The 230,686-nt window shown below is 58.0% G+C and carries 210 protein-coding genes, 2 pseudogenes and 2 riboswitches (2 of these 214 running past the window's edge); of the genes and pseudogenes, 45 read left to right on the forward strand and 167 right to left on the reverse strand.

Annotation, left to right across the window (positions count from 1 at the left end; all coding sequences use genetic code 11):
- On the reverse strand, positions 1–780 hold the 5' portion of the coding sequence (locus tag KJS47_RS04735) for an NAD(P)/FAD-dependent oxidoreductase (protein ID WP_213523230.1). 654 nt of this gene lie to the left of the window's left edge; 780 of the gene's 1,434 nt are visible here — the first part of the coding sequence; its start codon is at positions 778–780; its stop codon lies off the left edge, out of view.
- 99 nt (positions 781–879) lie between these two features.
- Positions 880–979: riboswitch (purine riboswitch) on the reverse strand.
- Positions 980–1,340: 361 nt separating this feature from the next.
- Between KJS47_RS04735 and KJS47_RS04740 the strand changes: the two genes are divergently transcribed.
- From KJS47_RS04740 to KJS47_RS04760, 5 genes and pseudogenes are all read left to right on the forward strand, one after another.
- Positions 1,341–3,458, forward strand: coding sequence for an LTA synthase family protein (locus KJS47_RS04740; protein WP_213523232.1), 2,118 nt, complete (start codon positions 1,341–1,343; stop codon positions 3,456–3,458).
- Positions 3,459–3,798: 340 nt separating this feature from the next.
- Positions 3,799–4,764, forward strand: coding sequence for a GNAT family N-acetyltransferase (locus KJS47_RS04745; protein WP_213523234.1), 966 nt, complete (start codon positions 3,799–3,801; stop codon positions 4,762–4,764).
- A 5-nt stretch (positions 4,765–4,769) separates the two neighbouring features.
- The gene (locus KJS47_RS04750; protein ID WP_213523236.1) at positions 4,770–5,480 is read left to right on the forward strand and encodes a PIG-L deacetylase family protein; all 711 of its coding nucleotides are present in this window, start codon (positions 4,770–4,772) and stop codon (positions 5,478–5,480) included.
- A gap of 252 nt (positions 5,481–5,732) precedes the next feature.
- Positions 5,733–6,092, forward strand: a complete 360-nt coding sequence (locus tag KJS47_RS04755) for a hypothetical protein (RefSeq protein ID WP_213523238.1) — start codon at positions 5,733–5,735, stop codon at positions 6,090–6,092.
- Positions 6,052–6,282, forward strand: a pseudogene (locus KJS47_RS04760) (Bax inhibitor-1/YccA family membrane protein); the annotation flags it as partial. The gene KJS47_RS04755 and the pseudogene KJS47_RS04760, both read left to right, overlap by 41 nt.
- 183 nt (positions 6,283–6,465) lie before the next feature.
- Here the strand turns inward: KJS47_RS04760 and KJS47_RS04765 are convergent.
- Positions 6,466–7,290: an alpha/beta fold hydrolase gene (locus tag KJS47_RS04765; RefSeq protein ID WP_213523242.1), complete on the reverse strand. Its 825-nt coding sequence runs from the start codon at positions 7,288–7,290 to the stop codon at positions 6,466–6,468.
- Between the two features lie 224 nt (positions 7,291–7,514).
- Here KJS47_RS04765 and KJS47_RS04770 point away from each other — a divergent pair, with 224 nt between their 5' ends.
- The 3 genes from KJS47_RS04770 (at position 7,515) to KJS47_RS04780 (ending at position 11,687) form a co-directional block, all read left to right on the forward strand.
- Complete coding sequence (locus tag KJS47_RS04770; protein ID WP_213523244.1) at positions 7,515–9,281, forward strand: ABC transporter ATP-binding protein; 1,767 nt, start codon at positions 7,515–7,517, stop codon at positions 9,279–9,281.
- Positions 9,278–11,035, forward strand: coding sequence for an ABC transporter ATP-binding protein (locus tag KJS47_RS04775; RefSeq protein WP_213523245.1), 1,758 nt, complete (start codon positions 9,278–9,280; stop codon positions 11,033–11,035). The genes KJS47_RS04770 and KJS47_RS04775 overlap by 4 nt, the downstream gene beginning before the upstream one ends.
- Positions 11,036–11,168: 133 nt before the next feature.
- The gene (locus KJS47_RS04780; RefSeq protein WP_213523247.1) at positions 11,169–11,687 is read left to right on the forward strand and encodes a hypothetical protein; all 519 of its coding nucleotides are present in this window, start codon (positions 11,169–11,171) and stop codon (positions 11,685–11,687) included.
- A gap of 147 nt (positions 11,688–11,834) precedes the next feature.
- Here the strand turns inward: KJS47_RS04780 and KJS47_RS04785 are convergent, their stop codons facing one another.
- Positions 11,835–12,431, reverse strand: a complete 597-nt coding sequence (locus KJS47_RS04785; protein ID WP_213523249.1) for a GNAT family N-acetyltransferase — start codon at positions 12,429–12,431, stop codon at positions 11,835–11,837.
- A 334-nt stretch (positions 12,432–12,765) separates the two neighbouring features.
- Between KJS47_RS04785 and KJS47_RS04790 the strand changes: the two genes are divergently transcribed.
- Positions 12,766–13,176: a hypothetical protein gene (locus tag KJS47_RS04790; RefSeq protein WP_213523251.1), complete on the forward strand. Its 411-nt coding sequence runs from the start codon at positions 12,766–12,768 to the stop codon at positions 13,174–13,176.
- A gap of 127 nt (positions 13,177–13,303) precedes the next feature.
- Here the strand turns inward: KJS47_RS04790 and KJS47_RS04795 are convergent, their stop codons facing one another.
- Positions 13,304–13,525: a DUF2905 domain-containing protein gene (locus KJS47_RS04795; protein WP_213523253.1), complete on the reverse strand. Its 222-nt coding sequence runs from the start codon at positions 13,523–13,525 to the stop codon at positions 13,304–13,306.
- 232 nt (positions 13,526–13,757) lie between these two features.
- On the opposite strand from KJS47_RS04795, the gene KJS47_RS04800 reads away from it, so the two are divergent.
- Positions 13,758–14,237 carry a GAF domain-containing protein gene (locus tag KJS47_RS04800; protein WP_213523255.1) on the forward strand — a complete coding sequence of 160 codons (480 nt, stop codon included), beginning with the start codon at positions 13,758–13,760 and terminating at the stop codon, positions 14,235–14,237.
- Between the two features lie 258 nt (positions 14,238–14,495).
- On the opposite strand, the gene KJS47_RS04805 is transcribed toward KJS47_RS04800, so the two are convergent.
- Together KJS47_RS04805 and KJS47_RS04810 are read right to left on the reverse strand one after the other, a co-directional pair.
- A complete protein-coding gene (locus KJS47_RS04805; RefSeq protein ID WP_213523257.1) occupies positions 14,496–15,308 on the reverse strand; it encodes an MBL fold metallo-hydrolase in 813 nt (270 codons plus the stop codon).
- 150 nt (positions 15,309–15,458) lie between these two features.
- A complete protein-coding gene (locus KJS47_RS04810; protein ID WP_213523259.1) occupies positions 15,459–17,087 on the reverse strand; it encodes a glycosyl hydrolase family 18 protein in 1,629 nt (542 codons plus the stop codon).
- A gap of 269 nt (positions 17,088–17,356) precedes the next feature.
- On the opposite strand from KJS47_RS04810, the gene KJS47_RS04815 reads away from it, so the two are divergent.
- The 4 genes from KJS47_RS04815 (at position 17,357) to KJS47_RS04830 (ending at position 19,843) form a co-directional block, all read left to right on the forward strand.
- Positions 17,357–17,803, forward strand: a complete 447-nt coding sequence (locus KJS47_RS04815; RefSeq protein WP_213523261.1) for a hypothetical protein — start codon at positions 17,357–17,359, stop codon at positions 17,801–17,803.
- Between the two features lies 1 nt (position 17,804).
- Positions 17,805–18,026 (forward strand): helix-turn-helix transcriptional regulator, encoded by a 222-nt coding sequence (locus tag KJS47_RS04820; protein ID WP_213523263.1) that lies wholly within the window; start codon positions 17,805–17,807, stop codon positions 18,024–18,026.
- A 66-nt stretch (positions 18,027–18,092) separates the two neighbouring features.
- The gene (locus KJS47_RS04825; protein ID WP_213523265.1) at positions 18,093–18,785 is read left to right on the forward strand and encodes a DUF2306 domain-containing protein; all 693 of its coding nucleotides are present in this window, start codon (positions 18,093–18,095) and stop codon (positions 18,783–18,785) included.
- An 89-nt stretch (positions 18,786–18,874) separates the two neighbouring features.
- Positions 18,875–19,843: an NAD(P)-dependent alcohol dehydrogenase gene (locus KJS47_RS04830; RefSeq protein ID WP_213523267.1), complete on the forward strand. Its 969-nt coding sequence runs from the start codon at positions 18,875–18,877 to the stop codon at positions 19,841–19,843.
- A gap of 131 nt (positions 19,844–19,974) precedes the next feature.
- On the opposite strand, the gene KJS47_RS04835 is transcribed toward KJS47_RS04830, so the two are convergent.
- Both KJS47_RS04835 and KJS47_RS04840 read right to left on the reverse strand, forming a co-directional pair.
- Positions 19,975–20,181 (reverse strand): hypothetical protein, encoded by a 207-nt coding sequence (locus KJS47_RS04835; protein ID WP_213523269.1) that lies wholly within the window; start codon positions 20,179–20,181, stop codon positions 19,975–19,977.
- A 13-nt stretch (positions 20,182–20,194) separates the two neighbouring features.
- Positions 20,195–21,811, reverse strand: coding sequence for a sodium:solute symporter family protein (locus tag KJS47_RS04840; protein WP_249716113.1), 1,617 nt, complete (start codon positions 21,809–21,811; stop codon positions 20,195–20,197).
- Between the two features lie 358 nt (positions 21,812–22,169).
- Here KJS47_RS04840 and gluQRS point away from each other — a divergent pair, with 358 nt between their 5' ends.
- Complete coding sequence (gluQRS, locus tag KJS47_RS04845) at positions 22,170–23,138, forward strand: tRNA glutamyl-Q(34) synthetase GluQRS (protein ID WP_213523271.1); 969 nt, start codon at positions 22,170–22,172, stop codon at positions 23,136–23,138.
- A gap of 170 nt (positions 23,139–23,308) precedes the next feature.
- Here the strand turns inward: gluQRS and KJS47_RS04850 are convergent, their stop codons facing one another.
- Positions 23,309–24,529, reverse strand: a complete 1,221-nt coding sequence (locus KJS47_RS04850; RefSeq protein ID WP_213523273.1) for a threonine synthase — start codon at positions 24,527–24,529, stop codon at positions 23,309–23,311.
- Positions 24,530–24,695: 166 nt separating this feature from the next.
- Between KJS47_RS04850 and panD the strand changes: the two genes are divergently transcribed.
- On the forward strand, positions 24,696–25,124 hold the full coding sequence (gene panD, locus KJS47_RS04855) for an aspartate 1-decarboxylase (RefSeq protein ID WP_213523275.1): 429 nt from the start codon (positions 24,696–24,698) through the stop codon (positions 25,122–25,124).
- Positions 25,125–25,508: 384 nt separating this feature from the next.
- On the opposite strand, the gene KJS47_RS04860 is transcribed toward panD, so the two are convergent.
- From KJS47_RS04860 to KJS47_RS04870, 3 genes are all read right to left on the reverse strand, one after another.
- Positions 25,509–26,234: a helix-turn-helix transcriptional regulator gene (locus tag KJS47_RS04860; protein WP_306433005.1), complete on the reverse strand. Its 726-nt coding sequence runs from the start codon at positions 26,232–26,234 to the stop codon at positions 25,509–25,511.
- 121 nt (positions 26,235–26,355) lie between these two features.
- Positions 26,356–26,997, reverse strand: a complete 642-nt coding sequence (locus KJS47_RS04865) for a cell wall hydrolase (RefSeq protein ID WP_213523279.1) — start codon at positions 26,995–26,997, stop codon at positions 26,356–26,358.
- Between the two features lie 261 nt (positions 26,998–27,258).
- Entirely contained in the window at positions 27,259–27,582 is a 324-nt protein-coding gene (locus KJS47_RS04870) for a hypothetical protein (protein ID WP_213523282.1), read from the reverse strand.
- A gap of 177 nt (positions 27,583–27,759) precedes the next feature.
- On the opposite strand from KJS47_RS04870, the gene KJS47_RS04875 reads away from it, so the two are divergent.
- Positions 27,760–28,677 (forward strand): proline dehydrogenase family protein, encoded by a 918-nt coding sequence (locus KJS47_RS04875; RefSeq protein ID WP_213523284.1) that lies wholly within the window; start codon positions 27,760–27,762, stop codon positions 28,675–28,677.
- A 6-nt stretch (positions 28,678–28,683) separates the two neighbouring features.
- Here KJS47_RS04875 and KJS47_RS04880 read toward each other — a convergent pair whose 3' ends face one another.
- Both KJS47_RS04880 and KJS47_RS04885 read right to left on the reverse strand, forming a co-directional pair.
- Complete coding sequence (locus KJS47_RS04880; protein WP_213523286.1) at positions 28,684–29,091, reverse strand: hypothetical protein; 408 nt, start codon at positions 29,089–29,091, stop codon at positions 28,684–28,686.
- A gap of 103 nt (positions 29,092–29,194) precedes the next feature.
- Complete coding sequence (locus KJS47_RS04885) at positions 29,195–29,614, reverse strand: MerR family transcriptional regulator (protein ID WP_213523288.1); 420 nt, start codon at positions 29,612–29,614, stop codon at positions 29,195–29,197.
- Positions 29,615–29,847: 233 nt separating this feature from the next.
- Between KJS47_RS04885 and KJS47_RS04890 the strand changes: the two genes are divergently transcribed.
- The gene (locus KJS47_RS04890) at positions 29,848–30,366 is read left to right on the forward strand and encodes a hypothetical protein (RefSeq protein WP_213523290.1); all 519 of its coding nucleotides are present in this window, start codon (positions 29,848–29,850) and stop codon (positions 30,364–30,366) included.
- A 213-nt stretch (positions 30,367–30,579) separates the two neighbouring features.
- Here the strand turns inward: KJS47_RS04890 and KJS47_RS04895 are convergent, their stop codons facing one another.
- Positions 30,580–31,761, reverse strand: a complete 1,182-nt coding sequence (locus tag KJS47_RS04895) for a lactonase family protein (RefSeq protein WP_213523292.1) — start codon at positions 31,759–31,761, stop codon at positions 30,580–30,582.
- A 351-nt stretch (positions 31,762–32,112) separates the two neighbouring features.
- On the opposite strand from KJS47_RS04895, the gene KJS47_RS04900 reads away from it, so the two are divergent.
- Positions 32,113–32,316: a CotD family spore coat protein gene (locus tag KJS47_RS04900; protein ID WP_213523294.1), complete on the forward strand. Its 204-nt coding sequence runs from the start codon at positions 32,113–32,115 to the stop codon at positions 32,314–32,316.
- A gap of 94 nt (positions 32,317–32,410) precedes the next feature.
- Here the strand turns inward: KJS47_RS04900 and KJS47_RS04905 are convergent, their stop codons facing one another.
- The 6 genes from KJS47_RS04905 to KJS47_RS04930 form a co-directional block, all read right to left on the reverse strand.
- On the reverse strand, positions 32,411–33,322 hold the full coding sequence (locus KJS47_RS04905; protein WP_213523296.1) for an endonuclease/exonuclease/phosphatase family protein: 912 nt from the start codon (positions 33,320–33,322) through the stop codon (positions 32,411–32,413).
- A 124-nt stretch (positions 33,323–33,446) separates the two neighbouring features.
- On the reverse strand, positions 33,447–34,085 hold the full coding sequence (locus tag KJS47_RS04910; protein ID WP_213523298.1) for a histidine phosphatase family protein: 639 nt from the start codon (positions 34,083–34,085) through the stop codon (positions 33,447–33,449).
- Position 34,086: 1 nt separating this feature from the next.
- A complete protein-coding gene (locus KJS47_RS04915; RefSeq protein WP_213523299.1) occupies positions 34,087–35,028 on the reverse strand; it encodes an aldo/keto reductase in 942 nt (313 codons plus the stop codon).
- A gap of 18 nt (positions 35,029–35,046) precedes the next feature.
- Entirely contained in the window at positions 35,047–36,063 is a 1,017-nt protein-coding gene (locus KJS47_RS04920) for a Gfo/Idh/MocA family protein (protein ID WP_213523300.1), read from the reverse strand.
- Positions 36,064–36,387: 324 nt separating this feature from the next.
- Positions 36,388–37,059 (reverse strand): SOS response-associated peptidase, encoded by a 672-nt coding sequence (locus KJS47_RS04925; protein WP_213523301.1) that lies wholly within the window; start codon positions 37,057–37,059, stop codon positions 36,388–36,390.
- Between the two features lie 240 nt (positions 37,060–37,299).
- Positions 37,300–40,995, reverse strand: a complete 3,696-nt coding sequence (locus KJS47_RS04930; RefSeq protein WP_213523302.1) for a heparinase II/III domain-containing protein — start codon at positions 40,993–40,995, stop codon at positions 37,300–37,302.
- Positions 40,996–41,486: 491 nt separating this feature from the next.
- Here KJS47_RS04930 and KJS47_RS04935 point away from each other — a divergent pair, with 491 nt between their 5' ends.
- Positions 41,487–45,062: a family 10 glycosylhydrolase gene (locus KJS47_RS04935; RefSeq protein WP_213523303.1), complete on the forward strand. Its 3,576-nt coding sequence runs from the start codon at positions 41,487–41,489 to the stop codon at positions 45,060–45,062.
- A 93-nt stretch (positions 45,063–45,155) separates the two neighbouring features.
- On the opposite strand, the gene KJS47_RS04940 is transcribed toward KJS47_RS04935, so the two are convergent.
- From KJS47_RS04940 to KJS47_RS04950, 3 genes are all read right to left on the reverse strand, one after another.
- Positions 45,156–46,007 carry a sugar phosphate isomerase/epimerase family protein gene (locus KJS47_RS04940; protein WP_213523304.1) on the reverse strand — a complete coding sequence of 284 codons (852 nt, stop codon included), beginning with the start codon at positions 46,005–46,007 and terminating at the stop codon, positions 45,156–45,158.
- 64 nt (positions 46,008–46,071) lie between these two features.
- Positions 46,072–47,085 carry a Gfo/Idh/MocA family protein gene (locus KJS47_RS04945; protein WP_213523305.1) on the reverse strand — a complete coding sequence of 338 codons (1,014 nt, stop codon included), beginning with the start codon at positions 47,083–47,085 and terminating at the stop codon, positions 46,072–46,074.
- The gene (locus KJS47_RS04950; protein WP_213523307.1) at positions 47,082–48,083 is read right to left on the reverse strand and encodes a Gfo/Idh/MocA family protein; all 1,002 of its coding nucleotides are present in this window, start codon (positions 48,081–48,083) and stop codon (positions 47,082–47,084) included. The genes KJS47_RS04945 and KJS47_RS04950 overlap by 4 nt, the downstream gene beginning before the upstream one ends.
- A 322-nt stretch (positions 48,084–48,405) precedes the next feature.
- On the opposite strand from KJS47_RS04950, the gene KJS47_RS04955 reads away from it, so the two are divergent.
- Complete coding sequence (locus tag KJS47_RS04955; RefSeq protein WP_213523308.1) at positions 48,406–49,350, forward strand: AraC family transcriptional regulator; 945 nt, start codon at positions 48,406–48,408, stop codon at positions 49,348–49,350.
- Complete coding sequence (locus KJS47_RS04960; RefSeq protein WP_213523310.1) at positions 49,317–50,213, forward strand: GNAT family N-acetyltransferase; 897 nt, start codon at positions 49,317–49,319, stop codon at positions 50,211–50,213. The genes KJS47_RS04955 and KJS47_RS04960 overlap by 34 nt, the downstream gene beginning before the upstream one ends.
- A 256-nt stretch (positions 50,214–50,469) precedes the next feature.
- On the opposite strand, the gene KJS47_RS04965 is transcribed toward KJS47_RS04960, so the two are convergent.
- The 14 genes from KJS47_RS04965 to KJS47_RS24360 all read right to left on the reverse strand — a co-directional run bounded on the left by KJS47_RS04965 (position 50,470) and on the right by KJS47_RS24360 (position 63,144).
- A complete protein-coding gene (locus tag KJS47_RS04965) occupies positions 50,470–51,504 on the reverse strand; it encodes a C40 family peptidase (RefSeq protein WP_213523312.1) in 1,035 nt (344 codons plus the stop codon).
- On the reverse strand, positions 51,501–52,604 hold the full coding sequence (locus KJS47_RS04970) for a mandelate racemase/muconate lactonizing enzyme family protein (RefSeq protein ID WP_213523314.1): 1,104 nt from the start codon (positions 52,602–52,604) through the stop codon (positions 51,501–51,503). Before KJS47_RS04970 ends, KJS47_RS04965 begins: the two co-directional genes overlap by 4 nt.
- 14 nt (positions 52,605–52,618) lie before the next feature.
- Positions 52,619–53,545: a S66 peptidase family protein gene (locus KJS47_RS04975; RefSeq protein ID WP_213523316.1), complete on the reverse strand. Its 927-nt coding sequence runs from the start codon at positions 53,543–53,545 to the stop codon at positions 52,619–52,621.
- Positions 53,546–53,830: 285 nt separating this feature from the next.
- Positions 53,831–55,456, reverse strand: a complete 1,626-nt coding sequence (locus KJS47_RS04980) for a peptide ABC transporter substrate-binding protein (protein ID WP_283772053.1) — start codon at positions 55,454–55,456, stop codon at positions 53,831–53,833.
- A 195-nt stretch (positions 55,457–55,651) separates the two neighbouring features.
- Positions 55,652–56,713: an ABC transporter ATP-binding protein gene (locus KJS47_RS04985; RefSeq protein WP_213523320.1), complete on the reverse strand. Its 1,062-nt coding sequence runs from the start codon at positions 56,711–56,713 to the stop codon at positions 55,652–55,654.
- A gap of 3 nt (positions 56,714–56,716) precedes the next feature.
- On the reverse strand, positions 56,717–57,634 hold the full coding sequence (locus KJS47_RS04990) for an ABC transporter permease (RefSeq protein ID WP_213523322.1): 918 nt from the start codon (positions 57,632–57,634) through the stop codon (positions 56,717–56,719).
- A 4-nt stretch (positions 57,635–57,638) separates the two neighbouring features.
- The gene (locus KJS47_RS04995) at positions 57,639–58,571 is read right to left on the reverse strand and encodes an ABC transporter permease (protein ID WP_213523324.1); all 933 of its coding nucleotides are present in this window, start codon (positions 58,569–58,571) and stop codon (positions 57,639–57,641) included.
- A gap of 15 nt (positions 58,572–58,586) precedes the next feature.
- A complete protein-coding gene (locus KJS47_RS05000; protein ID WP_213523326.1) occupies positions 58,587–59,411 on the reverse strand; it encodes a M55 family metallopeptidase in 825 nt (274 codons plus the stop codon).
- Positions 59,412–59,567: 156 nt separating this feature from the next.
- Positions 59,568–59,921: a DUF3870 domain-containing protein gene (locus KJS47_RS05005; RefSeq protein WP_213523328.1), complete on the reverse strand. Its 354-nt coding sequence runs from the start codon at positions 59,919–59,921 to the stop codon at positions 59,568–59,570.
- A 115-nt stretch (positions 59,922–60,036) separates the two neighbouring features.
- Positions 60,037–61,233, reverse strand: coding sequence for a serine hydrolase domain-containing protein (locus tag KJS47_RS05010; protein WP_306433024.1), 1,197 nt, complete (start codon positions 61,231–61,233; stop codon positions 60,037–60,039).
- 152 nt (positions 61,234–61,385) lie between these two features.
- Complete coding sequence (locus KJS47_RS05015; protein ID WP_213523332.1) at positions 61,386–61,586, reverse strand: alpha/beta fold hydrolase; 201 nt, start codon at positions 61,584–61,586, stop codon at positions 61,386–61,388.
- Between the two features lie 279 nt (positions 61,587–61,865).
- Positions 61,866–62,489 (reverse strand): zinc dependent phospholipase C family protein, encoded by a 624-nt coding sequence (locus KJS47_RS05020; RefSeq protein ID WP_213523335.1) that lies wholly within the window; start codon positions 62,487–62,489, stop codon positions 61,866–61,868.
- A gap of 47 nt (positions 62,490–62,536) precedes the next feature.
- Positions 62,537–63,013 carry a transglutaminase-like domain-containing protein gene (locus KJS47_RS05025; protein ID WP_213524967.1) on the reverse strand — a complete coding sequence of 159 codons (477 nt, stop codon included), beginning with the start codon at positions 63,011–63,013 and terminating at the stop codon, positions 62,537–62,539.
- Positions 62,944–63,144: a hypothetical protein gene (locus tag KJS47_RS24360; RefSeq protein WP_213523337.1), complete on the reverse strand. Its 201-nt coding sequence runs from the start codon at positions 63,142–63,144 to the stop codon at positions 62,944–62,946. The genes KJS47_RS05025 and KJS47_RS24360 overlap by 70 nt, the downstream gene beginning before the upstream one ends.
- Before the next feature lie 121 nt (positions 63,145–63,265).
- On the opposite strand from KJS47_RS24360, the gene KJS47_RS05035 reads away from it, so the two are divergent.
- On the forward strand, positions 63,266–63,442 hold the full coding sequence (locus KJS47_RS05035) for a hypothetical protein (RefSeq protein ID WP_213523339.1): 177 nt from the start codon (positions 63,266–63,268) through the stop codon (positions 63,440–63,442).
- Positions 63,443–63,484: 42 nt separating this feature from the next.
- Here the strand turns inward: KJS47_RS05035 and KJS47_RS05040 are convergent, their stop codons facing one another.
- Complete coding sequence (locus KJS47_RS05040; protein WP_213523341.1) at positions 63,485–63,829, reverse strand: MazG nucleotide pyrophosphohydrolase domain-containing protein; 345 nt, start codon at positions 63,827–63,829, stop codon at positions 63,485–63,487.
- Between the two features lie 333 nt (positions 63,830–64,162).
- Here KJS47_RS05040 and KJS47_RS05045 point away from each other — a divergent pair, with 333 nt between their 5' ends.
- Complete coding sequence (locus tag KJS47_RS05045) at positions 64,163–65,446, forward strand: sensor histidine kinase (protein ID WP_213523343.1); 1,284 nt, start codon at positions 64,163–64,165, stop codon at positions 65,444–65,446.
- On the opposite strand, the gene rpiA is transcribed toward KJS47_RS05045, so the two are convergent.
- The 9 genes from rpiA to KJS47_RS05090 form a co-directional block, all read right to left on the reverse strand.
- Positions 65,443–66,129: a ribose-5-phosphate isomerase RpiA gene (gene rpiA, locus KJS47_RS05050; RefSeq protein WP_213523345.1), complete on the reverse strand. Its 687-nt coding sequence runs from the start codon at positions 66,127–66,129 to the stop codon at positions 65,443–65,445. The two genes, KJS47_RS05045 and rpiA, sit on opposite strands and share 4 nt — an antisense overlap.
- A gap of 12 nt (positions 66,130–66,141) precedes the next feature.
- Positions 66,142–66,645 carry a GNAT family N-acetyltransferase gene (locus KJS47_RS05055; protein ID WP_213523347.1) on the reverse strand — a complete coding sequence of 168 codons (504 nt, stop codon included), beginning with the start codon at positions 66,643–66,645 and terminating at the stop codon, positions 66,142–66,144.
- Positions 66,646–66,648: 3 nt separating this feature from the next.
- Positions 66,649–66,786 (reverse strand): hypothetical protein, encoded by a 138-nt coding sequence (locus tag KJS47_RS05060; RefSeq protein ID WP_213525078.1) that lies wholly within the window; start codon positions 66,784–66,786, stop codon positions 66,649–66,651.
- Between the two features lie 51 nt (positions 66,787–66,837).
- Positions 66,838–67,584: a nucleotidyltransferase family protein gene (locus tag KJS47_RS05065; RefSeq protein ID WP_213523349.1), complete on the reverse strand. Its 747-nt coding sequence runs from the start codon at positions 67,582–67,584 to the stop codon at positions 66,838–66,840.
- Between the two features lie 83 nt (positions 67,585–67,667).
- Positions 67,668–68,069, reverse strand: coding sequence for an NUDIX hydrolase (locus KJS47_RS05070; protein WP_213523351.1), 402 nt, complete (start codon positions 68,067–68,069; stop codon positions 67,668–67,670).
- Between the two features lie 37 nt (positions 68,070–68,106).
- Positions 68,107–68,505, reverse strand: coding sequence for a GNAT family N-acetyltransferase (locus KJS47_RS05075; RefSeq protein ID WP_213523353.1), 399 nt, complete (start codon positions 68,503–68,505; stop codon positions 68,107–68,109).
- A gap of 66 nt (positions 68,506–68,571) precedes the next feature.
- A complete protein-coding gene (locus KJS47_RS05080; protein WP_213523355.1) occupies positions 68,572–69,288 on the reverse strand; it encodes a metallophosphoesterase family protein in 717 nt (238 codons plus the stop codon).
- A gap of 32 nt (positions 69,289–69,320) precedes the next feature.
- Positions 69,321–69,779: a GNAT family N-acetyltransferase gene (locus KJS47_RS05085; RefSeq protein ID WP_213523357.1), complete on the reverse strand. Its 459-nt coding sequence runs from the start codon at positions 69,777–69,779 to the stop codon at positions 69,321–69,323.
- Positions 69,776–70,381, reverse strand: coding sequence for a GNAT family N-acetyltransferase (locus KJS47_RS05090; protein WP_213523359.1), 606 nt, complete (start codon positions 70,379–70,381; stop codon positions 69,776–69,778). Before KJS47_RS05090 ends, KJS47_RS05085 begins: the two co-directional genes overlap by 4 nt.
- Before the next feature lie 276 nt (positions 70,382–70,657).
- On the opposite strand from KJS47_RS05090, the gene KJS47_RS05095 reads away from it, so the two are divergent.
- Positions 70,658–71,938: an MFS transporter gene (locus tag KJS47_RS05095; RefSeq protein ID WP_213523362.1), complete on the forward strand. Its 1,281-nt coding sequence runs from the start codon at positions 70,658–70,660 to the stop codon at positions 71,936–71,938.
- 489 nt (positions 71,939–72,427) lie between these two features.
- Here KJS47_RS05095 and KJS47_RS05100 read toward each other — a convergent pair whose 3' ends face one another.
- From KJS47_RS05100 to KJS47_RS24220, 31 genes are all read right to left on the reverse strand, one after another.
- Entirely contained in the window at positions 72,428–73,030 is a 603-nt protein-coding gene (locus KJS47_RS05100) for a response regulator transcription factor (protein WP_213523364.1), read from the reverse strand.
- Positions 73,027–74,184, reverse strand: a complete 1,158-nt coding sequence (locus KJS47_RS05105) for a sensor histidine kinase (RefSeq protein ID WP_213523365.1) — start codon at positions 74,182–74,184, stop codon at positions 73,027–73,029. Before KJS47_RS05105 ends, KJS47_RS05100 begins: the two co-directional genes overlap by 4 nt.
- 1 nt (position 74,185) lies before the next feature.
- On the reverse strand, positions 74,186–74,941 hold the full coding sequence (locus KJS47_RS05110) for an ABC transporter permease (RefSeq protein WP_213523366.1): 756 nt from the start codon (positions 74,939–74,941) through the stop codon (positions 74,186–74,188).
- A gap of 16 nt (positions 74,942–74,957) precedes the next feature.
- Entirely contained in the window at positions 74,958–75,848 is an 891-nt protein-coding gene (locus tag KJS47_RS05115) for an ABC transporter ATP-binding protein (protein WP_213523367.1), read from the reverse strand.
- A 223-nt stretch (positions 75,849–76,071) separates the two neighbouring features.
- A complete protein-coding gene (locus KJS47_RS05120; protein WP_213523368.1) occupies positions 76,072–76,854 on the reverse strand; it encodes a hypothetical protein in 783 nt (260 codons plus the stop codon).
- A 123-nt stretch (positions 76,855–76,977) separates the two neighbouring features.
- Complete coding sequence (cls, locus tag KJS47_RS05125) at positions 76,978–78,429, reverse strand: cardiolipin synthase (protein WP_213523369.1); 1,452 nt, start codon at positions 78,427–78,429, stop codon at positions 76,978–76,980.
- A 271-nt stretch (positions 78,430–78,700) separates the two neighbouring features.
- A complete protein-coding gene (locus KJS47_RS05130; RefSeq protein ID WP_213523370.1) occupies positions 78,701–80,269 on the reverse strand; it encodes an FAD-dependent oxidoreductase in 1,569 nt (522 codons plus the stop codon).
- 56 nt (positions 80,270–80,325) lie between these two features.
- On the reverse strand, positions 80,326–81,861 hold the full coding sequence (locus tag KJS47_RS05135) for a glycoside hydrolase family 3 protein (protein ID WP_213523372.1): 1,536 nt from the start codon (positions 81,859–81,861) through the stop codon (positions 80,326–80,328).
- Between the two features lie 13 nt (positions 81,862–81,874).
- Positions 81,875–83,719 carry an AGE family epimerase/isomerase gene (locus KJS47_RS05140; RefSeq protein WP_213523374.1) on the reverse strand — a complete coding sequence of 615 codons (1,845 nt, stop codon included), beginning with the start codon at positions 83,717–83,719 and terminating at the stop codon, positions 81,875–81,877.
- Positions 83,720–83,775: 56 nt separating this feature from the next.
- Complete coding sequence (locus tag KJS47_RS05145) at positions 83,776–84,783, reverse strand: hydroxyacid dehydrogenase (protein ID WP_213523376.1); 1,008 nt, start codon at positions 84,781–84,783, stop codon at positions 83,776–83,778.
- A 191-nt stretch (positions 84,784–84,974) separates the two neighbouring features.
- Entirely contained in the window at positions 84,975–85,904 is a 930-nt protein-coding gene (locus KJS47_RS05150) for a helix-turn-helix domain-containing protein (RefSeq protein ID WP_213523378.1), read from the reverse strand.
- Positions 85,905–86,262: 358 nt separating this feature from the next.
- Positions 86,263–87,738 (reverse strand): extracellular solute-binding protein, encoded by a 1,476-nt coding sequence (locus KJS47_RS05155; protein ID WP_213523380.1) that lies wholly within the window; start codon positions 87,736–87,738, stop codon positions 86,263–86,265.
- 106 nt (positions 87,739–87,844) lie between these two features.
- Positions 87,845–89,695 carry a cache domain-containing sensor histidine kinase gene (locus tag KJS47_RS05160; protein ID WP_213523382.1) on the reverse strand — a complete coding sequence of 617 codons (1,851 nt, stop codon included), beginning with the start codon at positions 89,693–89,695 and terminating at the stop codon, positions 87,845–87,847.
- A gap of 3 nt (positions 89,696–89,698) precedes the next feature.
- Positions 89,699–91,291, reverse strand: coding sequence for a response regulator (locus KJS47_RS05165; RefSeq protein ID WP_213523384.1), 1,593 nt, complete (start codon positions 91,289–91,291; stop codon positions 89,699–89,701).
- 282 nt (positions 91,292–91,573) lie between these two features.
- Positions 91,574–92,497: a carbohydrate ABC transporter permease gene (locus KJS47_RS05170; protein ID WP_213523385.1), complete on the reverse strand. Its 924-nt coding sequence runs from the start codon at positions 92,495–92,497 to the stop codon at positions 91,574–91,576.
- Entirely contained in the window at positions 92,497–93,456 is a 960-nt protein-coding gene (locus tag KJS47_RS05175) for an ABC transporter permease (protein WP_213523386.1), read from the reverse strand. Before KJS47_RS05175 ends, KJS47_RS05170 begins: the two co-directional genes overlap by 1 nt.
- Before the next feature lie 274 nt (positions 93,457–93,730).
- Complete coding sequence (locus tag KJS47_RS05180) at positions 93,731–94,117, reverse strand: hypothetical protein (protein ID WP_213523387.1); 387 nt, start codon at positions 94,115–94,117, stop codon at positions 93,731–93,733.
- A gap of 176 nt (positions 94,118–94,293) precedes the next feature.
- The gene (locus tag KJS47_RS05185; RefSeq protein ID WP_213523388.1) at positions 94,294–95,355 is read right to left on the reverse strand and encodes a phage baseplate protein; all 1,062 of its coding nucleotides are present in this window, start codon (positions 95,353–95,355) and stop codon (positions 94,294–94,296) included.
- Between the two features lie 4 nt (positions 95,356–95,359).
- Positions 95,360–96,133, reverse strand: coding sequence for a glycerophosphodiester phosphodiesterase family protein (locus tag KJS47_RS05190; protein ID WP_213523389.1), 774 nt, complete (start codon positions 96,131–96,133; stop codon positions 95,360–95,362).
- Positions 96,134–96,137: 4 nt separating this feature from the next.
- Complete coding sequence (locus KJS47_RS05195; RefSeq protein WP_213523390.1) at positions 96,138–97,448, reverse strand: ABC transporter substrate-binding protein; 1,311 nt, start codon at positions 97,446–97,448, stop codon at positions 96,138–96,140.
- A gap of 28 nt (positions 97,449–97,476) precedes the next feature.
- The gene (locus KJS47_RS05200) at positions 97,477–98,307 is read right to left on the reverse strand and encodes a carbohydrate ABC transporter permease (RefSeq protein ID WP_213523391.1); all 831 of its coding nucleotides are present in this window, start codon (positions 98,305–98,307) and stop codon (positions 97,477–97,479) included.
- 38 nt (positions 98,308–98,345) lie between these two features.
- Positions 98,346–99,224, reverse strand: a complete 879-nt coding sequence (locus KJS47_RS05205; protein WP_213523392.1) for a carbohydrate ABC transporter permease — start codon at positions 99,222–99,224, stop codon at positions 98,346–98,348.
- Complete coding sequence (locus KJS47_RS05210) at positions 99,217–100,296, reverse strand: ABC transporter ATP-binding protein (RefSeq protein WP_213523394.1); 1,080 nt, start codon at positions 100,294–100,296, stop codon at positions 99,217–99,219. The genes KJS47_RS05205 and KJS47_RS05210 overlap by 8 nt, the downstream gene beginning before the upstream one ends.
- A 254-nt stretch (positions 100,297–100,550) precedes the next feature.
- Positions 100,551–101,645, reverse strand: coding sequence for a zinc-binding dehydrogenase (locus KJS47_RS05215; protein ID WP_249716119.1), 1,095 nt, complete (start codon positions 101,643–101,645; stop codon positions 100,551–100,553).
- 88 nt (positions 101,646–101,733) lie between these two features.
- Entirely contained in the window at positions 101,734–102,495 is a 762-nt protein-coding gene (locus KJS47_RS05220) for a DeoR/GlpR family DNA-binding transcription regulator (protein ID WP_213523396.1), read from the reverse strand.
- A 369-nt stretch (positions 102,496–102,864) separates the two neighbouring features.
- Positions 102,865–104,028 carry a metallophosphoesterase gene (locus KJS47_RS05225; protein WP_249716121.1) on the reverse strand — a complete coding sequence of 388 codons (1,164 nt, stop codon included), beginning with the start codon at positions 104,026–104,028 and terminating at the stop codon, positions 102,865–102,867.
- An 87-nt stretch (positions 104,029–104,115) separates the two neighbouring features.
- Entirely contained in the window at positions 104,116–104,376 is a 261-nt protein-coding gene (locus tag KJS47_RS05230) for a metal-sensitive transcriptional regulator (RefSeq protein ID WP_213523398.1), read from the reverse strand.
- Between the two features lie 365 nt (positions 104,377–104,741).
- Positions 104,742–106,667 (reverse strand): N-acetylmuramoyl-L-alanine amidase, encoded by a 1,926-nt coding sequence (locus KJS47_RS05235; protein ID WP_249716123.1) that lies wholly within the window; start codon positions 106,665–106,667, stop codon positions 104,742–104,744.
- A 292-nt stretch (positions 106,668–106,959) separates the two neighbouring features.
- Positions 106,960–107,310, reverse strand: coding sequence for a hypothetical protein (locus KJS47_RS05240; protein ID WP_213523400.1), 351 nt, complete (start codon positions 107,308–107,310; stop codon positions 106,960–106,962).
- 23 nt (positions 107,311–107,333) lie between these two features.
- The gene (locus KJS47_RS05245) at positions 107,334–109,865 is read right to left on the reverse strand and encodes an EndoU domain-containing protein (protein ID WP_213523402.1); all 2,532 of its coding nucleotides are present in this window, start codon (positions 109,863–109,865) and stop codon (positions 107,334–107,336) included.
- Between the two features lie 197 nt (positions 109,866–110,062).
- The gene (locus tag KJS47_RS24220) at positions 110,063–111,370 is read right to left on the reverse strand and encodes a WD40/YVTN/BNR-like repeat-containing protein (RefSeq protein WP_213523404.1); all 1,308 of its coding nucleotides are present in this window, start codon (positions 111,368–111,370) and stop codon (positions 110,063–110,065) included.
- Between the two features lie 173 nt (positions 111,371–111,543).
- Here KJS47_RS24220 and KJS47_RS05255 point away from each other — a divergent pair, with 173 nt between their 5' ends.
- Complete coding sequence (locus KJS47_RS05255; RefSeq protein WP_213523406.1) at positions 111,544–111,765, forward strand: hypothetical protein; 222 nt, start codon at positions 111,544–111,546, stop codon at positions 111,763–111,765.
- A 133-nt stretch (positions 111,766–111,898) separates the two neighbouring features.
- On the opposite strand, the gene KJS47_RS05260 is transcribed toward KJS47_RS05255, so the two are convergent.
- The 3 genes from KJS47_RS05260 to KJS47_RS05270 form a co-directional block, all read right to left on the reverse strand.
- On the reverse strand, positions 111,899–113,716 hold the full coding sequence (locus KJS47_RS05260; protein ID WP_213523408.1) for a right-handed parallel beta-helix repeat-containing protein: 1,818 nt from the start codon (positions 113,714–113,716) through the stop codon (positions 111,899–111,901).
- Positions 113,717–113,781: 65 nt separating this feature from the next.
- The gene (locus KJS47_RS05265) at positions 113,782–114,789 is read right to left on the reverse strand and encodes a ComEC/Rec2 family competence protein (protein WP_213523410.1); all 1,008 of its coding nucleotides are present in this window, start codon (positions 114,787–114,789) and stop codon (positions 113,782–113,784) included.
- 87 nt (positions 114,790–114,876) lie between these two features.
- The gene (locus tag KJS47_RS05270) at positions 114,877–116,508 is read right to left on the reverse strand and encodes an extracellular solute-binding protein (protein WP_213523411.1); all 1,632 of its coding nucleotides are present in this window, start codon (positions 116,506–116,508) and stop codon (positions 114,877–114,879) included.
- A gap of 277 nt (positions 116,509–116,785) precedes the next feature.
- Here KJS47_RS05270 and KJS47_RS05275 point away from each other — a divergent pair, with 277 nt between their 5' ends.
- A complete protein-coding gene (locus tag KJS47_RS05275) occupies positions 116,786–119,068 on the forward strand; it encodes a helix-turn-helix domain-containing protein (RefSeq protein WP_249716124.1) in 2,283 nt (760 codons plus the stop codon).
- A 63-nt stretch (positions 119,069–119,131) separates the two neighbouring features.
- Here KJS47_RS05275 and KJS47_RS05280 read toward each other — a convergent pair whose 3' ends face one another.
- The 32 genes from KJS47_RS05280 to KJS47_RS05435 all read right to left on the reverse strand — a co-directional run bounded on the left by KJS47_RS05280 (position 119,132) and on the right by KJS47_RS05435 (position 158,804).
- The gene (locus tag KJS47_RS05280; protein WP_213523412.1) at positions 119,132–120,109 is read right to left on the reverse strand and encodes an aldo/keto reductase; all 978 of its coding nucleotides are present in this window, start codon (positions 120,107–120,109) and stop codon (positions 119,132–119,134) included.
- Between the two features lie 178 nt (positions 120,110–120,287).
- Entirely contained in the window at positions 120,288–120,644 is a 357-nt protein-coding gene (locus KJS47_RS05285; protein WP_213523413.1) for a Rieske (2Fe-2S) protein, read from the reverse strand.
- 15 nt (positions 120,645–120,659) lie between these two features.
- Entirely contained in the window at positions 120,660–121,724 is a 1,065-nt protein-coding gene (locus KJS47_RS05290) for an amidohydrolase family protein (protein ID WP_213523414.1), read from the reverse strand.
- A gap of 33 nt (positions 121,725–121,757) precedes the next feature.
- Positions 121,758–123,311, reverse strand: coding sequence for an extracellular solute-binding protein (locus tag KJS47_RS05295; RefSeq protein ID WP_213523415.1), 1,554 nt, complete (start codon positions 123,309–123,311; stop codon positions 121,758–121,760).
- A gap of 74 nt (positions 123,312–123,385) precedes the next feature.
- Positions 123,386–124,246, reverse strand: coding sequence for a carbohydrate ABC transporter permease (locus KJS47_RS05300; RefSeq protein ID WP_213523416.1), 861 nt, complete (start codon positions 124,244–124,246; stop codon positions 123,386–123,388).
- 13 nt (positions 124,247–124,259) lie between these two features.
- The gene (locus KJS47_RS05305; RefSeq protein WP_374707017.1) at positions 124,260–125,150 is read right to left on the reverse strand and encodes an ABC transporter permease; all 891 of its coding nucleotides are present in this window, start codon (positions 125,148–125,150) and stop codon (positions 124,260–124,262) included.
- A gap of 363 nt (positions 125,151–125,513) precedes the next feature.
- Entirely contained in the window at positions 125,514–127,841 is a 2,328-nt protein-coding gene (locus KJS47_RS05310) for a helix-turn-helix domain-containing protein (protein ID WP_213523417.1), read from the reverse strand.
- 351 nt (positions 127,842–128,192) lie between these two features.
- Positions 128,193–129,527, reverse strand: a complete 1,335-nt coding sequence (locus KJS47_RS05315) for an ABC transporter substrate-binding protein (protein WP_249716126.1) — start codon at positions 129,525–129,527, stop codon at positions 128,193–128,195.
- 148 nt (positions 129,528–129,675) lie between these two features.
- Entirely contained in the window at positions 129,676–130,497 is an 822-nt protein-coding gene (locus KJS47_RS05320) for a carbohydrate ABC transporter permease (protein ID WP_213523421.1), read from the reverse strand.
- Positions 130,494–131,399, reverse strand: coding sequence for a carbohydrate ABC transporter permease (locus KJS47_RS05325; RefSeq protein WP_213523423.1), 906 nt, complete (start codon positions 131,397–131,399; stop codon positions 130,494–130,496). The genes KJS47_RS05320 and KJS47_RS05325 overlap by 4 nt, the downstream gene beginning before the upstream one ends.
- A gap of 341 nt (positions 131,400–131,740) precedes the next feature.
- Complete coding sequence (locus KJS47_RS05330) at positions 131,741–132,820, reverse strand: alpha/beta hydrolase family protein (protein ID WP_213523425.1); 1,080 nt, start codon at positions 132,818–132,820, stop codon at positions 131,741–131,743.
- Positions 132,821–132,882: 62 nt separating this feature from the next.
- Complete coding sequence (locus KJS47_RS05335; RefSeq protein WP_213524974.1) at positions 132,883–133,887, reverse strand: zinc-dependent alcohol dehydrogenase; 1,005 nt, start codon at positions 133,885–133,887, stop codon at positions 132,883–132,885.
- Positions 133,887–136,184 carry a helix-turn-helix domain-containing protein gene (locus KJS47_RS05340; RefSeq protein ID WP_213523427.1) on the reverse strand — a complete coding sequence of 766 codons (2,298 nt, stop codon included), beginning with the start codon at positions 136,182–136,184 and terminating at the stop codon, positions 133,887–133,889. The genes KJS47_RS05335 and KJS47_RS05340 overlap by 1 nt, the downstream gene beginning before the upstream one ends.
- A 79-nt stretch (positions 136,185–136,263) precedes the next feature.
- Positions 136,264–137,139 (reverse strand): carbohydrate ABC transporter permease, encoded by an 876-nt coding sequence (locus KJS47_RS05345; RefSeq protein ID WP_213523429.1) that lies wholly within the window; start codon positions 137,137–137,139, stop codon positions 136,264–136,266.
- Positions 137,133–138,098 carry an ABC transporter permease gene (locus KJS47_RS05350; protein WP_213523431.1) on the reverse strand — a complete coding sequence of 322 codons (966 nt, stop codon included), beginning with the start codon at positions 138,096–138,098 and terminating at the stop codon, positions 137,133–137,135. Before KJS47_RS05350 ends, KJS47_RS05345 begins: the two co-directional genes overlap by 7 nt.
- A gap of 105 nt (positions 138,099–138,203) precedes the next feature.
- Positions 138,204–139,811: an extracellular solute-binding protein gene (locus tag KJS47_RS05355; protein WP_213523433.1), complete on the reverse strand. Its 1,608-nt coding sequence runs from the start codon at positions 139,809–139,811 to the stop codon at positions 138,204–138,206.
- A 281-nt stretch (positions 139,812–140,092) separates the two neighbouring features.
- Positions 140,093–140,713 (reverse strand): class I SAM-dependent methyltransferase, encoded by a 621-nt coding sequence (locus KJS47_RS05360; RefSeq protein WP_213523435.1) that lies wholly within the window; start codon positions 140,711–140,713, stop codon positions 140,093–140,095.
- A gap of 148 nt (positions 140,714–140,861) precedes the next feature.
- Positions 140,862–141,797, reverse strand: a complete 936-nt coding sequence (locus tag KJS47_RS05365; protein WP_213524976.1) for an aminopeptidase — start codon at positions 141,795–141,797, stop codon at positions 140,862–140,864.
- A 31-nt stretch (positions 141,798–141,828) separates the two neighbouring features.
- Positions 141,829–142,500 (reverse strand): AroM family protein, encoded by a 672-nt coding sequence (locus tag KJS47_RS05370; protein ID WP_213523437.1) that lies wholly within the window; start codon positions 142,498–142,500, stop codon positions 141,829–141,831.
- 153 nt (positions 142,501–142,653) lie between these two features.
- On the reverse strand, positions 142,654–143,601 hold the full coding sequence (locus KJS47_RS05375; RefSeq protein ID WP_213523439.1) for a DUF1177 domain-containing protein: 948 nt from the start codon (positions 143,599–143,601) through the stop codon (positions 142,654–142,656).
- Between the two features lie 95 nt (positions 143,602–143,696).
- Positions 143,697–144,755 carry an S-methyl thiohydantoin desulfurase family protein gene (locus KJS47_RS05380; protein WP_213523441.1) on the reverse strand — a complete coding sequence of 353 codons (1,059 nt, stop codon included), beginning with the start codon at positions 144,753–144,755 and terminating at the stop codon, positions 143,697–143,699.
- 10 nt (positions 144,756–144,765) lie between these two features.
- Complete coding sequence (locus KJS47_RS05385; RefSeq protein ID WP_213523443.1) at positions 144,766–146,376, reverse strand: OPT/YSL family transporter; 1,611 nt, start codon at positions 146,374–146,376, stop codon at positions 144,766–144,768.
- Positions 146,377–146,504: 128 nt separating this feature from the next.
- Positions 146,505–147,137: an aspartate/glutamate racemase family protein gene (locus KJS47_RS05390; RefSeq protein ID WP_213523445.1), complete on the reverse strand. Its 633-nt coding sequence runs from the start codon at positions 147,135–147,137 to the stop codon at positions 146,505–146,507.
- A gap of 159 nt (positions 147,138–147,296) precedes the next feature.
- On the reverse strand, positions 147,297–148,844 hold the full coding sequence (locus KJS47_RS05395; protein ID WP_213523447.1) for a PucR family transcriptional regulator: 1,548 nt from the start codon (positions 148,842–148,844) through the stop codon (positions 147,297–147,299).
- Positions 148,845–149,032: 188 nt separating this feature from the next.
- Positions 149,033–150,241: a chromate efflux transporter gene (gene chrA / locus KJS47_RS05400; RefSeq protein WP_213523449.1), complete on the reverse strand. Its 1,209-nt coding sequence runs from the start codon at positions 150,239–150,241 to the stop codon at positions 149,033–149,035.
- Between the two features lie 12 nt (positions 150,242–150,253).
- Positions 150,254–151,543: a tyrosine--tRNA ligase gene (gene tyrS, locus KJS47_RS05405; RefSeq protein WP_213523451.1), complete on the reverse strand. Its 1,290-nt coding sequence runs from the start codon at positions 151,541–151,543 to the stop codon at positions 150,254–150,256.
- A gap of 305 nt (positions 151,544–151,848) precedes the next feature.
- Positions 151,849–152,436, reverse strand: a complete 588-nt coding sequence (locus tag KJS47_RS05410) for a DUF7010 family protein (protein WP_213523452.1) — start codon at positions 152,434–152,436, stop codon at positions 151,849–151,851.
- Positions 152,437–152,531: 95 nt separating this feature from the next.
- Complete coding sequence (locus KJS47_RS05415; protein ID WP_213523455.1) at positions 152,532–154,343, reverse strand: putative bifunctional diguanylate cyclase/phosphodiesterase; 1,812 nt, start codon at positions 154,341–154,343, stop codon at positions 152,532–152,534.
- Positions 154,344–154,363: 20 nt separating this feature from the next.
- On the reverse strand, positions 154,364–154,630 hold the full coding sequence (locus KJS47_RS05420; protein ID WP_213523457.1) for a response regulator transcription factor: 267 nt from the start codon (positions 154,628–154,630) through the stop codon (positions 154,364–154,366).
- Between the two features lie 311 nt (positions 154,631–154,941).
- The gene (locus KJS47_RS05425; protein ID WP_213523459.1) at positions 154,942–155,622 is read right to left on the reverse strand and encodes a response regulator transcription factor; all 681 of its coding nucleotides are present in this window, start codon (positions 155,620–155,622) and stop codon (positions 154,942–154,944) included.
- Between the two features lie 12 nt (positions 155,623–155,634).
- Positions 155,635–158,115: a sensor histidine kinase gene (locus KJS47_RS05430; RefSeq protein ID WP_213523461.1), complete on the reverse strand. Its 2,481-nt coding sequence runs from the start codon at positions 158,113–158,115 to the stop codon at positions 155,635–155,637.
- 245 nt (positions 158,116–158,360) lie between these two features.
- Positions 158,361–158,804: an NUDIX hydrolase gene (locus tag KJS47_RS05435; protein WP_213523463.1), complete on the reverse strand. Its 444-nt coding sequence runs from the start codon at positions 158,802–158,804 to the stop codon at positions 158,361–158,363.
- A gap of 284 nt (positions 158,805–159,088) precedes the next feature.
- On the opposite strand from KJS47_RS05435, the gene KJS47_RS05440 reads away from it, so the two are divergent.
- Genes KJS47_RS05440 through KJS47_RS05450 form a run of 3 tightly spaced genes read left to right on the forward strand, consistent with a single transcriptional unit; the run spans position 159,089 to position 160,133 of the window.
- Positions 159,089–159,589 carry a GreA/GreB family elongation factor gene (locus KJS47_RS05440; protein ID WP_213523465.1) on the forward strand — a complete coding sequence of 167 codons (501 nt, stop codon included), beginning with the start codon at positions 159,089–159,091 and terminating at the stop codon, positions 159,587–159,589.
- On the forward strand, positions 159,586–159,807 hold the full coding sequence (locus KJS47_RS05445; RefSeq protein ID WP_213523467.1) for a sporulation protein Cse60: 222 nt from the start codon (positions 159,586–159,588) through the stop codon (positions 159,805–159,807). The genes KJS47_RS05440 and KJS47_RS05445 overlap by 4 nt, the downstream gene beginning before the upstream one ends.
- Positions 159,808–159,830: 23 nt before the next feature.
- Entirely contained in the window at positions 159,831–160,133 is a 303-nt protein-coding gene (locus KJS47_RS05450) for a hypothetical protein (RefSeq protein ID WP_213523469.1), read from the forward strand.
- Positions 160,134–160,310: 177 nt separating this feature from the next.
- Here the strand turns inward: KJS47_RS05450 and KJS47_RS05455 are convergent, their stop codons facing one another.
- Both KJS47_RS05455 and KJS47_RS05460 read right to left on the reverse strand, forming a co-directional pair.
- Entirely contained in the window at positions 160,311–161,162 is an 852-nt protein-coding gene (locus KJS47_RS05455) for an alpha/beta fold hydrolase (RefSeq protein ID WP_213523471.1), read from the reverse strand.
- Between the two features lie 165 nt (positions 161,163–161,327).
- A riboswitch (cyclic di-AMP (ydaO/yuaA leader) is annotated at positions 161,328–161,492 on the reverse strand.
- 366 nt (positions 161,493–161,858) lie between these two features.
- Positions 161,859–162,254 carry a hypothetical protein gene (locus tag KJS47_RS05460; RefSeq protein WP_213523473.1) on the reverse strand — a complete coding sequence of 132 codons (396 nt, stop codon included), beginning with the start codon at positions 162,252–162,254 and terminating at the stop codon, positions 161,859–161,861.
- Positions 162,255–162,463: 209 nt separating this feature from the next.
- On the opposite strand from KJS47_RS05460, the gene KJS47_RS05465 reads away from it, so the two are divergent.
- Both KJS47_RS05465 and KJS47_RS05470 read left to right on the forward strand, forming a co-directional pair.
- Positions 162,464–163,060: a TetR/AcrR family transcriptional regulator gene (locus tag KJS47_RS05465; protein WP_213523475.1), complete on the forward strand. Its 597-nt coding sequence runs from the start codon at positions 162,464–162,466 to the stop codon at positions 163,058–163,060.
- 369 nt (positions 163,061–163,429) lie between these two features.
- On the forward strand, positions 163,430–164,206 hold the full coding sequence (locus KJS47_RS05470; protein WP_213523477.1) for a M55 family metallopeptidase: 777 nt from the start codon (positions 163,430–163,432) through the stop codon (positions 164,204–164,206).
- Positions 164,207–164,261: 55 nt separating this feature from the next.
- On the opposite strand, the gene pepF is transcribed toward KJS47_RS05470, so the two are convergent.
- Positions 164,262–166,061, reverse strand: a complete 1,800-nt coding sequence (pepF, locus tag KJS47_RS05475; RefSeq protein WP_213523479.1) for an oligoendopeptidase F — start codon at positions 166,059–166,061, stop codon at positions 164,262–164,264.
- Between the two features lie 172 nt (positions 166,062–166,233).
- Here pepF and KJS47_RS05480 point away from each other — a divergent pair, with 172 nt between their 5' ends.
- Positions 166,234–167,316, forward strand: coding sequence for an AI-2E family transporter (locus KJS47_RS05480; RefSeq protein ID WP_213523481.1), 1,083 nt, complete (start codon positions 166,234–166,236; stop codon positions 167,314–167,316).
- Positions 167,317–167,392: 76 nt separating this feature from the next.
- Here the strand turns inward: KJS47_RS05480 and KJS47_RS05485 are convergent, their stop codons facing one another.
- The 6 genes from KJS47_RS05485 to KJS47_RS05505 all read right to left on the reverse strand — a co-directional run bounded on the left by KJS47_RS05485 (position 167,393) and on the right by KJS47_RS05505 (position 171,690).
- A complete protein-coding gene (locus KJS47_RS05485) occupies positions 167,393–167,551 on the reverse strand; it encodes a hypothetical protein (protein ID WP_213523483.1) in 159 nt (52 codons plus the stop codon).
- Positions 167,552–167,761: 210 nt separating this feature from the next.
- Positions 167,762–167,980, reverse strand: coding sequence for a hypothetical protein (locus KJS47_RS24315; protein ID WP_306433007.1), 219 nt, complete (start codon positions 167,978–167,980; stop codon positions 167,762–167,764).
- A complete protein-coding gene (locus tag KJS47_RS05490; protein WP_306433008.1) occupies positions 167,932–168,384 on the reverse strand; it encodes a hypothetical protein in 453 nt (150 codons plus the stop codon). Before KJS47_RS05490 ends, KJS47_RS24315 begins: the two co-directional genes overlap by 49 nt.
- 22 nt (positions 168,385–168,406) lie before the next feature.
- Entirely contained in the window at positions 168,407–169,195 is a 789-nt protein-coding gene (locus tag KJS47_RS05495; RefSeq protein ID WP_249716129.1) for a hypothetical protein, read from the reverse strand.
- Between the two features lie 507 nt (positions 169,196–169,702).
- Positions 169,703–170,005 (reverse strand): hypothetical protein, encoded by a 303-nt coding sequence (locus tag KJS47_RS05500; RefSeq protein ID WP_213523487.1) that lies wholly within the window; start codon positions 170,003–170,005, stop codon positions 169,703–169,705.
- 188 nt (positions 170,006–170,193) lie between these two features.
- Positions 170,194–171,690 carry an MDR family MFS transporter gene (locus tag KJS47_RS05505; RefSeq protein WP_283772054.1) on the reverse strand — a complete coding sequence of 499 codons (1,497 nt, stop codon included), beginning with the start codon at positions 171,688–171,690 and terminating at the stop codon, positions 170,194–170,196.
- A 317-nt stretch (positions 171,691–172,007) separates the two neighbouring features.
- On the opposite strand from KJS47_RS05505, the gene KJS47_RS05510 reads away from it, so the two are divergent.
- Positions 172,008–172,427, forward strand: coding sequence for a VOC family protein (locus KJS47_RS05510; RefSeq protein ID WP_213523489.1), 420 nt, complete (start codon positions 172,008–172,010; stop codon positions 172,425–172,427).
- A gap of 80 nt (positions 172,428–172,507) precedes the next feature.
- Here KJS47_RS05510 and KJS47_RS05515 read toward each other — a convergent pair whose 3' ends face one another.
- Entirely contained in the window at positions 172,508–173,386 is an 879-nt protein-coding gene (locus KJS47_RS05515) for a LysR family transcriptional regulator (protein ID WP_213523491.1), read from the reverse strand.
- Positions 173,387–173,497: 111 nt separating this feature from the next.
- Here KJS47_RS05515 and KJS47_RS05520 point away from each other — a divergent pair, with 111 nt between their 5' ends.
- A complete protein-coding gene (locus tag KJS47_RS05520) occupies positions 173,498–174,787 on the forward strand; it encodes an adenylosuccinate synthase (RefSeq protein WP_213523493.1) in 1,290 nt (429 codons plus the stop codon).
- Between the two features lie 47 nt (positions 174,788–174,834).
- On the opposite strand, the gene KJS47_RS05525 is transcribed toward KJS47_RS05520, so the two are convergent.
- Both KJS47_RS05525 and KJS47_RS05530 read right to left on the reverse strand, forming a co-directional pair.
- Positions 174,835–175,854, reverse strand: a complete 1,020-nt coding sequence (locus KJS47_RS05525; RefSeq protein ID WP_213523494.1) for a dienelactone hydrolase family protein — start codon at positions 175,852–175,854, stop codon at positions 174,835–174,837.
- Between the two features lie 176 nt (positions 175,855–176,030).
- The gene (locus KJS47_RS05530) at positions 176,031–177,551 is read right to left on the reverse strand and encodes a malate:quinone oxidoreductase (protein WP_213523496.1); all 1,521 of its coding nucleotides are present in this window, start codon (positions 177,549–177,551) and stop codon (positions 176,031–176,033) included.
- Between the two features lie 679 nt (positions 177,552–178,230).
- Here KJS47_RS05530 and KJS47_RS05535 point away from each other — a divergent pair.
- Together KJS47_RS05535 and KJS47_RS05540 are read left to right on the forward strand one after the other, a co-directional pair.
- On the forward strand, positions 178,231–178,503 hold the full coding sequence (locus tag KJS47_RS05535; RefSeq protein ID WP_213523498.1) for a hypothetical protein: 273 nt from the start codon (positions 178,231–178,233) through the stop codon (positions 178,501–178,503).
- A gap of 60 nt (positions 178,504–178,563) precedes the next feature.
- Entirely contained in the window at positions 178,564–178,707 is a 144-nt protein-coding gene (locus KJS47_RS05540; protein ID WP_213523500.1) for a hypothetical protein, read from the forward strand.
- Positions 178,708–178,731: 24 nt separating this feature from the next.
- Here KJS47_RS05540 and KJS47_RS05545 read toward each other — a convergent pair whose 3' ends face one another.
- The 14 genes from KJS47_RS05545 to KJS47_RS05610 all read right to left on the reverse strand — a co-directional run bounded on the left by KJS47_RS05545 (position 178,732) and on the right by KJS47_RS05610 (position 197,643).
- On the reverse strand, positions 178,732–179,532 hold the full coding sequence (locus tag KJS47_RS05545; RefSeq protein ID WP_213523502.1) for a class I SAM-dependent methyltransferase: 801 nt from the start codon (positions 179,530–179,532) through the stop codon (positions 178,732–178,734).
- Positions 179,533–179,718: 186 nt separating this feature from the next.
- The gene (locus KJS47_RS05550) at positions 179,719–180,651 is read right to left on the reverse strand and encodes a hypothetical protein (RefSeq protein ID WP_213523504.1); all 933 of its coding nucleotides are present in this window, start codon (positions 180,649–180,651) and stop codon (positions 179,719–179,721) included.
- Between the two features lie 30 nt (positions 180,652–180,681).
- Complete coding sequence (locus tag KJS47_RS05555) at positions 180,682–182,250, reverse strand: UDP-glucose--hexose-1-phosphate uridylyltransferase (protein ID WP_213523506.1); 1,569 nt, start codon at positions 182,248–182,250, stop codon at positions 180,682–180,684.
- A gap of 18 nt (positions 182,251–182,268) precedes the next feature.
- Positions 182,269–183,255, reverse strand: a complete 987-nt coding sequence (galE, locus tag KJS47_RS05560; RefSeq protein WP_213523508.1) for a UDP-glucose 4-epimerase GalE — start codon at positions 183,253–183,255, stop codon at positions 182,269–182,271.
- 75 nt (positions 183,256–183,330) lie between these two features.
- Positions 183,331–184,503: a galactokinase gene (locus KJS47_RS05565; protein WP_213523510.1), complete on the reverse strand. Its 1,173-nt coding sequence runs from the start codon at positions 184,501–184,503 to the stop codon at positions 183,331–183,333.
- 75 nt (positions 184,504–184,578) lie between these two features.
- A complete protein-coding gene (locus KJS47_RS05570) occupies positions 184,579–186,339 on the reverse strand; it encodes a glycoside hydrolase family 2 protein (RefSeq protein WP_213523512.1) in 1,761 nt (586 codons plus the stop codon).
- A 39-nt stretch (positions 186,340–186,378) separates the two neighbouring features.
- On the reverse strand, positions 186,379–187,272 hold the full coding sequence (locus KJS47_RS05575) for a carbohydrate ABC transporter permease (RefSeq protein WP_213523514.1): 894 nt from the start codon (positions 187,270–187,272) through the stop codon (positions 186,379–186,381).
- 15 nt (positions 187,273–187,287) lie between these two features.
- On the reverse strand, positions 187,288–188,181 hold the full coding sequence (locus KJS47_RS05580) for an ABC transporter permease (RefSeq protein WP_374707018.1): 894 nt from the start codon (positions 188,179–188,181) through the stop codon (positions 187,288–187,290).
- 91 nt (positions 188,182–188,272) lie between these two features.
- Complete coding sequence (locus KJS47_RS05585) at positions 188,273–189,850, reverse strand: extracellular solute-binding protein (protein ID WP_213523516.1); 1,578 nt, start codon at positions 189,848–189,850, stop codon at positions 188,273–188,275.
- A gap of 116 nt (positions 189,851–189,966) precedes the next feature.
- Positions 189,967–191,637: a response regulator gene (locus KJS47_RS05590; RefSeq protein ID WP_213523518.1), complete on the reverse strand. Its 1,671-nt coding sequence runs from the start codon at positions 191,635–191,637 to the stop codon at positions 189,967–189,969.
- 3 nt (positions 191,638–191,640) lie between these two features.
- The gene (locus tag KJS47_RS05595) at positions 191,641–193,443 is read right to left on the reverse strand and encodes a cache domain-containing sensor histidine kinase (protein ID WP_213523520.1); all 1,803 of its coding nucleotides are present in this window, start codon (positions 193,441–193,443) and stop codon (positions 191,641–191,643) included.
- A 149-nt stretch (positions 193,444–193,592) separates the two neighbouring features.
- A complete protein-coding gene (locus KJS47_RS05600; RefSeq protein ID WP_213523522.1) occupies positions 193,593–195,608 on the reverse strand; it encodes an alpha-L-arabinofuranosidase C-terminal domain-containing protein in 2,016 nt (671 codons plus the stop codon).
- A 311-nt stretch (positions 195,609–195,919) separates the two neighbouring features.
- Complete coding sequence (locus KJS47_RS05605; RefSeq protein ID WP_213523524.1) at positions 195,920–196,744, reverse strand: AraC family transcriptional regulator; 825 nt, start codon at positions 196,742–196,744, stop codon at positions 195,920–195,922.
- Positions 196,745–196,749: 5 nt separating this feature from the next.
- Entirely contained in the window at positions 196,750–197,643 is an 894-nt protein-coding gene (locus tag KJS47_RS05610; protein ID WP_306433009.1) for an AraC family transcriptional regulator, read from the reverse strand.
- A gap of 111 nt (positions 197,644–197,754) precedes the next feature.
- Here KJS47_RS05610 and KJS47_RS05615 point away from each other — a divergent pair, with 111 nt between their 5' ends.
- Entirely contained in the window at positions 197,755–199,293 is a 1,539-nt protein-coding gene (locus tag KJS47_RS05615; protein WP_213523527.1) for a sulfatase family protein, read from the forward strand.
- Positions 199,294–199,497: 204 nt separating this feature from the next.
- Here the strand turns inward: KJS47_RS05615 and paiA are convergent, their stop codons facing one another.
- The 3 genes from paiA to KJS47_RS05630 all read right to left on the reverse strand — a co-directional run bounded on the left by paiA (position 199,498) and on the right by KJS47_RS05630 (position 201,421).
- Positions 199,498–200,016, reverse strand: a complete 519-nt coding sequence (gene paiA / locus KJS47_RS05620; protein WP_213524981.1) for a spermidine/spermine N(1)-acetyltransferase — start codon at positions 200,014–200,016, stop codon at positions 199,498–199,500.
- A 26-nt stretch (positions 200,017–200,042) separates the two neighbouring features.
- A complete protein-coding gene (locus tag KJS47_RS05625) occupies positions 200,043–200,495 on the reverse strand; it encodes a MarR family winged helix-turn-helix transcriptional regulator (RefSeq protein ID WP_213523529.1) in 453 nt (150 codons plus the stop codon).
- 215 nt (positions 200,496–200,710) lie between these two features.
- A complete protein-coding gene (locus KJS47_RS05630) occupies positions 200,711–201,421 on the reverse strand; it encodes a VOC family protein (RefSeq protein ID WP_213523530.1) in 711 nt (236 codons plus the stop codon).
- Positions 201,422–201,546: 125 nt separating this feature from the next.
- Here KJS47_RS05630 and KJS47_RS05635 point away from each other — a divergent pair, with 125 nt between their 5' ends.
- The gene (locus KJS47_RS05635) at positions 201,547–201,924 is read left to right on the forward strand and encodes a hypothetical protein (protein ID WP_213524982.1); all 378 of its coding nucleotides are present in this window, start codon (positions 201,547–201,549) and stop codon (positions 201,922–201,924) included.
- A gap of 102 nt (positions 201,925–202,026) precedes the next feature.
- Here KJS47_RS05635 and KJS47_RS05640 read toward each other — a convergent pair whose 3' ends face one another.
- From KJS47_RS05640 to KJS47_RS24005, 4 genes are all read right to left on the reverse strand, one after another.
- Positions 202,027–202,611, reverse strand: coding sequence for a GNAT family N-acetyltransferase (locus KJS47_RS05640; protein WP_213523532.1), 585 nt, complete (start codon positions 202,609–202,611; stop codon positions 202,027–202,029).
- 155 nt (positions 202,612–202,766) lie between these two features.
- A complete protein-coding gene (locus KJS47_RS05645; RefSeq protein WP_213523534.1) occupies positions 202,767–203,165 on the reverse strand; it encodes a hypothetical protein in 399 nt (132 codons plus the stop codon).
- A 164-nt stretch (positions 203,166–203,329) separates the two neighbouring features.
- Positions 203,330–203,728, reverse strand: coding sequence for a YkvA family protein (locus KJS47_RS05650; protein ID WP_213523536.1), 399 nt, complete (start codon positions 203,726–203,728; stop codon positions 203,330–203,332).
- A 93-nt stretch (positions 203,729–203,821) separates the two neighbouring features.
- Positions 203,822–204,334, reverse strand: a complete 513-nt coding sequence (locus KJS47_RS24005; RefSeq protein ID WP_249716269.1) for a hypothetical protein — start codon at positions 204,332–204,334, stop codon at positions 203,822–203,824.
- Positions 204,335–204,818: 484 nt separating this feature from the next.
- Between KJS47_RS24005 and KJS47_RS05660 the strand changes: the two genes are divergently transcribed.
- Entirely contained in the window at positions 204,819–208,073 is a 3,255-nt protein-coding gene (locus tag KJS47_RS05660) for a hypothetical protein (RefSeq protein ID WP_213523538.1), read from the forward strand.
- Positions 208,074–208,587: 514 nt separating this feature from the next.
- Here the strand turns inward: KJS47_RS05660 and KJS47_RS05665 are convergent.
- The 5 genes and pseudogenes from KJS47_RS05665 to argC all read right to left on the reverse strand — a co-directional run bounded on the left by KJS47_RS05665 (position 208,588) and on the right by argC (position 212,586).
- Entirely contained in the window at positions 208,588–209,184 is a 597-nt protein-coding gene (locus tag KJS47_RS05665) for a GNAT family N-acetyltransferase (RefSeq protein WP_213523540.1), read from the reverse strand.
- Positions 209,185–209,371: 187 nt separating this feature from the next.
- On the reverse strand, positions 209,372–209,896 hold the full coding sequence (locus KJS47_RS05670) for a hypothetical protein (protein WP_213523542.1): 525 nt from the start codon (positions 209,894–209,896) through the stop codon (positions 209,372–209,374).
- Between the two features lie 78 nt (positions 209,897–209,974).
- Positions 209,975–210,769, reverse strand: coding sequence for a Cof-type HAD-IIB family hydrolase (locus KJS47_RS05675; protein WP_213523544.1), 795 nt, complete (start codon positions 210,767–210,769; stop codon positions 209,975–209,977).
- A 178-nt stretch (positions 210,770–210,947) separates the two neighbouring features.
- A pseudogene (locus tag KJS47_RS05680) lies at positions 210,948–211,518 on the reverse strand (dihydrofolate reductase family protein).
- 123 nt (positions 211,519–211,641) lie between these two features.
- On the reverse strand, positions 211,642–212,586 hold the full coding sequence (argC, locus tag KJS47_RS05685; RefSeq protein WP_213523546.1) for an N-acetyl-gamma-glutamyl-phosphate reductase: 945 nt from the start codon (positions 212,584–212,586) through the stop codon (positions 211,642–211,644).
- A 190-nt stretch (positions 212,587–212,776) separates the two neighbouring features.
- Between argC and KJS47_RS05690 the strand changes: the two genes are divergently transcribed.
- The 3 genes from KJS47_RS05690 to KJS47_RS05700 are packed head-to-tail and all read left to right on the forward strand — an operon-like array spanning position 212,777 to position 216,066.
- Positions 212,777–213,451, forward strand: a complete 675-nt coding sequence (locus KJS47_RS05690) for a response regulator transcription factor (protein ID WP_213523549.1) — start codon at positions 212,777–212,779, stop codon at positions 213,449–213,451.
- A complete protein-coding gene (locus tag KJS47_RS05695; RefSeq protein ID WP_213523551.1) occupies positions 213,436–214,530 on the forward strand; it encodes a HAMP domain-containing sensor histidine kinase in 1,095 nt (364 codons plus the stop codon). The genes KJS47_RS05690 and KJS47_RS05695 overlap by 16 nt, the downstream gene beginning before the upstream one ends.
- Before the next feature lie 51 nt (positions 214,531–214,581).
- Positions 214,582–216,066: a serine hydrolase domain-containing protein gene (locus tag KJS47_RS05700; protein WP_213523553.1), complete on the forward strand. Its 1,485-nt coding sequence runs from the start codon at positions 214,582–214,584 to the stop codon at positions 216,064–216,066.
- On the opposite strand, the gene KJS47_RS05705 is transcribed toward KJS47_RS05700, so the two are convergent.
- The 9 genes from KJS47_RS05705 to KJS47_RS05745 form a co-directional block, all read right to left on the reverse strand.
- Positions 216,023–216,799, reverse strand: coding sequence for an MBL fold metallo-hydrolase (locus tag KJS47_RS05705; RefSeq protein WP_213523555.1), 777 nt, complete (start codon positions 216,797–216,799; stop codon positions 216,023–216,025). The genes KJS47_RS05700 and KJS47_RS05705 overlap by 44 nt on opposite strands.
- A gap of 260 nt (positions 216,800–217,059) precedes the next feature.
- A complete protein-coding gene (locus KJS47_RS05710) occupies positions 217,060–217,827 on the reverse strand; it encodes an ABC transporter permease (protein WP_213523557.1) in 768 nt (255 codons plus the stop codon).
- 2 nt (positions 217,828–217,829) lie between these two features.
- Positions 217,830–218,600, reverse strand: coding sequence for an ABC transporter ATP-binding protein (locus KJS47_RS05715; protein ID WP_213523559.1), 771 nt, complete (start codon positions 218,598–218,600; stop codon positions 217,830–217,832).
- A 13-nt stretch (positions 218,601–218,613) separates the two neighbouring features.
- Positions 218,614–219,480, reverse strand: a complete 867-nt coding sequence (locus KJS47_RS05720; RefSeq protein ID WP_213523561.1) for a pentapeptide repeat-containing protein — start codon at positions 219,478–219,480, stop codon at positions 218,614–218,616.
- A 12-nt stretch (positions 219,481–219,492) separates the two neighbouring features.
- The gene (locus KJS47_RS05725; protein WP_213523563.1) at positions 219,493–219,822 is read right to left on the reverse strand and encodes a PadR family transcriptional regulator; all 330 of its coding nucleotides are present in this window, start codon (positions 219,820–219,822) and stop codon (positions 219,493–219,495) included.
- A 322-nt stretch (positions 219,823–220,144) separates the two neighbouring features.
- Positions 220,145–221,059, reverse strand: a complete 915-nt coding sequence (locus tag KJS47_RS05730) for an NAD(P)/FAD-dependent oxidoreductase (protein ID WP_213523565.1) — start codon at positions 221,057–221,059, stop codon at positions 220,145–220,147.
- A gap of 54 nt (positions 221,060–221,113) precedes the next feature.
- Positions 221,114–221,602, reverse strand: coding sequence for an RrF2 family transcriptional regulator (locus tag KJS47_RS05735; protein WP_213523567.1), 489 nt, complete (start codon positions 221,600–221,602; stop codon positions 221,114–221,116).
- Between the two features lie 251 nt (positions 221,603–221,853).
- A complete protein-coding gene (locus KJS47_RS05740) occupies positions 221,854–222,927 on the reverse strand; it encodes a sensor histidine kinase (protein ID WP_213523568.1) in 1,074 nt (357 codons plus the stop codon).
- Between the two features lies 1 nt (position 222,928).
- A complete protein-coding gene (locus KJS47_RS05745) occupies positions 222,929–223,609 on the reverse strand; it encodes a response regulator transcription factor (protein WP_213523569.1) in 681 nt (226 codons plus the stop codon).
- A gap of 185 nt (positions 223,610–223,794) precedes the next feature.
- Between KJS47_RS05745 and KJS47_RS05750 the strand changes: the two genes are divergently transcribed.
- Together KJS47_RS05750 and KJS47_RS05755 are read left to right on the forward strand one after the other, a co-directional pair.
- A complete protein-coding gene (locus tag KJS47_RS05750) occupies positions 223,795–224,817 on the forward strand; it encodes a DJ-1/PfpI family protein (RefSeq protein WP_213523570.1) in 1,023 nt (340 codons plus the stop codon).
- 12 nt (positions 224,818–224,829) lie between these two features.
- Positions 224,830–225,462 (forward strand): DUF2306 domain-containing protein, encoded by a 633-nt coding sequence (locus KJS47_RS05755; RefSeq protein WP_213523571.1) that lies wholly within the window; start codon positions 224,830–224,832, stop codon positions 225,460–225,462.
- Between the two features lie 147 nt (positions 225,463–225,609).
- On the opposite strand, the gene KJS47_RS05760 is transcribed toward KJS47_RS05755, so the two are convergent.
- From KJS47_RS05760 to KJS47_RS05785, 6 genes are all read right to left on the reverse strand, one after another.
- Positions 225,610–226,302, reverse strand: a complete 693-nt coding sequence (locus KJS47_RS05760; protein ID WP_213523572.1) for a TerC family protein — start codon at positions 226,300–226,302, stop codon at positions 225,610–225,612.
- Between the two features lie 39 nt (positions 226,303–226,341).
- Positions 226,342–227,400, reverse strand: coding sequence for an Ldh family oxidoreductase (locus tag KJS47_RS05765; protein ID WP_213523573.1), 1,059 nt, complete (start codon positions 227,398–227,400; stop codon positions 226,342–226,344).
- A gap of 167 nt (positions 227,401–227,567) precedes the next feature.
- Positions 227,568–229,076, reverse strand: coding sequence for a tripartite tricarboxylate transporter permease (locus tag KJS47_RS05770; RefSeq protein WP_213523575.1), 1,509 nt, complete (start codon positions 229,074–229,076; stop codon positions 227,568–227,570).
- A 15-nt stretch (positions 229,077–229,091) separates the two neighbouring features.
- Positions 229,092–229,541: a tripartite tricarboxylate transporter TctB family protein gene (locus KJS47_RS05775; RefSeq protein WP_213523577.1), complete on the reverse strand. Its 450-nt coding sequence runs from the start codon at positions 229,539–229,541 to the stop codon at positions 229,092–229,094.
- A gap of 39 nt (positions 229,542–229,580) precedes the next feature.
- Entirely contained in the window at positions 229,581–230,603 is a 1,023-nt protein-coding gene (locus KJS47_RS05780) for a tripartite tricarboxylate transporter substrate binding protein (protein WP_213523579.1), read from the reverse strand.
- Between the two features lie 37 nt (positions 230,604–230,640).
- Positions 230,641–230,686 carry the 3' portion of a prephenate dehydrogenase/arogenate dehydrogenase family protein gene (locus KJS47_RS05785; protein ID WP_213523581.1) on the reverse strand. The gene runs 830 nt beyond the window's last position, so only the last 46 of its 876 coding nucleotides appear in the window; its start codon lies beyond the right edge, outside the window; the stop codon is at positions 230,641–230,643.

The raw sequence follows: 230,686 nt of genomic DNA on the forward strand, positions 1-230,686 counted from the left end.
GATCTCACGCATGACCACATCGGACGTCTCGACGCGGACTCCCACGTCCACCTGGTTGTTGTACATCTTGAGCCGGCGCTTCTTGAGGATGCCGGTCAGCCAGGCCGACCCGTCCCGTCCCGGGGCGATCAGCACCTGCCTGCTCTCGTACCGGTCTCCATTTTTCATTTCGATTCCCGTCACCCGGTGGCGGTCGCCCTCCTTGACCGTGACGATGTCGGCGACCTCCGCCTTGAACTGCATGTCAACCCGACTCTTCAAATATTCATAAATCGACTTCAAAATCTCCAGATTCTGCTCGGTCCCGAGATGGCGGACCTGGGCGCGCAGAAGCTTGAGCCCCGCCGCGTAGCCGCGCTGCTCGATCGAGCGGATGGCCTCGGTGGTAGGGTCAGTGATGGCCGGCGTCGCGCCATGAGCCAGATTAATTCCGTCGACATACCGGATCAGCTCCAGCACCCGGGACGGCGAAAGGTAGTCGGTCATCCATCCACCGAATTCGGTTGTAATGTTGAACTTGCCGTCGCTGTAGGCGCCGGCGCCTCCGAAGCCCGCCGTAATCGAGCATGCCGGCAGGCAGCCGGCGAATTCCTTCTTGCCCGCCGCGGGCGGACAGAGCTTGATCTTCTCCTCCAGAATCGGGCAAGAGCGCCGATAGATGTCGTGCCCCTTATCCACGAGCAGCACGCGCGCCCCCGGACGCTTGACCGTCATTTCGTATGCTGCGAAGATCCCGGCCGGACCGGCCCCCACTATAATCAAATCGTAATTCGCATTCATTCTCTATTCCTCCCGTTTGCCTCGTCTGCTGAACCCCGGCCGTGCTCAAGCGGACCGAAAGGCCCGCAGCACAACAAAAAATCCCAACTGATCTCAGGGTACGCTCAGGTACCCGGTCGTAGTTAGGATTCACGGCTCCTTGTAGAAACCCTCAAGCCTTGTCTATTGAGGATATACGATACGGCGGATCTTGCGGATTCAGTTGTCCCGTTGGCCTTGTCAGGCCTCCGCGTAGCCCTTTCGGCTTGCAGGTTCATCTTACCCGAATAGCAAGCGTCTGTCAACAGACTAACGTTCGTCTTTTTCTGTTGTTATTGTCGATTGTTGCAAATTAACAACATTAAATTTCGGATTTTCCATACACTTTGTTATCTTAAATCACGAACGTTCGGTTTTTGTGGAGTTTGATTGTTCCTCTGTTCGGCGGAACTTCTCTTGCATTCCCCTGTTCCATCATAATCCTTAACCTCTTCATGAAAGCGCTTTTCCAACGTCCCGCAGTTTGCTATAATGAAACCACTTTTTTTCTTCCATATCCTTCCACGCAAAGGAGTACCTTCATGCTTGCCAATCTTACGCGCCGCGCAGCCCGCCTGCTCGGTCCCACCCGAATCTATGCGGGTTGGGCCGTTCTGGCCTTCTGGCTCGTCGTTCTGACGGAGCTGCTGAGCCGAAGCTCCTGGACGGAAACCGCCGCCTGGTCGGTGCAGCGGCTGCCGGCCCTGCTCGTCAATACGCTGCTCGTCTATTCCTTGCTTCTGCTGCTTGCCGCCGTCCTGGGCCGGCTGCGCCCCGCCTACTGGGCGCTTTCCCTTCTGCTGGCCGCCCTGTCGCTCATCAGCGGCATCAAGCTGAAGATGCTCGGCGTCCCGCTCCTTCCCTGGGATTTCGTGCTGACGGGCGAGACCAAGGAGCTGCTTCCTTATATCCGCAATATTTTCTCGCTTCATACCGTCTCGGCCTTGCTGTTGTTTCTCGCCGGCAGCTTCGCTCTCCTCTCCCGGGCTCCGTACCGGCCGAGCCGGCTCGGCATGCGGACACGCGCCGTCCTGCTGGCCGTCTCGGGCGTTGCAATTCTTGGACTGTATTCGGGTCAGCCGACTGGACTGCGGACCGCACTTCATCTCCAGCCGCTCTCCGACAACCAAGCGTCTCACGTCCGGACGAACGGCCTCGCCTTTGCCACGCTTTTGAATACGCATGTCCTGATTGATGGCCCCGGGGCGGCGGTCGATCCCGGACGGATCAGCGCTCTTCTCGAAGATGCGGCACGTCCTGCCGCCGCGGCCGCAGCCGATCGGCCGCGTCCCAATATCGTGGTCGTGCTCAGCGAGTCGTTCTGGGATCCGACCCTGCTGCCGAGCGTACGCTTCAGCCAGGATCCGATTCCGTTCTTCCACTCCCTGTTGGCGTCCGGAACCGGCGGCTGGATGCTCTCTCCTCAATTCGGAGGCGGAACCGCTAATGTGGAATTCGAGGTGCTCACCGGCCATTCGATGAGGTTCCTGCCCCAAGGCTCGATCGCCTACAACCAGTACATTGGCCGGGGGGTGGACTCGCTCGCCAGCATCCTTCACCGGCAGGGCTATTCGACTGCCGCCATCAGCCCGTTTCACAACTGGTACTTCAACAGCCGCAAGGTATACGAGTACCTGGGCTTCTCCAAATTTATCAGCATGGAGTTCTTCAAGCCGGTCTACGAAGGTCCGTATCTGGCGGACCGTGAGGTCGCGAACCTCATTATCGGAGAAACGGCCAAGACGCCGGGACCGGATTTTGTGTTCGCCAACACGATGGAAAACCACTTCCATTACTTTCCGGGCAAATTTGAGAAGAACTCCTTCAAAGCCGAAGGGCCCATCACGGCTTCCTCGCGCGGTCAGCTGGAGACGTACGCCGAGGGAGCGGCAGCTGCGGATCGTATGCTAAGGCAGCTTGTCGACTACTACAGCGCCCTTGACGAGCCAACGATTGTCGTCTTTTTCGGCGACCATCTGCCGTTCCTCGGAGACGATTATGCCGTTTACCGGGACGCCGGTTACCTGGCCAAGAACGATTCCGACGAGCTGAACAAAATGTTCCGAGTGCCGGTCGTCGTCTGGAACAATTACCTGCACAGCCCGAAGGAAGAGCTGAATTTCAGCCCCTCTTTCCTCGGCCCTTACGTGCTGAAGCTGGCCGGCCTGCCCGGCAGCTCCTATACCGACTTCCTCGGCCGGCTGGCGGCCAAGGTGCCTGTCATTCCGCCCAAAGACTATTATGAGAGCATGGGCATCGCCGAGAACGAGCTGAAGGACTACGAGGCGCTGCAGAACGACAGTCTGTTCGGCAGCCAAATCGCGATGGGGGATCTCAAGGACCGGATCATGGATCCCAACTATACGCTCGGCTTCGGTCCTCTGTCGATCGAGAAGGCGGAGCGGGCATCCGCCGACTCCGGCAGCGAAGGAACAGTGCTCCGGGTGGAAGGAACAAACCTGCCGCCCCTTGGCGTCGTCTTTGTGAACGGCAAGCCGCAGGACACAAAGTGGGAAAACGAACGCGCGGTGCTCGTTACCTTGTCCAAAGAGGTCGCCAAGAGTCCCTCCTGGGAGGTGCAGATCCGTCTGGCGGACAGCAAGGAGACGGTCATCGCCGAGTCGAACGTCTGGACGGCGCGTCCCGCTATGGTACAATAGACGGCATTACGCCCGAAAGGATGCCTCCCCGCCATGACGACAACTTATGTCATCAGCTTCCTGTGTGTCGCGCTCATTTGCGGCCTGACCATCTACGTCACCAAGCTCGCCTACTCCCGCAAATGGGAGGACGAGGACTAAGCAAAGCCGTCTTTCTGACGGGAATGCGCTTCGCTGCGGCGAGGCGCTTTTTCTTGTGCTGACACAGCCGGAAACATAGCCCGGAGTCCTCTTTTGAAACAAATATTTACACCTGGACAAAAACGTTGAAATATTATTTCATGCGAGTATAATGAAGGTGTTGAAACCGAATACATTCTTTCCATTTTGGAGGCGACCTATGACGCAGAATCTGCAAACCCGGTCGTACGTTCCCGGCGACGAGCGGCAGCTTGTCGACTTGTGGAACCGCTGTCTTGTTCAGGATCCGCTTACCCCTGTCCGTTTTCGCAACCTCGTCCTGCTCGACGCCAACTTCGATCCCGAAGGGCTGCGGATCGCCCTGGACGGGGAGCGGATCGTCGGCTGTGTCTATGCGGTCCGGCGCCTGCTTCCTATGGCCGGCACCGATCTGGAGCCGGATAACGGCTGGATCCCTTTCTTCTTCGTGGACTCGTCTTACCGTCGCCGCGGCATCGGCACCCGGCTGATGGACGAAGCCGTCGCGTTCCTCGCCGCCCAGAACCGCAAAAAAATCTTCTTCGCTTCGTACGCGCCCAACTACATAGTCCCCGGCCTTGATGAAGGCGCTTACCCCGAAGGGATGCCCTTCCTCGAGCGAGCCGGCTTCACACGGCTTTACTCGCCGGTCGCCATGGACTATTCGCTGGTCGGGTACCGAATGCCCGAAGACGTACAAGAGCTGAAGAAGCTGCGCGAGCAGGAGGGCTACCGCTTCCGCCAGGCCGAAGACGGGGACCTGCCGGGTCTGATCCGCTTCGCGAACGAAACGTTCAATCCGGATTGGGGACGGGCCATTCGTGAGGGCGTCCTGCAGGGCATTCCGCTCAGCCGGATTTTCCTTGCATTCGACGGCGGCACGCTCGTCGGCTTTTGCCTGCACGGAGGCTATGAGATGGTGCCCGAGCGGTTCGGCCCGTTCGGCGTGGACCCTGGCCAGCAGGGCAAGGGACTCGGCAAGATCCTTCTGCACGACTGCCTGCACGCGATGCGCGCACAAGGCCTGCACGGAGCCTGGTTCCTGTGGACCGGAGAAACGACACCCGCCGGCTATCTGTATAAAAAAACCGGCTTTGCCGTCACCCGCACGTTCCGGGTCATGGCGAAGACGCTCAAAGGAGACTGATGAGCATGAGCGAAGAGAAGAAGCAGCATATTTTGGCCATCGGCGCCCACGCGGGCGACCTGGATCTGACCGCCGGAGCCGTCATCGCCAAGTACACCCAAGAGGGCCACAAAGCGACCTTCCTGCACCTGACCCCCGGAGAGAAGGGCCATCCGCGGCTCTCTCCCGAAGAATACCGCAAGCAAAAGATCGAGGAAGCCCACCGGTTCGCCGATATCGTCGGGGCGGACGTCCGGTTCCTGAATTACAGCGATGCGGATCTTCCGGTCGACGAGAAGGTGAAGTACGAGGTTGCCGACGTCATCCGTGAGGTGAAGCCGGACATTATCATCACCCACTGGCGCGAGAGCATGCACAAGGACCACGCTAACTGCCACCTGATCGTGCAGGACGCCCATTTCTATGCGGCCCTCAAAACGATTGAGAGGGAGCTGCCGGCCCACTTTGCCCGCAAGCTCTACTATGCGGACAACTGGGAAGACCCGTATGACTTCGATCCCGAAGTGTTCATCGACATTCCCGAGGAAGCGTACGAGCTGTGGGTAAAGGCGATGCACGAGTATGCCTATGCCCGCGGAGAAACGTCAGGTTTTCCGTTCATTGAGTATTACAAGGCACTGACGATCGTGCGCGGCGCTCCGGTCGGCTTCAAGCGGGCACAGGCGTTCATGGTGCCGCGCGGCGGCCTGCGCAAGCGCCAGCAATGGCTGGAATAGACGGCGGAAGCCGGCTTCCTCTCAGGCGGACGAGCCGTCCCGGGCCAGCCGTAAGGACGAAGCCGTCCTCCTAAGTGGAGCATATTCTGTGAACCGCTTCTTCGCTATCGCGAAGGAGCGGTTTTTTTGTTAGTTTCAAACGACAGGGTTGTGGGTAAAGGGAACGGAACACAACTTCCAGATTTATCCTGTCCTGTTCTCAGCTCTCCCGCATGTCCGGGAGCCAAGGCGGGGAAGGACGAAAGGAGACTTATGTCCATCCAACCGACGCTCGCCTGTGCCGGCTGCGGCACCGCCGCCGGGCATCCGCTCGAGATCCGCAGCAGGCATTGCTCCGCTCCCGTATCATCGGAAGCCGAGGGCTGCAAGGCTTGCCGGCCCGGGAGACGAAACCGGCTGTGGAACGAGCTGCTGGAGCTTGCGCCGGTGTGCTCTTTCCTCCTCTTCGCGATCGGAGGCCTGATCGTCTGGATGGAGGGCGGCACCTGGGTCTCGCTGCTCCGCTCGCTCGTTTGGAGCCTCCCGTGGACGGGGCTTGTCTTCCTGCTCTCCGCTTCCGTCTCCCGAGCGTCCTTATGTTCACGAGGGCGGCTTAGTCGGTATCCTGCTTAGTGCTTGCCTCATGTTCATCGCGTCGCTTAATCTGGTCCTCGACTTCGATACGATCGAGCGGATGGCTGGACCGGGTACACCCCGGTATATGGAGTGGTACGGCGCTTTCGCTCTACTTGTAACCCTCGTTTGGCTCTATCTGGAGATTCTGCATCTGCTCGCGCGCCTCATGGCCCACAAACGGAAGTGAAGCCTCCCGTGCCAGCCGCATCCTCCCGGCGGGCACGCATACCAAAGACGAGGCTGTCCCGGTCGTCAGCGTTGACGACCAGGGACAGCCCCGCTTCATGTTCGCTCCTATTGATCATCCCGCACCAGCCTTCCGGCGCAGCCGGCCGGCTTCGGAAGGCAGCCGCTGCCGGTTCGCTGCCGTCTACCGCGCTTTCTCTGCCTCCATCCGGTCAAGCCAGTCGAGGAAATGCGCGCGGACCAGCGTCTCTTTTTCGAGGAACGCATGGTGGCCTGCCTTGTCGAGGACGGCATACGAAGCATGCGGAAACTGGTCCAGCAGCCGGGCCGCATCCGAATAGCCCACGATCTGGTCCTGCCGGCCACAGACGATCCCGACCGGCACGTCCAATTGTTCAGGCCCTCGCTCCTGCTCCTCCGGCAGCCAATAACCGCCCGTCCGCTTGAGGCCGGTCAGGAAGCGGGCATCGGCCATGTCCTGCGCCGGGAAGATGCACGCCCGAAACCGCTCCAGCAGCTCAAGCGTCGGCGTCACCGTTTTGCCGGCGAACCGTCTCGCCTCGTCCGGCGTCATCGCCGCAAGCAGCTCCTCGCCGGGCGGATCGGGCCGAAGCTCGGGCAGATTCGTCCTCTGCCGGCCGACGACCGGACAGAGGAAGAACAGCCCGGCGAGCGCCACCCCCCGCAAGCCTGCGATGCCCCGCAGCAGATAGCCGCCGAACGAATACCCGGTCAGCGCCGCCCGCTCCCCCGGTGCCCGTTCGTCCAGAAATGCAAGGAGCGCGTCGACGATCTCCGCACTGTTCGTGAACCCCGCCGCAGGCGTCTCGCCCATCCCCGGCAGGTCCACGTACAGCCGTCTCCAGCCTGGCCGCCCCTCGAACACGGGCTCCAATAGCCGCTCCATGCTTCGGTGATCGTAGCCGGTGCCGTGCAGCACCAGCAGAGGTTTCCCCTCTCCAACCTCCTTGTAAGACAGCCTCTTCCCGTTTCCGTGCCACTCCTTCATCCGTCATCCCCCATCCTGTTCTGTTGAACCTTCTGTTCGCGGCCGCTTGGCTCGTCCCGGAGGCGGCTCAGCCAGGCGGATGAGCTACGTCCCCCTGCCCCGGACGGCGGCGGAATTTAACCGTTGACGCGCCGCTCCCGATTGACTAAAGTAGCAGGAGAATCCGAAACAAGCGTTCCTATTCCCTCGCCCCCGGCGATTCGAACCAAGGAGAGCCATCCGTCATGAAACGTATCCGTATTCCGTTAGGCCAGTATGCACGGCTCCTGAGCCGCTATCTCAAACCGCAGCGCGGCAGCATCGTCATGCTGACCATCCTGCTGTTCTCCTCCATCGGACTGCAGCTCGTCAATCCGCAAATCATCCGCTACTTTCTCGATACCGCCCAGGCCCCCGGACCCGGCGACGACGGAGGACAGGCTCTGCTCTGCGCGGCCGCCCTGTTCATCGGCGTCTCCCTGCTGCTGCAGGTGCTGTCCGTAGCCGCCACCTATTACGGGGAGAATATCGGCTGGATCGCCACCAATCAGCTGAGAAGCGACGTTGCGTCCCACTGTCTCAAGCTCGACCTGTCGTTTCACAAATCGCATACATCCGGAGCGATCATTGAGCGGGTCGACGGCGACATTAACTCGCTTGCCAATTTCTTCAGCAACTTCGTCATTACGCTGCTCGGCAATCTGCTGCTCATCATCGGCATTCTGGTCCTCCTGTTCCGGGAGAACTGGATTCTTGGCGCAGGCATGCTCGTCTTCGTCGTAGCCGCCATCTGGATCATCCAATATATCCGCAAATATGCGTCGCCCTACTGGGGCAGACTGCGTCAGGTTTCCTCCGAATTTTTCGGTTTCCTCGGCGAGCATCTCGAAGGCACGGAGGATACACGAGCCAACGGCGCAACCGGCTATGTCATGCACCGCTTTCACTCGATTCTGAGAGGCTGGCTGCCGGTTCGTGTCCGCGCGTTCTTCGGCTGGGCATCGATGTGGTCGACCACCATCGCCATCTTCGCGATCGGCAATGCCATCGCCTTCGCGCTAAGCGCTTATTTGTGGAACCGAGGCGCCGCTACAATCGGTACGGTCTACATGATCTTCTATTATACCGAATTGATGGCCAAGCCGATTGAGAAAATCCGAACCCAAATGGAGGATCTGCAAAAAGCCGACGCCAGCATCGTCCGCATCCGCGAGCTGCTGGATACCCGCTCCGCCATTCAGGACGGCCCCGGCACCCCGCTGTCGGGCGGCCCGCTGGGCGTCGAGCTCGAGCAAGTGTCCTTCGGCTACGAAGAGGGCCAGTCAACACTGCGAGAGCTGGACTTTCGCATCGAGCCGGGCATGACTGTCGGCCTGCTCGGCCGGACGGGCAGCGGCAAATCGACGCTCGCCCGGCTCCTGCTGCGGTTCTACGATCCGCAGGCGGGCACGGTGCGCCTCGGCGGCGTCCCGGCACGGGAAACGGCCGTCGCCGAGCTGAGAAGCAAGGTCGGGCTCGTGACGCAGACGATCGAGCTCTTCCAGGCGACGGTGCGCGACAACCTGACCTTCTTCGACCGGGACATCCCCGACAGCCACATCGCCCAAGTGCTGGAGGAGCTCGGCATGGGAGACTGGCTGCGCTCGCTTCCCGACGGGCTGGACACCCGGATCGAATCGGGGGGCGGCGGCTTGTCGGCAGGCGAAGCCCAGCTCCTCTCGTTCGCCCGCGTGTTCCTCGCCGATCCCGGGCTCGTCATTCTCGACGAGGCGTCGTCCCGCCTCGATCCGGCGACCGAACGGACGATGGAGAAGGCGATCGACAAGCTGCTGGACGGGAGAACCTGCATCATCATCGCCCACCGGCTCACGACCGTACAGAGAGCCGACCGCATCCTCATTCTCGAAGACGGCCGCCTGATCGAATACGGGGACCGCAAGAAGCTGGCGGCGGATCCGGACTCCCGCTTTGCCCGCATGCTGACAGCCGGAATGGAGGAATTGCTCGCATGAAATCATCCACTTTCTTTTGGCGGCTCATCCGCAATCAGCCGTGGCGCTACACGCTGAACGTGCTTGCCTGGTCGCTCATCTATCTCGCGCCCGTCCTTCCCGGTCTAGTCACCAAGGAGTTCTTCGACGTCCTGACGGGCGATTCCGCCTACGGCTGGACGGTCTGGTCGGTCATCGCGCTCGTCCTCGTGGCGGCGGCGGTCCGGATCGCCTTCATCTTCTTCGGCTTTTACACGGATGTCGGCTACCGGTTCCGAGTCGGCTCCCTGCTGCGCCGAAACCTGCTGAGTCATGTCCTCAAGGAGCCGGGGGCACGGGCGATCCCAGGCTCGCCGGGAGAGGCCATCTCGACGTTCCGGGACGACGTGGACCATGTGGAGGAGGCCGTCTCCTGGTCGGTCGACGCGTTCGGCATGGTCCTGTTCGCAGGCGTATCGTTCTTCATCCTGATGGGGATCGACGTTCGAATGACGCTGTACGTCTTCCTGCCGCTCGTCCTGGTCGTCGGCATCGCCCAGCTCTCCACTACGCTGCTGCAGCGGTTCCGGGCCGCGAGCCGCGAGGCGACGAGTCAGGTCACCGGGGCGATCAGCGAGATGTTCTCCTCGGTCCAGGCGATCCAGGTCGCCGGCGCGGAAGACCGCGTCATCGCCCGGTTCCGGGAGCTGAACGACAACCGGCGCCGTACCATGCTGAAGGACAAGCTGTTCACCCAGGGGCTGGACTCCGTCTTCTCGAACGCCGTCAACATAGGCACCGGTCTGATCCTGCTTCTGGCGGCGCGGGCGATGCGCGAAGGCGGCTTTACGGTCGGCGATTTTGCCCTGTTCGTCTATTACCTGACCTTCGTAACCCAATTCATCCAGAACTTCGGCAAATTTCTGACGAACTATAAGCAGTCCAGCGTTTCCAAGGACCGTCTGCTGCAGCTGCTGCAGGACGCACCGCCCGAAACGCTCACCGCCGAGCATCCTCTTTACCTGAGCGGGGAGCTGCCCGCCCCGGCGCAGCCGGATCGGAACGAGACCGACCGGCTGGAGCTGCTGGAAGCGGACGGCCTGACCTACCGCTACCCCGAAACCGGCAGAGGCATCGAGAACATAACGCTTCGGCTGCCGCGCGGCTCGTTCACCGTCGTAACCGGCCGGATCGGTTCTGGCAAGACCACCCTTGTCCGCACGCTTCTCGGCCTGCTGCCGATGGAAAGCGGCCGCATCCGGTGGAACGGAGAGCCGGTGGCCGATCCGGCCGGCTTCTTCGTCCCTCCGCACAGCGCGTACACGCCCCAGGTGCCGCGCCTTTACAGCGATACGCTCAGGCAGAACATCCTGCTCGGGCGCGCGGACGGACCGGAGGCACTCGAGAGCGCGGTCCGCGCGGCGGTCATGGAACGTGACGTTGCCGGACTGCCGAGCGGCTTCGAGACGATGATCGGTCCCCGCGGTGTCAAGCTGTCGGGGGGCCAGGCGCAGCGGACCGCCGCCGCGCGGATGTTCATCCGCGACGCAGAGCTTCTCGTCTTCGACGACCTGTCAAGCGCGCTTGACGTCGTCACCGAGCAGACGTTATGGACGCGTCTTTTCGAGGAGCGCCGGGCCACCTGCTTGGTCATCACGCACCGCAAAGCCGTACTCCAGCAGGCGGACCATATCGTCCTCTTGAAGGACGGCCGCATCGAGGCCGAAGGCAAGCTGGACGAGCTGCTTGCGGCAAGCGACGAGATGAGGCGGCTGTGGAGCCGCGGCCTGACCTAGCGTCCGCCGCGGAAGTTTGCCTCCCGGCAGCTCTTTGGCAGCTTGTCATCATTTTGAAACTCTTTTTTTGATTCATGCGCATAAAATGAGAGTAAGAACCTAGTAAGGCCTTATAGCAAAGGAGCCAACGCGCATGAAAAAATGGAGCATCACCCTTGTCCTGCTCGCCCTCGTCATCATCGGTATCGCTATTCCCGCAGGAGCTAAGGATGAAACCAACGCCTATACCCCCGTCCCGAAGAGCCAGAATACACAAGCCGCTTACATATCCGATTTGTATGGCAAGGACGGCAAGCTATATGCAGTCAAGGATGAGATTGAATGGCTGGAAGGCGAGGACGCCAACCGCCTGTTCCGCGAAGAATATCCGGACGCCGGGTTCGACACGGCGCCAGACGGCTACATGATCGTCAACAAGGAAGAGAAGCAGGAGGCCGTCCAAGTGTCTCCGAACGCCGAAGTGCTGATGCAGGCGTACAGCAAAACCGGCGATCCCGCCGACCTGGATATCCAGTGGAACGAGCCGGTTACGCTGGATACGTTCCAGAGCTTGCTGGAGAGCCCGCAGGGCGAGCTGCTCAAGGAATACCCGTATCACCTCACGATCGAGGACGGCATCGTCACCAAGATTGTCCAGCAGTACATTCCCTAACCGGTTCTCTAGCCAAACACAAAGCCCCCTTTGGACAAAGGGGGCTTTGTTATGTCGAACGTTCAGTAACGTTCATGGTTCGGTTATCGGATGTCCCGGCTGGTTCTTCCCATTGCTCCAGCAAGCGCGGGAGCCGCAGCATCATCGTCATGCCGGCTTCCCTTTCTGTTCCAGTTCCTTCTGGCGAAGGGCTGTCCATGTCTCCTTAGACAGCCGGTAATAGCAATACGGCTCGCCGTTTCGTTCGATCTCATGCTGATAGAGGAAACCGCAGTTAACAATCACATGGTTCGAGGGCACATTCCGGACGAGGGCGACCGCGATCAGCTCCTCCACCGTCGTCCGCTCGAACAAGTAGCGGACAAGCGCCCGCGCCGCCTCCGTCGTATAGCCTTTGCCTCTATGGTCTCTGGAGATCGCATAGGCAATTTCCCGGTTAGGGGCAGGCATTCCATCCAATATGCCGGTACAGCACCAGCCGATGAACCGTCCGGTCGCTTTCTCGATAATTCCCAGCCGCAGGCGCAGCTCCCCGATCTCTCCGCCTTGCTCCACCGCCTGCAGGAACTGCTTGTTTCCCGGGAGCTCGTAATCGCGCATCCAATGCTCCCGCTTCTCTCTAGAGACTTTCCAGTCCGGCAAAAATTCATAGATTTCGGGCTGCCAAGTGAGGGCATGCAGGTCGTCCAGATCCTCCAAGCGGTATTCGCGCAGCAATATGTTGCTTCCTTCTATCTCAAACATCGTAGTTCTCTTCCCTTCCTTTCAGGTCCGCTATCGGTTCTTCCCCACCAGACTACCAGCTCCGGCCGGCAATGGCACGCGACAATATTGCTATGATCAAAAAATCCGGTCCCGCCGGCCGAGCTCATAGCGCCGGGCCTGATTCTCGCTACTCACCCATCCCATCCCCGGCTGATACACCGCTTTCCGCCCCAGTGGCCGGTTTGGCTCCTCTTTTTGTCCCATCTGCCTGACAGTTGCCCTGCTTTCCGCCCCATCGGCCGGAAAGTATGGTATGCTAGGTGGAAGCACTTGCGTCCACCCGCCCCTATTTCTATGGCGAAGGAGGCCTACCATGAGCAGCGATTTTCTTAAGATCAAATCCCTTGAGGGCGAATATAAGCTGTATCACAAAAAAAACGACGTCGGCATCACCGTGACGACCAAGGAACTGGTCTATCAGCGGCCCCATCTGACGTATCATATCCGTTTGGAGGACATCATCACCATTGTGCCCTATGTCCCCGGGCCCGGCAGGCGTCCTTTCGTCCTCACAAACGAGAGAGCGGACGGGACCGTCCGGACGCCATTCGCCGGAAGCTCCGATGCCTACCGGCTGTATGTGAAGGAAGCCTCCGTCCATAACCGGAGCGGAATCTTCCATGCTGCTGGCATCGATTTTGTCCTGCCCTTGCACCCGGACCTGCTGAGTGCCGTCACGCAGTATGCCGGGCTTAGCCCGGCAGCGGGTGATGCCCTGGCTTAGCGGAACGGACAGCGGGCGGCGATTCAAGCCGGCCACAAAGAGCCCGGTTGAGCCAAGAGAGCGCCTTTCCCGTGCGGGAAGGCGCTCTCTTGTTTGTGTTTTCGCCAAGCGGTTGTGGCTGCCTCACTTACTTGGACAAATACCGAAAGAGAGCCAGCACAAGCGAACCGACGACACTGAGGACGAGACAGGTTACGATCGGAAAATAAAAGCGGACGTTTTCCTTCTCGACCGAGATGTCGCCAGGAAGCCGGCCGAGCGGCAGAAACCGTCCGCCGAGCTGCCACAGCAGCCCCAACACGATCAGGACCGCGCCGCCAAAAACCAGGAACTTCGCTACCGGGTTCATTCCGTCCCTCCTTTCCACCGTATTTCCAGATTCCGTTTCTCGTATCTTGCCCGCCCCTCGCTCGTCCATGCAGGAACGGGCAAATACCTCCCGCCCTTGTCCGGCGGGTGGCAGGCCGATATACTGAAAGAACCGGACCGGCGGAATCCCAAGTCCGCCCGTCCTCTAATGCTACCATCCCGCCTCCTCCGGGTTTCGCCCGGCAGAGATCGCATGAAAGAAGGAATGATTCATGTTTCAGACTGTCCTCTATGAAGGAACACCCGCCGAGCAGTACGAGCTGCTGATCCGCCAATTGGAGGGCCTGCTCGCCGGTGAGACGAACCGGATCGCCAATCTGGCCAACGCCTCCTCTCTGCTCGGCCAGTTTCTGCAGAATATTAACTGGGTCGGGTTCTACCTAGCCGAACCGGACGGCCTCGTGCTCGGCCCGTTCCAAGGTCTGCCTGCCTGCGTCCGAATCCCGCTGGGCAAAGGGGTTTGCGGGACCGCGGCCTCCCGCCGGGAGACGATCCGCGTCGAGGATGTGCACCAGTTCCCCGGCCACATCGCCTGCGATGCCGCCTCTCGTTCGGAGATCGTCATTCCGCTCGTGAAGGACGGTGAGCTGCTCGGCGTGCTGGATATCGACAGCCCGCTCGAGGCCCGGTTCAACGAAGAGGACCAGAAGGGACTGGAGCGCTTCGCAGACCGGCTGACCGCTCTGCTGTAAACGTCCGGCCGAATGCGCGTCCTCGCTCCATATTCGGGGGACGCACCCAGCTGCCGATCTACCCGGTCCATAACCGGGAACGTTCCCCTTTCGCGGCCTATCGCTTCTAAAAGCGGATCTCGTATCTTCCTGAACCCAAACGTCCCCCTTGATGCTTTGCCTCCGATTGTAGCGAACCCGGAGTGCGAAGACAACCAAGGGGGACGTTTCTTGTTGTAGATACTCCGCATTCCGGGAGTGGAATGCCGGGGCAGGAGCTTACAGCTCGAACACCATCCCGTCATAGGCAGTGACGATGCCGTGCTGTTCGAAGATGCTGACCAGCTCATCGTGCTGCAGCCCGCAGTTGTGCGAGAAGTGCGTCGCTACCGTCACGCTGTCCTCGTGGAACATCCCCTGCTCGAGGAACGCTTTCTTCATGTCGATGACCGCCTCGTTGTTCATATGATTGATCCGGCCGCCCACGAGTCCGCTCGTGCAATCGAGAATGGCGAGATCGATCCGTTTGCCGCGCAGCCAGGCCCACGTCTCTTCCGGCAGCCAGCCGGTATCGTGCCCGTAAAAGATCGTCTTGCCATCGCGCTCTATGTAGAACAACAAACAAGTCTCTCCTCTGTCGTGATCCGCCAGAAGCGGCGTGATGACGGCCGTCTCGGCCTCGACCGGGCGGAACGGCTGAATGAGCTTGTAAGAGAGGCGGTCGGCGGGAGGCGAGGCGACCACATTCTTGCACAGCCGGATGGCCAGGTCATGGCCGTACACATTCAGCGGATGTTCGGTGCCATGGGCAAAAACCGGCAGACGCATGAGCAGGTCTTCGGCGTACAAATGATCGGAATGCGTATGAGTCAGGAACAGATCGTGCACCTTGCTCAAATCCAGGCCATCCCGGTGCACATGGTACATTGTGTCCGGAGGGAAATCGATTTTGAGCACGTCGTCGATGAGCACGGAGCTGCGGGTGCGGTAGTTTCGCCCTCCGCGTTTTCTTGCTTCCTCACAGTTGCTGCAGGTGCAGAACAGGGCGGGAAACCCTTCGGCCGCCGCCGTTCCCAAAAAACGGATCTTCATAGCCATTCTCCTTTTTGTCTCGAATAGGCCTGTCCCCGACTGACGCGGGGACCGTGCCATAATGCCCCTTTGAGGCAGGGTGGTCCACTCCCGCGAACGAATGGGTCGGACAAATCCCGCTAACGCCATTGTATGCTTGTCTTGCCCCCTCTAACTCCCCCGTCGTTCCTGCTCGATCCGGGTCCAGTCGCTCTCCGCGAACTGCCCCATGTACCAGAGTGACACGCCCTTCAAGCCATAATACCTCGCCAGCCACAGCTTGCGCCCGATGCTGTCGGCATCCTCATAGAACAGCTCATGTGCGCCCTGGTCCATGTACGTGATGCGGCTCAGCAGATACGGGACGGACAGCGTTTGCAGAACACCCGGCTGCCGGAGACGCGCCTCCACCTTGTCGGTGGTAGGCGATGCGTACGCCATCTCACCGTCCCGCTCGATGAACTGGTCCGTCTGCTTACCGATGCCGAGAACGAGCTTGTCCGCCGGAACGCCCGCAGCGAGCGTGTCGCGGACCGCCTCTGCCGCGAGCGGAAACGGTGAGGACGGCAGCCGGTCCGGCTTGTGCAGGAATTGGTAGGCCATCAGCAGCACCGAATCGGCCGTCTCTCCAATCGCCTTCAGATCGTAGCCTTTGTAGTAGAATGCGGGCGGGACGGCGACCGTCAGCGTTCGTCCGTTCAAGATCCCTTTCACTTCCTTCAGGAAGGAGGTGAAGGCATCCCGCCGGTCTTCCGTATACAGATCCTCAAAATCGATGCACAAGCCGCTGAATCCGTAGCGCGGATCATTCAGCGCCGAGGCAAGCGATGTCACGAACGCCTGACGGGCTGCGGCGTCATCCAGGAACGCCTCAAGTCCATGAGACTTGTTCGCGAATACCGTCAGCTGCTTGCCGATACCGGATTGGCTGGCGGCCGCCGTTACCTGCTCCCAACCCTCCGGCACGTTGAATTTAAACGGATCGCCGGCGCTGCCGAGCGTTGCTTGCCCCGGTCCGTCGTATTGCAGATGCCACCAGCCGAGCGCGACCTGATCCAGCAGCGGAAGCTTCCCGATGCTGCCGAACGATTGAATCGCGTAAAAGCCGGTCACCTCAAGCGGGCGCCGGTCTGCCTCCTGCCTCAGCAGCCGGTGAATGAGCGCCGCCGCCTCCTGTCTGGTCAGCGGGCTGTCCGGATCGAGACCGCCCGTATTGCCCTCCAGCATCCCGCCGCGGACGGCGTAATACACCGCGGGAGCCAGCTCTTCATCCACGAGTCGATCGTCGGGAAAGCCGCTAAGCTTCCTTTGCTCCCGCCAGCCTCCGTCCTGCCATTCCTTCCGCTCGGCTTCCGGCAGGCGCTGCAGAAGCAAGCTGCCCATCGCATAGGCGGCCTCCTCCCGGCGGATTGCGGCCGTCGGCCGGAACTTCCCTTCGCCATCCACCAGCTCATCGGCCCAATGCCCGTTCAGAGCGGCCGCTATGTAGCCATATGACCAGCGGTCTGCCGCGACATCTGCCAGCCCGGTCGCGCCGCTTGCCGCCGGCTCTGTCTGCGCCGATGCGGCGAGCAGCTTGACGAATTCCTCCTTCGTCATCGGAACAACCGGTCCGAACGAGCCGTCCTCGTATCCGTCGAGCGCCTGGACGGCTGCCAGCGTGTAGATGGATTCCGCCGACCAGACGTCTCCGCTCACGTCCCGGAACGGGACTAACCGCGACTCATAGGCGTCCGCCGTAGCCGAGCCGGCGAGCAGCAGGCCGACCGCCGCCAGGAGCACGGTTTTTTTCCTAACCATATTTCTCACTCCTCCCACTCTCATCCTATATGGAGGCTGGGAAAAATGGAATAGGTTAGGAATCACTTTGTAAAAAAACCCAAATCAGTTCCTTGACAGCATTCTTTACCGAAGAGGGGAATAGCCCTATGACGGTTTTTAAGGAATGTGGCTTTCACATGTAAAAAATGATTGACACGATGTAACTTATACCATACATTATGTTTACAGACCTTTACATCCACAATTTTACAGTGCCCAAGAGAGCCCTTAGGCGAAGGAGGACTACCGTGTCTTATCAAGAAAAGAAGACCATCGTATCCCTGTTCAGTGCCATCCTGGTGTTCGGCATCTACTGCTGGTTTGTCTATTTACGGTACAGCGAGATGAGCTTGGAGGGAGGGGAGCTGCTCCGATTCTGGGGAGCCGTCATGCTCATCCTCGTCCCGGTTACGATGGTGGCGAGGATGATCCTGGAGATAATCTTCATAATCATCAACCGGCTTTCCACGAAGGAACTGCCGCCCCGCTTTGCTGACGAGCTCGACAAGATTATCGAATGGAAGGCAACGAGGATAGCCTTCTTCGTGTTCATCCTTGGGTTTCTGATCGCCATGGGTTCCTTGGTTCTACATGCGACCCTTACCTCCATGTTCGTCATTCTGCTCGCATCGGGCTTCGTTTCTGAAGTAGCCGGCATTCTATGGCGGCTCTATCTGTTCCGGAAAGGAGTATAAAATGGGCAAAGGTCACATCAGCAATAACGTCCGCAGCCTTCGGTTCAACCATAACGAGATGACACAGCAAGAACTCGCCGATCTGGTAGGTGTGACACGGCAAACCATTGTCGCGATTGAGAAAGGCAAATACTCGCCTTCGCTGGAGCTTGCTTTTCGAATAGCGCGCGTATTCGACCTTCAGATCGAGACGATCTTCACTTACGAAGAAGCTCGCGATTGACTGAGAAAGTCCCTAGGTTTCTATGCTTCAAAGCGCTTCCCACTATATCGATCGAGGAGTCGGGGTATGAAACCAAATCTCTGCGAGGAAGGGCAGTCCGGTGAATCGCCTGTCAGACCAGTCTCTCCTCCCAAATCTGCTTCAGGATTCCGTGTTGCCTTTGCGCTTCTCGCGCTTAGCGCCGTTCCCATCGCCGCCGGCGCCGTCCGGCTCGCCGAGCTGGCGGGCGGCGCGGAACTCACGCCGGCCAATGAACGATTCTTTGCTTCGCCTATGCCGGTGACGCTGCATATTCTTAGCTCCAGCGTCTATGCCCTTCTTGGCGCATTTCAGTTCGCATCCGGTTTCCGCAGGCGCAGCCCCGGCTGGCACCGGTCGATCGGATGGCTTCTGATCCCATCCGGATTGGTGTCCGGCCTCTCCGGTCTGTGGATGACCTTGTTTTATCACCATCCGGACAGTCCCTCCGCATGGCTATTCTTGTTCCGGCTTCTGTTCGGGTCGGCCATGGTCGCATCCATCGTTCTCGGCGTGGCCGCAATCCGGCGAGGCGATGTGGGCCGGCACCGTGCCTGGATGACGCGCGGCTATGCGATCGGGCTTGGCGCGGGCACGCAGGTGCTGACCCAGCTGGCCGGAGCGCTGCTTTTGGGCCAGCCGAGCAAATTTAGCGAAGCGCTGCTGATGGGTGCGGGGTGGTCGATCAATCTCATTGTGGCGGAATGGGCCATCCGAAGGCAGCGCGGCGCATCCGGGTAATGGAAGGACCCTCCTAGCCCGCCGCAGGAAACAGCGATGGAAACAATGCAAGGAGTAGAGAAGAGTTCAGTGAACGGAGGAGCGAAGGGATGAAAGCGATCGTATACGAGCAGTACGGACCGCCGAGTGTGCTTAAACTTCAGGAGGTAGCCAAACCGATCCCGAAAAGCGGAGAGATTCTAATACAAGTCTATGCGGCAACCGCCGCAGCGGGAGATTGGCGGCTGCGCAAGGCGGATCCTTTTCTGGCGCGGCTGTTCAACGGGTTGTGGAGGCCGAAGCGCATCAAGATTCTCGGATTCGAGCTGGCCGGCGTGGTCGAATCGACAGGCAGCGGCGTCACTCGCTTCAAGCCGGGGGATGCCGTCTATGCCGCCTGCGGGAACGGCTTCGGTGCGTATGCCGAGTACAAATGCTTGCCGGAAACCGGTGCGGTCGCTTGCAAGCCGGCGAATCTGTCGTTTGAAGAGGCGGCAGCCGTACCGGTAGGCGCCTACACCGCCCTGCAGTTTCTGCGCAAAGGGAAGATCAAGCCCGGCGCCCGCGTTCTTGTCTATGGCGCTTCCGGCAGCGTCGGAACGTATGCGGTCCAGCTTGCCAAACATCTCGGCGCACAAGTGACGGGAGTATGCAGCACGGCGAACGTAGACTTGGTAAGATCGCTCGGTGCGGGCCAAGTAATCGATTATACGAAGGAGCGGGTTTTGGACGGGAATGCGGTCTACGATCTGATCTTCGATACGGTCGGGAAGAGCCCCTTTCAGGAATGCATCAAGCAGTTGGCACCGTCCGGCTGCTACCTGAGGGCGTTCCATGTGAACCCTTGGCTGATCGCCCGCGGAGGCTGGGTCAACCTGACGAGCGGCAAGAGGGTGATCGGCGGCACCATGAAGGAATCGGCAGAAGACTTAACCTACCTCAAGGAATTGATTGAGCAAGGGGTGCTGCGGCCGGTCATCGACCGCCGCTATCCGCTGGAGCAGGCTGCGGAAGCCCACCGCTATGTAGAACAGGGCCACAAGAAAGGCAACGTAGTGTTGACCGTTCACCGGCATTGAACCCCTGCCCCATTGAGTCGACAGCCAAACAAAAAAGGAGCAGCCAGCGGTCAAGCCGCGCTGCTCCTTTATTCTATCCTGCCGCCGTCCGGCGGCACCGTTCGCTTTCATGCCCTATTCCGGCAGCCCCGCTATTCCTCGTCGTCCTTCTCCTCGAACCGGGACCAGATCAGGAAACAGACGCCGACCACCAGCAGCACGAGGCCCCACACGAAGTTAATGTTCCAGGTGACGAAGGAAGGCGGGTTCACCACCAGTCCGTACACGGCGAGAATGACGCCGTAGATCACGAACAGGAGGCCGATCAGAAACCGCAGATCCGTCATTCGTTTGCTCATCGTTTATGCCCCCTTACCAGAACAGGATGTTTAAGACGACCAGGATGACAAGGACAATGATCGCCAGGATGCCCGGACGCTTGTACCAGCGTGTATTCGGGTAATGCGGCCGCTCTGTCAAGCCGTAGACCAGGCCTTTGAGCTCCTCGTCCTTTTTCGGCTTGGTGAAGGAGCTGACGACGATAGTGACGACGACGGTGATGACCCATGCCCACCAGGCGCGCCAGAAGTTGCCCGCCGCTTCGCTGAAGAAGGTCCCCTCCGGCAGGAAGAAATACATGGCGAAGGCGGACAGCACACCGAGTACGAGTCCCCAGAAGCCGCCCCACGGCGTCGCCCGCTTCCAGAAGATCCCGAGCAGGAAGGTGCCGAACAGCGGAGCGTTGAACATGGAGAACAGCGTCTGCATGTAGTCCATAATGCTGCTGAAACTTTGGGCGATATAGGCTGTCCCGATACTGATCAGGATGCCGACGAAGATCGCCCAGCGCCCCATGGAGATGTAATGCTTCTCGCTGGCGTCCTTCTTGATGTACGCCTGGTAGATGTCATACGTCCAGACGGTCGTGAACGCGGTCACGTTGCCCGCCATCCCGCTCATGAAGCTGGCCAGCATGGCCGTGAGGCCGAGACCGAGCAGACCGGGCGGGTAATACCGCTCCATCAGCAGCGGAAGCGCCAAGTTGTACGTCGGGCCTCCAGGCTTGCCGAGATCCGGAATGAGGACCGCGGCAATCAGCCCCGGGACGATGACGAGGACCGGGACAATCATCTTGAAGAACGACGCCAGCACCGGCGTATTCTGAGCCGCACGCAGGTTGCGGGCGGCCAGTGTCCGCTGAACGACGAGAAAGTCGGTCGTCCAGTAGCCGAAGCCGAGCGCGAAACCGAGGCCGAGCGTGACACCGAGCCAGCCGATGCCCATCTCGTTGTCCCCGTTCGCCCCGGTGTTCGCCCAGACGTGCCCGAAGCTCTCGGGCAATCTCTGCAGCATGCCTTCCCAGCCCCCGAGCTCGCTCAGGCCGAGAAACGGAATGAGCATGAGACCGATCCAGATAAGGAAGAACTGCAGCACCTCGTTGTAAATTGAGGAGGTGAGCCCTCCCAGTCCGACATAGACCATGACGACGACCGCCGAGATGAGAATGCTCGTCGTCAGCGACCATCCGACCATGACCTGGAAAATAAGCGCCATCGCGTAAAGGCTGATCCCCGAGGTCAGAACGGTCATCAGCGCAAAAGAGACCGCGTTGACGGCCCGGGAGGCTTCGTTAAAGCGAAGCTTCAAATATTCCGGAACCGAACGGATCTTGGTCGCGTAATAGAACGGCATCATGTAGATGCCGAGGAACAGCATGGCGGGAATCGCTCCGATCCAGTAATAGTGGGTCGTCAGCAGGCCGTACTGGGCTCCGCTGGCCGCCATCCCCAGCACCTCGAGCGCGCCGAGGTTCGCGGATAGGAACGCAAGCGCTGTGATCCATGCCGGAATGGAACGCCCGGACAGGAAAAAGTCTTCGCCTGTCTTCATCTGGTTTTTCACCATAAACCCGATCCCGATCACGAAGACAAAATAGATTACGATAATGACGTAATCGATCAGGCTTGTTTTCAGCAATGTCTGGTCCAAGCGGAAGACTCCTCTCGTATGTAATGAAGCCCCGTTCGACGTTGGCGCCGGAAAACCGGCTTGGCGGGGGATACATTAGGGTATACCCTAACGGGCATGCTTTCAAACCGGAAATTATTGGAACCCCTGACGGCCGTTCGAGCTTTATGGACAAGATACCGCTTCCGCCGGACGTGAGAGCGATCCCCTCTTGGCGGCTGATAGCGACCGTTCCTCCCCCGGCCGTTGCGAGGCCGACGGACCGCATGCTACCATTAGCATGGGGATGAATTCGGGCTGTGCTCGTCAGGCACGATCGGAGCAAAGAACGGAACTAGCCGGCGCGTGAATGCCGACAATAGAGCGGGAGGCAATCGGAATGGGCAGAAAAAGAGGCAGGTTCGCGCCGACCCCGTCCGGGCAGCTGCATCTCGGCAACGCGAGGACGGCGCTTGTCGCTTGGCTGCAGATGCGGCAGGCCGGCGGGGAGTTCGTCCTGCGGATGGAAGATATCGACAAGCCGCGCTCTCGCCCGGAGTGGGCGGAGCAGATCTTGAACGACCTGCGGTGGCTCGGGCTCGATTGGGACGAGGGCCCCGATGTCGGTGGGCCTTATGCGCCGTATACGCAGAGCGAGCGCGAGGCGCTGTACGAGGGGGCGCTGGCGCGGCTCGAACAGGAGGGCCGGCTCTACCCTTGTTATTGCAGCCGGGCCGAGCTTGCGGCTGTTGCGAGCGCTCCCCACGGGCTCGCCTCGGAAGGCCCCGCATATCCCGGCACTTGCCGCAGCTTGACCCTCGAGGAGCGGCAAGAGCGGGCAGCGCACAAGCACCCCTCGCTTCGCTTCGCGCTGTCCGACCGGCCCGCCTCCTTCAACGACCTGGTGGCGGGCCCGCAGCGGGCGGAGCCCGGAGCCGGCGGCGATTTCGTCGTGAAACGGGCCGACGGGATCATCGGCTATCAGCTGGCCGTCGTCGTGGACGATGCGGCCATGGGCATCACCGATGTCTTGCGGGGCGCCGACCTGCTCGACTCCACGCCGCGCCAGCTCGCGCTCTACGAAGCGCTAGGTCTGACACCTCCTCGCTTTGCGCACATCCCGCTTCTGTACGGCCCGGACGGCGGCCGCCTCGCCAAGCGGTCGCAGGCGGTGACGCTTGCCGGCATCCGGGCCGCCGGGACGCCGCCCGAGCAGGTCGTCGGCACGCTTGCCTGGCTGAGCGGCCTCGCCGATACGCCGGAGCCGGCCCGCGCGGCGGAGCTCGTCCCGCACTTCGACCTCGCGCGGCTGCCGCGCGGGCAGGTCGCGGTGGACGAGCCGCTGCTGCGGCTCCTCGCCGGAGGCTGAGCGGCGGCGGCGCCTTGCCCCGCGGCGCTCGCGTGCATGGAAGCGCACGCGGAGAAAGCGCATGCGGAGGAAGCGCACGCGGCGAAACGCCTGCGATGAACGCACGAAGAAGGGACCCGCTCGGGAAGCGGGTCCCTTCTTCGTGCGCTGACATCGCGGGGGCGGTGCCGCTAGCGCCTCGCCTGCAGCAGGCGGCGGACGTCGGCGTAGCTCCGCACGAGCGGCGGGCCGGCTAGCGATGGCTCGGCAGCAGCATACTTGAGCGCGTGTGCCGTGTTGAACACGACGACGCGATCGGTCGGCTCCAGCCAGCCGTCGCTGCGCAGCCGAAGCAGGCCGGCCCACGCCGCGGCCCCTTCCGGCGACGACGAGAGGCCTTCGCGCCCCGTCTCGGCCGCCGCAGACTCGATCTCGCCGCACGATACCGCCACCGCTGTCCCGTCGGTCCGCCGGATAATCTCCGCTATCAGATCGCCGTCAGGCGGCTGCGGCACGCGCAGGCCCGTCGGCGCCGACTCCACCGGTCCGGCAGGCGGACGGACACGCTCACCGGCGGCAACCGCGTCGACAATCGGCTGGCAGCCGGCCTCCTGCACGCTGACGAACCGGGGGAGAGGCCCCTCCGCCAGCCCCATCTCCCTCAGCTCGCGGAACGCCTTCCACAGGCCGATAATCCCCGACCCGCCGCCCGTCGGGTAGACGATGACGTCGGGGAGCCGCCAGCCCAATTGCTCGGCGAGCTCGAGCCCCATCGTCTTTTTTCCCTCCACTCGGCCAGGCTCGCGCAGGGTCCCGACGTGAAACCAGCCCTGCTCGTCCCGGCCTTCCTCGATCAAGGCGCTTGCGTTATGAATGAGACCGTCCACTATATAGGTTTGCGCTCCATACCGCATGCTCTCCTCCACGATGAGACGCGGACAGTCCCTTGGCACGAACACATAGGCGTCCAGGCCGCCTCTTGCCGCGTAGGCGGCAAAAGCCGAGGCCGCGTTACCGTTGGACGGTACCGCCGCCCGGTGGATGCCCCTCTCCTTCAGCAGCGAGACTGCTGCCGAGAAGCCCCGGGCTTTGAAGCTGCCGGTCGGATTCTGCTCCTCCCGCTTCACGTAGATCTCTCGCAGAGCCAACCTCTTCTCCGCTCTAGGCAGCCGCAACAGCGGGGTCCCTCCTTCGCCAAGTGTAACGATCGCCTCCGTCAGCCGGACAGGAAGCAGTTCCAGATACCGCCACATCGACGTTGTGCGTCCTGTGAGCTCCTCCTTCGTCATGGTCCGGCCCGCCAGCTCGAGGTCGTATGCCACCAGAAGCGTGCCTCCGCAGCGGCATTTGCCTCTCAGGGCAAAGGGCTGACGGCGCTCGCAGCGGCTGCAGACCAGCCAGCATTTGCTCATCGTCTTCGCTCCCTCCGAATGAACTCCTTCTCCCACCATACACGTCCCGGCGAAAAACGGAACGGCATCCGCCCATCGAAAGAAGAACGAAGGGGAACCCGCAAGGGCTCCCGTCATACAATGGTGGCAAAACCGGCTGCGCCGGAAGGAAGGGAGTGCTGCCACCGTGCAGCGACTGATGTGCAAAGGCAAAATCCACCGGGCGACGGTTACCGAGGCCGATCTCGACTATGTCGGAAGCATCACGATTGACGCCCTGCTGATGAAGCATGCGGGCATTCTGCCCTACGAGATGGTCCAAATCACCAGCCTGCGCAATGCGACGCGCTGGAAGACATATGCTCTCCCCGCGCCGGAAGGTTCGGGCAAAATCGGGCTGAACGGCCCCCCCGCCCATCTGTTCCAGCCCGGCGATCTGGTCATTATCTTGAGCCTCGGCCTGATGAACGAGGAGGAGGTCGAGCGGCTCAAGCCTCAAGTCGTCTTCGTGGACGAAACCAACCGGATTACGGCAGTGGAGGAGCATGATCTCGTCGTGCTGCGGCAGGAGCTGGCGCGGGCGGAGAAAGCAAGGGCAGACGAAAGCGGGCATTGAGAACGCCCCGCTCCCGGGCCTCAGAGAGAGCCGGGTGCCGATCCAACAGTGACTCTCTTCCGTATGCGTCCCCATGCCGGGCGGTCGACGCTTTCCTCTCCCCACCCTTTAACGATTCACCCCGCAGCTTAGCGGGTCTGCCCTGCCGGTTGCGGCGAGGCCCCCGCTCTCTGCGCCGCGTAGCTCTGCATGGCGATCGCCGGATACCGGTCATACCGCCGGCTCTGCATCAGGACCAATCCTCTGATTCCTTAATTTTACAAGAAAAGCGGATAAGCGGGAATTTCTTTATCCTTCTCCCGCCTCCCGTTTATCCGTAAAATAAGAAAAACCCGCCGGAACCCGGCGGGTTGTCAATAAAGAAGCAAACACGTACTAAAAGGATTACAGCTCGCGGACCGCATTCCACATCCGGCGGACCGCTTTTTTCTTGTCCTCCGGAGCGTCGGCGATCTGCTTGATCCAGTTCTCCAGCTTGGGTTCCTCCTCGGGGCTAGCCTCCACGGCGGCTTCCGTCTTCTCCTGCGCACCGCCTAGAAGCTCGTCGGCGGATACCTCCAATGCGCGGGACAGCCGGAGCAGCAGCTCGAGATCAATCCTCTTCTTGCCGTTCTCCAGTGCACGATAGACGCGCTTTTCCAAGCCGAGCTCATCACTCATCGTCTGCTGCGTATGCTTGCCCGCCTTGCGAAACTTCCGCACGCGCTCGGCAACCGCCGCCTCCATCTCGGTGAGCTCTTCCTCTATGACGGCTTCATCCTGTGCGTCCTTGTCGGTGTCCTGGTAAGGAGTCGGATCGAACCCGAGTACATCGGCAAGCGGCCCGATAAACTTTGTACGGATTTTTGTGCTTTTGCCTGTTTCCCATGCGTACACAGCTCCGGCCGAAGCGGATATTTTGTCGGCCAGCTCTTTTCTGGACATGTGCAGTTCTTTACGCTTCGTCTTAATTACCTCAGCTAGCGGCTGTCCCAAAAGTATCAACTCCACACAACAATGTATTATGTATTCGCTCAACCTTATTGTATGTAAATTCAGCACGAAAAGTAAAGCGGAAACTAAATCTAATGATTGGCTTATCCTTGCTGTCGTATACATTTTAGCAGTCATTCTGATAAATTGCCGGGGAAGCGCCCGACCGACAGGCGGCCGGCCCAGCCGGCGCCTCCGTCAGAGAACGCCAGCGGGCCGGCCGCCGGGGGAAGTCTATGTAACGAGAAGCCAGGAACCGTCAATTCGTGAAGATGTGAGCCCCAATCACAGCCATAGTCGGCCGCTTCTTGCTCCATTCCGCCGTCGCGATCACCGGGTTATAGTAGAACAACGCTCCCTTGGTCGGATCGCTGCCGTTCAGCGCCGCTCTCGCCGCCTTGTAGGAAGTCTCGTCCGGCTTCAGCCAATATTGCCCGTCGTCGACGGCGGAGAATTGGCCGGGCTGGAAGATTACCTCGGAGATTGAGTCGGGAAACAGATTCGACTGAACGCGATTCAGGACAATCGCGCCGACGGCCACTTGGCCGGTGAACGTTTCGCCGCGCGCCTCGGAATAGATGATCCGGGCGAGCTGCTCCAGTGCTCCCTGCTTAGGGGAGGCCGCTTTTTTTAACTTCGCGATGGTGGCGTCATCTGCTTTGCCGGTCGCCGACAGACCGTACGCTCGCTGGAACCGCTTCACCGAATCGGCGGTTTGCGTACCGTAATAGCCGGTCAGGCCAACCTTGAAATAGCCAAGAGTGCTCAGCCTTTCCTGCAGATCGAGCACATGCTCGCTCTTGCTTCCTTTGTCGAGTGACAGTGCGGAGGCGGACGGAGCCGTCCAGGCAACAGCCGCTGCGAGAACCGCTGCAGATACAACAGTCGGTAATGGTTTCATGTTCCAGATTCCCTCCTCTTTGTTCTTGACCGCGCCGATGCGCGAGCAGACGTAGCAATCTTGCTGGTAACGGTCATGCTCCTCCTCCGGACGCTGCAAGAGGCTGCCGGAGGAGGTACAGGGGAGTGACGGACGGTTCTGGAACCGGGCCGTCCTTCATAAAGTTCGAAACGGCCGGCCGCTATATTACCGTCGGAATCAAAAAAAATACGGACACGCCAAAAAGAGCCGGTCTCCCGGCTCTCTTCTCTCCGCTTATCGCTAGTTCTCATCCCGCTCCAGCCGGTTCTCCTCCACCGGGCTGCCGGTGCCGTCCTCGGCCTCCCCTCTTCTCTCCCCAGTCCGCAGCTCGGATTCCACAGCGCCGGCCCTTCTCAAGTAGTCCTCATACCGGTCGTCCACTTCTTTAGCCATCTGGCGGTAGCGTTTGGTCTCCTCCACGATCGGATCCACCTGCGCCGTCAGCCGGATTTCGTAATGGGACGGGAGCCGCTTCACGGCTTCTTTGCCCGGCTCCTTCGGGTCTGCCCCCTCCTGCTCAAGCGCATCGGAGAGCAGCCGCTCCAGCTTGTCCTTCTCTTCCATCGTGTTTGCCTCCTTTTGCCTATATGCTCTACTCTTACTATACCCAGATCCCGCCTGCCGAGAAAACGGAACGCCCAAAGGAACGCCAGGGGAGAGGGCGGATGCCCATCTTCCCCGCTCGTGCATATGCTGGAGGGAGAATGCAAGCGAAGCGACTTCGCGAAAGGAGATCTCCGAATGGAACCTATACTCCGCTCGGCTCTGCTGGCCCTGTCCCGCAGCCGCACGGCATGCCGCGCCGCAAGACGCTACGGCATGAAGCTCGGCGCCAGCCGGTTCGTCGCCGGGGAGAGCATCGAGAAGGCGATGGCGGCGGTTCGTGCTCTGAATGCCGATGGGATCAGCGCCACGCTCGATCATCTCGGCGAATCCGTCACGACGGAAGAGGAGGCGCGCGAAGCGGCCGCGTGCTGCCTGCAGACGCTGGAGGCGATCCGGGAGACGGGCGTCGACTCCCATCTCTCCGTCAAGCTTACGCAGCTAGGACTCGATCTCTCCCCCGGCCTGTGCGAGGAGAACATGCGTCGGATTGTCGGGCTCGCCCGCAGCCATCGCAATTTCGTCCGCATCGACATGGAAGATTACGCGCACAACGAAGCGACCCTCGATTTGTTCGAGAAGCTGCACCGCGAATTCGGCTCATCGGTTGGACTCGTCCTCCAGTCGTATCTGTACAAGAGCGAGAAGGATCTCGTCCGGCTTGGCCGGTACGGGCCCAATGTACGGATCGTCAAGGGAGCGTACAAGGAATCTCCGCGCGTCGCCTTTCCCCGCAAAGCGGACGTCGACCGCAGCTATATTCGCATGGTGGAAAGCCATATGCGGCGAGGTCATTACACGGCGGTCGCTACCCATGACGACGCGATCATCCGCCATGTGAAGCGGTTCGCCCGGTCGAACGGGATTCCCCGAGACCGCTTCGAATTCCAGATGCTTTTCGGTATCCGGACGCAGGAACAGCTGGCCCTCGCCAAACAGGGCTATAAGGTGCGCGTCTATGTGCCGTTCGGCGTCGACTGGTACGGCTATTTCATGCGGCGCCTGGCCGAGCGGCCTGCGAACGTCGCCTTTGTGTTGAAGTCGCTGTTCAAATAATAGGCGCTAGCCTTCGACGCGGTATTTCCTCTCCAGCTCCGACATCTCGGCGGGGTTCGCTAGGCGAAGAGGCCGGTCGGCGTGCACGCGAAGCGGCTCCGCTCGCTCCGGTCGCTGGCCGAGACGTTTGACACGCTCCACAACGGCTTCATCCACTGGTATGTCCTCCAGCTCATCGTCGGTGAAAGCCAGCGGAATCTCTTGGGTCAACCGGCAGCGGTTCCCCCGTTCGTCCTTGTATTGAACGGCAGCTTCGAGGAAGGTCTGCCCTGCTGTCGCCTGACCGTCGGTAAGCAGCTCGAATAGGAGATCATGCGGGCCGGCCCCCTCCGGGAGTACGATGGCATCCTCGTCCGTTTCCGGATACCCGCATAAATTCCCGCTCCGCACGATCCCGGGGGGCAGCGCCAGCATAAGCCGGACTGTCCGCCACGTCTCTTCGGGGACGACCCGGACCCATAAGTGATTGCACCCTTCCTCACGTTCTATGACCGGCTTCGTCAGACGCGGCAGATCATCATCGGTTGTTCTCCTCCCTAAGCATGCTGGATACGGTCTCGATCATGCGGGCCCGCAGCTCCCTGGAGACGCTCGGCCCGACAGACAGCAGGACATCCTCCCCGATCCGGTGAACCTCATTGCCGATCCACGGACGCGACTGAACGAGTGGGAGACTGCTTCCGATCCGGGCAATCTCCTCGATCGGCTTCCCCTGCAGCTGCTCCTGAATAGCAGCGAGCGGTTCCCCGCTCTTCGCGAGTGACAGCACGGCGCGAAAATAGTGGAGATGCTCGTCGGTGTAGACACGCCTGCTTCCGACTGTTGTAAGCGGCGGGACAAGTCCGATTTGGGTATAATAGCGGACGGTCCGCAATTGAAGGGACGGATCGTCTTTTTGCAGTCTCTCCGTCAGTTCTTTGGCCGTATAGGTTTGCATGCGCCCTCTCCTTTCTTTGTGGATCGGCATCGCGCGTGAGATGTCCCGATGCCGACTGTTACAGTATGCTGTATTGTTTACAGTATACTGTAACGATATGCGCAAGTAAATCAATTTCCCGAGTGCAGAGAAGAAAAACCTTAAATGAGGCTCTCTTTCGTTTTGAAAGAGAGCCTCGCTGTTTAAGCAAGAGGAAGGCACACTAAACCATTTACTACCAAATGGGGGGCGCCATGCGAAAAACGAAGATGATCCTCATCTCCCTACTGGGATGCGCAGCACTAATCGCCATCGTTCTGCTGCTGGTTCAACTGTCGGACATCAAGGCGGAGGGACTTAAAGCTTCTCTGTACAACAATTCGCGAGTCAATAACAAGCTGGCTTACTTGAAAGACACGATACGCAGACTGGATAGGGCCAATCAATGGGACGATTTAACCCAATTGAGCGCCGATGTCCTTGCAACCCAGACGGCAATGTTCGATTCCGCCAATCTGGCGGCGGCTTTGCCGCACTCTGTGGACTCAGATATCCGGAGTAAGCTTAACGAAGTCGCACAGCTATTTGAGAAACGATACCTGGTGCCTTTGAACGGAAAGAAAGCCATAACAGATTCGGATATAGAAACCTACCGACGCCTGGCTTCGATCCTAGAAACCTTGAGTTTTCCACAGGGCAACCTCACACAGAAGGAATATCGAGCCGGGTTGGATCGGCTGCTGAATGCGTTGCGTAACGAAGCCGGAACATGACGCCAAGAACATTCTGGATGAGCAGTATATCGCCAGGGTCAAAGGGACCGATATCGAATGGTACGGAAGCATGCAAGCCTGCGATGACGAAGACAATTGCAAAAAAAAAGAAGGAGTCGGTTCCCTCAAACCCGGCTCCTTCTTTTTCCATTCCCCTAGGGAAGAACAATCCCGAGGCCGTCCCCTTCAACTCCCTTATCCGGTTCCCCCGTTTTATTCGGAGCCCGGCTCCTCGTAAAGCTCAAGACAGACCGGCTTTTTCACGGTGATCACGTCTCCCGTAGGCGTGAGCCTGCCCGTCTCCGCATCGATCGTGTAGGTCACGATCGTATCGGACTCCTGGTTGGCGGCGAGCAGCATCCGGCCGTCGCGGGTGACCGCGAAGTTCCGGGGGAAGCTGCCCTGGGTCGGCGTATGGTCGACATAGGTCAGCGTTCCGTCCTTGTCGTCCACCCGAAAGACGACGATGCTGTCGTGGCCGCGATTCGAGCCGTATAGAAACCGGCCGCAGGGCGACAAGTGAACGTCCGCGCAGTAGCTGGTCTCTCGATATCCCTCCGGCAGGGCGTTCACTATCTGCAGCTCCTCGAGCCGGCCGCTGAAGCCGTCATAGGCATAAGCGATAATCGTGTTGTCCAGCTCGTTGATCACGTAGGCCGTCCGGCCGGACGGGTGGAAGGTGAAGTGGCGCGGCCCCGCCCCCGGCGTAACCGTCGTCTCGTGCTGCCGGACCAGCTTGCCGTTCTCCTCATCAAGCCGATACACGACAATGCGGTCGATGCCGAGGTCGGGGACGAACGCGTACCGGTTCTCCGGATCGAGCACGATCGAGTGGGGATGCGGCCCCTCCTGCCGGTCCGTGCGCGGTCCGTTTCCGTCATGCTCTGCCATATCGCTCATAGGACCAATCCTTCCGTCCTCCTCCAGCGGGAACAGACAGACATTGCCGCCCGAATAATTCGCGACAAGCAGCCAGCGGCCGTTCTCCGAGAGGCTCAAGTGGCAGGGGGCGCCGCCCAGCGTCGGCTGGGCGTTCTTTCTCTCCCATCTCCCGGTCTCGGAATGCCGCGTGAACGAAACGACTTCCCCTTCTCCCGTCTCGCTGACCGTATACAGCCGGCCGCGCGCCGGGTCGACACGGACGAAGGACGGTCTCTCCAGTCCATGGGCCGTGTCACTCTCCGTCAGCTTCCTAGTCTCCGGCTGGAGAGCGTACAGATGCAGTCCCGCCTCCTCCCGCGAAGCGTATGTCCCTACCGCCACCATCACACGGCCGTTCATTCTCTGCTCGTTCATCCTTCCCCACTCCTTCGTCATAAGTTTCTTCCGGCTATCAGCGATCGTCTTGCCGGCTGCCTCGCAATCCTGTTCCTCCGGTACGCGTGGCCAGGTCATCGCGGTCATCCTTGTTCTTACCCGTTTTAGTGACCCCCCTTCTCTTTCCGTTCCGACCGGATTACCGGAAGCGGGTATCGTCCGACTTCCTCGTCTCCCTTCGCTTGAAAAAAGCATGGAATAAGGAGAGGGGAGGACCTCGGCACCGACCGCTGCCCGATGACCAGTCGAAGACAGGCAGCGCCTCTGTCGCCCAAGCGCGCCTTGAGGTATTTGTCTGCCAGGCTTCGGTCGGCAATGGACAGACATCTACATTTCCTCGGGGGACTTGGGCGACTGTACAATCCGTTCCACGTCCGCCCCCGTATACTTATCACAGGTTTACATTCCCGACGAGAAGGAGAGATCGACATGATGCATGGTTGCTGTCCGGTCAAAACCGTCGTCCACCCTACCACGTGCTGTGTCAGAGATTTTTATCATCCGCAAGTTGTCCGGCATATTCATCCTGTTGAGATTGTCAACCGCCATCATTGCGTCTATATTCCCGAGCATGTGGTCGCGGTCCGCACACGGAACGAGTGGGTGCCGACCCCGACTCCGTTCACCGGCTGAGGGACGTGTCAAAAGGACTCCTTCGGGAGTCCTTTTTGGCACCAACGCCCTCGTTCGGGGCTATCCGTCCCGCCGCGACACTCAAGCTCCCTCGTTACTCTTCCCAGTTCAGATCGGCCCAGATCGGAAAATGGTCGGTCGCGTATCCTCCGTCGACAAGGTCCGTTACGATTGCTGACGACGTCGGACGCAGGGCACCCCGTTTGAGAATCCAATCGATCCGGGACGTCTCCCCCCGCCCGGTCGGATCCTCGTAATTGTTGAAGGTGCCGAGTCCCTCGCCCGTGCGGACAGGCGCCTCCGTCCAGGTGTCGGACAAGCCGCCTTCCGTCAAGGTCCGGTATGGAATCGTTCCGGGGCCGACATTGAAGTCGCCGGTCAGAACGACCGGGGCGGACGTGTCCCACTCCCTCAGCTTCTCCAGCACCAGCTCGGCGCTCCGGCGCCTCGCTTCCTCAGACAGATGGTCGAAATGCGTGTTGGCCGCGTACAGCTCCCGTCCGTTCGTCTGGTCCCGAAGTTTCGCCCACGTCACCATGCGGGGAATCGTGTTCCCCCAGTGGCAGGAAGCGATCGTGTCGGGCGTCTCCGACAGCCAATAGTGGCCGTATTCGAGCACCTCGAACCGGCTGGCCCGGTAGAACAGCGCGCAAAACTCTCCGCTGCTGCCGCCGAGCCGTCCCAAACCGATCCAGCCGAAGCCCGGCAGAATCGCCTCCATGTCCTTTACCTGGCGGAAGACACATTCCTGCGTGCCGATCAGATCCGGCGCAGCAGCCGCGAGCAGACGGCGCAGCCGCGGCATCCGGTCCTCCCACGCGTTTGGCGACGAGTCGCAGGGGTTGCGCACATTCAAGCTCATGACGCGAAGCCCGCTTCCACTAGTCTCGCCCGCCGAGCCGGCATCCGTCCGGGCCGTCTCCATTCCGCCGGACAGTCCCCCATCCTGCCCGCCAAGCGGCATCGGTTCCTGTCCGCTTCCTGGCGCATTATCGTTCCTGCTCATTTCCATTCCCCTCCAGATTCCCCGGTCGGGTATTGTCTGCCCGACCGGCATCATTCTGCTTGTTCTAAATCGACCCTACGGGACCAGGATCGGACCCGGCCCGTACCCATGGCCCTGCCTGCCGCTAGTTGTCCGCGATTGCCTCGGGCACCCCGAAGCCGGGAATCAAGTTGTGATGATGGAGCCGGAACTCCCCCTCCTCCGTCTCCACTACCGATATGCCGATGTTGTCCATTCCCATGCTGCGGTACCGGCTGAGCGGCATCCCCAGCATCCCGGCCAAAAAGATCCGGAGCGTCGTGCTGTGGCTGACGACCGCAATCGCCTCGCCGGGGTGCCGGTCCGCCGTCTCGAGCAGCAGCTCCCGCATCCGGCCGTACACCTGTCCGGCCGTCTCTCCCGTCAAACCGGCCGGATGAGACTCCGGCGTGCTCTGCCAGGCGGCCCATGCCTCCGCATGCTTGTCCGAGATCTCCGGAGAGCGCAGACCTTCCCATAGGCCAAAATCGATTTCCGCCGCTCTCGCATCCCGCACGATCGGCAGTCCTTTCGTATGGGCCAGCGGCCCGGCCGTGTCGTACGCTCTCCGCAGAGTGGAGGCGTATACCCGGTCCAGCGGAACATGCTGCAGGTACACAGCCAGCTGTTCCGCCTGGTCGGCTCCCCGGGGCGACAGACAGATATCGGAGCGTCCGCAATACCGGTTGCCGTCCCGGTTCCATTCTGTCTCCCCATGCCGGATTAGATAATAACGCGTACTCATGTCAATCCAGCCGCTCCCCTGTCAGATCGAGCCAGTCCAGCTCCTCGCGGCTCAGCCGAATGCCCGCTCCCGCCGCGCAGGAATGCATCTCCTCCTTCGTCTGCGGCCCGATCAGCGCACAGGTCGGGAACGGCTGATTGAGCACATACGCAAGGGCGATCTCGATCGTCGTGGCTCCCTTCTCCGCAGCGAGTCGTTCGGCACGGCGGAGACGCTCCCAATTGCCGTCGCTGTAGAAGACCCGCTCGATATCACCGCCTGTCCTCACGTCCGGCGAATAACGCCCGGTGAAGAACCCTCTTGCCTGGGAGGACCAGGACAGGAGGGGCATCTGCACGCGCTCGTGCCACGCACACGCCTCGCGGTCTGCCGAGACGCAGCCCGACCAGAACGGCTCGTTCGCCTTGGCCAGGCTCAGGTTCGGGCTGCTGAAGGAGAAGCCGGTCAGACCGTGAGCGGCGGCATAGTCATTGGCCTCCTGGAGCCGCTCGTGCGTCCAGTTGGAGCCGCCGATCGCCCGGATGCGGCCCGCCTCCAAATGTCCGTTTAACGCCTCAACGATCGGTCCAACCGGCACGCCGGGGTCGTCGCGGTGAAGCGCATACAAATCGATGTAATCGGTCTGCAGCCTATCGAGACTCAACAGAAGATCCTGCTCGATCGCCTCGGGCGTCACCCGCGGACCGTTTGCGTCGTGGTGGGCGCCTTTGGTAAGAACGACGACCGACTCGCGGTTGCCCCGCTCGGCCATCCACCGTCCGATCGTCCCTTCGCTCTTGCCGCCGGCGTAGACATTGGCCGTATCGATGGCGGTTCCGCCTATGCGCACGAATTCGTCGAGCAGCTCACTGACCTTGCCGTACACCTCAGGTGTGTAATAATCCGTGCCCAGAATGAGCTTCGAGCAGGGCTTGCCCATTCCCGCAATCGTTATGTAGTCCATCCGTTCCTCCACCCTCTCCTATCCGTTGTCGATGACGACTCTGGCGCGTTCCCGGGACGAGCGCAGACAAGCATCCAGCGCCCTCATGTTTCGCACGGCGTCCTCCGGCTCTTTCTTCAGCGGGTGATCTCCCCACACCGCCCGGGCAAAATCGTCGGCCTGCACCGAGTATGCGTTCACTTGGGGAACGGACACCTCGCGTCTGCCGGATTTGCCGATGACGAAGAAATTCGACGCTTCGCTCTGCGGGCTGACATAAGCGGACGGCACCTCGATGCGCCCCTCCGTCCCCAGCACCTCCAGCGTGTTGCGGCCGGCGGCCCACATGCCGCAGTCGAACGTCAATCCGACGGAGCCGGGAAATTCAAGCAGTCCAGAAGCCATCATGTCCACATCTCCATGCTCGGCGGAATGAAACGCAAGCACCGTCGCCGCCTCCGGCTCCGTGCCGAGCAGATGCCGGGCAGCGCTGATCGGATAAACCCCGATGTCGTACAGCGAGCCGCCTCCCCACTCCCGGCGGAACCGGAAATTGCCGTGCGCGCCCGAGCTGTTGAACGTGAACGCGCCATGGATGCCGCGGATTTCCCCGATCTCTCCCGAACGGATGATCTCGAGGATCTGATCGTACCGAGGATGGTGGCGGTACATGAAAGCTTCGGCCAAAAGGACACCCGCCTCGGCGCACGCCCGTACCATCTCCTCTGCTTCCCGGCTGTCCAGGGCGATGGGCTTCTCGCACAGCACGTGCTTGCCCGCCTGCGCCGCCCTTATCGTCCACTCCTTGTGCAGGTGGTTCGGCAGCGGGATGTATACGGCATCCAGCGTATCGTCCTCTAGCAGTTCCTCATAGCTGCCGTAGGCGGCCGGGATGCCGTGTCTTTCGGCAGCTTCCATGGCCTTGGTCGTCTCCCGGCTGGCGATAGCGGCGACCTCGCCGGTCTCCGAAGCCGCTATTCCTGGAATGACAGCGTTCTCGGCAATGCGCGCACAGCCCAGAATGCCCCAGCGAAGCCTGTTGCGTTGCGTTGTCATCGTCTGGTTCCTCCCTTGTCCCGTTCCGATAAGAATGGTCATTCCTCCTCACTATATCACAATCAGCCAGCCGTCAAACTGGTCATTCGTCACGGAACCCGAACCAGCCTCCGGAAAGGGCCGGGACAAGCGGAAAACGGGAGAACCATGTGCGAATCGGCCGAAGCAAACTATGCGAATAGGCCTCCCAGAGCAAAAGAAATCAACGCCAAAGCAGGCGATCCGCACAGCGGTCCCATTCCATTCCCGAATAGAAACGCGCCTGGCCGGCGCGGCAAAAAAGCGTTCACCCAGCAGGGTGAACGCTTTTTTACGAATGGTCCGTTATGGCTTGACGCTCCCATACTCCGGGAGTTGTCTGAGCTTCGCTCTCTCGCGCCAGCTGCTTTTGCGCTCTGCCGGCACTGCCGTGACGGTCATATCCTCGCGCCGGCTAGGGCCGAGCGCGGCCTGCAGCAGATCGGGGTCGGTCACAGCAGGATTGAGCCAGAGCTCCATCGCCTTGGGCGACAGGATGGCCGGCATCCAGTCCTGGTAGCCCGAGACGAGGCGGCTCGCATCGGTTTTCAGAATGGAGAACGCCCTCTCCTCCCGACCAGAAGGACTCTGCCAGACGTCGTAGAACGCCGCCAGGCCGAAGACGCCGCTGTCCTTCAGATGGAAGCGGTACGCGGCCGTCCGCTTGCCTTCCTGCCGGTAGCCGTAAAAGCCGTCGCACGGCACGACACATCTCTGCTTGCGAAACAGATCGCGGTAGCCGGGATGCTCGGCGATCGTCCCGCTGTCGGCATGCACCGAGTCCTTCCCCCATTGGGGGAAGATGCCCCATGTATAGCAATCGAGACTTCGGCCAGAGGCGCCGGCCAGAATAACGGGAACCGGCCGGCTGGGCTCCAGCGTTTCGGACGCAGGAGGCGGCTCCTGCCGGACCGTCTCGATGCCGAATGCGGCGGACAGCCCTTCGAGGCGGGCGGATAAGGATAGGCGGGGATTCATCGCATCACCTGCTTCTTTTTGGTTCCAGTATCCGCCCTCCGGGGAGAAATATACGCCTCCTCCGATATAAAGTGTCTGCCCCGTACCAAAAGGATGTGCCCGCCGTCGAAGCGGATTTGCCCGCTGCCCGGCAGGCATGCTGGTGGCCTTCCATTGATCCGAGCAGCAAAACATCCCGCATTCTTCAAGACCGAAGAACGCGGGATGCTTGTTACGGCTGCTCGATACGCGGGATACTTTTTATGGCTGCGCCGCGATGTTGGAGATGCGGAAGGTCGCCATTCCCTTCCAAGTGTGGAACGGGAAAAACGCCATCTGGGACGTCCCGTCCGGGAGATACTGCCAGCCCGCATCCGTTTCTTTCAACAGGAGCAGCGTTCCTTCCGGGGTATTTCGGACTTCCTGGATCGGATAGCCGTGCGTCTTGCCTTCGGAATGGGTAACGATGACCGTTTTGCCTGCGGCGTCCGCCGCCACTTCGGCATCCACGAGCAGTGCATCGTATGGTGCGCCCTCGGCTTGCCGCAGCACCTGCTTGACAGTGCCCGTTACCGGGCCGGCTCCCGTTACGGTCTTTGCTCCCTTCTGCAGCTTGGTTCCGTCGATCAGCACCATCTTGGTGATCTCCCCGTCGACGGTCCGAATGAAGCCGTAACCGCCTTGCAGTTCGATATCGTCGACCTTAAGCGGGGTGCTCCCTCCGGCAGCGCTAAGGACATAATCCGTTGTCGCTCCATATGTCAGCTTCAGCGCGACCGAGCCGGGGGCCCCCTCTGACGGAGTCAGTTTTTCCACCTGCTCGATTTTAGGACCCTGCTCGCCTTTGTAAGCCTCCATGACGTTCACGAACGTACTTGTCAGGTCGGTGCCCGTTCGGCGGAGCACCATCTTGGGCATCCAGTACTTGACGGCTTCCGTATTCAAATCCTTCGTCGTTCCGTTCAGCCGGGTCGCCTGCAGAGAAGGCGCCTTGCCCAGGAAAAGCTCGTTCGCGCCGGGATCGACGATCCCCGTCACCTTCAGCTTCGCCTGCTCCGTCCCGTTCTGGGAGGTGTTCAGCGTCAGCTCGTAACGGCCGTCGGGCACTTCCGCACGCTTGACATCCTGGACATAGAGGTAGCCGTAATAATTCCCTTGGGCGTCTCCGTTATCATTCTCGGATTCCGGCATGCGAACCTTCGTGCCGGGCGGCAGCAGGTAGTCGTTGTATGGCTGAAGCTCCATATTCGCCGTGAACGTGGCATCCCGGTTGGCATCTCCACCAAGCGTATACTCGTGTCGGTCTCCTCCCGAGACGCGGAACAAGTCGACGACATAGCCGTCTTCCGGCGCTCCGCCGTCGAAACGGATCATCCATGGCTCCCGCTCGTATTGGTCCGTGACCGGATAAGCGCTCCCTTGGGAGGCTTTCTCGATTTTGACCGTGTCGTCGGATGCGGCGAACGTCTGGATTTGGCCGCCGTGCTCACCGCCGTTGGCCAGGCTCATATCGCTTCCGTTGACGACGACCGTGTTATGGGCCAGCGTGGACGTCGTCCATTTGCGGAAGAACGTATGCGTATAGCCGATGTCCGGCAGCAGCTCCTGGCCCTTGGCGAACAAGGTCAGGTTGAGAGGATCAAGATGATTGTGGCCGTATTTGGGCACGAAATTCAGGTACATCTGCTGCTGGGACGCTCCTGAGCCCAAAGTAAGACGCGAGATGCCGCTGGAGGCGAGCAGGTACGAGCCCAGGGACGTCTGTGGCGCCTTGGATTTTTCGTTCGCCCACGTATCCATAACCGGAACGTAGCTGCCGTTCGGATACGAGACGATATCTCCCATCGTTTTGGCTTTGCTTAACGCCGGGAAAGACTTCGCCATGTCCAGGTTGTCGATTCGCTGGCCGGTGCGCGGCGACGTATAGCCGGCCGGGTCGCTCCAGCCCTTCGACAGATCCATGCCCTGCAAAAGCCCGCCGACCGACTGGTTGTGATAGGAAATCGTCACTTCCTTCCAGAAGCCGTCGGACAGGAAGTAGTTCCGGGCAAAGTCCTGCATGAGCTCAACCACTTCATGCATATAAGAAGGATCGCCGGTTGCCTTCGCCATGCGGACCAGGCCGAGCCAGGTCGTATATTCCATGTTATGATTCAGAATCGGGAACGAACGGACGAACTCGAACGAAGGCACGAACATGTCCTCCACCAGCTTCTGCCCGAGATCCACGCCCAATTCTTCCTTCAGCAGGTCGAATGCGTTCGTCTGCTTCACTTTTTCATACGCCGTAATCAGGTAGCTCATGTTCGTCATTTCGCCGGTGTACCAGCGGTACCAAACGCCGCCCCAATAATGATAGGGAGGGCCGCTGACGACCGGATAGTTGGTCCAGTAGTAATCGTTCGTGGGCAGATAGCCCTTGTACGCCTCCAACCAGCGGTTCAGCAGCCGCGCCGCGCCGAGCGGATCGGTATCGGCGAGCTTGGCGGTTTCCCGGAGGACGTAATCCTTTTGGAAATACCAGAGATGCGCCGAGAAGAAATACCGGCGGCCTTGATCATCCTCATAATACGGATACTCCACGGTCTCTCCCTGCCGGTTCACGGCCGTCAGCTTGTGGTTCTCCGGATAGGCCGGATTCGGGTAAGCGGTGCCGGTCGACTTGGCCACTATTTGCTGCGGGTTGTCGGGACTCCAATTGTACAGCTGATACGGTCTTAAGTCCGGGTTCTCCGGCAGACCGGTGAAGATAAACCCGGCCGTGTCGGGGACCAGCTGCAGGAGCGATTGAACCTGCGGAGAAGCCTCCGCGTAAGCCAGCTGCCGCTTGGGCCCGTTGTCCTGTGGCAGCCGAACCCCCTCGTCGCCTGCCTTGATCAGATCCTGGCGGTCGAAGCTCAGCTCAAAATACCGGTACGCTCCTTGCCCTTGCCGGAACGCCGCCTTCAGCCGGTATTGCCCGTTCGCGAGCGGCCGGGGATGCCGGAAGGAAAGCCTCGTTTCGTTTTGCTGCCGAACGATGGCGGGAGCGTCCAGCAGGGTCGATTGCCCGTCGGGCGACTCCCAGACCAGCTGGAGGTCCTTCGTGTCGGCATGGATCGCATTAGAGGAAAGCACAAGCGTCTTGCTTTCATAGCTCGTATATTCGAGCCTCCATTTCTCCGGCTGCCACGGCTCGGCTTTGCCGCCGGCCGGAAGCTCCGGCAGCGAGGGCTTGGAGAAGAAGAGAGGGGCCGTCCGCTGCTGGTTCAGCAGGTGCGCGACCATCGAAATCCTTTCCGTTCCCTGATCGACTAGATAGGACTGGCGCACCGGCACCCAAGAGGAAAAGGGGTCTGAATTGATGCCGTAATAGCGTACGACATTGAACCGCCAGGCGTCTCCCTCGGCGACGCCCGAGAGGCCAAGCGACCGGAACGGAATTTGGGCTTCCAGTGTCCAGGCATCGTCATGCCGGGCGATCTGGACTTGGGCGCCCTTCAGGATGTCGGATTTCTCGCCCCAATCGACGGCGATTTCGCGTCCCCCTTCCGAGATGGGAACCCGGAGCCGGTAATGCGAGCCGCCGGCACCGCCCGGAGAGAGGAGCACTTCGACGATCTCGGTCTCCGGCTGCCGTTCCGGTTGTTCCTTGTGTCCCTCAAGCGCCAGATACAAGCTATCGTCGGTGTACATCCAATACATGTCCGTGTCCGAGCCGGCCGCTTGCTTGTCGTACATGGTTACGAATCCGCTGGCGTGAAAGCCCGAGGCCCATGCCTCCTCCAGCTCCCCGTCCAGCACCGGGGCCGCTCCGGTTTTCGGAACGACGGCCCACCTGTCTGCGTAGCCGTCAACCTCGGCTGCCGCTGGGACCGGCTCGACCGGTCCGTTCTTGGGGGCGGCTGCTGCAGACCCCATCAAAGCCGTCCATCCAAGTAATACGATACTTGCCGCATGAACCCAACGCTTGTGCAACTGTCATCTCCTCCTAGCTTCTAGTGGATCGACCGCCCGATTATGTAAGGGCTTGCAAAAGTATGGAATTTCGTCCGGGTGACCGTTCTCAGGGCTACTATAGCCCTCGTTCACAAACAACTTCAAGGACATTAATAGAACCATAAATGATTGCGCTACCAATTGTTTACAAAATAACCTTTGCTCTCAGGGACTTTCGGCCTACGAAACAATATTTCAGACTTTCCCCTCATCTGGCAAATAATGTTTTACAAACAGAGAGAGCCTCCCTTATACTTGGTTCAAACCGCCGTGCGATGCGTTGGCCCCCTCCGTTCATACCGATATCCGCCCTACTGCTCTTCACTAGACCGCTCGGCTCCCGAGTCTCTCGGACCGACCGCCCGCCGGCTTTTCCTATCGCTTACCGGGAGGTGATGCTGCACTCTGTCTTCCATCCGTTTCTGGTCATGTTCTTCATCATCCTATTCGATAGCAAGGAGTGAATTCGATTGACGCGCAGGACACGCAAGCACAAAAAAACGGCTGCTCTCTGTACCGCCCTGATTCTCATGCTGGGCACGTTTATGCCGATTGTTGAAAGCGCTCTTACGGGTGCCCGCGCCATGGCTGCCGGCACCTCTCCCGTCTCGGTGGAGGAATTCGAGGAGCTGGCTCACCTGTCCGCTTCGTCGGCCAGAGCCAAATCCGTCAAGCAGGAGCTGACCAGCCGGCCCGCCCCCGTCCGTTACGGGTACCACGCCGTGAAGCTCGCCTACGACTTCATCGGCACGGAAGGCACCTCCGCCGCTTATTTGAATTTCGCCGATCCGGCCGGCTCCGCCGGACGGACGCTGGACGGCTATCCGAAGAAGCTCGGGCTCTGGGTGTACGGAGACGGCAACAATCACTGGCTGCGCGCCCAGCTGCAGGATGCGGCCGGCTCCAAGCCGGCGATCGACTTCACGAGCAGCAGCGGGCTCAGCTGGACTGGATGGAAGTACGTGACGGCCTCGGTGCCGAGCGGCCTGCAGCTGCCGATCAAGCTGAACAACGTGTACGTGGCCGAAACAAAGGACACGAACAAGAATGCCGGCGCGCTCTATTTTGACCGGCTGCGGTCCTTCTACACTGCCTCCACGGTGTTCGGCATAGACGTCGAGGGGCTCGGCCCGATGCAGACTGGCGAGACCCGGCAGGCTCAAGCGTACGCCACCTACCAGGACAGCAAGGAGCCGGTCCTGCTGGCCTCCGGCGTCACGTTCGCCAGCAGCCAGCCGGACGTCGCCTCGATCGACGGATCCGGCGTCGTCCGCGCACTGAAGCCCGGCAAGGCGGTCATCACAGCCTCTTCCGGCGACGCCCCTCAGGGCGCTTACGAAGTGACCGTCACCGCGGAAGCACCGGTGCCTGCGCGCCTCGAGATCGCGGCGCCGACCGAGATGACCGCTGGGGACGCGGGCCGGCTGCGCGTCTACGCGGCTTATGCGGGAGCAGCGGAGCCGGTGGAGGTAACGAAGCTCGCCTCCTTCGCGAGCAGCAGTCCGGAGACGGCCACTGTGGACACCGCCGGCAGCCTGCGTGCCGTCAAAGCGGGGACAACCACGCTCAGCGCAAGCTTCGGCGGCGTCTCGGCGCTGCATCCGCTGACGGTGCGGACGCCCGTCCCGGTACTCCAGTCGATCGAGATGTCGGGACTCGGCGCCATGAAGCTCGGCGAGAGCCGGCAGGCGAAGGTGCTGGCCGCCTATACGCTGACCGACGGTCCGGTCGATGTGACGGCGAGCACCGCCTACAAAAGCTCCGATCCGGCCATTGCCTCAATCGATTCTTCCGGTAAAGTCATCGCCCACCAGATCGGAACGACCCGGATCACCGCTACTTACGGCGGCAAGACAAGCGACTCGCTCGTCATCGTGAACAAGGAGCTGCCTTCGCCAAAGCGGGAGCTGCGCGCCGCCTGGATCGCGTCGGTTGAGAATATCGACTGGCCCAAGAAGGGCGTGACGGATCCGTCGCAGCAGCGGAGCGATTTCATCAAGCTTCTCGACGACTTGAAGGGAATGGGCATGAACGCGGTAGTCGTGCAGATCAAGCCGACCGCCGACGCGTTCTATCCCTCCAAGTACGGTCCCTGGTCCCAATGGCTTACGGGCGTGCAGGGCAAGGATCCCGGGTACGATCCGCTCGCCTTCATGATCGAAGAGGCGCATAAGCGAAACCTGGAGTTCCACGGCTGGTTCAACCCGTACCGCATCAGCATGAACGACAAGTTTGACCAGCTCGTCGCCGATCACCCGGCCCGCCAGCACCCCGACTGGGTCGTCACCTACGGCGGCAAGATCTATTATAATCCCGGCGTCCCGGAAGCTCAGCGTTTCATCGTAGACGGCGTCATGGAAGTCGTGAACCGATACGATATCGACGGCGTGCATTTCGACGACTATTTCTACCCTTATCCGGTCGCCGGAGCGGACTTCCCGGACGACGCCCAATATCGGCAGTATGGTGCCGGCTTCAAGAACAAAGGCGACTGGAGACGGCATAACGTCAACACCTTTATCGAGGAGCTGTCGCGGGAGATCAAGCAGGCGAAAAGCTACGTCCAGTTCGGCATCAGTCCGTTCGGCATCTGGCGGAACAAGGCGGACGATCCGACCGGCTCCGATACGAACGGCCTGCGCAACTACGACGACCTGTTCGCCGATACGCGGGCCTGGATCCGCCAAGGCTGGATCGATTACATCACGCCTCAGCTGTACTGGAACTTCGGCTACTCGCCGGCCGCCTACGAGAAGCTCGTGGACTGGTGGATCCGTGAGACGTCCGGCACGCAGGTGCAGCTCTATATCGGGCAGGCTCCTTACCGGATCGGGTCCGGCACGGACCCGGCCTGGAACTCGCCGGACGAGATGCCGAACCAGCTGACCTTCAACCGGAACTTCCCGGGCGTGAAGGGCAGCACGTTCTTCAGCGCCAAGGATCTGCTATCCAACCCGCTCGGGTTCGCGGATAAGCTGAAGACATCCCTGTATGCGGCGCCGGCTCTCATCCCGCCGCTGCCGTCCATCCGAATGGAGCTTCCGCAGCCTGTCCAGCTGGCCGCCTCGGCCCGCGGGTCGGCGGGCATCGAGCTGACATGGGAGGACAACGCGACGAGCACGGCCTCTTACTATGTGATCTACCGCTTCGAGGGAGAAGCGGCCGGCAGCATCGAGAACGCCTCGAGCATTCTCACGACCGTCCGGAAATCCGGCACCGGACGGCAGACCTGGACCGACCGGGGAGTCGCTGACGGCGTCACCTACACGTACGTCGTGACGGCGGTCAACCGGGCCCATGGCGAGAGCGCGCCCAGCAAGGCCGTCACGCTGAACAACCGGACGGACGGTACGCCGCCCGTCACCCAGCTTACGCTGCAAGGAACAGAGCGAAGCGGCTGGTACGTCAGCGACGTCACGATTACGCTCCAGGCGGCGGACGTAGGCTCCGGCGTCAAGTTGACCGAATACAACCTGGATGGGGGCGCTTCCTGGCAGCCGTACACCGCTCCGTTCTCCTTGACGGTGGAGGGCCGGTATTCGCTCTCCTTCCGCTCGGCCGACGCAGCGGGCAACGTCGAACCCATCCGGACCGTTGAGCTCGCGATCGACAAGACAGGACCCGTCGTGCGGATCGAAGGAAATCGCACCTACACGGTAGACCAGACGGTCCGGATTACTTGCACCGCGACGGACGCCGTATCCGGCGTCGTCTACGATCCGTGCACCTCTCCGCTCGTCGAAGGCCCTGCCTACAAGCTCGGTCTCGGCAAGCATACCGTGCAGGTGACGGCGGCCGATGCCGCCGGCCATACCACAGAAGCGAACGCGAGTTACCAGGTGACGGTGACCGATAGCAGCCTGCTCGCCCTGATCCGTGAGTGGCTGGAGGGGCTCGGCGACCACGGCATCGCGAACTCGCTTCTCAAGAAGGCCGAGCACGGGCAGTGGGGAGCCTTCCAGAACGAAGTCCTCGCCCAGCGAGGCAAGAAGATCCCGGCGGCGGAGGCAGACCTGTTCCTCCAGCTGGTCCGCTCGCTTCCCTAAACGAACTTCATCAAGCTAATAAGCTCCGGCGGGTCTTCCCGCCGGAGCTCTTTGCGTGCATGCGGATGCGCCCGCTCGCCGGCCCTTCAATACCTAGTCTCCGTATCCGGCTTCCCGAAGCATGGCCTCGAGGTTGGTTCGCGCCCGGGCGATCCGGCTGTCAATCTCCTCCAGGGGAAGCGGATCCGAGCTCGGGACGCCGTCGACTCGCTCCACGATAACAGGACCGTTATAACCGCTCTGTTGAAGCAGGGCGAACTGCTGCCGGAACGGAATGTCTCCTTCTCCCGGCACCGGAAACTCCAGGTGTGCGCGGCCGCCCCGGTGGTCCTTTGCCACAAAGGAATAGACGCGCCCGCCCATTAAGGCCAGATCTTCCTGCGTATCCATCCCTTCGTAAAAGTGCACGTTGCCCGGGTCGTAGCTCGCACTGACCGAGGCCGAGCCGATAGCGGCCAGCGTATCCAGCAGGACGCGGGCGCTGGCCGTGTTCCCGGTGTGCGGCTTGATCGTAATCGTCAGGCCATGCCGTTCTGCCGATACGGCAAGCTCGCGCATACGCTCCACGTACTGGCGATTCTTCTCCCGTAGCTCTTCCTCCGGCAGCGGTTCGTCCGGAAACTTCCGGTAACCCCAAGTTCCGAGGGTCAGCACCTCGCGGATGCCGAGCTCCCGTGCCACCTCCAGCCGATGGAGAGCCAGCTCGAACGGTTGTGCGGGCGCGAGCTGGGTGGAGCAGACGAGCGCGATCGGCTTGAGATTGTACCTGCCGAGCAGCTCACGGACGCGGCTTACCGCTTCTCCGTCCTCCGGCGGAAAAATATCCTGTCCTTCGTGCGGCCCGCCCAGAGCGACGTACCGGTAGCCGGCCGAAGCAATCCCCTCTATCGCCCTCTCCAGCGGATACGCCGTGTAAGGAAGCGTCATACAAGCTAATTGGACCATGCTATCTCCTCCCTGTTGTGCCTCGAACCGGCACCTCCCGGCAGCGCGGTTCGGCGGCATCCTGTCACGAAACCGGCTGCACGAATACTTCCCTGCGTTCCTTGAGCGACCGGTACGCCGCCTCCGAGACGGCAATTGCCCGCAGACCGTCGTTGAGCGTAATAAGTGGAGTCCGGTCCTCCCGGATGCACGAGAGAAAATGGCTGTGCATCTGCTTCCACATATCGTTCTCCGCAAACGTAATCCGCTCCTCCGGTCCGTCCGCTCCTTTGACGCGCAGTTCCCCGTCCTGGTTCAGGACGGTCAGCCCTTCGGATGCCACGCCCGTCATGTCCTGCTCCACTCTCGTAATCCAAGGCGTGCTGACGGAGCCTACGCCGCCCGAGGCGAACCGGAGGGCGACCGTGAAGCCGTCCGCCACGCTGCCTGGCGGTAGCAAGTAGGTGCCACCGTAAGCGAACACGCTCTCGACCTCGCCGCAGTACCACCGGAGCAGATCGTAGTCATGCGAGCCGTGCGAATAGATCGGGCCCTTCGCCCGTTCGTCGTCGAAGTACCAATCGGGAGTATCGTAATAGTGGTTCCGGTATTTGTCGAATACCTGCTGTCCCGGATCGAGATAATGAGTCCGCATCGACCAGCCTTGAAGCGGCCGTCCCGCCGCCTGGCCGGACAGAATCTCCTTCATCCGGCGAAAGGCCGGGTCGAACCGGAGCGGATAACCCACCATCGCTTTGAGTTCCGGGCGGCGCTCTCCGGCCTCGACAATGCGGAGCCCGTCCTCATAGCTCGTCGCAATGGCCTTTTCGAGGAACAGATGCCTGCCGCTCGCCAGCACTGCTTCGGCAATCTCCACATGAAGGTGGTCGGGCGTGGCAACCCAGACCGCGTCCAGCTCCTGTTCCAGCAGCTCCTGCCACGAACCGCAGACGGCCGCGCCGACCTCCGCTGCGAGCCGCTCCGCTTTGTCCCTCGAGCGGTTATGGACGGCGGCGACCGTAACGCCGGGCAGCGAGTGAAGGGTCCGCGCATGCAGCGTCCCCATCAAGCCGCAGCCGATGATCCCCGCTTTGATCACTTCGCTTCTCTCCCTTCCATCGTGACGCGTTCCCCGTTCCGGTACATGTCCCAGATAGCCCGATGCGAGCGGAGCGCTTCCCGGCCGCCCGTCTCCGGCTCCCGTCCCTCCCGGATGCAGGAGAGGAAATGCTCGATCTCATAAATGGCTTTCGTTCCTTCCTGAGGCGTCAGCGGAGTCACCGGGCCGAACAGCGTCCTGCTTCCCTGTTCGTCCACTATCCGCAGCTCGCTCATGCCCGAATTGAGCGTCAGCAAAGCCTGCGGCGTGTGCAGATGGAGCAGCGCAGGCGTTTCCTTATAACGGATGCCCCAGCTGGTCTCCAGATGAGCGACGGCGCCTCCCTCGAAGGTGAGAACGCCGTGAGACGTGCCCTCCCCCTCCATCCATTCCGTCCCGCTGCGGGTGCCGACGGCCACCGCGCTGACCGGCTCGCCGAGCAGCCACAGCAGCAGATCGACGTAATGGCAGCCGTGGCTGAACAGCACCCCGCCCCCCAGCGTCTCCTTGCGGGAGAACCACGAGCCGGGCATCGGCGGCAGGTAGCCCTGGATCCAGCAGTCTGCGTTGAAAGGCTTGCCGTATGCTTCGGTTTCCACGAGCTCCTTGAGCTTGCGGATGATCGGCAAATAGCGCACGATATACGCCATCATGAAGACGATGCCCTTCTCCTCCGCCGCGCGCAGGATCGCTTCGCAGTCTTCCGGCGTATGGGCGAGCGGCTTCTCCAGCAGCACATGCTTGCCGGCGGCGATCGCCTCAAGCGACTGTGAAGCGTGCAAATGATGCGGCGTGCACAGGCTGACCGCATCCACATCGTCCAGCACCTGGGTCCAATCCGTCGCGGCTCGGCAGCCAAGCTCAGTGGCAACCCGCTCAGCCTTGTCCCGGTCGAGATCCACCACCCAGCGCAGCTCGGCCCCTTCGGACGCCGCATAGGCATATGCATGCTGGAGCCCCATATTCAGTCCCACCACCGCGGTTCGAATCTTGGTCATCCGTTCTTCCCTCCTGTTCATTTTCAGGCGTGCAGACGAACATCCACAGCCTGCAGCCGCTTTCCGGCGGCTCTTGACCGGTCCGCGTGCGGCCTCCCCCTCTGCCTTTCGCCCGGGATCTTGCCTGATGCGGAGGCCCGGCTCTTGCGGAACGGCACTTTCATCGTAAAGCAAGCGCTTTCGAACGTCTTTGCCGAAGCGGCCGGAACATTTGCATTTCTTGGTTCCGGGGAATGAGGACCGAGCCTATATTCCCCGTTTCCAATTCCCGAATTTGCAGGTATGATGAAACCAAACCGTCCCGGACGAACGAGGTGACAGCGTGACTTATCCGAGGCTTCTATTGAAACAGGAGATCGTCATTCCGGCGATCGTATCGTTCCATTACACCGAGCTGACCAAGGATTACGTCTACCCGGGAGAACGCCACGAATTCTGGGAATTTCTCTACATGGACAAAGGCGAAGCCGAGATCCGCTCCGGCGACCGGACCTACCTGCTGAGGCAGGGCGACCTGGTCTTTTATACACCGGGGGATTTTCATACGATGCGGGCGAACGGCGTGGTCGCGCCGAACGTCATGATCGTCTGCTTCGAATGCGCATCGCCCGCCATGGCGTTCTTCCAGGGGCAATCGTTCCGGCTGGGCGATCCCGAGCGGGCGCTGCTTGCCCAGCTGCTGAGCGAAGGCAGGACCGCTTTCGATCCGCCCGTCGACAAGCCCGGCCATACGCCGCTCCGTCCCGGCAAGAGCGTCCGCTTCGCCGCGGAGCAGATGATCCGGCTGTATCTCGAGCTGCTCTTGATCCGGCTGATCCGCATCCATTCCTCTCCCCGTCCCGGACGCACTCGGCTGTCCACCCAGGCCAGGGAGCAGGAGGACGCCCTCCTCGCCGCCGACATTGCCGCTTACTTGCGAGAGCATCCAGCGAGCCGTCCGACGATTGCGGAGCTCAGCAGACGGTTTCTCGTCGGGGCGACCCAGCTGAAGACCGTCTTCAAGCAGGAGACCGGAGCGACGATTACGGAATTTCACAGCAGACTGCGGATCGAACAGGCCAAAGCCTGGATGCGGGAGGAGAGCTTCACCTACACGCAGATCGCCGAGAAGCTCGGCTACGGCAGCATTCATTACTTCTCCCGGCATTTCAAGAAGTGCACGGGCATGACCCCATCCGAATATGACAAGAGTCTCAAAGCAAGAGTGATCGACGAGGAGGAGGAACCGCGGGAATGGACAACGAAAATCTGGCCCTCGTGCCCCTGAGCTCCTGTACGTTCGAGCAGGCACTCCTGTTGTGGAACGAAGGCTTCTCGGGCTATTATTTCGACATGACGATGACTCCCGGACGCCATATCGAGCATATGGGGACGCGGGGCGTTCGGCCCGACCTGTCGGTCGCCGCATTCCTGGACGGCCGGCCCGCCGGCTTCGTCCTTAGCGCCGTCAAGGACGCGGGCGGCCGCAAGCTGGCCTGGAACGCCGGCACGGGTGTCGCGCCGGAGGCGAGGGGACACGGCCTGGCAAAGCGCATGGTGGTGGATACGCTCCGGAGGCTGAGGGAGGAAGGCGTCTCCGCCGCCACACTGGAAGCCGTCAGCGCCAACACGGCCGCCATCCGGGTATACGAGAGCGCCGGTTACCGGATCGTCGGGGAGCTGGCGGGCCTGCGGCACAAGGGCGTTTTGCCCGCCGGCTGGCCGGGAGGCGAGGATCCGGAGCGCTATTCGTTCCGGAGCGCGAAGCCGATCCATGCGGACCTCCTCCCGTTCTACCGGCAGCAGGCAGCCTGGAGCACCCAATGGTTCGCCCTCACGGATGGCGAGTGCCTCATCGCGACGGACGGCCAAGGCAGGGACGCCGGCTATGCGCTGTACCGCAAGGCATACAACCCGCAAGGAGAGCTGGCGTCCATCGTGCTGGCTCAGTGCGAAGCCGACCCGGACCGTGACGACGCCGATGCGGTTGTCCGGGCGCTCCTCGCACAGGTGTACGCTTCGGCCGTCGCTTCCGTCGTCCGCACTACCGACAATTTGCGGATGAGCAACGAACCGGCGGTCGCCGCCCTCCGAGAGGCAGGGTTCGAGACCGTCTACGAGCAGAAGCTGTTTTGGCTCGAGCTGGCGTAACGCATGCAAACAGGGCGGTACCTGCGGACAATGTCCGTAGGTACCGCCCTGTTGCGTACTGCCGGCAGGGTCTTTGACGCCGTTCGCAGGCTGAAGCGGCCGGGCCGCCTTTGGCATGGCGGCTGACCGCAGCCGAGTCGGCCCATCGGACCTATCTTAGCGCTGTGCCGGCACTGCGTCTGCGTCCGGGCCAGCGGAACCCATTTGGCCCATGCGTCCGCTCCTCGCTCCCCGTCTGCCCCAGCAAGGGGCCGCGTCAGCCCCAATACCGCCGCGAGGCGCAGTGCTCCGGCAGCAGCTTGTAGCCGTCCAGATCCACCAGCTCGATCGCGCTGTTCGAGTCCGGGGAATGGAGCATCCGGTTCTCGCCTGCATAGATGCCGACATGATGGACGGGCCCTTTGCCTTCCTCGTAAGCGAAGAACAGCAGGTCACCCGGCTCCAGCTCTTCCTTCTGCACGGCCCGGCCGGCGGTCGCCTGATCGGACGCGTCCCGGGGGATGCGAATCCCGAGCGCCAGATGCATGTTATGCGCGAAGCCGGAGCAGTCGTAGCCGTACGACGACATGCCTCCCCACAGATAGGGGAGGCCGAGGAACCGTTTGCCGTTCTCCACGATCCGCGCTCCTGCATGCGGCACACTGGCGTCCTCTGCCGGGACGGCGGCCTGACCAGCCGTCACTCTGCCTGCGCTTCGAGCAGCAGGAGCCCCGGCATCGGCTGCCGCACTCCCCTCACCCGCCGTCCGGCTGTCCTCCCGCTCGAGGCGGACGTCGGCCAGCCGAAGCAGCGCCGAGCCGTGCGGCGTCGCCACCCGTACTTGGCCGCCCTCCGGCTCCCCCAGTACCGGCAGCCGCGTCAGGAAGCTGAGCCGCTCCGGTCGGGCGCCGTCGGTCCCTTCCGGCCAGACCGGCTCGGCTCGGTCGCTCGTGACGACGGCCCATACACTGTCCTCCGGCTGCGGCAGCGGCTCCGCCAGCTGGGCAAGCGGCACCCAGCCCGGGTACCCGTCCGCGTTCTTGCGCGTGCTCTGCGTCGGGATCAAGATGTGCGCCCAGCCGTCCCGCTCCTCCTGAACGAGCACCTCCGTGCCGTACAGCAGCTGGGTCTGCAGCCGGTTGGCCTCGCACAGCTCGAGCTTGTCGGCGTTCGTCATCCCCGCCAGCCAGTTCTCCATCGAGACGGGCGACGCGAGCGCCGGGGCGTCCATCTCTCTCGGCGACTCCGGTGTCGTCCATACGCCAACAACCGCCGCCGCCGCGCATGCCTTTCGCTTTCCGGTACCGCTCATCGGATCGCCTCCGCTTCCTGGGTATGCCGGACGCTTGTAATGCCGAGGCCGGGTGCATCCGGGAACGTGAGCGTCCGGCCGCTGTAGAGGACGCCTCCCTCGACAATATCGTGGACGAGCATGAGCGGCGCGTCGAAGTCGAAGCGGGTAATGTTCTTCTTACTTGCGGCAAAATGCGCCGCCGCGGTGATCGCCACCCGCGTCTCGATCATGCTCCCCATCATGCATTCCACGCCATACTCCTCGGCGGCCTGGTTGATGAGCTGGGCTTTGTAGATGCCCCCCGACTTCATCAGCTTGATGTTGATGAGGTCGGCCGCCCGCTTCTGCAGCACCTCCAGCGCCTGGGCCGGAGAAAATACACTCTCGTCCGCCATGATCGGCGTCTCGACGGCGTCGGTCACCCGCTTCAACCCCTCGATGTCGTACGCCCTCACCGGCTGCTCAACGAGCTCGATGCCGAGCCCAAGCTCTTCCAGCCGATGAATGGAGCGGATAGCATCCTTCACCGACCAGCCTTGGTTGGCGTCCAGCCGGATTTTCACCTTGTCGCCGACTGCTCGCCGAATCTCCTTGATCCGTTCCAGATCCGTCTCGATCGAGTCCTTGCCAACCTTGATCTTAAGCACGTCGAACCCGGCCTCCACGCAGCGGAGCGCATCCTCGCCCATCTCGGCCGGCGCGTTGACGCTTACCGTAAAATCCGTCTCCAGCCGGTTTTTGTAGCCGCCCAGAAACTGATAGAGCGGCAGCCCGGCGTGCTGGGCCACCAAGTCGTAAACCGCCATATCGACGGCCGCCTTGGCGCTGCTGTTGCCGACCATGCCCTGATGCACGCTCTGCAGAATTTGCTCATAGGCAAGCAGGCTCTTGCCCAGCAAGAGCGGCGTGAACGTATGCATGATCGCTGCCTGAATGCTGTCCAGGCTGTCGCCGGTAATGACGACGGTGGCCGGCGCTTCTCCCCAGCCTGTCATGCCGTTGTCTGCCGTCAGCTTGACGAGGACGGATTCGGCCTCCGTTACCGTTCTCAGTGCCGTCTTGAACGGCTTGACGAGCGGCGTAGCCTGCCGCATCACTTCTACTTTCTGTATGACCATGGACGATGTCCTCCTTAGTCCGCCAGGGCGGATTCCAACAGCTCCAGCGTATTCTCTGCCGTCTTGAGGCGGGCGGGGACGCCAAGCGGCACCGCGATGTGCGGCGATCCGTGGCCGATCGGCAGCCCCATGACGGCCGGCCGTCCAGCCGGCACGACATATTGGCGCACGACCTCCTGCCAATCGAACGACGGCTTCCGCTTCTGCGGCTCGCAATCCGTAAAATCGCCGATCAGGATACCCGCCGCGGCGTCCAGCTTGCCCGCCATGCGAAGCTGGTTCAGCATCCGGTCAATCCGGTACGGCTCCTCCTCGATCTCTTCGATCAGCAGGAGCTTGCCTGCGGTATCCACCTCGAACGGTGTGCCGATGCTGCTTGCCAGGAGCGTTAGGTTGCCCCCGATAATCGGACCGGCCGCCTCCCCCTCCACCAACGTTTGCAGCTGCAGCGTCTCCGGCAGGCGAACGTCTTGCCCCATCATCATCTCCAGGCTCCGGACGGTAAGCGGGTGGACGTCCTCTTTGGCCAGACAGACGAGCATCGGGCCGTGAAACGTAACCAGTCCCGTGCGGCCGCCAATCGCCGCATGCAAAAACGTAATATCGCTGTAGCCCCAGAACACTTTGGGATTCGCCGCAATCGTGTCGTAATCAAGCAGCTCCGCCATGCGGGCGGTGCCGTAGCCGCCGCGCGCGCAGACGATGCCCTGAATGCCGGGATCGGCGAACATGGCGTTCAGCTCCGCTGCGCGCTCTTCATCCGTTCCAGCCAGGTAGCCGTATTGCTTGGACAGCGTCGCGCCGAACCGGACGGTCAGGCCTAGCCGTTCCAGATGAACGGCTGCTTTCTTCGCCTGCTCCAGCTCTCCGCAGCTCGCAGGGGCGGTAATCCCTACGCAGTCTCCCGGACGCAGCGCCCGCGGCTTCACAGTGTCGCGCATAGTTCCAGCCTCCTTTCTTCTCTGCTCATCTTCCTACTAGCTGATCTCTACTTCCTACTAGCTGATGCTCGCTCCTGCTCGCGTATGCCTGTCCGGGGAATGCAATCCACGCGGACGCACCAACCGGCACAATGACGGAAGCAGCCGCTCTGGCCAGGTTTCTGGCGATACCACGTTTCTGCCGATGCGTACGGTTGCGAGAGGGACAGCCGGTCCAGCGGAAGGCCGAGCCTCCAAGCAAAAAGGGGGCATCCGGTAGCGGATGCTCCCCCTGCTAACAACAGCTTATTTGAGGTCCGCCCATTTGAAGTCGATATAGCCGTAAGCGTGCCGAACGATGCCATCCACCTTGTCGCTCTGCAGATAAGCGGAGCTGTAGAAGTAGAGCGGCAGAATCGGCATTTCGTCCATCAGCAGCTTCTCGGCGTCATGCATCAGCTTGAAGCGCTTCGTGTCGTCCGGCTCGCTGTAGGCGTCCTTGATCAGCTTGTCATACTGCGCATTGCTCCAGCCGGTCCGGTTCATCGGATTGCCGGTCTGGTAGCCGTCCAGGAAGTTGATCGGGTCAGCAAAATCGGGCAGGAACGAGGAACGCGACAGCTGCAGCTGGAGCTTCTTCTGCTCATCCGTCAGCACCTTGCTCTCCTTGTTGGCCAGCTTGATGTCGACGCCGAGGTTCTCCTTGAACATCGCCTGCAGCGTCTGGGCGATCTTTTGGTGCAGATCGTTCGTGTTATAGGTCAGCGTGACCTCCGGCAGCGTTTTGTAGCCCGCCTCGGCCATCCCTTTCTCAAGAAGCTTCTTCGCTTCGGCTGCGTCGAATTTGACGAGCGTGCCTCCAGCCTTGCGGAAGTCGTTGCCGGATGGCTCCTTCAGACCGAAGGAGACGAAGCCTTCCGCCGGCTTCTGTTTCTGCTTCGTGACGAGATCGACGATCTTCTGCCGGTCCACGGCCATGGCGAACGCCTTACGGATGTTCACGTTGTCGAACGGCTTCATCGTTGTGTTAAACCGGTAGAAGTAGGTGCCCGCCGAGTCCTCGACCTTGACCTTGTTCTCCGCGAACAACTTGTCGCTCATGTCGGACGGAACGGCCGACGTGTGCAGCTCGCCGGACTGGAACAGCTGGTATTCGGTGTTGGAGTCGTTCACCATCTTGAAGGTGACGCCGGTCAGCTTGACGGCCCCCGCATCCCAGTAGTTCTCGTTCTTCACCATTTTGAGCTCGGAGTCGTGCTTCCACTCCGTAATCTTGAACGGCCCGTTGCTCATGATGGTAGCGGCTTCGCCTGCCCATTTGGGGTTCTTTTCCACGGTTGCCTTGTGAACCGGGAAGAAGGCCGGGTTCGCAACCATGCTGATCAGCCAGGGGGACGGCTGGGCGAGTTTGACCTCCAGCGTCTTGTCGTCCGTAGCCTTGATCTTGACGTCGTCAGCCGACCCTTTGCCGGAGTTGTACGCTTCGGCCCCTTCGAAAATATACGCGAGAGGCGCGGCCGGGGACGCCAGCTTCGGATCGAGCATCCGCTTCCAGGCGAATTCAAAATCGCTCGCCTTCACCGGATCGCCGTTCGACCATTTGGTATCCCGCAGGGTGAACGTGTACGTCTTGCCGTCGGGCGACATCTTCCATTCCTTGGCGACCGCAGGCTCCGGCGTCTGGTTCTTGCCGAGACGCGTCAGCCCCTCCATCGCGTTGTTCAGAATGTCGTAGGACGCCATATCGAAGCCGATGGGCGGATCGAGCGAGGTCGGCTCCTTGAGATTGTTGTAGAGCAGAATCTTCGCTTTGGTCTCGCTGCCCGGGCTTGTCCCCGCGGTCGAGCCCGGATTGTCGTCCTTGCCGCAGCCGGCAAGCGCCGTACCGAAGACAAGCGCACAGCTGATGAGCACCGCTGATACTTTCTTCATTTGGATCTCCCCTTCGTTCATGAGATGAGGCTGCCAATCGCATCGAGACCGTGAAGCTGGGTCCGCCTGGGCAGAGGCTCTGTTATCCAGCCCCTCCCCGGCGGCTCTATAGGGTCGGGCGGCGGGACGCCGGTTCCCCGGCGGCCGCCGTTCCGTTGCCTATTACGAAGATGCCGGTTTGCGGCTCGGGCGCCGTCAGATCGCCGGACGCCCCGCGGTGCCCACCGGCTGCGATTCCGGACGGACGGCCTGCGCCCGAGGGTCCTGCAGCCAGCAGGTGACCGTATGTCCCGGCGACGGCTCTGTCCGTTCGGGCGGATATGTGCCGCAGACGGCCATCGCCCGGCTGCAGCGGGCGGCGAAGGCGCAGCCCGGAGGCGGAGCAAACAGATCCGGCGGCGTGCCGGGAATCGGACGAAGCGGAATCGTCCGGTCGGAATCGAGCCGCGGCATGGAGGCGAGGAGGCCGAGGGTGTACGGATGCTGCGGGCGGTGAAACACTTCGCCTACCGGACCCGACTCCACTACCCTGCCCGCATACATGACGTTCACGCGGTCGGCGATCTTGGCGACGACGCCCAGATCGTGGGTGATGATGATGATCGACACCCCCGTCCGCTCCTGCAGCATCTGGAACAGCTCGAGAATCTGCGCCTGAATCGTCACGTCGAGCGCGGTCGTCGGCTCGTCGGCGATCAGCACCGACGGCTTGCACACGAGGGCGATGGCGATCATGATGCGCTGGCGCATGCCGCCGCTGAATTCGTGCAAATACTGCTTCAGTCGGGTTTGCGGGTGAGAGATGCCGACCAGCTCGAGCATCTCCACCGCCTGCCGCCGCGCTTCGGTCCGGCTGACCTTCTGGTGGCGCAGAATGCCCTCGATAATCTGCTCTCCGATCGTAATCGTCGGATTGAGCGCGGTCATCGCATCCTGGAAGATCATCGAGATCTCGGAGCCGCGCAGTTGCCGCAGCTGCTTTTCGGACAGGCCGGTCAGCTCCCGGCCCTTCAGCTTGATGCTTCCGGAAGTGATCCGGGCGGTGCGCTCAGGGAGCAGCCGCATGAGGCTGCGCGCAGTTACGCTCTTGCCGCAGCCCGATTCGCCCACGATCGCGAGCGTCTCGCCGGCGCGCAGCGTGAGGTCCACGCCCCGCACCGCCTTGACCTCTCCTCCGAACGTCGTGAAGGTGACATGCAGATCCTTTACCTCAAGCAAAGGCTGACCGGCTTTGGTGTCGTTCTTGGGTTGGTTCATGGGTTACCTCCTCTGCTTCGGGTTGAACGTATTCTGCAGGCCGTCGCCGAGCATGTTGAACGCCAGCATTGTCAGCGAAATGAAGAAGGCCGGGTAGAACAGCCGCCACCAATGCCCGGACAGGATCGTCGGCAGTCCGTCGTTGGCCATCACTCCCCAGCTGGCCCGGGGAGGCTGGATGCCGAGACCGAGGAAGCTGAGGAACGCCTCCGCGAAGATAGCGGACGGCACCGAGAACGTCACCTGTACGATGATGACGCCTAGCGCGTTCGGGAGCAGATGACGGCGGATGATATGAGCCGGCCGCGCGCCGAGCGTCCGGGAGGCGAGCACATATTCCGACGATTTGAGCTGCAGCACCTGACCCCGCACCATCCGGGCCATCCCGATCCAGCCGGTGGCGCTGAGGGCCACGATAATCGTGAGCAGCCCCGGTCCCATTACCACCATGAGCAGAATGACGACGAGCAGATACGGAATGCCGTACAGAATGTCGACGATCCGCATCATCACGTTGTCGACACGGCCGCCGAAGTAGCCGGAGATGCCCCCGTAGATGATACCGATCACAAAGTCGATCAGCGCAGCCATCAGGCCGATGAACAGCGAGATGCGGGCGCCGTACAGAATCCGGGCATAGACGTCGCGGCCCAGCTCGTCGGTGCCGAACCAATGAACGGACGACGGCTTTTCGTTAGCATGCAGCAGGTCCTGCTTCGTATAGCTCTGGTCCGTCAGGTAAGGGCCGAAGGTCGCGAGAAGCGCCAGCAGGACGATGATAATCAGACCGAGCATCGCCAGCTTGTTCTTCGTCAGGTTGTGCCAAGCGGCCTGCCAGAACGTCTGGCGAGGCCGGACGATCGCCTCGGCGTTTCCTGCCTGCTTGGGCATCGGGACGAAGAGATGATCGGGTACTTGCATGGCGCTACGCCCCTTTCTTATGCAGCTTGATTCTCGGATCGATCAAGCCGTATGCGATGTCGACGAGGAACATCATGATGATCAGGAGCGCACTGTAGAACACGGTCGTGCCCATGATGACCGCATAGTCGCGGTTGTTGATGCCGTCGACGAAGTACTTGCCCATTCCTGGAATCGCAAAGATCTTCTCGATGACGAAGCTGCCGGTCAGAATGTTAGCGATGAGTGCGCCGAGCAGAGTAACGACCGGTAGGACGGCGTTGCGCAGTGCGTGCTTGAACACGATCGTGGCCGGAGCGAGGCCTTTGGCCCGGGCCGTCTCGATATAATCCTGGGTGAGCACCTCAACCATATTGGCCCGGGTCAGCCGCGCGATGATGGCGAGAGGGCCTGTCGAGAGGGCAAGCGCCGGCAGGATCATGTGTTTCCATGTCCCCCACGTCGCCACGGGGAGCAGCTTCCACTCGACCGCGACGTACTTGATCAGCATCGTCGCGACGACGAAGTTCGGCACCGTGATGCCGATGACGGCGAAGATCATGGCGAAGGAATCGAGCAGGCCGTTCTGGCGAAGCGCCGCGACGGTGCCGAGCGCGATCCCGCAGATGATGGCGAAGACGAGCGCGATCATGCCGAGTGACAGCGAGACGGGGAAGCCCCGGTCGATCATGCTATTGACGCTGTCCGGATAATGCGCGATCGAAGGGCCTAGATCGAGCGTGACGAGCGATTTGAGATACATCAGATATTGCACCGCCACCGGCTTGTCGAGACCGTAATGCTCCATCATATTCTGAATGACAGTCGCGTTCGCCTCCTTGCCGTCCCGGTCGAACGGAGAGCCCGGAACCGAGTGCATGAGGAAGAAGGTAATGGTCACGATCAGCCAGAGGGTGATCAGCATGGAGACGAACCGTCTTAAGATGTAGGAACCCACAGAATCACCCGCTTTTTAGCAAAATGAGGTGCGCATCGCAAGCTCGGTCATGACGAGCATCGCCTGGTAAGCTTCCAGAACGTCTTTGGCCTGGAACGTGACGATCGGCGACTGCTCGTCGATCGTCGTGCCCGGCATCAGATGGGCCCATTCCGCTTGGCCGTAGTTGGCGAATTCGATGGACAGCACCGGGCGCTCCGGCGGCGTCAGCGGCTTGACGCGGTCCCGTGAGGCGATGGCGGCCGCAGCCTTCTCCCGGAGGAGCTGCCCGCTCTTCTCGGGCGTGAGGCAGAGAGCCGACGTGCGGGAGATCCGCTTCTTGACGATCGCCGTCGTGACGCCGGGAATGAGCTCTTCGGCCTCCTGTGCGGTCTCGTCGTCTCCCGCGACGAGCAGCACCGGGACGCCGTAGTGCCCGGCCACGTAGGCGTTGAAGCCCATTTCGCCGATTGCGTGATCCCCAATATACATATTCCGGACGCCGAAGATCATCGTATGGCTCATGACACCTTTGCGCGCCGCCCGGGTATGGTAGCCTAGGAAGGCGGCCCCGGCGAAGCTCGCATCGAGCCCCTGAACCATCGAGAAGGGCTTGACGTCCCCCGAAATGAGCTGCGTCTCCGGATGCAGCTCCTCGATGAGCAGATTGTTCATCTTGGAATGACTGTCGTTCACGACCACCTCGCGGCAGCCGCTCGCAAAAGCGGTTTCAATAACGTGGTTGGCTTCTGCGGTCATGATGCGCTGTCCCCGGGTGTAGTTGTACTTGCTGGAATCGACGAACGTCGCGTCGACCAGGCCAGTAATGCCTTCCATATCGATCGAAATGTACAATTTCATAGACGGGTTCCTCTCCTTCTGCTGATAGGCTGCGTGGCCAGGTTGGGTGAAATGCAAAAATCCGGCAAACGGCAAGGAACGGCTTATCGCGGTTCGCTGTGTCGTCTGCCGGATTTTATCAACGAGGTATGCTTCCATACGGGTTAATAAAGCGGCTTAGCCCTGGCGGGAGACGGCAATTTCCGGGTCCTCCCTGCCGGCAAGGGCAAGTTTGTATTTTTTTTGGGCGTCCTTGAAGGCGACGATCAATGCCTTTTGGGACGAGCCGTGGTACCTACGGCGGATGTCGTCCGCGACAGGCTCGAGCTCCAACATGCTGTGTCCGATCAAGAGCGAGCGGACGAAGTTGGAGGTGAGCGGAATCGTGGCCGAGCAGCCGGCATCCACGATCTTGTGGTTGGTCGTATCGACCACCATGGAAACGAAGAAAGCGCTGTACTGCTGGGTAATCGGATTGTTGACGGAGGTTTGCGCGTCGCCGACTACATAAACGGTGTCTTTGTCGTACATCGAACGTCTCTCCTTGGCGGCAGCGCCGTTCCGGCGGGAGGGATGGCGGAAGGGATACTTCCGACGACCTCTGGCCAGCAGTCGGCCGCCTGGTATGTTAACTATTCTAACAACATTACAACCGTTTTGTAAATAGAGAATGGCGCGGAAGAGCGGATGCACCCGAAAACGAAGCAAACAATACGTTCGCTGTCTCTTCCTCCACCGGATAAAAGACGTGATGTCCCTTAACCTTACACGAACCGTTCGTCAAGACGACAAAGCCCCAACGAACGTCGCGGTCAAAAAACAGAGCGCTGAGCAGTCCGTAGGCATCACCAGCGTGACCGATCATGGTCCGGCCGGGGATTAGATCCGCTGTCAGCTGGAAGGATAGGCCGGACTGCCGGAAAAACCCTTCCCTCTCGTTCCCCGACCAATGGGGGGACTGCATGAGTGCGGCCGTCTCCGGGCGGAGCAGGCGCTGCCCGTCCAGTTCGCCGTCCATATGGGCGATCAGGTAGCGGCTCAGATCCTCCGCCGATGTTCGCAGGCCTCCCTGCGGGCCGAACAGCGCGCCATTGACGCCAGGCACATACCCGTCATAATCGGGCTCTGCCGGCAAAGTATCGCCGTAATCATCCATCGCTGGGGTGTAGGAGCCGTCCTCTGCTGAATATTCGTAGAGGACAGCCAGCGACCGCGGATCCGATAGGTCGTGCAGGCGGAAGCTGGTCTCCCTCATGCCGAGGGGATCGAAGAGATGCGTCCGGCAGTAGCGGTCGAATCTCTCGCCGCTTAGCTTCTCTACGACGGTCGCGAGAATGAGCGCGCCGGTGTTGGAATAGAAGAAGCCGGCGGGGTCGCCCGGCGGGTGCTCCCCCCAGAGTCGCTCGGTGTAATAAGAGCCGCCCGGCAGCAGCAAATCGGTGATCGCCAGCCTCGGCGGATTCTCGCTGCGGGCATCGACGGCGAACGGAACGTATTCGTCCTGCAGCCCGGACGTATGGGTCATCAGCTGCCGCATGGTGACCGGGATGGACGGAAAGGCGGGATGCCGCAGCGGGAAGCCCAAGTAATCGCTTACATCCGCGTCTATGGAACAGAGCCCCTGATCGGCTAACTGCATAATAGCCGTTCCCGTTACCGTCTTGGAGATCGAGGCGATTCGAAAGCGGGTGCGAGGCGTTACGGGGATGCGCCGCTCCAGATTGGCGAAGCCGAAGCCGCCGCTCCAGATCCTCTCGCCGTCGCGTACGACCGCGGCAGCCAAGCCGGCAACCCGGTGCTTCTCCATTATCTGGCGAATGCTCGCATCAAGTTGGTGTTCCAGTCGCCTCTCCCTCCCTTTCTTCCTTTAGGGATTTCTCTTATTATAATAGACCTTGCCCGTTCTGAATAGATTTTCTTTAAACGCTTTATTTGAAAAATGAGGAGGAAACTGGATTCCCCAGTTCCTTCCCATTTCCTTCCCATTTCCGTCTGTTATTCTGTTTCGCTCTCTTGCAGGAAAGCCTTGACCAGCCGGGCGAAGCGGCCCGGCAGCTCAAGCGGAAGCCCGTGGCCAGCACCGGCGATGAGCTCCGTGCGCACATTGGGGAGCAGCCGGCGAGCGCGTTCCAGAGCCGCAGCAGGATCATACTGTACGTCCTGGTCTCCCGGCCAGCACCAGCGTCGGACAAGCAACCTTCCGCAGCTCCTCGTCCGCCAAATAGCGGGCGAATACCTTGTTGCGCGGCATGCACGTCCGCATGCCAACGAGGAATTGCCGACGAACCAAATGGTTTATGGTGCTTTCCTTGCCTGCCATCCAGTCCATGAACCGGTTCCTACCGCCATCTCCAAACAAAAAACGAGGGCCGCATAAGACCCCGTTCCGGTTCCAATTTCTCAGGGAGACACAAAAAAATAGAAGGAGCTGCCCCTGTCGATTAAGCAACGCTTATCGAGTTAGGCTTCCTCCTCCTAATGAGGTTCGCACTCCGGCACGACTCCTTTCTCTCGGAGCGCTTGCAGGCAGAAGGCAACGCAGCGGTCCACATAGGCCTTGACCTCCTCGAACGTGTGGAGCTCCAGCTCCTCGTTCCGTTTGGCTGGATCCGCGATAAAATCGTCCCGCAGCTCAAGCTGCAGGCGTTGCAGAGCTTCTGCGGTCAGCTCGCCGAATCCGCCCTCGGGCGGTTCGAGGTAACGGTAGGCGAGCCCGTACGCTTCCGCCAGCCTTCCGTTCAGACGGCCGAAGTCGCGGTAATTGCGCTGCTGCGCTTCTTTCTTCCGGGCCGGCGGGAGCCACTTGATCTTCCGGTAGTAAAAGTCGTCCAGCCAGATCTGATCGGAGAGGAGGTGGGAATAGTACCCAATGAGGAACGGCTCCTTCATCCACTGGCGGTGTTCGGCATAAAACCGCTCGGCATTGACGTAAATCAGCCCGGTCTCCGTCCGGTCGTAATAATGGGTAGCCCCCTTGGGGATACCGATGTACTGGTTGGCGTCGGGAGCGATGCCGCCGAGCAGCAGACACTCGTCCATATGTGGCAGCCGGCTGAGCAGCTGCGCGGCGATACTGAGATGCATCATCCGGGAACCCATTCGATCTCCTCCTTTCTGCTAGCATACGGCCTGTCTCCCTCTGCCCGTTACAGCTCCTGCGGAAGCTCGTGCAGATACATGAAGATTCCGTCCGAGGCGTTCCGCAGCGTCTCCATCGTTCGCCGGTTCGGCACGGGGTAGATGACCGGGTAGTCCTGTTCCTCCAGCTCTTCCCGTACCGGAAAAGCAAGCCGCTCCTCGCCGAGGGAAAATTCGGCCGCTACGCCGGGCTTGTTGCCGCGCGCGTCCAGGCGCACCCACCGGCCGGCCTCGGGCACGTATACGGCATTCAACGCGTGGATGCAGTATCCGGTCTCCGGCGTCTCTCCGATCGTCAGCCGCTGGTAACAAAAGCCGGCCGGAATTCCGGACGCCCGAAGCAGCGCCGCAAGCAGATTCGACTTGGCGTAGCATATTCCCTCGCGGTGCCGCAGCACCTCGGAGGCCGTACGCGTCACACGCCGGCTCTGGATATCCCAGGAATGGGAAACCTCGTCACGGACGAAATGATAGGCACGCCGGATATAGGGGTTTCATCCGCTGCCACCCGTTCGAGCCGGGCCGCAAGGTCCCGGATGTCCGGATCGTCCCAGTCCAGCTCCTCCGTCCTCGTCCTATAAGCGCGCTCATCCTCCGTTGCAAGAACCAGCTTCATGAAGCTTCCTCCTTTCGTGAGTCCCCCCGCCGCCCCCTTCATAGGCACGTCCCGTCCTGATTTGTTTGCGTCCTCCCGGCATTGGGTAAGGAATACGAAAAGCCGAAGGAGGAGAAGCGCTATGCCGAACGATACGCCGAACGAAAAGAGCCAGGACGTACGCAATCATCCTGACAAGGAACATAACGCCCCCGAGCAGGAGGATAAAATTAAGCGCGGCATCGATATCGAACCGGAAGCGGAGGATGACTGGAACCAGCAGCAGCCCTACGACCGCAGCCAGAAAAGCCCGAACTAGGGCTTTTTTTTTGGGTTTTTCCCCCTGCTGCCGGTTAGGAGCTTACATGCCCGCCTCGGCTTGACCGCGTTCCTGCCTTCTTTCCGGCTGTCCGGCCTTCCCCCATTTGACCCGGTTGATCTTTTCCTTGTGGACGAAGCAGTCCTCAAGCTCGATCTCGTAAACGTTCGCCAGAGCGGCGACGTAATAGAGCACATCGTACAGTTCTTCCTCGATCGTCCCTTTGATAGTGCCGGTTTCCTTCATCCGGCTGTCCTTGCGGATAACCTCGGACAGCTCCCCCACTTCCTCCACCAGCTTCAAGAAATACCGGTGCTTGTGGTCCGGATCGTGATCGGTCTCTTTGATATACTGCTGCAGCTTGCTTAAGGTAAGTCCTTCCTGCATGGCGGGTTCCTCCGTTGTCGAGTTGCCTTTCTTTGCATGCCCTTCTATAGAAACGGCCGTCTGCCGTCAAGGCGGTTTTCCTTTATCTTACCAGACACTCCCAGGGACGGGGGATGGTTTTACGGCTTTACAATCGCACTCCGGCAATGCATGGCGCGCAGGAATGCCTCCCGCTCCCCGCGGACCCTTGTTAAGGAACAACGGCCCTTTCCCCATGGCGATTCGTCCCCCCGTCACTTTTTTCCAAAAGCGGCTGGCGGCTCAAGGATTTTTGCAAGGACTGTCGAATTGTTGTCTATGTCACGTTAACCTATTACAGAGGGTGAACCGCTATTGAATCAGGTAAAGGAAGTCCTGCTCCAGCTGTTCTTTGCCCTGATGCCGTTCGTCACGTACGGCGTCTACTACCGCGATCGAAACACCAACTATTCCCGCACCTTCATTCTGCTCGTAAGCGCCGTCTGTTTGCTTCTCTCCATGCTGTTCGCCTCGAGCGTCCGGCACGGCATCATTTTCGACGTTCGATACGTCATTCTTTTTTTCGGCCTTGTGTTCGGAGGGCTGCCGACCGGCCTGTTCCTGCTGCTAGAGGTGCTGCTGCTGCGCCTCTACCTAGGAGGGCCGGGCACCGTCTCCGCCTTGCTGATTCTGGCCGTCACGTTCCCGCTCTCTTGGTATTTGTCCGTGCTCTATGCACGGACCCGGCACAAATTCGCAGTGACGTTTCTAGCCGGTCTTTCCTTCTCTGCCATCCCGATTCTCATTCTGTACGTCATGCTTCCCGAATACGTCGTGACGAATCTGGCGTATCATCTCTTCTTTCTCCCTGTGATCAACACGATGGGCTCTTGGCTCCTCATTACGCTGTTCCACAAATCCGCAGCGGACAAGGAACTGTACCTGAAGTACCAGCAGAGCGAAAAACTGGAGGCGATCGGTCACGTAGCCGCGTCTCTCGTCCATGAAGTGCGCAACCCGCTGACCACGGTGCTTGGGTTCCTGAAGCTCATTCGGGAAAACCGCGCGTCGCCCGAGAAGCTCGACCGCTTCATCGGAATCAGCATCGAGGAGATTCAGCGGACCGAACAGATCCTATCCGAGTACCTGTCCATGTCCAAGCCGCTCACGCCCCACCGCAAGATGCTGGATTTCGGCAGCGAATTGCTGGCGGTGATGGATGTGATGACACCGTATGCGACGATGCATAAGGTAAGTCTGCTGTCCGCTCCGCCGCACGAGCCCGTACCCGTCGCCGGCAATGCGACCGAGGTCAAGCAGATGCTCGTCAACTTTATCAAGAATGCGGTCGAGGCGTGCGTCGATTCGTCCAAGGGCTGGGTTCGCGTAAGTCTGCAGGCCGAGCAGGGCGTCGCGAGGCTGTCTATCGAGGACAATGGCAGAGGAATGAGCCCCGATCAGCTGAAGAGGCTGGGGTCCATCTATTACTCCACCAAAGCGACGGGGACCGGGCTCGGACTCACTTTTTCCTATAAGCTGATCCGGTCCATGAACGGCAGCGTCTCCGTCCGGAGCACCGAGCATATGGGAACGGAATTCACTATTCTGCTTCCGCTAGCCGAGCAGGAGGAGCAGCGGCAAGAAGAGAATATGCGCTAACCGCCGGTCAGCGGCTCGCCGAGCACACGGATCGTCCCGTCGGGAGAGGCGGCAATGACGGAAGCCGCCATCTGGACGAACAAACCGTGCTCGGCAACGCCGGGGATCGTGCTCAGCCTCACGGCGAGCTCCCCCGGATCGGGGATCGGGCCGAACCGGCAGTCGGCGATCCAGTTGCCGTTGTCGGTGAGGAACGGAGATCCGTCTTCCTTCTGGCGCAGGACGGGCCGGCAGCCTAGTTCCGCCAGTCTCGCCATCGTCAACCGCACGGCGAATGGAATCACCTCCACCGCAAGCGGAAACCGTCCCAGCGTTCCTGTCAGCTTGGAATCATCTACGATGACGACGAACCGGCTGCTGTTAGCCGCCAGCAGCTTCTCACGCAGCAGCGCTCCGCCGCCGCCTTTGATCAAATTCAGCTGGCTGTCCACTTCGTCCGCCCCGTCGATCGTCAGATCCAGCGGCTCCAGCTCTTCCTGCGTCATGAGCGGAATGCCGAGCTCTGTAGCGAGCTTCTCGCTCGCCACTGAGCTTGCGGCAGCCCGGATACGCAGACCCTGCCTCACCTTCTCCGCTATGCCGCGGATCGCCTTGGAAGCGGTCGATCCGGTGCCGAGGCCGACCTTCATCCCGTCTCTCACCAGCTCCACCGCCCGTTCCGCCGCCAGTTGCTTGGCATCCATATCGGTCGCCTCCTATTCTAGACTGTCCGGCTCCACCGGCTTGCTCATCGTGAGCTTGCCGCCGGACTCGTGCTCGCACACATATCCATGCTTCTTATAAAATCCGACCGCATCGCTCCAATGCGCCAGCGTCTTCAGCTCGAGGCGCCGGCAGCCGCGGGCGGCTGCCGTCTGCTCCAGAGCGGCAAGAATGCGTCCCGCATAGCCCAGCCGTCGATACGGCCGATGGACGGACATCCGGACAATCCGGCCGGTTCCCTGCTCCAGCGGAACGTACGCCCCGCAGCAGACCGCCCTGTCCTCCAGGAGCCCGACGAGAAAGATAGCCCCCTGGCTCCGGTAGGTCTCCGTCAGCTGCTCGAGGTCCGGATTCAGCGTCGAGTCCAGCCAGCCGAAGCGCTCCTCCAGCCCGGCCAGCACGAGCGCTCTCACCTGGGCCTCAGTCTCCCGGCTCACATTCTCTATACGCAGCGGGGGCTGTCCCGGAACCCCCTCCGGTTTGGTTGGTTCTTGCAAGTGCTAGGTCTCCTTTTTGGTTTGCATGTCCTGCAGCGTCTTCTCGATAGCTTCCAGCCTCCGCAGAGCAGCATATTGATTTCCGATGATTCCGGCCATCCCGACCGTTACAATCACGATAAGCAGCACGATCATTCCCATGTCCCTCATTTCTTCTGTCGTTCTGGCTGCCCGGCCTGTTGGCCTGCCCGCTCAAAGCAATCCCTCCGCAGCCAGCCGGCTCACATGCCGGTATGCCTCCGGCGTCCCGATATCGTAGACGGCGCCCTGGGCGAGATACGCTCTAAGTTCCCGGCGCTTGTACAGCCATTCCGGAAAATGGCTGGGGGCGTCCGGATTGTTGCCTTCTTTCAGATAATCCGCGACCAGCGGCAGTGTCTCCCTCCGGTACAAATAGAGCGCATAAACGCCGAAGCGCGAGCGCGGCCGCTCCGGCTTCTCCTCGAAGGAGAGCACGCGGCCGTCTTCATCCAGCTCCGCCACTCCGATCCGCTTGAGCTCCTCGGCGTCCTCCACCTCTCGGACGAGGATGCAGTCGGTGCCGGCAGCATGAAAATAAGCAACGTAATCCTGCAGCCCGAACGTGAACAGATTGTCCCCGGCGACGACAAGCAGTTCGTCCCCGACTCCCATCTGCTCAATCGCCAGCTGCAGATCCCCTATCGCGCCTCGCTTGTCTTCTTCCGCCTCGGAGCCGTCATCGATCAAACGGATCGTCTTGCCCGGCCTGCGTGCACGAAGCCAGCCCTCGAACGCGTGAATGTAGCGGTGATTGCTGATTACGCAGACCTCGGAGATCTCCTCCAGCGCCTCCAGCTTGTCCACAATTGTATCAAGGATCGTCACACCCTGTCGGATCGGCAGCAGTGCCTTGGGGGTATGGAGAGTGAGCGGATACAGCCGGGTCGCATAGCCGGCGGCTAGAATAAGGGCCTTCATGGTGTCTCCTTTCGGCTGGAGCCGGCGCGGCCGGCCGCAGCGGAAGGCCGCACCCTGCGGCCTCCGTCTTGCTTTTTATATGATTACCCAACCTGGCGTCCGCCGGAATCCGTAGCCGAGGCTCCTTCCAGCACCCGGTCGCGGAGCGGCCTTGTCACGGCGTCAAAATAAGCGTCGCAGGTGCTGTCTATCCATCTTGCCTCCAGCAGATCGGCATTGCAGGCGAGCGTGCGATCGCATTGCAGCTCGCCTCCCTTCACTTTCGCCAAGAATGTGAACTTGTCCTGCGCATCATCCACAAGCTCGACCAACTCGACCTCGTAGCCGGTTTCCTCTCTCACCTCTCGCAGGCAGGCTTCTTCGGGCGATTCTCCCTCCTCAGCACCGCCCCCAGGGAAGTTCCAGACGACGTCTCCCCGCTCGACGTATTGCCGGACCATCAGGATCTCTTCCCGCTCATTGATAACGATCGCCTGCGCCAGCATCTCGTTCCCTCCCTTTCGTCCTGCCTCTTACATTGCCTTATTTTTGTCTCGGTTTTTTCCTGTGGTACGAGGCAAGCGATGGCTGATACCCCAGCTGCTCGAAGAAAGGCTCCTTCCCTGGCTGCGCGCCGAGAAAAAGGGATGTAGGCGATGCTTCCCACGCGAGCTCCATCAGCTTCGAGCCGACTCCTCTCCTGCGGTACTCGGGGAGCACCAGAATCTCCGTCACGGTGCCGAACAAATACCCGTCCGTCAGCAGACGGACGCAGCCTACAAGACAGTCTCCGTCCCAAGCCGTCACATTCAAGGTGCGGGCTAGAGCTGCGCGGGTCCGTTCGGCACTGTAGGTGCCCGGCCAAACCTGCTGAACGAGCGCCAAAAAAGCGGCTGTCCCCAGCTCCCGGTCATCCGACTTATACTGTACGGCCTTGTCCATAGTTCTCCCCCTGCATTATCAAATCGCTTTTGCTTCCGTTACTTTCGGCAAAAAGTACGCTTCCCCTCAGCCGACACCGTGAAAAGCCTTCAGCAGGAAGTCCCTATCCGGCACTCCCGCTTCCTCATAGGCCTTCACGAGGAGGGACTTGTCGTAGGGCTCCTCATGGAGCTCCGCCCTCCACCGGCCGTCCGGTCCCGCCTCGACGATCGCGTACCGAGCCGTCGGCCGGGTATGGCAGCCAAGTGCACCGGGATTGACATAAAGCCGGTGCGCCGTCTCGAACCAGTGCACCGGATGATGATGTCCGAACGCCACCAGACCGTACGGCGTCCCCGCATAGCGGCGGTCCAGCTTCTCCCCGCTGGGCTCGGGATCGATGGACGCTAACCCCTCCGGGGTCAGATGATAATGAAGCAGCAGCATCCGGCTGTTCCCGAGCTCCGCTTCCCGGGAGCGGGGCAGGTCCTGGAGCCTGTCGGCGAATCGGCGGTCGAGCCGTTCTACCACCCAGGTATGGTGCTCCAGCGCCTGCTCGTGGCCTCGCAGCACTCCCTTGCCGTCCAGCAGATGCAGAACAGCCTCCTCGTGATTGCCGGCCAGCAGCTTCACGCGAGGCCGGGCAAACAGCTCCTCCAGCACTTCGTTCGTGTGAGGCCCGATGCCGATCTGATCCCCGAGGGAATAAATCTCTTCCACGTCTCCCCTCTCGTCGAGCGCGCGAAGAACGGCCTTTAGGGCCGGTGCATTCCCGTGAATATCCGTCAGAATCGCCAGCTTCATTCGGCCTTTCCCCCTTTTTTGCTCAAAATCCTCTACAGCTCCGTGTGTCCCGATTCGTACGCCATCTCCAACCGGCGTATCTGGAAGCCGAGCTTCCGGTACAAGGCGATGGCTGCTGCATTGTCTGCGTTCACCATCAAGCGCACGGTGCGGTAACCGGATTTCGCCGATTCCTCCATCATGTATTTAAGCAGCGCCGTCCCCACTCCACTGCCCCGCGCCGCAGGAGCGACGAACACATCGTAGATCATTCCGCTTCCTCCCGCAGCACCAGGCTCGCCATTCTTCCTCAGAACGCCGAAGCCCGCCTGCCGGCCTCCCACCTCCGCCACGAAAATCTCGAAGGAGTCGTCCGTGACGACGTAGGCGAGCAAACCACTGTGGTCGCGGGTATCTCCGAACGGAGAACTGCCTTCCCGAGAAGCCCCTGCCAAACGAATCAGCTGCTGCAGCTCCTCCTGCCGATAGCGTCTGATCACCGCGCCAGTCATTGCTCTCCCTTCTTTCTTGCGGAAGGGGGAGAAGAAACCGCTTCGTCCGGGTCCTGCTCCTCTTCCTCTATCTCTGGCAGCGTTTGCAGCAGAAGACGGTACGGAGCCGATGCCCTAGGTAAGCCCCAATCATCCAAACAATGAGGATCGATCGAACAGGTCTTGATCCACGTCGAGAACCCCCAGCTTGCATATACATTTTGGAGCCCGGGCTCCCGCTCCTCCACACCAATGGTCGCTTCCCGGAAGCCCTTCTCCCGGATCCGGACGAGCGCCCGTCTCATCAGTCCGCCGCCTATCCCGTTACCCTGATGCTCCGGTTGCACACGGAACGCGCAAAGATAAGCCCGCTTGGAGCCGTCGGCCTCCTCCGGATCATCCGCCTGCCAGACAATATGCAGTTCGCCCACTAGACAAGCGCCCCGCTCGCATACCCACAGCTCCTGTGTCCCTGCCTCCATCCGCTCTGTGAACAGCCGCTGCGTGCGGCTGTGCGCTCTAGGCCAAGCCCAGTCCAGCCGTAGAAAATCCTCGGGATTCCCCTGCCGGAACCGCATGCGCCATTCCTCCTCCGTGCATGGTCCGTCACCACCGATTGTCATCGGATGGCATCCTTGCTTGCCATCCATGCTGCTATCATTATATGGCAATCCCTAGCAATTGCCTATATGGAATAATAGCCGCCTGGCCGGGTTGGCGGGATGAATGGCTGCATGGCGGCAAGACGGAACCGCGCCTGGACGGAACCCTGCACCCCGTCATCGAAACGAGCTCGCAGGAGGAAACAATGAGAGGATTGCCGCATCTCCACCGGCTGTGTTACGATGAATCATTGGACCGGCAAAGCCGCCAGCTTACTAGATAAATGAGGGATAGTCATGACATCCATATCCGCGGGCGGACCTCTCCGCCCCACTAGCTTCTTCCCCATTCTGATCGTCGCCGTCGTTCTTACCGGGTTCAGTCAGGGTCTGCTGCTGCCGCTGCTCACGGTACTTTTGGAGCAGCAAGGCCTTTCCTCGGGCATGAACGGCCTGCACGCCGCTACGATGTATGTCGGCGTCTTCGTTTCCATGCTGTTCGTGGAAAAACCGCTTGCCCGTTTCGGTTACCGTACGATGATTCTCGGAGGCATGGTAATCGTCCTGACCGCCTCCGTGCTGTTCCCCCTATTTCCGAATCTGTGGATTTGGGTCGCGCTCCGCTTCATCATCGGCTTCGGCGAAAGCTCGCTGCACTACTCGACCCAGTTGTGGGTCATCTCCAGCAGCTCACCCGCGAGCCGCGGACGCAATATCGCCTTGTACGGCATGTCGTACGCAATCGGCTTCAGCATCGGGCCGGTCGGCATCAACCTGCTTGCTTACGGCGAATGGGTGCCGTTCGCCTTCATCGCCGCCTCGTTCCTGCTCTCGCTGCTTCTCGTAATGCGGCTGCCGAACGAGAAGCCCGCCGCGGAAGAAGGCTCGGCTGCCGCAGAACGCGGCGCCGCGCAGGACGAGTCTGCGGCAGCTTCGGCGAAGGAGACCGGGGCACGAAGCGCTCCCCCGGGCAACCGATACAGGCGCTCCGTTCGCCTCGCCTGGTTCGCGCTGCTGCCTTCGTTCCTGTACGGCTATATGGAGGCGACCATGAACGCCAACTTCCCGGTGTACGGCCTGCGGACGGGCCTGACCGAGAGCTGGGTGTCCATCCTGCTGCCGGCGGTCGGTCTCGGCTCGCTCGTGCTGCAGCTGCCGCTCGGCATGCTCAGTGACCGGTTCGGGCGCAAGCCGGTGCTGATCACGGCAGCACTATGCGGCGGGGCGGCGTTCCTGGCTGTCCCGCTCGCAGGCGACAGGGTGTACGTCATCCTGTTCCTGCTCGCGTTCGCCGGAGGGCTCGTCGGCTCCTTCTTTTCTCTCGGCCTTGCGTTTCTGGCCGATCTGCTGCCGAGGAGCCTTCTCCCCGCCGCCAACGTCCTCGCCTCGCTCAATTACAGCTTCGGCTCGATGGCCGGCCCCAATCTTGGCGGCTTCGGGATGCAGGTGCTCTCGCTTGGCGCGATGTTCTACGCGCTTGGCGGCGCTTTTCTCCTGTTCGGCCTGCTCGGCTTCGCCTTCCGCAGCCGCCGGGAGACCGCCGCTCCCTCGGCAGCTTCCGGCGGCAGGGCGTTGTAACGGCGGGCGCCATGCGAGCAGCCACACCCTAACCGTTCCGGCCTTGCCCCGCCGTCCTCAAAGAAAACCCGGCAGCGCCTCTTAAGAGGTGCTGCCGGGTCATTTGTTATGCGAGGAAACGAGTTCTCTCTGATTCCCGATGTACGCAGTTCAAACGGGGATGGACTAGCCGGCGAGCGGCCTTTCACTCCTATCCCTTACTTCCGCTGCGCTGCCCTCTTCCGGCTGGCCGCCGGCGCGAGGAGAGTTCTCGGCTCCTCACTCCGTTTCTTCCATGAAAGGGTCCTATTGGGGTCGCATCATTCGTAGTTAATTGTGAAAATTTTCACTACAAATTGTCAAAGGTACCCCAGCGCTGCCCTCGGCGGGCTCGACGAGCCTTGCGCGTGCCTTATGGCATTCACGACTGCGTTCTGCCGGGATTCATCCAGCAGTTCGCGTCCTCAGGCTCGCCTTCGTGATCCGGCTGCAACCGAAGGGCCGCCCCGCTTACTCCAGCCATCCGTTTCGCTCCGCGATGGCGATCGCCTCTATCCGGTTCTTCGCCTCCAGCTTCTGGATCGCCTCGGACAAATAATTGCGCACCGTGCCGGAGGAGAGATAGAGCTGCCCGGCGATCTCTCTCGCCGACCATCCCTCGGCCGCCAGCCGCAGCACCTCCCGCTCCCGCTCCGTCAGCGGATTCTCCGTCTCCCAGAACGACAGCGCCAGCTCAGGGCTAACGGCCTTGCCCCCGGCATGCACCTTGCGCAGCGCCGCGGCCAGCTCGTCCACGGGAGAATCCTTAAGCAGGAAGCCGCGTGCGCCTGCCCTGAGTGCCCGCTGGAAGTAGCCGGAACGCGAAAAGGTTGTCAGGATGACGACTCCTGCCTGGCGGCCCTCCGCCTGGAGCCGCTCCGCCAACTCAAGACCGCTCATGCCGGGCATTTCGATATCGAGCAGGCACAGATCCGGCTCCAGCGTCTCAATCAGCGCAAGCGCCTGCTCGCCGTTCTCCGCCTGCCCGATCACCTCGATATCCTCCTCCAGATTGAGCAGCGCGCTTAAGGCGCCGCGAAGCATCGCCTGGTCCTCCGCAATGATCACCTTCATGCGTATCTTTCCTTTCCATTGGCGGTTTTGACGACTCTCGGCACGGTAAACGTCAGCCGGGTTCCTCGTCCGGCGCCGGTGTCCATCTCCAGCGTTCCTTCTACCAGCCGCAGCCGTTCCTTCATCCCTCGAATGCCGTTTCCGTCTCCCGGCTTTCCTTGCTGCTTCGGCTCAAAGCCGATTCCGTTGTCGGCGACCGACAGCAGCAGGCGATCCGCCTGCTGCTCGCACGTAATCCGCAGAACGCTCGCCCGGCTGTATTTGATCGCGTTCGTCACCGCCTCGCGCAAGCACATACCGAGAATGTTATCCGCCAGCGGGGAACCGATTTCCTCCGCATTCGTCTCCGTATCCACCCCGTGCGCTTCCAGCAGCATCCCAGCCGCTGCCGCGAGCTGCTTGGCTTGGATCAGCTCCTCCTTGACCGTGACCAGATTCATCCCGGTGACGAGCTCTCTCACCTGGTTGAGCGCCGCGCGGGATGTGTTCTGAATGTCCCGCACCTCCTGAATGGCCGACTCGGGACTCTTGGCGATCAGCTTCTCGGCCAGCTCGCTTTTGAGCGTAATAAGTGACAGCGTGTGGCCGAGCGTATCGTGCAGATCGCGCGAGATGCGCTGCCTCTCCTCCTGCTTGGACAGCCGGGCAATTTCCTCGTTGGCCAGGTGCAGCTGCTTCTTCAGCTCCTCCGACTTTCTTCCCATCCTCAGAGCGATCGGCATGATGATCATAATGAGCAGAGCCGGGAGAAACTGGAGCAGCTCCACCTTGTGCAGGAACAGCTCGAACCGCCAGCCGACCGCGACAAAGAGGAGGATCATGAAGCCAACAGCGATCCCCGTCTGTCGTCTTGATTTCAGAAAGGCAATCACCGGTGACGGATAGAACGCCAGGTACATAAACCCGTCCCCGTGCCAGAAGCAGAAGATCCCTACGATCGCAATCTGTCCCAGCACGAAGGCAAACCGGTACTGCTTGAAGCGAAAGCTGTGCAGGTATAAGCCGACGAAGACCGCGAGCAGCAGGAGGCTCCCCGTCATCGGGACGGGCGGCAGCTCTAATATCCCATACAGAGGAAAGATCAGATAGATCAGCCAAATTAGCGAGAAGGAAAAAGGGGGCCCCACGGGGGGGCGTTTGGCCGTAAGCCGCATGCTACACCGCTTCCTGTTTTTTGAGAATATAAGAGGATAGTACCATAAATACGGTGACATACGCAGCGAGAATCAAAACTCCGGTCAGACTGATAGCTCCTCCGCCTACCAGATTCCATGCCCCTTCTCCCAGCCGGAAGGTCGGCGTGTAGGCGGCGACGGTCTTCATGAAATCCGGGAACGTGGCGGTCGGCATCCATAAGCCGCCGAGAATGGACAAGCCCATGTAGACAATCAAGCTAAGCACTTGCGTCAAATCCTGGTTGCGCAGCGAGCCCAGCAGGGTGCCGAGCGCCATGAACGAAAATCCGCCCGCCCACAGCCACAATCCGCTCAAAAGCCAAACCGACAAAGGGAGACTGATGCTTCTGCCGATGCCTCCGATCAGGAACATGACTACAATAATAAACAGGTTGATCACACCTTGAGCCGCCATCTTGGAAAAGACGTAGGACCACGAGGGGAGAGGCGTCAATCGAACTAGCTTCACCCATCCTTCGGCGCGCTCCTTGGCGATTCGCTGTGCGAAGGAGGTCAGGCTCGCGCCTATGACGCCGTAGGCCGTCATCGACATCAAATAGTAGGCTCCCCAATCGGCATTGCCGATGGTCATGCTGCTGTCCATCGTGCTCGTGAAGAGGAAGAAGAAGCCGACGGGCAGCAGGATGGAGAAGAAAACGAAGCGTTTGTTGCGGGCGGTCCGCAAAATCTCGGCTTTGCATTGGGCGATGGTCGCCGGTATTGAAGTATGTTTCATGGGATTCCCCTCTCTCTCAATTGGCTTCGCGCAGCAGCGTCTCGAACGCGTCTTCCAGACCGCCGGCGGTGATTTCGATATCCTTCATTCGTTCGTTCCCCTTCAGAAGGGCGAACAGCAGCCGGTCGGTATCCCGGCAGGCGATTCTGACCCGGTGTCCTTTCCACTCGACATCCGTTACGCCCGGATACGTGAGGAGCCGCTCGCTCGTCAAGCCCGGCGCCGCCGTAAAGGCAAGCGTGCGGCGGGCGGCCGCGGCTTTGATCGACTCCGGAGTGCCGTCGGCAAGAATGCTCCCCTGTCTCATAACGATCACCCGATCCGCCGTCTGATCGGCCTCCTCCAAGTAATGCGTCGTCAGCACGATCGTGCGTCCCTGTCCCGCCATCTCCCGGATGCTTGCCCAGAACAGCCGTCGGGCTTCGACGTCCATCCCAACGGTCGGCTCATCGAGGAACAGCACATCCGGATCGCCCGCTGCGGCGAGGGCAAAGCCCAGGCGGCGTTTCTGGCCTCCCGACAGCGAGGAGGCGAACTTGCGCCGGCTCTCCTCTAGTCCTGCCATGCGGAGCAGCCGGTCGAGCGGCAGCGGCCTCCGGTAGTAGCTGCGGAACAGCCCGATCGTCTCCTCCACCGTCAGGTTGTCGATCACGCTGACCTCCTGCAGCATCGCTCCGATCCGGTCGCGAACGCCGCGGTCCCGCGGATCGCTCCCCAATAGCCGCGCCTGCCCGCTTGTCGGCTGCTGCAGGCCCAGCATAAGCGAGACGGTCGTCGTCTTGCCGGCGCCGTTCGGGCCGAGCAGCGCCACCACGCTTCCGCGCTCGATCGTGAGCGACAAACGATCGACCGCCGTTTTTCCTTTATAGACCTTCGTTACCTGCTCCAGCTGAATGGCTGCTGTCATCCTCTTTCACTCCTTCGCGTCGACTGGCTTCGGCCGTCTTCCGGACGTTTCGCCTTACGGCCCAGCCGGCGATCTCATGCTTCTATCTTACCGGCCCGCCGGCGCCGCCTGTAGCCACGACTGTCATGAGCTTCATATGACAGGTGTCACCTCTTCTCAAGACACGCCAAAAAAAGCCGGCTTCCCCCATGGGGAAACCGGCTTCCTGCAGAACTCTCCTGGCTTAGGAAGCAGTCGTACCGGCCGCAGCGTCAGTTCCGGGCGCTTGCTTGTCCTTCCGCGGACCGCCTTTCCGCTCAACGAACTGCTTCAGCTGGTCCGTCATGCCGTCCTTGATCTTGGCGATCAGCTGCTCCTCGGTGATGCCTTTGTCCGCCGCGATCTCCGCGATCGACTTGCCTCCACTAAGGGCCGTCATCAGCTCGTCCTGGGTGATGCCTAGAATCGAAGTGACCTGCTCGTTGCCAAGGCCGCGACCGGGGCCGAAGCCCTCGCGACCGAAGCCGCCCTTGCCGTGACCGGGTCCCCGGCCTCCCGGCTGTCCGGTCTGCTCGATCTGCTGCTTGAGGCGGTCGGCGAGTCCGGAGGTTTGCTTGTCCGCCTGCTCCTGCGTCAGCTTGCCCGCGGTCACGGCGTCGGCGATCGTCTGCTTCACGGCAGCGGTCAGCTTCTCGAGATAGACGTCCTCCGACCAGCCGGCCTTATCCTGGGCGATCTGGGCCAGCGTCTTGCCCGCCTTCAGCTCCGTGAAGAGCGCCTCTTTGTCGATGCCGAGCAGAGACGCTGTCTGCTCCAGCACGTCGCCTCCCTTGAAGAAGCCGGCTTCGCCGCGCATGCCTTTGCCGAAACCCTTGCCTCCCCGGTCGGCCGCCTTGTCCGTCTGCTGCTGCGTTGACGTATCGGCCGCATAGGCGTGGCTTTGCACCAGGCCGGCAATGCCGCCGCCAAGCAGAATGGCTGCCGCCAACGTTCCTTTTACCATCTTGCTGGTCGCTATCTTATTCATTTGCTCCACCTCACGGGGAAAATTTTGGTTACACAGGAAGTGTACCCCGCCAATCTGAAGCCAAGATGAGTCCCAGCTGAAAAGCCCATGAACGTCCGCTGAACGTTTGCTGAAAGCTTGCGGTCAGAGAATCGGAGATAGCAGCCGGGTGCACGACTCCCGGATCTTGTGGAGCGTCGGCCGGTTCCGGTATTCCTCGTAGGTCAGCACTCGGCAGTACTCCGCATCGTCCTCGAAAATGCGCTCGAGGCGGGAGACGGTCTCCGTGTCGTACAGCAGCGCGGTCGTTTCGAAATTCAGCTTGAAACTGCGGTTGTCCATGTTGGCCGTCCCGACCGAGCCGACCTTGCCGTCGATTACGACCGTTTTGGCGTGAAGGAAGCCCTTCTCATACAGATAGCATTTCATGCCGACCTCAAGCAGGTCGCCGAGATACGAATAAGACGCCCAATACACCATCTTGTGATCGGGCTTGGCCGGTATCATGATGCGCACGTCCACACCGGACAGCACCGCCACCTTGAGTGCCGTCAGAACGCTCTCGTCGGGGATGAAATACGGCGTTTGGATGTAGATCGTCGACTTCGCTTCGTGGATCATTTTTATGTAAGCATGCTTGATCTGCTCCATCGTATTGTCCGGCCCGCTCGAGACGATCTGCATGCCGACCTTGCCCCGGCGAGGCAGAGGTGCGGCAGGGAAATAGCCCGTCGCCGAATCCGGGATTTTGAGCGGATAAGCGAGGTTCCAGTCCATCAAGAAATGCGCCTGCAGCTGCAGCGCGGCGTCTCCCCGGATGCGCAGATGCGTGTCCCGCCATTCCCCGAACCGGGGATTGCGGCCAAGGTATTCGTCGCCGATGTTGAACCCGCCGATATACGCGACGGCGCCGTCGATGACGGCGATCTTCCGGTGATTCCGGTAATTGACCCGGATATTGAGATACGGGATCCGCGAGGGGAAGAAGGCCGCGACCTTGCCCCCCGCCCGGATGAGCTCGCGGAAGAAATGGCGCGGAAGCGTGCTGCCGATGTCGTCGTAGAGGAAACGGACCTGCACGCCTTCCTCCGCCTTCCGTGTCAGCGCCTCAATCACCCGGCGGCCAAGGTTGTCGTTCTGCACGATATAGTATTCGAGGTGGATATGCTCCTTGGCCGCTTCGATATCCCGGAAGAGCGCGTCGAACTTGCTCACCCCGTCCGTGAAAATCTCGACCTGGTTGTTTTGCGAGTACAGAGCGTACCCGCTCATCAGATTCATATAGATGAGATCGTGATAATCCTGCAGCATCGGGTCGTCGTAAGCAAGCGCCTCCCGCTTGAACAGCATCCGCTGCTTGTTGATGATGGTATCGAGCTTCTTCTTGTCCTCTTCCTTGATTTTGTACAGCTTGCGTCTGCTCAGGTTCTGGCCGAGCAGCAGGTAGAGGAGAAAGCCCACGCCGGGCAAGAACAACAGCACCATGAGCCAAGCCCAGGTCATGCCGACGTTGCGGCGCTCGAGGAATACGATCGCCACCGCCAGCAACAAGTTGATGCCCGTAAACAGAATCGACAAAAATTGCCAAACTGCCATGCTCGGTTCATTCCTCCCGTCCAAATCACTACTACTATACCGAATGATGGAAGAAAAAGAAAAGCTATTCGACAAAACGAATGCACAAGAGCAGGCTTTTCGGCTGAAAATGACCTTTGGGGCTGAAGAGCAGGAGCGTCCGAGCGATTGCGCCGTACTTTGCGTCACAGGAGCAGCGTCAAGCGAAAAGCAAAGCAGCGCGCCCCAAAGGACGCGCTGCGAGAGGTGAGAGGACGTTCCATTGGAACAGGCCCGACAGGTTATTGTAAGCCTAGTGGACTTTCGGCCAGGCGATCTCCACGCCGGCTTTGGTAATCGTGTCCTGGAACGCCTTGAGCTTGTCCGGATCGTTACGGACTTCGCGCGGCGAGAAGCCGTGGTCGAGACAGAACGCGGCAAGTGCTCCGGCCGCTTCTCCGATGTTCCATTCGACCGGGTGCAGCCGGTAGCAGCCGTTCGTAATATGCGTCGTACCGATGTTTTTGCACGCCGGCAGAAGATTCTCGCTGCGTACCGGAATCAGGCTGCCGAGCGGGATATGGAACGGCAGACTTGGGACGTCGATATACGTGCGCAGCCCGGTGCTCGGATGCAGGTCGATCCCATACCAGCCGATGCCGACCGAATCGGGATAGACGACCGAGCCTTGGCCGTCTCTCAGCTTGGGACTGAGATGCTGCTCTACAACGGTAAGCTCCGCCTGGATGCGGCGGGATTCCCGGATATAGACGCTCTTGGCGAGACCGTCGTTCGTTCCGACGATGTCGCCGCGCAGGCGCAGTCCCGGATAGCCGATCTTGCCGTCCGGGCGAGGAGCCTCGGTCTGCATCCAGTAGAGCAGAGACAGGCTCAGTTGGCGGGCCCCCTCCAGATGCTTCGCCCGCTCCTCGGGAGTCACATCGATGATCGGTCCGAGCCAGTAATCGTTCTGCGGCCAGTTGACGATCGTTGCGTCGCTTGCGAACGTCCCTTCCGCAAAGTTCGTGCGGTCGATAATCCGGCGGTAGTTCCAGAGCGAGAACTTCTTGCCGTCCGGGAAAAAGCAGTATTTGGCGTGCTCGAGTGTATGGGGCACGAGTCCGCTCCAGCTGAGCTGCATGTCCGGCCAGAAGTCGGCCCGGTACCCGCGCCAGAAGTCGTACTGCTCAGGCTTCGCGATCGTGAAGTCCTCTCCTTCGAGATGGTCCACCGCGAAGCACCACGTAATCGCCTGCATGTCCGTCGGGTCGGCTTCACCGGGGAGTGCATGTGGCTCGCCGGTCTGGGCGACAGATTCGGAGCCGGTGACGTACTCGATGCCGGCTAGCGGCAGCACGTCGCCTTCCTCCGTCGCATCCAGGAAATACGGAGCTGTCAGGACGAACGAATCCCCAGTTTCCCGCTCCCGGACCGTCACTGCGGACACCCGGTCGCCGTCGGTCTCGGCTTGCTCCACCTTGCAGTTCAGCAGAATGCGGATGCGTCCGCTGTGCACGTAAGGAGCCAGCATGTCGTTCAGCACGGCCAGAGCGGCACGGGGCTCATGCGCGATCCGGCTTACGTTGGCATTGCCCGGATTGAAGTTAATCTTGGCCCGCGCTTCCGGCGTGACCGGGAAATTCTGCTTGTAATAGTCCCGAACGCGGGTCCGGAATTCGCGGTAGCTCGCGGTACTCCCGAACTTCTCGATCCAATGGTGCTCGTCCGGCGGCACCGCCTGGCTGGTCAGCTGGCCGCCGATCCAGTCCGTCTCCTCCGTCATAAGGACGGTTTTGCCCATCCGAGCCGCGGCGAGCGCAGCGGCGCAGCCCCCCGTACCTCCGCCGATAATGGCAACATCTGCTTGCAATTCCTTGTTCATGTTGGATCTCCCTTCGATTGACGTATTGGTTGCCGGAGAGGCCCCGGCGGTCTTCTCTATCCGAGCAGACAATCGGCCGCCGCCTGCTGGAGCGACGGCGCCCGGTCGGCCAGCGAGAGCGCGGGCACCTGCGGCAGCTGATCGAGATCGTACGGCGAGCCGAAGTGAATGAGCTTGACCGCCCCTTCCCGCTCCGCCGCGAGCCGGTTCAGCCGCTCCAGCGTCTCGTCCGGAATCGGCTTGTTGTGCGTGAGCGCGAGCAGGACGGGCCGATCCGTCGGAATCTCCCCGAGAGCGGCCGCCAGCTCCTCATAGGAAGCGAGCTTCCGCTCGGTATCCGCTGCTCCTGCTTCCCGCACCCGGCGGGCGAATGGATCGAGCTGCGCGTCCCAGATGAGGTGCCAGCCCTCGCGCTCGGTTCCGAGCGGGGAGAAGCCGTGACGGGAGCGGACCGCCTTGCGGGCGAGCTCGTCGCTGACACGCAGCGCTTCGGGGCGCTGCAGGCGGTTGGCCTCGAACGGCTGCGGGTCGAACGACTCGGCCAGCAGGCCGTACTTGGCTTTTTTCTCAAGAATGAGGCGGACGGAGCGGTCGAGCCGCTCCTCTGTCAGCTCGCCCGACTCGACGGCACGCAGCACGGCCTCCACCATCGGAGCCGCCTCCGCCTCGGTTTTGGCGAAGGCGAGCAGGATGTCCGCTCCCGCCTGCAGCGCCATGACGCACGCCTCGGCCTGCGTGAACTTGGCCGTCACGCCCTTCATCGACAGGCCGTCCGTGACAATCAGGCCGTCAAACCCGAGCTCCTCGCGCAGCAGCTTGGTCGTCATCTCGTACGACAACGAGGCGGGGAGCAGCGTCGGATCTAGCGCCGGCACCGCGATATGGCCGACCATGACGGCATCGACGCCCGCCGCGATCGCCGCGCGGAACGGAGCCAGCTCGAAGCGGTCCAGCCGCTCGCGGTCGAAGGGCAGCACCGGCAGGTCGAAGTGGGAATCGACCTGGGTGTCGCCGTGGCCCGGAAAATGCTTGGCCGTCGCCACCATGCCGTTGTCCTGGGTCCCGCGGATCACCTGGCATCCCATTGCAGCCACCAGGTCGCGGTCCTCCCCGAACGAATGGGTGCCGATGACCGGATTCCGCGGATTGTTGTTGATGTCCATGACCGGGCTGTAGTTGAAATTGACACCCATGGCGAGCGATTCCATAGCCGTCACCCTACCCGATTCGTAAGCGAGCGCTTCGTCCGCCGCCACGCCGACAGCCTTGTTCTTCGGGAAATGGACGGCGCCTCCGTCTCTCAGCTTGCAGCCGGCCCCTGCCACAAAATCGGCAGAGATGAACAGCGGCAAGCCGCTGCCGCCTGTCAGCGAAGCCCGCTGCAGGTCCGTCGTCAGCCGGTGCACCTGCTCGGGGTTCTCGAGGCTTCCCATGTCGAGGAAGATGCCCCCGACCTTCCATCTCTCGATCATCTCTTTGGTGAAGGCGGAATAAGTCGTTCCGGTGTTGTAGAAGGTGAATACCTGCCCGACCTTTTCTTCCAGCGTCATCCGCTCCAGGCGGGAGGTCGCCGTAACCGTTTCGTTTGTCATCGCTAACCGTCTCCTATTCGAATACCGATTCGCCCAGCAGGCCAAGCAGAAGTCCCGCAGGTGCGATCGCGTTCGTCCATCCGCTCTCCATGCAGTAGGGGCCCCAGCCGGTGTCGCCGTTGTTGCCGAAATACTCGCCGCGCTTCATATCGAAGGCGCGCATCCAGCCGCCGTCGAACCGGGGATCGCGGCTTGCGATCTGGATGCGGCACATGTAATCGCGCAGTCCGTTGTAGAGATCGAGATGCTTGGCGCTGCCCGTTGCCTTATATGCCTCCCACGCGTTCATTAGCAGGAAGTTATTCGTATACAGCTGGTCGCCGATTCCCTCCCCGTTGTACAGGAAAACACCAGTGTCCTCCGTCCCGAACCGGGCCGGATCGGGATTGTCTGCTTCCTCGATGCCTCCGGACTCATGACGGTTCGCCAGCAGGTAGTCGACGACGCGCTCCAAGCCCGCCTCGATCCGCCCCGACTCGTCGTGCTTGGCCAGGAAACCGAGCGGCAGAATAAGCCGGTTGAGGCCGGACGTGCGGCTGTACATGAACTTGAGCTCGTCGAACCGCTCGAGCAGTGTCAAGCTGCCCTTGAGCGCCGTGTTCAGATAGGCGCGTTCCCCGGTGACGAGATAGGCCTGCAGGAAGGCCGAGTGTGCGATACTCTCGAAATGCGGGTTCATGCTGGCCTCTAGCTCGCGGGCACCGTCCCGGCCCGTCTCCTTGAGCTGGGCTGCCATCAGCACGTTCGCCCGCAGGCCCTGATCGTTCTGGGTAGCCAGCATCGCTTCGGCGGTGAGAAGACCACGCGTCTTGTACTCCTCGATGCCCGTTTTGCGATACAGGTAGAGCAGCACGAACGCCACCCACGCATTGTCGTCGGTGAACATTTGATTGGGGCCGTCGGCCGGGAACTCGTACCATTTGAAGAAGCCGTACGTCGGAGAAGCGGGATCGGTGTCCTGATAGCCGTTATCCAGCAAATACCGGAGCAGGTTATGCGATAGCTCGGTCCATTCCGCTTCACCCGTATAACGGCCCAGCAGATGGAAGAACAGCGCCGTGTGGGCATGGCAGTCGGGCCGGCGGTCTTTGGACAGCTTGGCGGTGACGGAGTGGATGTTTTCGTAGACGCCCGCCGAGCCGTCCGGCGCCGGCAGCATGCCCGATGCCCGGAACCAGCTGGCCGTCCGTCTTACGGCTTCGTCCGCGGACGTTCCGCCGCTCGCCTCCATGACGGGACTCCACATCCGAAGCGGAATCCCCGTCCGCTCCGTGAGCATGGACACGACGTCCCGCCAGAGTCGATAAGGACGCAGGGCCGCGCGGCTGCGGCAGGCGAACAGCGCAAAGGTCGAGTAGGCGACGACGCCCTGCCCGAACTGCCTGTAGAACAAGCCCGGATGCGAATGGTCCGCGGAGGGCGCGGTATGCGTCTCCTGGAACGAGCCGAAGGTCAGCAGGCTCTCGGTCTCGAGCGGGAAGCCGATCGTCAGAGGGCCCTCCCACTCGAGCAGCGCTCCTTCGGGAAGTGGGGCGGCCAAGCCCGACACTCTAAGCTTTTCAAGCGTCCGCCGGCTGCGCGGAAAATCCTGCTTCCAGCCAAAGAGCCGCGAGGACGGAAAGTCAAAGGCGGCGATCAGTTCGGCGTACAGCTTGCCTCCGCCAAACGCGTAGCGCCACAGCTTGGCGAGCACGTCCTTGGACAGCTCGGTATCACTTTCTACGGAGCCTGCGCCAAGGACCAGTACGGACTCGAAGCTGTCCAGCTCCGCGGTCTCCAGGTCGGCGAGCGGATAGATCTCGGCCCCGTCCAGCAAGGCGTAGTCGGGTGTCTCTGCTGCAAATATCGCATTCTTCATCTTGTAGCTTCCTCTCCCTAGCATTAATGGTGTTCGTCATCCAGCGGGACGGCCGGTTAGGCCATCAGGTGAAGCTGCTCCTCCCGGACTTCCCCCTCGAGAGGCTCGCCGTTCAGGAGACGCTGCAGCTCGTCGACCACAAAATGGCCGAGCGCGTACAGGCCGTTGTTGACGGCACCGGCGATGTGGCCGGTCAGCAGAACGTTCGGCAAAGTCCGGAACGGATGGTCCGGCGCCGGTGGCTCAGGTTCCGTGACATCGAGACAGGCGAACAGCCTCCCGCATTCCAGATGCTTCACGAGCGCTTCCTCGTCGACGAGCGAGCCTCTCGCGAGATTGATCAGGATCGCATCGTCCTTCATCAGCCCGAGCGTGCGGTCATTCAGCATGTGGTAGGTGGACGGCAGCTCGGGCGCCAGCACGGTCACGACGTCCGAGGCGGTCAGCAGCTCGTCCAGGGTGACGAGCCGCCCTCCCAGCTGCTCCGCCTGCTCCGGTGTCAGCGTCGGGTCCGCGAGCAGCACCTCGACGTGGAACGGCTGCAGCAGGCTCATGTAGCGCCGGCCGGCATGTCCTGCGCCGATACAGCCGATCGTGACGCCGTACATCTCGCGAATCCGGCTCCGTACGCCGTCACTTTGCCGGTTCCACCAGCCGCCTGTCTTGCTCTCTACGGTCACCTCCCACAAGTTTTTCAACGTGACGAGGGTCAGGCCAAGCGCCGTCTCTCCAACCCCTCTGCTCAGCTCGGCCGCCGCCGAGCTGACCCGGATGCCCCGCCGCCACAGCTCGGGCGTGACGACTGGCTTGACCGACCCGGCCGCGTGAAGGACGGCCCGCAGTCCGGGCGCCCGGTTCAGCAGCGCCGCGTCCAGCGGCGGGCAGCCCCACGACGTAATGAGCACGTCCGCACCCGCGACATAATCGGCCACCTGCTCGGCCGTCATCCAGCCTTCCTGCGGATTGATGACGAGCTCCGCTCCCAGCCGCTGCAGCCTCTCCAGCTGCGACGGGTGAAATACCCGGCTTGTTGTGTTCTTTCCTTGCAGCAACGCTATCTTCACCGGTGCCGCCCCCTTCTTCTAACGCCTCTGCCTTGCGGGCACACTACCTTCAATCTTTGGAAACGATTACCAAACGCGGCACGCCGCCTGTCCAGCGGCCCGTGCCGCTTATTCTGTTTCCAGTTTCTCACAGCTACTGCCACCTGTCTACGTCGTGCTTGCGCTAAAGAGTCGTCCCCCCGCACGCCTGGCTACGACTGGACAACCTGTCTGTCCTCCCCGGCGCGCCCGTACAGCTCCTTGTATTCCGTCGGCGCGAGGCCAGCCGTTTTTTTGAAGGCTTTGCTGAACGAATGCACGGATTGGTACTGCAGCGTCTCCGCAATGCGGGTGATCGTCGTCTCCCCAGCCTGCAGTAGCGTCATCGCACGCATGATGCGCTTCCGGTTCCAGTAGGTTTGCAGGGAGACGCCCATCTCCAGCCGGAACACGTGGGACAGGCGGGAATAGCTGTAACCGAGTGCGTCGGCGATTTCACCCAGCTCACGGATTTGGACAAGATGGCGGTCGATGTAGCGGACTGTCTCATAGACAAGGTCCGCCTTGCCTCCTTCCGGCACCGCCTTCGCCGGCTGCGGGGGCTGAGCGGACCGCCTGCCGCCTGAGGCCTGCCGGTAGCGGCAAAGGAACACGGTGAGACGGTTCAGGCAGGCCTCGCTCGATTCCCGTGCGTACCGGTCTTCCCGGCCCGCCTCCTCCAGCAGCTCTAGCAGGCACGCTTCCAGATTGCCTGCGTCGTCTCTTCCGGCAGGCTCGGCACTCCAATCCGCGAGCTCCGGATAGGCATGCTTCGCCTCCGGAGCCAGCCGGAACGAGGCAACAAGCAGACGGACCGGCTCCTGTCCCTCGCTTCGGATGCGCCAGTCTTCCTTCGGGCCGCCTAGTGCGAATGTCCGCTCCTTCATCGCGAGGCGCTGCTCGCCGATCTCCAGTGTGCCTTCTCCCGACAGAACATAGAGGAGTCGATACGGGCTGGCTTTTTCCTTCTCGCCGCGCAGCTCCCCCGGGAAGCAGCAGTCTCGGAGCTGATCCAGCACGAATCGGCCCAGCGTCAAGGGCCTGTCCAAGTACTTCTTGTCGAATCGGAAATGAGCAGCTTGTGCATCTCTACGGCTTGGCAAGGCGTTCCCCCCTGCAAAACTAAGTGATAGGTTTATTGTGCCGGGTCGCCTGCCGCTGCGGAAGCCTACGATCTTACGATATGGGGGAAAATATTACGAAATCTCCCCACAAAGTGAAGAGATGTGCTGCAGCCTATTCCTATTACTTTGCGGGGGCCCCGAAGTAACCCCACAAAGTGAAGTGAAGCGCTGCAGCTTATTCCTAATACTTTGCGGGGGCCCCATATAACCCCACAAAGTGAAGTGAAGCGCTGTAGCTTATTCCTATTACTTTGTGGGGGCCCCCAATAAATCCCCGCAAACATCCCCCGTCCACAAAGAAAAAGCCGGGGCAAGTGCCCCGGCTTAGGATCGCTGTTTACTTCTTCGATTTGGTGTACCAGTCGGACAGCGCCTGGATGACTTCCGTACCGCCCTGCGATTTCCACTGCTGGACGAAGTTGTCGTAGCCCGTCAGCTTCTCGGCGCCGGCGATCACCTTGATCAGGTAGTCGGTCTCCAGCTTGTTGAGCTTCTGCATGTTGTTGCCCACGACGGCCAGCGGAGGAGCGAGGAGAGTCGGGTCCTTCACCGAGTACGGAGCCTGCTTCTGGATTTCCTCGAACGCCTCGTACAGCACCTTGTCCTTGCGGACGCGGAGGAGCCACTGCTCTTCGTACGCTTTGGAATCGGTACTGGTCATGAACCAGTCGGCCTGGCCGCGGTCCGTGTTGAAGGCCGGCAGAATTGGCGTCATCTGACCGTTCTCGACTTTGTAATCCACGCCCTCGGTCCCGATCGCAAGCTCTTTGAACGTTTCCGGCTGTACCTTCAGATCCAGATACTTCATCGCTTCTTCCTTATGCTTGGACGCCTTCGGAATGGCGATGTACCAGCTGACGCCGCCGCCCTGGAGCCAGTTGCTCTGCTTGCCATCCTTGCCCTTGAGCGCCGGAATGATGGTAATTTTGGCGTTCGGCAATGTCTTCTGGAGCGCTTCGGTCGTTGCCGGCGCTACGCCCCAGCCGTACTCCATCATGGCCGCTTTGCCGCTTGTGAACTTCTGCTGGATAGTAGCGGCTTTGTTGACCGGCCACTCCGTGTCGATGAGCCCCTCGCTGTAGAGCTTGTTCATGAACGCGAGGTATTCCTTCATGTTCGGATCCTCGAGACGGTGGATCAGCTTGCCCGCCTGGTCCTCCCACGAGGTCTGGATGCCGAACGCGCCTGCGATTTCCGGTACGATGCCGTTGAAGCCTGTGAGCGGAATGATGTTTTTCTTTTCTTTGATCGCCTTGAGCAGGTTGTAGAATTCGTCGGTCGTCGTCGGCACCTTCATGCCGAGATCGTCGAGGATGTCCTGGCGGATGGCCAGCGAGCTGCCGACGAACGCGCGCGGATGCTTCTCCGGGATGCCGTAGATTTTGCCGTCTACCTTCGCGTTCTCGAACGTTTCCTTGTCGTTGACGCTCAGCAGCGTCTTGCCGTACTTGCTCAGCAGATCGTCCAGCGGCTCGAGCGCGCCCTGCGCCGCCAGCCGGTTGTACTGCGAGCCGGACAGCTTGAGGATGTCGTACGGTTCCTTGTTGGCCATCAGCAAGTTGAGCTTGTCGTCCGCGTTCTCAAGCGGAAGCGTCTCGTACTTTACTTTGTAGCCTGTCTTTTCTTCGAGAAACTTCGCTACCGGATCGGAGTTCGGATCAAAGTTCCGCGCGAACCCGAGCTGGCGCAGCTCCGGCTTCGCCCCGCCTTCCTCTCCTTTGCCGCTTGTCGTCGAGTCGTTTCCGCCGCCGCAGCCGGCCATCAATGTAACCGCTAACGATAAGCTGACTGCTCCCGTAATCCCCTTCTTCATGTCGCTTCCCCCATCTTTGTTGTGATTGTGTAAAGGCTTTCCCTTGAGCTAACGTTACCATGAATAAAGAGATCGGTATTTGTCGAAAGATGCTCCTTTTGTTGTCCTAAGTCACTTCGCGCCGGCCGCCGGCCTCTCCATGGCCGTCCTCATCGCCGGATGCGGGAGCTTCCCCCGGAGGGAGCGCAGGGAAGACCACCGTGACGCGAGTGCCCCGGCCCGGCTCGCTGGCAAAGGAAAGCCCGTACTCCTCGCCGTAATACAGCTTGATCTTCTCCATGACGTTCTGGATGCCGTAGCCGCCGTCCGGATCCTTACCCGCCAGCCTCTCAAGCTGCTGCTGGGTCATGCCGACGCCGTCGTCCTCGACGACAAGCACGATCCGTCCGTTCTCCAGCCGGCCGGTGATCCGGATGGTCCCGGTCTTGTCCTCCCGCTCCTGAATGCCGTGGAGGACCGAGTTCTCGACGATCGGCTGAAGAACGATCTTGACGGTGGCGTACTGCTCAAGACCGGGATCGAGATCCACCTCATGACGGATCCGTCCGCCAAACCGCTTGTTCTGAATCTCCAGATACGTGCGCACATGCTCGATCTCCTCGCCGATCGTGATGATGTCCCGCCCTTTGCTTAGGCTGAGGCGGAAAAATTTGGCGAGGCTGCCGACCACGCTGCTGATCTCCGGCGCCCGGTGCTTCATAGCGAGCCAATGGATCATATCGAGCGTGTTATACAGAAAATGCGGATTGATCTGCGCCTGCAGCGCCTTGAGCTCCGCGCTCTTCTTGAGCACTTCCTCTTGGTACTTTTCCTTGATGAGGCGCTGCATCGTATCGCTCATCCGGTAGAAGGAGGACTGCAGCACGCCGAGCTCGTCCGAGCTGTCGACCGGCTGCCGGACGTCCCACTTCTCCACCTCGATCTTGCCGAACTGATAGACGAGCAGGCGGATGCGGCGCGTCAAATTCTCGGCCAGCCAGACGGCAATAACGGCCGCCAGCAGGAGGACGATCGCCAGCACCGCGATCTGGTAGCTGGCCAGCATGCTGCTCGGCTCGGTCAGCTCCTTCTCGGGAATGAGCGCGACGAGCTTCCAGTTCGTCCCCTGAATCTGCCGGTAGATCAGCTTGGAGGCGTGGTTCTCCCATTTGACCGTTTCCGTCCCTTTGTCGGTCTTGAACAAGCCCGACTGCCCTGGCAGCGCGTCCAGCTTGGTGCCGATGCGCGACGAATCAAGGCCCGAGATGATCGTGCCTTCCCGGTCGATCAGGTAGACTTGGCCGTTGCGCGTAATGTTCGTCTGCCGGATGATGTCGCTGATCGAGCTCTCAAGCACGTCTATGGCGACGACGCCGATCGGGCTGCCCGTATAGCCGTTATCAAGCAGGGGGCGCAGGCAGGAAAGGATGCTCTGCTTGCCCCGGCTGTCCTTATAGTCGTACTCGTATGTGCCCTGGCAGTAAATGCCGTCCGTGTTGGTCAGCATATCCTTGTACCAGCGTTCTTCCACAACCGGCTTCATGTCGAGGAACGTACTGTCTTCCCGGGAATAGATGGCGGGTGTCCGCACGAACAGCCGGGTGCTGTAAATCTCCCGGCTGTTGCTGACCGAGCGGATAATGTCCTGCAGCTTCCAGTAATCGTCGATCTGCTCGCCGAGCGGATAGCTCTGTTCGCCTCGAATCAGAATTTCGTTCAGCGTTTTGTCCATGAACAGCATGCTGGAGACATCCTTGACGTTGTCCAGCTTGTAGGAGATGAACTGGCTCGCCTGCTCGAACGACTTGCCGGTCGATTCCACGACCTGCTCCTCGATGAGCCCCGCCGTTTTTTGATAGGAGATATAGGAGATGAGGCCGACAGTCGCGGCGATGAGCAGCCCGAACGAGAGCAGCAGCTTGTACTTGATACGCAGATCGGCAAGAAATCTCTGCACCGGCCGGAAGAAGGCCTTCATGCGCTACCCCGTCCCTTCTTCCATCGTGTCCCGGTACTCCGACGGGTTCATGCCGGTCTGCTTGCGGAACACCTTGGCAAAATAATTCGCGTCCTGGTAACCGACGAACCGGGAAATCTCATACAGCTTCAGGCTGCGGTCCCGAAGCAGCATCTTGGCTCGTTCGATCCGGAATTGCGTTATATAATCGTTGATGGAGATGCCCTTCTCTTTTTTGAACAGAAGGCAGAGGTAGGTCGGCGTCAGATAGACGTGCCCGGCGATCGCCGCGATCGATACATCGTTGTTGTACTGCTCCTGAATATACCGGATCACCTCGCGGATGACCGACTTCTCGGTCGGCTGTCCGCCCAGCTCGGCGCTTTCGCGGACAATCTCCAGCCGGCGCATGAGGAAGCTGCGAATCGTGTACAGCTCGCCCGTCAGGAACACCGAGAACCAGAGCTCGTCCTTCTCGAATTCCCACATCGCCTCCGGATAAAGCTTGGTCAGCGCCACGTACCAGCGGAACAGCTTTTTGCGCACCGCGTCGATGTTCCGCTCGGGAAACAGCAGGAGCTCGTTCACCGTCTGATCGAGCAGTTCGATCGCTGCGCCGATATCCTTGCGCCGGAGAGCCTCCTCATACCGGATATAGCCCTGCTTGTCGAACAGCTGCAGCGACGCGGTCTTCTCCTGCGGCGGGAGCTCGCGATACCAGATCGCCGTGTTCCAGCCCCGATAGAAATGGAACGGAAGCGCCTTCAACGCCTGCTCATAAGAAGCATGCACCGCCGCCGGATGACGGCTGATCTCGCCGACTCCCGCGACGAGCCGCACTTCCGGCCTCGCGTCTCCACGGCCTTTGCCGGTCAGCTTGTTCAGCCATAGGGCGAGTCCTTCCAGGCTGTGCTCCGACGGAACGGCGACAATTGCAACGCCCGTGCCGTCGAGTAAGGCCGCCAAGAGCGGCAGCTCCGCCGCCTCCGCCGCCTGCTCCGCTTCCTCCCGCCACTGCTCCCAGCCCGCTTCGTCCTTGGCCAGGAAGGCGCAGGCCGCGTAGAGTCCCTCGAGGGGAAAATCAGGCCGGAACAGGCGCATCTCCTCCCGCACCGACGGCCAATCCGGGTCGGAGGGAGACGTGAGCCGAAGCAGCTGCTTTACCAGGCGGCCGGTGAGCTCTGGCCGGCCGCTGTCCAGCTTTCGCTGCATCGCTTCCACCTCGGTGCGCTGGCGTGCAGCTTCTCGGAACTCTGCCGCCAGTCGTCCCAGCAGCTCCTCCAGCTCATGAATTTGAACAGGCTTCTCTATATAATCCACCGCGTGGAGCTGAATCGCCTTCTTGAGATATGGCGTATCCGAATAGCCGCTTAGGAAGACGATCTTGCAGTCGCCGTCTTCCAGCCGGATCTTCTCCGCCATCTCGAGTCCGTCCATGCGCGGCATGCGGACGTCGCACAGCACGAGATCGGGTCCCGCCTCTCGGAACTTCTCGAGCCCCTGCACGCCATCCGCGGCCTCCGCCACGACGGAAAAGCCGAGCTCCTGCCAGGCTACGAATTCGCGCAGGCCGTCGCGGGTCATTTCTTCGTCATCCACCAGCATCACTTTGATCATTCTCTTCACCTCTTCTGTCCTTGCCCAGCCCCATGCAGCGCACGGCCGGCTTAAGCCGCCGGTTCTCCAGTCCGGGCTCTCCAGCCGCTTTTCGACCACGGAGAGGCCCGCCCGCTGCCGCAGGCGTATAGCAGCAATCCCCTATATTGTAGCAAACCTACCGTACACCTGAGCAGGTCATTCTGTTTCCATTCGTCGAACGTTCGGCGCTTAATGCGAAAAGAGCCCGGCAGAGGGACTCAAATCCGAGTCCCCCTCCAGGGCTTTGCTGCTATCCGCCGGTCAGCCTTTGACCGAGCCGACGAGTACGCCTTTGACGAAGTGCTTTTGCAGGAACGGGTACACGCACAGGATCGGCACCGTCGCCGTAATGATCGAAGCGGCCTGCACCGCCTCGGGCGCCTTGTTCAGGTCGTTGTTGATGTCGATTTCGCCCGCCAGCTTCATGACCTCGCTGGTGGAGGCGATAAGCTCCTTAAGATACAGCTGCAGCGGCTTGAGCGCCGGGTCCGTCACGTACACGAGAGCGTTGAAGTAGCTGTTCCAGAGCGTAACCGCGTAGAACAAACCGATGGTCGCCATGACCGGCATCGACAGCGGCAGCATGATGCTGAACAGAATGCGGACATTGCTGGCGCCGTCGAGCTTGGCGGACTCCTCCAGGCTGTCCGGCAGTCCTTCAAAGTAGTTCTTGACGATCAGCATATTGAACACGCTGATCATGCCCGGCACGAATAGTGACCAGACCGTATTGACAAGACCAAGCTTTTGCATGAGCAGGTAGGTCGGGATGAGGCCACCGTTGAACAGCATGGTGAAGATAAAGATCAGGAGAAAGGACTTGCGTCCAGACAAGTAAGTCTTGGACAAAGGATACGCGGACAGCACCGTCATGAGCAGACTGCAGAAGGTGCCGACGACCGTAATGAAAACCGTGATCTTGAACGAGTTCAAAAACTGCTTATTCCCCAGCACCCATTGGTAGGTGCCGATCTGGAAGTCGATCGGGTACAGCGTGACCATGCCCGAGATGACGGCGGCCTCGCTGCTGAGTGATTTGGCGATGATGTTCAGGAAAGGAAACAGGGTGGCGATGCCGAGCAGCGTGAAGAGGATGTAGACGCAGACGGTAAAAATCCGTTCGCCCAGCGACTCCTTGATCGCCCCTCGTTTGCCGGCCGGCCGCGACAGCATATTTTGCGCCATTACCAGATGCTCCTTCCCATATATTTTCTGCAAAGCCAGTTGCCCGAGATGATCAGGATGAACGCGACGACTGATTCAAACAGGCCGACGGCGGTCGAGAAGCTGTAGTCCGAGGCGCCCAGACCGACGCGGTACACATAAGTGCCGATGACGTCTGCGACGTTGTAGACGACCGGGTTGTACATAACGAGAATCTGCTCGGTGCCCGCCTCGAGCATGTTGCCGAGACGAAGAATGAGCATCAGGACGATCGTCGATGCCATGCCGGGCAGGGTCACGTAGCGAATTTGCTGGAACTTGTTCGCTCCGTCCATCTTGGCCGCTTCATACAGCTGCGGGTCGATGGAGGAGATAGCCGCCAGGTAGACGATCGTGCCCCAGCCGACTTCCTTCCATCCCTCCGTCGTGACGAGCAGGGAGCGGAAGATGCCCGGATCCATGAAGAAAGCGATCGGCTGGCCGCCGAGCTTGACGATCAGGGCGTTGACGAGACCCCCGTTGACCGAGAGCAGATTGATGAACAGACCGCTGACGATAACCCACGAGATGAAGTGGGGCAAGTAGATGACCGACTGGACGACGCGCTTGAACATCATCTTGCGCACTTCGTTCAGCAGCACCGCGATGAGAATCGGCGCCGGGAACAGGAACACGAGCTTAAATACGCTAATGGCGAGCGTATTCGTCAGCACGCTGTAGAATTGGTCGTTGTGCAGCAGCTTTTCAAAATGCTTCAGGCCGACCCATGGGCTGTCCCCAATGCCACGGAAAATGCTGAAGTCCTGAAAGGCGATAATAAGTCCGTACATCGGCGTGTATTTGAAGATGAGGAGGAAGAGCAAGCCGGGGACGAGCATCAGGTAAAGGTCCCACTCTTTCCGGAATTTCCCCCACTTCTCGCGCCTTCCCTGCGCCGGCTTCTTTTTTGGTACTGGCTTTGTCTTGGATGCGAGGTCCATGCAAGCGCCTTCCTTTCCGTTCGAAAATAGATCAGTCTAAGCCTTGTCCTTATTGTCATCCGAAACGGAAGGAGCGAAAATATTGCAATCTTACGATTACCAAGAATATTTTACGATTGTAAAGACGGGACATACAAAAAAGACTGCTTCGCCGCAGGACGGCGAAGCAGTCTGGAAGAACGGAACCTACAGCACGCGAGCCGGCCCGGTGCGGGTCGGCTCGCGAATCGTTCTAGTTATGTAGGGGAATCGGCCAGGCGGTCTCCGAGGATGGTCAAGCTTCCTCCTCCAATTCCTCCGTCCGGTCGGGGCTGCCCAGCCATACGGCGATTTTGCGCGAGATGGCGTCGCGGACAACCTGCTCCTTCACCCCGACCATCTTCTCCGTATTCTGCAGCCGGTAATGATAGATGACCTTCCCGCCGCCGATTTCGTTCCAGACCGGGGTGGTGATCCCCCACTGCTGAAGATCGATAGCCGCCTTCTCCCGGGCCAAGTAAGCCTGAACCTGTTGGATTAGCAGCTCATATAGGTCGGGAAAATGGGAGGTCTTGGTCAGGACCAGGTCGTTGTCGAGCAGCCGCTGCGCATAATCGAGCGTAATAAATTCGGACAACGCCGCCTTTTGTTCATCGGTCAAAGTCGTCACTGTTTCGTTCATCCGTTTTTTTGCTCCTTCGTTTCTTCTTTCAGCTTCTCCAGCCTCCTTTATAGGATTCGGAGCGAAGTCCCGGTTTGGCACCGTTGCCAGCCGATCCTTCGTCCTTCGGGCCTAGGGCAGCCGCCCTGACAAGCCAAAGAGCCGCCGGCACACCGGCGGCCCTGAAGACCGAAGCGTTACTTCTCGATCGCCTGGATGGGAAGCAGGCGGTCCACATAATACAGGTTAGCCAGACGGTTCGGCGTGAAATCGGAGGCAAAGCCCATATGCAGCTCAGCCTTATGCGTATTGTTGCTCTTCGGCAGCCGGATGCCCAGTCCCTCCGGCTCCCGGAAGCTGAGTGACTGTCCCGCCGACATGAGCTGCTTGTCTTTGACCTCGCCCGTATTCAAATCGACGGCGGTGATGTACGTGTTCCCTTCGGGTGCGGTCGAGCCGCCGGATCCATAGGAGTTGCCCTCCAGCAGGTACAGATAAGCGCCGTACGAGGCAAAGCCCTGGAAGGTGCCGACCTGCGGCTGCGCTACGTCGGCGATCGGCGTATATTCACGCCGCTTGACCTTCTCGAGCTCGTAGACGCCGAAGTGGAACGCGCCGTTCTTGCGGTAGCGCATCGTCAGCAGGCCATGCGCCTCGTCGAGATTGACCGTCGTCCGGTCCGCGCCCTCGATCAGCCGGTGCTTCTCCAGCTCGGGCGAAGCCGGCGTCAGAATCTTCCCGTTCTCAAACGGGAAGCGCGCCAGCTGAGTCCCCCAGCCGCTGCTGCCTTCGGTGACCGAATCGGTCTCGGTCCACAGATACGTCTGATCGCCAACAGGCTCCGCTCCGATCTGAACTCCATGGCCGAAGCCTTTGAGGAACATGTGGCCGAGCACGTTCCCCTTCATATCCAGCTGCGTGAGAGTCAGGTCTCCGTTCTTGTCGCGGTTAGCACCTGTCACGGGAGCGTCCTCGCCCGGCAGCTGCTGGCCGCCCGCCATCAGCTGCACGATATAGATGCGCTCGTTCGCATTGTCGAACGCGAACGATTGCATGACCGTGCCGTTATGCAGCGGCTTGTCGCGGATGAGCTCCTTAGCGGGCTCGTCAAGGACGAACATCTTGGATTTGAGAACAGGCGGCTGCGCGCTGGCGGGTGCCGGAGGAACAAAGGGCACGAGACTTAGGATGGCGAGGCCACCGACGAGCTTGACCAGATGCTTGCGGATGAACGAAGTAGTCCGAGTTGCGTTTGGCATTGGTTTACACCTCCACGGATTGGTTCAATTGCTTGCGGATCCGCATAGCGGGAAGCGGATCGTTGACGGTCATGACTTTGACGCCGCATCCCAACGCGTAATGCACCTGCTGGTCGCGGTCCGGACAGTAACACCAGGCGAGGAGGCCCGCCTCCTCAATCTCCTTCACCAGCTGCGGGGTGAGGAGGCTCATGCTTGCAGCGACCGCCCACAGCTTGGAGCGGGTGCCTTCCGGACCCGGCACGTAATTGTACATTACATGCTCAGGAAAGCCCTGGACCTTTACGCCATAGGTGTCGAACAAATAGGCGCTTACCGTGGCATCGAAGCAGGTAAAGACGCAGTTCGGCAGCAGGCCGTGCTCCCCAAGCAGGGCGATCGAGGCATCCGCCACCCTGGTGGCATCCGGCGCCGGCTTGATCTCGACGTTCAGCAGGATGCGGGGATACCCGCTCAACAGCTCGCACAGCTCCGCGAGTGTCGGGATTTTGAGGCCTTCGAACGGTTTGCCGAACCAGCCGCCCGCGTCGAGCCGCTTGAGCTCCTCGAGCGTCATATCGCTGACTCTGCCGGTTCCGTCCGTCGTCCGGTCCACTGTCTCGTCGTGAATGACTACGACTTCCCCGTCCTTGGAGAACCGGAGGTCGAATTCGATCATGTCGACCTCCAGCTCCAGCGCCTTCTGGAAGGCAAGCAGCGTATTCTCCGGGTAACGGGCCTTATACCCGCGATGCGCGGAAACGACAATGCCCGCTGGCTGCAAAAGTTGTTCGATCATAGGATTATCCTTTCAACAGCCGCTCGGCTTCTTTTTTGAACGTATCCAGTGTCGGCTCGATCGCCTTGTTGTCGTACATGATCGCCTGGATCGCCTTGAAGAACTCCTGCATCACCTGCGGCCAGGCTACATGCTTGTTGGTATCCACCGCATACTGCAGCTGGTCGTAAGCGACCTTGCGGTTCGGCTCTTTTGCCCACAGGTCCTTAATTTGCTGAGACTCGACCATCTTCTTGGTGAACGGCAGGTAACCCGAATCCAGAATGAACTGGAGGCCGCCCTGCGGATCGATCATTGCCCAGCGGAGGAATTCCCAAGCCGCATCCTTGTTCTTGGAGCCTGCCATCAGGGACAGGTTGGCTCCGCCTGTCGGCGTCGCATAGACCGCATCCATCGGCAGGAAGGACGTTACGTAATCGAACTTGACGTTGTCCTTGAGGCTGCCGATTACGCCCGTCGATTGGTACATCAGGCCGATCTTGCCGCTGATGAACATCTGGTTGACGATGTTGCCTGAATCCTGCTGCGGCGGGTAGTAGAGCGCGCCGGTGTTTTGCTGATCCTTCAGGAACTTGAACACCTTAGTTCCGAGCGCGCTGTCAAAGCCGATCGACGTCCCCTGGTCGTTGAAAAATTTGCCTTTGGCCTGGGAGATCATGGCGATTGGATACCACGTATCGTAAGGCATCGAATAGCCGTACCGCTTGAACTCGTTGTTCTCCTTAATGACAAGCGCATTGGCGACAGTCTTCAGCTCTTCCCAGGTCTTCGGCACAGCGAGGCCCTTCTCGTCGAGCATCGTCTTGTTAACGTGCAGAATCGGTGTGGACCGGTTGAACGGCAGCGACACCAGCTTCTTGTCGAAAACGGAATGGCCCATGAGCCCTGGGGTTAAGTCATCCTGGCTCATGTTCGATTTCTTGAGGAACGGCGTCATGTCCTCGAGGACGTCTGAATCGGCGAACATCTGGATATAAGCGCGCTCGAGCATGCTGATGTCCGGACCCGTCTTGGCCGCGACGGCCTGCTGCAGCTTCGTGACTGTCTCGTCGTAGGAGCCCTGGAACGTGCCGACGACTTCCACCTTGTCCTGTGAGGCGTTGAAGCGCTTGATCATCGCGTCCAGATACTCGCCGTTCTTGCCGCCAAGCGAATGCCAGAATTGAACGGTCGCCTTGCCGGCCGGGCCGGAGGGCGCCGGAGCCGCGGATGAGCCCGTATCGGTTGTCTTCGGCGACTCCCCGCCGGAGCAGGCGGCAAGCAGCCCGGACAGCATGGTGGTGGCGAGCAGGACAGAAGAAGCTTTCTTCCACATAGAAACAATCCCCCTAATATTGGCAATGTTATTTGATGCCGGAATAGACAAACGCCTTGACGATCTGCTTGGAAGCGAACAAATACACAATCAGAATTGGAATGACGAGCACCACGTTGCCGGCCATGATGATGTGCCAGTTGCTAATGCCCTCGGTCTCCCGCAGCATCGCAATCCCCATCGTCAGCGGGCGCACGGCGGCCGAGTCCGTCATGACAAGCGGCCAGAAGTAATCGTTCCAGTGCGACACGAAGCTGAACAGGGCAATGGTCGCCAGCGCCGGCATCGACATCGGGACCATGATCTTCCAAATGATCTTGAATTCGCTCGCATTGTCCAGGCGCGCCGATTCGATGATCTCCTGCGGAATCTGCATGAAATACTGGCGGAGCAGGAAGATGCCGAAGGCGTTGGCCATGAACGGCAGTATCTGCGGCAGCAGCGAGTTGATCAAGCCCCAGTCCGCAAGCATGAGGTAAACGGGAATGAATGTGACCTGCCCCGGAATCATGAAGGCAAGCAGGACGAACGAGAACAGAATTTCCTTCCCGGCGAATCGATACTTCGCAAAGGCATAGGCCGCGGGGATCATCACGAGCACCTGGATGAGGATGACCGAGAATGTGACGATAATCGAGTTCCTGGCATAGGTCAGGAATGGGCCCGCATTCATCGCGGTGGAGAAGTTGACCCATTGCGGAATCGAAGGAATCCACGTGGGTGGGAACGTAAGCGTTTCCTGAAAGGTCTGCAGCGAAGTGGAAATCATCCACAGAAAAGGGAAGATGAAGATCATAAGAACGATCGCCTTCAGTAGAAAGCTGAGCGGCGCTCTTACATACTTCCATTCAAAAGACATGGATCACACACCCTCTTTTTCTCAGCGTCTTGGGCGTTTTACTGGTAATGGACTTTCTTAGACAGCACCCGGAAGTAAACAACGGTCAGCAGGGCGATGATCGCCATAAGCACGACGCCCGTGGCGGAAGCGTATCCGATGCTGTTCGTACGGAATTCATAGATGTAATAGACGAGCGTGGTCGTCGCTCCGTTCGGGCCTCCGCCCGTCATGATCTTGACCGTGTCGAATACCTTGAAGGAGCCGATCGTCATAATAATCAGGATGAAGAACAGCTGCGGCGAGATAAGCGGCAGCGTGATCTTGCGGAACACCTGAAACTTGCTCGCATTGTCGAGAGCGGCCGCTTCATAGATGCTCGGCGGAATGCTTTGGAGTGCCGCCACGATGATCAGCGTATAGTAGCCGATGTTCTGCCAGACGGATACGATAATGATCGAGATCATGGCCGTGCTCGAGTTCTGCAGCCAGGTCGAGCCCGGCAAACCGAACGTTTTGAGCAGGAAATTCAACAGCCCGTGGTTCGGCTCCATCAGCCACATCCAGACGAGCGCCACCGAGACGATCGAGATGATATGGGGCGTGAAGATGCCCGCCTGCACGATGGCATTGAAGCGCTTGCGCTTGTTCAGCCAAACGGCGATGATCAAGGACAGGACGAGCGTCAGGACGACGACGCCGATCGTATAGACAACTGTGTTGAGAAGGGCGGTATAGAAGTCCTCCCGGCTGAAAATCTGGGTGTAGTTATCGGTTCCGATGAACTTGCTCTTGTCCTTGTTCATGAGGTTGTATTTGTAGAAGCTGAGCTTGATCAGATAGGCGACCGGATAGAGCACGAACAGGACGATGCCGGTCATCGCCGGCAGAATCATGACGTAGGGGCGAACCGCTTCCCAAATCCGCTTCTTATCCATTCGCCTGTCCCCTCATGACCAGTACCTTCGACCGACCGCCCAACGCTTCCAGATAGGATGAGAACCGGCCGTCTTCCCGGTCGATCCGGTTCTCGTCCGCTCCGAAGAAGAACAGATTCCCGGCTTCCACGCCCAGGTAGACCTCTTGATCGACGACGAACCGGTCTTCCGTGCACTTGATCATGTACGCCTGTTCCTCGCTTTTCACCTGATAAATCGTTTCGGAGCCAAGCATCTCGCGCGTGACGATCGTACCCGGAACCTGAAAATGGGTGGCTAGCGGCTCGGTGGACAACACCCCGCTCTCCGGACGGAAACCGAACATGACATTATCGATGCCCAGCTCCGCGATGTTCATCGGAGGTACACCGATGAATTGGGCGGCGAACAGGTTGTTCGGCTGGCGGTAGATGACCTCCGGCGCCGCTTCCTGCTGGATTTGGCCCTGGTTCATGAGCACGATCGTGTCGGCCATCGACATCGCCTCGACCTGGTCATGCGTGACGTAGACGAACGTCGTGCCAAGCTTCTTGTGCATCTCGATCAGCTCGATCCGCATCTGCACTCGCAGCTTGGCGTCGAGGTTGGACAGCGGTTCGTCCATCAAGAAGACCGACGGCTTCTTGACCATCGCTCTGGCTAGCGCTATCCGCTGCCGCTGGCCGCCCGAGAGCGTCGACGGCTTGCGGTCGAGGTAGCCGGCGAGACCGACTGTTTCGCTGATGCTTTCGACCAGGCGCTTTCGCTCATCCTTGGGCACCTTGTTGTTCTTGAGCCCGAATTCAATATTCTCCCGGACCGACATCGTCGGGTAGATGGCATAGTTCTGGAACACCATCGCGACGCCCCGCTGGCCCGGGGGAATTCGGGTTACGTCCTTGCCGTTGATCAGCACGGAGCCCGAAGTTTGCGGATCGAGACCCGCTATCATCCGGAGCAGCGTTGTCTTGCCGCAGCCGGACGGCCCGACCAGGACGGTAAACTTGCCGTCTTCGATCTTGAGATTCAAATCCTTGATGATGACGTTCTTGTCGAACGACTGGGTCACATTAACGAACTCTATGGATGCCACCCTTACTCCTCCTCACCATTCCTCTTAAGAGGCCGACAACGGCCCTGGCGTTATTGAGAGCGCTTACGTTTGTTTGCCGGGAAAGACCTTTTGCTGCCGGTTTTGCGAATGTGGTACACTAGTCTTGGACAGCTGCGCGTATCTCGCGCTGCAGCCGGGTTAGAGCCCGGTCCCTCGCGAAATACGCGGCTGTCTTCTCCTGGGTCAACCTGCTGCGTCAACAGCCGGGTCCCGACCCGCCGGCTTTCCCTGTGTCACCAGTGAAAGTCGAGGATTGTTTTTTTCCAGTCCCGGTGAGCCAGAGCGGATTCCATAGCGCCAGCGAGGTCTTCCGCTTTGCTCACCACCGTATATTCCTCCGGAATCAGCTTGCGCAGCGTGCTCTGGCATTCCGGATCCTCCATAACCTGAATGACCCTCTGAAAGTCATCCACCGAGCTGCGGCTGCTGCCGTGGATCGTCAGCCCCTTCTCCAGCACGTCTCTCGTATTGATCGGCACCCGGTCCTCGCTCACGCCCATCGCGACGATATGACCGCCCGGCTTCAGCAAATCGATCCCTTGGTTCAGCGCGCTCTCGCTGAAGCGGCCGCCTGTGCATTCCACCACGATGTCGACCTTGTCCCCGGCTTCGAAATCATACGTCTGCACCATCTCCGTCTCGGCGAATGCGAACTGGTCCAGCTTATCGCGGATCGCGCCGAAGACGATCAGCCGGTCTCTGCCAACGCCGAAAGCATGGTGCAGAACCGCAGCGGTCAAATAGCCGACCGGACCGTCACCGAATACCGCCACACGGGCTGTCTTGAGCTGCTCCGCGAGTCCGCGGACCGCTCGGTAGGACACGCTGCACAGCTCGGCCAGGACCGCAATCTCGTCCGGCACGGTATCCGGAATCGGAATCGTGCACGACTCGGGCAGCACAAGCCTGCTCTGAGCGATGCCGTCCGTGGTGCTTCCGAGGAAGAGCCCGCGGGAGCAATAATTGTCCTCGATCTCTCCCCGGCAGGCCGGACAGCACTCCTCGGGGGGGATACCGGCGAGCAGATGGCCCGGCAGGTTGGGGACGATGACGACGCGCGTGCCGTTCGGCAGCGCCGCACCGCCTCCTACCGCTACCTTGCCAATTCCCTCGTGAAGAAGCGCCATCGGCAGCTTCTTGGCGAGCACCTCCGGCTTCCTCATGCCTCCGAAGTACCGCAGATCCGCATGACAGATGCTGGCGAGCGTAGGCTCGACCGCAACCATCCCGCTTCTCAGCTCTCTCTCCTGGTTTAATTCTTCAATGACGTGCGGCGCCGTCAATCGCAATGTGCGGGAAATGACGGCACCGGTTGTTGTTGTTGACACGGACAGGCCCACCTCCAGTTGGTAAAGAAAATAGAATATATGAATCCCCTAGCCGCGTGCGGCGCAGGGAGGTTCACCTTGTTACGAATCAAACGGTCAGCACATTCACACCCGCGTCCCGGAACTGTTGGACGTCGTAGGCGGGCACCTCTACTCCGGTAATGAGCGTGTGGATGGCGCTGTTCGGGGCGACCTTATGCAGAGACAGCTTGCCGATCTTCGTTTCGTCCGCCACGACGATCACCTCCTGTGCGGCCCGGATCATCCCCTGCTTGGCGACCACGAGCTGCGCCTCCGGGTGCATGAGACCGTGCTTCGGGTGGATGGCGGGCGTGCCGAGGAAGGCTTTGGACACATGAACCGACTTCAGAACATGATCGGTGAACATTCCATTCAGCATATAGCTCGACGGATAAAGCTCTCCTCCGGTGACGGTAACCCGGACGCCGGGGGCGTCTCTCAACTCGGCGGCGACATTCATATCGTTGGTGACGACCGTCAGATTCATCTTATGGGTCAGATGTCTAGCGATATGCAGCGTGGTCGTCCCGGAATCGATAATGATATGGTCGCCGTCCTCGACGAGGCTGGCGGCCATTCGGCCGATCCGGATCTTCTGCTCCAGCTGGACGGTGGATCGTTCGTTGAAGGAAGGCTCCCGGTTCGTCAAGCCCTCGACGATCACGCCCCCGTGGGTCCGCTTCAGCAGCCCTTCCTGCTCGACCTCCGCCAAATCTCTGCGGATCGTCGCCTCATGCACGCCGAACTCCTGCGCAAGCGCAGAAACGGACGCGGCCTGATGCTGCCTCACATATTCGACTATTTTTATCTTTCTTTCGGCAGCTAGCAATTGTGTTCATTTCTCCTTCTTGTAAGCGATTGCGACCGCTCATTTGTTTGTACACTATGCTCACTATTGCTCGTTTCTGCAAATTCAGATTACTCTTGGCCAAACCTACTTGTCAAGGGATGTCACCAAAAAACTTACAAGCATTCTCTCTTCATGCATACAAAAAAAGCCGCTCTATCTGCCGAAGTTCCAGCAGACAAGCGGCTTTGCATGTCCTTCCGGGCAGTCCTGCGAAGGTAGACGCAGGAAGCGGCAATCTTGGTATGCTTTCCAAGCAGGCAGCGCTTCTCGACTTGCAATGGCATTGTGCAAACATGCACAAACCTGCGCAGAGCCACGCAAGCCCGCGCAGCCGTCCCGTCCGGGACGCTATCCGTTCCCCGCGCACTCTGCGCCCGGTGCCCGGAACCGGACGATAAGTTCAATGATCTCCGAGCGGGACGCCAGACGGATCGGCGGTCCCCACGAGCCGTAGCCCGACGAAACGACGACATGCATCTTGTCCTTGCGCATATAGCCCCAGTCCAGCTCGAACAACCGGCGGGTAATCCAATGGTTGGGCGCAAACTGGCCGCGGTGGGTATGCCCGCACACTAGCAGATCCGCCCCCGCGGCGGCGGTCAAGGCGAATTCATACGGCTGGTGGTCCATGACGAAGACCGGACGCGATTTGTCAACGCCAGCGAGCAGCGCGGCCGTGGCCAGGCGGCCTCCCTCCTCGGCCGTCTCGGCGGTCTTGTCCTTGCGTCCCGCGACATAGAAGGCTCCATCCGCCGCCTCGGCCACCTCGTCCCGCAGCAATCGGACGCCGATGCTCTCCATCTGGCGGGCATGCTCCTCGATATGGCCTCCGTAATACTCGTGGTTGCCGAGCACCGCATAGATGCCGAAGCGGGCACGCAGGCGCTCCATCGTCCGGGCCATCCCATTGCGGAGGAACGGCTCGATGACGTCGTCCAGAATATCGCCGGGCAGCAGGATCAGATCCGGCTGCATGGCGTTCATCCGCTCCACCATCCGGCCCAGATGGCGGTTGCCGACGACGTTGCCCAGATGAAGATCGGACGCCACCGCGATCCGGAGCTCCTCGAGCCCTCCCGCCGGCTTGTCGATTGTCATCTCGTAGGTTCGCACGATCGGATTCCATGCATTCCAGGAGCCCCGCAGCAGCAGCACTATCAGGATTGCCAGCGCCGCGGTGCCGACCGCGAGCACCGTCGTCCTCGGCGGCATGCCGGACAGACGCAGCAGCCAGGCGGCGAGGTCCGCCGCCGGCAGCAGGAGGACGGCGAATTCGAAGACGGCGAAGTAATAAGAGCCGATCACCTTGAGCAGCCGTCCCGGAGGACCCGACCGCGGAATACGGCCGAGCAGGTAGGAAACGGCGATCACGGCAAAGACGATCAAGTAGGCGGCCGTAGAGGGCGGGGAGCCCAACGCCTGCCAATAGTAGAGGCCGTGCCAGCCGATGTACACATTCAGGGAACTATAAACAAGCAGGACAACGACCAGCATGAGCGCGCGTCGAACCAAAGGGGCACCGACCTTTCTCTATCTTGTATCGTTTCGGGAAAAGCAAAACAGGCTGCCCACCGCCCGCATGGCGGCACAGCCTGTCGGTTAGCGGCTTTTGACGAGCAGCTCGAACGCCTGCTGCACCAGCTTGCTGGTATCCCGCCCGGCTTCCTTCTCGTCGAGAATACACTGCTCCAGATTGACGGCCACGATGTAGGCGATCGCTTTGTCGGCCGCGCTCCGGACCGCCGACAGCTGGCTGACGACCTCCTTGCAGTCCTTCTCTTCTTCCATCATCTTCAGCACGCCGCGGACTTGCCCTTCCAGCCTCCGCAGCCGTTTCTTCGTATTGTCGTCATACTGCATCCTTCTTCTTCCTTTCCGCATCTTCCCGCTAGGGGACATGTCTATCTCAAAGTGTACCCCAACTGCAGGCGAAAAGGAAGCGGCTCGCCCGGAGCCCTCCCATGTCGGCCTTCCGATTCCCTCCCGCTCTCACGGCTGTTCAGCCCCCTCGTCCCAGACAAGAAAAAAGCGGGCCTGCACCATCCGGTGCAGGCCCACCTCTACCCAGTATTCGTCGAAACGAGGTTAATGTCCGTTAGCCGTCGCCGTCCGCTCTTGCGTTCTTAAGCACGCCCGCGAGGCTCCAAGCGCAGCGTTCGCCATCCCGTCACGGCCACGTCTGCCGGCTTCCGCCGACCGGCGGACGGTTCGAGCCGCCCTCCGGCTTACTTGCCGCTCGGGTCGACGACGTCCACGTCGCTCTTCTTCACGAATGCGATGCGGTGGTTGAACGAGATCTGATAGAATTCCTCCTCGCCCTGGATCACCTTGTACGTCTCGGGTGCGTTGTACAGCTTGGCGTAGTATTCCGTCGATTTGATAGGACCGGTCGCGACATACTTCTGGCCCGCCGGAATCGTGTATTGGAGTGCCATCCGGTTGCGGACCGGAATGCCCGCCTTGGTGTACGCCGCTGGCTCGGGAAACGCCGCCCCGTACACGGGGATGGAGGCCGCGCCTTTTTTCGGCGTCACGAGCATTCCGCTTCCGGGGACGGTATTCTTGCCCTTCGGATTGTGGAACCATGCCTTCTGCCCCCCGAAGTAGATGGCGGTCCAATCGCCCTGCTCGTCGGCCTGGTAATAGCTTTGCCCGAAGACTGCCTTGTCGCCCCAATCGTTGATCTTGATCGTGCCGGGCGAGCCGTCCGGATGAAGCGCAGGATCGCTCAGCAGCGGCGCATCGAAGCTGGGCGCGGAATAAAGGGGCAGGAAGCTGACTGGCTGGGGCTCGAGCGGTTTGCCTCCATACTCCAGCGGAGGCATGTTCTGTTTGAAGTTCCCGTTGATGGTGACGATGCCGCTTTTCTTGTCCTTCTTGCCGGATTCGAACGGCTCACCGAGCAGCGTGAAGTAATGCGCCCAATCCCAATAGGCGCCCGGATCCCAATGCATGCCGGTCTGATTCGCCGGAGCCAGACCCGGCAGCTCGTCGTGACCAAGAATATGCTGCCGGTCAAGCGGAATGTCATACTGCTTGGCCAGATATTTCACCAGGCGGGCCGACGCGTGGTACATCTGCTCGCTGTACCATTTGCCTCCCTCGGCCGCAAAGCCCGAATGCTCGATCCCGATCGAATGGGCATTGATATACCAGTTGCCGGCTTGCCAGGCGACATCCTTGGGACGCACCATCTGCGTTACCTCGCCGGTCGTCGAGTCGATGACGTAATGGGCACTTACGTACGACTTGGACAGAAAGGTATTGATCGCCGATTTGTAGCTTCCTTCTACGTCGTGAATGACGATGTACTTGATCTTGAGGTCACCGTTCTCGGTCCGGTTGGCAAGGTCATAATTGCCGTAATCGGTCGCGCTGCCCGAATAGAGCGAGTATGCGGCTGGAATGTACCGGCAGGCGAGGCCGTTCGGACAATCGGCGCCCGATTTTTGGGCGCTGCGCAGGTGGAGCGTATCCAGCAGACTCGTGTTCGGCACGACGGCCGACGCGTTCAGCTTGGCGTATTGGCCGTCCGTAGTCACCGCCTCGACGCCCTGCAGCATGGTCGCATAGACATCGTCCGCGAAGCTCTGCGCAAGCTCCTGCGCATCGGAGCCGCTGTATTTGGCGACGGCGGCGTACCAGTCGGAGGCGGTCGCGGGCAGGCTGCCGTGCAGCTCCCGCGCGTAGGAAGCCAGGAGGGCAGCTCCGCCCCGGATATTCTGCTCCGTGTCCAGCTTGAGCGCATCCGGAGAAACGCCCAGCAGGGCGGCTGCCGTATCGAGCGTGCGGAGTGCGGGATCGTTCACCCGGTCGTAATCCGGCTCCTCCGCGTCGCCTTTGGAATGGGCGGATAAGTGCTCGTTTGCCTGGGTCAGGTGCATGACGCCGTACCCCGCTCCCATGCTCGGTTCTCCTCCGTGCGACTCCCAGCGCGTCTCGTTGTAAGCAACGGACATCAGGACCTCAAGAGGGACGCCGAATTCCAGTGAAGCGCTTTCAAAAGCTTGCTGAAGCGGGCTGTCTGTTCCGGTGGCGGGCGGCGCCGCACGGGAAGGAAGAGCGGATAGGCTAGACGTCACGGTCAAGATGCCCGCGGTGAACGCGGTCAACAGCATGCGGTTCCTTCGCTTGCTCAAACGAATGGACATAAAACAGCCTCCTTCTTCAATATGGGACCTTGTCCGCTAGCACGCCCTGCGAACCAACGGAAGCGACAGCGCAAGATGAGGATCCGGGGGCAATTGGTAGCTTATTCCAAAATATACGCCTCGACATTTGCTGCGTCAACGGCTCCTCACCAAATCGTGCCTTGCTGCCTAGACAAGCCCCGGGAGAGTAGGTCTAGCGGCAGATCCGCATCTATGCGGACCCGGAAAAAAAGCCGCCTGGCGGCGGCTTTCGACGTTATTCGCTGTATACGATACTCCTCGTGCCATCGGCTCATCCCTGCCGATGCTTGCGCTGCTCCTCGAGCCAGATTTCGAGCAGCCGCTTCAGTTCAGGCGTCTCGATGCGGCAATCGGCCTCCTCGTCCTCGGCGAGCTGGTCGACGACCGTCGTCCACTCCGGCCCGATAACGAGAGCACAGACGTTGCCAGCAACTTCTTCTTGCGCAGACTGGCCGGCGAGCACACGGTCGATTGCCCCGAGCACCCACGGACCGCTCCCTTCTCCGCTCTGCACATCCGTATAGAGAAACATCTCCACCAAGGCCAGCTCCTCGGGGAGGCGCATCACCAGGAGACGCCTCCCCTGCTGCTCGATGGTTTCGATCCGATAGCTGTAGCTCATTTTCAAGCTCCTTCCAAGTGTCGTTAATACGGAAACGCGGAGATAATCCGGCCGCTTCGGTCCAGATACATCTGGATCGGAAGACCGTCCGCCGACGTGCCGGTATAGACGTTGCCGGTTACGTGGGTTCGGTTCGCAAAGGCCTCGTTGACGGCGTCGACGATCTGCTGCGGCTCCATCTCCTTCGGGAAGAAGCTCGAGAAGCCGCCGTTGCCCGCTTTCGGGACACCATCGACCGCCACCTGCGCGCGGTACACGCCGTTCCCATCGGGAGCCGTTTCCGTGCCAGGAACGACCGATCCCCTGGCGTTCGGCATACCCTCGTAATGATAGCCGACCGCGCTCCCTCTGCGGTTCAGCTCTCCCTCGAGAATATGCTCGAGGGATCCAGGGCGGAAATTGGCGGTGTTGGCCAGCTGGCCGATGTCGCGGACCGGCGTTTCGGCCTCCGGCTCCGGGCTGCGGTTCGCGTCCGTGTCCCGGCCATCGCCGGAGCCGTCGCCGCGGTTGCCGTCGCCGTCCGGGCCGTCTCCGCTCCCGTGGCCGCTGCCGCCGTCGCCGCGGTTGCCGCCGCCGTCCGGGCCGTCACCGCGCCCGTGGCCGCTGCCGCCGTCGCCGCGGTTGCCGCCGCCGTCCGGGCCGTCGCCGCGCCCGTGACCGCTGCCGCCATCGCCGCGGTTGCCGCCGCCGTCCCGGCCGTCGCCGCGCCCGTGACCGCTGCCGCCATCGCCGCGGTTGCCGCCGCCGTCCGGGCCGTCGCCGCGCCCGTGACCGCTGCCGCCATCGCCGCGGTTGCCGCCGCCGTCCGGGCCGTCCCCGCGCCCGTGACCGCCGCCGCCGTCTCCGCGGTTGCCGCCGCCGTCCGGGCCGTCGCCGCGCCCATGGCCGCTGCCGCCGCCGCGTCCGCCGGCCCCAGCCGGTGACGGCGTCGCCTCACCGGACGGCGTGAAGCCGCGGACGTGGCCCGGCGGCTCCGGCGCTGCCGGGCGGCCGCCGGGCGTACCGCCCGCATGCCCGCCGCCTGCCGGCGGATGGCCGGCATGGGGCCGCCTCCCGCCGGCCATTCGGCTGAGCAGCCCTTGGAGCCGATGGGCCGCACCGTCCAGCTGCCGCCCCATTGGAATGCGGCTCAGGCCCATGTCGACCGCGAGCGCCAGAGCGTTCCCCGGTGTCAACAAGCTGGCGGGGTTGCGGATCGCCGCAGCGATCGAATGCCCGCCGCCAAGAACGCCGCTTATCGTCGAAACGGCACCGAGTGCGGGGAGAAACTCAATGAACAGCAGGCTGACCGCCAGCATCCCCGCCAGAATCGCCGCCTGCTCCCAACCCGTCCGCCGGTCCCACCAGCTCTGCAGGCTGTCGAACATGCAGGCAAAGCAGGTGCCGGTATCGTCCGCCACGACTGGTATCGTCATCCACGCCGCCGTCAGCAGAAGCACGAGTGCCGCCGCAGCCGCCGTTAACGGCCGATAGACCCGCTCCAGCCAGGAGCGGATGCCGTCCAGCTCCTCCTGTGCATCCGGCTCGCCGTACAGCAGCGTGAACCCGAGCCTTTTGCGTTCCCGGTAAAAGACAAGCAAATACGCAAACCGCTCCCGCGAGCGGAAAAACGCCAAAAAGCTGTTCAGCCACTCGGTGAATGGCCCGATCCACCGTTCACCCGGGAGGAGCGGCAGCCGGCTTCTGACCTGATTCAACTGTACGTAATCGTAGATGATCGCGCCCAGAAGCAGAGCAAGAAGTAACGGCTTCGTCGCGTAGCCGCTGCCGATCGCGTCATGCGCATGCCTGAGCCATCCCGGCATTCCATATTGTCCATTATACATTGCGTGATCAAGAATCACCCACAGCAGCAGCAGCGCCGGTACAGCCGCCGATCCTCGCTTCGACTGCTTCCAAAAACGGACCGCGATGCCGATCCCGATCGAGACAAGCGACGTTTGGACAGCGTGGCCGTATGTAATAATCGTCGGAAAGTAGCTAGGCTCCAGGTAGCCCGGAAACAAATCGGTAACGTTCCAATGGATGGATTTGCCGTCGAGCAGACTATACCCGTACGGAATGATGCCCGACGTCCATCGGCGGGCCGTTTCCTCCATGAACTGAAAGCCGGCTCCGCTCGCCGCACCGAGCATGGCGTAATCGCCCAGGCTAAGCGCGGAGGCTCTCCGGGAGACGAACAAGTACGCGCCGAGCGGCAGGAGCTTGAACACCTCTTCGGCAATCGGGGTCAGCACGGCTTGGCTCCAATGCGCATTGGTACTGGCCCCGAACCACTTGGTCAGCGAGGAGACGAACGCCCCCGTGAACGGCACGACAAGCCAGGCGGTTGCCAAAAAAAACAGCATGGCCTGCCGCCAGGTCACCGTCTTGCTGCGCGCCAGCAGCCAGAATTGAATCAGTACGTAGACCGACCATATATACTGCAGGAGCAGCCGCCTCGAACCGGGCACGAAAAACAAGCTGACCAGAAAGCCGAGGAGAGCCAGCCAGGAGAGGCCCACATACAGCTTCCCGAGGAGAGGATAGCGGCCAGTCCATTTCTTCCACCACAAAGCCAACCTTTCCGACCAGCGGCGCAGCGTCAAGCGCACGTTATGTATCGACCAGATAGCGCATTCCTCCCCCACTCAAAATGCTTCATCCCTTTACCCAATGTTTGCGGCATTGAAACGAGTTTTTTGGGGGTTTGCTTATTTTTTCCTGCTTTGTGCGTAAAAAAGGGGCCCTCCGGCCCCCTTGAGTACCCCCTTTACATCACCCGCCACGTCTTCCCGCCGTCCTGCGTCCGGAGAAGCCGCGAGCCATCGCCCGCTTCGTTCCGGGCCAGTGCCCAGCCGGTCTTCTGCGTCACGAATTGCAGGTCGATCAAATAAGGGTAAGACCGGAGCGTGTCGCGGAACACCGTATTCCCCGTAAGCGGGCTCCAGGAGCCTCCCTGGTCGTCCGTATGGAGCAGATTCGCTCCGTTCCACAGCCAGCCTTCGCTGGAATCGATGAACGTCACGTGAGGGCTTTGCAGTGTCGGCAGCACATCCGTCGTCTTGCCGAACGAGATGAGCTTCCAGGTCTCGCCTCCGTCTGTAGTGAAATAGCCGCCGAGCTGGACGCGGTCCTGTCCCCTAAATTCGTACGGCATCCAGCCAGTCTTCCGATCCCCGCCAAAGAACACGGGAGCTCCGGTAATCTGCGGCTGGCCGTTCGGATCGTTCGACGACACCTCTAGCGGCACGGGCTGCCAGTTGCGTCCGGCGTCCTTGGTCCGGTACAAACGAACCTTGCCAGGCGTGCGGGATTCGTGAGGGACCCACCCGTTCGTCCCGTCACGGAAAGTAATGCCGTACTGCGCAAACCCGCCGAGAGGCAGCGGTCCGTTGTCCTCGGGCCCCGCCTGCTCCATCAAAGGGCGATTGTCCATCACTTGGTTCCAGGTCAGCCCGCCGTCCTTGGTCTCGTACAGCTGCTTGGCGGAGCTGCCCATCGCAGCGCCGGAATCGTGCAGAAGAAAGCCGTGCGCCGGCGTCACGAATGCGAGATGGTCGCCCCCCTCCTCCGGGTAGGGCACCTTGCCCTGCTTCCACGTACGGCCGCCGTCCGCGGTCACCGCGATCGTCATCGGCCGGGCGGACATCCCGGAAAGATAGACCGCCGTGTTCTTGTCCACGACCGTGAGATCGTGGTCTCCCGGATCGGTCGTTAGAGCCGGCAGACCGGGGGGCGTCACCTCCAGCCAGCTTCCTCCCGCATCCTCCGTCCGGTATAGTCTCAGCTGTCCCGCCGCGGATTTGCCCCATGCATAGGCGACTTGGTCATCGACGGCGCGGAGCCCCGTCAGCCGAGCCTGGATTTGAGCCGGTGCAGGTTGGCTCGCCGCCGGCTTGCTCTCTCCCTGGGCCGTTCCGGAAGGAGCGGGCGATGCAGACGCCGCGGGCGTCCCGCTTGGAGACGGCGATTCCGCGGCGGCGGGCGGCGGGCCGTCCGATCCGCAGCCGGACGCCGCAGCTAGCGGAACCGCCAGCAGCAGGGCCGCCAATCTCCGGTAAGCGCGTCGGTTGTTCATGTGAAGCCCTCCTTCGATGCGAAATCGGCACGGCACCGGTCAAGCGCGTGCCTGTTCCTCTTTACTGTATTACCCACGGAAGGAATTGGCGAGCGAGCTCCGCACCGACTCTCGCACGCTATCTTGAGACAAGGTTGCGTCATTTGGGTAAGAAGAAACAGGAGGTGGATGTCATGACCAGCAAGCCGGAACAGCAGCCAAGCCTCAAGCCCGAAATTCCCGAGCGGCAGCCGGACAGTCTGCCGGAGATCAAGCCGGACCCGACTCCCGAGATCAAGCCGGACAAGATACCGGAGATCCGGCCGGAGCAGACACCCGAGATCAAGCCGGTCGATCCCCCGACTATTGTGCCGGGGAGCCCTCCGGAGATTCCGCCGCCCGGCCAGCCGGGCTGATCGGCGCTAAAGATGCAGGCTCGGTATGAATAGCAGAACAGCCAAGAGAGCGGTCCCTGACGGGCCGCTCTCTTCCATTTGACTTGTGTCCTCCTCAGGCGCTGCAACCCAAACTGTGTTCAAGAAGCGAGACTCAACCTTGCGTGAACACGGGCGCCCCGTCGTTGCCGACCGTCAGGCGAAAGCGGGTACCGTTCGGGCTGTGCAGATAGATGCCACATACATTCGTGTCTCCCTGCACGAGCACCCCGGCGGTTTTGCCCTCGGCGTCGTTGTCCGCCACCTGGACGTTCGAGCAGGTGGCCGTTACGCTGATGCCATATTGATTTTGGTTGCCCGACGCCGCCTTGGTCACCCGATTGCCCGCGACACGGCCGTTTTTGGCGCCGTTCGCCACGAGAATGCCGCTGCGCGTATTGTCCGTCTCGCCCGCAGGGGAGTCGATGCTGTTATCCGTCACGAGGAAGCGGGCCATGCTCTGGATATAGATGCCGGTCCGGCCGCAGCGCTGGATCAGATTGCCGTTCACGAGCAAGTCCCCGCTCAGCCCGCGGTTGCGGTAGTCCGCATCGGGCTCCTCGGAGTAAATGGCTTCCGTCTTGATATTCTGAAACTGGTTGCCGGCGATCGTCCCTTGAGTAACATACGAAAGCCAAACGCCGCGGTACTGGTCTCGGAACAGATTGCCCGCTATCCGGACATTGTGCACCCAGCGGAGCGTGATGCAGTTCTTGCTGGTGGACCCCTGCTCGAAGACGTTGTCCGTGATGACGAGAGATTCGACCTTGGCATACACCGTGCTTGTCTTGGGCCACCCCACGCAGTAGATCGTTTCCGAGCCGATGCCGCGGAAGACATTGCCGGATATGACGATCTGCTTGCCCGACTGGGGCAGTCCGGTCTGGTTGCCGGCCGCATCCTTGGACGATTCGGTGTTGCCTTGCGGATTGGACAGCATGACCCCCCGGTTGCAGTTCAGGAACAGATTGTTCGCCACGAACAGCTCGGAGAATTTGAAGCTCCGGACGCCCGCGAAGGTCATCCCCTCGAACGTGTTGCCGATTACCTTGATGTCTCGGTTGTACAGGTCGTAGACGGCGTAGTGGTTCCCCACTCCGCTCGGCCAAGCCTGAGTGCCGGGCGTGCCGCTCGCGCCGAAGTAACAGCCGCGTACCGTGATGTTATGGCACGGCGTGCCGTCGAAGGTGCCCATCTGGGAAAATCCGTCCTTCGTATGGTTGGCGAGCTGGATCGCTTCCGGATAGTCTCTCGATTGGTCCGGCGTGCTGTCGCGGTAACCGAGAAACCGGCAGTTCTCAATCAGCACATTCTCGCAAGCGTTCATATCGATGCCGTGAGCGGTCACGACATCCCTCATTTCGATGTTCCGGATCGTAATGTTTCTTCCCCGGGCGAGGCCGAAGCCATTGTATGTATCGGGATACTGAAGGATATTCCCTTCCCAGATGCCGCCCTCAATGATCAGGTTGCCATGCCCTTCATATCCTGGAAAGCCCGGTCCGTTATCCCCATTGACCAGGAAGGAGTGGTCATGGCAGCGGAGAATTTTGGCGCCCTGCTGCAGGAGCAGATGGGTGTTCCGGTAGATCCGGAGCGTATCGGTTACCTTGTATACCCCTTTGGGGATCACCACTTGGCCGGCTGTTCCGGTCTGCACGGCACTCAGCGCGCTCTGGATCGCCGCCGTATCGTCGTGGACGCCGTCCCCCGCCGCCCCATAATCCCTTACGTTCAGCAAGGGAACCGTGCCGGTGGCGAACACCGGATGATCCTTGCGTCCATATACCTCCCCGGTTACCGTCGAATCCGCGGCTTGCGATGACAGCGGGAAGATGGCGCTTCCCGCGGCAAGCGCCATCCCCGACATTCCTAACTGGGCCAGCATCGTTCTTCTGCTAAGCTTGGCTGCCGATTGTTCCGGTTCCGACATGGCGTTTCCTCCTCAAAAATGAGTTTGTCTTACGCTTGTCTTCCGTCTCACCGACCATCGCTTCCCTACTTGCGGGACGGCTCCCAATCCTTCTCCGTGACGACCTCGATCGTTTTGCCGTCGGAATGGAGCAGGATCGTGCCGTGCAGACCGGTGGAGTACACCTTGGCATTCTTCTTCTCCAGTCGTTCCTTCAAGTTCGGGCTCTGAAAATTGTTCGCGCTCATGACGGCGATCTGCGGCGATACGGCGTTCAGGAATGATTCCGACGACGATGTCGATTCACTACCGTGATGCGGCACGTCCATCATATCCGCCTTGAGCTTGTCACTCCATTCGGAGGCGATCAGCTCCGTCTCCCGGTGCTTATAGATATCTGCGGTGAACAGAAACACCCTGTCCCCGTATGTCATCCGCAGCACCATGCCGTAATCGTTGATCTCGGGCGCGGAGAACGTCTTGACGGCATCTGGCAGGGAGCCCTTCGGCGGGGCCAGCACCTCGAATTTGACGTCCTTGCCCAGCTGAAAGGATCCGCCCTCCTCCAGCGCTTTGACCGGCACGTTCTTCGCCTGAAGCGCGGCCATCGCATTGTTGTAGGCGGAGGATTTCGGATAGGGCAGATTGACCTGCAAAAACTCCCCGATCTCTTTCTCCTTGGCCACCGTTGCAAACCCGCCGATATGATCGATATGCGGATGCGTATTCAAGGCGATATCCAGCTTCTGGATCCCCAGCTTGGTCAAATAGCCGGCGACCTGCTGTCCGGCCTCCGGCAAGCCCGAGTCGACCAGCATCGTCTTGCCGTCAGGCGATGTGATCAGAAAACTGTCTCCCATCAGGTCGGCGCCCGACAGGTGAAAATACCGGATCGTCAGCTCTCCCTTAAAGGCGTCCTTGTCCAGAACCTGCTCCGTCCGCACGGTGGCGGCTGTCTGCTTCGGCTCCGGGGACGGTGTCGGCGTAGCCGCCGTCGTGGTCTCCTGCTTCGCGCCTGTGCAGCCGGCCAGCAGCACGCCGAGAATGGCGGCAGCAGTCCACACCTTGCCCCGCGATACCCATCGTTTCGCCATCTGTCGGCTCCTTCCTTCCCGTCGGACGGACGGCTCATTGGCCGTCCGTCCTTCCGATTATCCGACCGCCTTCTTAGGCGGAGCGGCTTATTTGCTGTTTTGGTAGCGCTGGTAGGCGGCCTTGTAGTACTTCATGTAATCGGCCAGCCCCATCTTCTCGATGGTTGCGACATATTTGTCCCAATCGGACATCGGGATGCTGCCGGTGATGAATTTGGCCTCCATCTCGCCGATATAGCTTTGAATATCGTTGCCGATCGTGGAGTTGAACTCGGTCTCTACCTCCGTGAAGTTGAACGCGTTCCACAGTTCCTTGATCTTATAAGGCTCTGCCTTCTTGCCCGCTTCCACCGATTCGGGCAGCGTCTCCGAGCCTTTGAAGTACTTCTCCTGTACGTAGCCGGGATAGCTGCCGCCGAGCCAGGTGATGTACTTGGCAAGCGCCTGGTCCATCGTCAGCCCATTCGGGTTCTTGGTGATCTCGTCAACGAACTCCAGCTTCCCGTCCGCCGTTTTGCGGTACGACTGTCCTTCGATACCCATGAAATAGAAGGTTGCGCCTTCTTCTCCGTAGAAGTAGTCGATCCAGCGTACTGTCGCCTCCGGATTCTTGTTCTTGTCCGTAATGACGAATGCGCCCGGCCAGACGACCGGCGTCTTGATATGGGAGTATATCTGGTCTCCGTGCGGACCCTTGAGCGCGCCGAGCCCGATGTAGCCCGGCTGGCTCATCTGGGTCATCGGGTTCGGGTTGATCGTCGAGCCGAATACCCCGGTCTGTCCTTTGGCGTACAGCGCGCTCGTCTTGACGGTGAAGATGTCCTTGTCGATCAGTCCTTCGCCGTACAGCTTCCGTACGTATTCAAGCACTTCTTTGTACTTGGGATCCGTGCGGAAGAACCGCAGGTCATTCGTTTTTGGGTCGACGTCGACGAATTTGTGACCGAGCCCGCGGTTGCCGAAGCCCCATGCGCCGCGGATCTGCTCGATCAGCGGGTTAATGCCCGTGCCTGCGTACGGAATCTCATCCTGCTTGCCGTTTCCGTTCAGATCCGTTTCTTTAACCGCTTTCAAATAATTGTAGAATTCCTCGGTCGTCGTCGGTTCCTTCATGCCGAGCTTGTCAAGCCATTCTTGCTTGATCCACAGCGGCGTTCCGATGAGCATCGGCAGGAACTCGGGGCTGTAGAAGGACGGGAACGAATAGATATTGCCGTCCGGCATGGTAAGGCCCTTCTTCAGATCCGGATATTTCTCCATCAGCGCTTTGAAGTTGGGTGCGTACTTGTCAATAAGATCGTTCAGCTTGATGAACGAACCCTGAGCCCCGTACTTCATCAGATCGGGTGCGCCGACCCGTGCGGAATAGAACGCATCCGGGTAATCGCCGCCGGCCAGCGCCAGGTTGCGTTTCTCCGTCAGCGTCTCGAACGGAACGAGCTGAAAATTGACATTGATGTTCGAACGCTTGGCATATTCCTTCCAAACCAGCGTTTCCTCGAAATTGTTGCCGTTCGTGGCCGCCTTGCCCGTGAAGAAGGTAAGCGAGATCGGTTCCTTCACGATCGGCATGCCCGACTTGTTCAGGTTAGCGACCTCTTGGACATCGCCATCCTTAGCACCCGCGTTGTTGTCACCTCCCGAACCGCCGCATGCCGCCAGCAAGGTTCCCGCCATCGCGGAAACGACGGTTAGTGAGATTAGGCTTTTCTTTTTCATTAGTTTGACTTCCTCCCTACGCATTCGCATTGTCCGTTTCGTCCGGCGCCGCCTGGACGCCGCCCTTCCCGCCCGGCGTGAAGAGCTTATAAACCTTGTTCGTTTAGATCCTAACAGGTTGCGGCAGAAGTGAACAGTGACGGTTCTTTTGCTAGCTGACCGCTCATTATCCGGCTCAAAAAAAAGATAACAATATAAAAATCCGCAAAAGAATCTGGAATTCATGTAAAATAAGGGGAAAGCCTAGCAACGAATATCCACCAAAGGAGCATGCCGCGTGTTGAATTGGGCCCGAATGAGCCGCCAAACCCTGGTGATCCGCATCTTCCTGAGCTTCCTGGCGATTGTGCTGCTGTTCTCCGTTATTAATTTTCTGTCGATTCATCTATTCAACCGGGGCCTGCAGAATGAGGTCATCCAGGCGAACCGGATGATGCTGCAGAACACAGCCGACCGGTACCGGATGCAATTCGAACGAATCCGGTCCCTGTTGTTCGATCTATATTCCAATGAAAAGGTGACCGCCTTTCACCGCCAGCTGACAAGTGCGGCAGGGGGCGCCTCCGAATCCTGGAACGCTACGCAGATGCTGCGGGAGCTTCGCTCGAACTCTTACCATCCCATGTATTATCTGAACAATCTGTTCCTTCATTTTTCGAGCCAATCGGTGGTGTTCGAAAAGGAGGGGAGCCTCGACGCAGCGATGCAGTTTTCCCGTTTCTATGTCAGCAAAGAGTACCCGCTGGCGTTCTGGGAGGAGAACCTGAAGAATCCAGTCAACTACCGGCTCCATCCTGAAGGGATCTTCACCCTGTCCTCGCTCGACGCCAGCAACCAGGTCCGACTCCTGCCTTATTCGTTCCATGCGCCGAATTCCGATTACCAGGTCATAGCCCTCCTCGATGCCGAGCGCATGCGGGAAGCGTTTTACGACGGGGATTCGTCCCGACCTCTTCTCATTCTTAACGAGGACGGAACCCTGCTGTACCGAAGCGCATCTGAGCTCACGGCCAAGGATATTCCCGCGATGGCGGACGGCGAGGCGTACGGCATGGCCGGCGGCTATTATTTTTTTGAGCAGAAGGACCCGGCGACCCAATTGAGGTTCGTCTCAGCCGTCCCCTACTCGAGCATCGCCTCCAAAATCCGGAACACCAGCCTGACGCTGATGCTGATCAGCGCACTTGCGCTCGTGCTCGGCATCCTAGCATCGGTCGTGCTGAGCCGCAAGATCAACCGGCCGGTGAAAGAGATGGTCTCCTCGCTGCTGCAGGGCGAACCTCTTCGGCTCGACAGCCGCATCCGTGAGTTCGATCTGATCCAGGAGAACATCCGCAACCTGATGACGGAGAAGGAGTCGATCCACAAGGAATTGCTGGATAAGCGCTCCCTCTTGACCAGCTTCGGCTACATCAACAAGCTGAAAGCGATTACGTCCGATTTGAACGAATGGCGGGGCATTGCCGAGGTCGAGGAGCCGTTCTACATTATTTTATATCAGCTTCACTTCAAGTCGCAGCCGGAGGAGCAGAACCGGCTCAAAAACGATCGGATGGCGTATTATCTTCAGGAGTACATCAATGTCGTGATGACCGAGCAGCTCCCGTCCTCCCACACGTTCCAGATGGAGAACAACCAAATTCTGACGCTCGTGCGAGGCAAGGAGAAAAGCGAACGGCTGGGGCCGGCGCTCGCCCTTCTTAAGACGCTGCTCGACCGGGACAACGACTATATTCTAGTCACGATCGCCGCAAGCTCTGTCTACGACCATACTGGGGATTTCCATGAAGCCTACCGCGAGGTGCTCGAACTGGCCGGCCAAGCCAGGCCCGTTAACGAGAGCCAGATTATCCGCGAGCGCCGCGCCTTGCCCGCTCCCCTCCTCTTCACTGTCCAGCAGGAGCAGGAGCTGTACACGAATCTCCAGGCGGGCAACACCGCCTTTTGCGTCGCGTTCCTGGATAGGATGCTGGACCAATTCGACAAGAAGGAAGCAAGCATCGAGCAGCTGCGGCAGCTCGCTTCGGGAATCATTGCTCGTGTGGCGAAGCAGCTCGAGCCTTACCGGAGCGGGGAGGATGCGGCGTTGCAGCAGCAGATGGAGCGTATGCACGACTGCTGCACGCTGGAGCAGTTCAAGCAGTTCTTCGCCGAGCTGTTCCATGCAGCCACAGCCGTCGTCCAGTCCAACAAAGAGGACAAGGACTCGACCATCGCGTTCGTCATGGATTACCTGGAGAACCGGTTCGCGGACAATGTCTCTCTCGATCTGCTGGCGGAGAAGCTCAATCTCTCGGTCGCTTATCTCTCCGTCTATATCAAGGAGAAGACCGGCGCGAACTTCAGCGAACATCTAAACGAGATCCGCATCCGCAAAGCGAAGGAGCTGCTCGGTGACCAACGGCTCAGTATCCAAGAGATCAGTTACCGGATTGGCTACCGCAACGCCACCAGCTTCAACCGGATGTTCAAGAAGATGACCGGCATCCCCCCTGGCGAATACCGCAAGCACTTGCTGTTCAAGTTGGGCGAAGACCTGACGCAAGAAACAAGCAATTAACCGAACGCAAAGAGGCAGCGCAGACCATCGTCCACGCTGCCTTTTCGTTCGAGCGGCTGCTCCTTACCAGGCATAAGCCTCGGGAGCCGGCTTGCCGGGTCCCGGGAAAATCTCGTCAAGCCTCTTAAGCACGTCTTCGCTCAGCTTCACCTCGGGGACGCGGAGAGAGGTCTGCAGCTGCTCGAGCGTCCGCGGCCCGATGATGGGAGCAGTGACAGCCGGATTGGCAAGCAGCCAGGCAAGCGCAACGACATCCTGGGGCTCCCCGAGCTCCCGGCACAGCGCCGCGAACTGCTCGAGCTGCGACCGGTTCTTCTCGATCCGCTGTGTCAGCCGGGCACTGCGCGAGCCCGATCCGTCCAGCGCGTTCGGTCCCAGGAAGCCTCCGCCGAGCGGACTCCACGGAATGACGCCAATGCCGAGCGCCTGAGCCGCCGGCAGCACCTCGAGCTCCGGCAGGCGTGCCGACAGGTTGTACAGATGCTGCTCGGAGACGAGGCCGAGAAAGCGGCGCGACTTCGCTTCCGCCTGAGCCTGAGCCAAATGCCATCCGGCGAAATTGCTGGAGCCGATATAGCCGACCGATCCGTTCGCTACGACCGCCTCGAACGCTCCCCACAGCTCTTCCCAGGAGACGTTCCGGTCGATGTGGTGCGTCTGGTAAAGCTCGATATGGTCGGTCTGCAGACGCTTGAGCGAGCCTTCGAGGTGTCGCCGGATCTTGTACGCGGACAAGCCTCCGCCCCCGTTGGGCCCGTCGGCGGGATCGTTCATGTCGCCGTAAACCTTAGTAGCGAGCACGACCTTTTCCCGACGGCCGCCTCCTTGCTGGAACCAGCGGCCGATGATCTCCTCCGTCCATCCGCGGCGCTCCTTGCCGCCGTAGACGTTGGCCGTGTCGAAGAACTGGATGCCCGCGTCGAGAGCCGCATCCATGATGCGGAACGCTTCCTTTTCCTCTGTCTCGGGCCCAAAATTCATCGTGCCGAGGCAGAGCCGGCTTACTTGAAGCCCCGATCTTCCCAACTTGGTCACCTGCATGCTGTCATCCTCCGTTTCTGTTTTTTGATACAGACTGCGAACCAATCCTCCGTCTTTCCCTTCTATTGTACAGGATGCCAGTGGCCGGTCCCGAGCCCAGGTGGAACAAAGCAAGCAAGCGGCACATGCCCTGTCAGGCGATGTGCCGCTGCCGGTTTGCTTGCCGGCCGGTTGTTACTTACCGGCCGAGCACGACTCCGATTTGTCCGTCGTGCACTTCCACTGGATAGGTCTTGGCCCGCACCTTGTCACTGAACAGCGATTTGCCAGTCGCGATCTCGAACTCCCAGCCGTGCCATGGGCAGCGGACGATCTCACCCGCCATGCCGTATTCGTAGCGGTAGACGTCAGATGGCAGATTCGTGCCGCAGACGCGGCCGGAGCACAGAGGAGCTCCTAGGTGAGGACAGTAGTTGTACAGTGCATAGTAGGCTTCCCCTCGCCGGTAGATGCCAATTTCCCTTCCGTTCACGGTGACGATGGCATGCCCGCCGTCCGCGAGGTCGCCTTCCTTCAACACGTAATGGATGGCCATGGTTTCCTCCGCATGCTACAGCTTGTAGAGCTGCTTCGCATTTTCGTAAAATATTTTTCTTCGCGCCTCCGGACTCAGCTTGCGCAGAATCGTCGGCGGGTCGAAATCCCAATGCGGGTAATCGCTGGAGTACAGAATCATGTTCTCGGCGTCCACCATGTTGAACAGATCGATCAGATGCTGGGGATTGTCGGGCTCTTCGATCGGCTGCGTCGAGAAGTAGCAGTGCTCGCGGATATACCGGCTCGGTTCCTTCTTCAGCCAGGGCACTGTGGACCGGAGCGCCTTGTAATTCTTGTCGAAGCGCCACATGAGGTGAGGCAGCCACGCGATGCCGCCCTCCACCAGCACGACCTTGAGCGTCGGGAATTTCTCGAAGACGCCTTCGCTGACCATGCTGACCAGATGGGCCATGAACATCTGCGACAGGCAGGTATGCCACTCGATATACCAGCTGGGGTACCCCGCTGCAGTCGGGGGCGTCGAGCTGCCCGCCCCTTCTGCCCCAGGATGTAGCGCCACCGGTAGCCCGTTGCGTGCGGCCGCCTCGTAGATCGGGTGGTATTGGCGCTGTCCGAGGGGAGCCCGTGCCGCGCTGGAGATGATCACCTCAACAATATCGGGATGTCCCCCGATCCGGTCGATCTCGCGTGCAGCCAGGTAAGGATCCTGCGTCGCCACCGCCATCGCGCCCTTGAACGCCTTGCTCTTGGGCAGCCATTCGGCAATAAGATAGTCGTTGTATGCCGAGCAGATCGCTGCCGCGAAGTCGGCGTCGTGGGTCGCCGATATGTTGTAGGCAACCCCGGTCAGGATCGCATACTCGAGATCGTAATCCTCCACCAGCTGCTTGATGACCCAGTCGGGATCGGAGCCGGGTTTGCCGCCCCCCGGCGGGATCGCATCCCTCCGGAGCACCCCCATCGGCGAGTAGTAGCCGGAGCCGGCCATGCCGATCCCGCTCGCCGCTACCCTGCTCCTCCATGGTTCCTGCAAGTAAGGCACCAGCGCCGCGTCGCTCTGTTCATTGTGAACGTCTACGTCGATGACCTTGTAGCGTTCCTCCGCTTGTTCGGTCACTGCATTCCCTCCCCCGCGCCTGGCGCGCTCCGGTTACTTGGAACCGTAGGTACGCGTATAGGCCGTGTTGTACATATTCAGCAGCTCGTCGGAGCCGAGTTTCTTCGCTTGATCGATAAATTGCTGATACGTCGTGTCGTTGATCGGTGTCTTGCCGGTAACGAACTCGGTAAGCTTCTGCTCCAGGAATTTGTTCAGGTTGCTCAGCTTCGATTTTTCCAGCTCCATCTCTTCGTTCGTCTTGACGATCTGCTTCGGAGCCGGCACAATGAATTTCTCATAACTGGCGTTGATCGCCTTGCTCTTCTCGTTCAGTCCGCCCTCCCACGCCGCGCGCGATATGGCATTGTTGAGCGTAATGTTGTCGTACCAGACTCCCCAATCCTTGCGCAGCGTGGTATACGGGCTCGTGCCGAACTCCTTGTTATAAAGCGGCTTGCCGTTCTCCACCGTATAGGTTTTTCCCTCGATGCCGAGCGACAGATACTTGGTGCCTTCCTCGCCGGCGAGGTAATCGAGGAACTTGACCGCTCCTTCCTTGTCTTTCACCTTGGCGGAGATGGCACGGCCTACGCTCCCTACGAGCGAACGGGAGAATTGGTACGGCTTGATATTCGGAGCGGCGAACATCGGGATCGCACTGAATTCGAATTCCTTGTTGCCGCTGGCCGTCCGGCCCTTCTCGGTATTCGGGTCGATGTCCGCTTTCCAATAGTAGGTCACGAACGACTTGCCGGTCAGCAGCCGCTCCTCCCATTGGGCCGCGGTCAACAGCGAATATTCCGGATCGAGCAGCTTCTCCGTGTACAGCTTGTTCAGGAAGACAATCATATCCTTGTAGCCATTATGATAAGGAGCGAAGGCGTACTTGTTGTCGGCCGGGTTCAGGTTGAAAAAGCCCGTGACGCCGGTGAACGCCCTTCCGAAGACGGTATACAGGCCTGTATTCCCGACCGGAGAGTTTGTAATGAGCGGGTAAGAGTCCGGATGCTTCTGCTTGAGCGCCTTCAAGTAATTATAGAATTCGTCGAGCGTTGTCGGCGCCTTGAGCCCGTCCTTGTCCGTGACGTCCTTCCGGTTCCACCAGACGTAGTCAAAGCCCTTGCCCTGCGGGTCACCTTCCAGGATGGGGACTGTATAGATGCCACCGTCCGGTCCGGTTGCGACGGCCTTGGCTTCCGGATAGGTGTCATAAAATTTTTTGAGGTTGGGGGCTTTGTCGAGATAGTCCTTCAGGTTGAGGAATACCTTTTCCGGGCCATGCTCCCGCCCTTCCTGGGTGCTGACCTGGATGAAGTCGGTCACCGAGTTCGTCGCGATCATGATCTGCTTCTTCTCCGCAAAGCCTTCCTGGCTGACGATCTGGAACTCGGGCCGGACATTGGTCTTCTTCTCGATCTCCTTGAAGATTTCCCAGTCGGTTCTAACCTTGCCCTCCGACCGGTCGTAGACGAGCCACGTGAAGGTTTTGGTCTTGGCATCCGAGCCGGAGTTTCCTCCGGTAGAGCTGCTGCTGCTGCATGCCGGGAGTATACCGCCGGCCGCCAGTACCACAGCCAACGAGAAAGCGAGTTTTTCCTTTTTCATCCAACTAACCCCTCCTCTATAAAGTTCCAACAGGATTCTATAGCGATAGAAACCGGCCGGGACCGGCTCTACGTCTATCCCTTGACGCCGCCGATCATGCTGCCCTGCACGAAATACTTCTGAATGAACGGATAGATGCACAGAATGGGAAGCGTCGCGATCATGATGATCGCGTATTTCATCGTCTCCAGATGCTGCGAGTCACCCTCGCCCTGTACGGTCGAGCCTGCAATCAGAATGTTGCGGAGCATGATCTGCAGCGGATACATACTGCGTTCATTCAAGTAGATGAGCGAATCGAAGAACGCATTCCACTGATTGACGGCTGTGAACAGGCCTATGGTCGCGAGCACCGGCATAGACAGCGGGAGCACGACCTTGACCAACACCTGGAAGGAATTGCAGCCGTCGATGGTCGCAGCGTCTTCAATCTCCTCGGGCAGCGCCTCAAAGAAGGTCCGCATGATGAACAGGTGCCAGGTGCTGATGAGCGAGGGCAGAACGATCGCCCAAATCGAGTTGAGCAGGCCAAGCTTCTGCACAATAATGAAGGTCGGGATAATCCCGCCGCTGAACAGAAGCGTGAAGGCGGCCATGAGCAGAATGGGACGGCGGCCCGGCAGCCAGCGTTTAGCGAGCGGATAGGCCATGGCGGAAGTGGCGATCAGCGTCAGCACCGTATGGACGACCGTGTAGCGGATCGTGTTCCAGTAGCTGCGCCACAGATCCGGATTGAACACGAGACGCTCGTAGGCGGCCACCGTTATCTTTTTGGGCAGGAGCAGCACCTTGCCGCTTGCCACCATCGCATTGTCGCTGAAGGAAGCCGACAGGACGAACAGCATCGGATAGACCATGACTACGATGAGACCGAGCATGATCAGAATGTTAACGGCGTCAAAGAGACGCGAGGCGAAGCTTTCTCTTATCTTCATGTGCATGGCCCTCCTACCACAAGCTTGTCTCGGAGTACTTCCGGATGATGCGGTTCGCGACGACGACGAGCACGAAGCCGATCGCCGACTGGAAGAGCCCGACCGCTGTTGCGAAGCTGAAATCCGCATCCAGAATGCCCCGCCGGTAGATGAAGGTGTTGATGACGTCGGACGTCTCGTAGTTCATCGGGTTGTACAGGAGCAGGATCTTCTGGAAGCCGGTTTCCATGAAGTGGCCAAGCCGAAGCACGAACAGAACGATCATGACCGGCAGCATGCCGATAAATGTAATATGGCGCATCTGTTGGAACCGGTTCGCACCATCCATCTTGGCTGCCTCATAGAGAGCCGGGTCGATGCCCGCGATCGCCGCCAGGTAGAGGATCGTTCCCCAGCCCACGCTCTGCCAAATCTCCGAACCTACATAAATCGTCCGGAACCACTCCGGCAGGCCCAGGAACAGAATCGGCTCGATGCCGAAGAATTTGACGAGCAAGAAGTTCAAGAGACCCGTCTGCGGGTTCAGGAATGTCACGATGATCCCCGCTATGACGACCGTCGAGAGGAAATGGGGCATGTAGCTGATCGTTTGAACGAACCGCTTGAAGCCTTTGCTCTTCAGTTCGTGGAACAGGAGCGCCAGGACGATCGGCGCCGGGAAGTGAAAGAGCAGATCGTAGACGTTCAGCATGACCGTATTGCGGATCAGCTTCCAGGAGTCGGGCGTGTTGACGAAAAACTCGATGAAGTGCTTCATTCCCACGAACTTGCTGCCGGCAAAGCCTCTGCCGATCGAAAAATCCTGGAAGGCAATGATGACGCCGTACATGGGCGCATACCGGAAGATCAAGTAGTACAGAATTCCCGGAAGCATGAGCAGGTACAGCACCTTGTGCTTCTTCATCAGCTTCCAAGCCTTGGACCGCTTCGGCGACCGCTCGGGCGCCCTTGCGACCACCGAAGCACTGTGGTTGGTGGACAAAGCGAGCTCCCTCCTTCTACATTAACGATTGAACGCACATGGACCGGATTTCCCTCGTAAACCGGCCACTCCTCTGTCAGCGGCGTCGGATACCAGCTGCCGCCGTCTAATTCGACTCGAAGGCGGATTGTAACCGCTTCCTTTTCGCGGGTCGCCGGTTTGAGCCGGCTTCCGGGCGTCTGCTCCCAGCTTAAGAGAGGGAGGCAGATCGTGGCTAGCGCGCGTTTTTTGGCAGGTCTCCGTTGTTGCGGGAACAAAAAAAGAGACTTGCCAAAAAAGGAAGTCTCACGTTTGGTGCAGCGAGCGATACTTGGCGGGTGTAACGCCCTCATGCTTGCGGAACAGGCGGATAAAGGAGTTGCGGCCCCAATAGCCGATCTTCTCGGCGATGTCGTCGATCTTCATATCGGTCTCCAACAGCAGATGCTTCGCCTTGGCCAGCCGGACACGCGCGACATAATCGACGTACTTCTCCCCCACTTCTTCTTTGAACGTTCTGCTGAAGTGACCTACCGACAGATTCATCCATTCGGCAAAATAATCGATGGAGAGCTCCTCCCCGTAGTGGGTGTCGATGTACGTCAAAATCTCGGCGAACTGGCTCGCCCGGTCCTGCCGCCGCTCCGGCCGGAACAAGATGGAGAGCAGGTCGTGGAAGCACGAGATCAGCTCCTCCCAGGTGACACATCCGTTCAGCCGCTCGAACAGACCGGCATAGAACGGAATGCTGAACCCGCTCTTCTCCGCTTCCGCGAAGCGAATCCACGTATGCAGGATGTCGGCGCACAAGTAATTGATCTGGTAAGCCGAGGCACCCCGCTCTCTTCCCTTCCCGAGCAGCTCCCCCACGAATGCCATCAGCCCACTGTAGTCTCCGGACTGGTGATAAAGCGCCATCCGATTCACTTCGCCGCTCGAAAGGAAGCAGTCCCAAGCACCAACCGACTCCTCGCCCAGCTCCTCCCGGCAAACATCCACCACCGGATCCAGCGTTCGGGCTCTTAGAAGCGCAGCGGCATGCTCATAAGATAGATGAAGCTCCTCAACGGAGGAGACTGTCTTGCCGATGCTTAACGCCGCCTTGATCCGGTCCGTAAAGGGCGTCAGCTGCTGCGACAGGTCGGCCGCAGCCGCTTCCGGGCCATAGCCGGAATCGGAAGCTTGGGGGACGACGCAAGCGAGAAGACGCGGCTTGAGCTGGCACAGCCACAGTTCCCCTTCCGTTCTCTCCGCCGCCATTTTCCTCAACATGGCAGTTATCTCCGGCACGATCATCTCATCATTTCCCGGGAAACGTTCCTGAATCTCGACGCATAAGACGGTATAGGCGATCTTCCCATCGCCCCCCGACATCCAGGAATCCTCCACCTCCCGCCCGTTATCGCGGGAGGACCCGCCCGTATTGCCTAGCAGCATGCGTGAGAGCAGATGCTCCTGCACGAGAGGCGTCATCCCGTCCACCTTCCGCGACAGATCCTGGTTCTCTACGATAAGCAGATTGGAGAAGCGCTTGATGATGTCAAAATCATTGCCTGTCTGCCACCAGCCTTCCGCCACCCGACGATGGGCAGCTAAGCCGTGGCGGATGTCCGCAATCGGCGTGTACAGCCTTCGGCCGAGCCAATAAGAGACGAGGCTGCCCACGGCCAGGAAGAACAGCAGAAAGCCAAGACTAAGCGTCCTCAGCAGGTGGGCGGGCTTCATCAGCGTCTCGAGGTTGATGACGCTCACGTAAGACCAGTTCTCGTCGAATGACGACAGTTTATACGTCAGCGCCCGCTTGCCGTCCGGCAGCCGGATGAACTGCTCCTGGTCGACATAAGCGGGATCGCGCATGGCCAGCACCGCTTTCTCCGTCGTCCCGGTTTGGCTGATGATCTGACCCCCGCTGTCCAGAATCGCCGTCTCCGTCACCCATTTCTCTCCGACGGCGATCTGCTCCTTCAGCTTGGCCCGGTCCACATTGACCACTAGATAGACGTCCGGGACGGGAGCGTTGAACGGATAGCTCATCAGCACCGCCAGGTTCGCGTCGGCCGGCCGGATCATCTCCTGGTCGGGCGCGGTCAGCTGGCGAGGGGCTTGTGTGAAGGCCATCATTTTTTTGCCTTCAAAATTCGCGAAGTAGGTCGCTTCCTTCTGCCGGTCGATCGGATCATAATGCCTGAAGTAATAGTCCTTGCTCGTATAGGTATTGACGTCGATAATCAGGTCCTGTTTGCTGAAATAGAGGTAGGAATTCGCCACGAACGTCCGAGCGTTGACCTTGCCCAGCTGATCCATGAGCGAATGAACGAGTTCAAGCCGCTGTTGGTTGTCGGCAGAGGCATCCGCCGACCTCATGAAGCTTTTGAGCGTAGACGTGCTCAGCATCTGAATCATGTCCGTCTTAAGTGAGGAGAAGACGGCGTCGGTCTGCTCGGAGAAGGTGCGCATCATCGTGCGGTTGACTTGCTTGGCGTCGTTCTCAATCAGGCTCACTACAAAGAAATACGTGAACGTGCTGGCGACAATGGCCGGTATGAGAATCAGAACAAAATACGTGGCGAACAGACGCCAGAACAGCGCCATGCCGCTGCGGGTGCGGAGAGCTCCGCGGAACGGGATTCTCACAGATAAGCATCCTCCTCTCGGGAAAAGCGTGGGACCTGCTGGCGGTGGCGGCTGGAAAGCTCAAATCCTGGATAAAAACCGAGACCGGAAGAAACCGGCGGCGGGGTGTGCAAGCGGCGGCGCGAAGGAAGGGCAAGATGGATGGATGATTTGAAAGCGCATTCATTCTGGTAGCTATTATTTAAGCGGTTCCCCGAGTCCTTTGTCAAGAGAAATAGGGGCGCATCGGCAGGTAAACGGCCGATTTTGTCCTGTCGCCCCTCATTAGCCTGGAAGAACCGGTATACGCAGAAAAAGCACAGCCGGGCGGAGAGGCCGCGGCCGGCTGTGCGCAACGTTGCAGAACCGTTCCTATTTCACCGTTTTGTTGTAGGTCTGGATTTTTGCCGTTATCTCTTTGGCCGCCGCGTCCAGCGCTTCCTTGGGAGATTTTTTGCCGTTCAGCGTCTCCTCGATCGCGCCTTCGACGATTTGCCGGGCTTCCGGGAACACGCCCATCACCGCTCCTTGGGTAGCTGTATTCGGCTTGGTCTGGTGAAGCTGGTCAACGGCTGTCTGGAACTGAGGAAACTTCTGCAAATTGTCCTTGACGCTCTGTTCATCATACGCCTTCTTCGTAATCGGGAAGTATCCAGTGTTAATGTGCCAGTAAGCCTGCTCCTTGGGAGACGTCAGAAACTTGATGAACTCCCAGGCTGCCTTCTGCTCCGCCTCGGACTTGTCGTTCATCATCCAGAGGCTGGCGCCGCCTACGATGACGCCCCCTTCTTTGCCGTCGGACGGTCTGGGCAGGAAGCCGGTGCCGACCTCGAACTTGCCCTGCGCATCGGTCACCAGGCCCCGCAGGGCTGCCGTCGAATCGAGGATCATGCCCACTTGCCCGGCGAGGAACGCCTTCTTCGAATCGTCCGTCTTGCGTCCCAGGTTGTTCATGCTCTTGGCGGCGACCATGTCCTTCCACCAGGTCAGCGTCTTGACGCCGGCTTCGCTGTTCACGATTGACTCCGTCGCGGGACTCGTGCGGCCGTTGCCGTTGTTCACATATTCCGCACCCTGGTTGGCAAAAAACTGCTCCATGAACCAGCCGTAGATGGCAAAGTTCGCTCCGGTCGCCTTGCCCGATTTTGTAATCGCATCGGCGGCTTGCTGGAACTCCTCAAACGTCTTTGGCGGCTTGGCCGGATCGAGTCCCGCTGCCTTGAACAAGTCTTTGTTGTAGTAGAGGATCGGGTTCGAGGTATTGAAAGGCATGGAATACAGCTTGCCGTTCAGCGTATAGTAGCCGGTAATGTTCGGCTCCAGCTGGCTCAGGTCGTACTTATCCGCGTCAATGAACGTTTGCATGGGCGTTACGGTTTTGGAATCGATCATGAAGCGGCTGCCAATCTCATACATTTGGACGAGCGACGGGCCGTCCTTCGAGCCCATCGACGCTTTGAGCTTGCTCAGCAGATCGTCGTAGGTGCCCTGGAAGATCGCTTCGACCTTGACCTTGTCTTGGGAAGCGTTGAAATCGGATACCATCTGGTCAACAACCTTGGTATTCGCGCCGCCCATTGCATGCCAGAACACGACCTTCTGCGGCCCGGCGGAGCTTCCTCCCGACTTTCCATCCGAGCCGCCGCAGGCGGCCGACAGCACCAGGATCACGCCAAGCATCGCGGCTGCAAGCATTCGCTTCGTCATTCGTTTCCTCATCGGCTGCTCCTCGCTTTCTTACTTGAGATAACGGATTGCGGGCCTGCCGGCAAGACTCCAGGCACGCGCCGCATGTCCGCAAATGCTTAAGCTGTAGTACGGTGTAACGCACGACCAGCCGGAAGGCTGAGGCTGATCAGCCTTTGACCGCCCCTGCCGTAATGCCCCGGATCAGCTGCTTGACGCCGAGCGCCAAGAGGAACAGCGACGGAAGCAAAACAAGCGTGATGCCCGCCAGGATCATGTTCCACGAGTTGACCTCCTGAAACTGCAGCATCCCCACCCCGATCTGCACGGTTCGCATCGTCGGCGTATTCGTGATCAGCAGCGGCCATAGGTAACTGTTCCAGTGATTCAGAAAAACGTATACGCCGAGCGTCGAGAGCGCCGGGCGAGATAGCGGAAGCACGATGGCCACGAAATTGCGCAGATGCCCGCACCCGTCGATTCTGGCCGCGTCGAACAGCTCGTGCGGAAGCTGGAGAAAAAACTGCCGGAGCAGGAAGACGCCGAACGCTCCCGCCATGAACGGCACGATCAGGCCCTGGTAGCTGTCCATCCATCCCCAGCTTTTGATGCTGAGGTAGTTCGGGATGATCGTCACTTCCCAAGGAATCATCATCGTCGACAGGAACAGGAAGAACAGCACGTGCTTCCCGGGAAACCGGAGAAAGCTGAACGCGTAGGCGGCCATGCTCGAGGTGACGATCTGGCACAGCATGATGGCCGTCGAGACGAGAAAACTGTTCAGAATGAACCTCAGCACAGGCACCGTCTGTATGGCCTTTTCGTAATTGGCGAAATTCGGTTCGCGGGGAAAAAGAGGGGGCGGAAAGTTCGACACCTCCGCCTCCGACATGAAGGACGAGAAGACCGTGAAAATCAGCGGATAGAGCACCGCCAGCGCAAGCAGCGCCAGAAGGAGATACAGCAGGAAGGAAGACGCCCTTCGGATCATTGATAGTGCACCTTCCTTTCCAGCACGGCGAACTGGAGGACCGTCAGCGCCAAAATGATCGCGAACAGGATGAGCGCTTCTGCGCTGCCGATGCCGAATCGGAAGTTGATGAAGGCATCCTGGTAGATCGTAAAGACGACCACATTCGTTGCGTTCATCGGCCCGCCCTTGGTCAAGATGTTGATTTGGCCGAACGCCTGGAACGCTCCGATGATGGATACGATGAGCACGAAGAAGAGTGTCGGCGTCAGAAGCGGCAGGACGATCTGGAGGAAGGAACGAACCGGACCCGCGCCGTCAATCTTGGCGCTCTCATAGATATCGTCCGGGATTCCCTGCAGACCGCTGAGCAGGACGATGTATACGAAGCCCATATTCATCCAGACGGTCATGAGCGATACGGAGAGCAGCGCCCAGGACGGATCGGTCAGCCAGGGAATGGCCGACACGCCGATTTTGCTCAGAAAATAATTCAGCATGCCAGCAGTCGGGTGAAAAAGAAGAAGCCAGATGATGGAGCCGGTGCCGACCGAGATGATGATCGGAAGGGAGAAGATGAATTGGAAGACTTTCATGCCGCGGAGCTTGTTGTGGGTCAAGGCGGCCAGGAGCAGCGACCATAGGATGGTGGTCGGCACCGTCAGCAGAACGAAGTAGAGGGTGATCTTCAAACTGTGGAAGAAGGCTTCCGAGAGGAACAAATCCTTGTAGTTGTCGAACCAGACGAACTCCGCGACGCGGCCTCGCGGATCGGTCAAGGTCATGCTTAGATAGACCGATTTGAGCATGGGATAGAACAAGAACAGGGCGAAGACCGCCAAAGCGGGAGCCAGGAAGAAGTAGGCCAGCGCGATTTCCTTCCGCTTCGAGCGCTTAAGCGAAGACAGCTCCGTTACAGCCATTCCGGGTCCCCTTTCCAAGAATAGGATGAACGACGAGGAGGGAGAGTGAGCAGCGTCCCGCGCCAGAAGAGGCACCACCAAAGGCGGATTCCCGTTTCCGGTGGAAGGTGAAGCCGAATCGGCTCCCTACAGCAGACTAGCTGATGTAAGCACTTACATAATCTGCATGCAGATATATTACCCAATAATTGGAAATAAGTCAATTATTGACTAACGGCCAAACGGACGTATTCGTCTACTCCAACGGGCCGGACTGAAGCCTGGTGCGTCCCGGAAAAACAAAGAAAGAGGCCGTCCCCTCCCCAATAGAGGATAAACGGCCTCTTGTATTCGCTTTGCAGTTAGGAGCCTTCGAAGGCCCGCTTCTCTTCGGCGGCCGGCAGGAGCCAGCGGTCGAGGAAGGCATACGCCATTTCCCTGATCTCCGGCGGGAAGTCATGCTCCTTGACACCGAGCACCGCCTGGAAGCGCTCCGGAACGCCTAGACGTTCGTACAGCCGGAACAGCTCGACCATGCAGTCGCCGATCGCCTTCCAGTGAGGAAAGATCGCATCGCTCTGCGCGCTGTAGTTGAAGAACGGCGTCGGCGCGGCCAGTGCGGCGATTTCGTGGAATTCGAAGGGCACCCGGCCGAAAGCCAGATCACCGGTCAGCTTGGGGAGATGGGTGTACCAGTCCCGCACACCCCAATGGGTCGGATGCAGATCGGAGGTAAAGGGGCTGAACCCGCAGCTCGAGACGATCGCCTTGATGCGCGGATCGATGCCGCCGAGAAAATAGGCGTTGTAGCCGCCGAACGAATGGCCGATCGCGCCGATCCGGCCGGCGTCGACGAACGGCAGGCTGGCAAGCAGATCGACGCCATGGCGGTGATCGGCGATGTTCTTGCCGACCGTCGACCATTCCGGATAGCGTTCGTAGAACGGGCCGCTGCGAAAGGACTCATAGCCGTCATAGATTCGCTCGCCAGCTGTCAGAGCATCCGGCGCGAGCACCACGTAGCCGCGGCGGACGAGCTCCAGCCCGTACATCCGGCCGGCCTTGCCAGCAGCAGTGGTCGCGACGCAGGCTTTGCCGGCCTCGTTGGTCGGATGAAGCGCCAGCATAGCCGGGGCCTGTGCGTCCGATGCCTCTGGATCCAGTCCCGGTGGCAGCAGCAGGAAGGCGGTCACTTCGTCGCCGTCCGCCGTCTCGTACCGCAAATGCCAGCGGACATGATCGGGCTCCGCCGTCTCGCTCAGCATCCGATAGCGAACGGGAGCGCTGGCGCCGGCGCCGCCGATATAGGCGAGCCAGCGCTCCCGAATCGCTTCGCGCCGCGCCGCCCAGTCCTCCCTTGTCTCGCCTTCCGCCAGCAGCGGCGGAACCCCGCTGCGGTTCAGCTCGAATAGGTTGTAGCCGGTCCCGCTATCTGTCTTCATTCCTTCATCCTCCCTCCATCATTCACCAGATTCCCGCCGTGCGATCTTGGTTCAGCTCCCCGCTACTCGGCTCCGTACCGGAACAGCGTTCCCATAGCAGCGTTCGGGCCGGCGTACTCCTCGTAAGCGTCGGCTGCCTGTTCGACTGGATAAATGCCGCTGATAAGCGGCATTACGCTTACCTTATGTTCGGCGAGCAGCCGAATGAACTCGCGGGTATTCCGCCCTTCCGTCCAGCGGACGAAGCCGAGCGGATAATCGACGTTATTGCGCTCGTAGCTGGCGTCGTAGCGCCCCGGACCGCCGGCGCGCGAGATGAGCACCTGCGCTTCCTTCGCGAACATCTTGCCCCGCGAGAATTCCGTCGTCAGATCGCCCACGACGACCAGCTTGCCGCGGTCGCGGATCCAATCGAGCGACTGGTTCATCAGCGCCTCGCCCTTTCCGCTCGCGCACAGCAGCACGCTGTCCGCCCCTTGGCCGCCGGCCGCCTCGCGAAGGCCCGCTTCCAGCGCGTCCGCCGAATCGTACGCCCGGCTGACGCCGCTCGCGCGGAGAGCCTCCGCACGCGCTGCCTGGAGATCAAGCCCGAGCGTGACGCAAGCGGCGGCGGAGGCGATCTGGGCGGTAATGTTGCCCAGAATGCCGAGGCCGACGACGACGGCCGTCTCGCCGAAGCGCAGGTCGGCAATTCTAAGCGCATGGATGGCGATGGCGCCGAGCCCTGCGAATGCGGCCTCCTCCAGGCTGACGTGATCCGGCACCGGGGCGGTCAGATTGACCGGCACGGCGAGCAGCTCGGCATGGCGGACATACGGCGCCCCATAGCAGGCGACCCGCTGTCCCGGCTGCAAGGCGGTGACGTCCGGCGCCACCCGCTCCACGATGCCGGCTGCGCTGTAGCCCAAACCGACAGGTGCTTCTCCCGACCGTTTTGCCATTCCGAGCTCGGTTCCCGGACTAATCGCCGAATAGACGGTGCGGATCAGGACATGCCCGCTCCGCAGCTCCGGCTCTTCCATTTGCATGGTCACAATCGATCCTTCTTTAGCGGCTATCGTTCTGATCATTTTTTCCTCCCGGTTATGGCGGCTTCGCCGGCGTTGGTGCGGCGGTATTCGCTCGGCGAGATGCCGTAATACTTTTTGAACGTATTCGTGAACGTGGAGGAATTCAGATACCCTGTCTTCTCTCCGATTTCGGCTACCGACAGGTCGGACTGCCGCAGCAGCTCCTTGGCGTGCGCCAGCCGGACCTTGTTCAGGTATTCGACGAAATTGACGCCGAACGTCTTCTTAAAGAAATTCGAAAAATATTTGGGCGTCGTCTCCAGCCGGTCCGCCATATGGTCCAGATGAAGATTGTCCATATAGTGCTGGTCGATATAGAGGGCGATCGCCGAAGGGTCAAGCTTCTTCTTCTGCCCGCTGCCCGCGCGCTTCTGTGCGATCAGATGGATGGCCTGAAGGAGCGCCTCCTGGATCTCGCGGGCGCCCGGCGCAGCCTCCAGCTCCCTCTGAAACGTCTTCTCGAGCTCTACGATCTGCTCAGTCTTCATGTCGCTCATTTCCAAATGCTTGAGCATAGCGTAAAAGATAGTCTGCACGACGGAGACGAGCTGTCTGCGGTGGATATGCAGCTCTTCATTTCGGGCTACGATACCGTTCACCAGCCGGATACATTCATCCGCGTTGCCGATCAGCAGGCTCTGCGACGCTTTCTCGATCTCGTCGAGCGGGGCGTAAACCTTCCACGTGTAGCGGATCCGGTTGATGTCAATGACCGCGTCGTCGGAGTCGATGTTGCGGAATTCGAAGCAGTCGTTCACTTCGGAGAATGCCTGCTGCACGTTAGCCGTCTCCGCCGGATACATCCGGCTGACCGCTGCGGCCGCGCTGATGCCCGCCCACGCCTCCCGCTTCGCCTCCTCGACGAACGCCCGGATTCCGTCCACTACGGCCTCCCGGTCGGTCGGCCTGCCGCCGCCGACGAGCGCAAGCGCACGGCCCTGCGTCAGCGGGAATACGAAGACGCCGTCCAGCCCGGATCCGAGGCCGTTCTCAACGAACGCTGCGAGGTCCGGGAACCCCGTTCCGAGCACCCCGTCGTCCTCCGCCTGCTCGCCTACCCGGAACGCCGCCAGGACGAAGTACCGCTCGCGGAAAAACTCAGGGAAGTACCGCTGCATCCTCTGTTCGGTTTCACGCGTCGGAAAGGTGTCGAGCAGCGTGCTTTGAAACGCGGCCCGCCGCATTTCCTTCCGGAACAGATCCATCTGCGTCTTGAACGATTCGTTCTCCTCCTGGATCTGCGCGATGCCGAGCCGGATGCTCCGGTAATCCGCGCCGGAACGCTCGCGCAGGCCGATCAGCTTGACAAGCGTCTGAACCGGCCGGTACAGGTACAGGCTCAAGAGACCTGACAGCAGCACCGCGCAGGCAATCGCGATCAGCATGATCTGGCGATTCACGTTCGTCACCGCCTGCATGTTGGCGAATTGGTAAGGCGTCTTGTTAATGTACAGGAAGCCGTTGTACTCCGACTTGAACACGTTGTATTCGTAATCCTTGCTCTTCACCGTCGTCTCCGAGGAGGGTCCTGGCTGCAGCTCCTGCAGCATGCTGACGAGGTCCCAGTTGTCCTCCGTATTGAGGATGACGTTGCGGTCCTGGTCCAGCACGATGAGAGACGTCCCCTTCATCATCGATTGCTGGTTGACGTGGCGGAGCAGCTTTTCGCTGTTCAAAAAAACAAGCACGTTCAGGTCCGATACCTGGTTGCTGCCGAGAACGGGGATCAGCTTGCGGCCCGCATCGCCGGCAAGCTCCTGCCGGGTGTAGGCCTGAGCCGGATAGATGCGCAAAGGATGCTTCGTGCTTGCGAGCGCTTTCCAGAATACGCCGTTATAGGTCTTGCTGCCGTATCTGCTCTGCAGCAGCTGCTCCAGCCGGATCGACCCCGAGGCGGTGATGGCAAGCTCGGACCGGGGATGGAACACGATGGCCTCCTCGATATAATCGATCGGGGACACGAGCTCGCGGACGTTCGTGTGGATCATATAAGCCGCGCTCATATCCGTCTCTCCGTTAAGCGTTCTCTCGTTCTCCCACGGATTGGACGGCAGCATCTGGATCGCATGGATGACGTCGTTAATATCTTTGAAGCTGGAGTCGAAGGAGCGGATGATGTTCTTGACCACCAGCTTGTTATTTTCGCTCACCTGGTTATAGATCCCGGAGATGGAGTTCCGGTAAACCATATAATTCGACACAAACATGATGATCGCCACCAAAAGGAGCGCAAAGAAAATCTGCAGCAGCCCTTTGTTGACGATCATCCTAATCTTGGGCAAGAGTTTGGGCACAGCCCCACCTCCATGGTAACGCGTGGTTTGCCAAACCACAGCGTCGACTGCATCCCCCATATATTCGACAAGCCCGGGGTTATCCCTTCTCGGAGCCCAGCATAATTCCTTTGGCAAAGTATTTTTGGGCGAACGGATAGATGAGCAGCACCGGAACCATCGAGACGAAAATCGTGGCGTTCTTCATCGCCTGCGGCGTTATGGTGGACTGTTCGATTAGACTGTTCTGCTGGGTCGTGTCGAAGAACAGCATATCCCGCAGCACGACCTGAAGCGGCAGCATTTTCGGGTCGTTCAGGTAAATCATCGGAATGAAGAAGCTGTTCCAGTGGCCCATGAAATAGAAGAGCCCGATGGACGCGAGAGCCGGCTTGGACAGCGGGATGACGATGTTAAACAAAATGCGGTATTCCGATGCGCCGTCGATAAGCGCAGACTCCCGCAGCGAGCCGCTCATGGATTCATAAAAGCTCTTCAGGATAAGGAGCTCGACGGTCCAAATGGCATTCGGAATGACGATCGCCCAGATTGTATCGATCATGTGCAGCTTCTGCACGATCAAGTAGGTCGGAATGATACCACCGGAGAGAAACATCGTGAGCACGATGGCGATCATGAAGTACTTGCGGCCGAAGAAGCCGGGCCGCGACAGCGGATAGGCAGCGACCGCCGTCATGAGCAGATTGATAAAGGTGCCGAGCCCCGTGTACATAATCGTGTTCAGATACGCGCGCGGAATTTTGGGCTCCTCGATGATTTTCCGGTATGCATCCAGATTGAAGCCCTTGGGCCACAGGAATACTTTGTTCTGCACGATGGAGGCCGTATCGCTGAACGAAACCGCCACAATATACAGCACCGGGTAGACGGTGACGATGCCGATGAGGCTGAGAACGACCACCAGAAACAGATCGAAAAAGGTAAACCTCGGATTCAATGCGCTGCGTGCTACCATAGTCCTCTCCCTCCTGCCCGCTTGCTGATGAATTGGGATATGAGCAGCATGACGAGGGCGATCAGTGATTCAAACAAGCCGACGGCCGCGGCATAGCTGTAGTTCGTCTCCAGAAGGCCCTTCCGGTAAACGTATGTGGAGAAGACGTCCGCAACGTCGTAGGTCATTGGGCTGTACAACAGGAGCACCTTCTCGTAGCCGATCCGGAACATGGCTCCCGATTTGAGGATAAACATGATCAGAATGGTCGGCATGATGCTCGGAATCGTAATGTAGCGCATCATATGAAACCGGCTTGCACCGTCGACCTTGGCCGCTTCATAGAGCGTCGGGTCGATGCTGGCGATCGCCGCCAGATAGATGATGGCGTCGTAGCCCATATGCTGCCATATATCCGACGAGATGTAGATCGTCCGGAACCACTCCGACGAAGCAAGAAAATACTTCGGCTCAAAGCCGAAAAACTTGATGACCTCGTTTACCAGGCCGTGGGTCGGAGACAAAAAGTCGATGATCATACTGCTGACAATGACGACCGACAGGAAAGCCGGCAGGTAGCTGAACGTCTGAATCGTCTTCTTGAAGCGGATGCTGCGCACCTCGTTCAGGAGAACGGCGAACAGAATCGGGAACGGAAACGCCCAGAGCAGCGTGAACAGGCCGAGCAATAACGTATTCCGGAAGAGCAGCCAAAAATCGGGCCCTTCAAAAAACCGGCGGAAGTGCTCGAGTCCCACCCATTCGCTCCCCATAATGCCTTGGTAGACGTTATAGTCCTTGAAGGCGATAATCAGGCCGTAAATCGGGCCGTAACGAAATAGGACAAAAAAGATGATGCAGGGAATAAACAGAATCAACAGCTGCCGGTCCCGGACGATATGGCGCCAAACCGAGGAGAGACCGGAGCCCGGCGTCTTGCGTTTGCGTCCGGCGGGTAGCTCCGTAGATGTCGTTTGCATGGACCTTCCTTCCTCCTAGTAACGGGCAGAGCACCCGGTCTGCTGGAGCCGGGTGCCGCTGTCCCTATCTCTTTCTGCTTCCGGCTTCTAACTGCCGATGCCGGTTTACTTCGCCTCGTCGTAACGTTTCTGGGCGGCATTGTAGGCGTCGACAAGCCTGTTGGCGCCCAGCTTCTCGGCCGACTGCAGCCACTCGTTCCATTGAGCGTCGGTGTATTCCTTCTTCATCACATATTTGGTGGCGAATTCGTTGGCCGCTTTATCCAGCGAGGAGCGCAGATCGGCGATCGTCTTCGTCTCCTCGTCCGTGAACTTCAGTTCCGGATCGGCCGGCTCGTATTTCTTCGCCTTGTTGATCTTGTCCTGAGCTTCCTGCTCCTTCTCGGTGAAGGCGTAGTACACGCTGCGCTTGTCGGGACGCAGATACATGCCTTCAAGCCACATGCCGTATTTCGTCTCCAGCGCCTTGATGTCGACCACTGGCAGATCCTTCAGCTCCGGATAGACCGGCTTGCCGTTCTCCAACTTGTAGGTTTCGCCCTCGATCCCCATGGTCACGAGAGACGAACCGGACGGGCTGGTCAGATAATCGAGCAGCTTAAGCGCCAGCTCCTTGTTCTTGCCGTTCGGGACGACGATGCCGAAGTTGCTGATCTTCGGCAGGCTCCGGACGTTGCCCGTCGGGCCGACCGGATTGGCATAGCGAAGGTTGTAGTCCGGCGTGGCAGCCTTGACCTGATTCGCGAACGAGTCGAGACGGCCGATCCAGTCGAAGGTGACGAACGACTTGTTGTTCGTCGTCATCTTGGCTGTCCAAGAGGCATCCGTATCGGTGATAAATTCCGGATCAAGCAGCCCTTCGTTGTACAGCTTCTTCATGAAATCGAGCTGGTCCTTGAACTCTTTGGACGTATACGCCATCTTCCACTGCTTGGATTTCTCCTCGTAGTAAGCCGGGAACGAGGTGCCGCCGATTCCCCAGCCGTATGCCCAGTCGCGGAAGATGTTTTCTTTCGTCTTGGATGCATAAGGATACGATTGCGGGTATGCTTCCTTGAGTTTTTTGAGCGCCTGATAGAACTCGTCGGTGTTCGTCCACTCCTTGATGCCGAGCTTGTCGAAAATATCCTTACGGTACAGGAAGCCGTGGTTGACGTCACGGTTCAGGCCGTAGATGGGCCATGTATACATATTGTTCTTGTCGTCAGACCAGGACTTCATCACCCAGTTGTTGTCCTTGTCATCCACGTACAGCTTCTTGAAGTTGGGCAGTTCGTTCAAATATTGGTTGATCGGCGTCAGAGCGCCCTGGCCGCCCATCTTGTTGATTTCCTGCTGCGTCAGTCCGTGGAAGATGTCCGGCAGCTTGCCCGAGCCTACGATGACCTTCAGCTTGTCCTTGAATGTCTGGCTGGAATAGGCCTGAATCTCCAGCTTGATCCCTGTGCGCTTCTCGATTTCCTTGATGACCATGGAATCGGCCAGATTCGCGTTGTCGCTGACCAGCATCCAGGTTAATGTCGTCGGCTTGTCGACGAGCGGAAGCTTGATGCCCCCGGTATCCCCGTAGTTGGCGGACACCGCTGGAGCCCCCGATGGCGACGGAGAAGTGGATGCCGTTCCTCCGCTTCCCGCGTTTCCTCCACAGCCGGAGACGATGGCCGTAACGGCAGTGAGTGAAACCAGTACCGATTTAAGCTTGCCTTGACCCATTTGCTATTCCTCCCTTATGTTCCCTTCCCGTAATACCTTGGCTCGGAGTCCGGCGGCTCTCTTGCTCATTTTCGCCTCTTTCCTAGCACATGCCTCATTATAGGAAGGCGCTTCCACTACGTAAATAAAGCGTTTTCACATAACCTTCCCCTTTCTCTCCCCTGCAAGGAAAAAATCCCGCAAACCGTTGCGGGATAAGGGATTATTCGTATGTAGAAAATGAACAAGCGGAGGAAAATGAGCAAATCCGACAGGAAAATTGGATAGGTGCGCCTCCGTATTTACGTGGCCGTTGAGGACGTCGACCGGTGCTGCGGACGGGCTGCCCGGACGGCCACAAAGAGGCCGCCGACGCGTTCTTCCTCCTCTAACGTCTCGAAGCCGGTCCGGTGTACAAGCTCCGCCGTTCTACGGTTCAGCCGGCAGCCGTCGCAGACGGCCATCCACGCGGGTGTCAGCCAATCCTGCAGCTTAGCGAGCAGCGGATGCCGGAGCCGGACATGCTCCAGCAGCAGCAGCTTGCCGCCGGGCTTGACCACCCGCCATGCTTCGGCCAGAGCCGCGGCCGGGTCGGGAATCGTGCAGAACACGAGCGTCCCGACTACGGTGTCGAAGGATGCGTCCGGAAATGGCAGTCTAGTGGCATCCGCCTGAACGAGCCTGACGGGAACGGCTGCCTCTCGCGCACGGATCTCCGCCTGTGCGAGCATGGCCGTCTCGGGCTCGGTTGCCGTTACCCGGGACGCGCTCCGGTAATAGGCGAAATTCGCGCCCGTCCCTGCCCCCAGCTCCAGCACCTCCCCTTCCGCGACGCTGAGTAGACGGCGGCGCATCGCCCCAAGCACCCTTTTCTCCAGCGGGCCCATCATCCGGTCATAGTTCCGGTGAAACCAATTGCCCATCCCGCAACTCCTCCTTTCTCTATCGTCCATTGTATCCTGGATAAAAGGAGTAGAACAACGAAAAGCCCGGCAAGGCGGCTGGGCCGCCTTGCCGGGCTGAACCACGGAGAGCCTGCCGGTGCAGCAGCCCCACCGGCGCCCTGGACCGTTACTCTTTCCAGACGCCCTTCTCCATGATAAGCCGGTCGTCGAGATAGACGTCCGGCTTCATGACGATGCCGTCGATGTGGACACCCGCGGCGATCGTCCCCCCGAACGTGTTGTTGCTGCCGAAGGCGACGTGGATCGTGCCGTATACCTTTTCGTCCTCCAGCACGACGCCGGTAATGCGGGCTTTGTCGTTCGTACCGATGCCGAATTCGCCCAGCTGCCGGCCGTCCCCGTCGCCGAGCATCCGGAGCAGCTGTTCCGCATTCTCTCCTTCCGCACGGACGAGCCTGCCCTGCTCCACCGTCAGCAGCAGTGGGGAAGAGAGCGCCCCGATGCCAGCCACCGAGCCGTTGATCCGGATCTGTCCCTCGGCCGTTCCTTCGACAGGCGCGATATACGCCTCGCCGGACGGCAGATTGCCGGATTCGCCCGGATTGAGATACAGGCCGGTGCTCGGCACTCCGCTGCGGCCGGCGATCGAGAACGCAAGCGTACTGCCATCCTTCTCGATCCGCACTTGCCGGGCTTCCGTCAGCATGGCGGTCACCCGGTCCGTCAGCTCCTTTACCTTGCCGTAATCGGCCGCGATGGCCCCTTCGAGGAACATATTCTCCGTTATGCCCGGCATCGTCGCCACGCGCGCGCCTGCGGCCGCTGCCTGCTTGCGCGCCGCCGTATGGGTGAGCGAATGTCTCGTTACGCATACGACGACGTCCGCTTTGGCCATCGCCGCGGCGACCGGAGCCGGCGGTTCCTCACCAGACTTGCTTCTCTCCCGCATGACGCAGAGCATCGCTTCCGCGTCAAGCTGGCGGCCCGCCTCGAACAGCGATTCCCCAATTTCCTTCTTGCCTTCGTCCGCCACGACGAGGAACGATTCCCCCGCCTTCAAGCCGAGGCAATCCTGCAGCACTCGCTTGCTGATTGTCGTCAATTGCTCCTTCACGCGAAGTCCCTTCTTTCTGTCAAATCAATTCGGAAAGCAGCTTGGCCATGAGCGCGCTAGACAGCACGACCGGCAGATCGGACGCACGGGAGACAAGCGTTCTCGCTTCCTCTGTATACCCCATACAATCGAGAAGCAGAACATCCGCATTCCCCCGCAGTTCCTCAGCCGCGAGCCGGAACGGCTCCGGATCCTGCACGTACGGGGAAGCTGCCGCGAACACCGGCTTCAGGCCGACGGCTTCATATTTGTGCCGAAGCGATTCCTTCTGCTCCTCAAGCGGAACCAGGACACCGAGTCTCCGTTCACCCACCATTGCACGGACGACCGGCGGCAAAATCCGGTCCGGCTCCAGAAGCAGGGCGGAGGCTGACTGCAGTCCCGGAAACACGCCTGTGCAGAGCAGCAGGATCGTCCGGATGCCCGCCCGCTCCAGCAGATCGATCTTCTCCTGCAGCAGCGGCTGAAGCTTCTCCCGCCCCATCACGACCGGCTCCCCCGTCGAGAGGCGGGAGGTCAGCGTGTACTCTCCCTCCCGGGGAGCGAGTTCATCCTCCACCTGCCGTCTGTTCATGCCGTCAAGCGCGCCCGCCTGGATGAGCTGTGCCCTCCCGGCGAGCTGCCGCTCTAGGATGGGCGCGGCATCCGGCCGGGGAGCTTGGCCAATGGTCAGCATTCCGATCTTTTGCATCGTTGCCTTACCTCCTCTGATCTTAACGCGAAGCCGGTCCGTCCGCAACGTTCGGCACTGGGCCCTATCTTGCCCACTTCCCGCTCAAACGAAAAGAGGGATCGCTCCCTCTTGTTCTCCACCGACCGTTCAGCCCGGCCGGCCGTTATCCAATCAAGCCTGGCCGACCTCGCGCCCGCTCGTCTGCAGCACCTTCATCGATCCGTATAGGCTTGTCATGCGGCCAAACTCCTCCGCATCGTAGAACCGGCATGTGCCGGCAGTCAGCTCTTTGGCGACTTCGACGGCGAACCGGACCGCCGAGGCGATGTCCGTCTCGTGGCTGGCCCCGGTGCCGCAGCCGGGGACGACCGACTGCGCCGTCACGGCGAGTCCGACGACCGGAGCGTCGGTCGCGACGCACGGCTGCAGAATCGAGTTGATGTGGTACAAGTCGTTGCCGTACGGCGTAATGTCTTGCATCGTCACCGGGAAGGTAACGGCGAACTGGCCGGTCGTCATCTCCATAATGCGCAGCAGGTCCTCGCTTACCCGCAGAATGTACCCTTCCTTGACGGTCGGGGAGATGGCGATGCCTTTGTGATTGATGACCCGGTTGCCCTTGGTCGTATCGATCGAGAGAATTGCCTCCATTTCCGGCAGCACCTCGTGCTCGTTCATCGTGCGAATGTCCACCGGCGAATCCATGAAGTCGACCGGCTCATGCGGGCGGGTAGGCGCGTCCGGACAGATGTGCGTCGTGACGATCACATCTCCCTTCAGCTGATCGCCCTTGGTCTGCATATCGGCCAGCTTCAGCGCGGCTGCTACCGCCGCGACCGCTCCGTCGGCGTCCGAGACAAGCCCGATCCGGCTGGGACGAGCGCCGATGCCTCCGAGACGGCCGACGATGCCGAAAGTCGGCGCGGCGCCGCCCCTGCTTTTGCCTTCCGTGCCAGGGATGACGATCTTCACAAAATCGGTGCTCCCCTTGTCCCCTCTTACCTCGCGGACCGTGACCTCGACGTCCGGATACGCGGCGAACAGCTCCTGTACCCGGCCGCCGCTCGCGTACCGGCTGTCCAGAACATCCAAGACGGTTAATGTTTGCTGCAATGTCATAGTGGTTCCCTCCTGTTGGCTCCTGTTTGTCTATTGTTGTTGGCCCGCTGCTCGCTGTCGCCCGCACGGCTCGCGGCCAGGAGCGGGCAGACGCTCTACTCTCTTTCCAGAATCGATTTGCCGATGATTCCCTCGATCGGCTCGAGCAGCTTGCTGTTCGTCATCGTCGTGCTAAGGAGAAGCTTCTCCCGCGGAACGGTCAGCACCGCCAGCCGCTGGCCCTTCTCGACCGCCGCCGTAATGACGGGTCTAGCCGTATCGGCATCCAGTGTCATGATGAGGTCCGGGAAGGTCGCCAAGCGGCGGCCTTCCAGCTCCAGCGTCATGTACTCGTTCCAGAACGTCAGCTCATGTTTGCCGTCGATCGTCACGGTCCCGACGTCGAAGCCTCCTTTTGTTTCGAGTCCGAACGCGGTTACGGTGCCGCACGCCGCCACCTTGCCCCCGAGCTCCGAAGCCACCGCATCGATAGCGGCCTCTCCTTTGCGGCTGAGCAGCACTTCACCGACTTCCATGGCCCGCGTGATCGCTCCGACCGCTCCGTTCTCCCTTGCGTATGAGGCCGATACCGGATTGCGCGCCACGGCTACGAGCCCTCCCGCCTCGACCGACGCTTGCCGGACGAGCGAGCCGGCGAGTCCAAGCGAAGAGGAGAGGCTCATCTCTACATAGCGGCTGCCTCGTCCGCCGACCGCCGCCTGGTGGGAGACGTAGCCGTCCTGCTCGGACAGATTGAGCGAGCCCATGCTGCCGGTCGGGTGAGCCCGCCCGTTGCAGGCAAAGTCGACGAGTGGAATCCCGGTCAGCGCCGACTGGAACCAGCCGTTGACCGTCGTCCCGGCCCCGTTCTCGTTCGTATGAAGCGCTTCGATCGGCCGCCCGATGCGGGCGCCAAGCAGCTCCAGCGCCTTGGCATAATGGACCGGCTTGACGTACTGCTCCTTGGCGGCCGGCGCGCCGACCATCGACACGGTCACGAACAGGGCGTCGTCCGCGAAGCGGTCCGCCGGCACGAGAGCGGGCTGGCCGATCTCGAGGGCGAGCCTGCCGAGCTTGAGCCCGTCTTCGATCCAGCCGCCTCCCCCTCCGCCGAGCACGGCGCCGCCGTAAACGGCATAGTCGACCATTCGTTCATCCAGTTGTCTTGCTGTCATGTAGTCCGCCTCACTTTCGGATTTTGAAGATCGAGTTGAAGAAGCTGTAGAGTGCATCGCCCGCAATGAAGCCGGCTGCCAGAATGCTCATCGAAGCTTCGGCATCCTTCTTCTTCAGCTTCAGGACGATGAGACGGATGAGAATGCCGCTCAGCACCGCCCAGCAGGCGTTCGGAGTAAGAATAAGCAGACCGGTGGCGAACAGGACGCCGAGCTGGCGGCTCGGCCCGCCGATCAGCTGGACGATTGCTCCCGGGATCGCCCAGAGAAGCAGCTGGAGGGCGACATCCGGCGAGGCGCCCGCCTTGATGGTCGAGGCGTAGACCGTGTCGATCGGAGGCACGAGGTTTTGGGCAAAGAAGTTCTTGTACGTGAACAGCACCGTCAGCAAGGCAACGCCGAAGGCGATCATGCCTGTTATATACTGCTGCTTGCGTCCGTGAAGCTCAAATTCTTTGTCCTGCCCTTTCCCCCGGAGAATATAGCCGGTCTTCAGATCGTAGCCCATGTCCGCGAACGCCGGGCCGGTGGCGGCGCTGAAGCCGGCCAGAAGTGCTAGCGCGACCGGAGGGAACCCGAGGAGCATACCGAACAGAAGCGTGATGAACGCGACGGCGAAGGCCGGGAACCAGCCCGAGTGCATCGCGGCGATCCCGACGATCAGCTCATGCACGAACGCGGCGAAGGCGGCGAACAGCATGAAGCCGATGAGCATGCCGACCGACATGTGAGTGGCGATGCCGCCGATCATGGCGATGATGAGCGCGATGACGAGATAGGCCAGGAAGCCGAGACCGAGTGCTCTTCTCGCTTCCCCGATCGGGCGGGTCAGGCCGTTGTCGCCCGATTCCGCAGAGGCGCCAGCCGCGGCCGCCGGACCGCCTTTTTTCTTCTGCCGGGAGAAAATGAGCATGCCCGCCTGAATGAGGGCGACGATGCCGGCGCCGATCATAACCCCATGGGCAATATAGAGCGCGTTGACGTCAATGCCGAGCCACGGAACCGAATACTGCCTAATGAGAAGGCCGATGCCAAACATCGTCAGCGCCCAGATGTTTCCGATGAACGCGACGCCGAACGCCGACATCGAGATATGAAGAGAAGAGCCGATCAGGCCGATTACGGTCCCGACGCCGAGCAGGGCTGCCCGCTTGCCTCCCTTGTCTCCCGCCATGATCGACTCGGCGGTCGCCACGCCTGGCGCCCACGTTTCCCTGGCTGGGAAAAGCTTGGAGTCGAACACCTTGTAAAGGATCGCCGCATCGACGAACATCGCGAGAGCGGCTCCGATCAGCATCGGAACGATTAGCTGGGTTTCGCCCATGACGAACGGAATGCCGATTGGAATCAGCAGGCTGTTCGCCGCCCCGAAGGTAGCCGAGGAGATGGAGGTCTGCACAAGGTTCTGGCGGTGGATCGACCGGTATTTCTTAAAGATTGCGACCGGGATCCGCGAGATCAGCATGGCGACCAGTGCGCCGATAATGGCCGTATTGGGTGTCACACCCAGCGTTGTGACCAGCTGGATGCCGATGATGGCGCCCAGAACGCCAGTCACAATATTCAGGAGGAGAGCGAACGGTTCAAAGATACTTGGGTGCTTTTCTTCTTGTTTTTTCATAGTCGTTCCCTCTCTTCTTTCAAATTGGTGCCTGTTTGGTGCATGCAGACGGCTCCGGCTGCCGGATCTCCTCTGCAGGGCCGGTCTCCCGCACGCCGGAAGGCAAAGGGAGACGGGGGCAGGTTAAGTTAGGACAGCAGAGACGATGCGATCCGGCCTTCGGCCTCCACCGCATCGACGACCGGTACGCCCAGCTCGCGCCTCAGCACGTCCGCCATCCCGATCGTGGAGAAGCCGGTGCAGGCGAACAGGATGAGCTTCGTGCCTTGTCCTAGCAGCGAGCGAGCCGCCTGCAGTGCGAGCGCACGACCTTCCTCCGTCAACAGCTGGGTCGTATTCGTCACCCCGTCAGGACGGGCGTAGGCGACGAACCGGGAGCCGAGAAGCTTCTTCACATTGGCGGGCACATCGTCCGTGATCCCCATGACGCCGACGGGAAGCCCCGTCGCCAAGGCGAGATGAGCGGCCGCGCTTCCGGCTCCAACGACCGGCACGTCTACGCTTTCCCGCAGCAAATCAATGGCGGGATCCGCCGCACAGCTGATCACCAGAACGCGGCAGCCTTCTTCCGCCAGTTGTACGCCGAGCTCTACAATCTTAGGATTCGCCTGCCGCTCCGTCTCTTCGTTATAAATGCCCAGCGGCTGGTCCGGAATGCACCGGCTGACGGCCCGGACTCCGTACTGCTCCGCAATAAGCCGGCCATGCTCTTCCAGGACGCCCTTATTCTCCGTTGTCAGTACCCGAATGACCCCTATCATGCTCCTCACCCTTTCCTAATCTTTCCTGAACCTGCGTCATATATGAACAATTTGTGTCCTTTGTCTAAATTGTATCCGTTCACAAAGTCCTCAACAATGTGCCCTATCGCCAAAACAATAACAGACCAATTGTGCTGCGAGCACAATAGGCCTGTTGTGTTACTCCATTATTTTCAATAAATAGAAAGCGGTGCACAAGTAGTAATTGATCCCCTTGAGCGGACTATCGAACTCGACGCCTGCGATCTCGCGGATGCGGTCCATCCGGTACTTGACCGAATTGCGGTGGATGAACAGCCGGTTCGCCGTCTCGTATAGACTGCCCCCCGTCGCCAGATAGTAATACAGCGTCGTCACCAGCTCGGTTCCATTCTCCCTGTCATAGGCGGCCAGCTTGCCGATCTTCTTGTCTATCAAGGGCTCAAAGTTGACCGATTCGGCCGCCTCGAGAAGCAGCTGAAAGATCTCCACGTCATCATAAGGAAGCAGCTGGCGGCGCTTGTCGAGCCGGCTGCCCAGCGCGAGGGCCCGCCGTGCTTCCGTGTAGCCGCGTGACGCCTCCCACAGCGGGCGGCGGCTGCCAATCCCCGCCCGCACCTGCTTCCACGGAGCAAGGATCGGCTCCAGCACCGCGGTCCAGGCGCTGCCGGCGTCAGCCGGACCGGCCGTCCCGCGTCCAGCATCGGAACGGGCGTCGTCCACGGCGAGCATCAGGACGAGGCGCTCCCCTTGGCGCATCGCGTGTGCCTTCACCCGGCGCCTCGCCGCCTCAAGAGCGAGAGCCTCCTCCAGCTCTGCGGAGAAGGGAGTGCCGGGGGCCAGGATGGCCGCGTCGGCTTCGAGCAGCCACACCTCCCAGCTCCATTCGGGCCGGAGCCCGAACTGTCTTCCTTTGCTCTCCACCTCCTGCCGCGAAAAAGGAAGCCCCGCCAGCACTTCCTCGAAGAAGCTGCCGCGCAGCCGCGCCTCCGTGTCCTCCGCTATTTTGCGTCCCATGAATTCCAGCGAGAATACGAGACGCGCCTGCTCGACGCACACCAGCTCCAGCTCGTCCAGCGATTCCTTGCCGATCAGAAGCCGGCCGACTGTCTGTTTGTCAACCGCAATGTCATAGCTGAGGACCGATTCCTCCTGTCCTGGTCCGTCCGCAGCCGTACCTGCGAGCAGCTCGCCGTGTTTGTCCACCACCCAGACCGGCGCCTGAACGAGGCCGGCTACGGTGTCCGCCACCGCCTGAAGCCCGCTGCTCGTAAGCAGGAGATTCATGAGCGTCTTATAAACCTCCTCGGACCTCCTGAGTAGCGCCGCCTGCTTGTCGATGATCTGTTCCATAATCGGGTAGGTGATATCGATATAGGGCAGATCATTCGGCAGCTGGAGCACCGGGATGCCGTGCTCACGGCTCTTCTCCAGCATGCTCGGCGGCACGTCCGCGATGAAGCGCTCCGTCTTGATCGCGACGGCGGCACCATCCACCTGGGCGAGCTGCTCCACAAGCGCCGCGAGCAGGTCGGGGTCGTGCCGGACGGAATACCCCGTCGTCAGCACGAGCTCGCCCTCCCGCAGCCAGCCCCTCAGATCGGGCACCTCCAGAATATCCACGTACCGGACCACCCGGTCCAGCCCCTCTTCTCCGCTGATGACCTTGGCTTCCTTGAGAACCGGGAGCTTCAGCAGCTCCCGGACCGTCACGCCCTTCCACTTCATTCCGTTCACCTTCGTTTCCGCGTGCGCTTCGGCTTCCTCCCGGGCGCTCGTCTTCTCCCCTTATTATAGAAGAAGCGCCGCCCGGCGCAAAACCGACGCCCATCCGGCCCGCAAGAGGCTCCCGGACAGCAAACAACCCCCGGCAGCCAGCCACCGGGGGTTGAAAGATCGAATCGCGTGCGCGGCCGTCAGACGGGGAGCAGCATCCCGCCCGCCGCTCCGATCGCCACAAGCAGCCAGGGCGGCAGCTTCCAGTACGCCAGCAGCACGAACAGGATGCCCGCGAAGGCAGCGTCGGCGGGAGAGCCGACCGCCCGCGTCCAGATAGGATCGTAGAATGCCGCAAGCAGCAGGCCGACGACGGCCGCATTCATTCCGGCCAGTGCCGCATGGACGGCCCTGCGCCTGCGAAGCGCCTCCCAGAAGGGCAGGACGCCGAGGACGAGCAGGTAGGCGGGCAGGAAGATCGCCGCCGTCGCCAGCACCGCTCCCGGGAGGCCGCCCAACGCTGCGCCGAGGTAGGAGGCGAACGTGAACAGCGGCCCCGGAACGGCCTGGGCGGCGCCATAACCGGCGAGGAATACTTCCTCGGATACCCAGCCGGACGGCACCGTCTCCCGTTCCAGGAGCGGCAGCACGACATGGCCGCCGCCGAATACGAGCGAGCCTGAGCGGTAGAAGCTGTCGAAGACGGCTAGCGCCGGCGAGCCGATCGCACCCCGCAGCACAGGCAGCGCGAGGAGCAGGCCGGCGAACAGCGCCAGGCAGAGCGCGCCCGCCCGGCGGCTGACCGGCGGCCCCGACGGCGGTCGAAGTGCACCCGGCTCAGGCTCGTCCGCCCGCCGGAAGAGCGCCAGCCCCGCGAGAGCCGCCGCCGCGAGCACGGCCACCTGCGCAGCGGGCGACGGCCACAGCAGCACGATCGCGGCCGCGGCTGCGGCGATCGTCATGCGCGCGCGGCCCTGCGCGAGGCTGCGGCTCATGCCGGCGATCGCCTGGGCTACAACCGCGACAGCCGCCAGCTTGAGGCCGTGCAGCCAGGCGGCGTCCGCCGGCGCGAAGCTCTGCACCGCGAAGGCGAACAGGATGAGCGCCAGCGCAGAGGGTAGAGTGAAGCCGGCCCAAGCCGCCACGCCGCCGAGCCAGCCGGCCCGGAGCGTACCGATGCCGATGCCAACCTGGCTGCTCGCCGGTCCCGGCAAGAACTGGCAGAGCGCCACCAGGTCGGCGTAGCTCCGCTCATCGAGCCACTGCTTCTTGCGGACGTAGACCTCGTGGAAGTACCCTAGATGGGCGACCGGCCCGCCGAAGGAGGTCAGTCCCAGCTGCAGCGAAACGAGCAGCACCTCCAGCAGCGCGCGGCCTTGTCCCTGCCGATCCGCATTGCGCTTATTCATCCGGATCCTCTCCTATTCGAAGCGGATGAGATAGTAGTTTTTCTTGCCGCGGCGCAGCACCAGGTAACGGCCGTACAGACGCTGATCCGGCACGATGACCGTATCCACGCCTGCCTGCTTCTCCCCATTCACGGAGACCGCGCCGCTCTCGATATCCTGGCGTGCCTGCCGGCGGGACGGAGCCGCCTTGGCCGCGATGAGTAGATCGATCAGAGGCGTCTCTGCCGCATCCTCGACGACCGTGGTCGGCATGCCGGACAGCGCTTCGACCAGCTCTTCCTCGCTGAGCCGGGTGAATTCGCCGGAAAACAGCGCCTGGGTGATGTTCTCGGCGCTCGTCACCGCTTCGTCGCCGTGGACGAGGCGGGTTACCTCCTGCGCCAGCGTCCGCTGGGCGGCGCGCTTCTCAGGCCGCTCGGCGACCTCCCTCTCCAGCTCCTCGATTTCTTCCGGATTAAGAAACGTGAAGTACTTGAGGAATTTGACGACGTCCTGATCGTCCGTATTGATCCAGAATTGATAGAACTGGTAGGCGGAAGTCTTGCTGCGGTCGAGCCAGATCGCCCCCGACTCCGATTTGCCGAACTTTTTGCCGTCGCTCTTGGTCACTAGCGGCATCGTCAATCCGAAAGCTCCGCTGCCTCCCATCTTCCCGATCAGGTCGAGGCCCGCCGTAATATTCCCCCACTGGTCGCTGCCGCCGATCTGCAGCGAGCAGTCGTACGTCTCGTGCAGCTTATGGAAGTCGTAAGCCTGAAGAATCATGTAGCTGAATTCGGTGAACGAAATCCCTCCCGACAGCCGGGAATCAACCGAATCCTTGGCCAGCATGTAGTTGACTGTGAAGTTTTTGCCCACCTCGCGCAGGAAGGTGATCACGTCAAGAGGAGCGATCCAGTCGTAGTTGCTTACGAGGCGCGCCTGACTGTCTCCCTCGAAATCAAGGAACCGCGACAGCTGCCGCTTCAGACTCTCGGTCCAGCCTGCGACCGTCTCCGCGGTGTTCAAGCTGCGCTCGGTCGACCGGCCGCTCGGATCCCCGATGAGACCGGTGCCTCCTCCTACGAGCGCGATCGGCCTGTGGCCGGCGAGCTGAAAGCGGCGGAGCATCAAAATCGGCAGCAGGCTGCCGATATGCAGGCTGTCCGCGGTCGGGTCGAAGCCGCAATACAGCGATACGGGGCCTTCGGCGAGCTTCTTCTCGAGCCCTTCGCGGTCGGTTATCTGGTAAACGAGCCCCCGGTATTCCAAATCCTCCAGTAAAGCGGCCGGGCGTGTGCCCGGTGTACGGTCCGTCGTCATCCTATCGTCTCTCCTTCAATCGTGTCTTAAGCCGGCTGCACGGCATGCGCGCCCGGCGGCTTGTCCTAGTCTGGAAGGAGCCGCCAATGCGGCAACTCCCTTGTCTCTCATTCATTATGCGGATAACCATGAAGTCCTGCAAGCACAGATCCCCTCCCTCGACTCTGGCAGACCCTTGGCGGGTAACTTCTCCGGCCGGATGGACGGGCATGCCCCGCCGCCTCTGACCGCCTGCCGCACAAGGGACCCAATCGAACAAGCCCCGGCCGGCTAGCGGTCGAGGCTTGTTCGATTCGGGCTGGCGGCTACTTTCCTGCTAGCGGAGACGACGCGGCCGGGCGGCCCGGCGTCCTCCTGGTCTCATATAGAAGGCCCGCCACCGTCAGCAAGTAGACGATACAGACAGTGGCCGGTACGAGCAGGAACGCCCGCTCCGCCAGCACGTAGCCGAAGACGAACGAGCAGAGCGTCGTCGCTATAGTGAGAAACAAATAGGAACGGCTGCGATAAATCCACGCATAAGGCAAAAAATGCGAGCCGCCCAATATCCCGACCATCATCGGAATCAGCTCGTACTGCTCGATGTAGGTCACGATCCAGACCGGGAGAAAGAACGCCTGAATGCCTCCGATGATCCCGCCCAGTGTGGACAGGGGGTTGCGGACCGACAGGAAATCGACGCCCAGCGCCTTGCTGAAGAGCAGGCCAAGCGGAAAGATGCTCCCCATGCCGAGAACGTAACAAAGGGCGAGCGGCTTGCCTTCGAGAAAGAAGCTAAGCACTGCCATGACCAGCCAGAAGAGTGCACCCGCCAGAAAAATGGGATAGCCCTTCCTGGCCGTGCGGATAAGGTCGTTCCGCAACTCCTCAAGCGTCAGTTTGCCGTAATCCAATGATCATCCCTCTTTCTCCAATTCGGTTCCATCACACGCTAACCTCACCATAGGAGGAAGCTCCTGTCCTGTCAAGATGGATTCGGTTCGCCGTGCTATCCGATGGTGCCCTTCAGATACCCGGAGGCGAGGAGCTGCTCCATCCGTTCGGGCGGCACGGGCTTGCCGAGCAGGTAGCCCTGCACCTCTTCACACCCTTGCTGCTTGAGATAATCGTATTGCTCAGCGGTCTCCACCCCTTCCGCGACGACCCGGAGACCGAGACTGCGGCCAAGCGCAAGTATCGTGTTGGCAATGGCCGCATTCGGAATTTGCTTGACGAAGGTCCGGTCGATCTTCAGCGAATGGACCTCGAACTGCATCAGGTAGTGCAGAGAGGAATAGCCCGTGCCAAAATCGTCGATCGCAAGCCTCACGCCCATCTCCCGCAAGCTGCGAAGCTGCCGGATGCTGCTGCCCTCGGAGCCGATCAGCGCGCTCTCGGTAATCTCCAGCTCGAGATAGCAAGGATCCAGCCCCGCCTTCTCCAAAGCACGGGAGACGGTTACGACAAAATCGTCCTTATGCAGCTGACGCGCCGAGCAGTTGACCGCGACCCTCACCTTGTTCAGGCCCGCGTCCTGCCACTGCTTATTCCTCCTGCACGCCTCCTCCAGCACCCATTTGCCAAGCGGAACAATAAATCCCGTATCTTCCGCCAGCGGGATGAAGTCTCCCGGCGGAATGATGCCGCGCGTAGGGTGGTTCCACCGGACGAGCGCTTCGACGCACGGAATGCCGCTCTCAGACATGTCGTAGCGAGGCTGATAGTGCAAGACGAACTCCTGATTGCGCAGCGCCCGGGTGAATTCGCTTACGAGCATGAAGTTGTCGTACAGCTTGTTGCTCATCGAACGTTCATAGTAAGCAAACCCTCTCCGTCCCTGCGCTTCCGCATGATACATGGCGATGTCCGCGTGCTGGATCAGGCTCTCCGCCGCCGTGCCGTGGTACGGATACAGGCTGACGCCGATATCCGCCCGGAGCGGGAATTGATGGGCCGCGTATTCGAATGGCTCCTCGAACGCCCGGAGAATCGTCTCGAGCCGCAGGCGAACGTCGCGCAGCCGCTCCAGCCTGGGCAGCAGCGCCATGAATTTGACGCCATCCATTCGGGCGAGCACCGCCTCCTCCGGCATGCACTCCTTGAGCTTGCGGGAGGCCATCACCAGAATGCGGTCTCCCAATTCGTGACCGAACGTCTCGTTAATCAGCTTGAAGCCTTCCAGGTTGATGATGAGCACGGCGGCCTTGCCCTTGCCCCGATGCTCGCGTCTACGCTCCGCAATCGTCTCAGTTAGCCGGTGACGAAAGCAGCGCCGGTTCGGCAGCTGCGTCAATGAATCGTAAAAAGCCAGCTTCTCGATCCGCCGCTCCGCCTCGTACGTCTCAAGGATCCCTCCGAGGAATAATGCATGGGTGTCCACGAGCCATTCCTCCTCGGCGCTTGGAGCGCCGGCCGCGCGCGAGTAGACGGCAAGGACGCCGGCGATCCGGTTCGCCGGCGTCACGATCGGATACGCCCACACCGCACGGAGACCGTGCCTCTCGGCGTCATCTTGCCAGCCATCGCTGCAGGCGTCTTCCGCCAGTGCGGTAACGACGACCGGCTCTCTGCGAAAGGCCGCCTGGGAGCATGCGCCGCCTCCCGAGCCGATGCTCCAGCGGATGGAAGCTCGCTGATAAGAGGAGGGCAGGGAGGGCGCCGCTTCTGCATGCAGAACCCCATCCGTCCGCCCTACCAGATGAATCGCGCACAGCTTGTCCGCCAGCGCGCTCTCGAGCCCTTCTACCAACTGATACAAAATGACGGACAGCGGCTGTCCTTCTGCTATCATCTCCCGAATGGTCTGCTGCCCGAGTAACACGACTCTCCCTTCCCCCCTCTTCAAGCTGTGTGCGTGTACAGGACCTTACGCATCATAAGCGCCATCAGCTCCCGCGAGGAGCTGGTCCCTGTCTTGCGCATCATGTTGGCCAAGTGATTCTGAACCGTCTTCTCCGTTATGTGAAAATGCTGCGCCAACTGTCTGTTGTTCCAGCCTTGCAGGGAGATCGCCCTCAGCAGCTCGATCTCCCGCATCGTTAGTCTGTAATCCCTCTCCAGCTGGTTGGTCACTTGAGACAAGGGGTCAGTCAAAGTACCCGTTCTCATTCCGACTCTCCTCCTTATGGAACGCAACCGTCCGCTCCGCGTCCTTCTCCTAGTTCTCCAGCCTCGCGCCGCGCCGAATCTAAGTCTCTCGTTCCAGACAATCGCAAGTATATGAATCGATAAGACTAGGGCCTTTGAACTACTTCCATGATATACCTGTTCCTCTAACGGGTAACCGAAAAAAATCCGGCGCGGGCGCGCAAATATTTTGCGGGACTTTGCAGATTTCTGTCGAACAATAGGTTGAAATGATGAAGAAAAGCGCAGAATCAGGGCGGAATTTGGAAGGTAGTGTCGGATTTCCGTCCGAGTTATAGGAGCCCCGGGTCCGGATCGCCCGCACCCTCCTGCCGGTCGTCCAGCAGGCCGAGCTCCTTCGCCTTCATCGCCGCCTCGATTCGGGATTTCACCTTCAACTTATGAAACAGCCCCGTCAGCGCATATTCCAGCGAACGCTGACTCATCATATGCAGCTGGGCGATCTCGCGGTTGCTCTTGCCCTTGGCGATCTCCTGCAGAATGTCGTGCTCCTTCTCGTTCACCGCAGGGGCTTCGGGTTGGACGCCGGACTCTTGCTCGGAGGCCCCCGGCCTGCGGAGCTGGCGGACAAGCGCAAGAGGCAGGACGACGTCGCCGCGCAGCGCGCAGCGTACAGCCGTCACCAGCTGCTCCCGGCTCGCCGTCTTGGAGATGAAGCCTGCCACGCCGGCTTCCATCATCAGATTGAACCGGCTGTCCATCTCGTGGCCGCTAAAGATTAGGATAAGCGTATCCGGTTCGCGGGACAGAATTTGCTTGGCGAGCGCAATGCCGTTGCAGTCGGCAATATGCAGGTCGAGCAGCAGAACGTCGAACCGCTGCTTCTCGAGCATGTCCCTCGCCGAGGCTTCCGAAGCCGCAAGGACAACGCTTATGTCGCCCTCCTGCTCCAAAAGCAGCTTGGTGCCTTCCCGGACAGCGGGATGGTCGTCGACCACCAAGATATGGATCATGTTGCTTACACCTCACAATTTATAGCGTTCCTGCCCTTCGGCGGGGACGGACAAAACGGCGGACAAGCCGTGACCCGGCGACGATCGGAAGGACAAGGTGCCTTCCATGCTGCGGACCCGCTCCTTCATGCCGTACATGCCCATGCTCCCGAACGAATCCTCCAATTCGCCAAGCTCCATGCCGACCCCATCGTCCAGGTAGGTCAGGAATACCCGGCCGTCCCGGCTGAACAGCTTCAGCTCCACACGGGTCGCCTGCGCATGCTTGGCCGCGTTGGCCAGCAGTTCCTGGACGATCCGGTACAAGCCAAGCTGGACGGTATCGTTAAGCGGCTGGCGGAAGTCCGCGGCGTCGAATGAGACAGCGAAATCAGCCCGCAGACCGACAAAGTCAATCAGCGCTTCCAGCGAAGAGACCAGCCCTTCCTCGAGCAGGAACGGCGGCCGCAGTTCGTTGCACGTCATCCGGATCTGGTACATGACATCCAGCATGCCCTGCGCCACGAGCGCCAGCTCCTCCCGCGTGCCCGCGGGGAGCTCCGGATCGGCCAACGCCTGCTCAAGCCGGCGATACCAGAGAATCTGCTCCTGCAGCGCCGTGTCGTGCAAGTCTTGGGCCAGCCGCCTCCTCTCCTTCTCGGACAGCGAGAAGAGCAGCCGGAGCAGCCAGGGAGGCGCCACTTGCCCGGATGCCAGCTGCTCCAGCTCCTTGGTCAAATCTTCGTTCCGGTGGAAGCTGTCGTAGAGGACGCTGACGAACCGGGTCATCGTCTTCAGCCAGATCCGCTTCGGAGAGAGGCAGAGCTCGGGCGTGCGCTCAATGACGAGCACATAGCTTGCCCCCTGCTTCTCTCCCAGCTTGACGAGGCAGAGCTGCGGACTGTCGATCAGCTCGCAGATCGGCACCGGCTCGAGCAGCAGCTCCTTTACCTCCTGCCGGATCGTCTCCGGCAGCTCCGGCTCGCCTTCCCGAATCGTCAGCTGCTGCTCGCCCTCCGTCGACAACAGCCAGAGGCGGCGTACGCCGAGCACCTCTTTCACTTCCTTCAAGAGACGGCTCTCCATCTCGTTTACCTTCAGGACGCCGAACAGGTCGTGCGACAGCCGATCCAGACTAGTCTGCAGCCGGCCGTACCGTTCCTCACTCTCACGCAGTCGCCGTGCCTTGCGCTCCCGTCTCCGCTCCTCGCGCTTCCGCTCCGTTATGTCGGTCAGCAGCGACAGTCCGGCATTGCTGCCGCCGCTTGGGATCGAGGCCGAGAGCACCTCCACAATAACCGCTTCCCCGTCTCGCCTGAGCATCCGCAGCTCACTGGGGCCGGGAGCTCCCTGCTCGCCGTACGTCCGGAGCAGCCGCTTGCACGCCGTCCCCTTGCACGCCGGATGGACCAGGTCCATCAGGGGCTGGCCGGTCAATTCTTCCGCGTTAGCATAGCCGAAGAGTTCCATGCCTGCCGGATTGATATATTCGATAAGGTAATGACGATGGAAGACGATTGCCTGAGGGGAGAGCTCGACCAGAAGCCGGTTTCTCTCTTCGCTGTCCAGCAGCGCGCGCTCCGCCTGTCTGCGGGCAGACGTATCGAGGAAAACGATATGAAAGGAGCAGGTACGTGGGTCGTAAATCGATGTAGCGGAGATCTCCATTCCCGTGCCGTCCATCCGGATGAGGGAAAAATCTGTAGGCGGCGTATACCCTTGTTCGTGGGTTAACCAAATTCGTTCCTCCGCCCGCTTCACGTCGTCCGGATGAACCCAGTCGGCAAGCGTCGTGCCGACGATCTGCTCCAGGCTGTCCGCACGAAGCGCCTGAAGGCCCGCCGGGTTGAGGTAAGTGAAGAATCCATCCTGGAAGACGGCGATCGGGGCCGGGGACAGCTCGACGAGGCGGCGGTAGCGGTCCAGCAGCCGGCGTGCCTTTTCTTCGCTAAGCTTGAGCTGCTCCTCCATCTCCAGCTCCCGGACGCAGTCGCGCGACACCGAGACGATTCGTTCCACTTCACCGTCCGGTCCAAGCACGGGCGTTGCCACGCATTCCACCGGAAGCCAGGAGTCTTCTCCGGTGAGGAGACGGTACCGGAACCGCCGCGTCTCTCTAGTGCGAAGAAGCTCATGGTGCTGTTCCATCACCCCGTCCAGATCGTCGGGATGCACATAAGCAAAGCCGGATATGCCGGCGTCTCCCTCTTCCTGCGGTCTCCAGCCCTGGGACGAGGCGTAGAGAACCGTGCCGTTCGCATCACTAACCGCTATGTAATCCACAATATGCTCCAAAATAGACCGCTGGCCCGCTTCCCGGCCCTCCGACACTCCCCTTCCCGGCCCGGCCCGTCTCCCGCGGGGGAGACGGACGTCCTCCCCCGCAGAGCGGCGAGAACGGCCGAAGGAAGGAGGGCCGGCGCGCCGGCCTCTCCCCGTCCCCATCAGGCAGCTGAGCAGCCAGCCGGCAGCGAACGCGGACCCGATGCCGCCAATAAGGAAATAGTCGTTCAACCGAGAATCGTCTCCTTTTTCCAGCCTTTGGTACGTACACCGCTGGCCCCGTCCCGGTCTCTAGGACAGAATAACTAATCGCTAGTTGAGTTTACCTTATATGGCAGTTTCTTGTTAGGGTCTTAAGGGCCATCCGCACGATCGATGTGAGAAGGATTTCCTCCTTTGGACCGAGGCCTCCCACCTCGCCCTTCCGGCGGCCCAGGACAACGGACGGAGCCGGCCCGTGCCGTTACCGGTGCTGGTTAGCTCTCTTCCTGCTGCCAGAGCGAGGCGAGCAGCCGGCGGGTCTCCGGGAAGAGGAGCGGGAGCGCCTCCTCCCGGGAAAAGAATGCGACCTCGGCAATCTCTTCATCAAGCGGCACAAGGTCCGTGCCGTCGCCCGTATAAACGGCGCGGTACAGCTCCGTCACCTGCTCCCTGCAGCCGAGGATGTGGCTCGTTTCTGCATCGAAGGCGAAGCGCAGCGGCTCCGACAGGCGGGAACCGAGCTTGAACTGCGAGGAGCCGGTTTCCTCCCGGAGCTCGCGCAGCAGCGCGTCCTCCAGGCTGCAGTCGTTAGGTTCGACTCCTCCTTTGGGCAGATCCCATTTGCCCGCCAGCTTTCCTTGCGCTCCTTTTACCTTGTAGACGAGCAGAACGCGGCCATCCGTCTCGACTACCGCCCCAACGGCTTGTCGAATCATCATTTATCCCTCCTTGATCGCTGCGGATCCGGGGCCATCCCGGAGTATCCTGTAACAAATTTCGCTCCCGTCCTCTAAATCCCTCCTCTTCTCCCCCCGGAAAACCGGGACTCGCGCCTCTTGTCGACAACAATTCGTGCTGCCTACTGGATTAAACTATAATAAATGTTACAATACATGAAAGGCCTCCTTCCGGGAGGCCTTATCACTACATGGAGGGATGAATATGATACAGCTCTTGATGGCAGCCCCGAGAGTGAAGCACATAAGGGGAGGGGTTATCTACTATGAACCCTAGTCCCCTGCTGCAAGATTCCCGTGCCCAGCTTTCCCAACAGCTGGCTTACTTCGAGGCCGACAAAACTGACTTTATGGACCGGTACTATCCGAGTCCCGGCCGGGAGCGTACAAGAGTAGGAGAACTCCTCTCCTTATATACGAACACGTTAGGCGCCCTGCTTGCCAAAGAGCTGGACGAAACGGCATTCCTGGACACCGTTCTTATCGGCAGCGAAGTGGAGCTTTTTTATTTGGACGACCAGTTTACCGAGACTTATACCATCGTCTTCCCCCAGCAAGCGGACCCGAACGAGAACAAAATCTCGTTTCTATCCCCCATCGGCATTCAGCTGCTGATGGCCCCTCTTCAGGTTCCGATTCCCCTCCAGGTCCCTTCCGGCAGTTTGCAGGTCAGGATCGAACGGGTAAGGTATGCCGACTGCGGCAGGTGCGATGAAGAGGATGGGCGGACGGCGGCCATCTTACCAGACAAAGGAGACTTTCTATGATCCAAGTGAAAGAATTCATCGATACCGACACGTCCTACGCAGAGAAGCAAGCCAACCTGTTCCTGGCCGGTCTGAAGGACAGCCAAGTCATCTCCGTCCGTTACGGCTCCGTCGTCAAGGCGAATTCCTCCCGCGTGGAATCGCAGCGAAGCGCGATTCTCGTCGTCTACAAGACCGCGGACAAGGAACGGAAGAAGAAGGAACCGGCGGACGCCTGATCGGGAGAAAGGAGCTTCAAGCCATGAACGCGCACAACTCTTCCGCCCAGCCGGGAGAGACGAGGACCGGAGCCGGCAGCGAACGCGATGGCCGGTACTGCACGAGACCCGGCTGCGGCGGACGGCTGGTGAGCGGCCAGACGGCTGCCGGACGGAATCCCGCATGCCCGCAGTGCGGAGCGCCTTTGAGCGCCGCACGGCCGGACGAGGACGAGACATCCGAACGGAGGTACCGGACCTTTTTTTGGTACCTGTCCGTGCTATCCGTCGTCTGCATTGCGGCAATCGTCGTCTGGTCTCTAGGCTCCACCCTCTGGAGCCGATGACAAGCAAGGAAGAGCTGCTGGCGGATAGACCCGCGATCAACCAGCCATCCGACTGGTTGATCTTTTTTGCGACCGGTTCGGCAGTCATGCCGACAGCAAATAAGCCCGAGTCCTTCTTCCCGCAGGAAGAGAGGCTCGGGCTTTTCGTCGGCGGGACAAGTGGCTATTCGGAGGAGGCTAGCCCCCGCTCCCTCCTGCCGCTCGGCGGGGCGTATCCGGGATACCGGGGGCGGCCTCCGCTCCTGCCAGCAGTGTCTCCTCGTTCAGAAACCGTTCGATGGCAGCGTTGAACTGGTCGGGGCTGCACAAATTGCTCGGAGCGAGCGAATCGGGAATGACGGCGAAGCGCCCGCAGGGCAGCATGCCGGCCGCCTCCTTCATCTGCCGGAGGTCTGGAGGAGAATGCTCGCCCGCCAGGCAAAGTGCCGGCACCCGAATGCGCGTCAGCAGAGTGGAGCAGTCCAGCCGGGCAGCCGCTAGCCGCTGCTTGTGCAAGTCGCCCGGCCGCTTGTGCAGCAGCCCTTTCCGCAGCGTCTGGTAGGCGAGCCCCCACCTCGAATAGAGAATCCGAAGCGAGCGCAGTGCCAGCTCGCCCGGCAGATAGGCCGACAGCCAGCTGGCGGCCAGGGCGGCCTGAAGGGCCGGTCCTTTCGGCGCGTGTCCAGCCGGCGTGTCCGCCAGCACAAGTCCGAGCACCTGCTCGGGGTAGCGGACGGCGAACAGCTGAGCCACGACGCTGCCGTAACCGACGCCGACCAGCACCGCCCGCCGGATGCCGAGGTGTCCGAGCAGCAGGCTGACATCCTCGCACTGAACACCGCAGACGGTGTCGGACGACCCCTCCAGCCTGCCCGAATGGCCGTTGCCCCGCAGGTCCACCGTCACCACCAGGCAGCGATTGCGGAAGTAATCCGTCTGGGGCTTGAACATTTCATGGGTTAATCCGTGTTCGTGGAGGAATACGAGAGGCATCCCTCTCCCGGACACTTCATAATACAACGGGGAGCCGTTCACCGTACGTACCGGCATCCTCTCATCTCCTCTCTCCTTCTCCCGGCGCCGCGGTATCGCCAGATTCCTCGCCCGCCATCCATCCCAGATCGGAAAGAAGGCAACAAAAAAGAAGCCGCGCGAAGAGGAACTCTTCTCGCGGCTTCTTAGGCACAGGCCGCCCAGCGGCCTTACACGATCGTCGTTGCCTCTCTCGGGACGCTTACGAGGTTAGCTGTCGGATTCGGGCGTGAGAGTCGCCCTACCTGGTCGGCCTGCTGAGACAGGCCGATCAGGATTCACCCCATGTGCCGTTGGCACGCTTGGTTCCCCCGCTTCCGTCGTGACGGAATTCAGCGATCAAGTCTGGTTCTTGCATCTAGTTCCTTCTCAAGCAGCTGCGATTCGCCTGTCCGGCAGCCTCTCGGCTTGCCGGCCGCCTCTCCCCCTCGGACGGGGAAGCCGGCAAACCTCCGGTTGCTGGAACGAAAAACTCCGGTTACAATTCTCGATTCATGAATCGTATCTTACGCCAGCTGCCACGGAATGTAAAGGAGAGAAAAACGAGAGGGATGTTAGAAAATCGGCGGAAAGTCCCGTTGAAACCGCTTACTAGCCGGCTTGTTTTGCAGAATCTTCTTTTCTCTCGCCGTTTCTTTCATTTGCTCCTTTCGTAAGCCGCAAAAAGGAATAGGCGGCTGCCGGGGAGTCCCAACAGCCGCCTTCTCGTACCCGTTAAATCTTCGTCCACTTGGTCGCACCGAATCCGTTGCCGGTTTGGGCGATCTTGTTGATCTGCGTGTCGCTGACCACCTCGAGCGTCAGCCCTCCGCGCCCGCGGTTGACGCCCCGAGGCACGTCCGCCCATCTGCCGCGGATGATCTCGTCCTCGTCGATCGGACCGCGGAAGACGTTCGTAAACTGCGTGCCGGAGCCATTGTCGCTGAGCCCGGCCCACCAGACGATGTTGCCGACCTGCCGGATATAGTAAAGGGCGTTGTCGTCACCCTTCCAGGTACCCGTCAGCGTCTGCTTCGTTCTCCCCTTCCGCTTGGGAGCCGCCTTTTTCATGGGCGGCTTCGGCTTAACGACTGTCTTGCCTGTGCTTCCTTTTTTCAACAGCTTGCTCATGTCACACTCTCCCTATTGTTTGGTTCGGGCCGCCTCTCGGCTTCCCTCTACCAGATTATGAGAGAGTGCTAGATTTGCTTGGACAGCCTCACAAAAAGAGAAAATCGTGCTTATCTCCCGGGTTGCGCCGAAACATCCGACCGCTTGCTTTTCCCACTGGAGAGGTCTACAATTAAACCGGTCGGTCAGTTTTATGGAGGAGGCAAGCCGTGGGAACCAAAGGTCAGCAAAAACGGGAGTTTATCCTGGACCGTGCGAAGGAAGTCTTCGTTCAAAAAGGATACGCGGCCACCTCGATGGAGGACCTTGTCCACCACAGCGGCGTTAGCAAGGGCAGCATTTACTACCATTTCGACAGCAAAGAAACGCTGTTCATCAAGCTGATGGAGCGGTATCTCGAGGAATGGGAGGCGGGCTGGACGGAAAAGGAAGCCTGCTGCTCGACTGTGGAGGAGAAGCTGTTCGCCATCGCGGAGCATTATGCCCTCGATTCCCAAACGCCGCTGCAGAAGGTAGCCGAGGATTTTTATATCAGTCAGCCGAGGCGTAGCGAGGCCATCAAGATGCATTTGCTGGAACTCGTCCACAAGTCGCGGGAGCCCTTCGAGCGCATCTTCCGCGAAGCGGAACTGAGCGGCGAACTGTCCGTTGGGAAAGCCGGGCAGATGACCGTTATCTTCTCCGGGCTGCTGGACGGGCTCAGTCAGCCTTACAGCGAGGACAAGCTGGAGGACATGCTCGTGCTTTATAAGGAAGCGGTCCGCTGCTTTCTTTACGGAATAAACGGCGAGCCGGGCAAGAAGTAGGCGAGCGGAGCACCGTCAAGCTCCGGTAGGCCGCTCTCGAGAGCGGCGCCCGGACACGAAAAAGCAGCGGCTTTCGCCGGCTGCTTTTTTTTGTTGCGCGCAAATTCATTAACTGGCTTGCCTATTTTCCGGGCTGCGGTTTCCTTCGCGTGTCTCTGCTCGAACGGATTATAGCAATCTTCCTTTGCTCCGTTCCGCTGGGCTCGTTCATTCGGCTTGAGCGACGGAGTGCAGCGGGTTGACTAACCTGAGGCGGCCGATTACGATTCCTTTGAAGACCGCTTCAGTTCACAACCAGATGGCTTCCAGACGACTCTTCGTGCTGCCCGATGACCCCCACACATCAAACCTGGATGGAGGAGAAGATCGATGAATTATCTCATTTTGACCGATCTTGAGAGAGTAGCGGGCATCGATTCGTTCCGGCAGACCCGGACGACCGACAACGAGGTGAAGGGCCCGGCGATGAAGCAGCTCGCACGGGAAGTGAACGCCTGCGCCCAAGGAATTCGGCAGGCCGATCCGCTCGCTGTCGTCGACGTCATCGACGGGCACGGAAGCGGAGGCCTGTTCCCCGAGGATCTGGCGGACAGCCGCTATATCCGCTTCAAGGAGTTCCGCCTCGAGTCGATGCCGCAATACGCCGCCCTGCTGTTCGTCGGCCAGCATGCGATGGCCGGTACGATTGACGCTCCGCTGTGCCATACGTATTCGTCGCTTCACGTGCAGTACTATCGCCTGAACGACGTGTTCATCGGCGAATTCGGCGCCTTCGCCAATTGGGCCGGGCTGCACGGCGTCCCGACAATCTTCCTCGCCGGCGACGACAAGGCAGCCCTAGAGGCGCAGCTGTTCGTCCCGCCGATCGAAACCGCCGTGACGAAACAGGGGAAGGGCATGGAGGCCGCCGAGCATCTGGAGCCGGACGAGGCATGCCGCCTCATCCGGGACGGGGCCGCACGAGCGGTGCGCCGCATCGCCGAGATCCCGCCCTTCGCTCGTTTCCAGCCTCCATTCGTTTTCGAGGCCCGGTATTACGAGCCGCTGAAGCCCGAGACGATCCGCAGCAGGCCGAACGCCCGCCTGCTCGATGAGAGAACCTATCGCATCGAGACGACGGATTACCGCGAGCTCCCGTTTTTTTGAGCGCAGGCCCGGCCTCGCGGGGAGCGGCCTCGGCGGCTCGTTTCCCCGCTCCTAGTTATACCAGTTTCTCCAGCTCGTCGATGAGCGAGCCCACGTATGCGACGGCGCTCGAGATCGGTGCGCGGTCGGTCATGTCGACGCCCGCGTGCTTCATCAGCTCAAGCGGTGTCATCGTCCCGCCCGCCTTGAGCACCTCGAGCCAGCGGTCCACGACCGGCTGCCCCTCTTCCTTCATCAGCTGCGCGACCGCCGTCGAAGCGGTCAGGCCGGCCGCATAGGTGTACGGATACAGCCCCATGTAATAATGCGGCTGCCGCATCCAGGTGAGCGAGGCTCCTTCGTCCAGTACGACCGCATCGCCCCAGAATTCGGAAAGCACGGCGGCCTTGAGCTCTCTCAGCTTCCGCGCCGTCAGCGCTTCGCCCGCTTCCGCGGCGGCATAGACGCGGCTCTGCATGTCTCCCTCGAGCAGATGCGTGACGAAGTTGTGGTAATAGGTCTGCAGCAGCTGCAGAATGACCCACCGCTTCATGCGCGCATCGCCGGACTGCTTCAGAATATGCTCGGCCAGAAGCAGCTCGTTCATCGTCGACGGTGCTTCGATGAAGTACATGGACGGCCGGTAATTCGTGTAGCGCTGATGACGGCCGGCCAGCATAAGATGGCCCGCGTGGCCAAGCTCGTGCGCCAGCGTGAACGCGCTGCGCATGTTGTTCGCCCACGTTATCAGGATGTAGGAGTGCGCGCCGTACGGGGACGAGCAGAAGGCTCCCGTCGATTTGCCGACATTGTCCGCATAGTCGATCCAACGCTTGGTGAGCGCCTGCTCCATCAGCTCGATATAGTCCGCTCCCATCGGACGCAGCGCCTCGAGTATGGTTGCTCCCGCCTCCTCGATCGTCACCTCGGGGTTGAAATCCGCGTCGAACGGCGCCTTAAGATCGCAGAACCGGAGCTCCTCCAGACCGAGCACGCGCTTCTTGAGCCGCATCAGCCGCCTCATATGCGGCGCCAGCTCGGTGCGGATGACGTCCAGAATGTTGCGGTACATCTCGGTCGTCACCTGCTGCGGCTGCAGCAGCATCTCGGTCACCGACGAGTAGCCGCGCAGCCGGGAAAGCACAACCTGCTTCTTCACCTCGGTCCCGTAGACGGCCGCGAACGTATTCTGGTACTGCTCCAGCGTCCGGGTGAACGACTCGTAGGAGGCCCGGCGCAGCGACGTATTGGCGGAAAACTCGTAGTCCGTCTCGAATAAGGCAAACGAGACCGGATACGCCGTCCCTTTGTCGTCGACCACCGAGTCGAACTGCATATCCGACAGCTTGCTCCGCTGGTAGATGGTATAAGGCGCTCCCATTACCTCCCCGAGAGAGGCCAGTACGGCTTCGGTCTCCGCGCTCAGCTTATGAGGCCTTTGCTCCAGCAGCTCGCCGAGGGTTCTCGCGAAGTCGGCGAGACGCGGCTCCTCGCGGAGGCAGGCCTCGACGGTGCCCTCCGGAAGCGCTAGCAGCTCCGAACGGATGAACGACAATGCCGCTCCAACCGACGAGGACAGATCTCCCGCTTTGGCGGACATCGCCTGATTCCTGGGGTTGCCGGAATCCTCCGAGAAGCGCAGGCGCGCGTAGGTACCGGCACGGAGCGCCCGGACGAGGAGGCTTTCCTGAGCCTCCAGGCAGTCGGCGAGCCGGGCCGCACCGTTCCCCAGCGTTCCCTTGAACGATTCCATGGCGGCGGCGTCCGCCTGAATCGCCTGCACTTCCTTTTCCCATTCCTCTTCGCTTCCGAACAGATCGGACAGCTCCCACGTAAGCGCTTGCGCCACCTCGTGTCTTTGCAGCCGTTTGGCCATTTGGTCCAACTCCTTCTCATTTCGTCGCCTGTCATTATAGCATGCGAGCTTTTGGAACTGCCCATTTTTTTCCGCGCGGGACGCCAGGGTGCGCCGGATCTCCGATTGGGTAAGGAAGAGAAGGAGCTCCTAGGAGCTTCCTTAACCGATTCGGACAGTTGGAGATGGTGTTATGAAAGATAGCAGATTTTTCCGGATATGCGGCGGCATCATCGCGCTGCTCCTCATCGTCTGGCTGACGGCCAAGGTCAGCTTTCTCTTCCTGCCGCTTGCGGCCGCGGTTAGAGTGCTGCTCGTCCCGTTTATGGTCGCCGGCTTCTTCTACTACTTGCTCCGGCCTTTGGTGCGTTTCCTTGTCTCCCGGAGGGTCAACAAGGTGGCGGCGATCCTCTCCCTCTATCTGGCGATGTCCGGGTTAGCAACCGCCTTCGCTTTCCTCGTCTGGCCGGCGCTGCGAACGCAGACCGAGCAGTTCATCCGCAATGCTCCCGGTCTCCTCGAGACATTCCAGGAGCAGCTGGACCGACTTCAAAACAGCCGGCTTCTCTCGTCCTTCTTCAAGGGGGATTCCGATTGGCCCTCCCGGCTGTCCGACATGCTGGGTTCCGGATTGACGGCGGCGACGGATTATGCGGCGGGCGTCGTCTCGATCGTGACGGACTTCTTCCTCCTTGTCTTCACCGTTCCGATCCTGCTGTATTACCTGCTGAAGCAGGGGAATGAGCTGCGCGGCTTCGTACTGCCGCTCGTGCCGCGCCGCTACCGCCGCGATGGAGCGGAGACGCTGAGCGCGATCGACGACGCGCTGAGCGGCTTCATCGTCGGCCGCGTCATCATTACGCTCTTGCTCGGCGTCATGATGTACGTCGGCTTCCTGCTGATCGGTCTGCCGTACGCGCTGCTGTTGACTGTCATCTCGACGATCGTGAACCTGCTCCCTTATATCGGCCCCATTCTCGGCGCTATCCCGTGTGTCATCGTCGGCTTCATTGAATCGCCGACGCTCGCACTCTGGACACTTGTCGTCGTCATAGCCGTCCAGCAGATCGAGGGCAACCTGCTGGCCCCCCATATTTATGGCAAGCGGCTCGACATCCATCCGCTGACGACGATTCTGCTGCTGCTCGTCGCCGGGGATATGGCGGGCATTATCGGCATGATCCTCGCCATCCCCGTCTACATGGTCATCAAAATCCTTCTCATTCAAATTTATCGGCTGTTTTTATCCGAGAAGGTCGAGGAGCTTGTAGAGTAAGACAAGATTCCCCGCTCGGCCAGATTGGCGAAACGGCCGCCGCAAACAAAAAAAATCCGGCCCCATAGGCCGGATGCTATCGGTCCTTGTCCTTCAGGCGCGCCAGCCATCCGGCACTGCCCAGAAACAGCGCAGCCGAGCCTCCCTCGGCGAGGAGAATGCGCTGAAGCGTAGGCTGATCTCCGTACAGCGCGGCGGCGTACAGCAGAAGTCCAGCAGCGAGCAGTCTCTTCATCCGGCACCCCGTTTCCCTGTCTACCGTCCTGACGATGTCGGTACCAGTCTATGCGGCCGGCGAAGAGAACGGTCCTCTAATGCGGGATGGGACGACCATGATAGGCAATCGCACGGCTCTTCAGAAGAGGAGCTTGTTACGAACGGGGCCCCTTTTGAACCCCGGATTCGAGTACCCGCTAGGCCGGACTTGATGTTTCTCGCGTCTTCTTCAGCCTATTGCTTGTACCCGCAGCTTCTCAAGCGTGATCCGGTCCACGAATCTGCTGAATTTCTCTCTCGGCTTCCCTGCCGTCTGGTAGAAGGAAAGAATGCTGGTGACTAGAGGCACCAGCTGCTCCTCCTGCAGACCGGACAAGAGCAGCTGGCCGAGACGTGCCTTCAGTCCTTTCGCCTCGCCTCCGACGTACAGATCGAATGTCGTCCGCATCTTGACGACCGCGCAATATCCTTGAGAAGCGGCTCGCTCGTGCCGAGCGCACAGCCGGCATAGCCGATTTTCATCGGACTCGGGACCGGATGGCCGGCAATGGCGGTATCCAGAGCACGCGCAATGTCCAGCCCTGCCTCTTCGGCGCCTTTGCAGAATTGGCACGCGAGCAGCCCTTTCGTATAATGGCCCGCCGGCAGAACCCGGAACCCGGCTTCCTTCAGCGCCAGCTGTACCTCCGCCACGCGGTCCTCACGCATCGTCACGTACAGCTGCTGGAACGAGGTCAGCTCAATGGACGCTTCTTCTCCGACAATCGAACCGAGAAGCGCCAGCTGGTCCGGACGGAATACCGTACCGCCAACCGTAAAGCCAGGTGAAACTGCGAAGGTCTGCCTCTTCATCCTCTTCACTCCTCCCTGCTGGTTAGGGCACCTTTACGACGAACGGAACCGTGATTACCTTGTCCTCGTGCTTGAACTGTCCCCAGATTTTGTAAATTCCACTATGCGGAAAGGACGTCTGGAACCGGGCATCCGGACCCGTTGCCCGCTCCTCCATAGGATGGACATGCAAATACTGCTCCGCGTCCTCGGACAGGATGACAACATGACCTACCGCGCCGAGGTAGGGCTGAAGGTTCGTCACCGGTTTCTTGGTCCGGTCGTCCCGGATCGTAAAGGTAAGCGTCACCTCCTGATTGGGTACGAGCCGGTCGAATGCCAGCGCAATCTCTTTGCCGCCGACGCTCTTGGTCAGACTCGCGTCAGGCTGAATCGGGACCGGCTTCGCCGCCTCGCCCGCGACGTTGACCCACTTTGTCAACGTCACCGCGCTCCCGCCGGAGGGAACAAAATCGGCGAACAGCTTATACTCTCCTCCCGCAAGGAAGCGTTCGGTCCATTCGAAAACGCCGCCTCCCCGGTCATCCGGATGCACATGGCGGAATTGGGACAGATCTTTGCTCACAATGATCAAATGCTGCTTCTGCTCGTGCGTGATGTCGAACTTCTCGACCGGCTTCTCTCCCAAACGGATCGCTATCCGGATGAGGGTGTCCTGATTCGCCTGAGGCTGCTTGCCCTCCGCGAACGTCCAGGCGGCCTGAACGGCTTCGGACGGCTTCGTTTGCTCGGTACCGCCGTGTCCTTGATGCCCGTTCCCGGCTCCTCCTTTTGCTTCTTCTTTCGCCTGATGCTGTCCATGAGAATCCATAGCGCTATGCTCCCCTTCCTGTTTGGATGTCGAATTCCCGCATGCGGCCAGAACGGCCGTGCTCACTAACAAGATAATCGGTAAACGCTTCATGGCTGGCTGCCTCCCAGGTTTGGATTGCCTGCAGTACGTCCTCGTCTGTCTCTGCATAAGTGGGGTTGACAAACAGGATAAACCGCATCCTTAGATTACCCCCCTACCCTATTTTTATAGTCTCGATTATATAGCCCCCCACCCTATATTGTCAACATTTCTTTTTCCTTTAACTTCCACTCCAGGCTTCATAAGGTCCGTTCTTCTTCGTTAGAAAACTCTATTTTGCCGACTTGCCGCTCTCGTTTCGGCAGCAAAAAAAGGCGGACAGCATGCTGTCCGCCTTTTGCGGGGCGCGGCACAGGCCGCGGCCCCCTTTGCTTCTCTTCTTTTTTCCTATTCCTCTTACCGGTATGTGCGAATGGCCGGTTTGCTCAAGCGGCTTCTCGGGATTAACGCTCGTCCTGCGTGGCTCTACTTGTCCGGTTTGCCCGCTTTCCCGCACAGCCCCTTGAATGCGTCGATGAAGGGCTGAGGGTCCTCGTCGACCGTATACGGATACAGTCCCATGCTCGTGTGCAGATACAGCATGCCCTCCTGCCCGCCGATCCGGCGGTACGAAATGTCGTGGACCTCCTGCAGCGCGAACCGGCGGTAGCGGGTCTCAAGCCGGTCCCGGTACAGAACGAGCTTGCGCCGCTGCACCACCGTCTTGATCTCGAGCCCGTTCGATTCCCGCAGCACCTTGTAGTAGCCCTGCTCGGCGACCTTGTTCATGCCGCTTCCCTCCTGTTCGCGCGTCTCTCCTCCTAGTATAGCAGACGAGGGCAGTGGAACCGAAAAGGCGCAACTCCGAAGGAAGACAATGCGGCGGGCGCGGGCCGCACCCGCCTCCCCACGTTGGGCAGGGCTAGGCCCGGCGGCGCGGTGGCCGCCGGATCGCGGGGGTCTCGGCGCGTCCCGCTTTAGCTGTGAGTCGGCAGCCTGCGGCCTCCCTCCTGCTCTCCTTCTGCTTCCGCCGGCAGCGCCCGCTTCAAGAAGAAGGAGACGACCCACGCGACGACGACGAGCGCAAACGCGAGCAGAAACGCACTCTGCATGCCCGCGATCATCGCCTGCCGCGCGAGGCCCGTATCGGCCGCTTGCTGCGCCGGCGAGGCATAGCGGTCGGAGCGGATCGTCATGACGGAGACGAGCAGCACCGTGCCGACCGCGCCGGCCACCTGCTGCAGCGTGCTGATGATCGCAGTGCCATGAGCATAAAGCCGAGGCGGCAGCTCGTTCAGCGCGTTGGTCATGACGGGCATCATCAGCATCGAGATACCGAGCATAAGCAGCGTATTGAGAAGCATAATGGCGAGATAGGACGACGACGTCGTCAAGAAGGCGAACTGCAGCAGCGAGTGGGCGGTCAGGCCAAGACCTACCACAGCCAGCCATTTGGCGCCGAACCGGTCGAACAGGCGCCCGGTGATGGGGGACATGATGCCCATCACGACGCCGCCCGGCAGCATGATGAGCCCTGCCTGAAGCGGTCCGTACCCGAGCGCGTTCTGCAGGAAGATCGGCAGCAGCATCATCGCGGAGAACATGGCCATCATGACGATAATCGTGATCCAGGTCGACATGTGGAAGATGCGGTAGCGGAACGCCCTCAGGTCGAGCAGCGGCTCGTCGAGCGCCAGCTGGCGCCAAGTGAACAGAGCTAGCGAGACGATGCCGACGGCGAGCGGCAGCAGAACGCCGGCGCCTGCCATCGCTCCGCCACCTTCGCCGGCGCTGCTGAAGCCGTAGACGAGGCCGCCGAAGCCGAGCGTGGACAGCGCGAGCGACAGCAGGTCGATGCGCGGGCGCGTCGGCTCCGACACGTTGCGGAGCTTGACGTAGGCGATCACCCAGACTAGGACTGCGATCGGCAGCACGCTGTAGAACAGCACCCGCCAGCTGAAATGCTCGACGAGCACGCCCGACAGGGTAGGCCCGATTGCCGGAGCGAAGGTGATGACGATGCCGATCATCCCCATGGCGGAGCCCCGCTTCTCGACCGGCACCGTGGCGAAGACGACGTTGGTGAGCAGTGGAAAGAGCACGCCTGTGCCCGCCGCCTGCAGCACCCGGCCGATGAGCAGCACCTCGAAGCCCGGTGCAACGGCCGCCGCGAACGTACCGATCGTGAACAGCCCCATCGCGGTCAGGAACAGCCCCCGCGTCGTGAAGCGGGCGATGAGGTAAGCGGTGACCGGGATGAGCACCCCGATCACCAGCAGATAGCCGGTGGCCAGCCACTGTGCGATTTCCGGCTTGACATGCAGCTCCTGCATAATGCGCGAGAGCGCCACATTCAGCAGCGTCTCATTCAGAATGGCGACGAACACGCCCAGAATCATTACGGTCACGACAACCAGGTTTTCCCGGCTCCCGAACGTGCCTCCGCCGGCTTGCGTACTTGCTTGTTGGTTCAATGGTTCGGCTCCTCTCCTCGAACAGTCTCCCCGGCTTGCTCGTTCCAGCGGGGGACTGCTTCTCTAGTTTCGCCTTCATTCTAGCATGAAGCGGCAGGACGTCTTTCTCCCCATTTGCTATTCTGTCCGGAGTTCCCCGGCAACTTTCGATCGGCACGCGAACCATCTCCTGAAACAGCGCAATCGGGAAGAAATCCGCCGAAGCCTGTCGTGCTATACTGTAGTCATTCGGGAGAGAGCTCCCCTAGCTGCCGGTCACGTTCCATCAGGACGAGTGACGGACGGCACACAAATATATTCATGAGGTGATCGAACCAATGAGTGTACATACGGACAAAATTTTTGTGAATTTGCCGGTCAAGGATCTGGATCGGTCGGTCGCATTCTTCAGCAAGCTCGGCTTTTCCTTCAACCCTCACTTTACCGATGAGAACGCCACCTGCATGGTGATCCACGACAACATCTTCGTGATGCTGCTCGTTGAGAGCTTCTTCCAGACCTTCACCAAGAAGCCGATAGCCGACGCGTCCCGGGGCACCGAGGTTATCGTGGCTCTGTCGACAGCCAGCCGCGAGCAGGTGGACGAGCTTGCGGACAAAGCATTGGCCGCAGGAGGCTCCGTCTCCAACGATCCGGTCGACCACGGCTTCATGTACACGAGAAGCTTCCAGGATCCCGACGGCCATCTATGGGAAGTTTTCCACATGGACCCCAATGCCGTACCGCCTACCGAATAAGGCGTGCATTTGACGAATGAAAAAGAGCGGGCTGGAGCCCGCTCTTTTTCTTCATTCGCTGATGGTCCCACAGTATCTCCTTACGGCAGCAATGCGAGAAACCGTCTGGATGCGGCCGAAAGCGGTACTCCCTTCAAGGTCGCCACACCTACATGGCGAACCGTAGGCGGAGGGAATAAGGGTAGCTCGATCAGTCTCCCGGAAGCCAGCTCCTCCGTAACGTATTGCCGGACTACAAAGGTCAGACCAAGTCCGCTTTGCGCAAATTGCACGAGCAGCTCGTGGCTTCCCAGCTCGAACTCCGGTTTGAACTCCACGCCGTGAGAGATTGCGTAGTGGTCGAGAAATCGCCGTGTACTCCCTTCCGGTTCAAGGAGTAGCAGAGGATAGGTCGTCAAGTCTTCCAGTGGAAAGGGACGGTCAGCCAGCGCAGCGTACTTCGGATGACCGACAAGACAGTCCTGCAGAGGAGAGCTTTTGCGAAACGCAATCCTAGCGTCCTCCGCCGGCAGGTTCACTATGCCAAAATCTATCTTGCCCTCCTTCAGGAGCGTTAGAATCTCCGGGGTTGTCCTATTGGTGACATGGACACGGATTTCCGGGTGCTGCTTATGAAATTGCTCCAAATGAGGCAGCAAATAATACTTGCACAATGTATCGCTGGCGCCAATATTTATACTGCCGCTAAGCAGATTCTGCATCTCCGCCACTTTCTTTTCGCCAATCGCGATCAGATGAAACGCCTGTTCTACGCAGTGAAACAGCACCTCTCCCTCCTTGGTTAAGGTCACCCCTTTGGAGGAGCGAAAAAAAAGCGGCCCGCCCATGCTTCTCTCCAGCTGCTTAAGCGTATGAGTGACCGCCGGCTGGGTGATGTGCAGAGCCTCAGCCGCTTTCGTCAAGCTTCCCTGCTTGGCGGTCCAATAAAAAACACGGTACCACTCCATATTCAGATCCATTGAGCCATTACCTCTATTTATAGTCATCATAAGTTTTATCCATTTCCCTAATACTGCCACCCCAAATTATAATCATCGTGACAAGGTGGAACAAGTGAGGAGGCAATGGAATTGACGGTTACAGCCATTGTGGGAGCCAATTGGGGCGATGAAGGGAAAGGCAAGATGACCGACGTGCTGTCCGCAAACTCTTCGTATGTCGTGCGGTATCAAGGAGGCAGCAATGCGGGACATACGATCATCAACGAATATGGAAAATTCGCGCTGCACATGCTGCCTTCCGGCGTCTTCTACCCAAACGTTAAAAATGTCATAGGCCCTGGTACCGCATTAGATGTGGACGCTTTGCTGAAGGAGCGGGAAACGTTGCTGGCAAGCGGTGTGCCGGAGCCGCTGCTTTATGTATCGGATCGTGCCCAGATCGTTTTGCCGATCCACCGGTTATTCGACGAACTGGAAGAGGAACGGCTTGGCGTTCGCGGGTTTGGCTCAACCAAACGAGGGATCGCCCCATTTTATGCGGATAAGTACGCAAAGCTGGGCATTCAAGCGGCGGATTTGTACGAGGAGGAGAGACTGCACCGGCGATTGACCCAGTCACTGGAGACAAAAAACGTCCTGCTGGAGCATCTGTACGGAAGGCGGCCGCTGCAGCCGGACGACTTGCTGCCTGAGTTGCGGGAGCAAGCCGAGAGACTGCGTCCCTTTCTCTGCGAGACGACCTCCATGCTGCAGGAAGCCTATCCAAAGGGAGAATCGATTCTGCTGGAAGGACAGCTCGGGGCACTGCGCGATCCCGACCACGGCATCTATCCCTACTCTACCTCTTCCTCGCCTTTAGCCGGATTCGCGCCCGTCGGGGCCGGGTTGCCTCCCTACGCCGTCACGGATGTGTTGGCCGTCGTCAAATCGTATTCCAGCTGCGTAGGCGCCGGCCCCTTCGTCTCCGAGCTAGAAGGGCCGGAAGCGGAAGAGCTCCGGAGACGGGGCGGCGATGCCGGAGAATACGGCGCGACCACAGGCCGGCCTCGTCGCGTCGGCTGGTTCGATGCCGTCGCCACCCGTTACGGCTGCATGGTGCAAGGGGGGACGGAGGTCGCGCTTACGAACCTCGATGTTCTTGGCTACCTGGCGTCCATTCCCGTCTGTGTAGGGTATAAGCTGCAGGATGGAACGGTCACGGACCGATTCCCGGTCAATGCGAAGCTGGAAGGGGCAAAGCCCGTCTGGCACCGCCTTCCGGGCTGGAGATGCGACCTGTCCCACGCGCAGACGTTTGAGGAGCTTCCAGAGGCCGCCCGGCAATATATCGCATTCGTAGAATCGGCAGTGAACGTGCGGGTCTCCTATGTATCGGTCGGCCCCAAACGGGAACAGTTAATACGAAGAGGGATGTCGTAACCCTTCCTCTCCTTAGCGGGGGCCCCATAAGATGCGGGCTCCCGTTATTAGTCGGCCGCCAACACCCGCTGCAGCCAATCGTACGCCACCTGCCCCGAGATTTCATGGCCGCCCTCGAACAGATCCAGCTCGAGATCGTCTTCGGCCGCAAGCAGCCGGTAGATGCGCCTCAGCTTGTCCACCGCTTCCCGGACTGCAGGCTCCGGAAATATCGGATCCCGGGTCCCCGCTTCGATCAGGAGCGGCCTCGGCGCAATCAGCCCGATGAGATCGGGCATGTCGGCGACAAGCGACAAGCCGGGCACATAGTTGTCTACACAATGGTCGATCGACAGAATACTCGCGTGGAACGTATTCGTATACCCGCTCACCACTACTGCGGCGAACCGGTCGTCTATGGCGGCGGCGAACGAACTGACTAACCCCCCGCCGGAAATCCCCATCGTCCCGATCCGGTCTGCATCCACATCATCGCGGGTCAGCAGATAATCGAGACAACGCAGCATTTCGACGACCCGATAGCCCGCCATCGTCTGGCCGATCGCGAGGAGGAAGGTGGATAGCCGTTTGCAGGAGTTCGCCGCATCAGCATCCTCCGTCAGCTTCCGATCCCCGAATCCTAGCAGCTCGGGGGCTGCTACGATAAACCCCTTTTTGACAAGCTCCACGGCAAAGTTCTTCTGGTACCCCACCTCCCCGGTTTTTTCCTCGCCGGTTGCGGTCAGCCCGACAAGATCCTTGCTTCCGTAACCGTGACCGTGGCAAGCGATCACCGCCGCCGTCCGCTCCTTCCGCTCTTTGGGCAGGAGAAGATAGACCGGCATGAAGAGACCGGCATACGTTTGAAGCTGAATCCGCTGCCGTAGGTAGGCCCCGCAATCGACCGACTCGAGGAGAACCGGTTCCAGCTCCGGCAATCCTTTCGGAATCCCGCCAAGCAGTTCCACGAACCGCTTCCGCAGCCGCTCTCTCCAGCTTCTCCAATCCTGCTGCGTCTCCGCCTGAAAGCACTCAGCCGGCGTGATGCCGGCGTACAGCTTCTCCATATACTCATTCGGATGCCACATTTCGGGCTCGCCTCCCTTTGGCCTGCTTTCCTCCCTATAGATTCAAGACGTACCGCCGGTTTTCCTTTATGGGGAACTTACACAGACCATGCAAAAAAGCAGACATTCGAATGGTTCGAATGTCTGCTTGCTGGATGCTTCTATGTCTAGTCGTCGATCGTTTGGGAACGACTCGCTTAAGACGTAACCGTTTGGCGGGCTGCCTGAGCCCGCATTGCTTCGGCGAGTCCGAGCGCGTCTGCGGTGGACTCATGAATATCCCGGATCAACGCAGGGTTGTCGCGCAGCGAGATGCCGTAAGAAGGAATCATTTCTTTGATCTTCGGCCCCCACTCTTTGATCTGCTGCGGGAAGCACTTCTCCATCACCTCAAGCATGACGGAAACGGCCGTCGATGCCCCGGGAGATGCGCCGAGCAGAGCGGCGATGGAACCGTCGGCGGCGCTGACCACCTCGGTTCCGAATTGAAGCGTTCCTTTTCCTCCGGTCACCGTATCCTTGATGACTTGGACGCGCTGGCCGGCGACCAGCAGATCCCAGTCCTCGCTCTTGGCGTTCGGGATGAACTCCCGCAGCTCTTCCATGCGCTGCTCTTTGGACAGCAGAACCTGCTGGACCAGGTATTTGGTCAGGGACAGGTTTTTGGCGCCAGCCGCCAGCATGGTGAACACGTTGTTCGGTTTTACGGATCCGAGCAGGTCGAACATGGAGCCCGTCTTCAGGAATTTCGGCGAGAAGCCGGCGAACGGTCCAAACAGCAGCGATTTTTTGTTATCGATGAATCGCGTATCCAGATGCGGCACCGACATTGGCGGCGCTCCGACCTTGGCTTTGCCGTACACCTTGGCGTGGTGCTTCGCCACGACGTCCGGATTGTTGCACACCATGAACAAGCCGCTGATCGGGAAGCCGCCGATATGCTTGCCTTCCGGAATGCCGGATTTTTGCAGCAGAGGCAGACTGCCTCCCCCGCCTCCGACGAAGACGAAGGCAGCCGTATGGCGTTCCACCTGACCGCGGTCGTTGCGCACCTTCAGCTCCCACGAGCCGTCACCGGTACGCTTCAGATCCTCGACGCTGTGCTTATAGTGGATCGCGACATTTTTCTTCTGGAGATGATCGAACAGCATGCGCGTTAAAGCGCCAAAGTTGACGTCCGTTCCAGAATCCATTTTGGTCGCCGCGATCGGTTCGTTAGCGGTCCGGTCCTTCATGATGAGCGGAATCCATTCCATCAGCTTGCTCGGGTCATCGGAAAATTGCATTCCTTCAAACAGCGGATTGGCGGTCATCGCCTCATGCCGTTTTTTCAAATAGGCTACGTTTTTGTCCCCTTGCACCAAGCTCATATGAGGCAGCGGCATGATGAAGTCTTGCGGGTTGCGGATCAGATTGCTGTTGACCAGATAAGACCAAAACTGCATGGACACCTGGAACTGCTCGTTGACTTGGATCGCCTTGCTGATATCTATGGACCCGTCCGGTCTTTCGGCTGTGTAGTTAAGCTCGCACAGGGCGGCATGCCCCGTTCCAGCGTTGTTCCATTCGTTGGAGCTTTCCTCTCCAGCGCTTGCCAGCTTCTCGAACACCTTGATGTTCCAGTTCGGCGCTAATTCCTTCAGCAGCGTCCCCAAAGTCGCGCTCATGATTCCGGCACCAATTAAGATAACGTCTCTTCCCGATTGTCTGTTACTCATTTTTACCGTCCTTATATGCTACGATTTGAAGAAAAGATAGAGGCGCTCATGCCCATAGACGCCACGGCAAGCCAGGGCGTGAGTCGGTCTCCTATCTTCTCTGGATTCATAATACCTTACCTCTAGTGTATCACTATTGCATATCATTTAATATATTTATTTACTATAATATAATAGTTATTGGCTATTAAACCGTTGGTAAAAGTGGGAGCTTATCCACCACGTACTAGAAACATACAAAAAACCAAGTCCTTTCCCATCTACTTAGTCAAGGAAGGGAGCCCCGGTCTGCGTGAACGCCCAATTGCTCTGGAGGGAAGGCTCCGCATAGGAACGCCGAAAGTCGGAATGACTAATATTCCCATCCGGTCACTGCAATGAAAAGACCACCGGGACAGGCCGGCACATCTTGCAAAAAACAATGCAGCGATGTTGGCCTTCGCAGTGGTTTTCTTATGGTAGGGATTACCCAGAACGATAGAAAGCGAAGCCTGCAGTCGTATGACTCTAGTTCCTTGTTTTTCCTAATCCGCAGCTATTCTTAATCCCGACTATTCAAACTCCAAAACACATCCTTACTAGTGTAGTGAAAAAAAACAGCTCTGTCAAACCGTGCTCGGTCAGAGCATCCGGCAGACGAGCTTCTTTCCTATGCTTACACACTGGAGGAGGAGATCCAATGAAAACGATAAGATTCAAACATATATTATGGCTGCTGCTCATTATTACTTCAATCGCTGGTATTTTTATTACGAATGGGAGCTACTACACGAAGCTCGACAAAACGGCGCCAGGAGGATTGGAGCTTCCCAGCTTCACGCTTCCCCTGCTGGCTATCGTCGCGATCGTCTTGGTGGAGCAAGCAAGGGCCAACTATCCCGACGTGGTGGTGAATGTCCTGTTAGGAGCAGTCTGGGTTCTGCTTATCGGATTGGTGGCGGTCAACGCATAAGTATAGAATTAGGCATGGCAACCATAATAAGAAATCTACCTAACAGAGGAGCAGATGAAAGTGAAACCGAACTGGTTGCTGGTGCTAGCCCTGGCACTCGTGTTCAGCATGACGCCGGCGGTCGTGACCGTACAGGCGCAGATGGGCGACAAAAAGGAAACGGTTTGCCTCAGTCCCAAAATGGTGCAATTGAAAGTTTGTTGATTACGGAAATTGTTCTGGACTGTCTCAGAGGGGAAATTTCCTTGCATATAGGGACAGCCACTGAGGGAGGGCAGAGAGTGGATTGTGTTCCCATTGATATAGCCTTTCCATCTCTTCCTTTGCCATCTTTTCTCGTTCTCCGCTAACTTCAAACCAATATGTGTTATACTCCGCATACATTTCTTCAACACGCTTCATGGTAAGATTCGATGAAGCAATCGCATTGAGGATATCCTGGATCCGCCATGTATATTGTTCTAATTCACCAAAGGGTCCTACCGAATCGTAGGGTTTTACGACAACTACTTTCTCTAGATTATTTCCAAAGTGACGCATAAACGGATGAACCTCATACATAAGATAAGCCCCATTGTTTTTAAGAATGCGATGGATATTTTGATACATGGCATTCAAATCATGAATCCACACATGAACCCCGTTTGAAGTATAGACAAAATCATACTCACCACTTTTTAGTTTGCTTAAGGACATCGTATCATCACAAATAAATTCAATATCCCATCCATTTTTCTCGGCTATAATGGCCCCGTGTTCTAGCTGTCTTTCGGAAATATCAACGGACGTTACTTGTGCGCCCATCAAATGAAAGGCAAACACAGCGTGATTGTCGCCACTAGAAGGCACGCATATTCGCTTCCCCTTCAAACTTGGAAACACCTCACGAATCATCGAAAATGTGGTCGGATGAAATGCGGATTCGGGCTGATTGATTACCTTAGCGATCCTTTCATCCGTATGATACTTTGCAAAAGATGTATCCGACCATTCATTCCATGCTGCTTTTATACGATCCCTTTTCTCCACGATAAGACCGCCCTTGTTCTATATTTTACCAACACCAGTTTAACAAGTTCGTATGAAAAACCATACCGATCAAATAACTATAACGATGCTATCCTGCCTGTTAGCGCAGTAAGGCTGCCGAATCCTATCGGCAGCCTGGAACGGGTTGACTATTGAACTGCATGAAAAGCTTGCGGAACACTAAACCTATATGTTTGCCGCTAAAAGACCGCCCAATCGATGGGAGATCGCTGTCTCATCCCTGTCCTCGAGATCAACATGTCGGATCAAGCTCCATTGCTCAACGTGCTCGATCGCACTCCCCGGAGCCAGCATGGTCAGCTCGCTTAACGACTCAAGCTCCACCATATGATCCGATACGTAGCATTCGAACGAGCAGCCGAAATCCGGGTAACGCCCGTTTGCTGCAAAAGAAAATCGCTTCACGAACAGCTGTCCGTTCAGAAGATAAGCCGCCCATCCTTGCTCGTTGGATGTGCCAAGCTTAAAAGGAGAAGCTCCCTGGCCCTGCCGAATCGTAATATAGCGGTCCCCCCACGTGACTCGCGGGTCATTCATCCTGCTGTATGGCCATAAAGAGACGATCCGGTTCGGAAGAAGCCCGGTGTCCGAACCGGTCTGCGGAATGATGGCCGTCCCGCCTGGCGCAAGGACGGATAACGCCCAAGCGGAGCATTCGATTGGCCACGCGCCCCGATTCTCAATTCGATGGGTTACGGTTACGTCCGAGCCTTGATCCGCAAGAGCAATCTCGATCGTTTTGCGAATGTGCGTCCATTTCTCCTCGGGAGAGGCAAGCAAGATGCCCCGCTCCGTCCTGCGCCAAGCCACAGGCTCATTATCCGGGTAAGCGGCCCGCGGAACCGCCTCCGGGCTCGTCCAAAGCCGGTGCCCGCCGTATATGCGCCACTCGCCGCCTCCGACCGATTCGTATTCCGGTCCGCCTTTTTTAACCCTGCCTTCGTGATCCTCCATGAAGACGTTTGCTTCGCCGCATGCAGCGTACCTCATGATACGCGGACCGAACGCCAAGCTTGCGGCGAGTTCCACAGTACCGTTACTCATTCGCACGGCATCGCCCCAAGAGCCGTACCGGATTTGTTCGATTTCCACTCCCATAGTTTACTGCCCCTCTCCTACTGACTTGGTTTATGCCGGGTTGAACCCGCTTCGGGCCATGAACGCGCGGAACGCCTGCTTGCCGGATTCGTCGCGTTTAAAAACGCCGGCATGCTCCAGCACCTTGGAGAAGATGCGGCCGACCTCATCGCGCAGCAGCCTGCCCGCTTCCTCGCGCTGCATGCCGACGCCGTGCGTTTCAACCAATCCGCCGATCCATTCTGCATGCTTGGCCAGCGGATGATCCGGTCCAATTGGCCCGGGCGAGGATTCTCCAACAAGAATGTCTTCGATGAGCAGCAGCTCCCGCTTCAAGCGGCCGGGCAAAACGGCGAAGCCCATGACCTCGATCAAGCCAATGTTTTCTTTTTTAATAGGGTGGAGCTCGGCATGCGGATGAAAAATCCCATCGGGATGCTCCGCGCTCCTGCGATTATTGCGAAGGACGAGATCTAGCTCGTACTTGCCTGCCCCATTCTTTCTCGCGATCGGCGTAATGGAATTATGAGGAACGATGCCGGCTCCTTCGCTCGAATAAGCAAGGATATCAGCATCGGGGTCCTCGTAGGCACGCCAATCTTGCAAAATCTTCGTTGCGAGCTTCAAGAGCGGCTCCCGTTCTCCGGAAGCTAGCCTGATCACGCTCATGGGCCAGCGGACAAGACCGACCTCTACTACAGGCTCGTTCGGATGCGTGAAACGCACTTCGACAGGTGCCAGCTCCATCGGAAACGTATGCTTGCCGCCTTGATAATGGTCATGGCTGAGAATCGAACCGCCTACAATAGGAAGATCGGCGTTCGACCCGATAAAATAATGGGGAAATTGCTCCACGAAAGTGAGCAGTCCGCGGAAGGTACCTTCCGTTATGCGCATCGGTTCATGCTTTTCGAAGAACACGATGCAGTGCTCGTCATAATAAACGTACGGAGAAAATTGTAAATACCAGCGCTTCCCCTCAAGGTCAAGCGGAATGATCCGGAGATTTTGTCTTGCGGGGTGGCCAACCCGTCCCGCGTAGCCGACATTGTCCGCACAAAGCAGACACTTTGGATAATGGAGCTGCGGGGCATTCCGTTCCGCCGCGATCTCTTTCGGGTCTTTTTCCGGCTTCGTCAAGTTGATCGTGAGCTCCAGTTCCCCGAATTCGGTAGCCGTGCACCAGCTTTCGTTCCGCCGGATCCGGGACATTCGGATGTAGCCCGAGTCGATGGATAACCGGTAAAGGGCTTCCGTCGCCCGTTGAATGCCCTCTTCCTTTGCGATTCGGCGAAACTGTGATGCAACCGTCGACGGTTTCGGAAGGAGGTGTCCCATCAGCCGGGTATCGAACAAATCCCGGGAGTCCATCGTATCGTCCAGGAGCAGGCCCCGAACCACCGCCGCCTCCATGAGCGGCATAAGGAGTTCCTCGATCTCCCGTCCTTCCCCTTCATCCGCTGGTAAATCCTCTTCGAAGGGCATCGGCTCCTTCATGTCGTCGAGCAGCGCATTGCGTGCTTCCGTTACGTCAAACGGGTCCAGCAACCCTTTCTTCACCGCATAACGAACCAAGCGCTCAATATGCATCGGCACCCCGTCTTCTAACATCTTCTTCATACGCGCACACCTGCTTCCTTAATCACCGTAACCGTTCGGATGGGACCGATGCCAATTCCATGCGGATTCCACAATCGTCTCCAACCGATCTCTTGTCAGCTTCCAGCCGAGTACCCGCTGCGCTTTGTCGGACGATGCGATGAGAACGGCTGGGTCTCCCGCACGGCGCGGAATCGTGACGTCCGGAATAGGGTGGCCTGTCACACGCCGAGCAGCCTCAATCATTTGCTTCACGCTGAAGCCCTGCCCGCTGCCAAGGTTGAACACGTCGCTTGAACCGCCCTCACGCAAGTAACGAAGGGCCCGAATGTGAGCATCCGCCAAATCGGAGACGTGCAAATAATCCCGTATACACGTTCCATCCTCGGTCGGATAATCGTCTCCATAAATCGTGACCTGCTCCCTTTGCCCGAGCGGAACCTGCAAAATGAGCGGGATGAGATGAGTTTCGGGTCTGTGGTCCTCGCCGATACGGCCGTTCTCATGCGCTCCCGCCGCATTAAAATAGCGGAGCGACACGGATTTGATTCCGTGCGCAGGATCGAACCAACGGATCATCGCTTCCATCGCCAGCTTCGTGTCACCGTATGCGTTGGTCGGCGCCGTCCGGCTCGTCTCCGGAACGGGCACTTGTTCAGGCTCCCCGTAAGTCGCGGCCGTTGAGGAGAATACGATCCGCTTCACGCCGCTCCGGTTCATTTGCTCCAGCAGACATAACGTTCCATAGACGTTATTGCTGTAATAGTTGCCGGGATGCTGCATGCTTTCTCCCACCAGCGAGCTTGCCGCAAAATGAACGACCGACTCGATCTCATTCTCGTCGAACACACGTGACAGAAACTCCTGATCGCGCAAATCGCCTACATACAGCTTTCCCCCAAGCACCGCCTCCCGGTGTCCTGTCGTCAGGTTGTCGACTACGACAACCTCCTCGCCTGCCTCAAGCAGCTCCGCCACCGTGTGCGAGCCAATATATCCCGCGCCCCCTGTTACGAGTACCGCCATCTCGATCCCTCCTATAGGTTTGTTTCATCCATGTGTCTCCTGATGGCGCCATACGAGGAAGCGCCCAGCGGGAACCTATGCTAATATCTCTTGAACGCCATCGCCGATATCACACACGTAAAACTCCGGTGTTAACCCAGTGCGCGCCTCATAAGCTGCCCCGACCTGCCTGATGAAAGGCTGGGCTTGGTCCTCCTCAACCAGCGAAACGGTGCAGCCGCCGAAGCCCGCGCCTGTCATACGGGAGCCTAGCACACCAGGAATTTTCAGAGCTTCCTCCGTCATCGCATCCAGCTCCGGCCCGGTTACCTCATACAAATTTCGAAGCGAAGCGTGGGACTCGATCATAAGCTGTCCGAATGTGCGCAGATCGCCCTTTCGCAGCACTTCGACGCTTCTCAGCACCCGATCGTTTTCTAAAACGACATGCCGGACTCTCTTGCGCAGCGTCTCGCTGGACAGCACCTGTTCCGCTTCTGCAAGCTGCACGGGACTTAGCTCGCCAAGCGACTTTAAACCCGGCATCATGGCTTGAAGCTCGCGGACAGCCCTTTCGCATTGCGATCTCCGCTCATTGTATGCCGATTCAACAAGCCCTCGTGTCTTGTTCGTGTTCCCGATTATCAGCCTATGGCCCTTCGCAGCAAACGGCACATAGTCGAACGTCAGATCATCGCATTTCAGCAGCACCGCATGATTCTTCTTGCCGGCTGCAACCGCGAACTGGTCCATAATGCCGCAGTTCACGCCGATGAAAGCATTCTCTGCCTCCTGCGCCAGTAACGCGAGCTGCAGCACATCCGTCTCGCAGCCCTCCAGGCTCAGCACACCGTACCCTGTCACGACTTCAATTGAAGCGGAAGACGACAGCCCTGCGCCGTTAGGAATCGTACCCGCAAACAGAATGTCATAGCCGGATACCGGGAATCCCTTCTTCCTGAGCACCTCCAATACGCCTTTCGGATAGTTAGTCCATCCGTCCTCCGGATCGTATACGAGCCGGCCCGCGTCAACCTCGCGGCGCAGCGGAATATTCAACGAAGCCATACGGACGAGCCGATCGTCCCGTTTGCGAATCAGCATGGCGGTACCGAAAGTCAAAGAGGCGGGAAACACATAACCGCCGTTATAGTCCGTATGCTCACCAATCAAATTCACCCGCCCCGGGGCATGAAACATTCGCACGGACGCGGCGTCCCCGCCGTACATTTCGATAAACGCATAAAACGTTGATGTTAAATCCGCCATATTTACCTAGCCCTTCCCTCGCAGTTGTTTAGAATGTCTAGAAAAAAGAAGGGCGTTCGCCCCTCTATCCATCTATCAAGTATTGATCTCTCTTATTTTTGCCAAGGAGATTTTCGGCTTGCGATCCTCCGTCAGAAGTCCGTTGATTTCTTGCTGCACATCGGTGATCTGGGTATAGCAGTACCCGCAAATATAATCCACAGACTTAATCGCTTGGGTGATGCCGCGGAACCTGGCAAGGAACTCTTCCTCGGAAGCGACTTGACCGCCGTACCCCCAGCCTTTGTCCGATTGGAATGCGATTCCGCCATATTCCGTGATCATGATGGGCTGTCCGCGATATTCGTACCCTTCCGCGAGTGCGTACTTCCACTGGTTGCACGTAGTCTCTTTGTTTACGATGGCCTCTTTGTTCGCATACCGCTTCAAAAAGTCCTCGCCGCTCGCGACATAATCGTGCAGCGTCAGAATATCCGAGACGGTATGCTCCCAACCGTCGTTCGTTATCACCGGACGAGAAGGGTCGATCGCTTTGGTCAGATGATAAATGCCTTCCGTAAACTTCTGCTGCCGCTCATCGCGCAGGATGGATCCAACCCCCCAAGATTCGTTAAATGGTACCCATGTAATAATACTTGGGTGGTTGTACTGCTGCCGGACGATCTCGAGCCATTCCTCCGTGAACGTTTGCACCGCATTATCGTTAAATTCGAAGGTGGCCGCCATCTCGGACCATACAAGGACGCCTTTGACATCGCACCAATACAGAAACCGGGCATCCTCAATCTTCATATGCTTTCGAACCCCGTTATACCCCATCTCCAGAAGGAGATCGATATCCTGGATAAGCGCTTCCTCGGAAGGAGGAGTCAAGTGGCTGTCCGGCCAATAGCCTTGGTCCAGCAGCAGGCGCTGATAGACCGGAACATTGTTAAGCAGCACCTTGCCGTTCTCGATCGATATTTTTCTCATCCCAAAATAGGAGTACACATGGTCAATCACGACATCGTCCCGGTACAGGATAAATTCCACATCATACAAATTGGGACGCCCCGGCGCCCAGTAGCTGCGCTTCCAGGGTCCATTCATCTCGTGAACGAGATCGACCTCAAGCTTCAGCCAAGGCCGGTCAATTGCCAGACTTGCCTGCTTCACCTGGCGCCCCTTCATCGTAATAATCGTTTCCAGCCGAAGCTTATTTGAAGCGTTCCTCTCGCCTTTGACCTGATACTCGAATCGTACGGAGGAAGCATCGAGATCCGGGGTGATTTTCACCGAATCGATGTATTCCTGCTCTACGCACTCCAGCCAAACGGACTGCCAAATGCCCGTCGTCTGCACATAGAAGCATTCGAAATTATCGTCCACCCAGCGCTGCTTGCCGCGCGGCTGCGTGGCGTCCTTACTATCTTCCACCTTGACTGTCAGCTGGTTTGCAGAACCGGCCTTCACGTAACGGGTGATGTCGAATGAAAACGCCGTGTATCCGCCTTGATGGCTTCCGACATATTCGCCGTTCACCCAAACTTTCGCCATATAGTCGACCGCTTGAAAATGAAGCAGAATCCGCTTGCCGGCAGCTTCCGCAGCAATATCCAGCGATCTGTTGTACCAGACGTAAGGATGGTGGTCTTCCTCGCCGATGCCGCTTGCTTTCGTTTCGTATGTGAAAGGGACGATAATGGTACGATCTCCGCCGAATGTTCGCTGCCATCCTTCGGATTCGCCCGCGTTGGCGTCATCAAAGCCGAAGCTCCACTCGCCGTTCAGATCGACCCAGTTGTCTCTGACGAACTGGGGTCTCGGATAATTTTTTATATATTTCTTTGTCGTCATCTCGTTTCTTCCACCCTCTAGTTGTGCCATTTTTTTGGGTTAGCCCTTTAACGAACCGATCATAACACCTTTGACAAAATGCTTCTGTACGAAGGGATACAGGACGAGCACCGGCAGGCTGGAAATAATGATGACAGCATATTTAATACTCTCAGCCAGAAGTACCTTGTTCTCCAGCCCTACATTACTTACGACGGCATCGTCCTGGCTGACCATCAACACTTCACGCAGCACAAGCTGCAGCGGATACATATCTTTGTTCCGAATATAGATCAAGGCATTGAAGAACGAATTCCAATGACCGACGGCGTAAAACAAGACCATAACTGCCAAGATCGGCTTGGAAAGCGGCAAGATGATGTGCGTCAGCAGCTTCCAGTTCGAGCATCCGTCTATTAATGCTGCCTCTTGGATCTCCCAGGGAATGCTCGATTGGAAATAGGTTCTCATGACAATCAGATTATAAGTGGCAATGGCGCCCGGGATGATGAGTGCCCACATCGTGTTGACCATTCCTAAGCTCTTGACCAAGAGATAAGTCGGAATGAGACCCCCGCTAAAAAACATCGTAAGCGTAATCAAAAACATAATGCCTCCGCGCCCCGGCAGATCAGGCCTTGAAAGCGGATAGGCCGCTAACGTGGTCATGATCAAATTGATCGCCGTCCCGACTAACGTATATACAATCGAATTTCCATATCCGTTCCAGATTTGCTTGTTTTGGAATACGTTCTCATATGCCGCCAAAGTAAAATGCTTAGGCAGCAAGACCACTTCACCGTTCAGCACCGCTGCAGGGTCGCTAAAGGAGGCGCTAACGATAAAGATTAACGGATACAGAACTACGATGACCAAAAGGGCGGCTATTATATTGACGACGGTGTCGAATAGTTTCTCATCCGACTTTCTATTCTTGAGCGCTTGTTCCTTCATCGTACCCGCTCCTCTTCACCATAAGCTTGTCTCGGCCTTTTTACGGGCAAAGCGATTCACGAGCACCAGCAGCATCAAGTTCACAACGGAGTTAAACATGCCTATTGCGGCGGTATAGCTGAATTCCCCTTTTAGAATACCTGTCGTGTAGACGAAGGTAGAGATGACATCGCTGGACTCCATATTCAAATTGTTTTGCATTAACAATATTTTCTCAAACCCGACGTTCATGAAATGCCCCACATCGAGAATAAGCAGAATGACGATGACAGGGAGAATGCCCGGTAGGGAAACGTGCCAGATGCGCCGCAGCCGGCTTGCTCCGTCCATTTTGGCCGCTTCGTACAGCTGCGGATTGACTCCGCTCAGAGCCGCAATGTAAATAATCGATTGCCACCCCATGTTTTGCCAAATGTTGGAGCTTATAAAGATGGTCTTGAACCAACCCGGCAGATCCAGAAAGCGAACCGGCTGCCCGCCAAATGCTTGAATGAGCGTATTTAGAGGACCGCCTCGCGGAGATAGAAATAGCAGCAGCATGCCTACCATGGCGACGACGGAAATAAAATGCGGAATATACGTAATGTTCTGCACCATTTTGCTGAATGCCTTGTTCCGGATTTCATTCACGAGTAAAGCCAGAAAGATCGGAATCGGAAAAGCAAACAACAAGGAGAACAGATTAATCGAAACGGTGTTCCAAAGCAGCCTCCAGAAATAATAGGATTCGAAAAAGCGCTGAAAATGCTCAAACCCTACCCATTTGCTGTCCAGGATGCCTTTCGCAGGATTGAAGTTTTTAAACGCGATTTGCAGTCCATACATCGGCCCGTACTGAAACACAACGTACCAGACGATAGGAATGAGCAGCATTAAGTAGAGATCGTATCGCCTTCCGATCGCTTTCATGAGGCTGGAGCGCCTCGATTTGGGTCGAGGCGCAACGCCTGGAGCATTTACTGTACTCTTCATTTGCAGCCCTCCAGCCGGCATGTCCTTCTTATTTTTGTTTTTTGAGGCTGTCGTAAGTAGTCTGGTACAGCTGCTGCAGCTCATCCAATTTCATTTTCTTCAAGGTGGACTGGAACTCGCCCCACTTGTCGAAGCTAAGCGCGCCTACAATAAACTTGGTGCTCTGCTCGTCGTAATATTTGTCGATATCGTTGCGGAGCGTATTGATCTTTTGAGCCGTTTGTTCGTCGAACATAGGCGCGGCGTACTTTACCTTCGGCATGAACGGATCCAGTTTCTTTTGAGCTTCTTGAACCTGCGGCGGATTGATGAAGGACGCTACCTTTTCGCTGATCAGGTGCGGCGCCCCGCCTCCGGCATATGGAGTGATTTTGGCTTGATTGCCGCTCGCCAGGAAGGCATCTGTATAATAAGGAATCCCATCTTTCAGCTCATAATTCTCGCCTTGACGACCGAATCGCAGCAATGTGGATCCTTCGTCGCTATAGAAATAATCGATCCAACGCATCGTCGCTTCCGGATACTTGTTTTCCGATGTGATGGCAAAGGCTCCAAAATCTCTCGCTACAGGAGCTGCATTGCTCTGCAGTCTGTCGCCATGCGGACCCTTGACCGGGGATATGCCCACATATTGATCATTCACTTTCGTATCCAGCATCGGATTATTGGTCTGATCGAAGAAGAAGCCGGTCTTCCCTGACCCTTGCTTGGCCAGATATTGAGCTTCCTTCTGTGTAAACAGCTCCTGATCCAGCAGTTTTTCCGAGTACAGCTTGTTCAAATACATTAATAATTCTTTGTTCCGGTCGCTGCCCATCCAGATATTAACCTTGTCGTTTTCCAGGTTAATGTTATACCCCAACTGAAAATCCAGCCCAAACGATCCGGCCATTTGGTTGACGATCGCCAAGCCGCCGCGGGCCGTCATCGGAATCACGTCATTTTTGCCGCTTCCGGTAGGATCTTTTTCACGGAAAGCTTTCAGCACCTCGTACAGCTCGTCGGTTGTCTCGGGGATTTGAAGATTCAATTTTTTCAACCAAGCTTGGTTGATCCATCGTTTATCGGTTCTGGCCGCGTTGACGGTCACGATACCCGGAATGGCATAGATATGGCCTTCGGGCGTTGTGATCCCGGTACGAATTTCCGGATACGTGTCCATCAGCTTTTTCAGGTTTGGAGCGTAAGTGTCGATCAGCTTCTCAAGCGGGATTAATTGACCGGCTGAACCGTAACGGACAGCTTCCATAGGAGTGAGGCCTGAACGGTACAACGCATCCGGAAGCTCGTTCGATGCGAACATCAGATTCTTCTTCTCGGCAAAACCATCTGTCGGCGCTTCCGTCCATTCAATCTGAATATTGCTCATTTTTTCATAGTCTTTGAATACCGGCATATCGGCGAACGGACCGTTGACCGGTGCCGTTCGGGTGAACATCTTCAGCTTGATTGGATCCTGTACGATCGGAAAGCCGGCGGTTTTTACTCCACCATTTGTACCTGCATTGTCGGCATCTTTCTTGCCGCCGCTTGAGTTGCAACCTGACAGTGCCAAGCTGGAAGCGATCATCGTAATGACTATTGTTTTCCCCCGATGGTTGTGCATGAGGCTGTAACCTCCATTATTTTTTTAGCCATACCGCCAAGCATGTAAGCGCTTGCGACGACTTGAGTTCATTATAATTCAGTCCGAATGGAGGCATATTGCACTAATATGACTAATTACTCCACATATCTTACCGTTTCATGTTTGGCCGTTATCCCCCGTAAGCTGTTCAAATACGCCTGCGGGGTCTGTCCTGTTATTTCTTTGAAAACCTTGAAAAAATAACTGTAATTCGGGATTCCGGTTTGGTTGCTGATTTGTTTGATCGAATAGCGGCCGCTTTCCAGAAGCCTGCATGCGGAATCAATTCGGACCCGATTCAAATATTCGGAGAAGGTCGAATGCGTCTCTTCTTTGAACAATCTGCTTAAGTACGAGGGGTTCAGACCTATAGCGCTTGCAGTCAGCTCTAAGGTGATATGGCCTGAATATTTTTCCAGAATCATTTGGATGGCTTGCGACACATGCCGGGAATACGGCCCGGCCGCGCGATTCCGCTTCATCGAGTCAAGCAGGTGGGAATAATATGTTTTCAGCCATTGCTCAAGCTCCCCGATGCTTGCGATCCGCCCTAGCTCGGTACGTGAAGGGACCATGCCCGCCATCCCTTCGGCGGTTTGCGCAGGCATCCATTTTTCGAGGGCTTTATTGCCGGTGTAAAGCATTTCGCTAACGATCATTTGGACGCTATGGGAATAAACCGGTTGATTGCGGAAGGAGGCGAATACGGAGCCAATCAACTGATAAACGGCATCAAGATCGAGCCTTTCAATGGAAAACAGAAGTTGTTTCTGCTCCTCGATGGTTAAGGAAATCCGCTGCGGATAGACACTGGCCGTATGAGGAACGGTCTCATCCAGGGAGATTGGCAAGCCGGACGTCTCCGCGGAAGCGGAAAGGCCAAGAATCCGCTCTGCTGAACAATAGCTTGCTCCGAGCTTGGAAAGATTTCCGCAAACGTGTCCGACTGCATAGATGCATTTTAAATTCAGAAACTGCTCCAGCGCGTGCTGAAGCTTGCTCATTAATCGCTCCGCCTCGCTTACGACGATATGCTCGCTGCGTTCCTTGAACGAAAAGACCAGCAGGATCCTGCCATCCTCTACATAGACCACCGTGCGCTCGCGAATATCTCCCAGGCTTTGCTGGATAATATCAACGGCTTGCTGAATCAGCCGGTTCGTCTGCACATCGCTGTAAGTCTCTGTCAGCAGAAGGAAAGGAACGATCTGGACGGCAGCTGCCGCATAACAGACCGCCCCCGAGTAAAAGCCGATTTCCCGCACATACCCTTCCAGTACTTTGGCGGCGTCCGGCACTCCTTTTATCAGGTCAACCAAGCTGTCGCGGATCATCTCCGGATTCACACGGGCCTCCGTATCGGAAGGATGTTTGCTCAGCTTGTCCTTCCGCCGCATGTCCTCGACTGCCTTATTCAGAACGGCACAGAGCGTTTCCTCGTCCAACCGGTGCTTCAATAAATAGTCGACGGCGTCATTTTTCAAGCACTCCCGAACATAGTCGTAATCGTCATAGCTGCTCAGCATGATGGTTCGGATGGACGGATACTTTTCTTTAATGATTCGATTCAGCTCAACACCGTTCATCTCCGGCATGTTCACGTCAATGATTGCGATATGCGGGGGCGACTGTTCAATTTCCGCCAAAGCCATTACCCCGTTATAGGCTTCGCCGCAAAGCTTAAACCCTAGTTGTTCCCAATCCATCATCGCCCTCAGATCGTTTCGCACCAATACGTCGTCATCCACAAGCAGCACATGAAACATGCTTCATGACTCCTTCCGATTGGATTTATGGGAATCCCATAGTTTGGGGAACCGGATTTCCACTTTCGTATACAACCCGGGCTCGCTGTAAATTTTTACGCCATAGGACTCCCCATACGTGCGGACGATTCGTTCTTGCACATTTCGAACGCCCATGCCGCTGAAGCGGCTCTGGCACTCCTCCTGCTCCGGGGCCCCAATCAGCAAATCCATCTGCTCCTGCGTCATGCCTTTGCCGTTGTCGGTCACTTCGATCAGAAGATCTTCATGCTCTCCGAAGACGCGAATCAGAACAAATCTCTCGCGCTCAGACGAACCGACTCCATGAATAATCGCGTTCTCCACGATCGGCTGCAGAATAAGCTTCAGCACCCGGCACTCGAGCAGGGCCGGATCCTCGATCTGCGTTTCCACCTGGATCGGATCCATATACTTGTACTTCTCTATCGCGATGTATCGATGGACGTAGTCCAGCTCCTCCCGTACCGAAATGAATTCGTTGGAATTGCCCAAAACCCCCCGCATCAGTTCGATTAGCGAACCGGACACCTCCACGATATTGGGCGCGCCGTTCAATTTGGCCAAATACTTGATCGTATTGAGAGCGTTGTATAAAAAATGAGGGCGTATTTGCGCCTGCAGTGCTGTCAATTCCGCCTCGCGCTTTTGTTTCTCGCTGATCCGGATTCCCTCCAGCAGCCGCTTCAGCTCTTCGATCATGCTGACGAAAACACGGTATAGCTCGCCGACCTCATCCTTCGCTTTCATTTCACCCTTTGGCACGACCAGGTTGCCGTCTTTTACAAGCATCATCATGGATCGCAGCCGACGGATATTGCTCGTGATTCTGGAAGAAACTTGAAAGGAACCCACCAAGACGATCATAAAAACGATAACCGAAACTTCTGCAATCATATTGCGAAGGCGGGTTGATTCGCGAAGCAGCGAATCCATCGGAATCATCGCCAGCGTCGTCCAGCCCGTGTTTTCGGAGCGGCGGCTGACAACGGTGTAGGCCCTTCGATCAATCGACTTTTCCACCACATTGCTGCTTCCCTTAAATTCCTTTTTCATCTGAACGATCGTCTCAATGGAAGGTGCTTCGGAGGCTGGAGCCGTTTCGCTTTGATAAACGATTCCATCTTGCTCGTCAAATACATACAGCAAGCTGTCTTCCGTCGGTTTGATCCCATATGTTTTTTTGATGAACTCATAATTTAAATCGATCATCACGACACCGATCGTCTGGCGGTTGTAGCGAAGCTCGCGTCCTACTGAGATTGCATCCGTCGTCCCCGATTTCGTATAGTACGCATGCCTCGTTCCGTTGCGCTGCATATAGTCCATCATCGGAGTCCCCAAGACGGTGTTATCGATCCATGGACTTCCCGAAAAAAACACCTTCCCGTTCAGTCCGATCACCGCAATCCTTGTAAGATAAGGCTTGTAAGCGATCAAGCTGGATAGAAACTCTTCGATCCGATTCTGTTCCAGGAACCATTCATAGCTCGCTTCTTCCGTAGGGCTCAGCACCGTATCGATTACCGTATTCTTGTTCGTCGTAACAACGGTGTTGAGCCGATCGATCTCCTCAAGAATCATATTGAGCGATTCATCAGCCTGACGGATGCTGTCCGATACCGAAGTGACCGCATTATGATTGACGGTTTCGCGCATGTTCAAATAGACAATGCCGGATATCGATAGAATCGAGATTAAGGTGACCAGACTGAACCCGATAAATATTTTCCCCTGTATGCTTGATTGCGGTGAAATCCATCTCAGCAGGGCAGAACGCTTAGACATGCACAGACTCCTTTTCCGATTCTGAGGAAGGATATATAAACTATGATAGCGCTATCATAACGCTTTGGCTCGTCTCCTGCATGAAATAAAATCACCATCATCCAAGACGGGGCGCCGTGGAAGAGGGTGATTGGGTCGTTCCTTGAATTTTATCTTGCGACTTCCAGCACATAGACGGAGGAGGCTCGCAGCTGGCAGGTCACCTTTCCTTCGGAGCATGGTATCTCGCGGGTTACGCAAACAACAGCATTCGGATTATGGACGCTGTTGATCGTTTCGGGATCGTCCGCCGTCAGCTCGAACAGCTGGGCGGTGCCGGACTTCGCGAATCCGTCCACTTCCACATCCGTTGTAAGATCGTCCAGCGTTCGATTGACCATAAAGATCGTCAGCTTATCGCCCTTCTCATTCAAACAGGACACGACGTCCAGATTCGGAAGGTCTTCAAGACTTGGTGCTGTCGGCAGGGGGCTGCCAACATTGAAGCTGCCGCATTCGGTATAGCTTGGCACAACGCTGCCCAAGTCGCGGTTTGCGTACATTTGCATGACATAATAGGTCGGCGTGCCGTAAGTGACTAGAGATTTTCCGCTCCAGCCCGGGGATTTGCCGCGAAATTGATCCGAATAATAATCTCCTACCCGAATACACCCGCCAAGCCAGCCGTTGACCAGATCCGAGAAGCTTCCGATCTCGACCAAATCGCTGTTTCGCAAAAATTCGTTCAAATTTGCAGCATTCGCGGCCGCCGCTTCCAGCGTGTGTTCATTCGGCAATCCTTTTCGGATCGTATTCGGATAATACATTGTGTTGTATTCGGTGATCGCCAGCTTCAGATGCGAATAGCGCTCGGATGACCGGAACGTCTCCCTTAACTGCCCGATCGTTTTCCTCGTCCATTCCGGAAAGGTAACCATCGCCTTGAAGCGCTCTTCCTTCGGCGTACGGTCGTTCATTCCGAAACGGTTGCAGCCGTGGTAGAAATGCAGGGTTAAGTAATCGATATGCTCGGCGGCCCGCTCCAGCAAGGGCATGTTCCATTCCATTCGGACATCCCCGCAAGCGAGCAGCTTAATGGAAGGATCTGCGGCTTTCATAGCCTGGGCAAACCGCACATAACGTTCCGCGAATGCCTCGGCGCTGCAATGGCCCACCTGCCAAGGCCCCCAAACCTCATTGCCGATCTCCCAATACTTCACGCCGTAAGGCTCGGGATGGCCATTAGCCGCCCTCCGTTGTCCCATTGGCGTATCGATATCGCCATTGCAATATTCGATCCACTGGGCCGCTTCCTCCGGAGATCCCGACCCGTCGTTTACACAAATTAGTGGCTCGACGTTCAGGTCGCGGCAAAATTGAATAAACTCGTCGGTGCCGAAGTACTTATTCGTCCAACCCCCCCACGCTTCGTTCATCAGACTTGGCCGTTCGTATACCGGGCCGATTGCCTGTTCCCAATGATAAGCGCTGATATAATTGCCCGCGAGCCGCATCATGCCTGCGTTTAGTTCCCGTGTCATCTCCATGACTTCTTTGCGCACATAGCCCACGCTGTCCGAGGGCAATAGCGAAAGATGATCCAGCCACAGCATCCCTGTCGACACATGATCCAGCCAACGCTCGTGCTCCGAAGGCACATACAGCCTGAATTCCGCATGCTCGCAGTCCCGATCCGCCGGAATTCGCGTCTCATAATGACTCCAGTTATGGCTGAGAAGATCAATTCTCGCCGATCCGAGCACCTCTTCGCTCGTTTTGTCCACCAGTTCCGCCATGACGAACTTTATCTCCACAGAAGCTCTCGTATACAGCGCCAAACGATACCCCTCTCGGTCCTGCTTCACGGCAACAGTCTGGCGAATACCCGCGAAGCATTCGTCATTGCTATAGATTCGAACCATCTGACTATGGCCCGAATGATGCTTGGCAGCGGGTTCAAGGGCATAGACGGTGCTCTTTCCGTTTGTATAAGGGCGCCAGCTTCCTGAGAGCCCCCTGTACACCGCATCCGAGCTTTCGAAATCCATATCTTTGAGCGGAAAAGCCAGCATGGCATCCATATGATCGCGGATATCCTCTACAAAATGGCCGAACAAAAACGGGTTTATTTTGTGTTCGCTGACTTGTCCGCCGTTCACTTTTATCTTTGCTTTAGACTGATTCATGGATTTGCTCCATCCTTCCATTTCTGATTTTACCATTCGAACGATACCGATCTTGCCCGTCGGAAAAGCGTTAAAGTCGAGCCGTTTGTATACGCTTTCAGATCTCAAGCAGCAGCATCCGCAACCTAGTGGATCTTCATACGATCAGGCTCTTTCTACGGGCTCGATCCGCCGGATGTAGCCTAAGTATATAGCCGCTTGCCGATCCCGTTAATAGAATATACGGAAAGAAGGTGAGGAATATGGACATGAACAAAGAAGAAGAGGCATCCTTCCACGCTGCGGAGGATGCCTCTTTCATAGGCTGGACCTTAATGGAGATCCTTCTGCTTCAACCTGTAAGCACTAGGCGACACGCCCGTCCGTTTCTTGAACAAATTGGAGAAATAATGCGGGTCGGAATAGCCGAGGCGGTAACTAATTTCATTTACGGTCAGCTCCGTATCGATCAGCATCATTCTGGCCGACTCGATTTTCTTCGTTAACACGTAGTTATAAACGGTCGTATCGGTTTCCTTTTTGAACAGCCGATTGATCTGGCGATAGGATAGCCCGACGTGCTTGCACAGCTGGTCGGATTCGAACGAGCATTGGATTTGATTGTCCAGGTACTGTTTAATTTTCCGCACTTCGTAAGAGTAAGCACTGCCATTCTTCTGATTGCCGGCTGCCAGGCGGATTAGGATTTGATGGAAAAGCACCGGCAGTTCGCTTAGCATCTGCCCGGCCGTTTCGCTCTCGGCCATACGGATCGCCCGCTCAAACAGATCTTCCACCGATGTACCTGCGACCGTCCCGCTGTCCAGAAGCCGGTAAGCGTCCATTAGCCGAAGTGCCAGCTCCCCGTCGATGTTCAACCATATATAAGACCATGGCTCCTCAATTTCGGGATCGGCGAACACATGATGATTGCGGCCAGCCGGCAAAAGGAACACATCCCCTTTTTGCGGGCGGTACAATGCCTGGTCGATCTTGGCGAACCCCCGTCCGCTAAGGACATACCCGATGACAGTAATTCTCGATTTGTTCCGGACGTTCGAATAGTCGGCGTGACAATAATTGATGCCGATAAAAGAGATGGTTAGCGGCAGAGCGGCGTCTGCCGAGGGAAAATGGTATATGGGGCCGTGTTTCATAGTGCTTACCTCCCGGTGCTGGCGGAACGATCATTTCTTTTCCGAACGGCTAGCGGAGAAACGTTAAAACAGTTTTTGAAAGCTCTAGTGAACGTATATAAGCTCGGATAGCCGAGGGACAATGCAATTTCCGTAATCGTTGCGTCCGTTTCTCTCAGAAGCCGCTGTGCTTTTTCCATTCGGATGTTAAGAATGTACTTCACAGGCGAGATCCCAACCTGAGCCGTGAATACACCAGAGAAATAGGAACGGTGAACCCCCGCAAAGTCTGCTACTTGCTGAACGGTTATCCCCTCTGTTGCGTGCAGTTCCATAAAATCCATGCATTCCCGAATCCAAGCGACCGGTTTCGCCGTATGGGGAACGGGTGAATCCGGGATTAGTCCGGCAAACAGCGCATAGACAAGACTATACAGCCGCAAAGACCGCGACTGGGTCCACTTTTGGGCTTCTGCAAGCGCATGAATCAACTGTTCGACCGATTGCTTTACGGTGCCGGTATACCTGTCGGTCATAACCGGCATTTCCGGTTTTAATCCCGCCCGTTCGAGCAGAGGCCTGACTCTGTCGCCATCCAGTGCGATCCATCTCATCTGCAGCGTCGCATCCGCGGGGAGCATGCGGTAGTTGTAGGTTCGGCCCGGAAACAAGCAGAACAAATCGCCCTGCTGCAGCTGCGCGCGGCTGCCGTCAAACTCCACACAAACCTTCCCTTCCTCTACAAAATGCAAGCTGTAGCATTCGATCCGTTTGGGACCTACGCTGTAATTGGGCTTGGCGATACTGCGTCCCGCCCGAACCGGCCAGATCGACCCTTCCTTATCCAATTCCCGGGGCGTGTAGTAAAGAAAGTCGGCGTACTCGTGTTCATATTCCCGCATCATGGGCAAGCGCTCCATCCCTTTCTATTTCCTTCCACTGATTATAACAAAATGATAACAGAAACATAACATCCTGCTATTTATCAAATCAGAAGAAACCAATACTATCGTGATAGGAGGCGATGACCGTTGGCTAAGAGACCTAACATATTGCTAATTACCAGTGACCAGCAGCATTGGAATACGATCGGAGCGTTCAACCCGGAAATTTCCACCCCTCATTTGGACCGTTTGGTACGGGAAGGGACCACGTTCACCCGAGCCTACTGTCCGAATCCGACCTGCACACCGAGCAGAGCCTCCATGATCACGGGGATGTATCCGAGTCAGCATGGAGCTTGGACGCTCGGAACGAAGCTACTGGAGGATCGCCATACGGTAGGCGAAGATTTCAACCGCGCCGGATACCGGACCGCTTTGGTGGGGAAGGCACATTTTCAGCCTTTGAAGTCCACGGAGGAGTTCGAATCTAAGGAAGCCTATCCGATTCTACAAGATTTGGAGTATTGGAAGCAGTTCCACGGTCCGTTTTATGGTTTCGACCACGTCGAGCTTGCGCGCAACCACACGAACGAAGCCCATGTTGGACAGCATTACGCGCTGTGGCTGGAAGAACAAGGCTGCCGCAATTGGCGGGACTACTTCCTGCCACCCACCGGAACGATGGATCCTTCGGTCACCTACAAATGGCCTATTCCGGAGAAGTACCATTACAATACCTGGATCGCGGAACGGACGAATTCCCTCTTGGAGGACTATAAGCAATCGGACGAAAGCTTCTTCCTTTGGGCCAGCTTCTTCGACCCGCATCCGGAGTATTTGGCGCCGGAGCCTTGGGATACGATGTACGATCCGAATAACCTTACGATTCCGTCCGTCGTTCCGGGCGAGCATGATCGTAATCCGCCCCATTTCCGGTTGACCCAAGAAGAAGACCCTGATTTTTCTCACCTGATGGAAACGGGGATGGGCATACACGGCTACCGTTCCCATCACTATTACGAATATGGCGCGAAATTCCGATTGACGGAGGATGATAGAAAGAAGCTCGTCGCGGTTTATTACGGCATGATTAGCCTGATGGACAAATACATCGGGAAAATCCTGAATAAGCTGGATGAGCTGGGCTTGGCGGAGGATACGATCGTCGTGTTTACGACGGACCATGGCCATTTCTTTGGCCAGCACGGCTTGCAGGCCAAGGGAGGTTTTCATTATGAGGATTTAATCAAGCTTCCTTTTATCGTTCGCTATCCGGGGCATGTGCCTGCAGATCGAAGATCGGACGCCATTCAGTCCTTGGTCGATCTTGCGCCGACGTTTTTGTCGTTCTGCGGTCTTCCCATTCCGCTTGCCATGACGGGCATGGACCAAAAGGAAGTTTGGCTTGACGCGAAGGAGCGGATCAGGCACCACGCCATTTGCGAATTCCGCCACGAGCCTACTACGATCCATCAGAAAACCTATGTCGATGAGCGCTATAAGATTACGGTCTATTACAACCAATCCTATGGCGAACTATTCGATCTGCAGAACGATCCTGGCGAGCTTCATAACTTGTGGGACGAGCCGGAATACGGGAAGCTGAAAACAGAACTGCTATTCAAATACATCTGGGCCGAAATGGGAAAGGAACCGCTGCCGATGCCGCGCATTCATCACGCTTAACATGCTGATGCTGTGTCGACCTTAGGCGGAATGATAGGGTAAACATGAGACGTGTCCTGGAATCCCGGTCGTTGTGTACGATCCGTCCAGACACGTTTTGCTGTTCAAAGGCTGGTGCGAAAGGCTAAGCGATAACGCTCTGCCTGTCGACAATTAATCACTGTTCTCGATCAATCCCTCTATTTATTCCGCAAAGTGCACCAGCTACATGAGTGTTCTGGTCATTATAATATCCCTTTGTTCTTCTTCCCCCATATAGAAGGAATGGACCCCTGTTTGATGAAAACCAAGTTTTCTATAAAAGGCAATCGCGTTATCATTTTTTTCCCATACGCCCAGCCAGATTTTCTTTTTCTTATATTCCAGAGCAATTTCTACAGCTTTATTTAACAAATATTTACCAAGTCCGCACTTTTGAAAGCTGCTCTTTATATAAATTCTCTCGATTTCAAGGGATTCCTCCCCCATTTCTTCAGACTGCGCATCATTGATATTGACCTTCAAATAACCAGCGACTTCCTCGTTGAAATATACAAAATAAAATTGAGAGAAGGGATTAGACAATTCTTTTTCTAATTGGTTCAGGTTAAATGCCTTTTGCAAGTAAGTATTCATGTTTTCAGGTGTATTCTGCTGCTTGAACGTCTCATTAAACGTTACACAACTAATTTCTTGAAGAGCCCTTGAATCCTCAAGGGTACACTTTGTTAATTTTGTCGTCATTTCAAATGCCGCTCCCTTATCCAGAATCAATAGTTTCTCTTGTTTCCCTTTTTCACAAATTCCCAATCTTTCTCTACATTCTTTCTTACTCTTTGAAGGAAATCGAAGAAAATTTCCGCTTCCTTTTCGGAAAATCCCTCCAATGCAACACTATTGGAATAATCATTTTCTCTTTTTAGAAAGGGATAAACATCTGTCCCCTTTTCTGTTGGAAGGAGCTTTTTGATTTTTTTGTTTCCCGGATCGTCTTTCTTTTCGATAAAGCCGCTAATTTCAAGTTTACTTATGGCTCGTGCTGCTGTAGTTCGGTCTACCTTAATCATTTCTGCTACCTTTTCTTGAATGATTCCTGGGTTTTCGCATATTCGGACAAGGTACAAATATTGTCCTTTTGTGAGGTCATGTTCTTTAAATTCTATATTGCTGATAGAATCTAATGCCCTGGCTATCATCCCGATTTCACGAAGAATTTCCTTCATACCTGCTCCTTTACCATGTTTCTTTACCTGCTCTATAAAGACATAAGGTTAAATTATCGTATTTTTGTTGCATTTGCAATAAAAATATTCTGGTGCACTTTGGTTACTTTCCAGTACCCATCGTTCGCTCGCCGGTCAATATCTGCTTTGCTACGGATCCCCCACCTTTCCTCCATAAAAAAGACGCCCAGTTGGGCGTCTCATTGTTTTTTAATTTACAAACGCATCCGTTCGTTTAACGACGAATTAACTACTGATAGTTTGTATGGGTATGGGTCAATAGCATATACTCCTTCCTGAGTCCCTTCTACTGTAACTTCCGTTTTGAAGATATCCGCTTCTTTTGTTGAACCAAGCCAAACTCTTCTATAGGCGGATAAGATCAATAATCCATCTTCATCGCCTACCGCGGCAAAGGTTTCGCTGCTATCCTTATAACTGTTTATAAAATGATTGGAACTCAATAAGTCTTTCATACTGGGTACATCCTTTACAACTAGACCAATTTCGCTGATATTTAATAGATCTTCACCGGTAAAGGTAGTATGGATAGCATTATCAAGGGTATGTCTAGCGATAAACTCAACAATATTCCCTGCAGGGTCATAAAAATAAATGGATGTCACGTTCCATGTCTTGGAGTAAACTTTATTGGATTGGTCCGGTAATAAATTTAACATAACCCCGAGCGAATTTAGCCAGTCAATTGACTCATCCATTTTGTTCTCTGGGATATCGAAGGCAAAATGATAAAAGGGGCTTTCCGCCGGATGATCCGTCTGCTCAAATTCTAAGACAGACTGCCCCACTTTTACAGCAAACGTATAGTTAGAACTCACCACTAGCGGAAGCCCAAGTTCAGCAGTGTAGAAGCGTTTGAGCTGCTCTAATTGATTAGTAAGTAATTTAATCCTGTGGATCTGCACAATTGATCACCTCTCAGAAAATGATCCATCGATGAATAGTTTGGAACCGCGATTTGGAATTACTTTCATTTCACTTTAAATTTATCGGCAGGATGATTGAAGAAACGAAGGAGGAAAGCATGAACATGGAAATCGTATCAACTGTAGATAAAGTGGAATCCATAAAATCCATGCAATCGACAATCGGTAAACTTGAAAATGCGTTAGCTCAGATGACTCAGAAAGGAGCGAATACTACCTTAGTAAAGAAACGACTCAAAGCCATTTACATCGGCTTAGCCATGTTAGAAAACGTTTGGAATCAAAGACCACATCATCACACCCAGGAAGATTTAGCAGAAGCTCGTCATGTTCTTACTGGCTTATTCCCATCAATTGAGAACAGTTATGCTAAGTTAAAGGCAGGAAGTCCTCAAAGAACGCTTCTAGAAAGAAGAATGAGAGCATTGGAACTAGCTGTTCAAGCGATTGACGATCTCTCCAATAAAAACTTACCTAACTAAGTACTTTCATTTATTGAAGATAGCCCTCCACCCTCGATCGTTTGATTCTCAATTCATAGTCATCTTGTGATAACGGATAGATTTTCAAGACGGATTCCCCTTTTAATAACTAATTTGATTTTGGTTTCCTGACGTCTGTAGCTTCCGTTTTTCGTACTCGCTTTTAGTTAACCCATAAACGTATTCATCGTAGTGCTGTCCATTCGTGAATATCATATCTCTTAACTTTCCTTCTTGGATAAACCCGAGATGCTCTTGAAGTGCGATTGAGCTTCTATTAAATGAGTATACATATGCATTTATTTTTTGATAGCGGAGTTCCTCAAAATAATACCGTATTATTATCCCTACAGCTTCCGAAGCATACCCTTTACGCCAATGGTCTCGAAAGATTGCGATCCCGTACTTAAATGTGCCATGGCGTGAGTCACAACTATTCGTGCTAATGCTTCCAACCAGCTCACCACCGAGTGTTTCGATGGCAAGACTAATGTTATCTCCGTTCACATATCCAGATTCTTGGCGTGAAGCCCATGACTTTGTTCCTTCCTCAGATCTGGGAAAGTGTATGATATCACATAGCCTTGCACCTTCGGAATCATGATCATTTTGATGGAACTTCTCCCAGTCGGAAGCCAAAATAGGACGCAACCTAACCCTTTTACCTGACCAAATATAAAGGTTCAAACGATCCCCTCCTCGTTGGCGACAGTTTATGGATCTAGTCTGCCCGGTTAGCGCAATAGGACTGCCGATTGCTATCGGCAGCCTAGAACTAAATATTGCGTTATCGTCCTTCGTTAGCTAAATGACAGAACCCAAATAACGTGTCACTAGACGATTTATCGTTGAGACTCGACGGTTTTCCGCGGGAAGAATTGTCTAAAAGGAAGCATCAATCCCAGGAGAGAAATGACAATAAAAACAACTTGATGGATATGATCGTTTCCCGGTGGTAATCCGCCCACCAAATGCGCTATCCAGAAGATGGGGTAATACCAGAGTAGAAACCATGCCCATCTTTCTTTTCTTTTGAACGACATGAGAGTGATCACGGTACCGAAAAGTCCCATTCCTGTCGTTGCCAAGCCAAGCGCCCGCAGCAATCCCAAATCATAAGGACCTGCAATCCGTGGAAACACGACAACTAATAGGCCAAAGATAAGGATCCCGACTCCAGTTAAAAGAAGGAACATCCAGCTAATTCTGAGAAGCAATTGCTGCTCATTGAATGTTTCCATATCCGCCCTCCTCTACGCGTTTACTAAGATTTCTATTCTTATTCGCGGCGAAATGGGGATATCCCTATTCAGGCTATTCCGCTATTCCGCCTGCCAGGCTCAAAGAAAACTGCCTGTTGGTTGAGAAAACGGCAGCCATTGCAATGGCTACCGTTTCTTCATGTTCATTGAAACAATCTATAACAGACCTTAAAAGCCCAAATAACCACCAAAACCCAAATGCCGATGAAGAGAGCACCGGCAATCCAATTCTTTGGTTTCCCCTTTTTTCTTATCTCCTCGGCCTTTTCATAGCAATCTTCCATGACTTCTTTTGGAATCATTTTAATGGCAAGCGTGATTCCTAATGGGACAAGAATTAGATCATCGAGATACCCCAAAACAGGGATGAAATCTGGAATTAAATCGATGGGACTGAAAGCATAGGATACAACGCACAGAGTAAATAACTTTGCATACCAAGGAACTCTAGGGTCCTTATAGGCAAGAAATAGAACAAAAATGTTGCGTTTGATTTCTCTGGCTTTTTCTCTGGCTTTCCCTATAAAGGTACCTTGGCTCATGCTGTTATCCCTCCGCGAATCCACTTCTCCCCCATTATGAAGCAAGTCAACTTGCTGTTCAACAACTCGTATTCCCCTCCCGCGAGAAGATTATCATCCGTTTATATTGGGCTGCTTCCCTTCAGAATAGTTTCCTGCGGCATCTTTCGGTCCTGCCACTAACACGGCGGAAACTATCGAGATCGGAATGACGCTTATCGCGACTACCACCGGGGTGAACGGCAACATGAACAGGACATAGATCAACCAACATACAGGAGCATACAGAAGCACTATTCCTGTGCCGACCACAGTCGATGCCATCCACCTTCCGATCCGGTACCTATCCAGCTGGGCGACACCCAGAATCCCAAGCATGGCAAGGGAGAACAAATAGCTAATATGTTGGAACAGAACGGCGCTGCCCACAATCAGCAGTAAAAGAAGAGGCAGAAGGCCGGCAAGCGCTTCGTGCAGGGAGATCTTGCGAGCCCGAATGATCCCAGCGACGAGAGCGCACGCACCCATAGCGAAGAGAATACTCAAGGATTTCTTGACGATGTGGGCGACGAGTCTGAGGTTGTGCTCGAACAGCATATTGCGCGAATCCGCATGCCCTTGCGCCATGCGGCGGAGATGGCTATGACGGAAAATCAGTCCGGGCACGTACAGCCACCTCCACGTTGCGATTACTTTCGGTCTAAGTGGGCGAACGCCTATCCGTGCCTGTACGGGTCAGGCGATTTAGGGGAGAGGGAAGACGAAGGATGCCTGTCCGAACCTGCAAGGGGAGCGGAGTAGCTTGCGTGTGTATTACCAGGCACCGGGCCAGACAAAGCCCCTCCGCAACAACAAGACAAAGAATGGATTTATAGTGAAGCACCGGTTCGTAGACACCACATAGATACCACAATTGTAAAAATAGCCAAATAGTCCGTTGACACCATCCACGTACTTCCTTAAAATGTGCACCATAAGGATACCAGCATAGAACATACATACCTTGTCCCCTTCCCTTGAGCCTGAACACGAAAGGAGGCCGCATCTCCGATCCATTCTTGAAAGCGGTTGCAATTGGTTGAGTCTGTCGTTCATCAAAAGGAGGTAAAGCATGCGTATTCACAAACAACGCATTACGATGGTCATGATGTGCTTGATCGTTTTTATGACAAGCTGGACTGGTTTTGCAGCTTCAGCAGCGGAAGGAAGCAAGTTGTCTCAGAAGAAGTTCGGTCCTCCGGAAGAACTGCTCGTTCCGAACAACTACACAGTGGCCATCTTCAACGGCGCTGTCGGCCGCGAGGACGGACACTATGTCATGTATACGACCGCCAAAGGGAAACCTGGCGTTCTCAACGTGATTGACATTGAGGATTACAAGCTGCTTCGCAGCATCCCCATCGCTCCGTCGGAAAGCTCCTGGGCGCATACGGTTGCACCCGACGGCACGCTATTCCTGGCTGCCGACGGCGGCGGAGCCCGGCTGTGGAGCTATTCGCCCGTCACCCACGTTGCTACCCAAGTCGCACAATTTGACGGTCAGTCGGTGCCAAACAGCATCACTACCGATGAGCAGGGACGGGTATACGTCGGAACATACCCCGGAGGCAAGGTATACCAGTATGATCCCGCAACGAAACAGACGAAGGATTACGGCCGCATGATCGGCAACATGGACCAGGAATACGTCCGCTCCATCGCTTACCAGGGCGGCAATATATATGCCGGAACCGCGCATAAGCAAATCGTCCGGGTCAATCTGGCGACGGGCGAGAAGACGGATATTGCGGTTCCTCTGCAGGCGAAAGTGAAGAACGATACCGTGTATGACCTGGATACAATTGATGACCGCTATTTGTTCGCCCGCTATACGGACGGAAGCGGCGTTCCCGGAGAAGGCTATCTTTACGATACCCTGACGCAAGCCTGGCTTGACGTGGAATTGCAAAACGTAACGGGTCTCCACGAGACCGATTCCCTGAATGGCAAAATCTATTACATGTCCGACAAAAAGCTAAAGACGTTTGATCTCCAGACGCATGCGGTGGAGCTGACGGGAATGGAATACGGGACCGGTCTGCGTGGGGCGGATTGGGTGGAAATTCCGAACAATCCCGCTTTCCCCGGGAAGACACTTGTGACCGTCCGTTATGACGGCGGCGTGACACTGATGAACATTGAAACGAAGAAGGTCCACGAATATCCGCCGATCGTACCCGGACTTCCCGGAGTGGTAAACCGGGTGGCAAGCGTATCTCCGACTCAACTCATCACGACCGGCTCGCAGGCCAGATCCTCGCTCGTCAACCTTTCTGACAAGACGACCCAGCCGTTCAGCATCGGCCAGGCGGACAGCGTCTACCCGATCGGCAACAAGGTATATTTGGGCGTCTACCCGGAAGGCAGCCTGCACGAATATGATTTGACCCAAAGCCCTGGAGCATCGAATCCCAAGAAGCTGGCGGTGCTTGGCGACGATCAGGAACGGCTGGTCAACATGACCGAAGGCGGGGGTAAGCTGTACATCTCAACCATCTCCGGGTATGGCACGCTCGGTGGATCCTTAACCGTGTACGACCCAGCAACCGGAGAAACCAGAGTACACCGCAACGTCGTCCGCAACCAAAGCGTGCTTAGCACCGCTTATTTGGACGGGAAGATCTTCGGGTCTACCACGATCCGAGGCGGCCTTGGTTCCGAACCGACGGAAGAAGAGGCCAAAATCTTCGTTTGGGATGCCGTTAAGGAAGAGAAGATCGCCGAATTCCCGCTCCGTATTCCCGGCTTGAATAAGCCGATCTTCATCGGGGATCTTTCCGTAGGACCGGACGGGTTGATTTGGGGCGCGGCATACGAATACATCTTCGCCTTCGATCCCAAGACCTACCAGATTGTGAAGAGCAAGAAAATCTATCCGAAGTTGAATTTCAGTCAGTGGGCCCATCATCCCCTCCGCTGGTCAGCCGATGGTGTGCTGTACGTCCTGTTCAACAACAAACTGACCGTTATCGATCCCGATACGCTGGAATTCCGTACGCTGGCGGATACGTCCCGGTTCGACCTTGGTATGGACGGCAACCTGTATTTTACCGATTCAGCGACGAATACGATTCTGTACCGCATCGTCGTGGACGGCGAGATCGTGCAGCCGCCTCCCCGCATCCCGGTTCCCGTCCGCAATGCCGGATTCGAGGAGCCGGTGACCGGCACAACGATTCCGGGATGGAGCGCTCTGTTCGCGCCCACCAAAGACTATTGGTTTGAAGTAAGCGGAGAGCGCAGCTTTTCAGGAGCGAAGAGCCTGAAGACAGTCGATACGACCCGCACCGGATCCGTTGCCGTCCAGAGCGACAAAATTCCCGTGAAGCCGGGCGAGGAATATGAAGCCGGCGTGAATCTGTATATTGAATCTGGCCAGCCGGGCTTTATGTTCCGCTATTTCGATAAGAACGACGCCACCATCACGACGCAGGAAATCCATCTTGACGAATCAAGACTTGCCCAATGGCAGGTCGTCACGCTGAAAGGAAAGGCGCCCGACAATGCGGCCTACGCCCGTTTCATCGCTGTGACGAGCCGGTACAACATAGCTGTCGCCTACTACGACGATTTCTTCTTGACAGTCAAAGACACAAGAGCGCCTATATCGGCAGCCTCCATCACTCCAGCTCCTAATGCGAACGGTTGGCTCAACCAGGACGCGCAAGTTGCAATCACGAGTGAACGTGCTGCATCCATTACGTATTCCGCCGCAGGAGCACAATCGATTCCGGGCACGACGGTTAAGGGTGCCACCGTCCAATTCCCGATTACCGCCGAAGGGATGACTACGGTAACGTATTCCGCCACAAGCGCGGCGGACATCCAGGAAATCCCTCAAACTTTCGAAGTCCACATCGACAAGATGGCGCCGGTCGTCCAATTCACCGGACAACAGAGCTACTCTGTCCAGGAGGCCGTCTATATCGGCTGCACCGCCTCCGATGCCCTCTCCGGGCTGCAGAGCAGCACATGCACCGGATCGCTTCTTCAGCAGCCGGCGTATCGATTGGACCCGGGACAGCACGAAGTGTCGGTTACCGCCTCGGATAAGGCCGGTAACGTTACTACCGCTGTCTTTACGTTCCAAATCGCGGTAACCTACGACGGGGTTTCCGAGCTTATCCGCCAGTTTGCCTACGACAAATCGGTGGTGAACAGCCTGCTCGCCAAGTTGAAGGCCGCCGAAGAAGCGGAGAAGCGCGGCAGCGATAAAAGCAAGGAAGGCACCCTGCATGCCTTGACGAATGAGCTGCAGGCATTAAACGGCAAGAAGTTCTCGACTGAAGAAGCCGGCATCCTGCTCAAGCTGATCGGCAATCTGTGAAGAGCCCGGATGGCGGAAGCTTAGCCTGGTAGGGCTGCACGGGAAAACAAGGAGCGCGCACTCAAGAGAGAGTGCGCGTTCATATGTCAACCCCATCCCCTTGTTAGCCCTATGATAGGTCAAGATCAGTTAAGCGAAGGTTAAGATTCATCTAGAGAAGCCTCATAAGCTTATGGCCAAACATTTCGTCTCAATTAATGTTTCTTTATCTATGTTTAGATGCAGGCACGAATAAACTGCTTCTTTACATTCCACGGTTCAACTATACATTTTCTTCGCATTGAATGACCACTAATTAATAAACTGCCTGTAAGCGCAATAAGACTGCCGATTCCTATTAGCAGCCTGGATCCGGTTGATTATTGAGCTATCGACCTTCATTAGTAAGAGGACGGTTCGCAAACTATTCATTTCCCGGATTTTTTTCTATAAGACTGTCATTTCATAGCGGCCGTCCGATCCGGATAACTATTGAGTTAACGACCTACTTTAATTGCACATTCTTCGTTCTCCGTTAGTTTATTCCCTGATTAAGTAATACGTTAGTTTTGTGAAGGTGCTCAACATATTCGTCCTTTGTTAGCCCGTACAAAATGGAATTGTAGTATCTTCCATTGGTGTAGACTACTTGGCGACGGACCCCTTCTTGAACACATCCCACTTTTCTAAGCATGGCTGCTGAGGCGACGTTCCCTTCAAGAACGGAATTATTAAATTTATTAAGTCTACGCTCAAAGAAAGCGTACTTTAAGAGTATATGTATTGCTCTGGTGCCATAACCGTTTCCTCGATAATTCCTGTCGATTTGAATTCCTATGCTAAACGTTCCATTTCTTTCATCAATACTGTTCAGATTAACTCCTCCAACGTTTTCACCATTCAAGTTTTCAATAGTAAACATAAGACGATTGGATGAAAATTCGGAAAACCTCTCCGCAAAAGCTTTAGCTTCTGAAATCGTAGGAGGCAATTCAACCGCATACTCTAAAAGGCGACGTGCAGGTGTATCGAAACGATTCCTATAATGGTTTTCCCAGTCTTCTGGTTGTATGGCGCGCAATCTTATCACTTCGTCTTGCCAAAAATAATTGCTGTAATCTATATTTTGCATTGGTTGACCCCCAAACACGTTTTCTCATAGAAATTGTAACCAGAATAAAAACTTATTGTTGGTATTCTTTGTTTATATGGAAACTGCCCTTTAGCGCAATTAGACTGCCGATTCCTATCAGCAGCCTGGATCTGGTTGAATATTGAGCTATAGACCTTCGTTAGTTGTACATTCGTATCTCGTTAGCTTAGTAACCACGCTCATTCTCAAGGTGAAGGTTGCCAGAATTGTTTACTAATAAAGGGGGAAATTCGAAATCGTTCATATCACACAAAAGGTTTGTTCCGGCATGAAAAGTACAATTAATAATTTCGACTGGACCCATAAACCACGAATCAAAAAAATCAACATAACCATAAAAATCCGTTTGATTAATCTTCACGAGATGTGGACTTTCATTATGACCGCCACAATCAAAATACAAAGTGTCATGAAATTCACAGTCTTCGATTACTATTCCTTTATAAAAATATGCCCCGTGAAAGCCTGCCGAGATAACTTTACATCTTTGAAACACTACTTCTTCATAGAATTGAAGAATCGCGAAATCAACATTGCTTAAAAAACATGACTCAAATATCACTGGCGTTCTAACTTCTTCGCCTTCAAAAAGCATTTTGTTGTATAAGTCAAGATTTTGTATTGAGGAATTTGTTATGGGTTTACCTAAGGAAATCATCTGTTGTACTTCCTCTTTTGTTAGTTCCTTCATCCTACACCTCCTTGACAGTTCCACAAACCTGCCTGTTATGCAACAAGACTGCCGATTCCTATCAGCAGCCAAGAACGATTACATCAGGAATCTCTCAATTGCTACGGCAACACCGTCATGATCATTTGAATCGGTCACGTGGGCTGCACAATTTTTAAGTTCCATGATTGCGTTTTCCATTGCAACCGGAAATCCGGTCATATGGAATAGACCTAAATCGTTAAAATCATCCCCGAATACCATTACATTTTCTGCTTTCACGCCGATCTCGCTCAACACCCATTGAACGGCTTTTTCCTTTGAGGCCGATTTATGCATGATTTGGACCAATACTCCTTTATCGGTTGAGATTACGTTCACATGGTCACCGAATTGCTCGCCTATATCCCTCCATGTGCTGCAACCTAGAGCCAAGATTTTGGTCGGGGAAAGGGAACTAATATAATCTTCATCCACAACCTGTGGCTTCGGGTCATTCAAGCGGATCCCTAATGAAGCGCATTGGGAGTCGGGAACTGGTCGACACGTATACCATGCATCATTAACCTCGTATGAGAGGATCGTTTGAGGTAATCGTAGTTCGATGAATTTGTTAATCTGTTGGCTAATCTCCATAGGGATACTAATGTGCCTCTCATATTGCTTCGATTTGCATGTAACTAAAGCACCGTTGTAATAAACCATGTAGTCGACAAAAGGGAACTTCTGCAAAAATTGATTAGCCGCTCTGGGCGGCCTCGCCGTCGCAATAATAATATGAATTCCAGAATCAAAACATCTTTTAACAGCCTGATAATTTCTCGGAGAGATCGATTTATCACTACCGAGCAAGGTTCCGTCCAAGTCCAGTACAATTGCCTGAATATTAGGCATCTGTCTCCTCCCCATAAAATAAGCAAAATTGGTAACAGAATACCAATTCGTTAAGATATCGTCAACAGAAAGTTGTATCAGCTTGCCCGTTACCGCAAATAAGACTGCCGATTCCTATCGGTAGCCTGGAGCTGGTTGAATATTGAGCTCATCTAAGCGTTCTAATCTACGAAACAGGTCATCTAACCGCCTGGTAAACGAGACCAAGGGCCCCAGAATCAAACGTTTTACTCTCGATAAGCTTAAGATGGGTCTTCTCTTGGATGCCCTGGAATAACGGCAATCCTTTGCCGATCAGGACAGGAGAAACCGTGATCTTATATTCATCAATTAAATCAAGCTCCATAAGGTAGTGCGCGAACCTAGGACTACCGAGGATGATCATATCTCTGCCTGGCAGTTGTTTAAGACGCATGATCTCTTCCTTTACATTCTCTTTCACCAGTCTAGAATTGTTCCACTCGACTTTCTCTAGCGTTGTGGAAAAAACGATTTTCCTTGTTTTATCGATCCACTCCGCATGCTCCAGTTCATGCTGTGTACTTGATGGGTTCGAAGGTTGGCCAATACCCGTGCATACCTTGATAAGTTCTCCTTCCCCAAATGACAGTGTCGGCCGTACTCAGAAAGTACTTCGCATGCTTTGCCAAATCGTCATCGTAGGAAATCCAGCCAATGTCCATTTCGCCGTTAGGCCCTTCTACAAAACCGTCAAGCGAGGAATGCAAAAATAACACAAGTTTTCTCATTTACAGTTCTCCTTTGTTATGTAGCATGCTCTCCCTAACTATAGTTTACAACGTTTCCGTTCAAGCCGTTTATTATGGATTGCTAAGTTAACCTCCCCGTTAGCGCAACAAACACAAAAACTCCTACTCCAGTCCTGTACCTTCGTCAAACCCAAGCATAAGGTTCATATTTTGAATCGCCGCACCTGAGGCCCCTTTGCCTAAATTATCAAATCTGGAAACAAGTAAGATCTGGTCTTGATGACCAAACACAAAGATGTCCAAATAATTGGTGTGATTGCGCTGCATCAGATTAAAGAAACCATCTTCAAGATTGGCCTCGGAATCGAAGGGAGCCACTTGAACAAAACGTTCCTCTTGATAATAAGAGGCAAGCAGGTCCCGAATCTCCCTTGCCGTCATCGTTTTCGTAAACAATCTAGGAAAGAGCGGAATGCTAACTGCGTCCCCCTGATAATAGTTTCCGACGATCGGAGTAAAAAGCGGGGCTGACTCTAACCCGGAATAGAGCTGCATTTCTGGAAGATGCTTATGGTTAAGACTAAGCGCATAGTGTCTTGGTGCACGAAGCTGTTCTCTATTCGAGTTCTCGTATTCCGCTATAAGCTTCTTGCCTCCGCCGCTGTACCCGGTAAGCGCATAACAAGACATTGGATAATCCCGGGGAATAATTCCCTCCGCTACCAATGGATGTATAGGTAAAAGAAAGCCGGTCGCATGACATCCCGGGACCGATACCCTGGATGACTGTTTGATGTTCTCTCTTTGCTTTTTATGTAATTCCGGCAATCCATAGATCCATTCCTGATTGGTCCGGAATGCCGTACTTGCATCAATTATCCTAGTCTTTTTATTCCTTACCATGGATACGGACTCCTTTGAAGCGGCATCCGGAAGACAGAGGAAAACGACATCGGCTTCGTTTAATAAAGCCTCACGGGCTTCGTAATCTTTTCGCTTATCCGCCTCAATTTTGAGAACTTCTATGTTCGGAATCTTGGATAAGGAATCATGTATCTTTAAACCTGTTGTCCCTTCTTGACCATCCACGAATACCTTGTAGTTCATTGTCCACCTCTCCTTTTCTCGCTTAGGGATATGAGTTATCATACGTTTTAATGTATATTTATTCAATCATATTTCGCGCTGAGTGATTCCCGCGGGAAGAGACCTCTCCCAGTATCGCAAGTTTTTCTTGGTGTGCCAGAGTCCGATTTGCTATGCTGAGTGCAACGTTGGGATACGAGAGAGGACAGAGATGCCTAAATTACTGATTGTGGATGATGAAGCGGATCTTCTGAAGCTGCTGACCGATTACTTCGAAATCAACGGGTATTTCGTCATGACAGCCAAGGACAGCCGAGAGGCGCTGCGCAAAGTGGAGCAGCAGCCCGATCTCATCTTGCTTGACATCAACATGCCCGGGCAGAATGGTCTTGCCTTATGCGAGAAAATTCGAGACTACGTCTCGTGCCCGATCGTATTCTTAACCGCTCGAATCGAGGATGCCGATAAACTAGCCGGATTTCGTGCCGGAGGCGATGACTATATCCTGAAGCCGTTCAGCATTCACGAGCTGGGCGCCAGGGTCGAAGCTCATTTACGCAGGGAACAAAGAATCCAAACCAAAGCATCGGTGAAGTTTAGCGAGGATCTGGTCATTGACTATACGGCCCGGGAGGTTTACTGCCGGGATACACGAATTCCTCTAGCCAAGAAGGAGTTCGCCATTCTCGAATTGCTGTCCACGCATCCCGGCATGGTGTTCGAAAGGGACCGCATCTACGAAACGATCTGGGGTTTGGACGAGGAGGGCGACAGCAGCGTGATTGCGGAGCATATCCGCCGCATTCGCTCCAAATTGAAGGAATACGGCTGCGATCACCGAATCGAAACCGTTTGGGGAGTCGGATACAAATGGCCAAGCTCCTGAATGGGCTGCTCAAGCGGCTGACCTTGCTGCAAGCCTTCATCCTGTTAGGCGTTCTCACGCTCATGTCCGTGTTGGTGGTCATCACTTTGGAGTTCGCCTGGGTTGAGTACCTGCGTCTTCGTCTCGGCGATACGGAGTGGATGCTGCCCTCCCTCGTCGCGGCGGTGCTGCTCACCGTGGCCGCGGGAATTGTCACGATGGCCGTTTTGTTTTATAGATGGAAATTAAAGCGTCCGCTGGAGCTATTAAAACGAGCATCCGAGAACATATCGGCCAACAATCTGGACTTCCGCGTCTCCTATGACAGCCGGGACGAGATGGGTGAGCTGGTCGCCGTCTTTGAAACGATGCGCGCGCAGTTGGAAACCACCATCAAGACGCTTTGGCGCTCGGCCGAGGAGCGCAAGCAGCTCAATGCGATTTTTGCCCATGATCTGAGGACACCTCTGTCGGTGTTGAAAGGATACGGCGAGTTTCTCGCCGCCTATTTGCCCGAGAAGAAAGTATCGGAAGAAAAGGTGCTGGACCTGATCCATACAATCAACCTCCACATCGTGCGCCTGGAGCGTTATGCGGATGCCATGAGCTCGATTCAGAAGCTGGAGGACGTCCCGGTGCACCGCCAGCCGACGGACCTGCACTCGCTCGCGGCTATGCTGAACGACAGTGCTGAACAACTCGCAAGGCCGCTCGGCAAGCGCTTCGTCAGTTCCATGGAACACGCTAATTCCGTCCTATACGCGGATCCCCATGTCCTCATGCGGGTTTTTGAGAACTTGGCGGCCAATGCGGTGCGATACGCAGCCAGTCAGGTGAACGTCCGCTATGTCCTCCAGGAAGACGAGTTGCAGATGATTGTCACCGATGACGGTCCCGGCTTCTCGGACGAAGCAGTGCACAAGGCTATGCTTCCTTTTTACCGCGGAGAGGTGTGGGAGGCGACCGAGCATCACGGACTGGGCCTTTACGTTTGCAAAGTGCTCTGTGAAACTCATGGAGGGAGCCTGCAGCTCGACAACAGTCCCCAAGGCGGTGGATGCGTGACGGCAAAGTTTGGGGTGGAGTTGAAAAAAAGTTGAACATTATGCGTTAGCATCTCCTTATCTAGAAAAAGAGAAGGAGATGCTGGAATGATGAATATGCTGCAAAGAATAGGGTTGGCCCTCAGTTGCTTGCTGCTGCTCGTATCTGCGTGGGCGAAGTCCGTATCCGCTGTGGACGTCCGAGACCGCGCAGAAATCCTGAGGAACATCGACGAGTACATGAGCCGGAGTATGAAGGCCAACCATATCCAGGGTGCTTCTGTCGCGATTTCCGCGGGCGATGAGGTCTTCTACGCAAAGGGCTACGGGACCTTCGCAGATGGCCGAAAAATAACGGGCGACACCCCGCTTCCGATCGCCTCGTTAAGCAAGTCCTTTACCGCTCTGGCCGTCCTGCAGCTGGCGGAGCAAGGCCGAATCGGCCTGGATGCGGCTTACGCTTCTTACTTCCCAGAGTTGTCGCCACGGGACCCCCGCGTTCGCGTCATGACGATCCGCCATCTATTGAATCAAACCAGCGGGCTGAATGATACAGTAAATCCCGATATGACGCGGGCTCCGCAATTTCAGACCTTGCAGGAGGCAACCCGGTTATTAAACGACGTGCAGCTTGCCCATGATCCCGGAACCAGCTACAGCTACCACAATCCCAATTACGTGCTGCTCGCGAGCCTTGTGGAAAGCGTCAGCGGAGAGCGCTTCACGGATTATCTGCAGCGGCATGTCTTTGTGCCGCTAGGCATGTCCCATACCTACAGTGTCAGCACGACACAGCAGATCGATGAGAATAAGGCAATTCCGCAGGGACATTACACGATTCTGGGACGTCCTGTCGGTCACTCGGAGCCTCTCTGGTTCGTGGAAGGCCCCGCCGGCATTGTGTCCACCGCGGAGGACATGGCCCGCTGGATGCTTGCGCAGTACAGCGGCCGCCTTCTATCTCCCGAGCTGATGAACGACTATCACGCTGCCGGTGCCACCGGTCCGTATGGTATAGGCTGGCTTGCCGGCCAGGACGAATCCGGCGGCCGGACCATCTCCCACAGCGGCATTTTTTGGACATACAAGGCGGAAGAACGGGTTTATTTGGACGAGCGGCTCGGAATCGCGGTTCAGTTTTCTACCGGTTTGAACGCGTTTGTGAACTACTCCGCCTTTCTTGATGGGCTCAAGGCTATTATGGAAGGGAAAAAGCCTGAAGCCTCTATGCTGAATGGCCGAACGATGGAAACGATCATCCTTGCACTTATCCTCGCTACGCTCGTATGGGGCGTGTATGGGTATTTTCGCATCCGTCGGAGGAACAAACGGCTAACGTTCCGCCGATTGCTTCGGATAACGGCCGGTAGACTGATTCCGCTCCTTCTTCTCTTGTTCCTCTCCCCGTTGATGACATTGATCGGCGGAGGACGAGTGGTGCCTTGGTTCGGCATCTGGACTACCTTGTCATCTCCCATCCTATGGCTTGCAGTTTGGTCGCTGGTCAATATGGTGCATTTGGCTTGTTATTTTACCGTTTATGTTCGAACTATAAAAAACGGCCACTCGGGGGCGTCCCGCCGCTTCCTTTAGGCTTATAACGTTCAAGGACCTGAAGGAGCGCTTGCCGAACGTTTCCCTGATAGAGGCCGCCGTGATAACAAATGAGCTGTTCGATGTCGTAGTCGAGCAGCCGCTCCACGGAGCGAATGGCTTCTTTCAGATCCAGCGTATACTGCGGATTGGCGAGGTTGAGCCGGCCCTCTTCGATCACGACGGCGTCAGCCGCCAGTAACGTTTTGCTGGACGGCAAATATAAGGAGATATGTCCCGGCATATGGCCAGGCGTGTGAACAATCTCTATGCCGCCGCACCAAGGAAGCACTTCCCCGTCCGATACCGTCCGATCGACAACCGCCGGCTCGATCGACTGCAGGAGCCGAATAAACTGTTCCGCTGCCGGCTTGGCTTCCGCAGGCAAAGCGTCCCATGTCGCTTCTGCCTGCTCAAGCCGTAAGGACTTGCTCGTTCCTTCCACATACGGCTTTTCCAGCTCGTGGGCGACGATTTCGATTTGCGGGTAGGTTCTCTTCAAATTGGCAAGTGATCCCATATGGTCCAGATCGTGATGCGTCGCGATCAGTTTGGTCATCGAATGAAGAGTCACACCGTGTTTGCCGGCCGCTTCTTCAAGAAGGGGGATAAAATCGGGATAGCCGCAGTCGATGAGAATCCGCTCGCTCTCATCTAGTAAAAGGATCGGGACAATTCGTTGTTTTTGCCCGTTATATTCAAAATCGATAGCAAGTAGATGACATTTCACCATGCCTATCCCTCCTCATTCTTCCACTTAGGCAATTATCGGGCATGTGTCCAGCTCTTAGAACAGCGTTGTCTGGTACCAGTTTAACCGTTCCGTGAGGGAGTTTTTATGGAAAAGATCATTAAACTAAACTTCCACTGTTAGAGCAGGTTTGCTGGTTAAGCGAAACTCCGACTAAGCAGCAAGGCCAGGCAATGCATATTGCCTGGCCTTGCTGCATTTTAAAGTGTGTGACGTCTCATATGAGACTGTTTAAAGACTCCTCACACCCGCTTTCTGTACGCTCTCATCGCAAAAAGGTAAGCCACAAGCATAATACAGAAGCACCACAAAAGCGCGACCCCTATCTCACTACCGACCGGCTGCTGGGCCAGCAGGGCACGGATGGCTTCCACAATCGACGTCACCGGCTGGTTCTCGGCAAAGGCACGAACAACCCGCGGCATCGAATCGGTTGGAACAAACGCCGAGCTGATAAACGGCAGGAAGATAATCGGATAGGAGAATGCACTGGCGCCATCCACCGATTTTGCAGTCAATCCCGCAATCGCTGCGATCCAAGTTAAGGCGAGCGTGAACACCACAAGCAGGCCGGCTACAGCAAGCCATGACAGGATTCCCGCCGACGAACGAAAGCCCATCAACAACGCAACAAGGAGAATGACGACAACCGAGATAGCGTTGGACACGACGGAACTAAGCACATGTCCCCACAGCATAGTGGAACGAGCAATCGGCATGGAGTGGAACCGCTCGAATATTCCCCTCTGTACATCGAGAAACAGCCTGTAAGCCGTATAGGCAGTCCCGCTTGCAATAGCAATCAGCAGGATGCCGGGCAACAGGTAATTCACATAATTATCCGTGCCGGTTTGAATGGCGCCTCCGAACACGTAGACGAAAAGCAGCATAAAGGCGATGGGCATAATGGTTACCGTGATGACCGTGTCCATACTGCGGAATATATGGCGCAAGGAGCGTCCGAGCATGACAGCCAAATCACTGAAGTAGTGCTTTTTTATTGCTTCCATTGTTACATCGCCTCCTGCTTGCCGACGATGGAGAGGAAGATCTCTTCTAACGTCGGTTGTTTTTCCACATACTCCACCTTTGCGGGCGGGAACAACCTTTTCAGCTCCGCTAGCGTGCCGTTAGCAAGAATCCTTCCCTCGTGCAGGATCGCAATGCGACGGGCCAGCTGCTCCGCTTCCTCCAAATACTGAGTGGTCAAGAAAACCGTCGTGCCGCTGTCGGCAAGCTCCTTGACGATGTTCCAAACCTCGATACGCGCCTCGGGGTCAAGGCCGGTCGTCGGCTCGTCGAGAAAAATGAGCTGCGGTTTCCCCACAAGGCTCATGGCGAGGTCGAGCCTGCGGCGCATCCCGCCCGAATAAGAAGATGCCCTTCGGTCCGCGGCATCGGTCAACCCGAACCGTTTCAGCATATCGCTCGCAATCTGACGCGGAGTCTCTAGGTGCCGCAGCTTTGCGATCATGATGAGGTTTTCCCGTCCCGTCAATGTCTCGTCAACGGCGGCAAATTGCCCGGTCAAGCTGATCGACTGCCGCACATGACCCGGCTTGGTTGCAACATCAAATCCGTTTACGATGGCGGTTCCGCTGTCTTGCTTCAGCAGCGTGGTGAGGATTTTGACAATCGTCGTCTTGCCCGCTCCGTTGGAGCCAAGCAGCGCGAAGATACTCCCCTTCTCCACCTCGAAATCGACGCCCTTCAGCACTTGAAGCTGCTTGTAGCATTTTTGCAGTCCTCTTACTTGAATGGACTTGGTTTGCTCGGTTGGCATTCGATTCCCTCCCTTAAATGACAGTCACCTTTGACAAATCGGCTTCCATCCCTTTGAGCGCAGCGAAGGTCAGTTTATCCATCGTGGCGCCGTCAAAGCAAATGGTTTTGATCGCACGATAGTACTTCTTTGAGAAAGTAAACCCGGACTGGAACGAAACATTTTTCAATGTAGCTCCTCTGAACGAAGCTTCGCTCAAGGCCGTTTTGTCAAACTTAACGCCGACAAACGTCTGTCCGTCAAAACTCTGCCCGCGAAGATCCGAGTACCTGAAATCAACCCCATCAAATAAACAACTTTCAAAAATCGTCTTTCTAAGATCGGTCATCGTTAGCGTGACGTCAGTCAGTCTTACTCCTATGAATTTGGCTCCATCAAGGCCCGATTTGCTGAAGTTTGTTCGGACAAGGATCGTCTTACGGAAGCTTGCATTGCCCAGGTCAAGCGCGGACAGGGTGCAGTCCGTCAGATTAGCACCGTCAAAATTGGCTTCGCGGATGTCGCTGCTCTTAAACGTACTGCCGGTCAAATCGGCGCCCGAAAAGTCGGAACCGTGCAAGGCACTGCCTTTAAACTGTCCTTTATGGGCCGTCACACCTGCAAAGTCACTCTTCGCCAGGTTGCTTGCGCTAAAGTTCGTCAGGACTTGCCGTTCCAGCGAGCGGGAGAGGTTGGTGACCTCCAGAATCGTTTGCTCAATGTCGCCGATCCCCTCAATCGTCAGCTTAAAGGCGGTTTCCTCATCCTTGCCCTCTGCTCTCAGTTCACGGTAGCGCTCCTCCAAATCGGAGAGAAGGTCGGCCTTTAATTCAGCGGCGCTTCTAATTCCATCGTACGGCGCAAACACGCCGTTCAAATAATTGGTCAGTTTCTGATTCATATGGAATCCCCCTCATAACAAGTTATCTAACACACGCTTGGCGTACTCCCAATTGCTTTTGTTGCGGGCGTACGTTTCCTTCCCCTTCTCGGTAATGCGAAAATACTTGCGCCGTCCTCCCTGAGATTCGTCCCCCCAATACCACTCGATGTCCCCGTCTGCCTCTAGCCGGCGGACGCTGGAGTACATGGTCGCTTCCTTAAGTTCGTACTCCTGACCTGAGCGCTCGGCGATCAGCTTCACGATCTCGTAGCCATAGCGGTCCGCTTCGGTCAAGAGACGTAAAATCATCGTGTCCGAATGTCCTCGCAGCAAGTCGGAGGTAAGTTTGTTCTCACTCATTTGATCATCTCCATATCTGGATAATAAGGCATACTACTGTGACTGTCAAGGTAGTGTTTTCACCAAAATACTGTGCCCAGAAAATACTCACTGTATTCCGGCCAATCAGGTACAGGTACGTGCGTGAGTTGCGGTTTACAGACAAGTTGGATGTTTACCGGTTGAAAAGCAGAAAAAAGCCCGAACCGTCAAGGCTCGGGCGATGCCGTTGCTTGTTTATCGCGGGTGCAACACAGCGGTATGCAAAAGAGCAGCTGCCACCAACCGTTCCATCATACTCTTGAATACCTTTGGTAAAGAGTCTACTAATTACCCAGCGGACTTACACCCTCCCCCAAGCCTCTGTATTTAGCTCATTATTGATGGCTGCAGCGACAAATGCGCCCATCGAAGCCGCAGCTATAGCCTGATGCAGTCGAGAGGCTGCATCCCCGGCGCTAAAAACGCCCGGTACGTTCGATCTTCCGAATTCATCGACCACAATCGTCCCCGTCTCCGTGATCTGACATCCGATCGTTCGCGGCAAGTCCGATCCCGTAACCAGCTCCGGTTTGAAGAAGATCCCTCTGCATGCCACGGTCGTCCCGCTTTCAAGAACGACCTGCCGCACGATGCCGTCGCTAGAGTCAATGTACCGGATCGGCGAGTCGAATAGAGGGATTCGTTTCCGCCGGAACTCCTCGCGCTCGGTATCCGTCAGTTCATCCGGGCCATTCGTGCAGACGGTGAAACGGTTCGTCCATCCGGCTATGATTGGGGCGAAATGCATGAGCTCTGCCCCCTTCGTAATGATGACAAGCGGCTGATCCCTTAACTCCCAGCCGTCGCAATATGGGCACACGAAGGCGCTTTTCCCGTATACCTCCGCCAGTCCCGGAATGCCCAGCGGCCGATCCTTCATGCCGATGGCAAACAGGACCTTTTTGCTTGCAAACGTTTGCCCTTGCGCTGTCTCGATTTGAAACCGCCCGTCCATGCCCGTAATCGACACTGCCGTATCCTCCAGGAAAGATACGGAGGGATAGGCACTAATCTCTTCCATTGCAAGGCGCCGAAACTCGCCGGGACTGATCCCGTCGCGGGTAAGAAACCCGTGGGTCTCGCGGGTTACGGCGTTGCGGGGACGGCCTTCATCGACCACCGCTACTTGTTTCCTCGCCCGCGCAAGTACCAGGGCGGCGTTCAACCCTGCCGGTCCGCCGCCAATAATAGCCACATCCAAAAGTTGTTTTTCCATCGCCATTACATACCTCCATAGATCTATAATATCCATAATTAAAGCACAAGAAGTCTATTCCTTCTTGTTTGCCTCATGATTGCTACACTTGAAAGCCATATCCAGTACCGATTGGATCGTGTGTTCCTGTAAATATTGGTGCAGCTGCTGTTCCGCGCCGTTCATCACCTGTTCAACCAAACATTCGCTCTTTCCTGAACATTCGTGATCCTGCTGTACAACACCCTCTTCCGCTAACGACCGATGCTGCTGCGAATTGGTATTCGAGCATTCGAACAACTGCTGTCTGCCTTCAATCACTTGAATCACATCCAGAAACGTAATCTGGTCGGCCGGCCGTGAAAGCTCGTAACCACCGTTCACCCCCGGCACCGCGCGTACGATACCATCCTGTCTCAGCTTGGACATGATTTTGGATAAATAGCTTTCCGAAACGCCAAGTGTCGTGGATAATTCCTTGATTCCGATGTTACTGCGACGCTCCGAGTGACCCAGATGAAGCAAGGCGTGCAGGGCGTAATCTGTACTTTTGGAGAACTGCATGCTTTCCTCCTCCCTCCTATGGATATCATCATTATGGATCTTCAATGTCCACAATATACGATTTGGCTCCAATTTGCAATGACATTGTTGATCCGAACTTCGATTCCAGTGGCGAGCAAATCTGGAGATCTCATAGTGGATCCACTCATTCCTCCGCTTTACCGCTACCGATGATACGGTTCCCCGCACTGTCTGTAACGGCAAGTTTGAGGCAATGCTTTGAGGATTGCCATTTCGTTAATAAACGTTGTTCAGTCATTTCGTTCAACAGGAATCCACCCTGTGAGAACCGCGCCTCCACTTGGATGATTGTCTGCCATTAGCCCGCCTCCGTGCTGTTGAAGGATTCGCCGAGCTATGGTTAGACCCAATCCGGCGCCTCCGGTCGCGCGATTTCTCGATTTCTCCCCTCGATAGAGAGGTTCAAAGACTTGTTCCAGCTCTTCCGCCGCAAAGCCTTGTCCGGAATCGTGCATGGTGAAGGACACTCGGTCTTTTTCCCGGCGGTATTGAACGTGAATTCGACCATCATCAGGCGTGTGCCTTACAGCATTATCCAGCAAATTACTCATCGCGCGTTCCAACAAGTGGGAATCGGCTTGAATCACATAGTCATCCGGCACGGAATGGACAAGGACCGAGATATGCTTGTCTTGCGCTTGCAGCTTTAAGCTGTCAATCGATTGTTGTATGAGATAGGCAAAGTCAGTTGAATGCTTGTTTAGCTCTGTTTCTTGATACTCGATCTTCGTAAAGGTGAAAAGATCCTCGACCAACCTGTCTAATTGCACTGATTTTTCTTTGCAAACGGCCACATATTTCGAGATTTGATCCGGTGTTCGTGCTATTCCTTGCTCTAATCCGTCCAAATACCCTCGCAAGGCAAATAATGGGGTCCGCAAGTCATGCGCAACGGCAGCGATGATGAATCTTCGTTCCTCCTCAAGCTCTGCTTGTTTCAACTGGGATTGTTGAAGTCCATTCCTCATTCGTTCAAATCCATCTCGAACCTCATTGATCTCTCTAATAGTCGACTGAGGGATTCTAACATCCCATTCGCCTACAGCAATTTTACGAGCTGCCATACCCAGGCCCTCAATGGGCTTGAGAAGGAGCCTCCGCATGCGGACGCCTATGATTACGAAAGCGACCAATAGCCCTGCCAAGGCAGCTACCAGCGGAATCATATTGGTATTCGGCCGATCTGTTCCAATATGTAAGGATCCGGTAGATGCAAAGTATACAACTACAAAGAAAATCCATGGCATCAGTAGTAGAAGCCCCAAGCTGAGCAGGGCATGCGTGCGAAGCCGGAGTTTTCTCATTTTACCCTCCCTCGAAACGATACCCGATGCCCCATACGTTGGTAAGATACTTCGGCTGGTCCGAATCGTGCTCGATCTTCTCGCGAAGACGACTCAAATGGACGCGAATCGTATGCTTATCGCCAATGCCATCCCAGAACTTCGCCAGCAGCTGATCATAGGTAAACACTTGTTTGGGATGCTCCATAAACAATACCAGCAGCTCATATTCCTTCGGTGTAAGCGAGACGTACGCATTCTCTACGTATACTTCTCTTGTCGTCTTATTAAGCGTGATTCGACCATAATTCAACACCTTGCTGGATTGTGGCGTTCCCACGCGTCGCAGAACCGCCTTTACCCGAGCAACAATCTCGCCGGGCGAAGCGGTTTTCACGATATAGTCATCGCCTCCGAGGGTGAGCCCGCGAATCTTGTCGCTATCATCACTGCGAGCACTCAAGAACAGAATGGGAACATGGCTCTCTGCCCGAACGCGCCTACAAAAATCAAAGCCATTTTCTCCTGGCATCATGATGTCCAGGATAACGCAATGAACGGTATTCTGTTGAAAGACTGCCCATGCTTGCTGCGCATCGTTAGCCGTTAGGACCTGAAAGCAGTCATTTTCCAAAAAATCCCTAAGCAAATCGGCAATGCTCTGATCGTCGTCCACAACTAAGATCATAGCTCTTTCATTCATGTAGTTCCCACTTCCCTTACATGATACATCCTTGACCAAAGTGTACCATTTTCCCACTTCAAAAAAACCACGCTCTTGCATATTGTGATGGTTCGTGATTGTTTTGTGATGATTTAGGTGCTTCTTTCGAGAGACTCTCTTGGTATCCTTCCAATCAGAGGAATTAACCAAGGGAGGTTATAGGGATGTTGGATGTACAAATCGTGCTGTTCGATGGCTTCGATCTGTTGGATGCCATTGCACCGTATGAGGTTTTCTGCGCAGCCGAAATGTTAGCTGGTCGCGAGCTGCATGTGGAACTCGTCACTGCGGAAGGGCCCAGACTCGTTCCGAGTGGGGGAAACGGTTTAAAAATCGAAGCCAACGGTAGACTGGACCCCACCCGGAAAGGCATCATTCTCGTACCTGGCGCGTCTGGTGAGATAGAAGGGGACGGCCCAGCTTCCATTCCAACCGTTCTGGCTCGAGCTATGAATACAGAACTGACTGCAAAGCTTAAGGAGGCACTCGGGTTTCCGGGTATCGTAGTGGCTACCGTATGCGGTGGTTCTCTGGTATTGGCGATGGGAGGTCTATTGGAAGGAAGACCGGCCGTCACGAATCATCTAGGAATGGAATTCCTTGGAGCAACCGGTGCCTTACCCGTACGTGCTCGCGTGGTCGATGATGGCAACCTCATTACCGGAGGAGGTGTCACCTCGGGACTGGATGTCGCGCTCTATCTGGTAGAACGGGAGCTAGGACCTCGTATCGCTCACGCGGTAGAGCAGTTGTTCGAATATGAACGCAGAGGAACGGTATGGCGCAATTGCGGGATCCCCCCGCTTAATGAATCTGCAGTCCGTGATGCAACCGACACGTTGAATCCCGCGGACCCACAAGGTACGACAGAAAATAAAGCTGCACGGTCTTCGATCTTTGAAGGTGAATGGGATACGATGATCGCGACCCCGGTTGGCAAGCTGGCAGTCAAGCTCCACATCGCAACCGTGAATGGAGTTATCCAAGGTAAGGCGTCGCAAGGTGATGAGCTGAGTCCCTTTATCGATCCCGCTCTTAGAGGCAATACGCTTTGCTGGTCGCAACGAATTACGAAGCCGATGCGTCTGAATTTGAATTTTGAGGTGACCGTGGATGGCGACCTTATGACCGGCTTTGCCAAAGCCGGTCTATTGCCAGCCTCCAAATTATCAGGGAAACGAATCTAAAGGGGACAACTAATGAAAAAGCATCCACCCTTCTACATGCTGATTACGTTCATTTGCATCATTTCCATCCTCTACGCTTTGAGTAACATTGTTATTGTAGATCCTGGTGCGGAGGCATTTCTAAGTCATAAAACAGATCTGACGCGTGAACTTAAGCCTCAAATCTGGTTAACGGTCATGTACATGCATTCGGCATTTGCCTGTGTCGCGATGGCTTCCGGTCTCATCAATATGTCAACTCGCTGGTATGAACGGCGCCGTCGGTTCCATCGCATGAACGGATATGTATACGTATCATCCGTATTCCTAGTTGTGTTGACTTCCGGATACATGGCCCCCTACGCCACAGGAGGAAAAATAAGCAGCATGGGTTTCAACCTGCTTAATATTCTCTGGCTGGTCGTAACGGCGACAGCGCTTGTCCACATCTGGAAAAAACGAATGATCCAGCATCGCCATTGGATGATCCGGAGCTATGCATTCTGCTTTACCAATGCGCTGATCCATCTATTCACCTTTGTGTTACATCAAGTAATCGGAATTGCCTATGTAACCAGCTACACGATCGGACTATACGGAGCGATCGTACTGCTCATAGCAGCTTCAGAAGTAATCGTTCGTGTTGAGAAGAGGCCTTTTCTTTGATCTAGCTTGACTCAGCTATCGTCTTTCGCTTAGCTCAATCGATAAATGCTACCGCCACCTCGCGACGATCTTCGTCACGTTATACTTTAATGGAAAACGGGACAACTAATCGTGCAGTTGTCCCGGTTGTATAGCAGACGACTCAAATTATTCCAAAGTGCCTTCCACTTCCCCCGTCCGGTGTTCGGCTCTTTTGCTCATGATACCGAGCGCGACAATAAGCAGGGCCATGCCGGCCGGTAAAATGTAATGAATTTGCGGAAACATAGCTTCCGCCAACCGGTTGACCAAACGGTCACTCGTGATCATCTCGCCCGCTGTATAACCGAGCAGCCCCGCGCCGAGCAGAACGATAATCGGGAACCGGTTCATCCATCCCATCAACAACTGGCTTCCCCATATAATTAACGGTATGCTGATCAACAAGCCGAGCCCGATTAATACATAATTTCCTCCGGCCGCACCGGCTACGGCAAGCACGTTATCGAGGCTCATCACTAGATCGGCGATCATAATCGTTCGGATAGCCTCCCCTACTCGCGGACTGGAATTGATTTTCCCGTCGTCTCCTTCGTTTTTTAACAGCTTGACCGCAATGTAAACGAGAAGCAGCCCCCCAACCGCTTGGACGAGAGGAATACGCAGCATCCATACGGCGATGAAGGTTAACGCTACCCTTAATCCGATTGCACCGAAACTCCCATAGAAGATCGCCTTTTTTTGCTGCTCTTTGGCTAAATTCCGGCAGGCCAAAGCAATAACAACCGCGTTATCGCCGCTTAGAACGATGTTAATGAGGATGATTTTGATGAGTCCGATAAGCAGCAGTTCGCCTTCCAATGTAAGTCCTCCTTTTTAGTAAGCAATATATTCAACTTATTAAAACGGCCAATCGATGCCGTACCGCTTGCCGACCGCTTCAAGTTCCTGCAGGACGGAACCGCTTAGCGGGATGCCGCTCATCCTTCTTTCCTCCGCTTTCTCATGCTCAAGCTCCCCCGGCATGTAAATTCTCTCGAACCCTTCCGCCAACGGGATTTGCCTGATTTCGCGAATCATTTGATCGATCCGCCGTTTGAACTCCTCCCACGGTTCAAATAAGTCTGCCCTCATGACAAAAAAGAATTGGCCGATTCGTTGATTCCGGTCCAAATCTTTGTACAAGCTGCCTATATAGGGTCCGAATGCCGCGCCGGTGAACAGTCCCGACAAAACGTCCACTAAAAACGCCAAGCCGTACCCTTTCGGGCCCCCAACGGGAAGGACCAGACCGTCCAAAGCTTCGTCCGGATCGGTTGTCGGTTTTCCTTCTTTCGTGATCGCCCAGCCTATCGGAATTTGCTCGTTGTTTTTCCGGGCTAGCGTTATTTTTCCGCGTGCGACAACGCTTGTCGCCATATCGAAAATAATGTCCCGCTCTTCTCCCGCCGGCACACCGTAAGAGAACGGGTTTGTGCCGAAAAAGCCCTGTTTCCCGCCCCAAGGCGCCATATTAGAGGGCGCATTGGTCGTAGCAAGAGCCAGACATTGATGCCGCGCCGCATATTGCGTGTAATCCGCCAGCATTCCGCAATGGCCCGAGTTTTTGATCCCGACGACCGCAAGTCCCGTTTCCTTTGCCTTCTCGACCGCAATCTCGATGCCTTTTGAGGCCAAAACGATGCCCATTCCGTTGTCGCCCTCGATCAGTATGCTGGACGCGGTTTCTTTTACCGCACGCACCGCCGTCTTCTTTCGTTCCAGGCCGTAGTCCAGCCTTTTCGTATAAATATCAACCCGGCTGACTCCGTGGGAGTCGATGCCTCTTAAATTGGCTAACACGAGGTGCCTAGCGATGACCGCGGCCTGTTCTTCCTCCACTCCCGCCCCTTGAAAAAGAGCACGCACGTATTGTTCAAGCTTCTCATGGTTCACTTTTAAGCCGGTAGATTCCGTCATGCGATTGTTCTCCTCCCGATTTAGATCGCCGCTCTATTCCTTTGTTGGCTTCCTTTAACTGCTTGATAAATGAAGCGCGTTCTTCGAAGGCGGCGGCCAAGTTCTGTCGCGAGAACCCGGCGCCGTTCAAAGAACGCGGTACATAACGGCTTTATTTTGCTGAATAGCTACATCTCCACATCTTCTGTAATGATGCGCTTGTTTCTTACCGAAGAAACAATGCTGAATACTAGCGAAAGGATAGCTATTACCAAAATCGTTCCGGAGATCGGGCGAGTAAAGAAGCCCAAGAAGCTGCCCTGGAAAATGGTAAGCGACTGTAATAACGTTTTCTCCAGCAGGCTTCCGAGCACGAAGGTCAAAATAATTGGCGCAAGCGGAATTTCCGCTTTTTTGAACAAGTAGCCTAAAATGCCGAACACCAGCATGGCTCCTACGTCAAACATGCTGTTGTTCAAGCTGTAAGTGCCTACGATCGTAACCATGATAATGATCGGGAACAGCAGCTTGAACGGAACCATCGTAATACGCGCCCACAGGTTGGCCATCGGCAGGTTCATAATGAGCAGGATTGCGTTGCCGATAAACATGCTGGCGATAATGCCCCAAACAAGATCCGGGTTTTTCTGGAACAACGTTGGCCCCGGCGTCAGACCGTGCATAATAAACGCGCCCAGTAATACAGCAACCGTCGGGGAGCTTGGGATGCCTAATGTGAACAGCGGAATCAGCGCGCCACCGCAATACGAATTGTTCGCCGTCTCCGGACCTGCGACCCCTTCCAAAGCACCTTTCCCGAAGCGGGAAGGATTTTTCGATAGCTTTTTTTCCATCGAATAGCTTAAAATCGTCGGGATAACCGAGTTGGTCCCCGGAATTAACCCGATAATGAAGCCGAGAACGCTTCCTCTGCCAATCGCCTTCATGGACGGTCCCCATTCTTCCTTTTTAGGAAGCAGCCCCGTTACCTTGGGAGGCTCGGGCGCTTTGCCGCGCAAGCTGGCTTCCGCACTGAGGAACAGCTCGGACAATCCGAACATCCCCATCGCGATGGAAATAAAGTCGATGCCTTTCATCAGCTCTATTTGCCCGAAGCCGAACCGGACGATGCCCGAGCTTTGGTCCAGGCCGACAAACGCCAGCGAAAGACCGAAAAGCGCCCCGATCATCCCTTTCAGCAGCGATTTTCCCATGAGACCGAGCAGCAGGGATAGTCCCAAAATGACTAGCGCAAAAAATTCAGGAGGTCCAAACTTTAGCGCCTGTTTGGCGAGAAACGGACCGATTAACACCAGACCGATAATGGAAATAATGCCTCCGATAAACGACCCGATGCCCGCGATGCCAAGCGCCGCGCCCGCCCGTCCCTGCTTGGCCAGCGGATACCCGTCCAGACAGGTAATTAAGGAAGCGGCTTCGCCCGGCGTATTAATCAGCACCGAGGTGATCGTCCCGCCGTACATGGAGCCGTAATAAATGCCCGCGAGCATAATGATGGCGGAAACCGGCTCCAAGGCAAACGTCAGCGGCAGCAGCAGCGCCGTTCCGGCCGTCGGACCAAGCCCGGGCAGTACCCCGATAAACATCCCGAACGTGACGCCGATCAGGCAATAAAGCAGATTGGTCCAGGTTAACGCCGTTTCGAATCCGTTCAGCAAGTACCCAAGTGATTCCATGATGCATTCATCCTCCTACCAACCAAGATCGTTTACCGGCAGCGGTACTTGAAGCAGGACGCCAAAAACCCAAAATATGATAAAGGCGACCGAGGCGGAAAATCCGAGGCTCCAATACCACTTGTAGCCGCGCGAGAAAAGGATGAACAACGTGATGGTGCTGCCGATCAAAAAACCCGTAAACGGTACCAGAACCATAAAAAGCACGAGCGATCCCATGCAGACGAGCACGTTGACAAGCCCTTCGCCTTTCGGCAATACACGGGCAAAAGAAATGATGTCCTTCTTAAACGCTGTCACAAGATAGACCGCCGATAACACGAAAATAATCCCGCTGACCCACAGCGGCAGCAGCCCGGGACCCGGGCCGTACTCGCTGTAGTAGCTCATCGATAGCGATTCCCAGAACATAACGCCGCTAAAAAGAAGAAAGAAAACAGCCATATAAACGCTTATATTTTTCAACGGAGAGCACGTCCTTTAATAGAAATGGCATCCATCGCCTTACCAGCCCATCAAGCTTTTTAACTCGTTAACGCTCGCTTCTTCTTTTTTCAGCATTTGCTTGAAGTCTGCGCCCTTGGTCGTGTTGATGTTTAATCCCATGTCGCTCATCTTCTTGACGTGCTCCGGATTTTTCATCGCTTTCTCAAACGCATCTTGGAGCTTGGCGACGATTTGCGGATCCATGCCTTTCGGTCCGGCGATGCCGCGAATGGAGTAATTTTCGATACTTACGCCAACCGCTTCTTTTAACGTCGGCACATCCGGCAGCTGCGGTACGCGATCCGGCATCATGACCGCAAGCACCTTTAATTGTCCTTCTTTCATCGGCTCAACCACTTCCCCGACTTTCGCTATAAGCACGTCGACGTGGCTGCCAAGCACGCTCGTCAATGCCTCTGCCGTACCGCCGAATTGAACCGCTCTCAATTTGGTGCCGAGCTGCTTGTTCATTTGCAGGGAAGCAAAATGGTTGCCCGAGGCGACGCCGTTGCTGCTTGCGGAAAGCTCGTTTTTCTTGGCGTATTCGACCAGATCCTTGATGTTGGAAAACCGTTTGTCGTCCGCGCGGACGGCGATAACGCCGGCATCGAGAACATGGTTAATAATAAAATCGAAGCTGTCCAAGTTCTCTTTGCGCTTCGCCGTCGGATTAACATAACCGGTAATGAGTCCCGGCGTATTTACGTACGCAAGCGTGTAGCCGTCGGGCTTCGCCCCGAGCAGCTCGGAATACCCGATCCATCCGCCCCCGCCCGGCTTATTTTCTACAACGACGGGAACCCCCAGCTCCTTTTCCAATATAGGAGTCAACAAACGCGCACCGAGATCGGTTCCGCCGCCGGCCGCAAACGAAACGATCAGCGTGATGGGCTTTTTCGGATAATCCAACTGCGTGGCACTGGCTTGCGTACCCGTCTGCTCGCCGCCTTTTTTGGAGGCGACCGGCGATTTCGCCGTACAGCCAATCAAAGTTCCTAGTGCCAAAACGCAAACCGCTGTAAGCGCAACCATTTTTTTCATAAAAAATACTCCTCTCATCTATAAAATACGTTTTGTCTCATTGCCCCTGCATAGCCGTAATGACATCCAGCCATTTCGCCGGC

It is taken from the genome of Paenibacillus sp. J31TS4, from assembly GCF_018403265.1.
Classification (GTDB): Bacteria; Bacillota; Bacilli; order Paenibacillales; family NBRC-103111; genus J31TS4.

Excerpts from the sequence above, each read along its gene's own strand:
- KJS47_RS04740 (WP_213523232.1), top strand. The coding sequence starts at position 1,341 with ATGCTTGCCAATCTTACGCGCCGCGCAGCCCGCCTGCTCGGTCCCACC.
- KJS47_RS04745 (WP_213523234.1), top strand. The coding sequence starts at position 3,799 with ATGACGCAGAATCTGCAAACCCGGTCGTACGTTCCCGGCGACGAGCGG.
- KJS47_RS04750 (WP_213523236.1), top strand. The coding sequence starts at position 4,770 with ATGAGCGAAGAGAAGAAGCAGCATATTTTGGCCATCGGCGCCCACGCG.
- KJS47_RS04755 (WP_213523238.1), top strand. The coding sequence starts at position 5,733 with ATGTCCATCCAACCGACGCTCGCCTGTGCCGGCTGCGGCACCGCCGCC.
- KJS47_RS04765 (WP_213523242.1), bottom strand. The coding sequence starts at position 7,290 with ATGAAGGAGTGGCACGGAAACGGGAAGAGGCTGTCTTACAAGGAGGTT.
- KJS47_RS04770 (WP_213523244.1), top strand. The coding sequence starts at position 7,515 with ATGAAACGTATCCGTATTCCGTTAGGCCAGTATGCACGGCTCCTGAGC.
- KJS47_RS04775 (WP_213523245.1), top strand. The coding sequence starts at position 9,278 with ATGAAATCATCCACTTTCTTTTGGCGGCTCATCCGCAATCAGCCGTGG.
- KJS47_RS04780 (WP_213523247.1), top strand. The coding sequence starts at position 11,169 with ATGAAAAAATGGAGCATCACCCTTGTCCTGCTCGCCCTCGTCATCATC.
- KJS47_RS04785 (WP_213523249.1), bottom strand. The coding sequence starts at position 12,431 with ATGTTTGAGATAGAAGGAAGCAACATATTGCTGCGCGAATACCGCTTG.
- KJS47_RS04790 (WP_213523251.1), top strand. The coding sequence starts at position 12,766 with ATGAGCAGCGATTTTCTTAAGATCAAATCCCTTGAGGGCGAATATAAG.
- KJS47_RS04795 (WP_213523253.1), bottom strand. The coding sequence starts at position 13,525 with ATGAACCCGGTAGCGAAGTTCCTGGTTTTTGGCGGCGCGGTCCTGATC.
- KJS47_RS04800 (WP_213523255.1), top strand. The coding sequence starts at position 13,758 with ATGTTTCAGACTGTCCTCTATGAAGGAACACCCGCCGAGCAGTACGAG.
- KJS47_RS04805 (WP_213523257.1), bottom strand. The coding sequence starts at position 15,308 with ATGAAGATCCGTTTTTTGGGAACGGCGGCGGCCGAAGGGTTTCCCGCC.
- KJS47_RS04810 (WP_213523259.1), bottom strand. The coding sequence starts at position 17,087 with ATGGTTAGGAAAAAAACCGTGCTCCTGGCGGCGGTCGGCCTGCTGCTC.
- KJS47_RS04820 (WP_213523263.1), top strand. The coding sequence starts at position 17,805 with ATGGGCAAAGGTCACATCAGCAATAACGTCCGCAGCCTTCGGTTCAAC.
- KJS47_RS04825 (WP_213523265.1), top strand. The coding sequence starts at position 18,093 with ATGAAACCAAATCTCTGCGAGGAAGGGCAGTCCGGTGAATCGCCTGTC.
- KJS47_RS04830 (WP_213523267.1), top strand. The coding sequence starts at position 18,875 with ATGAAAGCGATCGTATACGAGCAGTACGGACCGCCGAGTGTGCTTAAA.
- KJS47_RS04835 (WP_213523269.1), bottom strand. The coding sequence starts at position 20,181 with ATGAGCAAACGAATGACGGATCTGCGGTTTCTGATCGGCCTCCTGTTC.
- gluQRS (WP_213523271.1), top strand. The coding sequence starts at position 22,170 with ATGGGCAGAAAAAGAGGCAGGTTCGCGCCGACCCCGTCCGGGCAGCTG.
- KJS47_RS04850 (WP_213523273.1), bottom strand. The coding sequence starts at position 24,529 with ATGAGCAAATGCTGGCTGGTCTGCAGCCGCTGCGAGCGCCGTCAGCCC.
- KJS47_RS04860 (WP_306433005.1), bottom strand. The coding sequence starts at position 26,234 with ATGACTGCTAAAATGTATACGACAGCAAGGATAAGCCAATCATTAGAT.
- KJS47_RS04865 (WP_213523279.1), bottom strand. The coding sequence starts at position 26,997 with ATGAAACCATTACCGACTGTTGTATCTGCAGCGGTTCTCGCAGCGGCT.
- KJS47_RS04870 (WP_213523282.1), bottom strand. The coding sequence starts at position 27,582 with ATGGAAGAGAAGGACAAGCTGGAGCGGCTGCTCTCCGATGCGCTTGAG.
- KJS47_RS04875 (WP_213523284.1), top strand. The coding sequence starts at position 27,760 with ATGGAACCTATACTCCGCTCGGCTCTGCTGGCCCTGTCCCGCAGCCGC.
- KJS47_RS04880 (WP_213523286.1), bottom strand. The coding sequence starts at position 29,091 with ATGCTGGCGCTGCCCCCCGGGATCGTGCGGAGCGGGAATTTATGCGGG.
- KJS47_RS04885 (WP_213523288.1), bottom strand. The coding sequence starts at position 29,614 with ATGCAAACCTATACGGCCAAAGAACTGACGGAGAGACTGCAAAAAGAC.
- KJS47_RS04890 (WP_213523290.1), top strand. The coding sequence starts at position 29,848 with ATGCGAAAAACGAAGATGATCCTCATCTCCCTACTGGGATGCGCAGCA.
- KJS47_RS04895 (WP_213523292.1), bottom strand. The coding sequence starts at position 31,761 with ATGACCTGGCCACGCGTACCGGAGGAACAGGATTGCGAGGCAGCCGGC.
- KJS47_RS04900 (WP_213523294.1), top strand. The coding sequence starts at position 32,113 with ATGATGCATGGTTGCTGTCCGGTCAAAACCGTCGTCCACCCTACCACG.
- KJS47_RS04905 (WP_213523296.1), bottom strand. The coding sequence starts at position 33,322 with ATGAGCAGGAACGATAATGCGCCAGGAAGCGGACAGGAACCGATGCCG.
- KJS47_RS04910 (WP_213523298.1), bottom strand. The coding sequence starts at position 34,085 with ATGAGTACGCGTTATTATCTAATCCGGCATGGGGAGACAGAATGGAAC.
- KJS47_RS04915 (WP_213523299.1), bottom strand. The coding sequence starts at position 35,028 with ATGGACTACATAACGATTGCGGGAATGGGCAAGCCCTGCTCGAAGCTC.
- KJS47_RS04920 (WP_213523300.1), bottom strand. The coding sequence starts at position 36,063 with ATGACAACGCAACGCAACAGGCTTCGCTGGGGCATTCTGGGCTGTGCG.
- KJS47_RS04925 (WP_213523301.1), bottom strand. The coding sequence starts at position 37,059 with ATGAATCCCCGCCTATCCTTATCCGCCCGCCTCGAAGGGCTGTCCGCC.
- KJS47_RS04940 (WP_213523304.1), bottom strand. The coding sequence starts at position 46,007 with ATGGTCCAATTAGCTTGTATGACGCTTCCTTACACGGCGTATCCGCTG.
- KJS47_RS04950 (WP_213523307.1), bottom strand. The coding sequence starts at position 48,083 with ATGACCAAGATTCGAACCGCGGTGGTGGGACTGAATATGGGGCTCCAG.
- KJS47_RS04960 (WP_213523310.1), top strand. The coding sequence starts at position 49,317 with ATGGACAACGAAAATCTGGCCCTCGTGCCCCTGAGCTCCTGTACGTTC.
- KJS47_RS04965 (WP_213523312.1), bottom strand. The coding sequence starts at position 51,504 with ATGAGCGGTACCGGAAAGCGAAAGGCATGCGCGGCGGCGGCGGTTGTT.
- KJS47_RS04970 (WP_213523314.1), bottom strand. The coding sequence starts at position 52,604 with ATGGTCATACAGAAAGTAGAAGTGATGCGGCAGGCTACGCCGCTCGTC.
- KJS47_RS04975 (WP_213523316.1), bottom strand. The coding sequence starts at position 53,545 with ATGCGCGACACTGTGAAGCCGCGGGCGCTGCGTCCGGGAGACTGCGTA.
- KJS47_RS04980 (WP_283772053.1), bottom strand. The coding sequence starts at position 55,456 with ATGAAGAAAGTATCAGCGGTGCTCATCAGCTGTGCGCTTGTCTTCGGT.
- KJS47_RS04985 (WP_213523320.1), bottom strand. The coding sequence starts at position 56,713 with ATGAACCAACCCAAGAACGACACCAAAGCCGGTCAGCCTTTGCTTGAG.
- KJS47_RS04990 (WP_213523322.1), bottom strand. The coding sequence starts at position 57,634 with ATGCAAGTACCCGATCATCTCTTCGTCCCGATGCCCAAGCAGGCAGGA.
- KJS47_RS05000 (WP_213523326.1), bottom strand. The coding sequence starts at position 59,411 with ATGAAATTGTACATTTCGATCGATATGGAAGGCATTACTGGCCTGGTC.
- KJS47_RS05005 (WP_213523328.1), bottom strand. The coding sequence starts at position 59,921 with ATGTACGACAAAGACACCGTTTATGTAGTCGGCGACGCGCAAACCTCC.
- KJS47_RS05020 (WP_213523335.1), bottom strand. The coding sequence starts at position 62,489 with ATGGGTTCCCGGATGATGCATCTCAGTATCGCCGCGCAGCTGCTCAGC.
- KJS47_RS24360 (WP_213523337.1), bottom strand. The coding sequence starts at position 63,144 with ATGAAGCTGGTTCTTGCAACGGAGGATGAGCGCGCTTATAGGACGAGG.
- KJS47_RS05035 (WP_213523339.1), top strand. The coding sequence starts at position 63,266 with ATGCCGAACGATACGCCGAACGAAAAGAGCCAGGACGTACGCAATCAT.
- KJS47_RS05040 (WP_213523341.1), bottom strand. The coding sequence starts at position 63,829 with ATGCAGGAAGGACTTACCTTAAGCAAGCTGCAGCAGTATATCAAAGAG.
- rpiA (WP_213523345.1), bottom strand. The coding sequence starts at position 66,129 with ATGGATGCCAAGCAACTGGCGGCGGAACGGGCGGTGGAGCTGGTGAGA.
- KJS47_RS05060 (WP_213525078.1), bottom strand. The coding sequence starts at position 66,786 with ATGGGAATGATCGTGCTGCTTATCGTGATTGTAACGGTCGGGATGGCC.
- KJS47_RS05065 (WP_213523349.1), bottom strand. The coding sequence starts at position 67,584 with ATGAAGGCCCTTATTCTAGCCGCCGGCTATGCGACCCGGCTGTATCCG.
- KJS47_RS05070 (WP_213523351.1), bottom strand. The coding sequence starts at position 68,069 with ATGCTGGCGCAGGCGATCGTTATCAATGAGCGGGAAGAGATCCTGATG.
- KJS47_RS05075 (WP_213523353.1), bottom strand. The coding sequence starts at position 68,505 with ATGGACAAGGCCGTACAGTATAAGTCGGATGACCGGGAGCTGGGGACA.
- KJS47_RS05080 (WP_213523355.1), bottom strand. The coding sequence starts at position 69,288 with ATGAAGCTGGCGATTCTGACGGATATTCACGGGAATGCACCGGCCCTA.
- KJS47_RS05085 (WP_213523357.1), bottom strand. The coding sequence starts at position 69,779 with ATGACTGGCGCGGTGATCAGACGCTATCGGCAGGAGGAGCTGCAGCAG.
- KJS47_RS05090 (WP_213523359.1), bottom strand. The coding sequence starts at position 70,381 with ATGACAATCGGTGGTGACGGACCATGCACGGAGGAGGAATGGCGCATG.
- KJS47_RS05095 (WP_213523362.1), top strand. The coding sequence starts at position 70,658 with ATGACATCCATATCCGCGGGCGGACCTCTCCGCCCCACTAGCTTCTTC.
- KJS47_RS05100 (WP_213523364.1), bottom strand. The coding sequence starts at position 73,030 with ATGAAGGTGATCATTGCGGAGGACCAGGCGATGCTTCGCGGCGCCTTA.
- KJS47_RS05105 (WP_213523365.1), bottom strand. The coding sequence starts at position 74,184 with ATGCGGCTTACGGCCAAACGCCCCCCCGTGGGGCCCCCTTTTTCCTTC.
- KJS47_RS05110 (WP_213523366.1), bottom strand. The coding sequence starts at position 74,941 with ATGAAACATACTTCAATACCGGCGACCATCGCCCAATGCAAAGCCGAG.
- KJS47_RS05115 (WP_213523367.1), bottom strand. The coding sequence starts at position 75,848 with ATGACAGCAGCCATTCAGCTGGAGCAGGTAACGAAGGTCTATAAAGGA.
- KJS47_RS05120 (WP_213523368.1), bottom strand. The coding sequence starts at position 76,854 with ATGAATAAGATAGCGACCAGCAAGATGGTAAAAGGAACGTTGGCGGCA.
- cls (WP_213523369.1), bottom strand. The coding sequence starts at position 78,429 with ATGGCAGTTTGGCAATTTTTGTCGATTCTGTTTACGGGCATCAACTTG.
- KJS47_RS05130 (WP_213523370.1), bottom strand. The coding sequence starts at position 80,269 with ATGAACAAGGAATTGCAAGCAGATGTTGCCATTATCGGCGGAGGTACG.
- KJS47_RS05135 (WP_213523372.1), bottom strand. The coding sequence starts at position 81,861 with ATGACAAACGAAACGGTTACGGCGACCTCCCGCCTGGAGCGGATGACG.
- KJS47_RS05140 (WP_213523374.1), bottom strand. The coding sequence starts at position 83,719 with ATGAAGAATGCGATATTTGCAGCAGAGACACCCGACTACGCCTTGCTG.
- KJS47_RS05155 (WP_213523380.1), bottom strand. The coding sequence starts at position 87,738 with ATGAAGAAGGGGATTACGGGAGCAGTCAGCTTATCGTTAGCGGTTACA.
- KJS47_RS05160 (WP_213523382.1), bottom strand. The coding sequence starts at position 89,695 with ATGAAGGCCTTCTTCCGGCCGGTGCAGAGATTTCTTGCCGATCTGCGT.
- KJS47_RS05165 (WP_213523384.1), bottom strand. The coding sequence starts at position 91,291 with ATGATCAAAGTGATGCTGGTGGATGACGAAGAAATGACCCGCGACGGC.
- KJS47_RS05170 (WP_213523385.1), bottom strand. The coding sequence starts at position 92,497 with ATGGCGCAAAATATGCTGTCGCGGCCGGCCGGCAAACGAGGGGCGATC.
- KJS47_RS05175 (WP_213523386.1), bottom strand. The coding sequence starts at position 93,456 with ATGGACCTCGCATCCAAGACAAAGCCAGTACCAAAAAAGAAGCCGGCG.
- KJS47_RS05180 (WP_213523387.1), bottom strand. The coding sequence starts at position 94,117 with ATGAACGAAACAGTGACGACTTTGACCGATGAACAAAAGGCGGCGTTG.
- KJS47_RS05185 (WP_213523388.1), bottom strand. The coding sequence starts at position 95,355 with ATGCCAAACGCAACTCGGACTACTTCGTTCATCCGCAAGCATCTGGTC.
- KJS47_RS05190 (WP_213523389.1), bottom strand. The coding sequence starts at position 96,133 with ATGATCGAACAACTTTTGCAGCCAGCGGGCATTGTCGTTTCCGCGCAT.
- KJS47_RS05195 (WP_213523390.1), bottom strand. The coding sequence starts at position 97,448 with ATGTGGAAGAAAGCTTCTTCTGTCCTGCTCGCCACCACCATGCTGTCC.
- KJS47_RS05200 (WP_213523391.1), bottom strand. The coding sequence starts at position 98,307 with ATGTCTTTTGAATGGAAGTATGTAAGAGCGCCGCTCAGCTTTCTACTG.
- KJS47_RS05205 (WP_213523392.1), bottom strand. The coding sequence starts at position 99,224 with ATGGATAAGAAGCGGATTTGGGAAGCGGTTCGCCCCTACGTCATGATT.
- KJS47_RS05230 (WP_213523398.1), bottom strand. The coding sequence starts at position 104,376 with ATGCAGTATGACGACAATACGAAGAAACGGCTGCGGAGGCTGGAAGGG.
- KJS47_RS05235 (WP_249716123.1), bottom strand. The coding sequence starts at position 106,667 with ATGTCCATTCGTTTGAGCAAGCGAAGGAACCGCATGCTGTTGACCGCG.
- KJS47_RS05240 (WP_213523400.1), bottom strand. The coding sequence starts at position 107,310 with ATGAGCTACAGCTATCGGATCGAAACCATCGAGCAGCAGGGGAGGCGT.
- KJS47_RS24220 (WP_213523404.1), bottom strand. The coding sequence starts at position 111,370 with ATGAACAACCGACGCGCTTACCGGAGATTGGCGGCCCTGCTGCTGGCG.
- KJS47_RS05255 (WP_213523406.1), top strand. The coding sequence starts at position 111,544 with ATGACCAGCAAGCCGGAACAGCAGCCAAGCCTCAAGCCCGAAATTCCC.
- KJS47_RS05260 (WP_213523408.1), bottom strand. The coding sequence starts at position 113,716 with ATGTCGGAACCGGAACAATCGGCAGCCAAGCTTAGCAGAAGAACGATG.
- KJS47_RS05265 (WP_213523410.1), bottom strand. The coding sequence starts at position 114,789 with ATGGCGAAACGATGGGTATCGCGGGGCAAGGTGTGGACTGCTGCCGCC.
- KJS47_RS05270 (WP_213523411.1), bottom strand. The coding sequence starts at position 116,508 with ATGAAAAAGAAAAGCCTAATCTCACTAACCGTCGTTTCCGCGATGGCG.
- KJS47_RS05280 (WP_213523412.1), bottom strand. The coding sequence starts at position 120,109 with ATGCAGGTGACCAAGTTGGGAAGATCGGGGCTTCAAGTAAGCCGGCTC.
- KJS47_RS05285 (WP_213523413.1), bottom strand. The coding sequence starts at position 120,644 with ATGGCCATCCATTACGTGTTGAAGGAAGGCGACCTCGCGGACGGCGGG.
- KJS47_RS05295 (WP_213523415.1), bottom strand. The coding sequence starts at position 123,311 with ATGAAAAAGGAAAAACTCGCTTTCTCGTTGGCTGTGGTACTGGCGGCC.
- KJS47_RS05300 (WP_213523416.1), bottom strand. The coding sequence starts at position 124,246 with ATGAAGATAAGAGAAAGCTTCGCCTCGCGTCTCTTTGACGCCGTTAAC.
- KJS47_RS05305 (WP_374707017.1), bottom strand. The coding sequence starts at position 125,150 with ATGAAGAAGCACAAGGTGCTGTACCTGCTCATGCTTCCGGGAATTCTG.
- KJS47_RS05315 (WP_249716126.1), bottom strand. The coding sequence starts at position 129,527 with ATGACGAAGCGAATGCTTGCAGCCGCGATGCTTGGCGTGATCCTGGTG.
- KJS47_RS05320 (WP_213523421.1), bottom strand. The coding sequence starts at position 130,497 with ATGATCCGAAGGGCGTCTTCCTTCCTGCTGTATCTCCTTCTGGCGCTG.
- KJS47_RS05325 (WP_213523423.1), bottom strand. The coding sequence starts at position 131,399 with ATGGCTGTAACGGAGCTGTCTTCGCTTAAGCGCTCGAAGCGGAAGGAA.
- KJS47_RS05330 (WP_213523425.1), bottom strand. The coding sequence starts at position 132,820 with ATGAAGACAGATAGCGGGACCGGCTACAACCTATTCGAGCTGAACCGC.
- KJS47_RS05345 (WP_213523429.1), bottom strand. The coding sequence starts at position 137,139 with ATGGTAGCACGCAGCGCATTGAATCCGAGGTTTACCTTTTTCGATCTG.
- KJS47_RS05350 (WP_213523431.1), bottom strand. The coding sequence starts at position 138,098 with ATGCAAACGACATCTACGGAGCTACCCGCCGGACGCAAACGCAAGACG.
- KJS47_RS05355 (WP_213523433.1), bottom strand. The coding sequence starts at position 139,811 with ATGGGTCAAGGCAAGCTTAAATCGGTACTGGTTTCACTCACTGCCGTT.
- KJS47_RS05360 (WP_213523435.1), bottom strand. The coding sequence starts at position 140,713 with ATGGGCAATTGGTTTCACCGGAACTATGACCGGATGATGGGCCCGCTG.
- KJS47_RS05370 (WP_213523437.1), bottom strand. The coding sequence starts at position 142,500 with ATGCAAAAGATCGGAATGCTGACCATTGGCCAAGCTCCCCGGCCGGAT.
- KJS47_RS05375 (WP_213523439.1), bottom strand. The coding sequence starts at position 143,601 with ATGACATTGCAGCAAACATTAACCGTCTTGGATGTTCTGGACAGCCGG.
- KJS47_RS05380 (WP_213523441.1), bottom strand. The coding sequence starts at position 144,755 with ATGACAGCAAGACAACTGGATGAACGAATGGTCGACTATGCCGTTTAC.
- KJS47_RS05385 (WP_213523443.1), bottom strand. The coding sequence starts at position 146,376 with ATGAAAAAACAAGAAGAAAAGCACCCAAGTATCTTTGAACCGTTCGCT.
- KJS47_RS05390 (WP_213523445.1), bottom strand. The coding sequence starts at position 147,137 with ATGATAGGGGTCATTCGGGTACTGACAACGGAGAATAAGGGCGTCCTG.
- KJS47_RS05395 (WP_213523447.1), bottom strand. The coding sequence starts at position 148,844 with ATGAAGTGGAAGGGCGTGACGGTCCGGGAGCTGCTGAAGCTCCCGGTT.
- chrA (WP_213523449.1), bottom strand. The coding sequence starts at position 150,241 with ATGAATAAGCGCAATGCGGATCGGCAGGGACAAGGCCGCGCGCTGCTG.
- tyrS (WP_213523451.1), bottom strand. The coding sequence starts at position 151,543 with ATGACGACGGACCGTACACCGGGCACACGCCCGGCCGCTTTACTGGAG.
- KJS47_RS05420 (WP_213523457.1), bottom strand. The coding sequence starts at position 154,630 with ATGAGAACGGGTACTTTGACTGACCCCTTGTCTCAAGTGACCAACCAG.
- KJS47_RS05425 (WP_213523459.1), bottom strand. The coding sequence starts at position 155,622 with ATGATCCATATCTTGGTGGTCGACGACCATCCCGCTGTCCGGGAAGGC.
- KJS47_RS05435 (WP_213523463.1), bottom strand. The coding sequence starts at position 158,804 with ATGATGATTCGACAAGCCGTTGGGGCGGTAGTCGAGACGGATGGCCGC.
- KJS47_RS05440 (WP_213523465.1), top strand. The coding sequence starts at position 159,089 with ATGAACCCTAGTCCCCTGCTGCAAGATTCCCGTGCCCAGCTTTCCCAA.
- KJS47_RS05445 (WP_213523467.1), top strand. The coding sequence starts at position 159,586 with ATGATCCAAGTGAAAGAATTCATCGATACCGACACGTCCTACGCAGAG.
- KJS47_RS05450 (WP_213523469.1), top strand. The coding sequence starts at position 159,831 with ATGAACGCGCACAACTCTTCCGCCCAGCCGGGAGAGACGAGGACCGGA.
- KJS47_RS05455 (WP_213523471.1), bottom strand. The coding sequence starts at position 161,162 with ATGCCGGTACGTACGGTGAACGGCTCCCCGTTGTATTATGAAGTGTCC.
- KJS47_RS05460 (WP_213523473.1), bottom strand. The coding sequence starts at position 162,254 with ATGAGCAAGCTGTTGAAAAAAGGAAGCACAGGCAAGACAGTCGTTAAG.
- KJS47_RS05470 (WP_213523477.1), top strand. The coding sequence starts at position 163,430 with ATGAATTATCTCATTTTGACCGATCTTGAGAGAGTAGCGGGCATCGAT.
- pepF (WP_213523479.1), bottom strand. The coding sequence starts at position 166,061 with ATGGCCAAACGGCTGCAAAGACACGAGGTGGCGCAAGCGCTTACGTGG.
- KJS47_RS05480 (WP_213523481.1), top strand. The coding sequence starts at position 166,234 with ATGAAAGATAGCAGATTTTTCCGGATATGCGGCGGCATCATCGCGCTG.
- KJS47_RS05485 (WP_213523483.1), bottom strand. The coding sequence starts at position 167,551 with ATGAAGAGACTGCTCGCTGCTGGACTTCTGCTGTACGCCGCCGCGCTG.
- KJS47_RS24315 (WP_306433007.1), bottom strand. The coding sequence starts at position 167,980 with ATGCGGACGACATTCGATCTGTACGTCGGAGGCGAGGCGAAAGGACTG.
- KJS47_RS05490 (WP_306433008.1), bottom strand. The coding sequence starts at position 168,384 with ATGAAGAGGCAGACCTTCGCAGTTTCACCTGGCTTTACGGTTGGCGGT.
- KJS47_RS05495 (WP_249716129.1), bottom strand. The coding sequence starts at position 169,195 with ATGGATTCTCATGGACAGCATCAGGCGAAAGAAGAAGCAAAAGGAGGA.
- KJS47_RS05500 (WP_213523487.1), bottom strand. The coding sequence starts at position 170,005 with ATGAACAAGGTCGCCGAGCAGGGCTACTACAAGGTGCTGCGGGAATCG.
- KJS47_RS05510 (WP_213523489.1), top strand. The coding sequence starts at position 172,008 with ATGAGTGTACATACGGACAAAATTTTTGTGAATTTGCCGGTCAAGGAT.
- KJS47_RS05515 (WP_213523491.1), bottom strand. The coding sequence starts at position 173,386 with ATGGATCTGAATATGGAGTGGTACCGTGTTTTTTATTGGACCGCCAAG.
- KJS47_RS05525 (WP_213523494.1), bottom strand. The coding sequence starts at position 175,854 with ATGTGGCATCCGAATGAGTATATGGAGAAGCTGTACGCCGGCATCACG.
- KJS47_RS05530 (WP_213523496.1), bottom strand. The coding sequence starts at position 177,551 with ATGAGTAACAGACAATCGGGAAGAGACGTTATCTTAATTGGTGCCGGA.
- KJS47_RS05535 (WP_213523498.1), top strand. The coding sequence starts at position 178,231 with ATGAAAACGATAAGATTCAAACATATATTATGGCTGCTGCTCATTATT.
- KJS47_RS05550 (WP_213523504.1), bottom strand. The coding sequence starts at position 180,651 with ATGGGAGTGGAAATCGAACAAATCCGGTACGGCTCTTGGGGCGATGCC.
- KJS47_RS05555 (WP_213523506.1), bottom strand. The coding sequence starts at position 182,250 with ATGAAGAAGATGTTAGAAGACGGGGTGCCGATGCATATTGAGCGCTTG.
- galE (WP_213523508.1), bottom strand. The coding sequence starts at position 183,255 with ATGGCGGTACTCGTAACAGGGGGCGCGGGATATATTGGCTCGCACACG.
- KJS47_RS05565 (WP_213523510.1), bottom strand. The coding sequence starts at position 184,503 with ATGGCGGATTTAACATCAACGTTTTATGCGTTTATCGAAATGTACGGC.
- KJS47_RS05570 (WP_213523512.1), bottom strand. The coding sequence starts at position 186,339 with ATGACGACAAAGAAATATATAAAAAATTATCCGAGACCCCAGTTCGTC.
- KJS47_RS05575 (WP_213523514.1), bottom strand. The coding sequence starts at position 187,272 with ATGAAGGAACAAGCGCTCAAGAATAGAAAGTCGGATGAGAAACTATTC.
- KJS47_RS05580 (WP_374707018.1), bottom strand. The coding sequence starts at position 188,181 with ATGAAAGCGATCGGAAGGCGATACGATCTCTACTTAATGCTGCTCATT.
- KJS47_RS05585 (WP_213523516.1), bottom strand. The coding sequence starts at position 189,850 with ATGCACAACCATCGGGGGAAAACAATAGTCATTACGATGATCGCTTCC.
- KJS47_RS05590 (WP_213523518.1), bottom strand. The coding sequence starts at position 191,637 with ATGTTTCATGTGCTGCTTGTGGATGACGACGTATTGGTGCGAAACGAT.
- KJS47_RS05595 (WP_213523520.1), bottom strand. The coding sequence starts at position 193,443 with ATGTCTAAGCGTTCTGCCCTGCTGAGATGGATTTCACCGCAATCAAGC.
- KJS47_RS05600 (WP_213523522.1), bottom strand. The coding sequence starts at position 195,608 with ATGAATCAGTCTAAAGCAAAGATAAAAGTGAACGGCGGACAAGTCAGC.
- KJS47_RS05605 (WP_213523524.1), bottom strand. The coding sequence starts at position 196,744 with ATGAAACACGGCCCCATATACCATTTTCCCTCGGCAGACGCCGCTCTG.
- KJS47_RS05610 (WP_306433009.1), bottom strand. The coding sequence starts at position 197,643 with ATGGAGCGCTTGCCCATGATGCGGGAATATGAACACGAGTACGCCGAC.
- paiA (WP_213524981.1), bottom strand. The coding sequence starts at position 200,016 with ATGACGACAAAATTAACAAAGTGTACCCTTGAGGATTCAAGGGCTCTT.
- KJS47_RS05625 (WP_213523529.1), bottom strand. The coding sequence starts at position 200,495 with ATGAAGGAAATTCTTCGTGAAATCGGGATGATAGCCAGGGCATTAGAT.
- KJS47_RS05635 (WP_213524982.1), top strand. The coding sequence starts at position 201,547 with ATGGAAATCGTATCAACTGTAGATAAAGTGGAATCCATAAAATCCATG.
- KJS47_RS05645 (WP_213523534.1), bottom strand. The coding sequence starts at position 203,165 with ATGGAAACATTCAATGAGCAGCAATTGCTTCTCAGAATTAGCTGGATG.
- KJS47_RS05650 (WP_213523536.1), bottom strand. The coding sequence starts at position 203,728 with ATGAGCCAAGGTACCTTTATAGGGAAAGCCAGAGAAAAAGCCAGAGAA.
- KJS47_RS24005 (WP_249716269.1), bottom strand. The coding sequence starts at position 204,334 with ATGGCGCAAGGGCATGCGGATTCGCGCAATATGCTGTTCGAGCACAAC.
- KJS47_RS05660 (WP_213523538.1), top strand. The coding sequence starts at position 204,819 with ATGCGTATTCACAAACAACGCATTACGATGGTCATGATGTGCTTGATC.
- KJS47_RS05665 (WP_213523540.1), bottom strand. The coding sequence starts at position 209,184 with ATGCAAAATATAGATTACAGCAATTATTTTTGGCAAGACGAAGTGATA.
- KJS47_RS05670 (WP_213523542.1), bottom strand. The coding sequence starts at position 209,896 with ATGAAGGAACTAACAAAAGAGGAAGTACAACAGATGATTTCCTTAGGT.
- KJS47_RS05675 (WP_213523544.1), bottom strand. The coding sequence starts at position 210,769 with ATGCCTAATATTCAGGCAATTGTACTGGACTTGGACGGAACCTTGCTC.
- argC (WP_213523546.1), bottom strand. The coding sequence starts at position 212,586 with ATGAACTACAAGGTATTCGTGGATGGTCAAGAAGGGACAACAGGTTTA.
- KJS47_RS05690 (WP_213523549.1), top strand. The coding sequence starts at position 212,777 with ATGCCTAAATTACTGATTGTGGATGATGAAGCGGATCTTCTGAAGCTG.
- KJS47_RS05695 (WP_213523551.1), top strand. The coding sequence starts at position 213,436 with ATGGCCAAGCTCCTGAATGGGCTGCTCAAGCGGCTGACCTTGCTGCAA.
- KJS47_RS05700 (WP_213523553.1), top strand. The coding sequence starts at position 214,582 with ATGATGAATATGCTGCAAAGAATAGGGTTGGCCCTCAGTTGCTTGCTG.
- KJS47_RS05705 (WP_213523555.1), bottom strand. The coding sequence starts at position 216,799 with ATGGTGAAATGTCATCTACTTGCTATCGATTTTGAATATAACGGGCAA.
- KJS47_RS05710 (WP_213523557.1), bottom strand. The coding sequence starts at position 217,827 with ATGGAAGCAATAAAAAAGCACTACTTCAGTGATTTGGCTGTCATGCTC.
- KJS47_RS05715 (WP_213523559.1), bottom strand. The coding sequence starts at position 218,600 with ATGCCAACCGAGCAAACCAAGTCCATTCAAGTAAGAGGACTGCAAAAA.
- KJS47_RS05720 (WP_213523561.1), bottom strand. The coding sequence starts at position 219,480 with ATGAATCAGAAACTGACCAATTATTTGAACGGCGTGTTTGCGCCGTAC.
- KJS47_RS05725 (WP_213523563.1), bottom strand. The coding sequence starts at position 219,822 with ATGAGTGAGAACAAACTTACCTCCGACTTGCTGCGAGGACATTCGGAC.
- KJS47_RS05730 (WP_213523565.1), bottom strand. The coding sequence starts at position 221,059 with ATGGAAAAACAACTTTTGGATGTGGCTATTATTGGCGGCGGACCGGCA.
- KJS47_RS05735 (WP_213523567.1), bottom strand. The coding sequence starts at position 221,602 with ATGCAGTTCTCCAAAAGTACAGATTACGCCCTGCACGCCTTGCTTCAT.
- KJS47_RS05740 (WP_213523568.1), bottom strand. The coding sequence starts at position 222,927 with ATGAGAAAACTCCGGCTTCGCACGCATGCCCTGCTCAGCTTGGGGCTT.
- KJS47_RS05745 (WP_213523569.1), bottom strand. The coding sequence starts at position 223,609 with ATGAATGAAAGAGCTATGATCTTAGTTGTGGACGACGATCAGAGCATT.
- KJS47_RS05750 (WP_213523570.1), top strand. The coding sequence starts at position 223,795 with ATGTTGGATGTACAAATCGTGCTGTTCGATGGCTTCGATCTGTTGGAT.
- KJS47_RS05755 (WP_213523571.1), top strand. The coding sequence starts at position 224,830 with ATGAAAAAGCATCCACCCTTCTACATGCTGATTACGTTCATTTGCATC.
- KJS47_RS05765 (WP_213523573.1), bottom strand. The coding sequence starts at position 227,400 with ATGACGGAATCTACCGGCTTAAAAGTGAACCATGAGAAGCTTGAACAA.
- KJS47_RS05770 (WP_213523575.1), bottom strand. The coding sequence starts at position 229,076 with ATGGAATCACTTGGGTACTTGCTGAACGGATTCGAAACGGCGTTAACC.
- KJS47_RS05780 (WP_213523579.1), bottom strand. The coding sequence starts at position 230,603 with ATGAAAAAAATGGTTGCGCTTACAGCGGTTTGCGTTTTGGCACTAGGA.